Source organism: Salipiger sp. H15 (assembly GCF_040409955.1).
Lineage (GTDB): Bacteria > Pseudomonadota > Alphaproteobacteria > Rhodobacterales > Rhodobacteraceae > Salipiger.
In genome coordinates, this window is the sequence record NZ_CP123384.1 from 2,478,544 (window position 1) to 2,703,674 (window position 225,131).

At 68.7% G+C, this 225,131-nt stretch carries 201 protein-coding genes, 3 tRNA genes and 1 pseudogene; 104 read left to right on the plus strand and 101 right to left on the minus strand.

What is annotated here, in order from left to right:
* The first annotated feature begins 89 nt into the window (after positions 1 to 89).
* From PVT71_RS12050 to scpB, 6 genes are all read left to right on the plus strand, one after another.
* Positions 90 to 1,955: a sodium:proton antiporter gene (locus PVT71_RS12050; RefSeq protein WP_353472029.1), complete on the plus strand. Its 1,866-nt coding sequence runs from the start codon at positions 90 to 92 to the stop codon at positions 1,953 to 1,955.
* Between the two features lie 123 nt (positions 1,956 to 2,078).
* Positions 2,079 to 3,821, plus strand: a complete 1,743-nt coding sequence (argS, locus tag PVT71_RS12055; protein WP_353472030.1) for an arginine--tRNA ligase — start codon at positions 2,079 to 2,081, stop codon at positions 3,819 to 3,821.
* An 86-nt stretch (positions 3,822 to 3,907) separates the two neighbouring features.
* Positions 3,908 to 4,840, plus strand: coding sequence for an SPOR domain-containing protein (locus PVT71_RS12060; protein ID WP_353472031.1), 933 nt, complete (start codon positions 3,908 to 3,910; stop codon positions 4,838 to 4,840).
* Positions 4,837 to 5,838 (plus strand): glycoside hydrolase family 3 N-terminal domain-containing protein, encoded by a 1,002-nt coding sequence (locus PVT71_RS12065; RefSeq protein WP_353472032.1) that lies wholly within the window; start codon positions 4,837 to 4,839, stop codon positions 5,836 to 5,838. The genes PVT71_RS12060 and PVT71_RS12065 overlap by 4 nt, the downstream gene beginning before the upstream one ends.
* A 3-nt stretch (positions 5,839 to 5,841) precedes the next feature.
* Complete coding sequence (locus PVT71_RS12070; RefSeq protein WP_353472033.1) at positions 5,842 to 6,639, plus strand: ScpA family protein; 798 nt, start codon at positions 5,842 to 5,844, stop codon at positions 6,637 to 6,639.
* 10 nt (positions 6,640 to 6,649) lie between these two features.
* Entirely contained in the window at positions 6,650 to 7,318 is a 669-nt protein-coding gene (gene scpB, locus PVT71_RS12075; protein ID WP_353473879.1) for an SMC-Scp complex subunit ScpB, read from the plus strand.
* A 66-nt stretch (positions 7,319 to 7,384) separates the two neighbouring features.
* Here the strand turns inward: scpB and PVT71_RS12080 are convergent, their stop codons facing one another.
* Positions 7,385 to 8,050 carry a DUF1236 domain-containing protein gene (locus PVT71_RS12080; RefSeq protein WP_353472034.1) on the minus strand — a complete coding sequence of 222 codons (666 nt, stop codon included), beginning with the start codon at positions 8,048 to 8,050 and terminating at the stop codon, positions 7,385 to 7,387.
* Between the two features lie 344 nt (positions 8,051 to 8,394).
* Here PVT71_RS12080 and PVT71_RS12085 point away from each other — a divergent pair, with 344 nt between their 5' ends.
* The gene (locus PVT71_RS12085; protein WP_353472035.1) at positions 8,395 to 9,735 is read left to right on the plus strand and encodes a diguanylate cyclase; all 1,341 of its coding nucleotides are present in this window, start codon (positions 8,395 to 8,397) and stop codon (positions 9,733 to 9,735) included.
* A gap of 16 nt (positions 9,736 to 9,751) precedes the next feature.
* Here the strand turns inward: PVT71_RS12085 and PVT71_RS12090 are convergent, their stop codons facing one another.
* The 8 genes from PVT71_RS12090 to PVT71_RS12125 form a co-directional block, all read right to left on the minus strand.
* Positions 9,752 to 10,828 carry a 2'-deoxycytidine 5'-triphosphate deaminase gene (locus PVT71_RS12090; protein ID WP_353472036.1) on the minus strand — a complete coding sequence of 359 codons (1,077 nt, stop codon included), beginning with the start codon at positions 10,826 to 10,828 and terminating at the stop codon, positions 9,752 to 9,754.
* A 252-nt stretch (positions 10,829 to 11,080) separates the two neighbouring features.
* Positions 11,081 to 11,157: transfer RNA gene (locus PVT71_RS12095), tRNA-Pro, on the minus strand.
* A gap of 74 nt (positions 11,158 to 11,231) precedes the next feature.
* On the minus strand, positions 11,232 to 12,026 hold the full coding sequence (locus PVT71_RS12100) for a MerR family transcriptional regulator (RefSeq protein WP_353472037.1): 795 nt from the start codon (positions 12,024 to 12,026) through the stop codon (positions 11,232 to 11,234).
* A 105-nt stretch (positions 12,027 to 12,131) separates the two neighbouring features.
* Positions 12,132 to 12,434, minus strand: coding sequence for an integration host factor subunit alpha (gene ihfA, locus PVT71_RS12105; RefSeq protein WP_095881078.1), 303 nt, complete (start codon positions 12,432 to 12,434; stop codon positions 12,132 to 12,134).
* A 111-nt stretch (positions 12,435 to 12,545) separates the two neighbouring features.
* Positions 12,546 to 13,517 carry a beta-ketoacyl-ACP synthase III gene (locus PVT71_RS12110; RefSeq protein ID WP_353472038.1) on the minus strand — a complete coding sequence of 324 codons (972 nt, stop codon included), beginning with the start codon at positions 13,515 to 13,517 and terminating at the stop codon, positions 12,546 to 12,548.
* On the minus strand, positions 13,514 to 14,641 hold the full coding sequence (gene plsX / locus PVT71_RS12115) for a phosphate acyltransferase PlsX (RefSeq protein ID WP_353472039.1): 1,128 nt from the start codon (positions 14,639 to 14,641) through the stop codon (positions 13,514 to 13,516). The genes PVT71_RS12110 and plsX overlap by 4 nt, the downstream gene beginning before the upstream one ends.
* 23 nt (positions 14,642 to 14,664) lie before the next feature.
* A complete protein-coding gene (gene rpmF / locus PVT71_RS12120; RefSeq protein ID WP_066106415.1) occupies positions 14,665 to 14,871 on the minus strand; it encodes a 50S ribosomal protein L32 in 207 nt (68 codons plus the stop codon).
* A 171-nt stretch (positions 14,872 to 15,042) separates the two neighbouring features.
* A complete protein-coding gene (locus PVT71_RS12125) occupies positions 15,043 to 15,606 on the minus strand; it encodes a DUF177 domain-containing protein (protein WP_353472040.1) in 564 nt (187 codons plus the stop codon).
* 184 nt (positions 15,607 to 15,790) lie between these two features.
* On the opposite strand from PVT71_RS12125, the gene bamE reads away from it, so the two are divergent.
* The 3 genes from bamE (at position 15,791) to PVT71_RS12140 (ending at position 18,133) form a co-directional block, all read left to right on the plus strand.
* Positions 15,791 to 16,153 carry an outer membrane protein assembly factor BamE gene (gene bamE, locus PVT71_RS12130; protein WP_353472041.1) on the plus strand — a complete coding sequence of 121 codons (363 nt, stop codon included), beginning with the start codon at positions 15,791 to 15,793 and terminating at the stop codon, positions 16,151 to 16,153.
* A gap of 10 nt (positions 16,154 to 16,163) precedes the next feature.
* A complete protein-coding gene (locus tag PVT71_RS12135; RefSeq protein ID WP_353472042.1) occupies positions 16,164 to 16,925 on the plus strand; it encodes a GNAT family N-acyltransferase in 762 nt (253 codons plus the stop codon).
* A 98-nt stretch (positions 16,926 to 17,023) separates the two neighbouring features.
* Positions 17,024 to 18,133, plus strand: coding sequence for an acetoin utilization protein AcuC (locus tag PVT71_RS12140; RefSeq protein ID WP_353472043.1), 1,110 nt, complete (start codon positions 17,024 to 17,026; stop codon positions 18,131 to 18,133).
* Positions 18,134 to 18,192: 59 nt separating this feature from the next.
* On the opposite strand, the gene PVT71_RS12145 is transcribed toward PVT71_RS12140, so the two are convergent.
* Positions 18,193 to 18,266, minus strand: a tRNA-Gly gene (locus PVT71_RS12145).
* A 125-nt stretch (positions 18,267 to 18,391) separates the two neighbouring features.
* On the opposite strand from PVT71_RS12145, the gene PVT71_RS12150 reads away from it, so the two are divergent.
* Positions 18,392 to 19,375, plus strand: coding sequence for a serine hydrolase (locus tag PVT71_RS12150; protein WP_353472044.1), 984 nt, complete (start codon positions 18,392 to 18,394; stop codon positions 19,373 to 19,375).
* Here the strand turns inward: PVT71_RS12150 and PVT71_RS12155 are convergent.
* Both PVT71_RS12155 and tyrS read right to left on the minus strand, forming a co-directional pair.
* The gene (locus tag PVT71_RS12155; RefSeq protein ID WP_353473880.1) at positions 19,372 to 21,399 is read right to left on the minus strand and encodes an ASKHA domain-containing protein; all 2,028 of its coding nucleotides are present in this window, start codon (positions 21,397 to 21,399) and stop codon (positions 19,372 to 19,374) included. The two genes, PVT71_RS12150 and PVT71_RS12155, sit on opposite strands and share 4 nt — an antisense overlap.
* A 152-nt stretch (positions 21,400 to 21,551) precedes the next feature.
* A complete protein-coding gene (tyrS, locus tag PVT71_RS12160) occupies positions 21,552 to 22,802 on the minus strand; it encodes a tyrosine--tRNA ligase (protein WP_353472045.1) in 1,251 nt (416 codons plus the stop codon).
* Between the two features lie 97 nt (positions 22,803 to 22,899).
* Between tyrS and PVT71_RS12165 the strand changes: the two genes are divergently transcribed.
* Positions 22,900 to 23,970: an anhydro-N-acetylmuramic acid kinase gene (locus PVT71_RS12165; protein WP_353472046.1), complete on the plus strand. Its 1,071-nt coding sequence runs from the start codon at positions 22,900 to 22,902 to the stop codon at positions 23,968 to 23,970.
* 13 nt (positions 23,971 to 23,983) lie between these two features.
* Here PVT71_RS12165 and PVT71_RS12170 read toward each other — a convergent pair whose 3' ends face one another.
* The 5 genes from PVT71_RS12170 to PVT71_RS12190 all read right to left on the minus strand — a co-directional run bounded on the left by PVT71_RS12170 (position 23,984) and on the right by PVT71_RS12190 (position 30,195).
* Positions 23,984 to 24,964: a phosphoadenosine phosphosulfate reductase gene (locus tag PVT71_RS12170; RefSeq protein WP_353472047.1), complete on the minus strand. Its 981-nt coding sequence runs from the start codon at positions 24,962 to 24,964 to the stop codon at positions 23,984 to 23,986.
* A gap of 190 nt (positions 24,965 to 25,154) precedes the next feature.
* On the minus strand, positions 25,155 to 26,213 hold the full coding sequence (locus PVT71_RS12175) for a glycosyltransferase family 2 protein (RefSeq protein WP_353472048.1): 1,059 nt from the start codon (positions 26,211 to 26,213) through the stop codon (positions 25,155 to 25,157).
* A gap of 3 nt (positions 26,214 to 26,216) precedes the next feature.
* A complete protein-coding gene (locus tag PVT71_RS12180) occupies positions 26,217 to 28,508 on the minus strand; it encodes a glycosyltransferase family 2 protein (protein ID WP_353472049.1) in 2,292 nt (763 codons plus the stop codon).
* The gene (locus PVT71_RS12185) at positions 28,505 to 29,137 is read right to left on the minus strand and encodes a hypothetical protein (protein WP_353472050.1); all 633 of its coding nucleotides are present in this window, start codon (positions 29,135 to 29,137) and stop codon (positions 28,505 to 28,507) included. Before PVT71_RS12185 ends, PVT71_RS12180 begins: the two co-directional genes overlap by 4 nt.
* Positions 29,134 to 30,195: a glycosyltransferase family 2 protein gene (locus PVT71_RS12190; RefSeq protein WP_353472051.1), complete on the minus strand. Its 1,062-nt coding sequence runs from the start codon at positions 30,193 to 30,195 to the stop codon at positions 29,134 to 29,136. The genes PVT71_RS12185 and PVT71_RS12190 overlap by 4 nt, the downstream gene beginning before the upstream one ends.
* A gap of 183 nt (positions 30,196 to 30,378) precedes the next feature.
* Here PVT71_RS12190 and PVT71_RS12195 point away from each other — a divergent pair, with 183 nt between their 5' ends.
* From PVT71_RS12195 to PVT71_RS12205, 3 genes are all read left to right on the plus strand, one after another.
* Positions 30,379 to 31,287: a MoxR family ATPase gene (locus tag PVT71_RS12195; RefSeq protein WP_353472052.1), complete on the plus strand. Its 909-nt coding sequence runs from the start codon at positions 30,379 to 30,381 to the stop codon at positions 31,285 to 31,287.
* A 100-nt stretch (positions 31,288 to 31,387) separates the two neighbouring features.
* Positions 31,388 to 32,647: a VWA domain-containing protein gene (locus PVT71_RS12200; RefSeq protein ID WP_353472053.1), complete on the plus strand. Its 1,260-nt coding sequence runs from the start codon at positions 31,388 to 31,390 to the stop codon at positions 32,645 to 32,647.
* A 115-nt stretch (positions 32,648 to 32,762) separates the two neighbouring features.
* A complete protein-coding gene (locus PVT71_RS12205; protein ID WP_353472054.1) occupies positions 32,763 to 34,892 on the plus strand; it encodes an OmpA family protein in 2,130 nt (709 codons plus the stop codon).
* A 155-nt stretch (positions 34,893 to 35,047) separates the two neighbouring features.
* Here the strand turns inward: PVT71_RS12205 and moaA are convergent, their stop codons facing one another.
* Entirely contained in the window at positions 35,048 to 36,052 is a 1,005-nt protein-coding gene (gene moaA / locus PVT71_RS12210; RefSeq protein WP_353472055.1) for a GTP 3',8-cyclase MoaA, read from the minus strand.
* Between the two features lie 83 nt (positions 36,053 to 36,135).
* On the opposite strand from moaA, the gene PVT71_RS12215 reads away from it, so the two are divergent.
* From PVT71_RS12215 to PVT71_RS12230, 4 genes are all read left to right on the plus strand, one after another.
* Positions 36,136 to 36,609: a hypothetical protein gene (locus tag PVT71_RS12215; RefSeq protein WP_353472056.1), complete on the plus strand. Its 474-nt coding sequence runs from the start codon at positions 36,136 to 36,138 to the stop codon at positions 36,607 to 36,609.
* A gap of 169 nt (positions 36,610 to 36,778) precedes the next feature.
* A complete protein-coding gene (locus PVT71_RS12220; RefSeq protein ID WP_353472057.1) occupies positions 36,779 to 38,524 on the plus strand; it encodes a hypothetical protein in 1,746 nt (581 codons plus the stop codon).
* 165 nt (positions 38,525 to 38,689) lie between these two features.
* Complete coding sequence (prfB, locus tag PVT71_RS12225) at positions 38,690 to 39,811, plus strand: peptide chain release factor 2 (protein WP_353472058.1); 1,122 nt, start codon at positions 38,690 to 38,692, stop codon at positions 39,809 to 39,811.
* A gap of 95 nt (positions 39,812 to 39,906) precedes the next feature.
* The gene (locus PVT71_RS12230) at positions 39,907 to 40,704 is read left to right on the plus strand and encodes a DUF2189 domain-containing protein (protein WP_353472059.1); all 798 of its coding nucleotides are present in this window, start codon (positions 39,907 to 39,909) and stop codon (positions 40,702 to 40,704) included.
* A gap of 58 nt (positions 40,705 to 40,762) precedes the next feature.
* On the opposite strand, the gene PVT71_RS12235 is transcribed toward PVT71_RS12230, so the two are convergent.
* Positions 40,763 to 41,581, minus strand: a complete 819-nt coding sequence (locus PVT71_RS12235; RefSeq protein WP_353472060.1) for a helix-turn-helix transcriptional regulator — start codon at positions 41,579 to 41,581, stop codon at positions 40,763 to 40,765.
* Between the two features lie 224 nt (positions 41,582 to 41,805).
* Between PVT71_RS12235 and PVT71_RS12240 the strand changes: the two genes are divergently transcribed.
* A complete protein-coding gene (locus tag PVT71_RS12240; RefSeq protein ID WP_353472061.1) occupies positions 41,806 to 42,156 on the plus strand; it encodes a hypothetical protein in 351 nt (116 codons plus the stop codon).
* Between the two features lie 105 nt (positions 42,157 to 42,261).
* Here PVT71_RS12240 and ilvN read toward each other — a convergent pair whose 3' ends face one another.
* A complete protein-coding gene (gene ilvN, locus PVT71_RS12245) occupies positions 42,262 to 42,825 on the minus strand; it encodes an acetolactate synthase small subunit (RefSeq protein WP_353472062.1) in 564 nt (187 codons plus the stop codon).
* 78 nt (positions 42,826 to 42,903) lie between these two features.
* Entirely contained in the window at positions 42,904 to 44,658 is a 1,755-nt protein-coding gene (locus PVT71_RS12250; protein ID WP_353472063.1) for an acetolactate synthase 3 large subunit, read from the minus strand.
* A gap of 430 nt (positions 44,659 to 45,088) precedes the next feature.
* Here PVT71_RS12250 and PVT71_RS12255 point away from each other — a divergent pair, with 430 nt between their 5' ends.
* Entirely contained in the window at positions 45,089 to 45,310 is a 222-nt protein-coding gene (locus PVT71_RS12255) for a hypothetical protein (RefSeq protein WP_353472064.1), read from the plus strand.
* A gap of 70 nt (positions 45,311 to 45,380) precedes the next feature.
* Here PVT71_RS12255 and PVT71_RS12260 read toward each other — a convergent pair whose 3' ends face one another.
* Both PVT71_RS12260 and PVT71_RS12265 read right to left on the minus strand, forming a co-directional pair.
* On the minus strand, positions 45,381 to 46,025 hold the full coding sequence (locus tag PVT71_RS12260; protein ID WP_353472065.1) for a response regulator transcription factor: 645 nt from the start codon (positions 46,023 to 46,025) through the stop codon (positions 45,381 to 45,383).
* A complete protein-coding gene (locus tag PVT71_RS12265; protein WP_353472066.1) occupies positions 46,022 to 47,446 on the minus strand; it encodes a cache domain-containing protein in 1,425 nt (474 codons plus the stop codon). Before PVT71_RS12265 ends, PVT71_RS12260 begins: the two co-directional genes overlap by 4 nt.
* 245 nt (positions 47,447 to 47,691) lie before the next feature.
* Between PVT71_RS12265 and PVT71_RS12270 the strand changes: the two genes are divergently transcribed.
* The 4 genes from PVT71_RS12270 to metH all read left to right on the plus strand — a co-directional run bounded on the left by PVT71_RS12270 (position 47,692) and on the right by metH (position 56,211).
* Positions 47,692 to 48,777, plus strand: a complete 1,086-nt coding sequence (locus tag PVT71_RS12270; protein WP_353472067.1) for a TRAP transporter substrate-binding protein — start codon at positions 47,692 to 47,694, stop codon at positions 48,775 to 48,777.
* 143 nt (positions 48,778 to 48,920) lie between these two features.
* On the plus strand, positions 48,921 to 49,850 hold the full coding sequence (locus tag PVT71_RS12275; RefSeq protein WP_353472068.1) for a TRAP transporter small permease subunit: 930 nt from the start codon (positions 48,921 to 48,923) through the stop codon (positions 49,848 to 49,850).
* Between the two features lie 15 nt (positions 49,851 to 49,865).
* Complete coding sequence (locus tag PVT71_RS12280) at positions 49,866 to 52,220, plus strand: TRAP transporter large permease subunit (RefSeq protein ID WP_353472069.1); 2,355 nt, start codon at positions 49,866 to 49,868, stop codon at positions 52,218 to 52,220.
* Positions 52,221 to 52,440: 220 nt separating this feature from the next.
* The gene (metH, locus tag PVT71_RS12285) at positions 52,441 to 56,211 is read left to right on the plus strand and encodes a methionine synthase (protein WP_353472070.1); all 3,771 of its coding nucleotides are present in this window, start codon (positions 52,441 to 52,443) and stop codon (positions 56,209 to 56,211) included.
* Positions 56,212 to 56,303: 92 nt separating this feature from the next.
* Here the strand turns inward: metH and PVT71_RS12290 are convergent, their stop codons facing one another.
* The 3 genes from PVT71_RS12290 to PVT71_RS12300 form a co-directional block, all read right to left on the minus strand.
* Positions 56,304 to 57,365: a 2Fe-2S iron-sulfur cluster-binding protein gene (locus tag PVT71_RS12290; RefSeq protein ID WP_353472071.1), complete on the minus strand. Its 1,062-nt coding sequence runs from the start codon at positions 57,363 to 57,365 to the stop codon at positions 56,304 to 56,306.
* A 14-nt stretch (positions 57,366 to 57,379) separates the two neighbouring features.
* Positions 57,380 to 58,615 (minus strand): aromatic ring-hydroxylating dioxygenase subunit alpha, encoded by a 1,236-nt coding sequence (locus PVT71_RS12295; protein ID WP_353472072.1) that lies wholly within the window; start codon positions 58,613 to 58,615, stop codon positions 57,380 to 57,382.
* 482 nt (positions 58,616 to 59,097) lie between these two features.
* Positions 59,098 to 60,729 (minus strand): thiamine pyrophosphate-binding protein, encoded by a 1,632-nt coding sequence (locus tag PVT71_RS12300; protein WP_353472073.1) that lies wholly within the window; start codon positions 60,727 to 60,729, stop codon positions 59,098 to 59,100.
* Between the two features lie 166 nt (positions 60,730 to 60,895).
* Between PVT71_RS12300 and PVT71_RS12305 the strand changes: the two genes are divergently transcribed.
* Positions 60,896 to 61,369: an Lrp/AsnC family transcriptional regulator gene (locus PVT71_RS12305; protein WP_353472074.1), complete on the plus strand. Its 474-nt coding sequence runs from the start codon at positions 60,896 to 60,898 to the stop codon at positions 61,367 to 61,369.
* A 379-nt stretch (positions 61,370 to 61,748) separates the two neighbouring features.
* A complete protein-coding gene (locus PVT71_RS12310) occupies positions 61,749 to 62,471 on the plus strand; it encodes a hypothetical protein (RefSeq protein ID WP_353472075.1) in 723 nt (240 codons plus the stop codon).
* 386 nt (positions 62,472 to 62,857) lie between these two features.
* Here PVT71_RS12310 and PVT71_RS12315 read toward each other — a convergent pair whose 3' ends face one another.
* The 19 genes from PVT71_RS12315 to PVT71_RS12405 form a co-directional block, all read right to left on the minus strand.
* Entirely contained in the window at positions 62,858 to 63,433 is a 576-nt protein-coding gene (locus PVT71_RS12315) for a hypothetical protein (protein WP_353472076.1), read from the minus strand.
* Positions 63,434 to 63,836: 403 nt separating this feature from the next.
* Complete coding sequence (locus tag PVT71_RS12320; protein ID WP_353472077.1) at positions 63,837 to 64,220, minus strand: hypothetical protein; 384 nt, start codon at positions 64,218 to 64,220, stop codon at positions 63,837 to 63,839.
* 88 nt (positions 64,221 to 64,308) lie between these two features.
* Positions 64,309 to 64,902, minus strand: coding sequence for a hypothetical protein (locus PVT71_RS12325; protein ID WP_353472078.1), 594 nt, complete (start codon positions 64,900 to 64,902; stop codon positions 64,309 to 64,311).
* Complete coding sequence (locus PVT71_RS12330) at positions 64,899 to 65,522, minus strand: hypothetical protein (protein ID WP_353472079.1); 624 nt, start codon at positions 65,520 to 65,522, stop codon at positions 64,899 to 64,901. The genes PVT71_RS12325 and PVT71_RS12330 overlap by 4 nt, the downstream gene beginning before the upstream one ends.
* Positions 65,519 to 65,854: a hypothetical protein gene (locus PVT71_RS12335; RefSeq protein WP_353472080.1), complete on the minus strand. Its 336-nt coding sequence runs from the start codon at positions 65,852 to 65,854 to the stop codon at positions 65,519 to 65,521. The genes PVT71_RS12330 and PVT71_RS12335 overlap by 4 nt, the downstream gene beginning before the upstream one ends.
* Entirely contained in the window at positions 65,851 to 66,558 is a 708-nt protein-coding gene (locus PVT71_RS12340; protein ID WP_353472081.1) for a hypothetical protein, read from the minus strand. Before PVT71_RS12340 ends, PVT71_RS12335 begins: the two co-directional genes overlap by 4 nt.
* Before the next feature lie 155 nt (positions 66,559 to 66,713).
* Positions 66,714 to 66,938 (minus strand): hypothetical protein, encoded by a 225-nt coding sequence (locus PVT71_RS12345; protein WP_353472082.1) that lies wholly within the window; start codon positions 66,936 to 66,938, stop codon positions 66,714 to 66,716.
* A complete protein-coding gene (locus PVT71_RS12350; protein WP_353472083.1) occupies positions 66,935 to 69,058 on the minus strand; it encodes a hypothetical protein in 2,124 nt (707 codons plus the stop codon). The genes PVT71_RS12345 and PVT71_RS12350 overlap by 4 nt, the downstream gene beginning before the upstream one ends.
* Positions 69,058 to 69,777: a hypothetical protein gene (locus PVT71_RS12355; protein WP_353472084.1), complete on the minus strand. Its 720-nt coding sequence runs from the start codon at positions 69,775 to 69,777 to the stop codon at positions 69,058 to 69,060. The genes PVT71_RS12350 and PVT71_RS12355 overlap by 1 nt, the downstream gene beginning before the upstream one ends.
* Entirely contained in the window at positions 69,777 to 70,040 is a 264-nt protein-coding gene (locus PVT71_RS12360; RefSeq protein ID WP_353472085.1) for a hypothetical protein, read from the minus strand. Before PVT71_RS12360 ends, PVT71_RS12355 begins: the two co-directional genes overlap by 1 nt.
* On the minus strand, positions 70,037 to 70,216 hold the full coding sequence (locus PVT71_RS12365) for a hypothetical protein (protein ID WP_353472086.1): 180 nt from the start codon (positions 70,214 to 70,216) through the stop codon (positions 70,037 to 70,039). Before PVT71_RS12365 ends, PVT71_RS12360 begins: the two co-directional genes overlap by 4 nt.
* A 76-nt stretch (positions 70,217 to 70,292) precedes the next feature.
* Positions 70,293 to 70,565 (minus strand): hypothetical protein, encoded by a 273-nt coding sequence (locus PVT71_RS12370; protein WP_353472087.1) that lies wholly within the window; start codon positions 70,563 to 70,565, stop codon positions 70,293 to 70,295.
* A 76-nt stretch (positions 70,566 to 70,641) separates the two neighbouring features.
* On the minus strand, positions 70,642 to 71,091 hold the full coding sequence (locus tag PVT71_RS12375; RefSeq protein ID WP_353472088.1) for a hypothetical protein: 450 nt from the start codon (positions 71,089 to 71,091) through the stop codon (positions 70,642 to 70,644).
* Between the two features lie 674 nt (positions 71,092 to 71,765).
* Positions 71,766 to 74,960 carry a hypothetical protein gene (locus PVT71_RS12380; protein WP_353472089.1) on the minus strand — a complete coding sequence of 1,065 codons (3,195 nt, stop codon included), beginning with the start codon at positions 74,958 to 74,960 and terminating at the stop codon, positions 71,766 to 71,768.
* A gap of 307 nt (positions 74,961 to 75,267) precedes the next feature.
* Positions 75,268 to 75,855, minus strand: coding sequence for a hypothetical protein (locus PVT71_RS12385; RefSeq protein ID WP_353472090.1), 588 nt, complete (start codon positions 75,853 to 75,855; stop codon positions 75,268 to 75,270).
* A gap of 17 nt (positions 75,856 to 75,872) precedes the next feature.
* Entirely contained in the window at positions 75,873 to 76,610 is a 738-nt protein-coding gene (locus PVT71_RS12390) for a hypothetical protein (RefSeq protein ID WP_353472091.1), read from the minus strand.
* A 78-nt stretch (positions 76,611 to 76,688) separates the two neighbouring features.
* On the minus strand, positions 76,689 to 77,027 hold the full coding sequence (locus tag PVT71_RS12395) for a hypothetical protein (RefSeq protein WP_353472092.1): 339 nt from the start codon (positions 77,025 to 77,027) through the stop codon (positions 76,689 to 76,691).
* Positions 77,028 to 77,091: 64 nt separating this feature from the next.
* Positions 77,092 to 77,454: a hypothetical protein gene (locus PVT71_RS12400; protein WP_353472093.1), complete on the minus strand. Its 363-nt coding sequence runs from the start codon at positions 77,452 to 77,454 to the stop codon at positions 77,092 to 77,094.
* Positions 77,455 to 77,516: 62 nt separating this feature from the next.
* Positions 77,517 to 78,539, minus strand: a complete 1,023-nt coding sequence (locus tag PVT71_RS12405; RefSeq protein ID WP_353472094.1) for a site-specific integrase — start codon at positions 78,537 to 78,539, stop codon at positions 77,517 to 77,519.
* A 148-nt stretch (positions 78,540 to 78,687) separates the two neighbouring features.
* Here PVT71_RS12405 and dusA point away from each other — a divergent pair, with 148 nt between their 5' ends.
* Positions 78,688 to 79,635 (plus strand): tRNA dihydrouridine(20/20a) synthase DusA, encoded by a 948-nt coding sequence (gene dusA / locus PVT71_RS12410; protein WP_353472095.1) that lies wholly within the window; start codon positions 78,688 to 78,690, stop codon positions 79,633 to 79,635.
* A gap of 3 nt (positions 79,636 to 79,638) precedes the next feature.
* Here dusA and PVT71_RS12415 read toward each other — a convergent pair whose 3' ends face one another.
* Positions 79,639 to 79,857, minus strand: a complete 219-nt coding sequence (locus tag PVT71_RS12415) for a DUF1289 domain-containing protein (RefSeq protein ID WP_353472096.1) — start codon at positions 79,855 to 79,857, stop codon at positions 79,639 to 79,641.
* Positions 79,857 to 80,330 (minus strand): Holliday junction resolvase RuvX, encoded by a 474-nt coding sequence (gene ruvX, locus PVT71_RS12420; RefSeq protein WP_353472097.1) that lies wholly within the window; start codon positions 80,328 to 80,330, stop codon positions 79,857 to 79,859. The genes PVT71_RS12415 and ruvX overlap by 1 nt, the downstream gene beginning before the upstream one ends.
* Positions 80,331 to 80,745: 415 nt before the next feature.
* Here ruvX and argC point away from each other — a divergent pair, with 415 nt between their 5' ends.
* Entirely contained in the window at positions 80,746 to 81,723 is a 978-nt protein-coding gene (gene argC / locus PVT71_RS12425) for an N-acetyl-gamma-glutamyl-phosphate reductase (RefSeq protein WP_353472098.1), read from the plus strand.
* A 59-nt stretch (positions 81,724 to 81,782) separates the two neighbouring features.
* On the opposite strand, the gene PVT71_RS12430 is transcribed toward argC, so the two are convergent.
* The 3 genes from PVT71_RS12430 to PVT71_RS12440 all read right to left on the minus strand — a co-directional run bounded on the left by PVT71_RS12430 (position 81,783) and on the right by PVT71_RS12440 (position 86,194).
* On the minus strand, positions 81,783 to 83,261 hold the full coding sequence (locus PVT71_RS12430) for a multicopper oxidase domain-containing protein (RefSeq protein ID WP_353472099.1): 1,479 nt from the start codon (positions 83,259 to 83,261) through the stop codon (positions 81,783 to 81,785).
* Positions 83,262 to 83,313: 52 nt separating this feature from the next.
* A complete protein-coding gene (locus PVT71_RS12435) occupies positions 83,314 to 83,655 on the minus strand; it encodes a hypothetical protein (protein ID WP_353472100.1) in 342 nt (113 codons plus the stop codon).
* Positions 83,656 to 83,731: 76 nt separating this feature from the next.
* Positions 83,732 to 86,194 (minus strand): heavy metal translocating P-type ATPase, encoded by a 2,463-nt coding sequence (locus PVT71_RS12440; RefSeq protein ID WP_353472101.1) that lies wholly within the window; start codon positions 86,192 to 86,194, stop codon positions 83,732 to 83,734.
* Between the two features lie 213 nt (positions 86,195 to 86,407).
* On the opposite strand from PVT71_RS12440, the gene PVT71_RS12445 reads away from it, so the two are divergent.
* The gene (locus PVT71_RS12445; protein ID WP_353472102.1) at positions 86,408 to 86,710 is read left to right on the plus strand and encodes an SHOCT domain-containing protein; all 303 of its coding nucleotides are present in this window, start codon (positions 86,408 to 86,410) and stop codon (positions 86,708 to 86,710) included.
* A 16-nt stretch (positions 86,711 to 86,726) separates the two neighbouring features.
* Here the strand turns inward: PVT71_RS12445 and PVT71_RS12450 are convergent, their stop codons facing one another.
* Positions 86,727 to 86,924, minus strand: a complete 198-nt coding sequence (locus PVT71_RS12450; protein WP_353472103.1) for a heavy-metal-associated domain-containing protein — start codon at positions 86,922 to 86,924, stop codon at positions 86,727 to 86,729.
* A gap of 250 nt (positions 86,925 to 87,174) precedes the next feature.
* On the opposite strand from PVT71_RS12450, the gene PVT71_RS12455 reads away from it, so the two are divergent.
* Entirely contained in the window at positions 87,175 to 87,714 is a 540-nt protein-coding gene (locus tag PVT71_RS12455; RefSeq protein WP_353472104.1) for a hypothetical protein, read from the plus strand.
* A gap of 69 nt (positions 87,715 to 87,783) precedes the next feature.
* On the opposite strand, the gene ccmI is transcribed toward PVT71_RS12455, so the two are convergent.
* Positions 87,784 to 89,022 (minus strand): c-type cytochrome biogenesis protein CcmI, encoded by a 1,239-nt coding sequence (gene ccmI, locus PVT71_RS12460; protein ID WP_353472105.1) that lies wholly within the window; start codon positions 89,020 to 89,022, stop codon positions 87,784 to 87,786.
* 211 nt (positions 89,023 to 89,233) lie between these two features.
* On the opposite strand from ccmI, the gene PVT71_RS12465 reads away from it, so the two are divergent.
* The gene (locus tag PVT71_RS12465; RefSeq protein WP_353472106.1) at positions 89,234 to 90,478 is read left to right on the plus strand and encodes a sarcosine oxidase subunit beta family protein; all 1,245 of its coding nucleotides are present in this window, start codon (positions 89,234 to 89,236) and stop codon (positions 90,476 to 90,478) included.
* Positions 90,479 to 90,504: 26 nt separating this feature from the next.
* Here the strand turns inward: PVT71_RS12465 and PVT71_RS12470 are convergent, their stop codons facing one another.
* The gene (locus PVT71_RS12470) at positions 90,505 to 90,918 is read right to left on the minus strand and encodes a hypothetical protein (RefSeq protein WP_353472107.1); all 414 of its coding nucleotides are present in this window, start codon (positions 90,916 to 90,918) and stop codon (positions 90,505 to 90,507) included.
* Positions 90,919 to 91,184: 266 nt separating this feature from the next.
* Between PVT71_RS12470 and PVT71_RS12475 the strand changes: the two genes are divergently transcribed.
* The 9 genes from PVT71_RS12475 to PVT71_RS12515 all read left to right on the plus strand — a co-directional run bounded on the left by PVT71_RS12475 (position 91,185) and on the right by PVT71_RS12515 (position 99,975).
* Entirely contained in the window at positions 91,185 to 91,601 is a 417-nt protein-coding gene (locus PVT71_RS12475) for a hypothetical protein (protein ID WP_353472108.1), read from the plus strand.
* Between the two features lie 126 nt (positions 91,602 to 91,727).
* Positions 91,728 to 92,051, plus strand: coding sequence for a sarcosine oxidase subunit delta (locus PVT71_RS12480; protein ID WP_353472109.1), 324 nt, complete (start codon positions 91,728 to 91,730; stop codon positions 92,049 to 92,051).
* Positions 92,052 to 92,133: 82 nt separating this feature from the next.
* Positions 92,134 to 95,172 (plus strand): sarcosine oxidase subunit alpha family protein, encoded by a 3,039-nt coding sequence (locus PVT71_RS12485; protein ID WP_353472110.1) that lies wholly within the window; start codon positions 92,134 to 92,136, stop codon positions 95,170 to 95,172.
* A complete protein-coding gene (locus PVT71_RS12490) occupies positions 95,165 to 95,749 on the plus strand; it encodes a sarcosine oxidase subunit gamma family protein (RefSeq protein WP_353472111.1) in 585 nt (194 codons plus the stop codon). Before PVT71_RS12485 ends, PVT71_RS12490 begins: the two co-directional genes overlap by 8 nt.
* Before the next feature lie 75 nt (positions 95,750 to 95,824).
* Positions 95,825 to 96,337: a hypothetical protein gene (locus PVT71_RS12495; protein WP_353472112.1), complete on the plus strand. Its 513-nt coding sequence runs from the start codon at positions 95,825 to 95,827 to the stop codon at positions 96,335 to 96,337.
* 90 nt (positions 96,338 to 96,427) lie between these two features.
* Positions 96,428 to 97,027 (plus strand): superoxide dismutase, encoded by a 600-nt coding sequence (locus tag PVT71_RS12500; RefSeq protein WP_353472113.1) that lies wholly within the window; start codon positions 96,428 to 96,430, stop codon positions 97,025 to 97,027.
* A gap of 168 nt (positions 97,028 to 97,195) precedes the next feature.
* On the plus strand, positions 97,196 to 97,948 hold the full coding sequence (gene cobA / locus PVT71_RS12505; protein WP_353472114.1) for a uroporphyrinogen-III C-methyltransferase: 753 nt from the start codon (positions 97,196 to 97,198) through the stop codon (positions 97,946 to 97,948).
* A gap of 83 nt (positions 97,949 to 98,031) precedes the next feature.
* Positions 98,032 to 98,799: an SDR family NAD(P)-dependent oxidoreductase gene (locus PVT71_RS12510; RefSeq protein WP_353472115.1), complete on the plus strand. Its 768-nt coding sequence runs from the start codon at positions 98,032 to 98,034 to the stop codon at positions 98,797 to 98,799.
* A 156-nt stretch (positions 98,800 to 98,955) separates the two neighbouring features.
* Positions 98,956 to 99,975, plus strand: a complete 1,020-nt coding sequence (locus PVT71_RS12515) for an LLM class flavin-dependent oxidoreductase (RefSeq protein ID WP_353472116.1) — start codon at positions 98,956 to 98,958, stop codon at positions 99,973 to 99,975.
* Between the two features lie 24 nt (positions 99,976 to 99,999).
* Here the strand turns inward: PVT71_RS12515 and PVT71_RS12520 are convergent, their stop codons facing one another.
* Positions 100,000 to 101,085 (minus strand): cache domain-containing protein, encoded by a 1,086-nt coding sequence (locus tag PVT71_RS12520; RefSeq protein WP_353472117.1) that lies wholly within the window; start codon positions 101,083 to 101,085, stop codon positions 100,000 to 100,002.
* A 456-nt stretch (positions 101,086 to 101,541) separates the two neighbouring features.
* On the opposite strand from PVT71_RS12520, the gene PVT71_RS12525 reads away from it, so the two are divergent.
* The 3 genes from PVT71_RS12525 to PVT71_RS12535 all read left to right on the plus strand — a co-directional run bounded on the left by PVT71_RS12525 (position 101,542) and on the right by PVT71_RS12535 (position 104,856).
* Complete coding sequence (locus PVT71_RS12525; RefSeq protein ID WP_353472118.1) at positions 101,542 to 101,715, plus strand: hypothetical protein; 174 nt, start codon at positions 101,542 to 101,544, stop codon at positions 101,713 to 101,715.
* 384 nt (positions 101,716 to 102,099) lie between these two features.
* Complete coding sequence (locus tag PVT71_RS12530; RefSeq protein ID WP_353472119.1) at positions 102,100 to 102,552, plus strand: (2Fe-2S)-binding protein; 453 nt, start codon at positions 102,100 to 102,102, stop codon at positions 102,550 to 102,552.
* A gap of 3 nt (positions 102,553 to 102,555) precedes the next feature.
* Complete coding sequence (locus PVT71_RS12535) at positions 102,556 to 104,856, plus strand: molybdopterin cofactor-binding domain-containing protein (protein ID WP_353472120.1); 2,301 nt, start codon at positions 102,556 to 102,558, stop codon at positions 104,854 to 104,856.
* Between the two features lie 229 nt (positions 104,857 to 105,085).
* Here PVT71_RS12535 and PVT71_RS12540 read toward each other — a convergent pair.
* A tRNA-Ile gene (locus tag PVT71_RS12540) sits at positions 105,086 to 105,162 on the minus strand.
* Positions 105,163 to 105,590: 428 nt separating this feature from the next.
* Here PVT71_RS12540 and PVT71_RS12545 point away from each other — a divergent pair.
* Positions 105,591 to 106,004 (plus strand): universal stress protein, encoded by a 414-nt coding sequence (locus PVT71_RS12545; protein WP_353472121.1) that lies wholly within the window; start codon positions 105,591 to 105,593, stop codon positions 106,002 to 106,004.
* Positions 106,005 to 106,057: 53 nt separating this feature from the next.
* A complete protein-coding gene (locus tag PVT71_RS12550) occupies positions 106,058 to 107,710 on the plus strand; it encodes a BCCT family transporter (protein WP_353472122.1) in 1,653 nt (550 codons plus the stop codon).
* 76 nt (positions 107,711 to 107,786) lie between these two features.
* Here the strand turns inward: PVT71_RS12550 and PVT71_RS12555 are convergent, their stop codons facing one another.
* Entirely contained in the window at positions 107,787 to 108,296 is a 510-nt protein-coding gene (locus PVT71_RS12555) for an N-acetyltransferase (RefSeq protein ID WP_353472123.1), read from the minus strand.
* Between the two features lie 254 nt (positions 108,297 to 108,550).
* Here PVT71_RS12555 and PVT71_RS12560 point away from each other — a divergent pair, with 254 nt between their 5' ends.
* From PVT71_RS12560 to PVT71_RS12590, 7 genes are all read left to right on the plus strand, one after another.
* Positions 108,551 to 109,750 carry an aminotransferase class V-fold PLP-dependent enzyme gene (locus PVT71_RS12560; protein WP_353472124.1) on the plus strand — a complete coding sequence of 400 codons (1,200 nt, stop codon included), beginning with the start codon at positions 108,551 to 108,553 and terminating at the stop codon, positions 109,748 to 109,750.
* A gap of 143 nt (positions 109,751 to 109,893) precedes the next feature.
* Positions 109,894 to 111,315, plus strand: coding sequence for a deoxyribodipyrimidine photo-lyase (locus tag PVT71_RS12565; RefSeq protein WP_353472125.1), 1,422 nt, complete (start codon positions 109,894 to 109,896; stop codon positions 111,313 to 111,315).
* Between the two features lie 145 nt (positions 111,316 to 111,460).
* Positions 111,461 to 111,904 (plus strand): TrgA family protein, encoded by a 444-nt coding sequence (locus tag PVT71_RS12570; protein ID WP_353472126.1) that lies wholly within the window; start codon positions 111,461 to 111,463, stop codon positions 111,902 to 111,904.
* Positions 111,905 to 111,909: 5 nt separating this feature from the next.
* Complete coding sequence (locus PVT71_RS12575) at positions 111,910 to 113,019, plus strand: NUDIX domain-containing protein (protein ID WP_353472127.1); 1,110 nt, start codon at positions 111,910 to 111,912, stop codon at positions 113,017 to 113,019.
* 59 nt (positions 113,020 to 113,078) lie between these two features.
* On the plus strand, positions 113,079 to 114,113 hold the full coding sequence (locus PVT71_RS12580) for a cysteine synthase A (protein WP_353472128.1): 1,035 nt from the start codon (positions 113,079 to 113,081) through the stop codon (positions 114,111 to 114,113).
* Positions 114,110 to 116,527, plus strand: coding sequence for a DUF3772 domain-containing protein (locus PVT71_RS12585; RefSeq protein WP_353472129.1), 2,418 nt, complete (start codon positions 114,110 to 114,112; stop codon positions 116,525 to 116,527). Before PVT71_RS12580 ends, PVT71_RS12585 begins: the two co-directional genes overlap by 4 nt.
* Positions 116,528 to 116,536: 9 nt before the next feature.
* The gene (locus tag PVT71_RS12590) at positions 116,537 to 117,253 is read left to right on the plus strand and encodes an alanyl-tRNA editing protein (RefSeq protein ID WP_353472130.1); all 717 of its coding nucleotides are present in this window, start codon (positions 116,537 to 116,539) and stop codon (positions 117,251 to 117,253) included.
* A 39-nt stretch (positions 117,254 to 117,292) separates the two neighbouring features.
* Here PVT71_RS12590 and PVT71_RS12595 read toward each other — a convergent pair whose 3' ends face one another.
* The 4 genes from PVT71_RS12595 to PVT71_RS12610 all read right to left on the minus strand — a co-directional run bounded on the left by PVT71_RS12595 (position 117,293) and on the right by PVT71_RS12610 (position 121,095).
* Positions 117,293 to 118,240, minus strand: a complete 948-nt coding sequence (locus PVT71_RS12595) for a DMT family transporter (protein WP_353472131.1) — start codon at positions 118,238 to 118,240, stop codon at positions 117,293 to 117,295.
* A 40-nt stretch (positions 118,241 to 118,280) separates the two neighbouring features.
* Positions 118,281 to 119,003 carry a DUF533 domain-containing protein gene (locus tag PVT71_RS12600; protein ID WP_353472132.1) on the minus strand — a complete coding sequence of 241 codons (723 nt, stop codon included), beginning with the start codon at positions 119,001 to 119,003 and terminating at the stop codon, positions 118,281 to 118,283.
* Positions 119,004 to 119,154: 151 nt separating this feature from the next.
* On the minus strand, positions 119,155 to 120,573 hold the full coding sequence (locus PVT71_RS12605; RefSeq protein WP_353472133.1) for a protein adenylyltransferase SelO: 1,419 nt from the start codon (positions 120,571 to 120,573) through the stop codon (positions 119,155 to 119,157).
* A gap of 27 nt (positions 120,574 to 120,600) precedes the next feature.
* Entirely contained in the window at positions 120,601 to 121,095 is a 495-nt protein-coding gene (locus tag PVT71_RS12610) for a GNAT family N-acetyltransferase (RefSeq protein ID WP_353472134.1), read from the minus strand.
* Between the two features lie 146 nt (positions 121,096 to 121,241).
* On the opposite strand from PVT71_RS12610, the gene PVT71_RS12615 reads away from it, so the two are divergent.
* Positions 121,242 to 122,180 (plus strand): pirin family protein, encoded by a 939-nt coding sequence (locus tag PVT71_RS12615; protein WP_353472135.1) that lies wholly within the window; start codon positions 121,242 to 121,244, stop codon positions 122,178 to 122,180.
* Positions 122,181 to 122,194: 14 nt separating this feature from the next.
* Here PVT71_RS12615 and PVT71_RS12620 read toward each other — a convergent pair whose 3' ends face one another.
* The 3 genes from PVT71_RS12620 to PVT71_RS12630 form a co-directional block, all read right to left on the minus strand.
* The gene (locus PVT71_RS12620) at positions 122,195 to 123,046 is read right to left on the minus strand and encodes a bestrophin family ion channel (protein ID WP_353472136.1); all 852 of its coding nucleotides are present in this window, start codon (positions 123,044 to 123,046) and stop codon (positions 122,195 to 122,197) included.
* Between the two features lie 176 nt (positions 123,047 to 123,222).
* Positions 123,223 to 123,669 (minus strand): GNAT family N-acetyltransferase, encoded by a 447-nt coding sequence (locus PVT71_RS12625; protein ID WP_353472137.1) that lies wholly within the window; start codon positions 123,667 to 123,669, stop codon positions 123,223 to 123,225.
* The gene (locus tag PVT71_RS12630; protein WP_353472138.1) at positions 123,666 to 124,601 is read right to left on the minus strand and encodes a nucleoside hydrolase; all 936 of its coding nucleotides are present in this window, start codon (positions 124,599 to 124,601) and stop codon (positions 123,666 to 123,668) included. The genes PVT71_RS12625 and PVT71_RS12630 overlap by 4 nt, the downstream gene beginning before the upstream one ends.
* A gap of 270 nt (positions 124,602 to 124,871) precedes the next feature.
* Here PVT71_RS12630 and zwf point away from each other — a divergent pair, with 270 nt between their 5' ends.
* The 4 genes from zwf (at position 124,872) to PVT71_RS12650 (ending at position 129,377) form a co-directional block, all read left to right on the plus strand.
* Complete coding sequence (zwf, locus tag PVT71_RS12635; RefSeq protein ID WP_353472139.1) at positions 124,872 to 126,329, plus strand: glucose-6-phosphate dehydrogenase; 1,458 nt, start codon at positions 124,872 to 124,874, stop codon at positions 126,327 to 126,329.
* Positions 126,326 to 127,003 (plus strand): 6-phosphogluconolactonase, encoded by a 678-nt coding sequence (pgl, locus tag PVT71_RS12640; RefSeq protein WP_353472140.1) that lies wholly within the window; start codon positions 126,326 to 126,328, stop codon positions 127,001 to 127,003. Before zwf ends, pgl begins: the two co-directional genes overlap by 4 nt.
* Before the next feature lie 40 nt (positions 127,004 to 127,043).
* Positions 127,044 to 128,624 (plus strand): glucose-6-phosphate isomerase, encoded by a 1,581-nt coding sequence (gene pgi, locus PVT71_RS12645; RefSeq protein ID WP_353472141.1) that lies wholly within the window; start codon positions 127,044 to 127,046, stop codon positions 128,622 to 128,624.
* A 111-nt stretch (positions 128,625 to 128,735) separates the two neighbouring features.
* Complete coding sequence (locus PVT71_RS12650; RefSeq protein ID WP_353472142.1) at positions 128,736 to 129,377, plus strand: PRC-barrel domain-containing protein; 642 nt, start codon at positions 128,736 to 128,738, stop codon at positions 129,375 to 129,377.
* A gap of 58 nt (positions 129,378 to 129,435) precedes the next feature.
* Here PVT71_RS12650 and PVT71_RS12655 read toward each other — a convergent pair whose 3' ends face one another.
* Positions 129,436 to 129,858 carry a cupin domain-containing protein gene (locus PVT71_RS12655; protein WP_353472143.1) on the minus strand — a complete coding sequence of 141 codons (423 nt, stop codon included), beginning with the start codon at positions 129,856 to 129,858 and terminating at the stop codon, positions 129,436 to 129,438.
* A gap of 106 nt (positions 129,859 to 129,964) precedes the next feature.
* On the opposite strand from PVT71_RS12655, the gene PVT71_RS12660 reads away from it, so the two are divergent.
* Positions 129,965 to 130,585, plus strand: coding sequence for a holin-associated N-acetylmuramidase (locus tag PVT71_RS12660; protein ID WP_353472144.1), 621 nt, complete (start codon positions 129,965 to 129,967; stop codon positions 130,583 to 130,585).
* The gene (locus tag PVT71_RS12665) at positions 130,576 to 131,103 is read left to right on the plus strand and encodes a holin family protein (RefSeq protein ID WP_353472145.1); all 528 of its coding nucleotides are present in this window, start codon (positions 130,576 to 130,578) and stop codon (positions 131,101 to 131,103) included. Before PVT71_RS12660 ends, PVT71_RS12665 begins: the two co-directional genes overlap by 10 nt.
* 101 nt (positions 131,104 to 131,204) lie before the next feature.
* Here the strand turns inward: PVT71_RS12665 and PVT71_RS12670 are convergent, their stop codons facing one another.
* Positions 131,205 to 131,774, minus strand: coding sequence for a DUF882 domain-containing protein (locus PVT71_RS12670; RefSeq protein WP_353472146.1), 570 nt, complete (start codon positions 131,772 to 131,774; stop codon positions 131,205 to 131,207).
* 444 nt (positions 131,775 to 132,218) lie between these two features.
* Between PVT71_RS12670 and PVT71_RS12675 the strand changes: the two genes are divergently transcribed.
* The 5 genes from PVT71_RS12675 (at position 132,219) to PVT71_RS12695 (ending at position 137,090) form a co-directional block, all read left to right on the plus strand.
* The gene (locus PVT71_RS12675) at positions 132,219 to 133,736 is read left to right on the plus strand and encodes a L,D-transpeptidase family protein (protein ID WP_353472147.1); all 1,518 of its coding nucleotides are present in this window, start codon (positions 132,219 to 132,221) and stop codon (positions 133,734 to 133,736) included.
* A 30-nt stretch (positions 133,737 to 133,766) separates the two neighbouring features.
* Positions 133,767 to 134,879, plus strand: a complete 1,113-nt coding sequence (locus PVT71_RS12680) for a UDP-3-O-(3-hydroxymyristoyl)glucosamine N-acyltransferase (RefSeq protein ID WP_353472148.1) — start codon at positions 133,767 to 133,769, stop codon at positions 134,877 to 134,879.
* Between the two features lie 45 nt (positions 134,880 to 134,924).
* A complete protein-coding gene (locus PVT71_RS12685; RefSeq protein WP_095883005.1) occupies positions 134,925 to 135,185 on the plus strand; it encodes a phosphopantetheine-binding protein in 261 nt (86 codons plus the stop codon).
* Positions 135,182 to 136,390, plus strand: a complete 1,209-nt coding sequence (locus PVT71_RS12690; RefSeq protein WP_353472149.1) for a beta-ketoacyl-[acyl-carrier-protein] synthase family protein — start codon at positions 135,182 to 135,184, stop codon at positions 136,388 to 136,390. The genes PVT71_RS12685 and PVT71_RS12690 overlap by 4 nt, the downstream gene beginning before the upstream one ends.
* A gap of 148 nt (positions 136,391 to 136,538) precedes the next feature.
* A complete protein-coding gene (locus PVT71_RS12695) occupies positions 136,539 to 137,090 on the plus strand; it encodes an NAD(P)H-dependent oxidoreductase (protein ID WP_353472150.1) in 552 nt (183 codons plus the stop codon).
* A gap of 73 nt (positions 137,091 to 137,163) precedes the next feature.
* Here the strand turns inward: PVT71_RS12695 and gap are convergent, their stop codons facing one another.
* Complete coding sequence (gene gap, locus PVT71_RS12700; protein WP_353472151.1) at positions 137,164 to 138,165, minus strand: type I glyceraldehyde-3-phosphate dehydrogenase; 1,002 nt, start codon at positions 138,163 to 138,165, stop codon at positions 137,164 to 137,166.
* Positions 138,166 to 138,409: 244 nt separating this feature from the next.
* Here gap and PVT71_RS12705 point away from each other — a divergent pair, with 244 nt between their 5' ends.
* Positions 138,410 to 139,375 (plus strand): DUF808 domain-containing protein, encoded by a 966-nt coding sequence (locus PVT71_RS12705; protein ID WP_353472152.1) that lies wholly within the window; start codon positions 138,410 to 138,412, stop codon positions 139,373 to 139,375.
* A 136-nt stretch (positions 139,376 to 139,511) separates the two neighbouring features.
* Here PVT71_RS12705 and tkt read toward each other — a convergent pair whose 3' ends face one another.
* On the minus strand, positions 139,512 to 141,530 hold the full coding sequence (gene tkt / locus PVT71_RS12710) for a transketolase (protein ID WP_353472153.1): 2,019 nt from the start codon (positions 141,528 to 141,530) through the stop codon (positions 139,512 to 139,514).
* Between the two features lie 348 nt (positions 141,531 to 141,878).
* Here tkt and PVT71_RS12715 point away from each other — a divergent pair, with 348 nt between their 5' ends.
* Together PVT71_RS12715 and PVT71_RS12720 are read left to right on the plus strand one after the other, a co-directional pair.
* Positions 141,879 to 142,394, plus strand: a complete 516-nt coding sequence (locus tag PVT71_RS12715; RefSeq protein WP_353472154.1) for a hypothetical protein — start codon at positions 141,879 to 141,881, stop codon at positions 142,392 to 142,394.
* Positions 142,394 to 142,816 (plus strand): cell division protein ZapA, encoded by a 423-nt coding sequence (locus PVT71_RS12720; protein WP_353472155.1) that lies wholly within the window; start codon positions 142,394 to 142,396, stop codon positions 142,814 to 142,816. The genes PVT71_RS12715 and PVT71_RS12720 overlap by 1 nt, the downstream gene beginning before the upstream one ends.
* Positions 142,817 to 143,009: 193 nt before the next feature.
* On the opposite strand, the gene eno is transcribed toward PVT71_RS12720, so the two are convergent.
* Entirely contained in the window at positions 143,010 to 144,287 is a 1,278-nt protein-coding gene (eno, locus tag PVT71_RS12725; protein WP_353472156.1) for a phosphopyruvate hydratase, read from the minus strand.
* Positions 144,288 to 144,534: 247 nt separating this feature from the next.
* Between eno and PVT71_RS12730 the strand changes: the two genes are divergently transcribed.
* Positions 144,535 to 145,722, plus strand: a complete 1,188-nt coding sequence (locus PVT71_RS12730) for a mechanosensitive ion channel family protein (RefSeq protein WP_353472157.1) — start codon at positions 144,535 to 144,537, stop codon at positions 145,720 to 145,722.
* A 9-nt stretch (positions 145,723 to 145,731) separates the two neighbouring features.
* On the opposite strand, the gene PVT71_RS12735 is transcribed toward PVT71_RS12730, so the two are convergent.
* From PVT71_RS12735 to PVT71_RS12785, 11 genes are all read right to left on the minus strand, one after another.
* Positions 145,732 to 146,622 carry a DMT family transporter gene (locus PVT71_RS12735; RefSeq protein WP_353472158.1) on the minus strand — a complete coding sequence of 297 codons (891 nt, stop codon included), beginning with the start codon at positions 146,620 to 146,622 and terminating at the stop codon, positions 145,732 to 145,734.
* Between the two features lie 15 nt (positions 146,623 to 146,637).
* The gene (locus PVT71_RS12740) at positions 146,638 to 148,272 is read right to left on the minus strand and encodes an alpha-D-glucose phosphate-specific phosphoglucomutase (RefSeq protein ID WP_353472159.1); all 1,635 of its coding nucleotides are present in this window, start codon (positions 148,270 to 148,272) and stop codon (positions 146,638 to 146,640) included.
* Positions 148,269 to 150,137, minus strand: a complete 1,869-nt coding sequence (gene malQ, locus PVT71_RS12745) for a 4-alpha-glucanotransferase (protein WP_353472160.1) — start codon at positions 150,135 to 150,137, stop codon at positions 148,269 to 148,271. The genes PVT71_RS12740 and malQ overlap by 4 nt, the downstream gene beginning before the upstream one ends.
* Positions 150,134 to 152,194: a glycogen debranching protein GlgX gene (gene glgX / locus PVT71_RS12750; RefSeq protein ID WP_353472161.1), complete on the minus strand. Its 2,061-nt coding sequence runs from the start codon at positions 152,192 to 152,194 to the stop codon at positions 150,134 to 150,136. The genes malQ and glgX overlap by 4 nt, the downstream gene beginning before the upstream one ends.
* 7 nt (positions 152,195 to 152,201) lie before the next feature.
* Positions 152,202 to 153,635 (minus strand): glycogen synthase GlgA, encoded by a 1,434-nt coding sequence (gene glgA / locus PVT71_RS12755; RefSeq protein ID WP_353472162.1) that lies wholly within the window; start codon positions 153,633 to 153,635, stop codon positions 152,202 to 152,204.
* Positions 153,632 to 154,894 carry a glucose-1-phosphate adenylyltransferase gene (gene glgC / locus PVT71_RS12760; protein WP_353472163.1) on the minus strand — a complete coding sequence of 421 codons (1,263 nt, stop codon included), beginning with the start codon at positions 154,892 to 154,894 and terminating at the stop codon, positions 153,632 to 153,634. Before glgC ends, glgA begins: the two co-directional genes overlap by 4 nt.
* A gap of 62 nt (positions 154,895 to 154,956) precedes the next feature.
* Positions 154,957 to 157,155 (minus strand): 1,4-alpha-glucan branching protein GlgB, encoded by a 2,199-nt coding sequence (glgB, locus tag PVT71_RS12765; RefSeq protein WP_353472164.1) that lies wholly within the window; start codon positions 157,153 to 157,155, stop codon positions 154,957 to 154,959.
* Positions 157,156 to 157,207: 52 nt separating this feature from the next.
* Positions 157,208 to 159,583 (minus strand): glycogen/starch/alpha-glucan phosphorylase, encoded by a 2,376-nt coding sequence (locus PVT71_RS12770; RefSeq protein WP_353472165.1) that lies wholly within the window; start codon positions 159,581 to 159,583, stop codon positions 157,208 to 157,210.
* A gap of 118 nt (positions 159,584 to 159,701) precedes the next feature.
* Positions 159,702 to 160,661: a glucokinase gene (locus PVT71_RS12775; RefSeq protein WP_353472166.1), complete on the minus strand. Its 960-nt coding sequence runs from the start codon at positions 160,659 to 160,661 to the stop codon at positions 159,702 to 159,704.
* 6 nt (positions 160,662 to 160,667) lie between these two features.
* Positions 160,668 to 161,990, minus strand: coding sequence for a GH1 family beta-glucosidase (locus PVT71_RS12780; RefSeq protein ID WP_353472167.1), 1,323 nt, complete (start codon positions 161,988 to 161,990; stop codon positions 160,668 to 160,670).
* Between the two features lie 42 nt (positions 161,991 to 162,032).
* Positions 162,033 to 163,064 carry a substrate-binding domain-containing protein gene (locus PVT71_RS12785; protein ID WP_353472168.1) on the minus strand — a complete coding sequence of 344 codons (1,032 nt, stop codon included), beginning with the start codon at positions 163,062 to 163,064 and terminating at the stop codon, positions 162,033 to 162,035.
* 270 nt (positions 163,065 to 163,334) lie between these two features.
* Between PVT71_RS12785 and PVT71_RS12790 the strand changes: the two genes are divergently transcribed.
* The 6 genes from PVT71_RS12790 (at position 163,335) to uvrA (ending at position 172,826) form a co-directional block, all read left to right on the plus strand.
* Positions 163,335 to 164,708: an ABC transporter substrate-binding protein gene (locus PVT71_RS12790; protein ID WP_353472169.1), complete on the plus strand. Its 1,374-nt coding sequence runs from the start codon at positions 163,335 to 163,337 to the stop codon at positions 164,706 to 164,708.
* A 115-nt stretch (positions 164,709 to 164,823) separates the two neighbouring features.
* Complete coding sequence (locus tag PVT71_RS12795) at positions 164,824 to 165,822, plus strand: sugar ABC transporter permease (RefSeq protein ID WP_353472170.1); 999 nt, start codon at positions 164,824 to 164,826, stop codon at positions 165,820 to 165,822.
* A 13-nt stretch (positions 165,823 to 165,835) separates the two neighbouring features.
* The gene (locus PVT71_RS12800; protein WP_353472171.1) at positions 165,836 to 166,975 is read left to right on the plus strand and encodes a carbohydrate ABC transporter permease; all 1,140 of its coding nucleotides are present in this window, start codon (positions 165,836 to 165,838) and stop codon (positions 166,973 to 166,975) included.
* 16 nt (positions 166,976 to 166,991) lie between these two features.
* Positions 166,992 to 168,635 (plus strand): alpha-glucosidase, encoded by a 1,644-nt coding sequence (locus PVT71_RS12805; RefSeq protein WP_353472172.1) that lies wholly within the window; start codon positions 166,992 to 166,994, stop codon positions 168,633 to 168,635.
* A gap of 30 nt (positions 168,636 to 168,665) precedes the next feature.
* A complete protein-coding gene (gene ugpC / locus PVT71_RS12810; RefSeq protein ID WP_353472173.1) occupies positions 168,666 to 169,757 on the plus strand; it encodes a sn-glycerol-3-phosphate ABC transporter ATP-binding protein UgpC in 1,092 nt (363 codons plus the stop codon).
* A 186-nt stretch (positions 169,758 to 169,943) separates the two neighbouring features.
* Positions 169,944 to 172,826 (plus strand): excinuclease ABC subunit UvrA, encoded by a 2,883-nt coding sequence (gene uvrA / locus PVT71_RS12815; RefSeq protein WP_353472174.1) that lies wholly within the window; start codon positions 169,944 to 169,946, stop codon positions 172,824 to 172,826.
* 157 nt (positions 172,827 to 172,983) lie between these two features.
* On the opposite strand, the gene PVT71_RS12820 is transcribed toward uvrA, so the two are convergent.
* Complete coding sequence (locus PVT71_RS12820; RefSeq protein WP_353472175.1) at positions 172,984 to 173,391, minus strand: excinuclease ABC subunit A; 408 nt, start codon at positions 173,389 to 173,391, stop codon at positions 172,984 to 172,986.
* Positions 173,392 to 173,494: 103 nt separating this feature from the next.
* Entirely contained in the window at positions 173,495 to 174,280 is a 786-nt protein-coding gene (locus tag PVT71_RS12825) for an enoyl-CoA hydratase (RefSeq protein WP_353472176.1), read from the minus strand.
* Positions 174,281 to 174,349: 69 nt separating this feature from the next.
* Here PVT71_RS12825 and PVT71_RS12830 point away from each other — a divergent pair, with 69 nt between their 5' ends.
* The 5 genes from PVT71_RS12830 to PVT71_RS12850 all read left to right on the plus strand — a co-directional run bounded on the left by PVT71_RS12830 (position 174,350) and on the right by PVT71_RS12850 (position 179,495).
* On the plus strand, positions 174,350 to 174,772 hold the full coding sequence (locus tag PVT71_RS12830; RefSeq protein ID WP_353472177.1) for a PaaI family thioesterase: 423 nt from the start codon (positions 174,350 to 174,352) through the stop codon (positions 174,770 to 174,772).
* 171 nt (positions 174,773 to 174,943) lie between these two features.
* Positions 174,944 to 175,462: a carbon monoxide dehydrogenase subunit G gene (locus tag PVT71_RS12835; RefSeq protein WP_353472178.1), complete on the plus strand. Its 519-nt coding sequence runs from the start codon at positions 174,944 to 174,946 to the stop codon at positions 175,460 to 175,462.
* 58 nt (positions 175,463 to 175,520) lie between these two features.
* Positions 175,521 to 176,006 carry a (2Fe-2S)-binding protein gene (locus PVT71_RS12840; RefSeq protein WP_353472179.1) on the plus strand — a complete coding sequence of 162 codons (486 nt, stop codon included), beginning with the start codon at positions 175,521 to 175,523 and terminating at the stop codon, positions 176,004 to 176,006.
* A 224-nt stretch (positions 176,007 to 176,230) separates the two neighbouring features.
* A complete protein-coding gene (locus tag PVT71_RS12845; RefSeq protein ID WP_353472180.1) occupies positions 176,231 to 178,591 on the plus strand; it encodes a xanthine dehydrogenase family protein molybdopterin-binding subunit in 2,361 nt (786 codons plus the stop codon).
* A gap of 115 nt (positions 178,592 to 178,706) precedes the next feature.
* Positions 178,707 to 179,495: an FAD binding domain-containing protein gene (locus PVT71_RS12850; protein ID WP_353472181.1), complete on the plus strand. Its 789-nt coding sequence runs from the start codon at positions 178,707 to 178,709 to the stop codon at positions 179,493 to 179,495.
* A 65-nt stretch (positions 179,496 to 179,560) separates the two neighbouring features.
* On the opposite strand, the gene PVT71_RS12855 is transcribed toward PVT71_RS12850, so the two are convergent.
* From PVT71_RS12855 to PVT71_RS12870, 4 genes are all read right to left on the minus strand, one after another.
* The gene (locus tag PVT71_RS12855; protein WP_353472182.1) at positions 179,561 to 181,006 is read right to left on the minus strand and encodes a cobyric acid synthase; all 1,446 of its coding nucleotides are present in this window, start codon (positions 181,004 to 181,006) and stop codon (positions 179,561 to 179,563) included.
* 134 nt (positions 181,007 to 181,140) lie between these two features.
* Entirely contained in the window at positions 181,141 to 181,758 is a 618-nt protein-coding gene (locus tag PVT71_RS12860; RefSeq protein ID WP_353472183.1) for a YitT family protein, read from the minus strand.
* Positions 181,759 to 181,866: 108 nt separating this feature from the next.
* A complete protein-coding gene (locus tag PVT71_RS12865) occupies positions 181,867 to 182,304 on the minus strand; it encodes a hypothetical protein (RefSeq protein ID WP_353472184.1) in 438 nt (145 codons plus the stop codon).
* A 193-nt stretch (positions 182,305 to 182,497) separates the two neighbouring features.
* Positions 182,498 to 183,715 carry an NADP-dependent isocitrate dehydrogenase gene (locus PVT71_RS12870; protein ID WP_353472185.1) on the minus strand — a complete coding sequence of 406 codons (1,218 nt, stop codon included), beginning with the start codon at positions 183,713 to 183,715 and terminating at the stop codon, positions 182,498 to 182,500.
* Positions 183,716 to 183,878: 163 nt separating this feature from the next.
* On the opposite strand from PVT71_RS12870, the gene PVT71_RS12875 reads away from it, so the two are divergent.
* Both PVT71_RS12875 and PVT71_RS12880 read left to right on the plus strand, forming a co-directional pair.
* The gene (locus PVT71_RS12875) at positions 183,879 to 184,211 is read left to right on the plus strand and encodes a hypothetical protein (RefSeq protein WP_353472186.1); all 333 of its coding nucleotides are present in this window, start codon (positions 183,879 to 183,881) and stop codon (positions 184,209 to 184,211) included.
* On the plus strand, positions 184,208 to 185,785 hold the full coding sequence (locus PVT71_RS12880; RefSeq protein ID WP_353472187.1) for a methyl-accepting chemotaxis protein: 1,578 nt from the start codon (positions 184,208 to 184,210) through the stop codon (positions 185,783 to 185,785). Before PVT71_RS12875 ends, PVT71_RS12880 begins: the two co-directional genes overlap by 4 nt.
* A 74-nt stretch (positions 185,786 to 185,859) precedes the next feature.
* Here PVT71_RS12880 and PVT71_RS12885 read toward each other — a convergent pair whose 3' ends face one another.
* The 9 genes from PVT71_RS12885 to PVT71_RS12925 form a co-directional block, all read right to left on the minus strand.
* A complete protein-coding gene (locus tag PVT71_RS12885) occupies positions 185,860 to 187,101 on the minus strand; it encodes a multidrug effflux MFS transporter (protein WP_353472188.1) in 1,242 nt (413 codons plus the stop codon).
* A gap of 187 nt (positions 187,102 to 187,288) precedes the next feature.
* On the minus strand, positions 187,289 to 187,921 hold the full coding sequence (locus PVT71_RS12890; RefSeq protein WP_353472189.1) for a DsbA family oxidoreductase: 633 nt from the start codon (positions 187,919 to 187,921) through the stop codon (positions 187,289 to 187,291).
* Positions 187,922 to 188,138: 217 nt separating this feature from the next.
* Positions 188,139 to 189,011, minus strand: a complete 873-nt coding sequence (gene mmsB / locus PVT71_RS12895; protein ID WP_353472190.1) for a 3-hydroxyisobutyrate dehydrogenase — start codon at positions 189,009 to 189,011, stop codon at positions 188,139 to 188,141.
* Between the two features lie 50 nt (positions 189,012 to 189,061).
* Positions 189,062 to 190,093 (minus strand): enoyl-CoA hydratase/isomerase family protein, encoded by a 1,032-nt coding sequence (locus tag PVT71_RS12900; protein ID WP_353472191.1) that lies wholly within the window; start codon positions 190,091 to 190,093, stop codon positions 189,062 to 189,064.
* Positions 190,090 to 191,232: an acyl-CoA dehydrogenase family protein gene (locus PVT71_RS12905; protein WP_353472192.1), complete on the minus strand. Its 1,143-nt coding sequence runs from the start codon at positions 191,230 to 191,232 to the stop codon at positions 190,090 to 190,092. Before PVT71_RS12905 ends, PVT71_RS12900 begins: the two co-directional genes overlap by 4 nt.
* Positions 191,233 to 191,467: 235 nt before the next feature.
* Positions 191,468 to 192,640, minus strand: coding sequence for a glycosyltransferase (locus PVT71_RS12910; RefSeq protein WP_353472193.1), 1,173 nt, complete (start codon positions 192,638 to 192,640; stop codon positions 191,468 to 191,470).
* 90 nt (positions 192,641 to 192,730) lie between these two features.
* A complete protein-coding gene (locus tag PVT71_RS12915; protein WP_353472194.1) occupies positions 192,731 to 194,173 on the minus strand; it encodes a TRAP transporter large permease subunit in 1,443 nt (480 codons plus the stop codon).
* Between the two features lies 1 nt (position 194,174).
* Positions 194,175 to 194,963, minus strand: a complete 789-nt coding sequence (locus tag PVT71_RS12920) for a TRAP transporter small permease subunit (protein WP_353472195.1) — start codon at positions 194,961 to 194,963, stop codon at positions 194,175 to 194,177.
* A 143-nt stretch (positions 194,964 to 195,106) separates the two neighbouring features.
* Complete coding sequence (locus PVT71_RS12925; protein ID WP_353472196.1) at positions 195,107 to 196,156, minus strand: TRAP transporter substrate-binding protein; 1,050 nt, start codon at positions 196,154 to 196,156, stop codon at positions 195,107 to 195,109.
* Positions 196,157 to 196,464: 308 nt separating this feature from the next.
* On the opposite strand from PVT71_RS12925, the gene purM reads away from it, so the two are divergent.
* Positions 196,465 to 197,511, plus strand: a complete 1,047-nt coding sequence (gene purM, locus PVT71_RS12930) for a phosphoribosylformylglycinamidine cyclo-ligase (protein WP_353472197.1) — start codon at positions 196,465 to 196,467, stop codon at positions 197,509 to 197,511.
* Positions 197,508 to 198,098, plus strand: a complete 591-nt coding sequence (gene purN, locus PVT71_RS12935) for a phosphoribosylglycinamide formyltransferase (RefSeq protein WP_353472198.1) — start codon at positions 197,508 to 197,510, stop codon at positions 198,096 to 198,098. Before purM ends, purN begins: the two co-directional genes overlap by 4 nt.
* Here purN and PVT71_RS12940 read toward each other — a convergent pair.
* Positions 198,095 to 198,280 carry a hypothetical protein gene (locus tag PVT71_RS12940; RefSeq protein ID WP_353472199.1) on the minus strand — a complete coding sequence of 62 codons (186 nt, stop codon included), beginning with the start codon at positions 198,278 to 198,280 and terminating at the stop codon, positions 198,095 to 198,097. The genes purN and PVT71_RS12940 overlap by 4 nt on opposite strands.
* A 271-nt stretch (positions 198,281 to 198,551) precedes the next feature.
* Here PVT71_RS12940 and rnd point away from each other — a divergent pair, with 271 nt between their 5' ends.
* Complete coding sequence (rnd, locus tag PVT71_RS12945; protein WP_353472200.1) at positions 198,552 to 199,709, plus strand: ribonuclease D; 1,158 nt, start codon at positions 198,552 to 198,554, stop codon at positions 199,707 to 199,709.
* 129 nt (positions 199,710 to 199,838) lie between these two features.
* Here rnd and PVT71_RS12950 read toward each other — a convergent pair whose 3' ends face one another.
* Positions 199,839 to 200,309, minus strand: coding sequence for a hypothetical protein (locus tag PVT71_RS12950; RefSeq protein WP_353472201.1), 471 nt, complete (start codon positions 200,307 to 200,309; stop codon positions 199,839 to 199,841).
* Between the two features lie 165 nt (positions 200,310 to 200,474).
* On the opposite strand from PVT71_RS12950, the gene PVT71_RS12955 reads away from it, so the two are divergent.
* The 17 genes from PVT71_RS12955 (at position 200,475) to PVT71_RS13035 (ending at position 217,527) form a co-directional block, all read left to right on the plus strand.
* Positions 200,475 to 200,885 (plus strand): SufE family protein, encoded by a 411-nt coding sequence (locus PVT71_RS12955; protein WP_353472202.1) that lies wholly within the window; start codon positions 200,475 to 200,477, stop codon positions 200,883 to 200,885.
* Between the two features lie 101 nt (positions 200,886 to 200,986).
* Positions 200,987 to 201,550: a ribosome recycling factor gene (gene frr, locus PVT71_RS12960; protein WP_353472203.1), complete on the plus strand. Its 564-nt coding sequence runs from the start codon at positions 200,987 to 200,989 to the stop codon at positions 201,548 to 201,550.
* A gap of 28 nt (positions 201,551 to 201,578) precedes the next feature.
* Positions 201,579 to 202,304 carry an isoprenyl transferase gene (locus PVT71_RS12965; RefSeq protein WP_353472204.1) on the plus strand — a complete coding sequence of 242 codons (726 nt, stop codon included), beginning with the start codon at positions 201,579 to 201,581 and terminating at the stop codon, positions 202,302 to 202,304.
* Complete coding sequence (locus PVT71_RS12970; protein ID WP_353472205.1) at positions 202,301 to 203,092, plus strand: phosphatidate cytidylyltransferase; 792 nt, start codon at positions 202,301 to 202,303, stop codon at positions 203,090 to 203,092. The genes PVT71_RS12965 and PVT71_RS12970 overlap by 4 nt, the downstream gene beginning before the upstream one ends.
* A 10-nt stretch (positions 203,093 to 203,102) precedes the next feature.
* Positions 203,103 to 204,272, plus strand: a complete 1,170-nt coding sequence (dxr, locus tag PVT71_RS12975; protein ID WP_353472206.1) for a 1-deoxy-D-xylulose-5-phosphate reductoisomerase — start codon at positions 203,103 to 203,105, stop codon at positions 204,270 to 204,272.
* A gap of 60 nt (positions 204,273 to 204,332) precedes the next feature.
* Positions 204,333 to 205,679: an RIP metalloprotease RseP gene (rseP, locus tag PVT71_RS12980; protein WP_353472207.1), complete on the plus strand. Its 1,347-nt coding sequence runs from the start codon at positions 204,333 to 204,335 to the stop codon at positions 205,677 to 205,679.
* A gap of 137 nt (positions 205,680 to 205,816) precedes the next feature.
* The gene (locus tag PVT71_RS12985; RefSeq protein WP_353472208.1) at positions 205,817 to 205,942 is read left to right on the plus strand and encodes a hypothetical protein; all 126 of its coding nucleotides are present in this window, start codon (positions 205,817 to 205,819) and stop codon (positions 205,940 to 205,942) included.
* Positions 205,943 to 206,023: 81 nt separating this feature from the next.
* Positions 206,024 to 208,390, plus strand: a complete 2,367-nt coding sequence (gene bamA, locus PVT71_RS12990; protein ID WP_353472209.1) for an outer membrane protein assembly factor BamA — start codon at positions 206,024 to 206,026, stop codon at positions 208,388 to 208,390.
* 79 nt (positions 208,391 to 208,469) lie between these two features.
* Positions 208,470 to 209,009: an OmpH family outer membrane protein gene (locus tag PVT71_RS12995; protein WP_353472210.1), complete on the plus strand. Its 540-nt coding sequence runs from the start codon at positions 208,470 to 208,472 to the stop codon at positions 209,007 to 209,009.
* A gap of 116 nt (positions 209,010 to 209,125) precedes the next feature.
* Complete coding sequence (gene fabZ / locus PVT71_RS13000) at positions 209,126 to 209,587, plus strand: 3-hydroxyacyl-ACP dehydratase FabZ (RefSeq protein ID WP_353472211.1); 462 nt, start codon at positions 209,126 to 209,128, stop codon at positions 209,585 to 209,587.
* The gene (lpxA, locus tag PVT71_RS13005; protein ID WP_353472212.1) at positions 209,584 to 210,372 is read left to right on the plus strand and encodes an acyl-ACP--UDP-N-acetylglucosamine O-acyltransferase; all 789 of its coding nucleotides are present in this window, start codon (positions 209,584 to 209,586) and stop codon (positions 210,370 to 210,372) included. Before fabZ ends, lpxA begins: the two co-directional genes overlap by 4 nt.
* 4 nt (positions 210,373 to 210,376) lie before the next feature.
* Complete coding sequence (gene lpxI / locus PVT71_RS13010) at positions 210,377 to 211,162, plus strand: UDP-2,3-diacylglucosamine diphosphatase LpxI (RefSeq protein WP_353472213.1); 786 nt, start codon at positions 210,377 to 210,379, stop codon at positions 211,160 to 211,162.
* Complete coding sequence (lpxB, locus tag PVT71_RS13015) at positions 211,159 to 212,316, plus strand: lipid-A-disaccharide synthase (RefSeq protein WP_353472214.1); 1,158 nt, start codon at positions 211,159 to 211,161, stop codon at positions 212,314 to 212,316. The genes lpxI and lpxB overlap by 4 nt, the downstream gene beginning before the upstream one ends.
* Before the next feature lie 426 nt (positions 212,317 to 212,742).
* A complete protein-coding gene (locus tag PVT71_RS13020) occupies positions 212,743 to 213,492 on the plus strand; it encodes a hypothetical protein (protein WP_353472215.1) in 750 nt (249 codons plus the stop codon).
* A gap of 58 nt (positions 213,493 to 213,550) precedes the next feature.
* Positions 213,551 to 213,826: a hypothetical protein gene (locus tag PVT71_RS13025; protein ID WP_353472216.1), complete on the plus strand. Its 276-nt coding sequence runs from the start codon at positions 213,551 to 213,553 to the stop codon at positions 213,824 to 213,826.
* A gap of 148 nt (positions 213,827 to 213,974) precedes the next feature.
* Positions 213,975 to 215,900 (plus strand): DUF3604 domain-containing protein, encoded by a 1,926-nt coding sequence (locus PVT71_RS13030; RefSeq protein WP_353472217.1) that lies wholly within the window; start codon positions 213,975 to 213,977, stop codon positions 215,898 to 215,900.
* 16 nt (positions 215,901 to 215,916) lie between these two features.
* The gene (locus PVT71_RS13035) at positions 215,917 to 217,527 is read left to right on the plus strand and encodes a hypothetical protein (protein ID WP_353472218.1); all 1,611 of its coding nucleotides are present in this window, start codon (positions 215,917 to 215,919) and stop codon (positions 217,525 to 217,527) included.
* A 39-nt stretch (positions 217,528 to 217,566) separates the two neighbouring features.
* Here the strand turns inward: PVT71_RS13035 and PVT71_RS13040 are convergent, their stop codons facing one another.
* The 3 genes and pseudogenes from PVT71_RS13040 to PVT71_RS13050 form a co-directional block, all read right to left on the minus strand.
* On the minus strand, positions 217,567 to 218,658 hold the full coding sequence (locus PVT71_RS13040) for a S1/P1 nuclease (RefSeq protein ID WP_353472219.1): 1,092 nt from the start codon (positions 218,656 to 218,658) through the stop codon (positions 217,567 to 217,569).
* Positions 218,659 to 218,717: 59 nt separating this feature from the next.
* Positions 218,718 to 219,569, minus strand: a pseudogene (locus tag PVT71_RS13045) (tyrosine-protein phosphatase).
* Positions 219,570 to 219,976: 407 nt separating this feature from the next.
* Positions 219,977 to 220,633, minus strand: coding sequence for an invasion associated locus B family protein (locus tag PVT71_RS13050; protein WP_353472220.1), 657 nt, complete (start codon positions 220,631 to 220,633; stop codon positions 219,977 to 219,979).
* 407 nt (positions 220,634 to 221,040) lie between these two features.
* Here PVT71_RS13050 and PVT71_RS13055 point away from each other — a divergent pair, with 407 nt between their 5' ends.
* Together PVT71_RS13055 and PVT71_RS13060 are read left to right on the plus strand one after the other, a co-directional pair.
* Positions 221,041 to 222,618, plus strand: coding sequence for a helicase HerA-like domain-containing protein (locus tag PVT71_RS13055; RefSeq protein WP_353472221.1), 1,578 nt, complete (start codon positions 221,041 to 221,043; stop codon positions 222,616 to 222,618).
* 11 nt (positions 222,619 to 222,629) lie between these two features.
* Positions 222,630 to 223,067: a potassium channel family protein gene (locus PVT71_RS13060; protein ID WP_353472222.1), complete on the plus strand. Its 438-nt coding sequence runs from the start codon at positions 222,630 to 222,632 to the stop codon at positions 223,065 to 223,067.
* A 96-nt stretch (positions 223,068 to 223,163) separates the two neighbouring features.
* On the opposite strand, the gene PVT71_RS13065 is transcribed toward PVT71_RS13060, so the two are convergent.
* Entirely contained in the window at positions 223,164 to 223,280 is a 117-nt protein-coding gene (locus PVT71_RS13065; RefSeq protein ID WP_353472223.1) for an entericidin EcnA/B family protein, read from the minus strand.
* A gap of 43 nt (positions 223,281 to 223,323) precedes the next feature.
* Positions 223,324 to 225,117, minus strand: a complete 1,794-nt coding sequence (locus PVT71_RS13070) for an extracellular solute-binding protein (protein ID WP_353473881.1) — start codon at positions 225,115 to 225,117, stop codon at positions 223,324 to 223,326.
* Positions 225,118 to 225,131: the final 14 nt, after the last annotated feature.

Sequence of the window (225,131 nt, forward strand, 5' to 3'; positions counted from 1 at the left end):
GCCAAGCCCTTCATCGCACTGGACAGATCGGGGGCGCGGGCCAGATCATGGGCGCGGCACAGGCCGCGCTTGCGTGAAAGGGCCCTGACATGACCGGACCGGAATCGGGCGGGATCGACCCGCTGCTGGGCTTTGCCCTTGTGGGGGCGCTTGGCGTCGGCTCGCAATGGCTGGCCTGGCGGATGAAGCTGCCGGCGATCGTGGTCATGCTGGTGGCGGGTCTGGTGATCGGGCCGGGGCTCGGCGTGCTCGACCCGCACGAGGATTTCGGCGCGCTGATGGAGCCGATGCTGGCCATCGCCGTGGCGATCATCCTCTTCGAGGGCGGGCTCACGCTCAATTTCCACGGGCTGCGCGACGCGCGGCTGGGGGTGCGGCGGCTGATCTTCCTCGGCGCGCCGCTGGGGTGGCTCGCCTCGGCCGCGGCGCTGCACTGGGTGGCGGGGCTCGGCTGGGAGAGCGCGGCGGTCTTCGGCGGCATCATGATCGTGACCGGGCCGACGGTGATCGCGCCGCTGCTGCGGCAGGCGCGGCTCAAGCACCGCCCGGCGGCGCTGCTGCAATGGGAGGCGATCGTCAACGACCCCGTCGGCGCGCTGGCCGCGGTGCTGGCCTTCGAGGTGGTCTCGGTGCTGGTCGACGCGGCCTCGGTCGGCGAGGCGATGGTCGACATGATCGTCGGCATCCTCGCGGCGGCGGCGCTCGGCGTGCTCGGCGGCTGGGGGCTGGCGCAGGCGTTCAAGCGCGGCAAGGTGCCGGAATACATGAAGGTGCCGGTGCTTTTCGTGTCGATGCTGGTGGTCTTCGCGCTGGCCGACTCGGTGCTGCATGAAAGCGGGCTGCTGGCGGTCACGCTGATGGGTGTCTGGATCGCCAACGCCGGCCTGCCGAGCTACGAGGAGATGCGCCGCTTCAAGGAACACGCGACGATCCTGCTGGTCTCGGGTGTCTTCATCCTGCTGGCGGCGAACATGAGCCGGGACATGCTGCTCTCGCTCGACTGGCGGGCGCTGGCCTTCGTGCTGTCGGTGATCCTGCTGGCGCGGCCGCTGCCGGTGCTGGTCGCGCTTCTGGGGACCAACGTGCCGTGGAAGGAGCGGCTGATGGTCGCCTTCACCGGCCCGCGCGGCGTGGTGCTGGTGGCGGTGGCCGGGCTCTTCGCGCAGCGGCTGGTCTCGCTCGGGATCGAGGACGCGGCGCGGATCCCGGCGCTCGCCTTCGCGCTGGTGGCGGCGACGGTGGTGCTGCACGGCTTCACCCTTGCCCCCATGGCCCGGGCGCTGGGGCAGACCGCGACCGAGACGCCGGGCGTGCTGATCACCGGCGGCTCGCGCTGGTCGGTGGCGCTGGGGCTGGCGCTGAAGAAGCTCGAGCTGCCGGTGCTCATCGCCGATCCCAACCACGCGCACCTGCGCGACGCGCGCGACGCCGGGCTCGACACGTTCTTCGGCGACATCCTGTCGGAGGCGGCCGAGCACCGGCTCGACCTCGTCAGCTACGAGAGCCTCATCGCCGCGACCGACAACGACGCCTACAACACGCTGGTCGCCACCGACCTCGCGCCGGATTTCGGCCGCGAGCACATCTTCCAGCTCAAGCGCGCCCGTGACGCCTCGAGCCGCCACGCGCTGCCGGCGACGCTGGGCGGGCGGCGCTTCGGCCCCGACGAGAGCTACGAGGAGGCCAATGCCCGCATCGCCGAGGGCTGGGAATTCCGCGTCTCGCGGCTGACCGAGGAATTCACCATGGAGGATTGGCGCGAGAAGAACCCGCAGGCGACCATCGTCGCCGACCTCGGGCCCAATGGCAGCTTCCGCCTGCTGGGGCCGGACGACACGCCGAAGGAGGCCGACGGCGTGCGGCTGGTGGTGCTGGCGCCGAAGCGCGAGGAGCGCGCGGAGGGCCGGCGCGACGAGGCGGGGAATGACACGCTGAAGGCGGCGGCGGCGGGCTAGGGCGCGCGCTTCGGCCCTGTTTTCGGCCCTTTGCGCCGCATTCCGTACCGTCCGGGCCATCTCGGCATTTGACCCCGCGGGCCAAGATGGTAGAGGAGCATCCGACCGTATGGAGACAGACAGATGAACCTCTTCACCGACATTCGCGCGCTTGTGCTTCAGGCGATCGAAGCGCTGCAGGCCGAAGGCGCGCTGCCCGCGGGCCTCGCCACCGCCGCCGTGACGGTGGAGCCGCCGCGAGACGCCTCGCACGGGGACATGGCCACCAATGCCGCGATGGTGCTGGCCAAGCCCGCCGGGCAGAAGCCGCGCGACATCGCCGAGGCGCTGGCCGCCAAGCTGGCCGAGGACCCGCGCATCGCGCTGGCCGAGGTCGCGGGCCCGGGCTTCCTCAACCTGCGTCTCGACACCTCGGTCTGGCAGGCGCTGCCCGCCGCGGTGCTGAAGTCGGGCACCGATTACGGCCGCTCGGACATGGGGCAGGGGCAGAAGGTCAACGTCGAATACGTCTCGGCCAACCCCACCGGCCCGATGCACGTGGGGCACACCCGCGGCGCGGTCTTCGGCGATGCGCTGGCCTCGCTGCTGGCCTATGCCGGCTATGACGTGACGCGCGAGTATTACATCAACGACGGTGGCGCGCAGGTCGACGTGCTGGCGCGCTCGGTGTACCTGCGCTACCTCGAAGCCCATGGCCGCAGCGTCGAGTTCGAGGCCGGCACCTACCCGGGCGAGTACCTGATCGAGGTCGGCCAGAAGCTGAAGGCGCAGGTCGGCGACAAGTATGTCGACCAGCCCGAGTCCGAATGGCTCGAGGAGGTGCGCAACTTCGCCACCGACGAGATGATGGGCATGATCCGCGAGGATCTGGCGCTGCTCGGCGTGAAGATGGACCACTTCTTCTCGGAGAAGTCGCTCTACGGCACGGGCAAGATCGAGGCCGCCATCGAGTCGCTGACCGAGAAGGGGCTGATCTACCGCGGCGTGCTCGAGCCGCCGAAGGGCAAGACCCCCGAAGACTGGGAGCCGCGCGAGCAGACGCTCTTCAAGTCGACCGAGCACGGTGACGACGTCGACCGCCCGATCATGAAGTCGGACGGCAGCTGGACCTATTTCGCCCCCGACATCGCCTATCACTACGACAAGGTGAGCCGCGGCTTCGACATGCTGATCGACGTCTTCGGCGCCGACCACGGCGGCTACGTCAAGCGGATGAAGGCGGCGGTCTCGGCGCTGTCGGATGGCCGCGTGCCGCTCGACATCAAGCTGATCCAGCTGGTCAAGCTGTTCAAGAACGGCGAGGAATTCAAGATGTCCAAGCGGGCAGGGACCTTCGTGACCCTGCGCGACGTGGTCGAGGAGGTCGGCCCCGACGTCACCCGCTTCGTCATGCTGACCCGCAAGAACGACGCCTCGCTCGACTTCGACTTCGCCAAGGCGGTGGAGCAGAGCCGCGAGAACCCGGTGTTCTACGTGCAATACGCCCATGCCCGCGTCTGCTCGGTGCTGCGCAAGGCGGTCGAGGCCGGGATCGACGTCTCGGACGAGGCACTTGCGGGCGTCGACCTCTCGGGCATGACCCACGAGGCCGAGCTGGCGCTGGCGAAGAAGGTCGCCGAATGGCCGCGCATCGTCGAGATCGCCGCCAAGGGCCACGAGCCGCACAAGGTCGCCATCTGGCTCAACGAGCTCGCCTCGGACCTGCACGGGCTGTGGAACCGCGGCCACGACGAGCCGTCGCTGCGCTTCCTGCAGGACGATCCCGCTGTCAGCCAAGGCAAAATTGCGCTGGCACGGGCCGTCGCGGTTGTCATTTCGGCCGGTCTTGGTATCTTGGGCGTGACCCCGGCAGAAGAGATGCGCTGACAAACAGGCGCCTCGGGGCACTTGAGACAGAGCGAGCGGCCGGCGGGGTTCCCCTTTGCCGGCCCGACAGGCAGACCGAGGCAAACATGGCGGATTACCCCTACGACGGGCCGGAAGCACCGGCCCCGACCGGGCGGAAGGCAGCATCCCTTGCGAACTGGACTGGCGCGGCGGTATCGCTTGCGCTGGTCGTCGGCATTGGGGTGTGGGGCTACGAGCTCCTCGTGCGGGACGTGAACGGCGTGCCGGTGGTGCAGGCCATGGAAGGCCCCATGCGCATCGCGCCCGAGGATCCGGGCGGCTCGACCGCGGACCACATCGGCCTCGCGGTGAACGCCGTCGCGGGCACCGGCCTCGCCGAGCCCGGTGCCGACCGTCTGCTGCTGGCGCCGCAGGGCATCGGCCTCTCGGACGAGGACATGCCGCAGAAAAATCTCACCGCGCAGACCGGCACCGGCGAGGACCTCGCCCCGACCTCGCTTTCGGGCGACGAGGAGCTTGCCGAGATGGACGACGAGGGCGGAGAGGTCGATCCGATCCAGGCGCTTGCCGACCAGATCGCCGCCAATGCCCGCCCGTTCGGCGATCTTGCCCCCGAGGGGGGCGAACTGGTGGCCAGCGTCACCGGCGCGGCCCCCGCGGGCGCGCTGATCCGCTCTCGCCGCCCCGAGACCCGTCCCGGAGACCTGCTGAACCAGCCCGTCGCGCTGGCCCCGGCAGCTCCCGAACCCGTGGGCCCGTCCGAGATCGACTCCGAGAGCCTGCCCGCCGGCACCCGCCTCGCGCAACTCGGCGCCTATGCCAGCGCCGACGTGGCGCGGCAGGAATGGGAGCGTTTCAGCGCCCGGTTCGGCGAGTTCATGACCGGCAAGGACCGGGTGATCGAGAAGGCCAGCTCCGGCGGGCGCACCTTCTACCGCCTGCGCGCCGCGGGCTTCACCGATCTTGCCGACGCGCGCCGCTTCTGCGCCGCCTTCGTCGCCGAGAACGCCGACTGCATCCCGGTGACCACAAGGTGAGCCGCTTCGGAGCCAGCATCCTCGCCCCGCTCGGACCGGTCCTGAGCGAGGACGAGAAACGTTTCTTTGCCGAGGCCCGCCCCTTCGGCTTCATCCTCTTTGCCCGCAACCTCGAGGACGCGGCGCAGATCCGCGCGCTCACCGCCGACCTGCGCGACGCCGTGGGCTGGCACGCGCCGGTCTTCATCGACCAGGAGGGCGGGCGCGTGCAGCGCCTGCGTCCGCCGCTCGCCACCGAGTTCCTGCCGCCGCTCGACGAGGTGGCGCTGGCCGGGGCGAACGCGGCGCGGGCGATGGAGCTGCGCTTCCGCCTGATCGCGGCCGAGCTTCTGGCGCTGGGGATCGACGGCAACTGCGCGCCGATGCTCGACGTCGCGCGCCCCGAGACCCATCCCTTCCTGCGCAACCGCTGCTACGGCGAGACGGTCGAGCAGGTCATCGCCATGGGCCGCGCCGCCGCGGCGGGGATGATGGCGGGCGGCGTGCTGCCGGTGATGAAGCACCTGCCGGGCCACGGGCTCGCGCAACTCGACAGCCACAAGGACCTGCCGCGCATCGATGCGCCGCGCGCCGAGCTCGAGGCGGTGGATTTCGCCGCCTTCCGCCCCTTCGCCGACCTGCCGCTGGCGATGACCGCGCACCTCGTCTTCGAGGGGCTCAACACCGCGCCCGCCACGGTCGATCCCGCGATGATCGCGCTCATCCGCGAGAACCTCGGCTTCCGCGGCCTGCTGATGACCGACGACATCTCGATGGAGGCGCTCTCGGGCAGCCTCGGCGAACGCAGCGCCGCGGCCGTTGCCGCGGGGTGCGACGTGGTGCTGCACTGCAACGGCAAGATGCACGAGATGGTCGAGGTCGTGGCCGCGGCGGGCGAGATGACCGAGCCCGCGCAGGCCCGCGCCGAGGCCGCGCTGCGCGCCCGCACCGTGCCCGCCGAGATTGACATCGCGGCGCTGAAGGCGGAACGTGAGGCCTTGCTGGCCGGGCACCGCTGATCGATGCAGGACGACGCGCAACTGGAATTCGAGGCGCTCAGCGTCGCCGACCGCGTTGCGGCCGAGGCGCTGATCGTCGACGTCGAGGGATACGAGGGTCCGCTCGACCTGCTGCTGTCGCTGTCGCGCACGCAGAAGGTGGACCTGCGCAAGGTCTCGATCCTCGAACTGGCGCGGCAATACCTCGGCTTCGTCGAGAAGGCCAAGGCGCTGCGCATCGAGCTCGCCGCCGACTACCTCGTGATGGCGGCCTGGCTCGCCTTCTTGAAATCGCGCCTGCTGCTGCCGCCCGATCCGACCGAGGACGGCCCCTCGGGCGAGGAACTCGCGGCGCACCTCGCCTACCAGCTGCACCGGCTGCAGGCGATGCGCGACGTCGCTGCGCGGCTCATGGCCCGCGACCGGCTCGGCCGCGACTTCTTTGCCCGCGGCATCCCCGAGGACATGCAGCGCCTGCGCAAGGTGAAATACACCGCCTCGCTGCTCGACCTGATGCAGGGCTACGCCCGCACCCGCACCCGCGACGATTTCCGCCCCTTCGTGATGGACCGCCATGACGTCTTCACCATGGAGCAGGCGCTCGAGCGGATGCGCGGCATGATCGGCTACGCGGGCGACTGGACCGACATTTCCCGCTGGATGCCCGACGGCTGGTCAGCCGACCCCGTGCGCTGGCGCTCGGCCACCGCCGCCACCTTCGCCGCCTCGCTCGAGCTGGTGAAGGAGGGCAAGGCCGAGATCCGGCAGGCCGACAGCTTTGCGCCCATCGAGCTGCGCAAGAGAGAGAGACCGCGTGAGTGACGACATCGAGATGACCCGCGCCGAGCGGCGCGCCGCCACCGAGGGGACCGAGAGCCTCTTCGAGGCGCCGCCCATCGGCGACCAGGAGCGCATGGTCGAGGCCATCCTCTTTGCCTCGGCCGAGCCGGTGACCGTGCGCGAGCTCGAGGAGCGCATGCCGCATGGCTGCGATCCCGCCGAGGCGCTGGCCTACCTGCGCAAGCGCTACGAGGGCCGCGGCGTGCAGCTGGTGCGCGTGGGCGACGCCTGGGCGATCCGCACCGCCCCCGACCTCGGGTTCCTCATGCAGAAGGAAACCGTCGAGACCCGCAAACTCTCGCGCGCCGCGATCGAGACGCTGGCGATCATCGCCTACCACCAGCCGGTGACCCGCGCCGAGATCGAGGAGATCCGCGGCGTCAGCGTCTCGCGCGGGACCATCGACCAGCTGCTCGAGATGGAGTGGATCCGCTTCGGCCGCCGCAAGATGAGCCCGGGCCGGCCGGTGACCTTCGTGGTGACGCAGGATTTCCTCGACCATTTCGGCCTCGAGAGCGCCCGCGACCTGCCGGGGCTGAAGGAGCTGCGCGCCGCGGGACTGCTCGACAACCGCCCGCCACCGGGCATCGTGCCGCTCGGCCAGCAGGACGAGGAGGACGACGAGGAAGCGCCCGGCCAGACCGAGCTCTTCGAGGACTGACCCGGGCTCTCGACATGTAAAGAGGCCCCGCGCGATGCGGGGCCTTTGTCGTTTGATCGCAGCGCGTTAGCGGACGATCTTGATGATGCGGCGGGTCTCGGGGTCGATCAGCACCGACTGCTGGTTCACGTTGAGGTAGGAATAGTCGCTCTCGGGCACCTCGTAGACCTTGATCTCCTGCGGAATGCCCGCGCCCACGGCGACCTCGCCGTCGAGGTAGACCGGCTCGACCGGGTTGGTCTCGACATAGGTCACGCTCTTTTCCTCGACGTTGTTGGCTGCGCCGGCCACGGCGCCCAGCACGGCACCCGCGGCGACGGCGGCCGGGCCACCGACGATCAGCGAGCCCACGGCGGCCCCCCAGGCCCCGCCGACTCCGGCACCGGCCGCGGCATTGCTGGTGTCGTCATAGGTGACGGTCTTCACCTCGACGCGGTCACGGTTCTCGTAGAGCACGACCGGCTCTTCCTCGACGGGCGTGGTCAGGTAGGCCGAATAGGCCCAGCCCGAAGTGCCGTTGTAGCTCACTTCGCACCATTCGGCCTCGGCGAGGCAGCCCTTCACGTCGACCTCGGCGGTCGAGGGGATGACGCCTTCGATGGAATATTGCGGGCCGGGGCCCGAACGCAGGTTCAGTTCGGTGGTGGCCGAGGCGCTGAGCGCGGCGGACACGGGGGCGGCAGCGAGACCGACAAGCGGAAGCGCGAGAAGGAGCGTTTTCTTGGTATTCATGATCAGTTCCTTTCAAGTCTCTGGCGGCCCGCGCTGCGATCCCGCCTTGTGCTGCCCCAACACCGCGGCGCCCGCGAGGTTCCTTGGCTAGGTGAAAAATGCATCGGAACCCGTTGATTTGGCGATATTTGAGTGAGAGTGCTTCTTTTGGGCAGGGGCCGCGGAACCGATATGCGCGCGGCGGAGTTGTCTTGGCCGCGCCCGATCCGGCGGGTTCCACGAGACGAAGAATGTCAGAAAATCTTACACATCTGCGCGCTGTCGCGTGGCGCGTCGCCTGCCCTTCTTAGGGGGGCATTAACCGAAGCGTGGCAATCCTCAAGCCCTCGATCCCGGATGCAGGAGTGCCACTCGTGGAGCACGGCACGAACTTTCACGCCCTCAGGGCCCGCGGCGGCGTCTTTCTCAGCCCGCCCCATCCCAGCCTGCGCCCGCTGACCTGGACGCGGAAGGTCTGCCTCGTGCTCGCCGGCGCGGTGCTTCTCGTCGCTGCCGAAGGGCATCTCTACGGCATCTCGCGCCTCTACGCGCCCAGCGGCGCAAGCGCGCTCTCGCTGCCGACGCTGCTCGCCGGGGCCGGCGCGGTGACCGCGACCATGCTGCAGCGCCCGCTGCGCCGCTCGGACAGGCGCGAGACGCTGCTCTGGCTCCTCGTCATCGCGGTCTGCGTCGCGGCGGGGATGGGCTACCGGCTCGGGATCGCCCTCGGCGCCGGGCGCATGGGGGGCAATACCGCGGTGACCTTCGTCCTGCTGGCGGGGGGCCAGCTCTGCTATCGGCGTCTTCCCGTGTCCTCCTTCTGCCTGTCGCTGATGGCCCTCGGGCTGCCCTTCGTGGCGGCGATCGGCTATCTCAACGCGGCACCGCTGCTCTTCGGCGCCATGTCGATCTCGACCTCGGTGATGCTGCTCGCGCTCGGCACCGCCAACGTGGCGCGCCATGCCCGCCGCCCGCTGCTCCGCCCGCTGGTGAGCGGGTCGGAATCGGGGCGCAGCGTGCGGCTGATCCTGCTTGGCTGGCTCCTGCTGGTCGCGGTGCAGGCGCTGGCCGTGCGCTTCGTGCCGGGCGCCTGGCTCGCCATGTCTGGCGTGACGGTGATGGTGGTGGACGCGCTGTCGATGCTGCTGGTCATCCTATTCCTCGGGATGAAATACGATGCCAACGCGACGCGGCTGCGCCTCACCGAATGGCGGCTCTACCACGCCGCGCTGCGCGATCCCTCGACGGGAATGCGCGGACGCGCCTCGGCCGAGGTCTTCAGCGCCACCTTCGGCCCGATCACGAGCCTCGGCCTCATCCTGATCGAGATCGAGGGCATGGCCGAACTGTCGCGGCTGCACGGGCCGGCCGCCGCGGAACGCCTGCTGCGGCTCGTCTCCTCCGCGCTCGGGCGCGACATCGGCCCCGAGGAGATGCTGTGCCGGGAGGAAGAACAGGGCCTGCTGGTCATGGCCCGCAACTGCACGCTCGAGACGCTGGGCGCGCGCGCAGAAGAGCTCTGCGCGCTCGCAGCGGAGCTGCGCGACCCGGAGCGCGAGATGGCCCATATCACCCTCTCCGCCGCGGTGGTCATGGCCCGGCGCGGAGATGGCGATCCGGCTCCTTCGATTCGCCGTGCGCGCGAGGCGCTGCGCACCTCCCGCGACGAGGGCGCCGCCAAGGTGGTCCTCTGCGAGGCGGCCTGACCCGCCGGGGCCGGTCTCAGCTGCGGAAATGCTTCGAGAGCTTCAGCCCCTGGCCCTGGTAGTTCGAGGCGATCCCCGCCCCGTAAAGCTGGGCCGGCGTCTCATCCATGCGTTCGTAGACAAGGCGCCCGACGATCTGGCCGTGCTCGAGCACGAAGGGCGCCTCGTGGCAGCGCACCTCGAGCACGCCCCGCGATCCGGTGCCACCGGCCGAGGAATGGCCGAAGCCCGGGTCGAAGAAGCCGGCGTAATGCACCCGGAACTCGCCCACCATGGCGAGATAGGGGGCCATCTCGGCGGCGAAGCGCGGCGGGATATGCACCGCCTCGCGGCTGACGAGAATGTAGAAGGCGTCGGGGTCGAGGATCAGCTGCCCGCGCGAGGCGTGCAGCGGGTCCCAGAACTCGGCCGGGTCGTAGTGGCCGATCCGGTCGAGGTCGATCACCCCGGTGTGCGGCTTCGCGCGCCAGCCGACCAGCGAGCCTGCCTCGGGCCGCAGGTCCACCGAGAAGCCGAGCCCCTCGCCGATCACCGCGGGTCCGCCGGTGACCAGGGTCTCGGCGGCGTGGAGGTCCTTCAGCTCGGCGTCGCTCAGCACGGACTGGCCGCGGCGGAAGCGGATCTGGTTCAGCCGCATGCCTGTGCGGGCCAGCACCGAGAAGGAGCGGGGGCAGATCTCGGCATAGAGCGGTCCCTTGTAGCCGGGCACGATGCGGTCGAACTCGGTGCCGCCATCGGTGATGGTGCGCGTCAGCAGGTCGAGCCGGCCGGTCGAGCTCTTGGCATTGGCAACGGCGGTCAGGTCGTCCGGCAGGTCGAGGCTCTCGAGCAGCGGCACCACGTAGACGCAGCCCTTCTCGAGCACGGCGCCCTCGGTCAGGTCGACCCGGTGCATCTCGAATTCCTCGAGCCGCGAGGCAAGCGTGCGGCCGGCACCGGCAAGGAAGGAGGCGCGCACCCGGATCGCTTCGCGCCCGAGGCGGAGATCGAGGCTTGCGGGCTGGATCTGCCCCTCGACCGGCGGGGCCTCGACACGGATTGCCCCGCTCTCGACAAGTGCCGAAATCTGCTGGCTGGCGAGCACCCCTGTCATCGTCACGATCCCCCGTATTGCGTTGATCGTGCTTAGCAAGCGGCGCGGGCGAAGGGAACGAGGAATGCGCCGGGCCAAGGCCGGAGGAGGGAGGCTGCGGCGGCAAGGTCGCGCGGCTCGGCGACGGGGATGCGCCAAGGGTGCGGGATCGTCGACAGCTCGGGAAGTCCGCTTTTCCGCCAGCGGGTGGCGTCGCCGTTTCCTCGACCCGGTGACGGGACGGACAAGTCAGAAACGGCGTTGGGGAGTATTTGGTCGGGCTAGCAGGACTTGAACCTGCGACCTTCCGTCCCCCAGACGGACGCGCTACCAGGCTGCGCTATAGCCCGACTTGTGAGGCCGTTTCATACTGGTTTTCAGCGCACGCACAACCCCCAAAGCGCAAGTTTTTTCGCCGATACCGCTAGGTCATCCTTCCGCCCTGCCGCGCGGCCACGAAGGCACGCAGCGCGGCAAGCTGCGGGGCAAGCTCCGCGGCGCCGGCAGCGTCGATCCGGCCGAGGGCGGCGAGCCGCGCGAGCGGGCCGGGAGCGGGTGCGGCAAGCGCCGAAAGGTCGGGCAGAGCGGGAATCGCCGGGGCGGCGGCGGGCGAGTCGGGCTCGGCCTCGGGCGCGCCGGGCTCGTCTGCATCTGCGGCGGAGTCGGAGGCCTCGGGATCCGCGTCCCAGAAACCGGATTGCGCCGCGACATGGGGCTCGGGCTCGTCGAACTCGGGGAAGAGCGGCGCGGCGACGTCGACGACCTCCGGCTCGGCAGCGCCGGGGGCCTCGGAAACTTCGTTCGCCGGCAGGACAGGGGCGTCGGAGGGCGGGGTGAAGGGCAGCACCGTGGCGCTTTCCTGCACCCGCGGCATCGCCACCGCGGTTTCGAGCTGCTCGGCAGCGTCATGGGCGTCCATGACGTCGGCAGCGTCGTCGAGCAGCTCGGGCGGCGGCGCGATTCCCGCGACGTGCTTCACCCCCTGTTCGCGCAGCACCTTCTGCACGCCCTTGATGGTCAGCCCGTCGTCATGCAGCAGCTGCCGGATGCCGGCCAGCAGGGCGACGTCGTTCGGGCGGTAGTAGCGCCGCCCGCCGGCGCGCTTCACCGGCTTCACCTGGCTGAACTTGGTTTCCCAGAAACGCAGCACGTGCGCCGGCGTGTCGAGAAGCTCCGCCACCTCGGAAATGGTGCGGAATGCGTCGCGCGACTTGCTCATGCGGTCTTACCCCCTGCTGCGCGGGGCCGGGGCCGGCGCAGGCTTCAGATAGATCTTGGATCGGTCAGGGGCGCAGGGCCGAACGGGCGGGGTCGCTGCGCCGGATCAGGATTTGTTGCCGTCTGCCACGCGTTCCTTCATCAGGTGCGAGGGGCGGAAGGTCAGGACGCGGCGGGGCTGGATCGGCACCTCTTCCCCGGTCTTGGGGTTGCGGCCGATGCGTGCCGCCTTGTCGCGCACCGAGAAGGTGCCGAAGGACGAGATTTTCACCTGTTCGCCGCGCACGAGGGCGTCGGACATGTGCTGCAGCACCGACTCGACAAGCTCGGCGCTTTCGTTGCGGGACAGGCCGACCTCGCGAAACACCGCTTCGCTGAGATCCATGCGCGTCAAGGTCTTGTCACTCATTTGGCAGCCTCCCAAGGTTGCGACACAGCATAGGGGGGAGGCGGATTCCAAGTCAAGTTGCCCTTGCGGCGATTTGCCCCGCAAGGGCCGGATTTTGCCGGGTTTTTGCGCTCACCAGCGCAGGACGACAGCGCCCCAGGCCAAACCGCCGCCAATCGCCTCGGTGACCACGAGGTCGCCCTGCTTGATCTTGCCCTCGGCCTTGCCGACCGACAGGGCCAGCGGAATCGAGGCGGCGGAGGTGTTGCCGTGGTCCTGCACGGTCACGATCACCCGTTCCATCGGCAGGCCGAGCTTGCGCGCGGTGCCGTTGATGATGCGGATGTTGGCCTGGTGCGGCACGACCCAGTCCACGTCCTCGGGCGCGATGCCGGCCTTGTCCATGGCCGCGGTGGCGGTCTGGGCGAGCTTTTCCACCGCGTGGCGGAAGACTTCCTTGCCCTCCATGCGCAGGTGGCCGGTCGACTGGGTCGAGACGCCGCCGTCGACATAGAGCAGGTCGCGGAACTGGCCGTCGGAATGCAGGTCGACCGACAGCACGCCGCGGTCCGCGGCGGTGCCCTCACCCTCGGCCGCCTCGAGGATCAGCGCGCCGGCGCCGTCGCCGAAGAGCACGCAGGTCGAGCGGTCGGTCCAGTCCATGATGCGCGAGAATGTCTCGGCGCCGATCACCATCACCCGGCGCGCCTGGCCCGAGACGATCATCGCGTTGGCGGTCGAGAGCGCGTAGACGAAGCCGGCGCAGACCGCCTGCACGTCGAAGGCGAAGCCCGCGCTCATGCCGATGCGCGCCTGCACCATCGTGGCGGCGGAGGGGAAGGTGAGGTCGGGGGTCGAGGTCGCGACGATCAGGGCGTCGAGGTCGGAGGCGGCAAGGCCGGCATCCTTCAGCGCCGCCTCGGCCGCGCTGGCGGCGAGCATCGAGGTGGTTTCCCCCTCGGCGGCGAAGTGGCGGCGTTCGATGCCCGAGCGCGAGCGGATCCATTCGTCGGACGTGTCGAGGGTCTTCTCGAACTCCGCGTTGGGGACCACACGCTGGGGCAGGTAATGCCCGATGCCCGCGACCTTCGCCCTGATGCTCATTTGCCTGTTCCGTTTTTCTTTGTATCTGCGTCCTCGGCCGGGGTGGCGGAGGCGTCGGCCTCGGGGGTCGTCGTGGCGGCGTTCGCGACGCGAGCCGCCAGCCGGTCACCGAAGCCGGACTGCGCGAGGTCATAGGCCAGTTCCACCGCCGCGGCCACCCCGGTGGCATCCGCCGCGCCGTGGGATTTGACCACGGTGCCGTTGAGGCCGAGGAACACGCCGCCGTTCTTCCGGCGCGGATCCACGCGTGCCTGCAGACGCTTGAGCGAACTCAGCGCGAGCAGGGCGGCGAGCCGCGACAGGGGCGAGTAGGTGAAGGCCTCGCGCAGAAGTGAATTGATCAGCGAGGCGGTGCCTTCGCCGGTCTTCAGCGCGATGTTGCCGGTAAAGCCGTCGGTGACGATCACGTCGCAGCGCTTGCCGGGGATGTCGCCACCCTCGACGAAGCCGACGTAGTCGAAGCCACCGGCCTCGGCGTTGGCCGCGATGAGATCGTTGGCGGCCTTCAGCTCGGCCCGGCCCTTGTGCTCTTCGGTGCCGACATTCAGCAGACCGACACGGGGGCGGGTGAGCGACAGGCCGTTGCGGGCGTAGGACGCCCCCATCATCGCATATTTGAGAAGGTCATCCGCATCGGCGCGGATGTCGGCGCCGACGTCGAGCATGACGTTGTAGCCCTGCGGATTGCGCGAGGGCCAGAGCACGGCGATGGCGGGGCGGTTGACCCCGGGCAGCTTGCGCAGCCGGACCATCGACAGGAGCATGAGCGCACCGGTGTTGCCGCAGGACACGGCCACCGTCGCCTCGCCATTGCGGACGGCATCGAGCGTGGACCACATCGAGGTGTCCTGCCCGTTGCGCATCACGTGGCTCGGCTTGTCTTCCATCGACACGACGCCCGAGGCATCGCGAATCTCGACCTGGGCGGACAAACCTTTGTGCTTGTCCACCAGGGGGCGCAACTCGGCCTCGGGTCCGTGCAGCACGAAGCGGACATCGCGATGCTTCCGCGCAAAGGCGGAAAGACCGGCAACGATGGTTGCCGGCCCGCGATCGCCACCCATGGCGTCGATGGAGAGGACCAGAGGCCCGTGCGCCTGACGGTTATCCATTGCGGATGTCATGCGACGTCGGGCCTATCCGCAGCTTATGCCGCGTCTTCGTCCAGGTCGATCTCGTCAGCCATGGCGACGACCTCACGGTCGGCGTAGTGGCCGCAGGACGGGCAGACGTGGTGCGGACGCTTCAGTTCGCCGCAGTTGCTGCACTCGTTCGGGTTAGCCGCGACCAGCGCGTCATGGGCGCGACGGTTGTTGCGGCGCGATTTCGATACTTTGTTCTGTTGGACGGCCATGTCTCAACCTCGATTGTTCGCGTGTGGGGGCTATACGGGTGCCCGATAACGTTCGGGCGTGCCCGGCCTCATAGTCTTAACCCATGGAGGCTTGCAACCCGGAATTCCGATGAAGGCGCGAAAATAGGTATTTCTTGCAAAGACGCAAGAGAGTTTTCTCGCGCCGACCGCTCAGTCCTCGTCTTTTTCGCCTTTCGAGAGCCGATCGCGCAGTTCCGCGAGCCCGGCAAACGGGTTCGGACGAGATTCGGAAACCTCCTCTTCGGACTCCTCCGGCGCCTCCTCGACCATGGCGAGCGCCGCGTCGCTGCGCGGGTAGGGCGGCAGTGCCAGCGAAAGCGCCTCGGCGAGAATCGTGCGCAGGTCGATCACGTCGGGCAGCGCCTCCTCCTCGTCCTCGGGCACCTCGAGTTCCGAGCCCGGGTCGGGCTCGGCGATCTGCTGCGCCGGACGGAAGAGCAGCGAGACTTCCTCGTCGATCCGGGTGGTCACCGGGTCGAGCGTGACGACGCAGGCCTGCACCACGGTGGCACCGAGATCGGCGGTCAGGCGGTAGGCCCCACCTGCCTCGGGGGTAAGCCTGCCGGCCAGCCGCGCCTTGCGCAGACCGAGGATGCCGAGCTCCTCGGCGAGGGCGGCGCGCTCCTCCGCCTCGGGGCGCAGATCGAATTCTGTGGGCACGTCGCGGCGCAGCGTCGAGACGCGCAGACGCGCGGGGTTTCCGCCTCTGTCCATGGGCTCGCCTTTCCTTTGCTTGAAGCGCTTGGCTCGGTTGTGTAATGCGGGATAGAAGGCCCTCAGGGGCATGGCAAGGGGCAGGACTGCGTCCATGGTATCACGGTTGAGATTTGCGCTTGTGGTCGCAACGGCAACGCTTGGACTGTCCGCCTGCACGGCACAGTACCAGACACATGGCTACGTGCCCCGCGAAGACGAGCTGCAGCAGATCGTCCCCGGCATCGACACGCGGGCGACGGTCGAGGACGTGATCGGCGTTCCCTCGGCTGCGGGCGTGCTCGACGCGGGGGGCTACTACTACATCGAGAGCCAGGTCCGCAGCTTCGCCTGGCGCGAGCCCGAGGTGGTCGATCGGCAGGTCCTTGCCATCACCTTCGACGGGCAGGGCGTGGTGAACAACATCACCCGCTACGGGCTCGAGGACGGCCATGTCGTGCCGATCTCGCGCCGGATCACCCGCACCAACGACGGCGAGGTCGGCTTCATCCGCAAGCTCTTCGGCAATATCGGGGCGCTCTCCCTCGGCGACTTCGACCAGCAGTGAGGCGCGCGCCATGTCCTCCCGTACGCAGGATGATGCATCGGGAGAGGGCGGCACGCTCCTGTCCCGCGGCCGGTTCCGCGCCCGGCTGGCCCGGGGCGAGGCCGATGTGGGCGCCGCGCAGGCGCTGCGCGGGCTGGCCTTCTTCGGCCCCGGCGGCCCTGTCGACACCGACCCCTTCGACCCGCGCTGCCGCCACGTGCTGATCGAGGACGAGGCGGGACGGCTGCTGGCCTGCTTCCGCTACCTCTGGCTCGAGACCAGCGCCGGGATCGGCGCCAGCTACTCGGCGCAATATTACGACCTCGGCCGGCTCGAGGCCTTCGGCGGGCCGCTGCTGGAGCTCGGGCGCTTCTGCACCCGGCCCGGACAGGTGGACCCGGACGTGCTGCGCCTCGCCTGGGGCGCGATCGCGGCGCTGGTCGACCGGGGCGGGGCACGGCTGCTCTTCGGCTGCGCCAGCTTCACGGGCACCGATGCCGCGCGCTACGAGAGCGCCTTCGGCTTTCTCGGCGCCCGCCATGCCGCGCCCGAGCGCTGGCGCATCGGCGTGAAGGCGCGCGAGGTGATCCGCTTCGTGCCCGGCGCGGGCGAGGCGCGCGGCGTGCTCAAGCTGATCCCGCCGCTGCTGCGCACCTATCTTGGCATGGGCGGCTGGGTGAGCGATCACGCGGTGGTGGACCGGCAGATGAACACGCTGCACGTCTTCACCGGGGTCGAGACCGCGGCCATCCCGCCGGCGCGCACCCGCGCGCTGCGGGCGATCGCCGGCTAGGATCCCGGCGGGCGGAAGGGGGCGCTGCCCCCTCTTTGCCTGCGGCAAATTCACCCCTGGCGTAGTTGGAAAGAGAAGAAGCGGAGGACAGACCCGGCGTGGCGACCTTCATCGGCTCGGAGATCTACCGCGGCTCGCGCTACGGGCGGCTGCACCCGCTGTCGATCGAGCGGGTGCCGGCGGTCACCGACCTCTGCCGCGCGCTCGGCTGGCTGCGCCCCGAAGAATGGCGGGTCTCGCCCCGGGCCAAGGCGGCGGCGCTGACCGGCTTCCATTCGCCGCGCTACGTGGCGGCGCTGCAGGCGGCCGAGGCGGCGGGGGCGGTGAGCGAGGAGGTGCGGCAGCGCCACGGGCTCGGCACGCTCTCGAACCCGGTCTTCCCCGAGATGTTCCGTCGCCCGGCGACGGCGGTGGGCGGCGGGCTCCTGGCCGCCGAGATCGTTGCCGCCGCGGGCGGGACGGTGTTCAACCCCGGCGGCGGCACGCATCACGGGCTCGCCGACCGGGCCAGCGGCTTCTGCTTTCTCAACGAGCCGGTGCTGACCATCCGGCACCTGTTGCGGCTGGGGCTGCGGCGCGTCGCCTACGTGGACATCGACGCGCATCACGGCGACGGGGTGGAGATCGCCTTTGACGGATCAGAGCAGGTGCGGGTGATCTCGGTGCACGAGGCGGGGCGCTGGCCCTTCACCGGGGCGCTGAGCGACCGGGCCGGGGGCGCGGCCTACAACCTGCCGGTGCCGCGCGGCTTCAACGACAGCGAGTTCGCGCTGGTGCTGGAAGAGATGATCCTGCCCGCGGTCGCGGCGTTTCGTCCCGACGCGATCTTCCTGCAATGCGGCGCCGACGCGGTGCTCGAGGATCCGCTGGCGCGGCTCGCACTGTCGAACAATTCCCACGCAAGGGCGGCGGCGGTACTGCGGCCGCTGGCCCCGGCGATGATCGTCTCGGGCGGGGGCGGCTACAACCCGTGGAGCGCACCGCGCTGCTGGTCGCTGGTCTGGGCGACGCTCTCGGGCCGCGAGGTGCCGGAGCGCCTGCCGGAGGCGGCGCAGGGCGTGCTGCGGCGGCAGTCCTGGGCGCGCAAGGGGCGGCCCGCGGAGGCGCTGCTCTGCACGCTGCGCGACGCGCCGCGCGAGGGGCCGGTGCGGGGCGAGATCCGCGAGGGCGTGCGGCTGCTGCGCCAGCGCCTGCACGCGGAGCATTGACCGGCCGCGGGCGGCGCGGAGGGTCATTTCGGGATTTCGGTCGGGATTTCGGGAAGGGTTGGAGCGGGTAGCGGGAATCGAACCCGCGCGTTCAGCTTGGGAAGCTGACAGGCTACCATTACATCATACCCGCGCTCTGGAAGCTGATCTACGCAAGCCGCGCGGGCGCGTCAAGCGGGGGCGGCGCAGATTTCTCGCACACGCGAGAGTGATGCAGCTTTGCCTTGCCCCGGCGCCCTCCGGGCCGATTTCCTGGGCATGAGCCAGTCCTTCCGCCTGACCCGTCGCCTTTTCCTCGGCAGCAGCGCCGCGCTCCTCGCGGCACCCGCGCTGGCACAGACGCGCCCCTGGGCTGCAGTGGCCGAGGCGCAGCCGCAGCTGCACGCGCTGCTGGTCTGGAAGGCCGGGGCGCCGGTCTTCGAGGAGGCGTTCCGCGGGCCCGGGCTCGACCGGGTGGCCAACGTGAAATCCGTCTCGAAGACGCTGCTGGCGCTGCTTACCGGTATCGCCATCGGCGACGGCCGGATCGCGGGACCCGAGGCGCGGGTGCTGCCCCTGCTGGGCCGCGCGGAGACCGGCGACAGCCGGGACGCGCTGACCATCGGGGATCTCTTGTCGATGCGCGCCGGGCTGGTGCGCACCTCGGGCGGCTCCTACGGCGCCTGGGTTTCGAGCCGCGACTGGCTCGACAGCGCGCTGCAGCCCGAGCCGCAGGCCGAGCCCGGCGGGCGCTTCATCTACTCGACGGGCGGCTGGCACGTGCTGGGCGCGGCGCTCACCGAGGCCACGGGCGAGAGCCTGCTGAGCCTTGCCCGCCGCGGGCTGGGTGATCCGCTCGGCATCGAGTTCGCGCCGTGGGTGCGCGATCCGCAGGGGCGCTACCTTGGCGGCAACGACATGGCGCTGACCCCGCGCGGTCTGCTGCGGGTTGGCGAGATGGTGCGCCGCGGCGGGGCCTGGGAGGGGCGGCAGGTTGTGCCCGGCGACTGGATCGACACCTCGTGGCAGCCGCGCGCACGCTCGCCCTTTTCCGGCGATCAGTATGGCTATGGCTGGTTCCTGACCCGCTTCGACGGCGCCGAGGCAGCCTATGCGCGCGGCTATGGCGGGCAGATGCTGGTGGTGGTGCCCGGGCGCGAGCTGGTCATCGCGATCACCTCGGACCCTATGCTGCCGGCGCGGTCGGAGGGCTATTTCGGGGATCTCCGAAATCTGGTTTCCAGCATCGTCGCAAGCGTCTAGCGGCGCCTGCGGCGGCCGCCCTCGCTGTTGAAGGCAGGCTCTGGCAGGGGTGCGACGCCGCGCAGCCGGGCGAAGGGCGCGGTGGCATGGGGGATCGCGCTGGCGGCGACGAAATGCTCCTGGAAGCGTGGCTCGAGCGCGGTCTCGACCTTTGTGATGCGTCGGACCTCGGCCTCGATCCGGCGGCGCGCGGCGCGGCTGCAGAGCGCGATGCGCGCGCCGGTGCCCGCGGCATTTCCGGCTGAGGTGACACGCGCCACCGGCGCGTCGGGGATCATCCCCAGCACCAGCGCGTGCAGCGGCGAGATATGGGCACCGAAGGCCCCGGCGAGCACGACGCGGTCCACCTTATCAACCGCCATCTCGTCCATCAGCAGCCGCGCCCCGGCGTAGAGCGCCGCCTTCGCCAGCTGGATGGCGCGGATGTCGGCCTGTGTGACGCTGATCACCGGCCCTCCGGAGGCGCTGCCGTCGTGGATCAGGTAGGCGTGGGTGCGCCCCTCGGGGATCATCCGCGCCGTGCCGGTCTGCGCCGCCGAGCCGATGAGCCCGCCCGCGTCGATCAGCCCGGCAAGGCGCATCTCGGCCACCGCCTCGATGATACCCGAGCCGCAGAGCCCGGTGACGCCGGCCCCGGCGGTGGCTTCGGCGAATCCCGGATCGCCCGACCAGAGATCGCAACCGATCACGCGGAAGCGCGGCTCCTTCGTTTCGGGGTCGATGCGGATCGCCTCGATGGCGCCGGGGGCGGCGCGCTGGCCCGAGCTGATCTGTGCCCCTTCGAAGGCCGGGCCGGTGGGCGAGGAACAGGCGAGCACGCGGGTCCGGTTGCCGAGCAGGATCTCGGCATTGGTGCCGACGTCGACGATGAGCACGAGGTCCTCGGACTGCTCCGGCGTCTCGGCCAGCACCACCGCCGCGGCATCGGCTCCCACGTGCCCGGCGATGAGCGGCAGCAGGTAGGCCTGCGCGCCGGGCGGCAGGGCGGTGAGACCGAGCTCGCGGGCGGGCAGGTCGCGTGCCGAAGCGGTGGCGAGGGCGAAGGGCGCCTGTCCCAGCTCCACCGGGTCGAGCCCGAGCAGGATGTGGTGCATCACCGGGTTGCCGACGAGGGTGAGGTCGAGGATGCGGTCCAGGGCGACGCCCGCGCTTGCGGCGATCTCCTGCGCGAGCCGGTTCAGCGCGGCGCGCACGGCACCGGTCATCTCGGCCGCGCCGCCGGGGTTCATCATGGCGTAGGAGACGCGCGACATGAGGTCCTCGCCGAAGCGGATCTGCGGGTTCATCACCCCCGCCGAGGCCAGCACCTCGCCGCTGCGCAGCGACACGAGGTGCCCGGCGATGGTGGTGGAGCCGAGGTCGATGGCAAGTCCGCAGAGGTCGCCCTCGAGAAGCCCGGGCCAGAGCGCGACGAGGCGCGGCGGGGCCTCGTCGCGGGGCTGGTGGATCGCGGCGGTGACCGTCCAGTCCCCGGCGCGGAGGGTCTCCTGCAGCTTTGCGAGGAGCGGCAGGTCGGCGGTGACGCCCTCGATGGCCCATTGCGCCCGCAGCGCCTCGGTCAGCCGTTCGAGATCGCCGGTGGGCGCGCGCATGTCGGGCGGGGCGACCTCGACGAGGCGGAGGCGGATCGCCGGGTCCATCTCGACCGGGCGGGCATCGGCCTCCTTGCGGATCACCTGCCGGTGCAGCTGGCTCTCGGGCGGCACGTCGATCACCACGTCGCCGAGGATCCGCGCCTGGCAGCCGAGGCGCCGCCCGGGCGCGAGCCCGCGCTTCTCGGCGTAGCGGGCCTCGACGGCGTTCCAGCCCGAGAGCGAGGTTTCCGCCGAGGTGATGCCGTGCTTGGCGAAGGCGCCGAAGGCGGGCGCGACCTGGCAGCGCGAGCAGATGCCGCGCCCGCCGCAGACCGAGTCGAGATCGACGCCGAGCCTGCGCGCCGCCTCCAGCACCGGGGTTCCGGCGGGCATGCGACCACGCTTGCCGGAGGGGGTGAAGACGACGAGGGGATCGGCGGGCTCGGTCATGGCCCCAGCATGGGCTTGCATGGTGCGGCGCAGATGTCCGAAAGCGGCAAGCCGTGGGGCGGAGGCGTCGTGCCGGGCGGGCTGGCGCCAAGGCAAAGAAGAAAGGGCGGCGCCTCGCGGCACCGCCCCGTTCTATTCCAGCCGGAAAAGGCTCAGCCCAGCTTCACCAGCGCGTGGCGCTTCTTGCCGGCCGAGAGCTTCACCGGCGCGGCCAGTGCGGCGGCATCGAGCATCAGCCCGGCATCGGTCAGCGGCTGGTCGTCGATGCGCGCGCCGTTCTCGGCGATCAGGCGCTTGGCCTCCTTGCCGGTCTTGGCGAGCCCGGCGCGGACGATCACCTGCACGATGGAGATGCCGTCGCCGACCTCGTCCGAGGTCAGCTCGAGCGTCGGCAGGTCATCCCCGACGCCGCCCTTCTCGAAGACCTCGCGCGCGGTCGCCTCGGCGGCGGCGGCGGCCTCGGCGCCGTGGCAGAGCGCGGTGACCTCGTTGGCGAGGATGATCTTGGCGTCGTTGATCTCGGAGCCGGCAAGCGCGCCGAGCCGCTCGCAATCCTCGACCGGCAGCTCGGTGTAGAGCTTGAGGAACCGGCCGACGTCGGCGTCGGTGGTGTTGCGCCAGAACTGCCAGAACTCGTAGGGGCTCAGCATGTCGGCGTTGAGCCACATGGCGCCGCCCTGGCTCTTGCCCATCTTGCGCCCGTCCGAGGTGGTCAGCAGCGGCGAGGTGAGGCCGTAGATCTCGTGGTCCAGCACCCGGCGCGTCAGGTCGATGCCGTTGATGATGTTGCCCCACTGGTCCGAGCCGCCCATCTGCAGCGAGCAGCCGTAGCGGCGGTTCAGCTCGAGGAAGTCGTAGGCCTGCAGGATCATGTAGTTGAACTCGAGGAACGACAGCGACTGCTCGCGGTCGAGGCGCGACTTCACCGATTCAAACGACAGCATCCGGTTCACCGAGAAGTGGCGGCCGATGTCGCGCAGGAACTCGAGATAGTTGAGGTTGTCGAGCCACTCGGCGTTGTTCAGCATCAGCGCGTCGTTCGGCGCGTCGCCGTACTGCAGGTACTTGGCGAAGACCTGCTTCATGCCCTCGATGTTGGCGTCGATCTGCTCGGGCCCGAGCAGCGGGCGCTCGTCCGAGCGGAACGAGGGGTCGCCCACCTTGGTGGTGCCGCCGCCCATCAGGGTGATCGGCTTGTGGCCGGTCTTCTGCAGCCAGCGCAGCATCATGATGTTGAGCAGGTGACCCACGTGCAGCGACTTCGCCGTCGCGTCATAGCCGATATAGGCGGTGACCACGCCCTGGCTGAGCGCCTCGTCGAGGCCCTGGTAATCGGTGCAGTCGGCAAGGTAGCCGCGCTCGATCATGACGCGCATGAAGTCCGATTTGGGATGGTAGGTCATCGTGGATCCCTCTTATAGTTCGCCCGTTCCTATAAGCGCGGGGAAGGCGAAGGTGAAGGGCAAGTTGGGTGCACGATCCGTTTGGGCTCTGGGGTGTATGTCGGGGACCTCTCTCGACGGGGTGGACGCGGCGCTGATCCGCACCGACGGGGCGCAGATCCACGAGTTCGGGCGCTCCGGCTATCGGCCCTTTTCCGACGCCGAGCGCCGGGTTCTGAAGGCCGCGCTGGGGCGCTGGCCGGGGCCGGGGCTCGAAGCGGCGCTGGATGTGACCCAGCGCGCCCATGCCGAGCTGCTGGCCGATTTCCCCGAGGCCGAGCTGGTGGGCTTCCACGGCCAGACGCTGGCGCATGACCCGCACGGGCGCGGCACGCACCAGCTGGGCGACGGCGCGGCGCTGGCCGAGGCGCTGAACCGCGACGTGGTCTGGGACTTCCGCTCCGCCGACGTGGCGCTGGGGGGCGAGGGCGCGCCGCTGGCGCCCTTCTTCCACTTCGCCTGTGCCAAGTGGATGGGCGCCGAGCGCCCGGTGGCCTTCCTCAACCTCGGCGGGGTCGGCAACCTCACCTGGGTCGACCCGCGCAAGGCGTCGCCCGAGGAGCCGGGCGCGCTGCTGGCCTTCGACACCGGCCCGGCGAACGCGCCGATCAACGATCTGGTGGCCGAGCGGCTCGGCCTCGACTGCGACCGCGACGGCGCGCTTGCCGCGCAGGGCGAGGTTGTGGACGGCGCGCTGGAGCTCTTCCTCGAGGAGGGGTTCTTCCGCCGGATGCCGCCGAAATCCCTCGATCGGGATGATTTCTCGCTGATGCTCGACCTCGTGCGCGAGCTCTCGGACGCCGATGCCGCCGCGACGATGACCGCCATGGCGGCGGCCGCCGTGATGCAGGGCATGGAGCATTGCCCGACCCCGCCCGAGAAGCTGCTGGTCACCGGCGGCGGGCGCCGCAACCCGGTGATGATGGCGATGCTGCAGGCCGGGCTCGACTGCCCGGTGGTGCCGGTCGAGGAGGCGGGGCTCGACGGCGACATGCTCGAGGCGCAGGCCTTCGGCTTCCTCGCCGTGCGCGTGGCGCAGGGCTGGCCGACCTCGGCCCCGGGAACCACCGGTGTCGCCGCGCCTGTGGGCGGCGGTCAGATCTCGCGCGTGGGCTCGCTGGTCGGCTGAGCGGGGCCCGAGGTCAGCCCTCGGGGCGCCCCTCGGCCTCGGCCCGCAGCGCCTCGAGCCGGCGGCGGAAGCGCGGCGCGTTGAGCCGCGCGGTGACATTGGCACAAAGCCATTCGGCCAGCAGCGGGCGGTTCTCGGCGTCGAGCCGCGACAGCAGCCGCCGCAGGTAGGGCGCGTGGTTGCGCCGTGCACGCATCAGCCGCGCCACCTCGGCCCGGTCGAGCCGGTCGTCGGCGGCGGCCTCGAGGATCGGGTGGATGAGATCCAGCTCGAGCAGGTCGCCCTGCAGCGCGTCGCCCATGTAGGGCAGGCGGAAGCGGGTGACGTTGCGCCGCTCGAACAGCGCCGCGTGCATCGCGTCCATCCGCTCCTGCGGGTCGTAGAGCACGTAGGCCGCCTGCGCGGCGTCGATCATGTCGGGGGCGTAGCCGAAGCGCGAGGTGAAATCGACGCGGCGCATCTCGGGGAAGCGGTCGTCCCATTCGGCGACGCGCGGATCGAGCGTCGCCTGCGGTTGCAGCAGCACGACGCGCGCCCCGGGCGCGGTGACCGAATAGGCGGCGGCGGCATAGCCGCAGGGGCCCGCGCCGTAGAAGACCACCTTCTCGAACTCGTCGAAGAAGCCGTCGTCGAGCAGCTGGTCGAAGAAGCGGACCACCTCGGGGTCGCGGAACCACGTGTCGGCGGTGCAGATCACCGAAAGGCTCGACCAGCCCTCGATCGCCTGCATCTCCCAGCCGAGAGGGGTCGCCGTCTTGGAATAGGCCGAGATGCCGGGCATCGACTCGAAGGTCACCAGCAGCGTGTCGCCATCCTCGACGAAGACCGCGTGGTGGCGCTTGCCGAGCGGCTCGGCAAAGCCATGCGCCTCGCCGATCTCGGAGATGGCGTCGATCCAGGCGCGGGCCGAATGCATGCTGAGGTCGACATCGGTCAGGTCCAGCTCGTCCTCGAAGGCGGTCTGTCTGCTGAGCGGGTCCGCGCTGTCCTTCATGATACCTGCCATTGTCCTGTCACTTCCGTTCGGCTCCTGCTCGGGAGGCGTCTTTGCGCGGTGCCCGGCCGTCGGGTTTGACAGGCAGCCTGCGCGTGAATTGGGGCGGAAATAAGTGGCTTTAGGGGTAATACGGCGGTGGTGCGGCGGCAAGGAAAATCGCCGTGTGTGAAGCGGTTGCGGGCTGCGCTCAGGTCTCTCCGGCGCGCCGCACGCGGGTGGCGGCGGCGATCAGCGGCTGCGCCAGCGCGGGCGGCAGCGGGCGCGAGGGCGGGGTCATCAGCAGGCGCCCCATCAGCGCGCGGAACGGCTCCTGCGCCATGAGCGCGGCAAAGCGCGCCTTGCGCCAGCGCACTGCCCCGGCATGCAGCCCGGCCAGCACCGGATCGGCGGCGAAGCCCTCGCGAAGCGCCCGCACCGGCCCGGCGAGCGCCGAGATGCTGCTGTCCTCGTCGGTGTTGAAATTGCGCTCCACCCAGTAATCGAGCCCGAGCAGATCCGCACTGTGCACCGCGCGGCCGCGATCGGCCTTGAGCACGTAACTCTCCATCGCCCCCAGAGGATAGTGGTTGAGCTGCGCCAGCGCGTAGTTCGACCGCCCGTAGTTGGAAAAGATGCGGCGCGTGCGGAACTGCGCGTCGAGCGCGCGGCCCTCGCCGTCGAACCAGCGCGCGCTTTCCAGCCGCGCGGAATCGGGGTCGCGCGGCCGGTGCACGCCGAGCTTCGCGTAGGTGCCGTCGTTGCGGTAGAGCGTCTTGAACATCGCCGCGCGCCAGGGCCAGAGCATTTGCACCGGGGCGGCGCGGGTGAACTGCTCGGGCACGGGGATGTCGGCGTAGCTGACCACCCCGGCATTGCCGAAGAGCCGCCAGGTGAGGGTGATCGCCGTCGCCTCGGGCAGGGCAGCGATCAGCGCGGGCAGGGTATGGTCGCCGGCGTGGACGTTGACGAACTCGTCGACGTCGAGCGCCAGCAGCCAGTCCGCCTCGCGCACCGCCTCGGCCTTGTCCGCCAGCTTCAGCCCGGTGAACTGGATGCCGGCCTTGTCGTAGGGCCCGTCGTTGCGGATATGGGTGAGCGGCGCCACCTCGGCCAGCCGGTCGAGCAGAACGTCGGTGCCGTCCTGGCAATCGTTGCTGAGCGCGACCACGTGGCTCACCCCGGCGGCGAGGTGATGCGCCAGCCAGTCGAGCAGGAAGGCGCCCTCGTTGCGGACGCAGACCACGGCGGTGATGCTCGGGACGGCCATGGCTCAGCTCTCCATGTCGAGGGACAGCGCCCAGGCGACGCGCTCGGCGGGGTCCAGTTTCAGCGCCGTCGCCTCGCGGAACAATTTCCCGAATTCGGGATCCGCGCGCAATTCGGCCGCCTTGGCCCTGTGCCAGGCCAGCCCCTCGGCGTGCAGCCGCGCAAGCTCGGGGTCGGCCAGCAGCCGGTCCATCTCGGCCCGGAGCCGCGGCAGGTTGCGCTGGATGGTCAGGTCGCGCGCCCCGGACCAGTCCATGCGGATCCAGTAGTTGAGGCCGATCTGCCGGTCGACGTGCAGCGCCCGCCCGCGCTGGCGCTTGATGAGGTAGCTCTCGGCCGAACGCAGCGCGTAGTGGTTGAGCTGCACGAGGTCGTAGCCGATCGACTTGCGCGAGTTGCGCCAGCCGTTGTGCAGCGCCTCGGCGGTCATGTCGCGGCCTGATCCGTTTGACCATTTCACCGCGTTTTCAGCATCTTGCCGAGGCTTGTTCGGGCGGTGGCACGAGAGTTTCTCGTAGGCGCCGAGCCCCCGCATCAGCGTCTTGAACCCCCAGTTGGTGTGCGGCTTGGGGCAGTAGCGCGGCGCGCAGGCGGTGAATTGCGAGATCACCGGCGCCGGGTCGAGCGCCTGCACCCCGTCATGGCCGAAGAGCCGCCAGGTCAGCGCGAAATGCGTCGCCCCGGGCGCTGCGGCGAAGAGATCGTCGAGCGTGCCGTTGCCGCAGCGGATGTTGACGAACTCGTCCACGTCCGAATGCAGCAGCCAGTCGGCATCGCGGATCACCACCTCGTCCAGCGCCGCATCGAGCGCGTGCTGCTGCGGCGAATTGCCGGTCCAGCCGTTGTTGTCGCGGTGCCGCAGCACGCCCATCTGCGCGAGCCGGTCGAGGATGCGGTCGGTGCCATCCTCGCAACCGTTGGAATAGATGAGGAAATCGTCAAAGCCGATGGCGCGGTGATAGGCGATCCACTCGACCACGTAGGGCGCCTCGTTCTTCATGCAGCCGAGGATGACGCGGGCACTCTTCGCCGAGCGCGGCGGCAAGGCGCTGAAGGGCGCGGCGGGGGCGGTCTCGGCGAGCGTGCCAAGCCGGTCGTGCGGCATCCAGGGCGAGCCCTGCAGCGCCGCGAGCTTGCGCAGCGCGGCGTCGGGCATCGCGGGGGCGGGCCGGGGTTCGGGCTCCGAAGGAGCGGCCGCCTTCGAGGCCTCGGCGATACGCCAGCGGAAGGCCATCAGGTACTGTGTCGCCCGGAAACCGAAGCCGGGGTCGGCCTCCTGCCAGGGCGCGGCGGGGGCGCTCCGCAGATGCGCGGGGTCGAGCCCGGGATGCTGCGAGGCGAGCCCCTCGATATCGGCGGCGAAGCGGCGGTTGACCGGCTCGAAGGCGCCCGGCTCGAGCGGCGCGCCCGGAACCTTGATCTCGCCCAGCAGCCGCCGCCAGAGCGGTCGGGGGATCTGCAGTGCGGGCTCGGCGGCGAGGTGGCGCAGCAGCACGTCGTTCATCCTGCGGCAGCGGCTCAGCCAGGCGGCCGAGGGCTGGGTTGGCGGCGGCGCGGCCTCGACCCTGCCGAAGCCCTGAGGAATGTCGAAGGCCTCGCGGATCTCCTCGACCACCTCGGCGCCGTAGAGCCGCGCCGGATCGACGCTGCGCAGGCGCACCGCACCGGGGCCGAAGGCGGCCTCCCAGCCGCGCTGCAGCCGCGCGAAATCGAGCCAGTGCGCGGCGCCCTGCGTCTCGGGAAAGACCCCGCCGCGGGGATCGGCGGCGGGGCGCGTGGCCAGCGCCGCCTGCCACCAGTCGGCGGTGGCGCAGAGGCCAAGCTCCAGCTCCGGCCCGCGCCTGCGCCCCTCGAGCACCTGCGCCGCGTAGTGCCGCGCCAGCATCTCCGCCGGCGAGGCGAGATGCGCCAGCACGGTGATGTCCCGCGAGAGCGGCGCGAGCAGGGACCGCAGCCGCTCGAGCTCGGCCCGGCTGGTGAGCCCGCTGCCCAGCTGGTGCGCCGAGAGGATCAGCAGCTCCGGCCGCGCCGTCTCGATCTCCTGCGTGAGCTGCTGCAGCACCTCGTCGCGCAGCTCCGCCTGCCGGGCGGGATCCGCAAAGCCGCGCCCCCAGCGCAGCGCGTCCACCGCGCCGGGATCGCTGACCGCCATGAAGAGCCGCGTATGGTTGCGCGCGCCGGGGCTGCGGGGGTAGAGCAGGCCGCGCTTGGCCAGCTGCCGCCGCTTGGCATCGAGCACCTGCTGAAGCCGCCCGGCGGTCTGGGCGTCGGGACCGATATGGAGAAAAATTCTCACCCCCCGGTCCTCTTTGTCTGGCCCGAGCGGTTCTCGTTCGCCTTGCCCCACCAGGGCAGCGCGATCCCAATGTGGCGCGAGATCAGCGCGGGCGCCTCCGGGTCCTCGATGTCATAGGCCAGGAAGCGCGGATCGCCCGCGAAGATGCGGCGCAGGAACTGCTGGTGCGCGGCGATCCACTGCGCGCGCTCGAGCCGGGTCTCGCCGTAGCCCGCGGGCAGGCCGGGCACCGCGTGGCGCGGCAGCCGGTCGGTGCCGAGGTCGGACCAGCGCAGCATCGAATGCGCCATGGCCTGCGGCTCGCGCATCGAGGCGACGAATTTCAGCTGCGGATGGCGCGTTCGCAGCGCCTCGATCAGCCCGAAGTCGGTCTGCGGCCAGAGGTTGAGCCGGGCGTTGAGCACACTGACCTCGCTCAGCGCATCGAAGCCGCCGAGCCGCTCGAGCGGATCGCCCGAGCCGAAATAGCCGTCGTAGAGCTGCCGGGCGACGAAGCTGCCGGCAAGCGCGGGATCCGGGCACTTGCCGCGCCGCAGCCGGTAGTCGGCCACCTTCAGCCCGGCGCGCTCCAGCGCTACCCCGAGCGTGGTCGTGCCGCTCTTCGGCAGGCCGAGGTTGATCACGATCATGCCGCGTCCTCCGCCAGCCCGAGCCGCGCGATCAGCTCCGCCTCGCCGGGCGGCAGCGCGGGCAGGGCGCCGAGATGCGCGGCGCGGGCGGCGATCTGCGGCTGCGCGCGCAGCATGCCAACCTTGGCGCGGTGCGCCTGCACCGACAGATCGTGCAGCCGGGCGACGCCGGGCAGGGCGCGCAGCTCAGTGATTTCCGCCTCGAGCGCGGGCAGCATGCGCAGGATCGAGCGGTCTTCCCAGGCGGGGTCGTTGCGCTCCTGCCAGTAGCTCTCGTCGAAGATGCGCCCCTCGCGGTTCACGTCGCCGCGCTCGGTCTTCACGAGGTAGCTGTCGAGCGAGCGCAGCGCGTAGTGGTTGAGCGTGGCGAAGCGCCGTGCCCCGGCGGCGGGAAAGCGGCGCATCCGGCGCGGGCGGTCGGCGCTGAGAAAGGCGCCGGGCACCGGGCGGCCGCTGCCATCGGTCCAGCGCGGATGTTTCGCGGTGGGCAGGGTCTTGCGGAAGAAGGGCCGGTGCGCGCCAAGGTACTGCAGCGGAAAGTCGCGCCGCACCAAGGACTTGACCTCGATGGCGCTCTGGTCGCACCAGAGGTCGGGGTTGTGCGAGCGGGTGAACTGCGCGATCACCGGCACGTCCTCGAACTGCGCGATCCCGGCATTGGCGAAGAACTGGAAGCTGACCGAGATCGCCTGCGGATCGCCGCAGGCGGCGATGAGCGCGGGCAGGGTGTGATCGCCCGCGTGGATGTTGAGGAACTCGTCCACGTCGGCCACCCAGATCCAGTCGGCGCGCCGCACCACCTCCTGCCGCGCCGCATCCTTCAGCGCCTCCATCTGGTAGCTGCGCCCCTGCGCCGGGTTGGGCAGGTGCACCACGCCCGCGGCGGCCAGCGCATCGAGCAGCGCGTCGGTGCCGTCGTCGCAGTCGTTGGAATAGACGAGGAAATCGGTGACGCCGAGCAGGCGGTTGTAGGCCACCCATTCGAGCACGAAGGGCCCCTCGTTCTTCACGCAGGTCACCGCGCAGATGCGCGGCCCGCCCGCCCCTGGTCTCACCATACCGCTGCCCGTACCCCTGCGCACCCGTCCGGGGCTCTGCCCCCGGTTATCCTGCGGCAAAACCATCGCATCTCGTCCCCGGCGCGTCAACGCGGGGGGCGGGTCCGCGCGCCGCCCGCGACCAGTATCTCCCTTGACCGGCGCCGCGCGGGCGGGCAGCAATCGGGGCAGGAGGAGAACCACATGCAGGACATCAGTTCCATCGACGCGGTGCAGGAGCTTCTGGCCGGCACCGGCTACGTCTGCCCGCGCCCGCTTGCCACGGTGCTGTTCCTGGCGCTGCGGCTCGGGCGGCCGCTGTTCCTCGAGGGCGAGGCCGGGGTCGGCAAGACCGAGATCGCCAAGGCGCTGGCGCTGGCCACCGGCCGCCGCCTCATCCGCCTGCAATGCTACGAGGGGCTCGATGCGGGCTCGGCGGTCTACGAGTGGAACTTCCCCGCCCAGATGATCGCCATCCGCGCCGCCGAGGCGGCGGGCGAGGCCGACCGGGGCGCGCTGCAGCACGATCTCTTCGGCCCCGATTTCCTCATCGAGCGGCCGCTGCTGCAGGCCATGCGCCCCGACGAGAACGGCGCGCCGATCCTGCTCATCGACGAGCTCGACCGCACCGACGAGCCCTTCGAGGCCTTCCTGCTCGAGGCGCTGAGCGATTTCCAGGTGACCATCCCCGAGCTCGGGACCATCACCGCGCCCGAGCCGCCGACGGTCATCCTCACCTCGAACCGCACGCGCGAGGTGCATGATGCGCTGAAGCGGCGCTGTCTCTACCACTGGGTCGACTATCCCGACTTCGCCCGCGAGCTCGAGATCCTGCACGCCCGCGCGCCCGAGGTGGCCGAGACGCTGTCGCGCCAGATCGTCGCCTTCGTGCAGCGCCTGCGCACCGAGGATCTCTTCAAGAAACCCGGCGTCGCCGAGACCATCGACTGGGCCAAGTGCCTGCTGGCGCTCGACGTGATCGACCTCTCGCCCGAGGTGATCTCGGACACGCTCGGCGCCATCCTGAAATACCAGGACGACATCGCCAGGCTGCAGGGCAGCGAGGCCAAGCGGCTGCTCGACGAGGCGCGCGCGACGCTGGAGCCCGCCTGATGCTTCCATATGTCCCAAATATCCCGGGGGTCCGGGGGCAGCGCCCCCGGCTTGCCTGCGTCCGGCCGCAGCGCCCCCGGCTTTCCCCTGACGCCGCCTGATGGCCGAGCAGATCCCCCTCACGCTGCCCGACGAGCCGCGGCTTGCGCAGAACATCCTGCATTTCGCCCGCGCGCTGCGCCGCGCCGGGCTGCCGGTGGGGCCGGGACGGGTGGTCGACGCGATCCGTGCGGTCGAGGCGGCGGGCTTCACCGACCGGATGGATTTCTACTGGACGCTGCACGCCTGTTTCGTCTCGCGCCCCGAGCAGCGCGTGCTCTTCGCGCAGGTCTTCCGGCTCTACTGGCGCGACCCGCGCTACCTCGAGCACATGATGTCGATGATGCTCCCGGCGGTGCGCGGCGTGCAGGAGGAGAAGCTCGCCCAGTCCGCCGAGAAGCGCGCGGCGCAGGCGCTGCTCGGCGACCAGATGCCCGAGATCCCCGCCGCCGAGCAGGAGGAGGAGGCCACGAAGATCGAGGTCGACGCCTCCTTCACCATCTCGCGCGAGGAGCGGCTGAAGACGCTCGACTTCGAGCAGATGTCGCTCGAGGAGGCGGCCGAGGCGAGGCGCATGCTGGCGCGGCTCGAGCTGCCGGTGAAGCCGCTGCCGTCGCGGCGCGGCCGCGCCTCGGCCTCGGGCACCCGGCTCGACTGGCGGCGCACGCTGCGCGGCGCGATGCGGCAGGGCGGCGAGATCCGCGCCCTCGCGCATCTCGAGCCGCGCGAGAAATGGCCCAACCTCGTGGTGCTCTGCGACATCTCGGGCTCGATGAGCCAGTACTCGCGGATGGTGCTGCACTTCCTGCACGCGGTCGCCAACCGGCGCGGCGCGGGCTGGGCGAAGGTGCATGCCTTCACCTTCGGCACGCGGCTCACCAACATCACCCGCCACCTTGCCACGCGCGACGTCGATGCCGCGCTGAAGGCCGCCGGGGCCGAGGCGCAGGACTGGGAGGGCGGCACGCGCATCGGGCAGTGCCTGCACGCCTTCAACCGTGACTGGTCGCGCCGGGTCATGGGGCAGGGCGCGGTGGTGCTGCTGATCACCGACGGGCTCGACCGCGACGACGCGGGGCTGCTGTCGAAGGAGATGACGCGCCTGCACCTCTCGTCCCGCCGGCTGATCTGGCTGAACCCCTTGCTGCGCTGGGACGGGTTCGCACCGCGCGCCGCCGGGATCCGCGCCATGCTGCCCCATGTCGACAGTTTCCGCGCCGGGCATTCCATCGCCTCGATCGAGGATCTCGCGACGGTGATCTCGAGCGCCCGCGACAGCGGCGAGAAGGCGCGGCTGATGGCCCTGCTGCAGGCCCCGTAGCGCGTCTCCAGCATTTTTCCGCCTATTTATTATGCGCCGGGAATGAACCTTTCTTGCATCTGTCTCGTTGCCCCTTCACGCCGCACCGTGCGGAAAATGGAAAAGGACGTAACGAATGACCAGAGGTCTTCTGAAATCGACGACGATGCTCGCCCTAGCCGCAAGCCTCGCCATGCCCGTTGCCGCTCAGAGCCAGCAGGGCAAGGTCGACTGCGCGCAGAGCCCCGACGCCGCGCAGTGCCAGCCCGGGGGAGAGGCGAAGGGCAAGGACCAGGACAAGACGAAGGGCGCCAAGGCCGCAGAGGCGGAAGCCGGCGCGGATGCGGATGCCAAGGTTGGGGCCGAGGCGGATGCGAATGCCGGTGCGGATGCGACGCTGGACGCCACCGGCAAGGCCGCGGCCGAAGGCAATGTCGCGGCGACCGCCGAGGCGCCGGACGCGCCCGCGGCTGACGCCCCCGCCGCCGCGAGCGAAGCCGCGCCGCTGCAGGCCGAGCAGGCACCGCAGCCCAAGACCCTGACCGAGGAAGCCGCCCCCGAGCAGCAGGCGCAGGAGGCCGCACCCGAGGCGCCCGCCGCTGCCGAGGTCGAGACGCAGGCCGAGGGCGATGCGACCGCAGAGGCCCCGGACACCCGGCCCGCGGCGCGGCAGGAGAGCGCGACCACCGAGGCCGCTCCCGCCGCCGACGCGCCCGCCGAGGCCGAGACGGTGCAGTCCGACGAGCTCAAGAAGGCGCTCGAGGCCGAAGAGGGCGCGAATGTGTCCACCACCGAGGCCGCCCCGACCGCCGCGCCGGAGGCCACGACCAACGAGGGCGCCAAGGCGCAGGCCGCCGAGACGCCCGCGACCGAGGCAGCTCCCGCCGAGCAGCAGGCCGACGGCACCGGGAGCGACGAGCTGAAGAAGGCGCTCGAGGCCGAGCAGGCCGCCGAGGCGGATGCCGAGGCCGAGGCCCCGGCGCCGCAGGCCGAGACCACCGCAGCACCGAAGCCGGGCGCGGAAGCCACCGCCGGGACGGACGCCGAGGCCGCGCCCAAGGCCGAAACCACGGCGGACCCCGAGGCCAAGCCCGCCGGCGAGGCAGGGGCAACCGCCGCAGCCACCGCCGAGCCCGAAGCGCCGAGCGCCGAGGAGCAGGCCGAGGCCGTCGCCCGCGAGGACGAGCAGGAGACCACCGCCGCCGCGGCTGCCGGCTCCGAGGAAAGCCCGGACGATGCCGAGCTGGTCGAGGAGACCCTGACCGAGGCCGACGTGCGCAGCTCGGACGAGGACTTCGCCACCGACCTGCGCACCCAGGCCGAGGCCGCGCCGCAGGCCGAGGAGACCAAGAAGGCCAAGAAGAAGAAGGATGACGACGAGGACGGCCTCAGCAACTTCGAGAAGGCCGCGCTGGTCGGTCTCGGCACCTTCGCGCTGAGGCAGATCCTCGATGACGGCGCGCAGGTGGTGCAGAACACCGGCGACCGGGTCGTGGTCGAGCAGGACGGCCAGTACCGCGTGCTGCGCAACGACGACGTGCTGCTGCGCCAGCCGGGCTCGGAGGTGAAGACCTACCGCTACAACGACGGTTCGACCCGCACCGTGGTGGCCTATGACGACGGCAACACCGTCGAGACCATCAAGACCGCCGACGGCCGCGTGCTGCGCCGCACGCGCATCCTGCCGGACGGCCAGAGCGTCGTGCTCTTCGACGACACGCAGAGCGCCCAGCAGGTGGTGGTGAGCGAGCTGCCGCAGGCCCGCGCGCAGCGCCTGAACTTCCGCGAGATGGAGGGCGAGGATCTCGCCGCCGCGCTCTCGGCTCAGGAGGCGCAGGGCGTGAACCGGGCCTTCTCGCTCAACCAGATCCGCAACATCGACCGCGTGCGGCACCTGGTGCCCGAGATCTCGGTGGACACGGTGACCTTCCAGACCAACTCCGCGGCGATCCGCCCGGGCGAGGCCGAGGAGCTTGCCGCGCTCGGCAACGCGATGAAGCGGATGATCGAGGCGAACCCCGGCGAGGTCTTCCTGATCGAGGGCCACACCGACGCCACCGGCCCGGCCAGCTACAACCTCGCCCTCTCGGACCGCCGCGCGGAATCCGTGGCCCTGGCGCTGACCGAGTATTTCGACGTGCCGCCCGAGAACATGGTGTTGCAGGGCTACGGCGAGAGCGACCTTGCCGTGCAGACGCAGGGTGACGAGCGCGAGAACCGCCGCGCCGCGGTGCGCCGCATCACCTCGCTGCTGCAGGGCAGCTGACCGGTCATCGCCGGTCCGGAAACAAGAGCGCCCGCCCGGTCATCCCGGGCGGGCGTTCCGCATTCCTGGGCTTCTTCTCTTGAAAAATACGCCGGGGGTGAGCCGCGCAGCGGCGAGGGGGCAGCGCCCCCTCAGCGCGGGGCCAACCGCCCTGCTCAGCCGCCGGTATGGCTCATGTGCCGCGACACGCGCCCGTCGACCGACTGGCGCGAATAGTCGAAGTCGTGACCCTTGGGCTTGCGCGCGATGGCATCGCGGATCGCCTGCTCGAGCGGCGCGTCGCTGGTCGGGTGGTTGCGCAGCGGTGCGCGCAGGTCGGCGTTGTCCTCCTGGCCGAGGCACATGAAGAGCTCGCCGGTGCAGGTCAGCCGCACGCGGTTGCAGCTTTCGCAGAAATTATGCGTCAGCGGCGTGATGAAGCCGATCTTCTGGCCGGTCTCCTCGAGCCGCACGTAGCGGGCAGGGCCGCCGGTGCTCTCGGGCAGGTCGGTGAGCGTGTACTGCTCGGCGAGGCGCGCGCGCACGTCCGACAGCTTCCAGTATTGCCCGAGCCGGTCCTCGTTGCCGATGTCGCCCATCGGCATGACCTCGATCCACGTCAGGTCGATGCCGCGCGCCGCGCACCATTCGGTCATCGCGAAGAGCTCGCTCTCGTTGAAGCCCTTCAGCGCCACGGCGTTGAGCTTCACCCGCATCCCCACGGCCTGCGCCGCGTCGATGCCGCGCAGCACCTGCGGCAGGCGACCCCAGCGGGTGATCTCGGCGAATTTCTCCTCGTCGAGCGTGTCGAGCGAGACGTTGACCCGGCGTACCCCCGCATCCCAGAGCGGCTGCGCGAAGCGTTCGAGCTGCGAGCCGTTGGTGGTCAGCGTCAGCTCCTTCAGCGCGCCGCTCTCGAGGTGGCGGGTCATCGCGTTGAAGAAGGTCATGATGTCGCGCCGCACCAGCGGCTCGCCGCCGGTGATGCGCAGTTTCTCGACGCCGAGCCCGACGAAGGCCGAGCAGAGGCGGTCGAGCTCCTCGAGCGTCAGCAGCTCCTTCTTGGGCAGGAAGCTCATGTTCTCGGACATGCAGTAGACGCAGCGGAAATCGCAGCGGTCCGTCACCGAGACGCGCAGGTAGGAGATCGGGCGAAGGAATGGATCGACGAGCGGTGTCATGGGGGGAGTCTATGCGCGAAACCCTGCCGGGACAAGCATCTGCGCGATTGCCAGAGCGGGGCGGTCGGCCTAGCTTCACGGACATGAGAGTCATTGCAGCCCTTCCCGCCCTCGCCCTGCTTGCAGCCTGCGCCCAGCAAGCCAAGGAGGTCGCGCCGCCCGCGGCCGCCCCGGCGTCCTCGACCGGGACAGCGGCGGGGCTGCGCCCGCCCGCCAATGCGCGCACGGCGGAGGACTTCGACACCACCAGCGCCGCCGAGCGCAGCGCCGCCGCCGCCGCCCCGGCCACCTCCGAGCGCCAGCTCGGCAGCACCGTCGCCTCGCTGGGCGATCCGGCGCAGCCGGGCTTCTGGCTTGAAACGCCGATGGTTTCGAGCGTGACCAAGGGCAGGGTGGTCTACCCCGCCACCGGCAAGTCGGCGCAGGTCGAGCTGCGCCCGATCGAGGGACCGGCCTCGGGCGGCAGCCGCATCTCGCTGGCGGCGATGCGCCTCATCGGCGCGCCACTGACCGAGCTGCCGACACTCACCGTCTTCGCGGGCGGCGCCACGGGCTGAGCCTGACGCGCGCCCGGGGGCACGCCTGACCGCAGGCCGGATTCCGCCGAGCCTTAGATGCCCCCCGGGTGCAGGTTCTGCGCTCGGTCGCCGGGTGCTATACTGACGCGCATATTTCAGACCTTCGCCGCGCATTTCATCCGCGGCATTTCCGCGGAGGCGCAGTCCCGTGGCGACAAATCCCTCGGCCATCCCCCTCGCGCCCGTCCCCGCGCCGATCGCTCCGGGCCTGACCGAGGCGGAAACCCTCGACATCCTCGCGGGCTACCAGGTGAAGGGCAATCCGCACGCCTCGGGCGGTGCCTATCTCGAGGCGACGCCCGGGTCATATTCCTCGCGCGCGAGCGGCGTCTTCACCGGGGCGCACAGTTTCTACGACGTGACCCTCGGCTACATGGACGAGCTCGACGGCAACTCTCGCATGAACATCTACATCAACGGTGCGTTCATCCAGGGGTTCAGCTGGAACTCGCAGGCGGGCACCGACACGGTGAGCCGGGCGACGAAGGCCGAGCATCTTCTCCCGGACCTGCTGCTGAGCCCCGGCGACGTGATCGATCTGAACGGCTCGCAAAGCGACGGCGAGCCGCTGCGCACGGACTACCTGCGGATCACCGACGCCATGACCCCGCTCACCGGCACCGCGCAGGGCGAGACGCTGCGCGGCACGGCGGGGGCGGACCGCATCACCGCGCTCGGCGGGGCCGACCACGTGCTGGCGGGGGGCGGGCCCGACGTCATCGACGCGGGCGAGGGGCAGGACACGGTCCGCGCCGGGGACGGCGACGACACGATCACCGGCGGGCCGGGGACGGACTACATCTACACCGGCGCCGGCCACGATACGGTGGTGCTGAGTGACGCCGAAAGCTTCGACAAGCTCTACGATTTCGAGGTCGGGGTGGATACGCTCGAGCTTGCCATTCCCGGTGTCGGGCCCGGGGATCTCTGGCTCGACCGCTGGCGGCTGATGGCCATGGTCGACGGGGAGGCCCGGAAGATCGCCTATATCCCCTCCGCCGACAGCGCCGGGGTCACGATCAAGGAGCTGCTGCAGCCCGAAGTGCCCGATGATGCCACGACCCTCTACAGCCTGCACTTCGGCGAGGAGCTGCATGGAAGCCTCGAGGTCTACGAGGACATCGACTGGTTCCGCTTCGAGCTGCAGGCCGGGACCTTCTATGTCTTCACGCTCGTCGGGGATCCGGAGTCCGTCAGCCCCGTGCTGCGGCCCGCGCTGGGGCTTCACGACGCCACGGGCAGACCGCTCGGCGGGAGCAACGACAGCGGCGCGCCGGTGGGCCAGCTGCCCTATCTCGCGACCTCGGACGCCGAGGCCTTCGTCAGCGTCTACGATCTCTACGGCGGAGACGGCGACTACATCCTGAGCGCGCTGACGGCGGACATGCTCGATACTGTCCCCGGCGACGCCAGCACCGATGTCGAGCTAGCCGTGGGGGCGGATGTGCACGGAAACCTCGGCTATCCCGGCGATACCGACTGGATCCGGGCCGAGCTCCACGCGGGACAGCTCTACGATTTCGTGCTGGTCGGCGACCCCGAGAGCGACGCGCCGGCGAGCGATCCGGAATTCAGCCTCTACGACGCGTCGGGGGAGCTGATCGGGGTGCGCTACTATTGGAGCTGGCCGGACTTCTTCTACACGCCCGAGGCGGACGAGCTGGTCTTCGTGCAGGTCTCGGCCAACTTCGGCCACGAGGCCGGGACCGGCGTCGGCGACTACCTGCTGCAACTGCTGACCGGCGACGAGGCCGCCGACGAGGCCGGAGACGAGATGGGCGCGGCCCCGGCGGACAGCGGCACGCTGGCCGGGCTTGCGGTTGACGAGACCCCGGTCAGCGACATCGGGCTTCTGCATGACCCGTCCCGGCAGGACACGTTCGTCTTTGCCTAGGCGCGGTGCGCGCGCGACCTTTCCCCCGATAGCTGCCTTCCGGTCGTGCGGGGTGCGCGCACCGGGCCCGGAAGCGCGCCCGGCGCCCCCTCGACGCTTGAAGGGGGGGCTGCGCTGGTTTATGTCCCCCCAGAACCAAGACGCTCCATTCCCAGGAAGACCCGCATGCGCGCCGAGACCCAGAACACCGTCGATAAGATCCGGAAGTCCCTCGGGCTGCTGGAGCAGCGCCTCGACTGGGAGACGGCGGAGTTCCGGCTCGAGGAATTCAACGCCCGCGTCGAGGACCCGAACCTCTGGGACGATCCCGCCGCCGCGCAGAAGCTGATGCGCGAGCGCCAGCAGCTGGTCGATGCCATCGACACCTACAAGTCGATCAAGCAGGAGCTGGCCGACCAGATCGAGCTGATCGAGCTGGGCGAGATGGAAGACGATGCCGAGGTGGTCAGCGAGGCCGAGTCCGCGCTCAAGGCGCTGGCCGAGAATGCCGGCCAGAAGGAGCTGGAAGCGCTCCTCGACGGCGAGGCCGACAGCAACGACACCTTCCTCGAGATCAACGCCGGCGCCGGCGGCACCGAGGCCTGCGACTGGGCCTCGATGCTGCAGCGCATGTACATCCGCTGGGCCGAAAAGCGCGGCTACGAGGTCGAGCTGCAGTCGGAGGAAGCCGGTGCCGAAGCGGGCATCAAGTCCTGCGCCTACAAGATTTCCGGCCTCAACGCCTATGGCTGGCTGAAGTCCGAGAGCGGCGTGCACCGGCTGGTGCGCATCTCGCCCTTCGGCAAGGGCACGCGCGAGACCTCCTTCGCCTCGGTCTGGGTTTACCCGGTGGTCGACGACAACATCGAGATCGAGGTGAACCCCGCCGACATCCGCATCGACACCTACCGCTCGTCCGGCGCCGGCGGCCAGCACGTCAACACCACCGACTCGGCGGTGCGGATCACCCACCACCCCACGGGCATCGTCGTCACCTCCTCCGAGAAGTCGCAGCACCAGAACCGCGACATCGCCATGAAGGCCCTGAAGTCGCGCCTCTACCAGCTCGAGCTCGACAAGCGCAACGCGGCGATCAACGAGGCGCACGAGAACAAGGGCTCGGCGGGTTGGGGCAACCAGATCCGCTCCTACGTGCTGCAGCCCTACCAGATGGTGAAGGACCTGCGCACCAACCACGAGACCTCGGACACGCAGGGCGTGCTCGACGGCGCGCTCGACCCGTTCATGGGCGCGACGCTGGCGCAGCAGGTCTCGGGCAAGTCCCGCGCCGACGCGCGCGACGACTGAGCCGCGGCACCGCCGCTCGTCACTGCTGACCCTTGCCACGGGGCGCGCATCCCGGCTTAAATCCCTGCCAAGAGGGGATTTGAGGGGGAGGCGCCATGGACAGCGTCATCGACGAGGACGCGCCGCGGCAGGGCGTGCCGGAGTTCGCGGAGGTGAGCCTTGCCACGCTCGGCAAGGCGCTGCGGCTCGGCTTTGCGGACCTTGCCTTTGCGCCCGGATTCGCGCTGGTCTTCGGCGGGGTCTACGTGCTGGCGGGGCTCTTCCTGACATGGCTGACCATGGCCACCGGCACGAGCTACTGGCTGGTGCTGGCGGCGATCGGCTTTCCGCTCTTCAGCCCCTTCGCCGCAGTCGGCTTCTACGAGGTCTCGCGCCGGCTCGAACGCGGCCAGCCGCTGGACTGGGGGCAGGTGTTCAGCGTCATCCTGCGCCAGTCGAAGCGGCAGCTGCCGTCGCTCTGCGCGGTGATCGTCATCGTCTTCCTGTTCTGGTTCTTCCTCGGGCACATGATCTTTGCGCTGTTCCTCGGGCTTTCGCCGATGACCAATGTGAGCTCCAGCCTCGAGGTTTTCCTCACGCCGAACGGGCTGACCATGCTGGCGGTGGGCACGGCGGTGGGCGCGGGCTTCGCGATCCTGCTCTACATGATCACCGTGCTGGCGCTGCCGCTGCTGCTCGACCGGGACGTGGATTTCGTCACCGCGATGATCGCCTCGTTCCAGTACGTGCAGGCGCACCCGGTGCTGATGCTGGGCTGGGGGGCGTTCCTCGCGCTGGTCACCTTCGTCGCGATGCTGCCCTTCTTCCTCGGGCTCTTCGTCGCGCTGCCGGTGCTCGGGCACGCGACATGGCACCTCTACGACCTGCTGCGCCTGCCGGAGGCACCGGCCTGAATGAAAACGGCACCGCCCCGCGCGGTGCCGTTTTCCTGTGCAGGATCGCCGGGGCGGATCAGCGGAAGGTACTGTCGACCCGCAGCTGCTGGCGGTGGAAGGGCACGAGGTCCTTGGCCATCCGGTAGCCGCTGCCGCGCGCCGCCGAGAGCACCTTGTGCGTGTCGAAGCCGAGGTACTCGTAGACCAGCCGCGCCGCGCGCCGCCCCGAGGGGTTCTCGGGCGTGGTGCGCACCGTGTAGCCGACCCAGAAATTGTTCGCGAGCCCGCCGGCGCGCGAGAGGTAGTTGAACGAGGTGGTGACCGCGTCGCGCCGGCTGACAAGCGCCGCGATGCCCTCTGCCTGCTGCAGCACCAGCCCGCGGTACTCGCGCGAGGCGGCGTCGGTCGGAAGGTCGTACATCGCCAGCGCCTCCTTGGGCTCGAAGCCCCGCAGGAAGGTCATGCCGTCCTTGCGCGAGATGTAGACCATGCCGACGACAAAGCGCGATTCCTCGGAGAAGGCGGCGCGCGAGAAGCGGTAGAAGCCGGAGGGGAAATCGTCCTCGCTGAGCCCGGTCACCCCGGCACCGACGTAATCGGCGATGTAGGGATGGCTCAGCAGGCTGCGCGGCTCTTCGCGGATCTCGTCCACCGGCTCCAGCAGGATGCGCGCATCGACCCCGAAGAAGGAGCAGATGCGGTGCAGCACGTCGGGCCGCGGGAAGGATTCCCCGGCGAGATAGCGGTTGAACTGGGTCCGGTTGATCCCGAGATCGCGGCACAGCGCCGAGATCGAGGCCGAACTGCTGCCGAGCTTGCGCAGATTCGCGCCGAAGACGCTTCGCAGCTGCGCGGGGCTGGGTTGATTGTCACTGGCCCGGGGCACGTTGGTCATACCGCTTTCATTCCTTTTCGGGGCAGTTCTTTCCAGGGCGATGCTTTGCATATACCCCCTCCGTTGAACCTCACATATGTCGCTATATGGCGTCAGGAGTGATGCCATATGGCGTCCAGCGTCGTTCAATTTGACACAAATAGCAAGCACGCGTCACGTTTCTCCGAATGTGAGCGATCACGCTTCTGAGCCAGTGTGACGGTGCAAGAGGTGCGGGGATAAGCATGTCCAATAAGATGTTTGGCGTCGTGCTCTGGGCTGATCTGGCTGATCAGAAGGCGGTGATCTGGTGTGAGGATCACGGCGACTTGGCGTACTGGCACGACCCCGTCGTCAGTCAGCATGACGGCATCAGTCTCGACGTCGGCGATCTCGTGCAGTTCGACATGATGGAAGGGGCGCAGCTGCGCCATGCCATGAACCCGGAACGGCTTGAATCCAAACAGTTCTTCGGGCTGGCGCAGAGCCTGCGCACGGTCGGGCCGGAGCCGCGCGGCACCGCCCCGCGCGAGGCGGCGGACGGCAGCGTGGTGCTCTTCCCCGGCCCCTGGCAGCGCGAGAAGAACGTCGCCTGAGGGCGGCAGATCCTGCCACCGGACATGAAAACGGGCCCGTCGATGCGGGCCCGTGTCGTCTTTGCGGTTCTTGCGAGGTCTTGCGGTCCCGCGCCGTCGGCTGCGTCAGACCTTGCCGCGGGCGAGGGCGGCGACGCCGGTCCGCGCCACCTGCACGAGGCCGAGCGGGCGCATCAGATCGGCGAAGGCGTCGATCTTGTCCGGGGTGCCGGTCAGCTGGAACACGAAGCTCTCGAGCGTGCTGTCCACCACCTGCGCGCGGAAGATGTCGGCAAGGCGCAGCGCTTCGACGCGCTTCTCGCCGGCGCCGGCGACCTTCAGCAGCGCCAGCTCGCGCTCGACCGAGCTGCCCTCGGCGGTCAGGTCATGCACGTCGCGCACCGAGACGATGCGGCCGAGCTGGGCCTTGATCTGCTCGATCACCTGCGGCGTGCCGCTGGTGACGATGGTGATGCGCGACAAGTGCCCCTCGTGGTCCACCTCGGCCACGGTGAGGCTGTCGATGTTGTAGCCCCGGCCCGAGAAGAGGCCGATGACCCGGGCCAGAACGCCCGGCTCGTTCTCGACGAGAACGGTGATGGTGTGGGTTTCCTGGACGTCCGAGAAGGTGGGCCGTAGGTTGTAGGCCGAGTGCTTGGACGAGCCCTTCTTGATCTGTAGCGGCGACATGGATTGCAGCTCCTGTACTGTCATGTGGGGGTGAAGGCCTGGGTGGGGCGGAGGGGAGGACCCCTCCGCGCGCCGTCCTCAGACCAGCACCGCGCCCTTGCCGGCAATGGCGTTGGTGGCCTGCACGTCGCCGAGCAGCATCTTGTTGTGCGGCTCGCCCGACGGGATCATCGGGAAGCAGTTCTCGTGCTTCTCGACGAGGCAGTCGAAGATCACCGGCCCGTCATGCTCGATCATTTCCATGATCGCATCGTCCAGATCCGCGGGATCTTTGCAGATGATGCCCTTGGCGCCGAAGGCCTCGGCCAGCTTGACGAAATCGGGCAGCGCCTCGGACCAGCTCTGCGAGTAGCGCTCGCCGTGCAGCAGCTGCTGCCACTGGCGCACCATGCCGAGCCGCTCGTTGTTGAGGATGAACTGCTTGACCGGCAGGCGGAACTGCACCGCGGTGCCCATCTCCTGCATGTTCATCAGCCACGAGGCCTCGCCCGCGACGTTGATCACCAGCGCGTCCGGGTGCGCGACCTGCACGCCGATCGAGGCGGGGAAGCCGTAGCCCATGGTGCCGAGCCCGCCGGAGGTCATCCAGCGGTTCGGGTCCTCGAAGCCGAGGAACTGCGCCGCCCACATCTGGTGCTGGCCGACCTCGGTGGTGATGTAGCGGTCCTTGCCCTTGGTCAGCGCCTCGAGCCGCTGCAGCGCGTACTGCGGCTTGATCGTGGTCTCGGAGTTCTTGTAGGTCAGGCAGTTGACCTTCTTCCACTCCTCGATCTGCTGCCACCACTTGGCGATCGCCTCGCGGTTGACCTTGCGGCCGCGCGACTTCCAGACCTTCAGCACGTCCTCGAGCACGTGGCCGACGTCGCCGACGATCGGGATGTCCGCCTTGATCACCTTGTTGATCGACGACGGGTCGATGTCGATATGCGCCTTCTTGGAACGCGGCGAGAAGGCGTCGAGCCGGCCGGTGATGCGGTCGTCGAAGCGCGCGCCGATGTTGATCATCAGGTCGCAGCCGTGCATCGCGAGGTTGGCCTCGTAGAGCCCGTGCATCCCGAGCATCCCGAGCCAGGCCTTGCCCGAGGCCGGGTAGGCGCCGAGACCCATCAGCGTCGAGGTGATCGGGAAGCCGGTGGCCTCGACCAGCTCGCGCAGCAGCTGGCTCGCGCCGGGGCCCGAGTTGATGACGCCGCCGCCGGTGTAGAAGATCGGCTTCTCGGCCTTCTCGATGGCCTCGACGAGCTGGGTGATCGTCTCGATGTCGCCCTTGACCTGCGGCTGGTAGTGGCCGACCGGCGCCTGCGGCTTGGGAGTGTACTCGCCGGTGGCGAACTGCACGTCCTTGGGGATGTCGACCAGCACCGGCCCCGGACGGCCCGAGGTCGCGACGTGGAAGGCCTGGTGCAGCGTGGCCGACAGGCGGTCGGTCTCCTTCACCAGCCAGTTGTGCTTGGTGCAGGGGCGGGTGATGCCGACGGTGTCGGCCTCCTGGAAGGCGTCGGAGCCGATCATGAAGGTCGGCACCTGGCCCGAGAGCACGACGATCGGGATCGAGTCGAGCAGCGCGTCGGTGAGGCCGGTGACCGCGTTGGTCGCGCCCGGGCCCGAGGTCACCAGCGCGACGCCCGGCTTGCCGGTCGAGCGGGCATAGCCCTCGGCGGCGTGAATCGCCGCCTGCTCGTGCCGGACGAGAATGTGCCGGATGTCGTTCTGCTGGAAGAGCTCGTCGTAGATCGGTAGCACCGCGCCACCGGGATAGCCGAATACCGTGTCCACACCCTGATCCTTCAGGGATTGAACCACCATCTTCGCTCCGGTCATCTGACGTGTCATCGCGGTCTCCGTTCCAGACGTCATTTCGGTTTTACTTCTCGTTTGCGCACAAAAAAGCCCCCGAGGATTTCGGGGGCGCATGGGGGTCCATTATGGTTCCGATTACCGGCCCATGCGCCATGTCTCTACAATGATTACAAGTAGGCTCATCACGCAGACTCCCTTCGTGCGTGGGGCGGACCATAGGCGGAGGGGAGGGGGGCGTCAACACCTATCGGCTCAGAAAAAATACTCTGCGGGCAAGAAATTTTTGCATTTGTTGCGTTTGACGGGGTGGATTTCGTATTTTCGCGAAAATCGACCCGGTTCCAGCGCGGATCCGCGCAATGTTTCAGGTCCGGCAGTCTCGGACGCGATGTCGTGATTTGCGCCGGGCGGCCCAGGCTGCGATAGTGAACCCGAGGGTTTACTTTTTGCGCAGGAGGGTATCATGGCGCACTATCACCGGTTCTATCGCCAGGCGCGCGGTTTCGGTGTCATCAAGGCGCTGACGCTGATCGGCTTGCTGGTTCTGACGCAGGCGCTTGCCACGCTCGAGAGCGATCCCGAGGAAGAGGCGACGCTGCAGGGCCCGGGCGCCGTGCATGTGATGCCCGCCGCGCTCCACACCGCACCCCTCGACGTGCTCGCGCGCGTCGGCGCGCTGATCTGAGCGCTTTCCCGGCGCGCCGCGCCGGGTCCGGACACCCGCTTCCGACCTTTCGTGTTTCCGCCGCCCGGCGTCAGCTGTTGACGCCGGTGCCCTGGAGCACGCCGTGCTCGAGCGCGTAGCGGGTCAGCCCCGCGGTGGAGCTGATGCCGAGTTTGCGCTTGATGTTCTTGCGGTGCGTCTCGACCGTGCGCACCGAGATGTCGAGCACCTGCGCCACTTCCTTGTTCGACTTGCCCTGGGCCAGCTGCAGCAGGATCGTCTGCTCGCGGTTGGTGAGCTGTTCGCGCCCGTTCGCCATGACCGGGGCCAGCGCGCCCTCGGCGCCGGTGCAGAGATAGCGCTCGCCGCGCATCACCGTGTCGATGGCGATCTTGATCTCCTCGGTGGGCACGTCCTTGAGCAGGTAGCCCGAGGCGCCGTGGCCGAGCGCGGTGGTGATGTACTGCGGCGTGTCGTGCATCGAGAGGACCAGCACCCGTGTCTCGGGGCGACGCTCGAGGATCATCTCGGTGGCCGAGAGCCCGCCGAGCCCCGGCATGTTGAGATCCATCAGGATGACGTCGGGCAAGAGCTCGTCGAGCCGGTCGATCATCTGCTGCCCGTCCGAGACCGTGGCCAGCACGGTGATGTCGTCGTAGCCCTCAAGCAGCGCCTCGATGCCCTCGGCGACAAGCGGGTGATCGTCGACGATCACGACTTTGGTGGGGTCTGTCATGCGCGTGCCTTGGTCCTGGGAGCGGGCGCGCCCTCTTCGGGAGGAAGAAGGTGCGAGAGCGGGATCTGTGCCTCGATAACCGTGCCGGATCTCGAGGACAAGATCCGCAGGGTCCCGCCGAGCTGGTCCATGCGCTCCTGCATATTTCGCAGGCCGATTCCGCGCTGGCCGCGCACCCGCTCGGGGTCGATGCCTCGGCCGTTGTCCTCGATCCGCAGCGTCGCGCCGCGGCGGTGGCCGCGCAGGTCGACGACCACCTCGGTGGCGCCCGAGTGGCGCTCGATGTTGGTCAGCGCCTCCTGCGCGATGCGGTAGAGCGCGATGCGCCCCTCCTGGTCGACGCGGTTGCGGAAGACCACCGTCTCGAGCCGGGTGACGATGCCGGTGCGCGCCTCGAAATCGTCGATCAGCGCCTTCAGCGCCGGGCCGAGGCCAAGATCGTCGAGCACGCCGGGGCGCAGGTCACGGCTGATCCGCCGCACCTCCTGGATGGCGCCGGTCAGCGCCTCGTGGCCGCGCTCGAGCGTGTCGGTGGCGCGCGGGTCGTTCTGGCTGAGCCGGCGGCGGGTGATGTCGAGCGCGTATTTCACCCCGACGAGGATCTGGCTGATGCCGTCATGCAGCTCGCGCGCGACGCGGCGGCGCTCGTCCTCCTGCGCGTCGAACACCCGCTGCGTCAGCTCCTTGAGCTTGGCATCGGCCAGCCGCCGCTCGCGCAGGTTCATCGCGAGGCCCGAGAAGAACACCAGCAAGAGCGCCCCGAGGGTGATCGCGCCGATATAGAGGAAGGTGCGCCGGATGCGCGCCTGCACCTCGGCGCGGCTGGCGCTCACGGTGGCCAGCACGTCGTCGATCCAGACCCCGGTGCCGACCGCCCATTGCCAGTCCTGGAAGCCCAGCACGAAGGCGATCATCTCGGCCTCCTCGCCGGTCGAGGGCTTGGGCCAGAGGAAGGAGTGGTAGCCCGAGCCCTGCCGCGCGATCTCGATCATCGGATCGACGACCGGCGTGCCGGCGCTGTCGGTGAGCCCGGCCCAGTTGCGGCCGATCATCTCGGTGCGGCGGGGCGAGACGAGGTTGGTGCCGTCGTAGTCGTAGACGAAGAACGAGCCGTCCTCGCCGTAGATCATCGCCGCGAGGATCTGCGCCACCTCGGTCTTGGCGGCCTCGTCGTCGGGGGCGGCGGCGCCGTAGATGAAGTAGAAGCCGTTGCGCGCCTGGGTGACGTAGTTGCGCAGTTCCTGCTTCTTGGCCTCGAGCAGCTGGTTCTCGAGCTGGCGGATCTCGCGCTCGGCCAGCATCCGCGACTGGAAGGCGACGAGCAGGGCGATGGCGGCGCAGGCGAGGATGAGCGGCACCGAGGCCAGAAGGAAGAGCTTCTGTCCGTAGCTGAGCCTGAAGGTCTGAAAGATCGCTCCCATCTCTTTCGGATTACGTCACGATTCGCGATTTCGAAAGCCCGGACATGTTTTTCGGTAGGATTTCCGCCACGGAAGGCAAGGGGAACGCGCTGATTTCTTTGCTGTTAGGCAAGATTATGACCATTTTTACGTAGTGCTGGGTATTTCGTTTGCGCAACGACCTGTCCTAGGGTGCGCGAACCGTAACGATCCGCGCAGGGACGGAGGAGACGTCCTCGCGCAGAATAATCTATGGGAGGATTTTAATGGATCGTCGTTCTTTTCTGAGGGCCTCCACCGCCGGCGGCGCCGCTGCCGCAGCCACCGCGCTGGCCGCACCGGCCATCGCGCAGGGCCGCCGCACCCTCACCCTCGTGACCACCTGGGGCCGCGGCCTCGCCGGTGTGCATGACAGCGCGCAGTACTGCGCGGACCAGATCACCGCAGCCACCGACGGCGAGCTGACCGTCGAGCTGAAGGCCGCGGGCGAACTCGTCGGCGCCTTCGAGGTGTTCGACGCCGTTTCCGCCGGCCAGGCCGACATGTACCACGGCGTGGACTACTACTTCCTCGGCCAGCACCCGGCGCTGTCGTTCTTCAGCCAAGTGCCGTTCGGCATGAACTTCATGGAATATTCCAACTGGATTTACCATGACGGCGGCAACGAGCTGGCGGACGAGCTCTACTCGATCTTCGGCCTGAAGGCCTTTGCAGCCGGCAACACCGGCCCGCAGTCGGGCGGCTGGTTCAAGAAAGAGATCAACTCGCCCGAAGACTTCCAGGGCCTGAAGTTCCGCATGCCCGGCCAGGGTGGCCAGGTGCTCGGCAAGCTCGGCGCCTCGGTGCAGAACCTGCCCGGCGCGGAAGTGTACCAGGCGCTGTCCTCGGGCGCGATCGACGGCACCGAGTGGATCGGTCCGTGGGCCGACGAGAAGGCCGGTTTCCAGGAAATCACCAAGACCTACTACACCGCAGGCTTCCACGAGCCGGGGCCGAACCTCAACCTGACCATGAACCTCGAGGTCTTCGAGAGCCTGACCCCGACGCAGCAGAAGATCGTCGAGCAGGTGGCGCGCGCGTCCAACCTCTGGACCATGTCGCTGTTCATGGCGAACAACTCGGCAGCCCTGCAGCGCCTGCAGTCCGGCGGCGTGAAGCTGGTCGAGTTCCCCGACTCCGTCTGGGACGCCTTCGGCGCCGCGGCCAAGGAAGTTGTCGAGGAGCCCATGGCCGACGAGCTCTACAAGAAGTGCTACGACAGCTACTACGCCTCGCTGAAGTCCTCCGCACAGTGGATCAGCCGCTCGGAAGGCGCCTTCTCGGCCCAGCGTAACCGCGTCATGGGTCTCTGACCCGGCACCGCGCGCATCTGTCGCCCCCGCCTCGCGCGGGGGCGCATCTGCTTTGAAGACACGTCCCTGCCGGCGCGCCCGCGCGGCGCCGCCGGGGCAGGGCACCCAACAAGATCAACAACAGACAAAAGGGGGCACAGGTCATGGAAGAGACAGCCTCGGGTGGGGCGTTCGGTGCGATACTGGACGGCCTGACCTGGTTTTTCGGCAATATCGCCATGTCCTTCTGGAACCTCGGCTACGCTGTGACGCATCCGTCGAGCTGGCTGAACTGGACGGACAACGAGGCGGTGATGCGCTTCGTCTACTACGGCGCGTCGATCGAACTGTTCTTCGTGGTGCTGACCACCTTCCTGGTGCTCACCGCCATCGGCATCTGGCATCGCGGCTTCATGTGGGGCCTCGTGCGCGGGCTCGAGGGCTTCCACAACACCGTGGGACGCATCGCCGCCTGGGCGGGCCTGATCATGGTGCTGCAGCAGGTGATCATCATCCTCGTGCAGCGCGTCTTCGCCCGGCCCGACCTCAGCTTCGGCCTGGGCGTGCCGGTGACCTTCGACGTCAGCTGGTGGTCTGAGGAGCTCAAGCTCTACAACGCCATCGTCGTGGCGCTCTGCCTTGCCTACACCTTCGTGCAGGGCGGGCACGTGCGCGTCGACCTGCTCTACTCGCCCGCCAGCTACCGCACGAAGAAGATGATCGACATGCTCGGCAGCCTCTTCTTCATGATGCCGATGGCGGCGCTGGTCTGGCTCTATTCCTGGTACTTCCTGTGGCGCCACCTGATCGTCCCCAAGCCCTCGGCCTCGGAAGGCCTCGAGCGGCTGGTGATAAAGGCCCGCGCGCTGCGCTGGAACGTCGAGACCATCGGCTTCAGCCCCAACGGCTTCTCTGCCTACTTCCTGTTCAAGATCCTGATCGTGCTGATGTGCGGCTTCATCTTCCTGCAGGGGGTCTGCTTCTTCTGGCGCTCCTACCTCGAGTGGAAGGAAGGCCCGGAGAGCGAGGGCAAGTATCACGATCACGATCGGGTCGAAGCAGGCGAAGAAGCCTACGACCACGCGGAACTCTGAGAGGGACCTAGGTAAATGCTATTCGGACTCGATGGCGTCGAGATCGGCCTGATCATCGTCTTTCTCACGCTCTTCGGCGCGATCCTCTCCGGCTTCCCGGTGGCCTTTGCCATCGGCGGCGCGGGTGTGATCTCGTTCTTCATCATCGCGGCGCTCGACAGCGCCGGCCTGCTCATCCACCAGGCCATCGACACCGGCTCCGAGGCTTATCGGGCGCTGGTTGCCAGCGGCGTGCGCGAGGACGCCATTTCCACCTTCCGCTTCCCGGACCTGCCACGCCTGGCAGAGCCGGTCTTCGCGCAGGGCTGGGAAGTGGCGATGGACCGCAACGTCTCCTTCATCGTCAACCGCATCAACGAGCGCGTCATCGCGGGCCAGTCCATCGAGACGCTGCTCGCCGTGCTGATGTTCGTGATGATGGGCATCGTGCTCGAGCGCTCGAAGATCGCCAACGACCTGCTGACCACCATGGCGCGGGTCTTCGGCCCGCTTCCGGGCGGCCTTGCCGTGTCGATCGTGGTGGTGGGTGCCTTCCTTGCCGCCTCCACCGGCATCGTCGGCGCGACCGTGGTCACCATGGGCCTGCTGGCCCTGCCGACCATGCTGCGCAACAACTACTCGCCCGAGCTGGCGACCGGCGTCATCGCCGCGTCGGGCACGCTGGGCCAGATCATCCCGCCGTCGATCGTGATCGTTCTGCTGGGCACGCTGGCCGGTGACCTCTACGCCACCGCCCAGGAAGACCGCGCGCAGCTCGCGGGCTGCACCGACGCGCTGACCCTGCTGGGCAAGCCCGCCGTGGTCTCGGTCGGCACGCTCTTCCAGGCGGCGATGCTGCCGGGCATCCTGCTGGCCGTGCTCTATGCCGTCTATGCCTTCGGCTTCGCCATGCTGCGTCCGCAGTCGGCACCGCCGGTGCAGCTCGAGGGCGGCAGCGGCGAGCCGGTGACCCGCGGCGAGGCGCTGACCTGGTACCTCGGCGTTCCGGCGCTGCTCATCGTCGGCGCCATCGCGCTCGGCCAGATGGGCTTTGTGGGCTCGCAGTCGACCACCATCGACAGCTACTCCGACAGCGGCCAGATGGCCTCGCTGCGCACCAACGTCAGCCCGGACTGCCAGGCGGCGATGATCGACCTGCACGGCCAGAAGGCCTGGGACCATGCGGTCCAGGAGCAGAAGGATATCGACGCCGCCGGCGGTGTCGCGCAGTCGCACAAGCTGACCCCGGAAGAGATCGAGCAGGCGCGTGCCGACAAGATCGCCAATGCCGCACCCATCGGCACCGGCATCGCGGCGATCGCGATCATCTTCGGCATCGTGCTGGCCTGGGCGCGGGCGGTCTCGCCCTCGTCCGATCCCAAGCCGCTGCTCGTCGGGGCCGGTGGCCTGGCGCTGAGCCTGCTGGTCGACGTGCTCTTCGTCCATCCGCAGACCTCGCCGCTGAACACGGTGCTGATGATGCTGATCCCCTGGGGCATCGCGCTCTGGGGCACGGCCCAGGCAGCCTCGCGCCTTGCGCACAACGATCTCATCCGGGTGGTCTTCCCGCCGCTGGTGCTGATCGTCGCCGTGCTGGGCTCGATCCTCGGCGGCATCACCAACCCGACGCCCGCCGCGGCGCTCGGCGCGGCCGGTGCGGTCATGCTCGCGGCCTACCGCAAGCTCAACGACCAGGGCCGTTCGCCGAAGGTCATCCTGATGTCGACCTTCGCGGTCGCGATCATGATCCTCATCGGCATGAACTTCGACCTGCGCGTCGGCACCGAGGGCGCCAACTACGAGACCTGGATCGCCTTCCTGGTGGCACAGGCCGCGTATCTCTACGCGCTCTTCGGCCTGCTCTTCGCCTGCTGGGTGCTGTTCAAGGCGGGCGTGCTGACGCCGGCGGTGCGCGAGACGGCGAAGGTGACCTCGATGGTCTTCACCATCCTCGTCGCCTCGCAGCTGCTCAACCTCGTGGTCATCTCCTTCGGCGGCGAGCACTACATCCAGAGCTTCCTCAAGAGCTTCGATGACGAGCACAAGGTCTTCCTGATCGTCATGCTCGTGCTGTTCATCCTCGGCTTCGTGCTCGACTTCCTCGAGATCATCTACATCGTGGTTCCGATCGTGGGCCCGGTGATCTACGGCGGCAGCTTCGATCCGAAATGGGTGACCATCATGATCGCGGTGAACCTGCAGACCTCGTTCCTGACCCCGCCCTTCGGCTTCGCGCTCTTCTACCTGCGCGGCGTGGCACCGGCCTCGGTGACCACCGGCCACATCTACCGCGGGGTGATCCCCTTCGTGCTGATCCAGGTGGCCACGCTGGCTCTCCTGTGGGTCGCACCGGGCATCGTGACCATCGTTCCGGACCTGATGCCGAACTGATCGGGCCGGATGAGACAGGAGAGGGCGGGCCGCAGGGTCCGCCCTTTTCCGTTCGGCGGGGGCAAATCTCTTCGAAGAGATTTGCAGAAGCCTTCGAAGGATTTTGCGCCCATGTGAGCCCGGCTCATGAAAACGATGATTATTATGAGATGGCCTTCAGCGGCCCGGATCGGTAGAGACGGCGCAACCAATGCTTGCCACCCCTGGCCCGGAGTCCGTCATGTCCGTCCGTATCCCGACCCGCTCGCCCGTCTTCGCGCGTCTCGAGGCTGCCGCCCGCGAGCGCATCCTCATCCTCGACGGCGCAATGGGCACGCAGATCCAGAAGCTGGGCCTGTCGGAAGGCGATTTCCAGGGCTGCGGCGGCGGGGCCTGCACCTGCCACCTGCCGCATTCCAGCGACAAGCCGCAGCAGGGCAACAACGACCTGCTGAACCTCACGCGCCCCGATGCGATCGAGGAGATCCATTACCAGTACGCCATGGCCGGGGCGGACATCGTCGAGACCAACACCTTCTCCTCGACCACCATCGCGCAGGCCGATTACGACATGCAGGCGGCGGTGCATGACCTCAACTTCGAGGGCGCGCGGCTGGCGCGCAAGGCGATGGACCGGGCCGAGGCCGAGGACGGGCGCGCACGCTTCGTCGCCGGCGCGCTCGGGCCGACCAACCGCACCGCCTCGATCAGCCCCGACGTGAACAATCCCGGTTACCGCGCGGTGACCTTCGACCAGCTGCGCGAGGCCTATGCACAGCAGGCGCGGTCGCTGATCGAGGGCGGCGTCGACATCCTGCTGATCGAAACGATCTTCGACACGCTCAACGCCAAGGCCGCGATCTTCGCCTGCGAAGAAGTCTTCGCCGAGCGCGGCGAGCGCCTGCCGGTGATGATCTCGGGCACGATCACCGACCTTTCCGGCCGCACGCTCTCGGGCCAGACCCCGACCGCCTTCTGGCACTCGGTGCGCCATGCCGCGCCGCTGACCATCGGCCTCAACTGCGCGCTCGGCGCCAACGCCATGCGCCCGCACCTCGCCGAGCTCTCGGCGGTCGCCGACACGATGATCTGCGCCTATCCCAACGCCGGCCTGCCCAACGAGATGGGCGAGTATGACGAGACCCCCGAGCAGATGGCCGCGCAGGTCGCAGGCTTCGCGCGCGACGGGCTGGTCAACATCGTCGGCGGCTGCTGCGGCTCGACCTATCAGCACATCCGCGCCATCGCGGGGGCGGTGGCCGGGTTCAAGCCGCGTGAGATCCCCGAGCAGCCGAAGCTGATGAAGCTCTCGGGCCTCGAGCCGTTCACGCTCACCTCCGAGATCCCCTTCGTCAACGTCGGCGAGCGCACCAACGTCACCGGCTCGGCCAAGTTCCGCAAGCTGATCACCAACGCCGATTACGCCGCCGCGCTCGACGTGGCGCGCCAGCAGGTCGAGAACGGCGCGCAGGTCATCGACATCAACATGGACGAGGGGCTCATCGACTCGAAGCAGGCGATGATCGAGTTCCTCAACCTCATCGCCGCCGAGCCCGACATCGCCCGCGTGCCGATCATGATCGACAGCTCCAAGTGGGAGGTGATCGAGGCCGGCCTGCAATGCGTGCAGGGCAAGCCGATCGTCAACTCGATCTCGCTTAAGGAAGGCGAGGAGATCTTCCTCGAGCAGGCGCGTCTCTGCCGCGCCTACGGTGCCGCCGTCGTGGTCATGGCCTTCGACGAGACCGGGCAGGCCGATACCGAGGACCGCAAGGTCGCGATCTGTCAGCGCGCCTACAAGGTGCTGACCGAAGAGGTCGGCTTCCCGCCCGAGGACATCATCTTCGACCCAAACGTCTTTGCCGTCGCCACCGGCATCGAGGAGCATGACAACTACGGCGTCGATTTCATCGAGGCCACCAAGCGCATCACCGACACCTGCCCGCATGTCCACATCTCGGGCGGCGTGTCGAACCTGTCGTTCTCGTTCCGCGGCAACGAGCCCGTGCGCGAGGCGATGCACGCGGTGTTCCTGTATCACGCCATCCAGAACGGCATGGACATGGGCATCGTCAACGCCGGGCAGCTGGCGGTCTACGACCAGATCGACGCGAAGCTGCGCGAGGCCTGCGAGGACGTGGTGCTGAACCGCGTGCCTGCCAATGGCGGCACGGCCACCGAGAACATGCTCGAGATCGCCGAGGAATACCGCGGGCAGGGCGGCGCCAAGGGCCGCGAGAAGGACATGAGCTGGCGCGAGCTGCCGGTCGAGAAGCGGCTCGAGCACGCGCTGGTCAACGGCATCACCGAGTTCATCGACGCCGACACCGAGGAAGCCCGGCAGGCCGCCGAGCGCCCGCTGCACGTCATCGAAGGCCCGCTGATGGCGGGCATGAACGTGGTCGGCGACCTTTTCGGCGCGGGCAAGATGTTCCTGCCGCAGGTGGTGAAATCCGCCCGGGTGATGAAGCAGGCCGTGGCCGTGCTGCTGCCCTACATGGAAGAGGAAAAGCGCCTGAACGGCGGTGACGGCCGCGAGAGCGCCGGCAAGGTGCTGATGGCCACGGTGAAGGGCGACGTGCACGACATCGGCAAGAACATCGTCGGCGTCGTGCTTGCCTGCAACAACTACGAGATCATCGACCTCGGCGTCATGGTCCCGGCCGAGAAGATCCTCGCCACCGCGCGCGAGCGCAACGTCGACGTGATCGGCCTCTCGGGCCTCATCACCCCCTCGCTCGACGAGATGGTGCATGTCGCCTCGGAGATGGAGCGTCAGGGCTTCGACATCCCGCTGCTGATCGGCGGCGCGACCACCAGCCGCGTGCACACGGCGGTGAAGATCCACCCGCGCTACGGCGCCGGGCAGGCGGTGCACGTCAACGACGCCTCGCGGGCCGTGGGCGTCGTGTCGTCGCTGCTCTCGCCGGTGCAGAAGCCCGACTACGTGGCCAACGTGCAGAGCGAATACGCCGACGTCGCCGAGAAGCACGCCCGCGCCGAACTGGCCAAGAAGCGCCTGCCGCTGGACGCCGCCCGCGCCAACGCGCTGAAGCTCGACTTCGCCCCGCAGCACGCGCCGAGCTTCCTTGGGACCAAGGTGTTCGAGGACTGGGATCTGGCCGAGCTTGCCCGCTACATCGACTGGACGCCGTTCTTCCAGACATGGGAGCTGCGCGGCGTCTATCCGAAGATCCTCGAGGACGAGAAGCAGGGCGAGGCGGCGCGCGCGCTCTTTGCCGACGCGCAGGCGATGCTGAAGAAGATCATCGACGAGAAGTGGTTCAACCCGCGCGCCGTGGTCGGCTTCTGGCCCGCCAACGCCGTGGGCGACGACATCCGCCTCTTCACCGGCGAGGACCGCGCCGAGGAACTGGCGAGCTTCTTCACCCTGCGCCAGCAGACCGCCAAGCGCGACGGCCGTCCCAACGTGGCGCTGTCGGACTTCGTCGCGCCCGAGGGCACGCCCGATTACGTCGGCGGCTTCGTGGTGACCGCGGGCATCGAGGAAGAGCGCATCGCCAAGGAGTTCGAGGCCAAGCACGACGATTACTCGTCGATCCTCGTCAAGGCGCTGGCCGACCGTTTCGCCGAGGCCTTCGCCGAGCGGATGCACGAGGTGGTGCGCAAGGAGCTCTGGGGCTACGCGGCGGACGAGGACCGCAGCAACGCGGAGCTGATCGCCGAGCAATACGCCGGCATCCGCCCCGCGCCGGGTTATCCCGCGCAGCCCGACCACACCGAGAAGACCACGCTCTTCCGGCTGCTCGACGCCACCAACGCGACCGGGGTCGAGCTGACCGAGAGCTTCGCCATGTGGCCGGGCTCGTCGGTCTCGGGCCTCTACATCGGCCACCCCGAGAGCTATTACTTCGGCGTCGCCAAGGTCGAGCGCGACCAGGTCGAGGACTATGCCGCGCGCAAGGGCATGACCCTCGAGGAGGCCGAGCGCTGGCTCGCGCCGATCCTCAACTACGTGCCGGGCGGCGTGCAGACGGTGGCGGCGGAGTAACCCTCCGCGCCCCGCGCAGGAGCATGGCTGGAACGGAAAAGGCCGCCGCGATACCCTCGCGGCGGCCTTGCCATGTTCCGGGAGCCGAAGCCTCAGACCTCGACTTCGACCTTGCCGATCGGGTGCGAGCAGCAGGCCAGCACGTAGCCCTCGGCGATGTCGTCGTCGGTGATGCCGCCGTTGTGCACCATGTGCACCTGGCCCGAGGCCTTCTTGATCTTGCAGGTGCCGCAGACGCCGAAGGTGCAGCCCGAGGGGATGTTGAGCCCCGCCGCACGCGCCGTGGCGAGGATCGTGTCGGTCTCCTTGCAGGCCTGGGTGATGCCGGAGGCAAGGAAGCTGACCTCGGCCAGCGCGTCCTCGGGCACCACGTCGCCCTCGGTGGCATCGCGGTCCTCCTCCTCGAGCGAGGGCTGGAAGCTTTCCTGGTGGTAGCGGCTCATGTCGTAGCCGAGCCCCGCCAGCGCGTCGCGCACCGCCTGCATGAAGGGCTCGGGGCCGCAGCAGAACACCTCGCGCTCGAGGTAGTCCGGCGCGGTCAGGCCCAGCATGAGCTGATTGAACATGCCCTTGTAGCCGGTCCACGGCTGGAAGCGGTCGCCGTCCTCGACCACCCAGCGCAGCTCGATCCCGTCGATGCGGCTGGCGAAGTGCTCGAGCCGCTCGCGGAACACGATGTCGGACGGGCGCCTGGCGCAGTTGAGGAAGACCACGTCGGGGATGCGGCCGAGGTCGTACATGTAGGTGACCATCGACATCATCGGGGTGATGCCCGAGCCCGCCGAGATGAAGAGGTACTTCTCGGCCGGGTGGTGGTGCGAGGTGAAGTGCCCCGCCGGGCCCATCGCCTTGATCCGCATCCCGGGGCGCAGGTTGTCGAGCATCCAGCGCGTGCCGAGCGAACCCGGCTGCGCCTTCACCGTCACGCTGATCGACAGCGGCCGCGAGGGCGAGGACGAGAGCGTGTAGGTGCGGTAGAGCGGCCCGCCCGGCACCGGCAGCTCGAGCGTGACGAACTGGCCGGGCAGGTAGGAGAAGAGCGCGCCCGAGGGTGCCACGAAACAGAAGGTGCAGACGTTCGGCGCCTCGGGGATCACCGAGACGCATTCCAGCATCTCGGCATCGTTCCAGTAGCGCACCGCGGCGGAGGGCATGGAGCTCGCCGCCATTATTCCGCGGCCATCCGCAGGGGCGACAGGCGCTTGGTCATGGTGGCGCAGTACCAGTCGACGAACTGGTTCACGCCGTCCTCGTGGCTCGCCGAGTAGGGGCCGGGCTCGTAGGCGGGCGAGTTGATGCCCTGCTGGTTGTCCTCGACGACGCGCCGGTCCTCGTCGTTGGTGTGCTCCCAGACGGTGGTGAGGTTCTCGATGTCGTAATCCACGCCCTCGACCGCGTCCTTGTGCACGAGCCAGGTGGTCTGCACCTCGGTCTCGGTCGGGCTGATCGGGGTCACGCGGAAGGTGATCGAGTGGTCCGACAGGAAATGGTTCCAGGTGGTCGGGTAGTGGAACTTCAGCAGCGTGCCGGCCTCGAGGAAGGGGATCCGGCCGAGGCGCTTCTGCACCGCGATCTTGCCGTTCATCGTGTAGCTCTCGGCGCCGTCGAGCAGCGGCATTCGCGCAAGCCGGTACTGGCCGTCGGCCGACATCTGGAAACGCGACACCGCGCCCACCGCTTCGAGCCGGTTGAAGTGCTCTTCCACCTTCGGCGGGAAGGTGCCGTCCTGCGACACGCCGGTGATCGTCGGATCCTCGGGATAGGTGCGGCAGAGCGAGGGGTGGTTGCCGGCGCAGTGGTAGCACTCGCGGTTGTTCTCCCACACCAGCTTCCAGTTGCCGTTCTCGATGATCGTCGACTGGAAGGCGACCTTCGAGTCGCGCAGGTCGTGGATCGCGAGATAGGGCTCGGCCATCCGGGCGAAGGCGTCGAAGTCGGGGGCGTCGTCGGCAAGGCAGATGTAGACGAGGCCGGAGACCTCGCGGCAGTGCACCGGCTTCAGCCCATGCGCCGAGGCGTCGAAATCGCTGCCCATGTCGCGCGCCCAGAGCAGGCGCCCGTCCAGCTCGTAGGTCCACTGGTGGTAGGGGCAGACGAGCTTGGCGACCTGACCCGAGGCCGCCTTGCAGATCACCGAGCCGCGGTGGCGGCAGGTGTTGTGGAAGGCGCGCACCGACCCGTCCGGCCCGCGCACGATCACCACGCGGTAGGGGCCGACCTTCTGCGTCACGTAGCTGCCGGTCTTCGGCAGCGCGGCGAGCGGCGTGGCAAAGAGCCATTCGCGGAACCAGATCTGCTCGAGATCCTGCGCGTAGATGTCGGGATCGGTGTAGAAGGGCTGCTCGAGGGCATAGCCGGGCTTGCGGCGGTTCAGCAGGTCGAGGGTCTTGGCGTCAGCTGTCATGGCCGAACTCCGTAGGCCGGGCACAGGTGCCCGTGCGGGACTGAGGCAGAGGCGAGGGTCGTTTTGCGACCCGTCCCCCACGGTTGGTGCGTCCTGCCGCCCCGGCCCGTCTGCGCCTTGAAATCACTGGGTGAAACTCTTGGCGAAGGCCGCGCCGGAACCGGCGGTCTCGGCCTAGAAATATCCTGCCCGCGACGATTCTGAGTTCTGGATGCGACATCGTGCGTCTCGAAACAGACTTGCCGCCGGAAACCCCGTGGCCGCGATTCCGCAACGCGGTGCCAGCTGCCCGGAATTGCGGCAGAGGTGAATCGCAGCGCCGCCGGTGAGGGGTCCTGCGGGCACGCCGCCGCCCCCAAGACGCGCCCCGGCCGGGCGCGAGGGAACGCCGCCCGGCCGGGACGCCGCGCCCGCGCGACCCCGGAAGGCGCGGACGCGATGGCGCGGCCGGTCCCGCGGCGACGGGACCGGCCGGGACCCCGTCAGATGCGCATGCGCGGCATGTCGTTGGGATCGAGCCGCAGCTCGATCAGCAGCGGCCGGTCACGGGTCTCGATGGCGGCGATGGCCGCCTCGAGCTCGTCGTCGGAGGTGACGAGGATGCCCTTGCCGCCGAGCGCGGTGGCGACTTCGGCGAAGCAGGGCCAGTCGAACTGCGTGAGGCCCGGATCCATCTTGCGGTCGATGAACTGGATGTGCTCGGCGCCGTAGGCGGCGTCGTTGCAGAGGATGACGATCATGTCCTGCTTGAGCCGAACCGCGGTGTTGAACTCGCCGAGCCCGCCCATCATGAAGCCGCCGTCGCCCGAGAACAGCACCACCGGACGGTCCGGCGCGGCGACCGCGGCGCCGATCGCCTCCTGCACGCCGAGCCCGATCGAGCCGAAGTTCACCGTCGCCACGAAGCTGCGCGGGTCGGGGACCGAGACGCGGCACCAGACCTCGGTCATGAAGCGCCCGCCGTCGGTGACGAGGATGCGGTTCTCGGGCAGGGCCTTCTCGAGCCGCTCGAGCGCCGCCACGTAGTTCACGCAGCCCTCGCGCGATTTCGTGGTGCGCGCCGGCGGATGGCGGCGCAGGACCTCGCCGTCGAGCTCGGCGGTGAAGCCGCTGGCCGGGATCTCGGCCTCGTCGAGCCAGTGCACGAAGTTGTCGGCGGTGAGCCCGGCATCGGCGACCAGCGCCGCGTCGGGGTGCACGGTGCGGCCGATGGCGCGGCTGTCGCTGTCGATCTGCACCAGCCGCTTGCCCTTCAGCAGCGCGCCCTTGTCGGTGGTGAAGTCATGCAACTGCGCGCCGAAGCTGATCACGCAGTCGGCCTTGCCGATCACGTCATAGGCCGCCGGGGTGCTGAGCGTGCCGAAGATGTCCATGTCATGCGGATGGCCGCGGAACAGGCCCTTGGCCTTGAGCGTGGTGGCGAGCGGCGCCTGCAGCCGGTCGGCAAGGCGGATGATCTGCTCGCGCGCGGCGCAGGCACCGGCCCCGGCAAGGATCATCGGCCGCCGCGCGCTGGCGATCATGCCGATCGCCTCGTCGAGCGCGTCGCCCTCGGGCACGAAGCTGCGGGTCTCGAAGACGCTGAGCACATACGGAGAATAGGGCGCGTCCTGCCACATGAACTCGGCCGGCATGTTGAGCACGATCGGCCGCCGCTCGACCTTGGCGCGGTAGAAGGCGCGGGCGACGTCGCGCACCGCCAGCTCGGGCGAGCGCATCTGCTCGAAGCCGGCGCCGGTCGAGTTGACCACGGCGCGCTGGTCGATGCCCTGCAGGTGGCGCGGGTTGGCGACCGGCGTGTCGCCGGCCAGCAGCACCATCGGAATCTGCCCGCGCGCGCCCTCGGTCAGCGCGGTCACGCAGTTGGTCAGCGCCGGGCCGTGGGTGACCGTGGCGACAGCGACCTTGCCCGCGACATGGGCATAGGCCAGCGCCATCAGCACCGCGCTGCCCTCGTGCGCGGCGGGAACGAAGCGCCCCTCGCAGCCGCGCACGAAATGATCGGCGATGAACAGGTTGGCGTCGCCCATCAGGCCGAACATCGTGTCGATCCCGTGGTCGCGCACCGCCTGGGCGATGGCCTGGTGCACATGGGTGGGGCCCGCGTCGAACATCTTCTCACTCCCTTCAGTCTTTGCGACAGAATAGCGCAGGCGCGCTGCAAGAGGTGTGCAATTGCATGCAGGTCGGCGGCGCGGTATGCATGGGAATGCGCATCAATAGGCCATGGATGCGCGAAACGTGCGCCCATTTCCGAAATCACGCGCGAGGTGCCCGGCCATGCCGCTCGACCGCTACGACCGCCTGATCCTCGACGCGCTGCAGAAGGACGGCGCGCTGACCAATGCGCAGCTTTCCGAGCGGGTGAACCTCTCGGCCTCGCAATGCTCGCGCCGCCGTGCCGCGCTCGAGGCTGCGGGGGTGATCGAGGGCTACCGCGCCCGGCTCAACGCTGGCAAGCTGGGCCTCGGGATCCGCGTCGTCGTCCGGGTCAACCTGCGCACCCATGCCAAGCTTGCCGACATGGACTTCTCGGGCTGGATCGAGCGCCAGCCCGAGATCCAGTCGGCCTTTTCCGTCTCGGGCGACGCCGATTACGTGCTGCACGTGCGGGCGCGCGATCTCGAGAGTTTCTCCAACTTCCTGCACGAGCGGCTGCTGCTGCGCCCCGACATCGCGCAGGTGCGCTCGGACTTCGTGTTGAAGACGCTGAAGGACAGCGACGCGCTCGACCTGTCGGAGATCGCGGGCTGAGACCTTCCCGGGGTCTTTGGGGTTCCATTTTTCTCTGCCGCGATGTACGAGCGCCGCTTGCGATGCCGGGCGTCTCCGGCAGGATGACAGGAACAGCACAGGCTGCCGGAGGCCCGACGTGACCACCCCTCAGGAGAGATCGACCCTTCACGCGGCCGCGCGTCTGAGCGTGGCACCGATGATGGATTGGCACTACTTGGGATGATTTCCAGTTATTTCATGCGAATCGTGCGTCCGCGTGTGCAGTTGGTGTGCAGTATTCCTTGAATCCTGTGCAGCGAGGCTCGGTTGCAGCTCTACCCATCCGCTTCGCGGTGGGTTACGGATCAAGGCAAGCTCAATGTGCGTTTGAGGGGGTGCATGTTTGTCCGGGCAGGAAATGAATTTCCACAAGTCGCCACTGTTCATCGCAACGGTGGCTGCCATTGCTGGCGCTGTTCCGACGGTTCTGGTGACGATGTGGGCGCAAGGGTTCTGGGACAGACCTGACAAAAGCCTCAGTGCCGAGTATTGCGCGGGCGAGCCGATGGTGGCTTACATGATCGACGCCGAAGGGACCGCGTGGAACATTAGCGATCAGATGGAGTCAAATCCGATCACGCATGTCCTGACGATCACGAACGACGGGAAGGAAGTGCTGACGGATCAGGACATCAATCTGAGTTTCTCGCCGAGGATTTGGGATGAGCAACTCCGCTCTGGCCAGCCCCTCGATGGTACCAAGTTTGAGCTGTTGGAACTGACAGTGTTTCTCGAGTCCGCGCTGGCGCAACACGTTATCGACTTCGATCTCGACAGACCTGCGCAGCGGATCACCCTAAAAGACTTCAATCCGGGCGATACGATCTCGGTATTGGTCGAAAGCCCCTATCAACTCGACGCCGGAGTTAGTGCGAAGGGTCCTGGGCTGACAGTCTCCGAGACCTTCACGTCGGGCTGCACTACGGACGGATACGGAGGATACGCCGTCTATCGTGACTTCTCGCCACGGTGCGCACCGGTACCATTTCCTGACTTGGGCCTTTCCTGCACCTACAACATGGAAATCAAGATGCCCGAGGGCAGTGCCAAAGCGGCAAGATTCGAGTGGCGTAGACACTAGAGGCTGCCAAGGTCAGAGAAGATCGGGCAGGACAAGCGACCACGCGTATCCGCTCGACAGGGATGCGCAGGGGCTTGGGGGACATGCTGTTGCGGGCAATCGCAAGGGCGTCGGACATGGCGTTGATCCTGTCAGGTGTTTAAGGCTGGCCCATAAATTAATTTATGGGCCAGTGGTCCATAAATTAATTTATGGGCCAGCGTATACAGACGCGCCTCAGGTGAGCGGGCCTTGGTTCATCGCGTCGGCGATGTACCCGATGCGCTTCGCGACGTCGTGCCGCGCGCCTCCGCGACCGCCCCGCCCGTTGCGCGCATCCGGTGCGGCGCACCTGCCGACCAGGGGGCGCTTTCAGGCGAGGTTATGCCCTCGCGCCTGCGCGGGCGTCAGGACGCGGGAGGTGGATAACCAGACTTTCGCTCGGCGCGCGGCTGCATCGCAGCGGCGCGGCGCTGCGCGACCTGTTCGAGGAAATCGGTTCGCAGTTCGATCAATCGCTCGGCGCGGTGCTGAAGGCGGATATGGGCCTGCTCCAGCCGCACCGCGTCGAGCGCGGCGGCGTCCGCATCGAAGGTCCGGCGATCGCCATGGGCGTTCGCGACGCTCCGGGCGTTGCGGCCCGCCTCCTCGATGTAGGCCCGCAGGTCGGCGATCTCGCCCTCGGTCTTCGCGGTCATGCTGCTTCTGAGTGTTCCGGCTGCTGCCCCGTTCGAGAGGTTCAGCTTGCGGGCCTCCTCGGCGAGTTCCGACAGCGTGTCGGCATATGCTTCGATGCGCGCCGCCTGGATGGCCAGTTCGCGCCAGATCGCCATGCGCTCCTGTGCGCGGCGCTCCTGCGCCTCCCGATGCAGCGCTTGGAGCGCCCGCCACGCGATGAGCGCGGACAGCGCCGCCGCAACAGCGGATGCGAGGGCGCCAGCATTGGCGCCCCATGTACCGAGGAATTCAGAAACCGAGCCCACCTTGCACCCCACGTGTCGTCACGCCGGGATTGAAGCGCCGCGACCGGGAAGAGTCCACGGTGAAACGCCGTGCTCCCGAGGGCGCGCGGGCCTCTTGGTCTCTCGCCCCTGAAACTGAGCGGGCCGGACATGCGCCCCCGCCCGAGTGCGCTTGTCCGGCCCGTCGCACGCATCCGCTGCAGTGCCCGGTCAGGTTATGCGCCGGTGCAGCCTTTGGCCAGTGCCGTTCACTTGGTTCCGGGTGCTTTCGGGTGGTAGTCTGCGGCCCATGAGACAGCGACCGCCAAAGCGTGCGCGCGATCAGCACCGGAGCCAGACCAATGACCCATGTACCTGCGGGCCAGAATGCCCGCCACCTTCTCGCGGCCGTGAGCCGCGCCCTGCTGGGGGCGCGGCGGTCGCCTCAGAAGACGGCGGCGTTCGTGACGACGCGCGCGACCGCAGGTTCGAGCAGGGCGGCGAGCGCCTCGATTATCGGCTCCAGCGCGGTGAAGACCTCGCGGTCCTGACCCACCCTGACGCCCGCGTCGCGCAGGTAGATCGTCCCGACCCGTTCGAGATCCAGAGTCCGGCGGGTCGGCCACGCGGTCGCCCGGACCTCGACCTCCATTCCGATCCGCGTCAGCCAGACGGCGATGTCGCGCGGTCGGGTCTTCTCGTTGATCAGCTCCGTCAGACTGTCGAGCGCCTCGTCGACCAGCGCGCGGTGCCGGTCGAGGAGCGCTTGCCTGTGCAGGGCGTCGGCGCGGGTTGCCGCTGCCGCTTCCATAATACCCGTAATATTCATGTTTTCAGTACCTCCTGTGGGTGGGTTTCTCGGGTGTCGAAGGTGCTGAAGATGGTTCGGTGATTGCGGCGTTAGGTGGTCGACTCGGTCATGCCGTGCCCTTCCCGACCTTGCAGTTCTGCGCTGCTTGCAGGCCCAGGTCGTGCATGAAACCTGCGATGATGTTGCGGCGCTCCGGGGACTGGAAATTCTTTGCGTCCTCGCAGCACTGCAGATCGAACGGTTCCCCCGTGATGGGCGTGATGGCCGTAAGGCTGATTCCGGATGGCACCTTCGACATATCCTGCCCGCGAGCCATGGCAGTTTCGCGGATATATTCGAGGATTCCGGAGAATGCCTCAATGCACCACCGGCAGCCATACGTGACGCAGGCAGCCTTCCTCGCGGCGATATGATCCTCCGTCGGGATGCGGGTGCGTTTGTCACTGACGTCGTAGGCGCCACCCAGCCGGAGCAGCGTGTCGATGCCGTCGCCCGCCTGCAAGCGGCGGAAGGCAATCCGCGCGTAGTGCGCGACCCGTGCGCGGTTCTCTCGCCGGAATGCGTCCCGGTAGGTCAGCTCGTCCTGGTAGACGTCGAACAGCCGCACGTCGTGCACGGTGTGATATGTCGCGAGCATCTCGGCGGCCATCTCCTCGGCGGCGAACACGGTGCGCGGGAATTCCGGCGCTAGTTCGATCATTGCTTGCCCTCCTTGTCCGCTGCGACGCGCTCCTGCGCCGCTGTGCGCGCCTTGATGCGCTTCAGCGCGGTGTTGGGATGCAGCAAGTCATCGAGGCGCTGCGCGGCCTCCTTGACGGCCGCAGCAGCAGCGCCCTGCGGCACCAGTTCGGCGAGCTGCCACGAGAAAAAGGCTTGGCTGCTGGCGTCTTGGAGCGCCTTGCCGAGGCGGTGGAACCCGAGCAGCCCGAGCCGCTGTTCGAGTGCCTGGACGCCCGCGACCACGTGCGCGCAGGCGAGCGAGGCGTCCGCCACGTGCGACTTGGCGATCAGTTCGACGTCGGCGTGGCTCAAGCCGCCCGCCTGGACGACTTCGTCCCATGCCTTGCGCCGCAGCAGGTCGAGCGCGTCGGGGGTTTTGGCGGCAGGCCCGACGGCGGCGAGCGCCGCGACCTGCTGGCTCAGTTCGAGGTTCCGGGGATCTGCGATGACATCACCGATTTCGATGACGACGCTGCCCTCGTCCTTGCCGATTTTGACGGTGACCTCGGCGTCCTTGTAGCGTGCAGGCGCGAGGCGCTGGAGCGCGATGGCGGCGGCCAAAACGTGCCGTGCTTCGTGTTCGGCGACGCTGCGGCTCATTTGAACAGCCCCTGTGCCCAGCTTGGGGCGCTGCCCTCGGTGACGACTGCGCGGCGTTCCGTGACCGGTTCGACGGCGCGGGTGATGGAGCGGAGGTTTGCCCGGGCGACTTCGCGGGCGGCGCCCAAGAGCGCCGAGCGGCCGTCCAAGCCCGCGATCATCTCCAGGACGTGCTTTGCAGCCATCGCCCGTTCTGTCTTGAGCGCTTCGGCGACGACCCGCAGCGTGACGCGCTCGGATTGGCGAAGGTGTTTGCGCAGCACGGGGTCGTTTGCACGTTTCGCCTCCACCGCCTTGTGGCGTGCGATCTCTTCAGGCGTGGCGGTCTTCATCTCCAAACCTCCGCAATGTTGGTCTTCAGCTCCTGCCGCTGGCGGTCGCGGCGTTCGATTTTCTGCTGCTCGCGGGATGCGGTCTTGTCGGCGATCCAAGCTGCAGCAGCGGCGGCTTTCCCGGCGAGCGGCTGTGCCTCGGCGAGGTCGGCGAGGTCACCCGGCAGCGGATAGGCGGCGACGGTGGCGCGCGCCTTGACGGCGCAGCGCGACAAGCCGGTGGCGTTCGCTTCCTCGATGAGGCGCGCCAGCTTCTCGGCGCGGTCCTTGGCGGTCTCGACGTCTTGCTCCAGCGCGTCGGCGGTTGCGTTCAACTGCTCGACGGCGGCCTCGATTTCGGCGAAATCCGCGTCGCGAACGGCGGCTCGGATCGCGGCGAAACTGGCGTGCGCCTGCATCGCGCTATGCAGCAAAGGCGTCACTTGGCGGGGCGCTTCGTCAGCGGTCAGGAGCGCGACGGCGGCGCGGAGTTCGCGGACGATCTCGGCGGACTGCTCGGCGGCGCTGATGACCTGTCGCTGCATCTCGGCGAGGTGTTCGAGGTGCTGGGGGATGTCGCCGGGTTTGCAGTTTCGGAGGTCTGCCAGCTTGCTGCGGGCTTCGTCTGCGGCCGCTGAAGCCAGCTCGCTGACGACGCGGCGGGAGACCCGGACGACCGCTCCCCCTACCGTGAGTTCCGGGGGTCTTAATGCGATGGCGAACACGAGCGGGCTCCTGCGTTGCTGGGCGCGAGGGCCGATCCGTCGCGCCCGGAAAGCCTGCGCTGCCGGTCCCCGGCAGGCAAGGGAAAACTCGCGTCTCTGTGACGAAAAGTCTTTTAGTGACAGTACCTTAATGGCATGGTGCCAGCGCCGTGCGGTCAGGTCATGAGCAGGATCATCAACCCGGCGGCGAGGGTGCCTCCGATCATACCGAGGACCAGCGCCTGCACCGCTTCCAGGTGTCGCAGATCGACGGCGACCCTGATCTCCTGCGCCTCGGGCATCTGGATTTGAATCAGCGTGCGCTCGATGCCGTCGTCGGCCTCGGGCTGCTCGATGGCGGCGCGGCGGCGCGCCTCGAAATCGGCGATGTTGTCGGTCATGGCGTTCTCCGAATTCCGTAGTTCGTGCGCATCTGGCGGTCGAGGCTGCCGTTTCCGAGGGACTCCTTGATCTTCTTTTCGATGAAGATCTCGATCATCTGCCGTCCGCTCGCGTCGTGCCCCTCGGCGACGGCGACGCCGGTATCCTGGGCGGCGTAGTTGTTGATGACGACGCTCGCGGGGCTGGCGGCTGCGCCGATCAGGTTGGTCGCGGTCTGCTCGGCGGTCGTCGTCGGCGCGGCGGTCGTCCTCGCCATCGCCGTCGCGGCGAACGTCGCGGTCGGGACGTTCGGCGCGGGGACGGTGTAGATCGCGGTATTGACGGCGGGCGTCGCGAAGGTCGGCGACGCGGTTGCACCCGAGGTGGCAGGGACGCCGAATGCCGCAGCCGCCAATTTCATGACCTGCTGTTGCACGAGGAACTTCGCGATGTCCTTGAGCATCCCGGCAACCATGTCGCTGAAGGCTTCACCGGCGCTCTTGCTGCCGTCGATGATCGCGTCGAACGCGCCGGTCAGGTTGCTGGTGAAGATGCCCGACATCGCCTGCAGCTCCTCCGAAACCTCGGCGCCGCTCTTGGCGAGGTCTTGCATCGCGCGGGCGAACAATTCCGTCCCGTTTGCGACGCCGTCGACCCCATACGCGGCTATTGCCTCGTTCAGCTTCGCCTGCATGATCTCGGCCTGCTCGCCTGCGCTGCGGTAGCGTTCGAGGATCGCGGTGAACTGCTCGACGCTGAGCCGCCCGTCGTCATAGCCCTTCTTGATGCTGCTGGTGGTCTTGGTCGTCGTCTCGGTCAGGGCGTTGTAACGGCGCTGAGCCTCGACGTTCTGGTTCACCGCTGCGGTGTAGGCGGCGAGGTCTTCCCGCGCCGTCTGCCAGGTGTCGCGGTCGTCGGAGTTCAGGGCGGTTTCCAGCTCCAGCCGCTTCTGCGCGATGAGCGCGTCGGCGCGGGCGCGGATCAGGTCGTTACCTTGGGCGAGCGAGCGGTTCTGCGCCTCCAGCGCGGCTGTGTCGAGGCTGAGATTGCTGGTCGCGTCGCGCAGGCGCTTGAGTTCCTCGGCGGCGCGCTTGGCGGTCTCGGCGACGGCGGCGACCTGCTCGACCGTCTGGCCAGCAGCCTCGGCGGCATCGCGGGCGAACTGCTCCCAAAGCTGCATTGCCGCGCCTGCCTCGGCGGATTGGCGGGCGAGCGCGAGCGCCTCCGTCACGGCATTGCGCAGCTCCTCGGGCAGGTCATCGAGGGTCAGCCCGACATCGGCGAGCGTTCGTTCCCACGCCTCGAAATTGCGGGTCAGGCCGGGGATGTCCTTCAGGTCGCTGTTGACCATCTGGACGAAGGCGGCGGACAGCTTGCGCGCCTCGTCCGAGGTCAGCCCGAGGCGCAGCGACAGGGCGCGGAGGTTGCGGCCGCTGAGCGCCAACCCGGCCTCGAACTGCCCGAACCCGGCGGCAGCCTCCTTCAGTTCGGTCACCTGCTTGCCTAGTTCGGCGGCGAGGTTCTGGCTTGCAAGCTGAGCCTCCAGCCGGGCGAGCCTGACCACCTCGTCGGCGCTCTGGCCATACTTCTCGCGCAGTTCGTCCAGGCTCGACTTCAGCACGTCGAGCGGCGCGTTCAACCTGTCGAGCGCGTCGGCGATGCCGTTGGTCGCGTCCTCGAACGTGCGGCTGGACTTGGCAGCGTCCAGCAGGCTCGGACCCACAAGCGCGAGGATGGAGGCGACAGTCGCGGCGGCCGCGCCCCAGCCGGGCAGCAACCCGGCGACTTGGGAAACCTGTTGACCGAACGCGCGGGCCGCGCCTGCGCCGCCTTCCACCTGGACGATGAAGTCGGAGAACTGCGCGCTGGCTTGGTTGATCTTCCAGCCCTCGATCTCGCGGCCCATCACCCGGAAGCCCTTGCCGGTACCGGCTGCGGCGGCATTGGCTTTCTGCAGGGCGGTCGTGGTGGTGTTGACGGCGGTGGAGACCTTGCGCTGCTCGGCTGCCATGCGGGCCGAGGCGTTCGTCAGCTTGGCCTGCGCGGAGGCCAGCTTGCCCAATTCCGCGACCATCGCCTGCGTCTCGCGCGAGCCTCGGACCTCGATGTCGAGGCGGTAGGTTTTCTGGGTGCTGGCCATCAGCGGCGTCTCCGTTTCCTGTCCGAGGGTCGCCCGATGCGCGAGGCGATGCCGCTGTCACCGGCCAGCCCGATCAGGATGCGCGGCAGGGCGTAGATCGCGGTCTTCCTTGCAGGCCCGCCGGTGCCCCTGCCGTAGCTGTAGCCGCGCTGGTCGCTTGAGATGTAATCCGAGGCAACGGCGACGGTCGGGCCGAACTGCTCCAGCGTCCTGCGCGCGGTGGCATGGAACAGCCTGTCGCGGTAGGCGGGCAGCTTCTCCAGCGCCGGGGCGTGCGGCGCGACGTTGACGATCTCGTAGACCGTATCCCGCGGGCCGGGCTCGAGGGCGTCGGGCGACCTGACCCGCCTGCCGTTGACCCGCAATTCGAAGCTGCGGGCGTAGAAAAAGCTATGCGACTTCCTGTTCGAGCCCGAGCGCGGCGCGCTGAGCATCAGCGTCGACCAGGCATAGCGGACGGCATCGAGGGCGTCCTGCGCGGTCGCCTCGCCCATCAGGATCGAGAAGTCCGCCGGGAACGGCAGGAACTCGGGATTGATGCCCTGCAGGCTGCTCCGGCGCTTGGGTGCGCCGCCCTTGGCCTGAATGAATATCTCGCCCTCGGCGTGCTCGTCGCGCCTGACCTCGGCGGCATAGTCGAGGGCAGCCTGCCCGCGCTCGGTGCGGATCCAGCGCGTGACGTCGGGGCCAGCCTCGTGCAGGTTGCCCGAGATCGGCATCAGCTCAGCCTCCGGGTGCCGGTGGCCTCCCACATCGCCTGGAACGTCGCGTCGTCGATGTCCTCGGCCGCGGCGAGGTTCTGCAGATCGGCGAGCAGCTCGTTCCCCGCCTGCGCGAGGCGCCGGTTTTCCGCGCTGTCAGCGCCCCGGAGGTGCTCGACCTCTGCACCCTTGCGGGCGATGGCCCGGAGCGCCAGCAGGCCCCGCTGGAGCGTCTCCAGCGCCATGCGGTCGATCTCTGCCTCGGTGAGCGGTGCTGTCATCGGTTCGCCTGCTCCTGCTCCATGCAAAATTGTGCCACCGGGACGGCATTGCGGACCAACTGCCCATGCAGCCAGGTCTCGACGACCAACCCGATGCCGGGGCGGTCGATCAACTTGACCCGGTAGGGTTCAATTCGGAGCGCATCGAGGCGCTTGCGTGCGGCGAGCCAATCCATGCCCCGCAGTCTGCCCGCTTCCCGTGAAATTCTCCAGTGAAATAAGGTGCTTGTACGGTGCTTGTACAGCACTGCGTCAGGCAGTGCTGCGGCGCTCGGCCCATGCGGGGTCCATACCCAACTCGACCAGCCACTCGCGCGCCGCGTCGAGGTCACCGGTGCGCAGGTGGTGCGCGATCACGCGGGCCGCGAAAGCGTTGGCATCGTCCTCGCGAACCGGGCGCTGGCGGGCCTCGATGACCGCGATCAGGTCGAGCAGCGTGTCGGCAGGCACTTGCCGCGCCCATGCCGCGCCGCCGGGGGCTGCGAGGAGGCGCAGACAGTCCGCGGTGCTCAAGCGGGTGGCCATCGTCGGAGCGCCTCCAGCTCCTTGCGGCGCTGCAGTTCGGCCTTGATGACCTCCAGCGCCTTTGCCTCCTCGGTCGTCATACCAGTCCGACGCCTTCCCACTTGCTGCCGTGCTCGGGGCTGAACCCGGCGGCTGCCCGGACCTTCTTGGCCCGGGTCGCGCCGAACTCCGAGCCGCGCAGGCCTAGGCAGGTCAGCGCCGACTGGTAACTGTTCATGCATTCCCGCGCCGACCGGCTCGCGCGCTGCAGCGGCAGGACGTTCTCTCCGGGCGAGGTCTCAAGGACGCGCAATGCCGCGATCTGGTCGCGCCACTGCTTGGCCTCGACGAAGGCCTGCGCCGCGCCGAGGCAGATGGCGAGATCGGTGGGCAGGACGCCCCGGGCGAGGTCGACGGTCTGCGCGAGCTCGCGATAGAGGCGCCACGTCACATCGTCGAGGTCGGAGTGCTCGTAACCACCCGGCAGGGGTGGCCACCGGCGGTCGTCGGGGTCGATGCCCCGGGATTGTGCGCTAATGAGGCTCATGGTCAGGGCTTCCCGTCAGTTGCGGCGCAATGGTAGCGCCTTGCCTGCCGGTCGCGCCAGTTAAATGTCGTTAACATCTGACTGTAACCCTTTGACTTTGCAAGTGTTATAAGGCCAGGAAAACACTGCCGGAAAATAGGTCAGTACGGTTTCCATAAATTTTCGAGACCCCCGTGCGGTGCGGACCCCCCTAGGCCCCAATTCTGGCGAGGCCCCCCCATGGTCGGGCGGGACCGGCCCACCCGCCCCGAGCCGCGCGGCGGCGCGCTGCGCGGGCGCAGGCGATCGCGAGCGGGTCGGGGGTGGGGGCGGCAGGGGGTGGGGGTGGGTGGTGCGCTGGCGGTCCTGTACGCAAGGCTCAGGCCCGAGGCAGCAGGCGACAGTGCGGGTGGGTCGTCAGGGTTGCCGGTGCAGGCCCACCTCGGAGGGGGTCAGAAGGCACGATCGGTAAAAGCGGCTATGGCGGCAACTCCTACTCCCAGATGGAAATACCCTGATAAATAATACCCGTTTTCATACCTTTTCCATTCCGGAGTAAGTATAACCGACATAACCGCTATTACCGAAAGCAACACCTGACATTGGGCCTAATTTGACGCTACTTAGCACCGATTGAAGCGCAAAAGCCGCTCGAACTGGTCGAGCGGCTTCCGGCGTGGGCATGTCAAGCGGTGTCAGTCTGGGTGGTCGAGGTCGAAGAACTGCTCGGGATGGGCTGTCATACGTTCAAGAACTGCCTGCCTGTCGGGGTGTTCGAGCCTCAGGATGGGCGGTTTCTTGGCCTCGCTGCGGTCCTCCCTAGTGAACCTCATGGGCGACTTCAGCCCGTAGGTGCGGGTCAGGTCGGCGAGGAACTTGCCCATGGTGCGGGGCGCGATCTTCTTACTCTCGGGCGGGCAGAAGTTCGACAGCTTCACCCACTGCAGCGCCTCGGGCGGCACGCGCTTCGTCCTCTCGGCCTTCGTGACCGCTTCGCGCACCTGCGCTGCAGTGAAGCCGTCGGGGTCGAGCAGCCCGTGCGCTGCGAGCAGCGCCAGCGCATCGAGCGTGTGCCGGTTGATGACCTTCGGGCCTTTCTCCGCAGCCTCCTTGCGGGCGTCCCTGATCTGCTCGCCCAGCGTCACCTTCATGCCCAGCTTGGCGGCTGCCTGTTCCAGCGGCGCGCGGATCATGTCATCCCACATGGGGAAGCGCGAGGCGACTTTGCAGGGCTCGCTCGGTTCGGTCACGATGCGCGCGACCGCCGACAGGATTCTCGCGCGGTTTGCGTCGATGATGCCGCGCCAACTGGTGCGCTCGAACTCATGATCAGGCGGGCGGCTCAGGTGGATGGGCACGACGCGGGACGCCATGTCACCGGCGAGGCTGATGTGATTTCCGGTGAACACGATGACGCCGCGCTGCGGCCCTTCGAAGATGTTGGAACCGCCCAAGATGCGGCCGGAGTAGGTGGGCGCGGTCAGGGCCATATCCAACTTCGCGCTGTCGAGCGCGGAACTGGTGCCCAAGTTGTCGAATGTGATGAGCGGCATCCGCGCCATGATCAGCGCCGTCAGGGTCTTCTCGATTTCCTCCTCTCTTGAGGGCAGGTTCAGCATGGGCGCGACCTGTCCCGTCAGCAGGTAGCTGACGCCATGCGCCAGCATCGACTTTCCGGTCTCCTGCTCTCCGGCCGTCACCAGAAATCCGGGTCGGGTGTCGAGCATAGAGGTATAGATCGACGTTGCCAGGAACAGCATCGCGCCGAGCAGGTCGTTGTCATCGACCGTCAGAAGCTGGGGGAACATGGTCTTGCGGATGAACTCGAACGCCTCCTGCGGCGTCGCGAACTGGGCAGGGTCGAGGGCGATGTCGTTGCCTGCGATGTAGATGCCGGTCTCGGCGTCGAGCCCTTGCCTGTCGATCCGCTTTCCATTTGGAAGCCAGAGCGGCACCGGCGAGACTGCCGCCAGCTCCGGCAGCTTCCCGACGTGATCGGGGTTCTGACCATGCTGCGCCCAGAACTCGGGCGCGAGGCGCATGGGCTGCAGCTTGTCGCGCGCAGGCTTGAACACTGCAAGGTGAGGCTCGCAGATCGACGCCGCGCCTGCAGCCTGGAACACGTGCGCCACGGGGCGCACAAGGTCGCGCTGCTCCTCGTCGAGGTACTTGTCGCCGACGATGTCCACCATGCGCCGCTCGACAACAGTGGCCATGGAATTGAGCCCGACCCTGACGATACGGTCCTTGGTCTCGCGCGCCGCCAGCGCGTCGAACACGTCGGACGCCAGCGCGATCTGGTTGGGCATGTCCGCCCAGACCACCATGGCGCGCTCATCCGGCCCGCTGCCCACGTGCTGCGCCAGCTTCTCGGCAGCGGCGATCTGGGCACGATCGCGCGTCAGCGCCTCGTGTGTCGCCTCTACCAGGAGCTGCGCCTCCTCCTCGCGCAGCTTGAGCACCTCGCCCACCAGCGAGGCCAGCGCCTTGCGGTCGGGCTTCTTGCTGTCCGGAGGCATCCCGCGCAGTAGGTCGGTCGGCTCGCAGGCTCCTTGCTGCGCCTCGCGCATGAGGTCGGGCACCTGCAGCAGCATCTCGGCCATGGACAGCCAGAAGACGGGCGCGGGCTGCTCCGGCAGGTCGAGGCTGAACCCGCGGTCTCCTGCCACCCCGACCGCAGGGGCTGCCTGCAGCCCTGCGAGGTGGGCAAGGCCCTGCGACCACAACTTGTGCCAGCGCTTCATGTCGCCCGACCACGTCCCGGAAGGCGCGTCCGGGACGCCCTGTGCCCAGAGGTCGAGCCGGGCGTCGTCCAGCCACTCGCCCTTGTAGGTCGCCGTCCTGCGCCACGCTCGCGCCAGCGTTCTGGCGACGTCGCCACCCTTGGCGCAGTGCTCCAGCAGCGGCGGCGAGGTCAGCACCAGAAGCCCGAACGCGCGCACGTCATGGACACCGGCGCTCTGCAGCTTGGATGCCAGCGACATCAGCGCGCCCGAGCGGTCGCCGCTGATCTCCTTGCGGGTCTCGATCAGGGTGCAGAGGTGCTTGCGCGTGGGGAACGCGGCGCAGAGGCCCTCGGCCAGCTTGTCGCCGTCATGCTGCTCCTTTGCCGATGCGACCGCGCCCTCGACCTGCGCGATATACACCTCAGGCACGTCGCCCGAGGCTCCTTCTCGCGCCTCTGCCTTGGGCGCGTGCGACGCCATGGCGGCGACCTCGGCGACGACGTCGAAACGCTCGCCGGTGTCTGGCTGCTCCAGCAGCACCGGCACCGGGACGCGGCCCTTCTCGCGCTTCTTGGCGTTTGGGAAGTTGATCGTCCCGGCGAGGCGCAGCCAGCGCGACAGGTCGAACGTGCCGTCGGGCGCGGCTCCGATCATCTGCCGCACTCCTTGGTTCGCCAGTTCGATCAGTGAGCCGAACATGTGAACACCCTGCCGCTCGACCGCCTCGGGCAGGAGCCAGTAGGCGTGCAGCCCGCCGCCGGTGGCCACGACCATCGAGGGCTCGAACTCGCAGCACATGAGGCCAGCCCGCAGCTCCGCCTCGCTGCCATGGTCTCCGAAATCGAGATCCACATGAACGCAGCGCAGGTGCTCGATGTCGTCTTTCTTGGCGTTCGGGCCTGTCCTGCCCGAGGCGTAGCGCGCAGGCTTGAGGTAGATGTTGCAGTCGGCGTGCGCCTCGACAAACGCGCGCAGCGCCTGCTGGTCGCCGGTGTACTCGAACGCGTCGCCCCGCGCGAAGTCGTCCGGATCGGGCGTCGCCCAGATCGAAACCCGCGCGCCGACGCCTCCCGAGGCGTCGATCCGGGCGAGGGTGTTGGCGTGCCTGAGGGCTGCGTCTGTATCGACGCGCAGCACGCCACTATCGTTTGTGTCTTTGGGCATCTATTCGGTCTCCTCGCCCTGTCACAGCAGGGGATTGCGTCGCGGGACGGGGAGACGTAGGGTGAACGTGCAATTGCACCCTATGTCGTGCGTCATCACGACTTGGTTTGAAGGTCGAGGTTCACGCCTCGGCCTTCTTCCGTTTCAGGATGCGGGGAACGCCCATCACCCCAAGCGAATGACCAGCTATTGGGCCGCTCGACCTCGGGCTCATTCGAGGTCGAGCGGTGAGCCCCTATATGTGGTCGTCGTTGGTGTTGACGGACCTTGAGCGTAGCGCGCCCTCTGCGGAGGGCGCAAGGGCCGATCAGATGACCCGCCGGACTCTCTCTTCCTTGTGCGCGAGTACTCGGTCGATGTGCGCGAGCACGTCTTCGCTCTTGAGCCAGTCCCTGACCCACCCGTCGAGGAGGTCTAGCACCTCGCGCGGGGTCAGCCCGAGCAGCAGGTCGTCATCAGACGCGCCGTGGTACTCGCTCACGACGTCTCCCCTGCCGTTGGTGTGGAAGACAGCCAGGCCGCCGCCCACCGAGTTGAAAACGGATTCAGCGTGATCCTTTACGCCCTCGGCGGCGACCACCGGTAGCTGCCAGAGCAGACCGCGCTTGTCAGGTCGTTCGATGCGGTTGAGCAAGGCCCACACGACGTCGCCTTGACCAAACAGCCGCTCACCGTCTCGAAGTGGAATGTGGAAGTCTCCTCTGTTGAGTTCCAGGTCGAGCGTCAGCCCGTAGCGCTTCACGTCCGGGTCATAGCGCTCCTTCAGCACCGCGAACGCGCCTTTCAGCACGGCGCGCCGCGCTGCGTTCTCCCGTTCGGATCGGGCCTTGTTCTCGCGCTCTGCCGCCCGCTCTGCGGCGCGTCGCGCGATAGTCTGGTGGAATTCCTCGTCCATCTCTGTCTCCTTTAAGGTCAGCGCTTGAACAGGTGCGGGAACCGCGCCTCGGCGGCGGGGATGCCCTCGGCCTCGGCGAGTCGCTGATACGCTTGCTGGCTATCGTTCAGTTCGTGTGGGCCGAGAAAGGTGCGGAGCGATACGCCTCGGACGTAGTCGCCCCTCGGGTAGCGGGTGAGCGACGTTGCGGCGACCCAGAGGCCAGCACCCGAGGGGATGCCGAACGTCCGCCGCACCGCACCCGGAGCCATCGCGTTCCGCACCGCGAGCCGGAAGTCGTCCAGGCGGACGATCCTGAGCACCTCGGCGTCGAGTTTCCGCAGCAGGTGCTCGCGCGGATCGCCCGCGCCGCCGCGCTCCACCCATCGGCGCATCGCGTGTTCGATCAGGCCCACGTTGATCGAGGTGTCCGGGTCGGGCCGCACCGGGTCGTATTCGGCGACCTCGTAGGTAATCCCACGGATGGCGTAAGTTTCGCCTCGGTGCGGCCTCTCCGTGAGGCACTCCGGCACCCTGCGGAGGACTTCCAGAACGGGGCGCGAGCGGGTGCCGGTCACCCGCGCCGCGACCGTTGACCGGTCCCGCTTGAGCCGCGCTGCGACCCGCCCGAGCGCCTTGGCGGAATGCCCGCTGCGACCCCCTCGGAAGCGCCCCGCCTGCACCGCCGTCTGCGCCAATTCCTGCGCCTCGCGCATCGCTCGGGTCACGACCCCCCGCGACAGCAGCGTGCAGGCGCTTTCCGAACTCAACGTCATGTCTGCCTCCTTTCGTCAGGCAAGCCGGTACCGCTCGCCCTCAGGCGTCAGAGGTCTCCGGCGATGTTGGGGGTCAAGTCAGAGCAGGTCGGCTTTTGTCGCCCTGCGGCGCTTGTGCGCGGCGGTTTCGATGCGCTCGGCGAGGATCAGTTCGGCGATGTCGCTGCTCTTATAGAAGACCCGCGAGCCCCACTTGTAATGCGGCGGCATCACGCCTCTCGAGCGCTGCATCTGGAGTGTGCCGACATCGACCCCGCGCAGTTCCGCGACCTCATCCTCGGTCAGCAGACCGGCGTCGCTCAGCATCTTCGAAACGGTCGATGAGTAGCGGGGGCGGGGGATGCTCTGGATCAGCGCCTCAAGTTGCGCTTCCACGCTGGCGGGAAGACGGATCGCTCCCTGTGCAAGGTCTTCCATGTGGTGTGTCTCCTGTTTCCGGTGCTGGACTCAGGATGGCAGAACAAATCTGGGGGGAGAATTTTCACCCCCAGCTTTCTTTCGTCTCGCCCAAGAATCTTCTGACAGTGTCGTAGGCGGGGGCAGGGGCATCGGTCGCCCTCCAGCGCGTCAGCACGCGCCGCGTGGCGGTGCTGACGTTGGCCTCGCCCTTGCAATGGGCCTGTGCCAGCCCGAGGGCGATGGAGCGCCACACGGCCCCGTCCTGCGCCCTCTGTGCGCCCGAGCCCCTGCCGCTCGCCACCCGCCGCAGGTGGGTCTCCTCCTGCGCCGCGTCGAGGGCGCGCAGCGCGGCGTTCACTCCGATCCAGTCCTCCGACCGCCCGTCCTCCGGCGGGATGCTGTCCCGCCAGAGTTCGAGGAACTCGCGCAGGCCCTCGGGAGGCACGGGGCGCGCCTCCTGTGCCTGCTCGGCGTTGCGCCGCAACGACTCACGGCCCTTGCGGTCCATCAGGCGCGCGCCAGCGCGGCATGGACGTCCGCAGCCCCAAGTTGCGTATAGCGCTTCAGGTGCTTCCAGTCGCGGTGCCCGCTCACGACGGCGACAAGTTCGATCCCAAGACCGGCGCGGAACAGCGACGTGACGGCGAGATGCCGCAGGTCGTGGAAGTGCAGATCCGCAATGCCCAGCTTAGCGACGGCGCGGGTAAAGGCGGTCGAGGCGCTCTTGGCCTCGTAATCGAAAATCCGTCCCGACGTCCGGTCGCCCGCATGTTTGATTGCCAGATCGAACGCGGTCCCGACCAGCGGAACAGTCTGGTCGTTGCGCGCCTTTCGGCGCGGGTCCTTGCGCTCGCGGATGATGACGGTGCGCGCCTCGCGGTCGAAGTCTTCGATGCGGATGCGGGTGATCTCGGACAGGCGCATGGCGCTTGCCGCGCCGAACTTGGTGATGTCGCCCATCGGAATTCCTTGGCGCGGGTTGCCGTCGAAGTAGGCCACCAGCGCCGCCAGTTCGTCATCGGTCGGGATGCGGTCGCGCTCCTGACTGCGGGTGTCGATCCGCGCCGCCGTCAGGTCGCCACGGGCCTCCGCCGCCAGCTTCTCGTTGATGTCCAGTTTCTTGACCCTGCGACCCCACTTCAGAACGGCGCTCAGCGCCGACAGGTCGCCCGCCAGCGTCGCGCCGGTGATGCCATCCTTGCGGCGGCGCTCGACGAACTCGGCCATATGGACGGCGTCGAGGTGCTTCAGCTTCACCTTGCCCAGCGCGCCGCCCTTGATCCGGTTCAGCGTCGCCTTGGTCGTCCGGCCCGTCTCGACCTGTTCGAGGTATGCGCCCATCAGGTCGCCGAACGTCAGCGCTTCGCTGGAGATGGTGCCCGCCTGCGAGCCCTGACCGACGGCCCGCTCGATGTCTGCAGCCCACGCCTTGGCATCGGCCTTGCGGTCGAAGGTCCGAGCCTTGTATATACCCTGCTTCCGCACTTGCGCGCGGTACTTGCCCGAGGGCAGCTTGGTGATGGTCGCCATCCGTGTGCATCCCGTGTGCTAGAGAACGTCAAAGAATGTATACGGTTTGTACATCCCGTGTGCAATGTATGTGCAAAATATGCCGGAAAACGCCGACAACATGCCTAATAAAACATTGAATTATCACGCTAAATTATCTGTCGCCCCGATGATGGACTGGACCGACCGGCATTGCCGCTACCTGCACCGCATCCTGTCGCGGCAGACGCTGCTCTATACCGAGATGGTGACCTCGCCGGCGCTGGTGCGGGGCGGGGCGCTGCACCTTTTGACCCATGATCCCGCGGAACACCCGGTGGCGCTGCAGCTCGGCGGGTCGGACCCGGTGGAGCTGGCGCATGCGGCAAAGCTCGGGGCCGAGGCGGGCTACGACGAGATCAACCTCAACTGCGGCTGCCCCTCGGACCGGGTGCAGTCGGGCACCTTCGGCGCGGTGCTGATGAAGCACCCCGAGCTGGTCGCCGACTGCGTTGCCGCCATGCGCGAAGCGGTCGATGTCGAGGTGACGGTGAAATGCCGCATCGGCGTCGACGAGCAGGAGCCGCGCGAGGTGCTGCCGGACTTCCTCGAGAAGATCGCCACGGCGGGCTGCGAGAGGGTGACGATCCATGCCCGCAAGGCCTGGCTCAAGGGGCTGAGCCCGCGGGAGAACCGCGACATCCCGCCGCTCGACTACGAGCTGGTGCACGAGATGAAGGCGGCCTTCCCGCGGCTGCATGTCTCGATCAACGGCGGGGTGCAGAGCCTCGAGGAGGCCGAGGCGCATCTCGCGCGCGGGCTCGACGGGGTGATGATCGGCCGCTCGGCCTACCACACGCCGTGGGACGTGCTGGCCGAGGCCGATGCGCGGATCTACGGCACCGGCACCGAGACCGTCTCACCCGACGAGGCGGTCGCCGCCATGGTGCCCTACATCGAGCGGCACATCGCGACGGGCGGCCGGCTGCACCAGGTCACGCGCCACATGCTCGGGCTCTTCTCGGGCCGACCGGGGGCGCGGAAATGGCGGCAGGTGCTGTCCGAGAAGGCCTCGCGCGATGGCGCCGGCACCGAGGTGCTGGACGAGGCGCTGGGGCGGATGCGCGAGGCGGCCTGAGGCTCAGCTCTCGCGCTTGAGCCGGCCCGCGCGCCCGCCGCGCCGCTGCTGCAACAGCGCCTTGCGTCCGGGCAGGTCCGCCATGATCGCGCGCCGCTCCTCGGGCGTGTAGCCGGACCAGCCGGCGATCTCGTCCAGTGTGCGCAGGCAGCCGGTGCAGAGCCCGCTTGCGCGGTGCACCACGCAGATGTTCACGCAGGGGCTTTCCACCGGGCCGCCCATCAGCCGTTCCGAAGGTTCCGCAGCCGGTCGAGCGCGCCCTGCAGGATGAATCCCGCCGCCACGTGGTCGATCAGCTCCGCGCGCTTCTTGCGCGAAGTGTCGGCCTCGATCAGCGCGCGCTCGGCGGCGACGGTCGAGAGCCGCTCGTCCCAGAATCCGATCGGCCCGTCCCAGAGCCGCGAGAAGTTGCGCGCGAAGGCGCGGGTCGATTGGGCGCGCGGCCCTTCCGAGCCGTCCATGTTGCGCGGCAGGCCGAGGATGATCCCGCCCACCTCGCGCCCCTGCACGATTTTCAGCAGCGCCTCGGCGTCGAGGGTGAACTTCGTGCGCTTGATCGTCTCGGTGGGGGTCGCGACCGAGAGCAGCCGGTCCGAGAGCGCGACGCCGATCGTCTTGGTGCCGAGGTCGAGCCCCGCGATGGCGCGCATCGGCGGCAGGGCGGCGGCGAAATCGGCGATCTCTTCGTGGATCATCGGCGGGTCCTCAAGGTTGCTGCGCCTCTTTACGTCACCGCGCCCGGCGAGGGAAGGCGGGGCGCGGCCCTTCCGGGGCACCTGCGGGCGCTCTTCGAGGAGTGACGCGCGTAGAATTCTGGTGCGCGGCGCCCGGGCAGGGCATTGACCGGGGGGAAACATTCCGCTTGACCGGGACGGGGCAGGACGACATTGAATGCGGCCATGTTCAGGACCCGGACCCTCTTCGACCGACGCCGACGCCGCACCTCCCTGCGGCGGCTCTTCGGGCTGCGCGTCGATTTGCGTCCCCTGCAGCGGTAGCCGGCCCAGCCCGGAGACCCGCCGCCGGAGCCCCTCCGACCCGCGTTCCTGAACCCCCGCAGCCCCCGGCTCCGGGGGCTTTCCCTTTTCCGCAAACAGGAAGGATACCCCCATGAGCATTCGCGTCGGCATTGTCGGCATCAGCGGTTTCGGCGGCGGCGAGGCGCTGCGCCTGATCGCCGGCCACCCCGCGTTCGAGCTGGTCTACGCGGCCGGAGAAGGCAGCGCCGGAAGCCGCCTCGTCGACCGCTTCCCCGGCGTGCCGCAGAAGCTGGCCGGGCTGGTGATCGAGAAGTGGGACCCCGAGGCCCTGCCGAAGCTCGACCTGCTCTTCGCCTCGCTGCCGACCGGCGCCTCGGCGGAGGCGCTGGCGCGCGTCCCCGCGGAGGTGAAGATCGTCGACATCGGCGGCGACCACCGCTACGCGGACGGCTGGGCCTACGGGCTTGCCGACGTCTGGCCCGAGGAGATCCGGGCGCGCAGCCGGATCGCCAACCCCGGCTGCTTCCCGGCGGCGACGCTGACCACCCTCGCGCCGCTGCTGGCCGCGGGGCTCATTGACCCCGGCAATATCGTGATCGACGCCAAGACCGGCATCTCGGGCGCGGGACGGGGCGGCGGCGACAGCAGGTTCGGCTATGCCGAGAGCAACGAGAACCTCCAGCCCTACGGGCTTCTGAGCCACGTCCACATGCCCGAGATGGCGCGCACCATCGAGCGGCTGAGCGGCGGCAGCGCCGCCGGGCTGGTGTTCACCCCGCACCTCGTGCCGATGACCCGCGGCGTGCTCGTCACCATCTACTGCCGCGGCAGCGCCTCCACCGGGGCCTGCCTCGCCGCGGCGCGGAACTTCTACGCGGACCGGCCCTTCGTGCGGGTGACCGACCGGCCGCCGCAGACCAAGTGGGCGACCGGCTCCAATCTTGCCTTCGTGAGCTACGCGGCCGACCCGGAGCGCAACCTCGTGATCGCCATGGGTACGGTCGACAACCTCGGCAAGGGCGCGGCGGGCCACGCCGTGCAGAACGCCAACCTGATCTGCGGCCTGCCGGAAACCGCGGGGCTGGAGGGGCTGCCGGTCTGGCCCTGAGCCCCGGCCGCGGCAGACGTCCGGCGGTGCCCGTCCGAGGGGCACCGCCGGCACGAGGCTCAGGCGAGGGCCTTCACCTGCAGCTCGGTCATCATGCCCGTGGCGAGATGGCCCATGTGGTGGCAGTGCATCATCCAGGGCGCGGCCTCGCCCGCGTCGAAGGCGATGGTCACCGAGCCCATCGCCGGCACCAGCACCGTGTCGCGTAGCGCCCCCGCGAGGCGCTGGTTCCCGACGGCGACAACCTGGAACACGTGGCCGTGCAGGTGCATCGGGTGGGCCATCATCGACATGTTGTGGAACATCATCTCGACCCGCGCGCCCCGCGTGACCGGGATCGGCGTGCGGTCCTCCCAGGTCGCGCCGTTGATCGTCCAGACATAGGGGCTCATGGCGCCGCCCAGCATCACCATGTGCTGCGCGTCCGCCTGCCGGGCGGCGAGCGGCGAGACGGCGCACAACGCCAGTTCCTGCCGCAGGTCGCCGGCAACAGGGGGCGTTTCGGCCTCGGCGCGGGTGGCAAGGCGCGGGATGGTGCTGCCGCGGGGCGCAAGGATCAGGCCGGTCTGCTCGCGTGCGCCCTCGCGCAGCGCGAGGATCGGCCGGGCAAGCCGGTCCCCGGGCAGGTCGAGGTCGATCTCCATGCGCTGGCCCTGCGCGATCGGGAAGCGGCTCGCGGCCAGCGGCTGCACCGGGTCACCGTCCACCGCGACGAGCGCGGCGGCCAGACCGCCGGTGTCGATCCAGTAGGCGGTCATCGACGAGCCGTTGATGACGCGCAGCCGGACCTTGCCGTTCGGCTCGACCGCCACGACCTCGGGATCATCGAGCGTGCGGTCATTGGCGAGATAGGCGTCGAACTCGAAATCGTTGAGGTCCATCGCCATGCCACCCATGCCGCCCATCCCCGGCATCTGCGCCGCGTGGTCCATGCCGGGCATGGCGCCCGTCTGCGCCGGTGCATGGTGCATCGCGCCATGGTCCATCGCCGCCGCGTGGCCGGTGCCGCCGGTGACCTCCGCCAGCACCTCCTCGGGCGTCCGGAAGCTGAAGTCGTGCAGGAACATCACCACTTCCTGCCGGTCGGCCGCGACATCCTCGGCGCTGCGCACGATCAGCGGCGCGGCGAGCAGCGCGATCTCCTGCTGCGGGATGTGGCTGTGCATCCAGAAGGTGCCCGGGCGCGGCGCGAAGTCGAAGGCGCGGCGATCGCCGGGCTTCAGCATCGGGTTGGTGTTGGGCACGCCGTCCTGTGCGTTGGGCGGGATCTGCCCGTGCCAGTGGACGATCGTCTCGGTCTCGAGCGCGTTCGTCAGATCGACGGCGAAGCGCTGGCCCGGCTCGAGGACCAGCCCCTGGCCTCCGCTGCCGTTGGTCAGCCCGAGGACGGTGGCGGCGCGGCCGTTCACCTCGAGGGTGCGGGTGGTCGCGGTGAGCGAAAGCCGCTCCGTCGCCGCCCGCGCCCTTGCGGGCAGCAGGAGGGATGCGGACAGGGCGGCGGAAGCGGCGAGGAAGCCGCGGCGGGAAAGTCGGGTCATGGTGATCTCCGGGAAAAAGGGTTTCGCGTGGCGGGACCGGGTCCCGCGGAGATCAGCCGCGCGGCGGCGGCGAGGTCGGGGCGTATTCCCGGGACGAGAGGGAGACGTCGGCGAGCGAGGTCTCGATGCGCGACATTCGCGCCATGACCTCGGCTCCGGGCAGGCCGGGGCGCGGCGCGTCCACCGGCAGGCAATGCACCGCGCAGATCTGCTCGTGCAGACTCTGGTGTCCCGTCTGGTCCTGCGCGGAGGAAGCGTGGCTGCCGTGATCCATGGCCATCTGCGCGCCCGCGGCGGCATGGCCCGCAGGCATGGCATGCACCGGCGCAAGCGGAAGCACCGTCCAGACCCCGAGCAGGGTCAGCAGTAGCAGGCGGAGCGCGAGCCGGGTCATGGCGCGAGGCTACGCCCATGGCGCGGCGGCGTCAGATCACGTTCGCGGCATGGCTGCGCCTGCGCGACCGGCCACCTCACAGCTTCGCCCCGCGCAGCCGCAGCGCGTTGCCGATCACCGAGACCGACGAGAGGCTCATCGCCGCCGCCGCCACGATCGGCGAGAGCAGGATGCCGAAGAACGGGTAGAGGATGCCCGCCGCCAGCGGCACCCCCGCCGCGTTGTAGACGAAGGCAAAGAAGAGGTTCTGGCGGATGTTGCGCATCGTCGCCTCGGCGAGGTGCCGCGCCCGGACGATGCCGCCGAGATCGCCCTTCACCAGCGTGATGCCCGCGCTCTCCACGGCGACATCCGCGCCGGTGCCCATGGCGATGCCGACGTCGGCGGCGGCCAGCGCCGGGGCGTCGTTCACCCCGTCGCCCGCCATGGCGACCGAGCGTCCCTCGGTGCGCAGGCGCTCGATCAGCGCGTGCTTGTCCTCGGGGCTGACCTCGGCATGGACCTCGTCGATGCCGAGACTGCGCGCCACGGCCTCGGCGGTCGCGCGCGCGTCGCCGGTGGCCATGACGATGCGCAGCCCGGCCTCGTGCAGGGCGCGGATCGCGTCGGGCGTGCTCTCCTTCACCCGGTCGGCGACCGCGACGATCCCGGCGGCGCGGCCGCCCAGGGCGACGAACATCGCCGTCTTGCCCTCGGCCTGAAGCTCCCGGGCGCGGCCTGCGAGCGCGCCGAGGTCCACGCCTTCGTCCGCCATCAGCGCCGCGTTGCCGGGCAGCGCGCGCGCGCCGCCGACCCGTCCGGTGACGCCCTTGCCGGTGACCGCCTCGAAATCGCCGGCCTCGCGCTCCGGCGCCCCGGCGTCGCGCGCGCCTGCGGTGATCGCCTCGGCCAGCGGGTGCTCGGAGCCGCGTTCCAGCGCGGCGGCGAGGGCGAGCAGGTCCGTCTTCTCCATGCCCTCCGCCGCTTCGGCGTCGGTCAGCGTCGGCCGGCCCTCGGTCAGCGTGCCGGTCTTGTCGACCACCAGCACGTCAACTTTGGAGAACCGCTCCAGCGCCTCGGCGTCGCGGATGAGCACGCCCGCCTGCGCGCCGCGGCCGGTTGCCACCATGATCGACATGGGCGTCGCAAGGCCGAGCGCGCAGGGGCAGGCGATGATCAGGACCGAGACCGCGGCGACGAAGGCATAGGAGAGCGCCGGGGAGGGGCCGAAGAGCGACCACGCAAGAAAGGCCAGCACCGCCACCGCCACCACGGCGGGCACGAACCACGCCGCGACCCGGTCCGCCAGCGCCTGGATCGGCGCGCGCGAGCGCTGCGCCTTCGAGACCAGCCCGACGATGCGCGAGAGCGTGGTCTCGGCGCCGACGCTCTCGGCCCGCATGATGAAGCTGCCGGTCTTGTTGAGCGTGCCGCCGGTGACCGCCTCGCCTTCGGTCTTCTCCACCGGCAGGGGCTCGCCGGTGATCATGCTCTCGTCCACCGACGAGCGCCCCTCGGTCACCACGCCATCCACCGGCACGCTCTCGCCGGGGCGCACGCGCAGGACATCGCCCGCGGTGACCTCGTCCAGCGGCACGTCCTCCTCGGCGCCGTCGCGCAGCCGCCGGGCGGTCTTGGGCGCGAGGTCGAGGAGCGCGCGGATCGCGTCGCCGGTGCGCTCGCGCGCGGCGAGTTCCATGACCTGCCCCACGAGCACCAGCACGAGGATCACCGCCGCCGCCTCGAAATAGACCGGGGTCATGCCCATGCCGTCGCGCATGGCCGCCGGGAAGAGCCCCGGCGCCAGCAGCGAGACCACCGAGAAGAGGTAGGCCGCCCCGGTGCCGAGCGCGATCAGCGTCCACATGTTGGGCGCGCGGGTCACGATCGAGGCCCAGCCCCGCCGGAAGAACGGCCAGCAGAGGATCACCACGGGCGTTGCCAGCGCGAACTGCACCCAGCCAAAGAGCCGGTGACCGATCCAGTCGGCGAAGGGAATGCCGACATGCGCGCCCATCTCGAGCAGGAACACCAGCGCCGCGAGCGGGGCGGTGATCTTCAGCCGCCGCTTCATGTCGAGGTACTCGGGGTTCGGACCGCTCTCCGCCGAGGGCATCACCGGCTCGAGCGCCATGCCGCAGATCGGGCAGTCGCCGGGCGCGTCGCGGACAATCTCGGGGTGCATCGGGCAGGTGTATTGCGTTCCCCCGGGCATCGTCCCGGTCGCGGGCGCGGGACGCTCGGCGGCATGGGCCGCGGGATCGGCCTCGAACCTCGACTGGCAGGACTGCGAGCAGAAGAAGACGGGCGCGCCCTCGTGCCGGAGCATGTGCGCGGCGGTGGCGCGGTCCACCGCCATGCCGCAGACCGGGTCGGTCGCGGTCAGATAGGCCGCGGGATCGGCGCGGAACCTCTCGCGGCAGCGCTCCGAGCAGAAATGGTAGCGATGCCCCTCATGCTCGAGGCCCGGCTTGTCCGACGCCGGATCCACGATCATCCCGCAGACCGGGTCGCGGGTGATCGCGGGGGTCGCGCGCTGCGCGTCGTGATGATGGGCCATGGGACGCTCCTCGTCTGGATGGTCGCTGTCCCCCGATGATTGGGGCTTCCAGCGGGGGGAAGGTCAAGCCCTGCGATCAGGGCTCGGGCCTTGCGGGTGCCCCGCCTCACGCGGGCGGGAGCGGACGTGTCCGCGCGTTTGCGCTGCGTCAATGCCGCGAAGGGCAGGCGGCGCGACACTCGGGCGATCAGGACTCAGCCGAGGGAGGCTGCCGTGAAACCACTTCTGCCCGCATTGATGCTTCTTGCCACGCCCGCCATGGCGGATGTCGACGGTTACGGCCACATGATGGACTGGGGCTACGGCCACGGCGTGGCGATGATCTTCGGCCCGATCCTGTGGCTGATCGTGCTCGGGCTGGTGATCGTCGGGGTGATCTGGTTCTTCCGCCTGAACGGGCAGGTCGGCGCACCGAAGGGCCGCGAGGCGGCGCTGGCCGAGCTCGACATGCGCCTTGCCCGCGGCGAGATCGAGCCCGAGGAATACTCCGCCCGCAAGAAGCTGCTGGCCGGCTGACAGGGCCCGCAAGGCCTCAGGCCGGCACCGCTGCATAGCCCGCCGCGCGCAGCGCCTGCAGGATGGCGGGTTCGTTGCGCGCGCCGGTGATCGAGACGGTCTTCGACGGCAGGTCGCAGGCGACCCGGGCCGCGGGCTCGGCCTCTCCGACGGTCTTTTCGATCGTGGCGACGCAATGGCCGCAGCTCATGTCCTCGACCTTGTAGGTGCCCATGGGAACGTCCTTTCCTGATCCGTGACCGCAGAGGTAGGAGCTTCCCGCGCTGGAAGGTCAAGGGCAGGTCGCGGGAGTTTTTTCCGGACAACCCTTGCGGGATTATGCGTCAGGCCGTCGCAACCCAAGCGGGCCGGGACGAATGTTTTGCCGTCTCAGGCGCATAGGCGTATAGTCATGTGACTACCGCCGTCGTGCGGTGTCAGGCCCGGGCGGCGATAGCGTGAACCTGAAAGAGGAGGACGCTACCATGACATGCCCGAAAATCTGTGCGACCGCGGGAACCCTGATCCTGCTTGCGTCGTCGGCGCTGGGTCAGACCACCGAAGTCACCGTGGACAGCTTGATGGACCGGCTCGACGGCGTTGCGCCGCCGGCGGTGCTCGCCAATTCCACGTTGCTGACCCCCGACGAAAGCGGCGAGATGCAGGTCCTTCGCGAAGGCTCCAACGGCTGGACCTGCATGTTCCCCGGCACCAACCCGATGTGCGCGGACGAGGCCTCGATGGGCTTCCTGCAGGCCTTCATGAAGAAGGAGGATCCGCCGGAGACGCTGGGCTTCGTCTACATGCTGCTGGGGGACAAGGGCGCCAGCAACACCGACCCCTATGCCGAGGGCGAGACCGCCGACAACCAGTGGGTGGTCACCGGACCGCATGTGATGATCCTCGGCGCTGGGGCGAAGCCGCTGCTCGACACCTACCCGACGATGGTGCCCGAGGGCGCCGACCAGCCGTGGGTCATGTGGCCGGGAACGCCCTACGCCCACCTGATGGTGCCGGTGCAGTAAATCGCGCGGCCTCGCGGGCCGCGGTCCCAGCGTCCCGGGATGGGGACGCCTGAAGGCAGCGACCGGCGCTCAGTCGGTCGCGAGACCCGCACGGCCGGCGCCGTCGCGCACGATGGCGAGTGCCTCGGGCTGGGTGGCGAAGACCTGCTGCGCCTCGGTCCAGATCGCCGCGGCGCGGTCGGTCTGGCCAAGCACGCCGAGTGCGGTCAGCAGGCGCGCCCATTCCTCGGGGCTGCCGCCCTGGCTGGCGAGCCGATCGGAGAGGTTCTCGACCATGCCCTCGATCATCGCCTGGCGGTCCTCGTCGGACATGCCGGCGGCGGCCTGCATGTCGCCGGCGCTGGGGCCGGGCAGGGCGCCTGCGCCCGCGGTCTCGGGCAACTGGTAGTCGTTGATCCCGGCGCGCAGCGCGAGCTCGGGGATCTGCTCGGAGATGGCGGGGACCCAGGGCGCGTCGGCGGGGCTGTCGCGCAGCAGCATGTCCCAGATGCGGAAGGCGCTGTCGGGGCGGCCGGTCTGGGCCATCATCAGCCCGCCGTAATAGCGCGCGACGCCGTTGTGCGGATCGCGCTTCATCACCTCGTCGAGCGCCGCCTCGGCCTCGGGCGAGACGTAGCCGCCCGCGGCCAGCACCATCATGTCGGCAAGGTCGGCGTAATCCGAGGCGGCGGCCTCGGCGCCGCGCAACTCGATCACCCGGCGCTGCGCCGCGTAGGCCGCGGCATAGTTGCCGAGCGCCGCCTCGGAGCGGGCGAGCAGGGCCTGGCCCTGCAGGTCGTCCGGGCGCGCCTTCACCGCCTCGCGCAGGCGCACGACCAGCTGGGCGTATTCCTCGGGGGCATCGGCGGCGGGGGCGGAGGGCACGGCGGCCTCGGCCTCGGCCTGGCTCGGACGGCCCTCGCGCAGCGCCTCGGCGGCCGCGATGCGGCTGCGCAGTCCAAGATCGCCATAGCCCGGCGCGCCGAGCCGCGTGTAGAGCGCGTAGCTGCCGCCGAGCAGGGCGAGCAGCACCAGCGCCGCGATGACCCGGCGCGGACCGGCGCCGATGGTCCCGGCGGCACCCTGATGCGCGCGGGCATCGGCGGCAAGGATGCGGCGCGAGACCTCGGTGCGCAGCCGCTCCGCCTCGGCCTCGCCGATGGTGCCGCGGGCGCGGTCGCGGTCGATCTCGGAGAGCTGGTCGCGATAGACCCGCAGGTCGAAGGCCTCGGCCCCGGCGATCTCGCTGCGGCTGCGCAGCAGGGCCAGCAGCAGCGGCGTCGATACCGCCAGCACCGCCAGCACCGTCACGATCCAGAATGTGGTCATCAGATCTCTCCCGTTCTTCGAAGTGTGTAGCCGGGAGGCGCGCGGGAAAAAAGGGTGAAGCGGCGCGGCATTTGGACCACTCGCAGCGGCGTGATCCGCGCCGGGTTTCTGCCGATCCGGCAAATCCGCGCCACCGGGGTGGTTGCAGCCGCCCGCGGGCCGTGCAGGTATCAAGATACCCAAGGGGACAACAGCGGCGGATTCGACCACCATGAAACGCTATTCGGTTTTTGCCATCGCCCGCGAGGCGGCACGCTACCACACCGGCTGGGCGCGCGCCTGGCGCAAGCCCGAGCCGAAGCGCCGCTACCAGGTGGTGATCATCGGCGCCGGCGGGCATGGCCTCGCCACCGCCTACTACCTTGGCAAGAACTTCGGCATCACCGACGTCGCCATCGTCGAGAAGGGCTGGCTCGGCGGCGGCAACACCGGGCGCAACACCACGATCATCCGCTCGAACTACCTGCAGGATCCCTCCGCCGCGATCTACGAGAAGGCCCGCGCGCTCTACGAGGGGCTGAGCCAGGATCTCAACTACAACGTCATGTTCTCGCCCCGCGGCGTGATGATGCTGGCGCAGACCGAGCACGAGCTGCGCGGCTACCAGCGCACCGTGCACGCCAACCGCCTGCAGGGCATCGAGACCGAGATGATCGGCCCGCGCGAGGTCAAGCGTCTCTGCCCGATCATGAACATCGACGGCCCGCGCTACCCGGTGCTGGGCGCGCTCTGGCAGGCGCGCGGCGGCACGGCGCGGCACGATGCCGTCGCCTGGGGCTACGCGCGGGCCTGCTCGGACATGGGCATGGACATCCTGCAGAACGCCGAGGTCACCGCGATCCGCTCGGAGGGCGGCAAGGTGCGCGGCGTGACCACGACCCGGGGCGAGATCGACTGCGACAAGCTCGGCATCGTCGTCGCCGGCCATTCCGGCGTCATGGCCGAGAAGGCGGGCTTCCGCCTGCCCATCGAGTCCGTCGCGCTGCAGGCGCTGGTGTCGGAACCGATCAAGCCCTGCATGGACGTGGTGGTCATGGCCAACACGGTGCACGGCTATATGAGCCAGTCCGACAAGGGCGAGATGGTGATCGGCGGCGGCACCGACGGCTTCGTCAACTATGCGCAGCGCGGCTCGTTCCAGCACATCGAGGAGACGGTGCGCGCGCTGACCGAGACCTTCCCGATGATCTCCCGCCTCAAGATGCTGCGGCAATGGGGCGGCATCGTCGACGTCACCGGCGACCGCTCGCCGATCCTATCGAAGACGCCGCTCGAGAACTGCTTCCTCAACTGCGGCTGGGGCACCGGCGGGTTCAAGGCGATCCCCGGCTCGGGCTGGGGCTTTGCCGAGCTCATGGTCAAGGGCCACTCGCCGCTCACCGCAGAGTTCGGCCTCGACCGCTTCCGCGAGGGCCGCTTCATCGACGAGAGCGTCGCGGCCGGGGTGGCGCATTGAGCGCGCACCCCCTGCTTTCCGGCGGCTCAGTGCCGCGTGGCGCGCGGCAGCGTCACCGGCAGCGGCGCGGCCAGTTCCATCAGCCCGGCATGGGCGCCGTGCCCGTCGTTGCAGGGCGGGTGCCAGCTCTGGATGAATTCCCGCGCCACGGCGTGACGGTCCTCGGGACGGGCGAGCGCCACGGCACCGATCGTGTCGAAGCCCATCTCGTCGGCCCGCGCCCAGGCCCCGCCCGGAAGCTTGTCCTGCGCCAGCTGCGAGCCGAGCGCGCAGGTCTCGCCGACATAGAGGATCTGCGCCTGCACGGCCCGGCCCTCGGGCAGGCGGAGCAGCATGTAGACCGCGCCCGCCTCGGCAAGCTCGGTGTCGCGGGTGAACAATTCCACCGGGTAGCGCCGGCCGAGATGGCTGGTCAGCGTGAGGGTCAGAAGTCTGCTCATGGGGCCTCCTTGTTGCCTTGCACCGCGGCGCCGGGGAACACCCGCGGTCCGGCCAAGGTAGGTCCGGAGCGGCTCCAATCATTGATCTGCGACACGGTGACGGCGACTTCCGCGCCGAATGTGCCCGCACGCCGGGAATTGAGGCGCGGGTTCGGGGCCTCTGCCTCATCCATAGGCGGAAAACGGAGCATTGCGCGCGGGGGCAGGAACATGCCGGCGGCCCGCGGCGTTGCCTATCCAGTCACGAAACGTACTGGAGAAGATCAATGTCCGATTACACTGCCGACAACCGCACCACGCGCGATCCCCGTCTCGAGACGCGTCCGGTGCGCGATCACACCACCACGACCACCACGACCACCACAAAGAGCGGTGCCGGTGCAGGCATGGCCTTCGTGCTCGGCATCGTCGTCGTCGTGCTCGCCGTGCTCGCCTGGGCGATGTTCGGCGGCGACGACACCACCAGCACGACGGCGCCCGCCGATGACGTCAACGTCACCATCCAGGACGAGAGCGCACCCGCCGAAGGCGCGGCCCCGGTCGAGACCGCTCCGGTCGAGCCGACCGCTCCCGCCCAGACCGCGCCGGAAGCCGCTCCCGAGGCCGCTCCGAGCGATGCCGCTCCGGCCGAGATGGCCCCGGCCGACAATGGTGCAGCCGACGAGACCAACACCGGCAACTAAGCTGGCAACTGACCCGCGCCGCGCCGCTTCCGGCGCGACGCCTCACCCCTCCAGAGGGCCCGGCCCCGCCTTGGCGGCCGGGCCTTTTGCGTGCCCGAAGACCATTTTCCGAAACGGAGCGGCCCGATGCTGATCCTCACCTGTCCCTGCTGCGGCATCGAGGCCGCCGAGATCGAGCTCGCCCCCGGCGGCGAGGCGCATCTGAAGCGCTTCGGCCCCGGCAGCAGCGATGCCGAGCTCGAGGGCTACCTCTTCAACCGCCATGCGGCCAAGGGCCCGGTGCTCGAGCGCTGGCGCCACGCCTATGGCTGCGGCAAGTGGTTCCTCGCCGCCCGCGACAGCGTGACCATGGAGGTCTACGGCACCTACAGCGCGCGCCTGCCCGAGCCGCCCGCCGAGATCATCGCGCGCATTCGCACGCGCCACCCGGACTGGCAGGTCCCGGCATGAGCCTTCTTCTCTTTCCAAATACGCCCGCGACTTGCCCCGCCACGGGAGCCGGCGCCGGGTGCAAGTGCACGAGGTCCAGCAGATGAGTACCCGTCTGGCCAGCGGCGGCCGCTTCCTCGACCGTTCGCGCAAGATCCGCTTCACCTTCGACGGCGTGTCGATGAGCGCCCATCCCGGCGACACGCTCGCTTCGGCGCTGCTCGCCAATGACCGGCTGCTGGTCGGGCGCAGCTTCAAGTACCACCGCCCGCGCGGGGTGGTCGCCTCGGGCGCCGAGGAGCCGAACGCCCTCGTGGGTCTCGGCACCGGTCCGCGCTTCGAGCCAAACCAGCGCGCCACCACGACCGAGCTCTTCGACGGGCTCACCGCCGAGAGCCAGAACTGCTGGCCGAGCCTCGAGCAGGACCTCGGCGCGGTGAACGCGGCGCTGGCGCGCTTCCTGCCGGCAGGGTTCTACTACAAGACCTTCCTCTGGCCGCGCGCCTTCTGGAAGCACCTCTACGAGCCGGTGATCCGCCGCGCCGCGGGGCTCGGCAAGGCGCCGCACCCGGAAAGCCGCGACTCCGACAGCTACGAGCATTTCAACGTCCACGTCGACGTGCTGGTGGTGGGCGGCGGCGTCGCCGGGCTCATGGCCGCCAAGGTCGCGGCCGAGAGCGGCGCGCAGGTGCTGCTGATCGAGCAGGGCGCGCAATGGGGCGGCCGCGCGCCGGTGGATGGCGGCAGCATCGACGGCATGGCGCCCGAGACCTGGGTCGAGAAGACCCTCGCCGAGCTCGACGCGCTGCCGAACCTGCGCCGCGTCGCGCGCTGCATGGGCGCGGCGGTGCACGATCATGGCTACGTGCTGGGCTACGAACGGCTCACCGACCACGCGCCGGGAACAATCGGCCCGCGTCACCGGCTCTGGCGCATCCGTGCCAAGCGCATCGTCACAGCCACCGGCGCGATCGAGCGCCCGCTCAGCTTTGCCGGCAATGATGTGCCCGGGGTGATGCTGGCCTCGGCGATGCGCGACTACGTGGTGAATTACGGCGTGACCCCCGGCCAGAAGGTCGTGCTGGTGACCAACAACGACGACGCCTATCGCACCGCTTTGGTGCTGCACGAGGCGGGGGTCGAGGTGGTGCGCGTGCTCGACGCGCGGCCGATGGGCGGCGGCAGGCTGATGGAGATGGTGCGCGAGAAGGGCATCCGCGTCGATCCCGGCCGGGCCGTCGCACGCGTCAGCGGCGGGCAGCGGGTACGCACCGTGCACAGCTGCCTCGCCGACGGCATGGGCAACGTGCTCGAGGACATTCCCTGCGACGCGCTCGGCATGTCGGGCGGCTGGTCGCCGGTCGTGCACCTCTGGTCCCACTGCGGCGGCAAGCTGCGCTGGGACGAGGCTGGCGCCTTCTTCCGCCCCGATGCCGCGCGGCCGCCCTCCGGTGCGGACGGGCTGGCCAACGTGATCCCCGCGGGTGCCGCGAACGGCGAGTTGACGTTGAGGAACGTTCTTCACGACGCTGCAAACGCAGGGAACAACGCCGCTCTTCAAGTTTCGCGTGAAGTTGGCGAAATTGTGGCACCCGAGGGCGAGGACTTCGCCGAGGCGCCGCTGCTGCCGCTCTGGATCGTGCCCGCCCGAGCGACGCCCGACCTGCGGATGAAGGCCTTCCTCGACTACCAGAACGACGTGAAGGTCTCGGACCTGCAACTGGCCGCGCGCGAGGGCTACGAGAGCGTCGAGCACGCCAAGCGCTACACCACGCTCGGCATGGCGACGGATCAGGGCAAGCTCAGCAATATCAACGGGCTTGCGGTGCTTTCTGATGCATTGGGTGAAGCCATTCCGCAGGTCGGCACCACCACCTTCCGGCCGCCCTACACGCCGATCTCCTTCGGCGCGATCACCGGCGAGGCACGGGGCGAGCTGTTCCAGCCGCTGCGCCGCACGCCGATGGACGCCTGGCACGACGCCAACGGCGCGCTCTGGGAGCCGGTGGGCCACTGGCGCAGGCCCTATTGCTACCGCCGCCCGGGCGAGACCACCGAGATGGCGGTGAACCGCGAGATCCTCGCGACCCGCCGCAGCCTCGGCCTGCTCGACGCCTCGACGCTGGGCAAGATCGTGGTGAAGGGGCCGGACGCGGGCCGGTTCCTCGACATGCTCTATACCAACCTGATGAGCACGCTGCCGATCGGGAAATGCCGCTACGGGCTCATGTGCTCGGAGAACGGCTTCCTGATCGACGACGGCGTCGTGGTGCGGCTCGCCGAGGACACATGGCTCTGCCACACCACCACCGGCGGCGCCGACCGCATCCATGCCCACATGGAAGATTGGTTGCAATGTGAATGGTTTGACTGGCGAGTTTACACCGCCAACGTGACCGAGCAATACGCGCAGGTCGCGGTGGTCGGCCCGCAGGCGCGCAGGCTGCTGGAAAAGCTCGGCGGGATGGATGTCAGCAAGGAGGCGCTGCCCTTCATGACCTTTGCCGAGGGCACGCTCGGCGGTTTCCCGGCGCGGGTCTACCGCATCTCCTTCTCGGGCGAGCTGAGCTACGAGGTGGCGGTTCCGGCGCATCTCGGCCGGGCCTTCTGGGGGCGGCTTCTGGATCTGGGCGCCGAGTGGGACGTCACGCCCTACGGCACCGAGGCGCTGCACGTGATGCGCGCCGAGAAGGGCTTCATCATGATCGGCGACGAGACCGACGGCACGGTGATCCCGCAGGACCTGAACCTCGGCTGGGCGATCTCGAAGAAGAAGGACGACTACCTCGGCAAGCGCGCGCAGGAGCGGGCGCACATGGCCGACCCGAGGCGCTGGAAGCTGGTCGGGCTCGAGACCGCCGACGGCGGGGTGCTGCCGACGGGCGCGCTTGCGCTGGCGCCGGGACGCAACGCCAACGGCCAGCGCAACACGCAAGGCAGGGTGACCTCGTCCTACTTCTCGCCGACTCTGGGTCGCGGCATCGCCATGGCGCTGGTGCTCGACGGGCCGCAGCGCATGGGCGAGGAACTGAGCTTCACCACCGACGACTACGATCCCGCCGACGAGGCGAAAACCACGCTCACGGCGACCATCGTGAGCCCGGTCTTCTACGATCCCGAGGGGGCAAGGAACGATGCCTGAGACGATGTACGAGCCGGTGAGCCCGCTGATGGGCGCAAGCTCCGAGGGGGCGCTGACGGTGCGCGAGACCGGCCCCTGCGGGATGATCGCGCTGCGCGGCGACCTGTCGGACCCGGCCTTCGCCGGTCCGGTCGAGGCGCTGGCGCGCTGCACCCTGCCGGGGCGCTGGCAGGCGAGCGGCACCGGCGGGCGCGAGCTGCTGTGGATGTCGCCGGACGAGCTGCTCCTGCTGCTGCCCTATGGCGAGGCGCGGGCGGCGGCGGCGAAGCTGCAGGCGGCGCTCGACGGGCAGGGCGTGCACGCGCTGGTGCAGGACGTGTCGGACATGCGCATCCGGCTGAGCCTTTCCGGCGCGCATCTGCGCGAGGCGCTGGCCCGGCTGACCCCGGCGGACATGGCGCCCTCGGCGCTGGCCCCCGGCATGTTGCGGCGCACCCGCATCGCGCAGGTGGCCGCGGCGGTGCGCATCGTCTCCGAGACCGAGGCCGAGGTCTTCTGCTTCCGTTCGGTGGCGGACTACGCCTTCCGGCTGCTGAGCGGCGCCGCGAGAAACAGCCACGATTTCGGATATTTCTGAGCGGTTCGACATTGCGCCGGGCGGCCCGCGCCCGTAGCGTCAGCGGCAGTGACCGAGAAGGACAGGGGCGACCGGATGAGACCAATTGCACGTGCCGCCGCCCTGTTGTCCTGCCTGCTTGCGGCACCGGTTTCGGCCGATCAGCACGTCGTCGCGACCGCGCCGGCGCAGAGCCTCGCGGCCAAGGCGATGGTGCCGGCGCAGTCGGTCTCGGCCAGCGCGGTGGGCTTCCTGTGCCTCCTGCGGGTCACCAACAGCCAGAGCTGGGTGCCGCCGGTGGTCTTCATCGCCTATGATCCCGAGAACGGCCGGGTGGTGATCTCGGATCCCATCGCGCTCTTTCACAACGGCGGGCTGCCGGTGCTCGGAAAGCTCGCCATGGACAGCAAGGCGCGGCTCAGCTTCACCTGGGATTACCCGGTGGGGATGAACGCGCAGCAGACGCGCAAGATGCTCTACCGGGCGGGCATCGACAAGGCCACGGGCCGGGTCACGGTGACCGCCATCCCGGCCGGATTCGACGCGATATTCCAGGCAGATGGCCAGTGCGAGGTGCAGAGCCTCAACGAGCTGGCCGCAGAGCCCTGAGTGCGATGGTGCACCATAGTTCGCTTGACCTCGCGTGTGGCAGGTCTAGGAATACACCCAAACTTTACCGACAGGCGAAAGGAAACGCATATGTCCTTTGAACTTCCCGATCTTCCCTATGCCCACGATGCGCTGGCGTCCAAGGGCATGTCCAAGGAAACGCTGGAATATCACCACGACCTGCACCACAACGCCTATGTCACCATGCTCAACAAGCTGGTCGAGGGCACCGAGTGGGCCGGCAAGTCGCTGGAAGAGATCGTCAAGGGCACCTACCAGGCCGGCGCGGTTGCCCAGAACGGCATCTTCAACAACGCCTCGCAGCACTGGAACCACACGCAGTTCTGGGAAATGATGGGCCCGGGCGAGAACGCGCTTCCGGGTGAGCTCGAGAAGGCGATCGCCGAGTCCTTCGGCACCTTCGACAAGTTCAAGGAAGACTTCGCCGCTGCGGGCGCGGGCCAGTTCGGCTCGGGCTGGGCCTGGCTGGTCAAGGACACCGACGGTGGCCTCAAGATCACCAAGACCGAGAACGGCGTGAACCCGCTCTGCTTCGGCCAGACCGCGCTGCTCGGCTGCGACGTGTGGGAGCACTCCTACTACATCGACTTCCGCAACAAGCGCCCGGCGTACCTTGCGAACTTCCTCGACAACCTGGTGAACTGGGAAAACGTGGCCTCGCGCCTGTGATCTCCTGACCAGGGTTGAGTTTGCGACGCCCCGTGCCGAAAGGTGCGGGGCGTCTGCTTTCGGGCGTCTTCCGCCGCGATTCCCGCAGCTTGGGGCGACGCGTCGCTTGCGCTGCCCCGGCGCGCGGCGTAGCACGGGGCGCAGTCCTTGACCGATCGCGGAGGCCCCATGTCCGGCTTTGTCAGTTTCGTCTCCTCCGGCCCCGGAGATCCCGAGTTGCTGACCGTGCGGGCGCTCAAGTGCCTGCAGAAGGCCGATGCGGTGCTCTATGACGATCTCGCCTCGGGGCCGATCCTCGAGCTTTGCGCCGAGGGGACCGAGATGGTCGCCGTCGGCAAGCGCGCCGGATGCCCCTCGCCGAAGCAGGAATTCGTCAGCGCGCTGCTGGTGCAGCACGCGCTTTCGGGCCAGCACGTGGTGCGGCTGAAGTCGGGTGACGCGGGCATCTTCGGACGGCTCGAGGAAGAGATCGCCGCGGTGACCGAGGCGGGGATCCCCTTCGAGGTGGTGCCGGGCGTCACCTCTGCCTCGGCTGCCGCGGCTGCCGCCGCCATGCCGCTCACCCGCCGCCTCACCGCGCGGCGGCTGCAGTTCGTCACCGGCCATGACGTGACCGGCGCGCTGCCCGAGCAGATGAACATGGCCGCGCTCGCCGATCCCGAGGCGGTGACCTGCCTCTACATGGGGCGGCGCACCTTCTCGAAGCTGGCCGAGCGGCTGATCGCCGCCGGGATGCCGCCCGAGACCCCGGCGCTGATGGCCGAGAACGTCAGCAAGGAGGGCCAGCGCATGGTCCATTCGACCGTGGCGGAACTGGGCGAGGCGCTGAAGGAAGCGCCGAGCCGGGCGGTGGTGATGATCCTCTACGGCGCGCTGGCGACGCCGGTGCTGGACGCGGCAGAGCGCATTCCGCCGCGCTGACGCAACGTCGCGACGGCCCGCGCTGGACGAAGCGCGCCGCGCGCGTTTCAACTCCGCCCCGAGGACAAATCGGGAGGAGTATCATGCAGATCGACGCGAAACTTGTGGCCGTGGTGTCGGGCGGCGCCTCGGGGCTGGGGGCCGCCACAGCGGCGCGGCTCGCGGGGCTGGGCGCCAAGGTCACGCTGCTCGACCGGGACGCCGAGCGCGGGCCGGTGACGGCGGCGGAGATCGGCGGGCGGTTCATCGAGACCGACGTGACCGACCCCGCGAGCATCGCCGCGGCGCTGGCGCAGGTCATCGAGGCCGAGGGCGCGCTGCACGTCGCGGTCAGTTGTGCGGGCATCGCGCCGGGGGCCAAGACCGTCTCGCGCGGCGCGCCGCATGACCCGGCGCTTTTCGCCCGGGCGATCGCGATCAATCTCACCGGCACGTTCAACCTCGCCTCGCAGGCGGCGGCGCTGATGGCGAAGAACGACCCGCTCGACGCGGACGGCAGTCGCGGGGTGATCGTCAACACCGCCTCGGTCGCGGCCTACGAGGGGCAGGTGGGGCAGGTGGCCTATGCCGCCTCGAAGGGCGGCGTGGTGGGCATGACCCTGCCCATGGCGCGCGATCTCGCCTCGCTGGGGATCCGCGTCTGCGCCATCGCCCCGGGGCTGTTCCTGACGCCGATGATGCAGGGGCTGCCGCAGGAGGTGCAGGACAGCCTCGGCCAGCAGGTGCCTTTCCCGGCGCGGCTCGGCAACCCGTCGGAATACGCCGCGCTGGTGCAGCACATCGTCGAGAACCCGATGCTGAACGGCGAGGTGATCCGGCTCGACGGCGCGATCCGCATGGCGGCGCGCTGAGCGCATTTGTGCTGGCGCACGGGGCGCATTTGTGCAGGCGCACGGGGCGCATTTGTGCAGGCGCACAGGGCGAGCCGGCCTTTGTGCGCCTGTGCAGGGTGACGGTGCGGGGCGGCGGGACCTATATCGGGGGTCAACACGATCCAGAGGTGCCGCATGACCCGCATTCCCTTCAGCCTGCTCGACCTTTCGCCGGTCCCCGAGGGCAGCACCCCGGCCGAGGCGCTGGCCAACACGCTCGACCTTGCCCGCCACGCCGAGGGCTGGGGCTACAAGCGCTACTGGCTGGCCGAGCACCACAACATGCGCGGCATCGCCTCGGCGGCGACGGCGGTGGTGATCGGGCAGGTGGCGGCGGCGACGAAGACCATCCGCGTCGGCGCGGGCGGCATCATGCTGCCCAACCACGCGCCGCTGGTCATCGCCGAGCAGTTCGGCACGCTGGAAACGCTGTTCCCCGGCCGGATCGACCTCGGCCTCGGCCGCGCGCCGGGCTCGGACCAGGTGACGGCCATGGCGCTGCGCCGCAACATGAGCACCGCCGCCGACCGTTTCCCCGAGGACGTGATCGAGCTCTTGGGCTATTTCCAGGAGGCCGAGGAGCACCAGCCGGTGCTGGCCGTGCCGGGCGAGGGCACGCATGTGCCGGTCTGGATGCTTGGCTCGTCGCTCTATGGCGCGCAGCTGGCGGCGCATCTCGGGCTGCCCTACGCCTTCGCCTCGCATTTCGCGCCCGACGCGCTCGAGCAGGCGATCGACGTCTACCGCACCCGCTTCCAGCCGGGCGTGACCCGCGAACCGCGCTTCATGCTGGCGGCGAACGTCTGGGCCGCTGACACCACCGAGGAGGCGATCCGCATCAAGTCCTCGCAGCAGCAGGCCTTCATCAACCTGCGCACCGGCCGGCCCGGCCGCCTGCCGCGCCCGGTGGCCGACATCGCGGCGCAGACCGATCCGCGCTTCCTTGCCATGGCGAACTCGGCGCTGCGCATCTCGGCGGTCGGCGACCGCGACAAGGTGGGGGCAGAGCTCGAGGAGCTGATCGCCCGCTACCAGCCGGACGAGCTGATCCTCACCGGCATGATCCACGATCACGCGGCGCGGCTGAAGAGCTTCGAGATCGCCGCCGGGATCCTCGGACAGGAAAAAGGCGCAGCGACCGAACGCTGCGCCTGATCCCCTTGCTGCTCCGTGCCCGGCTTACGGCTTGGCGCGGAGCGACTGGATCTGGGTCTGGAGCCGTGCGAGCACGGCCGAGAGCAGCATGCTCTCGCGGGTGCTCTGCTCCTCGCGCGGGTAGACCATCTGGCCGTCGGCAAGCGCCGTGGCGGTGCGGATGAGGCGCTGGAAGGGACGGGTGAGGTAGCGGAAGAGCACGCTCACCGCGATCAGCACCGTCAGCGAGATCCCGGCGATGATCAGGTTGATCATCCGCATGAAATCCGGAAGCGCCGCGCCGAAGCTGTCCTCGCGCACGTCGACGATCAGCGTCCAGCCAAAGCCCGGCATGGTGTCGAGCGTGAAGTTCGGCAGCACCGCGTAGAGGTGGCCGGCGTCGCTGCGGTGCAGGCGGGTGCGGTCGGCGTCGGGACGGCCGGCGAGGATCAGCCCCTCGACCCGCGCGGGCAGCTCGGCTTCGGGATCGGGGCGGGTGTCGACGAGGGTGCGGCCCTTGCGGTCGCGGATCAGCGCCGCGAGGTCGAGCTCCTTCGCCGCCTCGGACATGTACTCCTGAACCCAGGACATGCGCAGGCTGTAGACTGCCACGGCCTGCGTGTCGCCGAAGCTGTCCTTCACCGGCATCGAGATGTTGATGAGGCTCACCTCGTCATCCTTGCCCTCGTTGCGGACGTAGGCGTTGCCCACGGTCTCGCCGGCGAAGCCGGAGCGGAACCAGTTGCGTTCGGACACGTCGTCGCCGACGCGCTCGCCGTGCGAGCCGGCGATGACCAGCCCGTCGGGCGAGGCGAAGCCGGCCCAGGCGATCTGGCCGCCGGCGCGGGTGACGGCATTGGCGAAGTCCTGCATCTCGGCGGGGTCGGAATAGGCGGTGCGTTCGGCGACGGCGCGCAGAGAATCAAATTCCCGGGTGATCGCCTTGTTGAAGGTCTGTGCCAGCGCCTGCGCGCCGCGAAGGCCGAGCTCGCGCTGCAGCTGGACCTGGTATTCCTGTGCCTGCCAGCGAATGCCGAAGATGGCCGCCGCGGTGGCGGAGACCAGCACGAAAAGCAGCACCCCGAGGAAGGAAGTGGTGATTTTCGGGTGACGATCGAGACGATCCGGCATGGGCTACCCTTTCCCTGTACGCAACTGCTCCAAACCGCCGCCGGTCTTTCTGGTTCCGGTCTTCGCGATCTTGGTTAATCAAACCTTAGAAGCGGGGGAGGGAAAAACTGTGATTGAACTGTGGCGGAAATGGGTCGAAATCGCCTTTCAGGTAAATGATTGTTGATTGAGTAGGGGCTAATGTCGCCTGCGCGACACGTCCCCGGCGATCGTTGCCGTTGGGCGCGCGGTCCTTCCCGGCTCCGGCGCGGCGGGACTGCATCTTCGCCGGGCCATGGCAGGGCCGGGACCGGCGCCAATTCGCCTGTGCCGCCGGTTTCCCGGCGGGCTTCCCCGGCCCGAGGGCACGCGCGCTTGCCCGGTCCCGCCGACATCCGCAGTATCGGGCACAGGAATTGAACTCGGGCGCGCCGGCCGCATCGTCAGGGCCGGCAGATTTTTGCAGGGAGAACTTCGATGAGCGTGAAGGTCAGCAAGAACGTCAAGGGTGGCAGCGTGTCGGTCGGCAGCGGCGGCGCACATGCCAAGGTCTCGGGCAAGGCGGGTTCGGTGAATGTCGGCAAGAAGGGCGTGAAGGCGAACGTCAAGATCCCCGGGACCGGCGTCAGCGTCAGCAAGAAGATCAAGTGAGCGCGCCCGGGCTGCCCGAAACCTATCCGGGCAGCCTTTTCCGGGACCGCATCGGATCTCCGCGCGCGCGCTCTTTCAGCGCAGGACTTTCGGACCGACAGGCGGCATTCCGGGGCGCCGGGGTGCATCGCCCGGAATGCGCGTGGCCCAAAATCCGTTTGCGGAAAATCCAGTCTCTCCAGGACCTTCCGGGGTGACTTCTCCCGACTGACATGCCTAGGCGGGACTGCAATCCCGCCTGCCGATTTCCCCGGTGCTGAGCGGGTGGGCATTCTGTGTTAGCATTGCGCAGATTGGCGGCGATTCTGAACTGAGCGTCACCCTGTATTTCAATTCGCCCGTTTCATTCCGGCCGCCCAAGAATTTCAATTGCGGGAGGAAGAAATGACCACCATTACGCTGAACGGCACCCAGCGGGACTTCGACGAAGATCCCGCCATGCCGCTGCTCTGGGCCATCCGCGACATCGCCGGGCTCACGGGTACGAAATACGGCTGCGGCGCCGGGCTCTGCGGGGCCTGCACGGTGCATGTCGAGGGCAAGGCGGTGCGCGCCTGCCAGACCAGCCTTGGCGCCGTCGAGGGCAAGGCCGTCACCACCATCGAGGGGCTCGACCCCGAGGGCAACCACCCCGTTCAGGTCGCGTGGCGCGATCTCAACGTGCCGCAATGCGGCTTCTGCCAGCCCGGCCAGATCATGCAGGCGGCGGCCTTCCTCGGCGAGACCCCGAAACCCACCGACGACCAGATTCTCGCGGCCATGTCCGGCAATGTCTGCCGCTGCGGCTGCTACCAGAGGATCGTCGAGGCCGTCCGTCACGCCAGCACGGGGATCTGAGCCATGCTGAACTATCTTGAACCGCTGATCGAGAGCGCCGCCGCCCGGGTGCGGCTGGCCAAGGTCACCCGCCGGGGCTTTCTCGGCACCACCGGCGCCTTCGCCCTTGCCGCCTACGCGGTCCCGGCGCGCGCCTTCGACACCTATGCCACCGGCGGGGCGGGCATGGAGCACGGCATCGTCGAGGACCCGCTGGTCTTCGTCTCGATCGACCCCGATGGCACGGTGACGCTGGTCGCGCACCGCTCCGAGATGGGCACCGGCAGCCGCACCTCGATCCCGATGGTCATGGCCGACGAGATGGAGGCCGACTGGTCGCGCGTGAAGATCGTCCAGGCACCGGGCGACGAGCCGAAATACGGCAACCAGGACACCGACGGCTCGCGCTCGATGCGCCACCACATCCAGATGGCGCGCAAGATCGGCGGCGCGGTGCGCACCATGTTGGCCCGCGCCGCGGCGGCGGAATGGGGTGTCGATCCCTCCGAGGTCACCGTCGAGATGCACGAGGCGAAGGGGCCCGCGGGCCAGAGCCTCGGCTTCGGCGAGCTGGCCGCGGCGGCGATGACCCAGCCGGTCCCGGCGCACGAGGAGGTCACCTACAAGACCGAGGACCAGTTCCGCTACATCGGCAAGGGCGAGGTGCAGATCATCGACCTGCACGACATCACCACCGGCAGCGCGGTCTACGGCGCCGACGTGGTCCTGCCGGGGATGAAATACGCGGTGATCGCCCGCCCGCCGGTGGTCGCGGGCAAGGCGCTGTCCTACGACGCGACCGAGGCGCTGGCCGTCCCCGGCGTCGAGAGCGTGCACGAGATCCCCTATGTCTCGATGCCCGTGCAGTTCTCGCCGCTCGGCGGCATCGCCGTGGTCGCCAGCAACACCTGGGCCGCGATGCAGGGCCGCGACAAGCTGAAGATCGAGTGGGAGGCCGGGCCGAACGGCGGCTACAATTCCGAGCCCTACATGCAGGAGATGATCGCCACCTCGGAGAACCCCGGGACGGTGGCGCGCGACCAGGGCGACGTCGAGGCGGCGCTTGCGGGCGCCGCGAAGACCTTCACCGGCACCTACACGCAGGATCACGTCGCGCATATCCCGATGGAGCCGCCGGCGGCGATCGCCAGCTACACCCCGGACGCGCTCGAGATCTGGGCGCCGGTGCAGAGCCCCTACACCACGCGCAAGGACGCGGCCAAGGCGCTGGGACTCACCCCCGAGCAGGTCACGGTCAACGTCACGCTGCTCGGCGGCGGCTTCGGGCGCAAGTCCAAGGCCGACTACGTCACCGAGGCGGCGCTGCTCTCGAAGGAGGTCGGCGCGCCGGTGCGGGTGCAGTGGACGCGCGAGGATGACGTGAAGCACTCGTTCTACCACACCACCTCGGCGGAGCGGATCGACGTCGCGCTCGACGAGGCGGGCAAGGTCACCGGCTGGCGGCACCGCTCGGTGGCGCCCTCGATCCTGTCGACCTTCGCCCCGGACGAGGGCAACGTGCTGCCGATCGAGCTGGCCATGGGGATGACGGACCTGCCGTTCGACCTGCCGAACATCCGCTGCGAGCATGGCAAGGCGCTGGCCCATACGCGCATCGGCTGGTTCCGCTCGGTGTCGAACATCCCGCACGCCTGGGCGATCGGCTCCTGCGTCGGCGAGCTGGCCAGCGAGCTCGGCAAGGACCAGCGGCAGATGTGGCTCGAACTGATCGGCGCGCCGCGCACGCTCGACCTCGCGGCCTCGGGCCTGCCGGGGGACTTCTGGAACTACGGCGAGCCCATGGCCGAATTCCCGATCGAGACCGGGCGGCTGGCCAACGTGCTCAACGTCGTGGCCGACGGCATCGGCTACGGCAAGGACCTGCCCGAGGGCGAGGGCATCGGCCTTGCCGTGCACCGCAGCTTCGTCTCCTACGTCGCCTGCGCGGCGCGGGTGAAGGTGGCGGACGGCAAGATCACCGTCCCCGAGATGCACATGGCCATCGACTGCGGCTTCGCCGCCAACCCCGAGCGCATCCAGAGCCAGCTGCAGGGCGCGGCGGTGATGGGCATGACCGTGGCGCTGCACTCGGGCATCACCTTCGAGGACGGCGCGGTGACGCAGTCGAACTACTACGACTACGACGTGGTGCGGTCCGACAACTTCCCGACCGTGGTCACCCATATCGTGCCGCACCCGTTCTCGGTCCATGCGACGGGCGTGGGCGAGCCCGGCGTGCCGCCGGTGGCACCGGCCATCGCCAACGGCCTCTTCGCCGCCACCGGTGAGCGCCGGCGCCACCTGCCGATGGGCGTCGACGCCTGACACTCAGCGCCCCGCGCCGGGTCAGACGGCGCGGGGCGGGACGGCGGGCGAGGATAACGCCCGGTCAATCTGCCTGATCGGTGACGTGCAACGCTGCCTTGAGGCAAGGGCAGGGTGGCTGATGAAGACGGACCGCTGGAGCCTTTGCCCCCATGCACAGGCCTGTCGGTCGCGCACGGCCGCCGCCGCGCGGGGGACGACTCGCCATGGCCTCGATGCTGGGGTGTTCTGGTAGGCCCGGCAGGACTTGAACCCGCAACCAAGACGTTATGAGCGCCCTGCTCTAACCAATTGAGCTACAGGCCCACCGTGGTGCCTGAGTAGCATTCCCGTCCTGCCGGTCAAGTGGCCTTCTGCCTGCCGTTGCGCCGGGCGGGGGGCAAGGCCTTGTTTCCCTTGACCGAAGCCCGGCGCCGGCAGCGGCGCGCAGCGGGGGCTTGCCCCCGGGAAAGCCGGGGCGCGACGGCCCCCGATGCGGAAGGTTTCGCGATTTTATCGGCTTCCGGCCTTTCCCTCACGCAATCGTGCGCTAGCTCGTCCGGTGTCGACGCGCCGCGCTCCCAGGGGGAACCGGCGCGGTGCGGTGCCTGCAGGCACCGTCCGAGGCGCGGTCGGAAACATTCCGGCGCGCGCTCCAGCAGCAGGGATGGGCGCGCGCAAGCCCGCCGGCATCCCTCGAAACCGCAAGCCCATAGGCCGGCCTCGCGCCGGCCGTACCGAAGACGGAGCGAGCCATGTTCACCCGCATCATGGTCCCTGTGGATTTGACCCATGCCGACCGGCTCGCGAAGGCGCTGACCGTCGCGGGCGATCTTGCCGCGCATTACGGCGCGCGGCTGGTCTTCGTCGGGGTCACCGCGGCCTTGCCCTCGGGAATTGCCCGCACGCCGCAGGAATACGGCGAGAAGCTCGACGCCTTTGCCAAGGCGCGGGGCCTCGCCGCGGGCGTGCCCGCCGAGGCCCATGCGGTGACCACGCATGACCCCGCGGTCGATCTCGACCCGGCGCTGGTCGCCGCAGTGAGCGAGACCGGCGCGGATCTCGTGGTCATGGCGAGCCACGTTCCCGGGCTTGCCGACCATTTCTGGCCGTCGAACGGCGGCACCATCGCGGCGCGGGCCAAGGTCTCGGTGCTGCTGGTGCGCTGAGGGCGCGACGACACGAGACGAAAAACGAAAGAAGGAAAAAGGAGGGTCCACGCGTGAGCGACACTTCACAGGCCCCGGACCAGGGCATCCCGGCACCGGAGGGCGCCGCGGACATCATCGACACCGATTACGAGATCGGCCAGGACAATATCGAGGCGCAGTTCGGCCCCTTCGGGCTCGACATCCACAACCCGGTCTTCGTGATCTCGGGGGCGGTGGTCGTCGCCTTCGTCTTCTACACGCTGGCGCTGCCGGAGCAGGCAGGGGCGATCTTCAGCTGGCTGTTCTCGTTTGCCACCAAGACTTTCGATTGGTTTTTCCTCGGCGCGGCGAACATCTTCGTCATCTTCTGCCTGCTGCTGATCGTGACGCCCATGGGCTCGGTGCGGCTCGGCGGGGCGGAGGCGACGCCCGACTACGGCTACGCGGGCTGGTTCGCCATGCTCTTCGCCGCGGGCATGGGCATCGGGCTCATGTTCTTCGGCGTGCTGGAACCGGTCTACCACATGGCGGTGAGCTCGCCGCTCGGCGTGCCGTCGCCCTTCGACGCGGACGGCAACCTCATTCCCGAGAACGTCGAGGCGGCCAAGACCATCGGCCTTGCCGCGACGATCTTCCACTGGGGGCTGCACCCCTGGGCGATCTACGCGGTGATGGCGCTGGCGCTGGCGCTGTTTTCCTACAACAAGGGCCTGCCGCTGACCGTGCGCTCGGCCTTCTACCCGCTGCTGGGCGAGCGGGTCTGGGGCTGGCCGGGGCACATCATCGACATCCTTGCGGTCTTTGCCACGCTCTTCGGCCTTGCCACCTCGCTCGGCTTCGGCGCGCAGCAGGTGAACGCCGGGCTCAACCACGTCTTCGGCCTGCCGGTCAGCGCCACGATGCAGGTGGTGATCATCACCTTCATCACCTCGATCGCGCTGGTCTCGGTGGTGCGCGGCCTCGATGGCGGGGTGAAGGTGCTCTCCGAGATCAACATGATCCTCGCCGCGGCGCTGCTGCTCTTCGTGCTGCTGGTCGGCCCGACGCTGCTGATCTTCACCGATTTCGCCAGCGGGCTCTGGGCCTATCTCGTCGACCTCGTGCCGCTGTCGAATCCGGTGGGCCGCGAGGACACCGACTTCGTGCAGGGCTGGACCGCGTTCTACTGGGCGTGGTGGATCAGCTGGTCGCCTTTCGTCGGCATGTTCATCGCCCGCGTCAGCCGCGGCCGCACGGTGCGCGAGTTCCTCATCTGCGTGCTGATCATCCCGAGCCTCGTCTGCGTGCTCTGGATGGCGGTCTTTGGCGGTGCGGCGATCGACCAGGTGCTGAGCGATCCGGCGGGGAGCCTCGTGAAGGCCAACGTCATCGACGACTACAACCCGCCGCTGTCGCTCTTTGCCATGCTCGAGGCGTTGCCGCTCTCCTCGATCACCTCGGTGCTGGCGGTGGTGCTGGTGATCGTCTTCTTCGTCACCTCGTCGGACTCGGGCTCGCTGGTCATCGACACGATCACCGCGGGCGGCAAGGTCGACGCGCCGGTGCCGCAGCGGGTGTTCTGGGCCTGTTTCGAGGGGGCGGTGGCGATCGTGCTGCTGCTCTCGGCCGGGGGGCTGTCGTCACTGCAATCGATGGTGATCTCGACCGGATTGCCGTTCACGCTGGTGCTGCTGGTCATGTGCCTTGCCATCTGGCGCGGGCTGCAGGCCGAACGGCGGGTGTGAGTTCACCCGAACGGAGAACAGGCGCGGGCCCCTCGGGGCCCGCGTTTCGTTTGTGCGGGAAGGGCCGAACCGCCGCTCACTCCAGCCCGAAGGCGGCGTGGTAGCGCAGCACGCCCTCGGGCATCTCGGCGCCGAAGGGCAGGGCGAGAAGCACCTCGGGCGGCACGCCTGCGAGCACCAGCCCGGGCGCCTGGCGGAAGCCGAAATGCCCGTAGAAGGCCGGGTTACCGACCAGCACCACGCCCTTGCAATGCGCCGCACGAAGCTCGGAGAGGGCGGCGCGCATGAGCGCCGTGCCGATGCCGCCCCGCTGCCGCCCGGGCACGACCGAGATCGGCCCCAGCCCCTGCCAGCCATGGTGCCCGTCCACCTCGACCGGCGAGACGGCGACATGGCCGACCAGCGCGCCACCTTCCTCGGCCACCAGCGAGACGGTGAGCGCCCCGGCCGAGCGCAGGTCCTCGACGATCTGCGCCTCGTGGCCGCTGGCATGTTCGGCGCTGTCGAAGGCGCTCGTGGTCAGGGCCGAGATCGCCGCGGCCTCCTCCGGTCCCTCGGTCCTGATGTGGATGCTGCCGGTCTGCATGGTGCTCCTCCTCGCTGCGCCGCTGCGCGCGGTGGCGGTGGTCGGGGCCGCCCGCCAGCCACGCATGATGACATGATAGCGCCGCCGGGCAACGGGGCGATGACCCCGGGGCCGCGCGGCGAGGGGACCGGCGCCTCCCCGCCGCCCCCCCCGCGGGGATCATGCCATCCCGCGCGCCTTCGGTCACCTCCGCCGCCCCTTGACCCTTCGCGGCGCCGCGGCTTTTCTGCGCGCAAACCCCAATGGAGCGTTTCATGCTGGATATCGAGTTCACCCGCGGCCTTTTCCCGGCCTTCTCCGAGCCGTCGCTGCAGGGGCTGGCCTTCTTCGAGAATGCCGGCGGGTCCTACACCTGCGGGCCGGTGATCGACCGGCTGACGCGCTTCTACCACGCGCGCAAGATGCAGCCCTACGGCCCCTATGCTCCCGCGCGGGACGGCGGCGCCGAGATGGACGAGGCGCGGGTCCGCATGGCCGCGCTGCTGGGGGTCGAGACCGAGGAACTGAGCTTCGGCCCCTCGACCAGCGCCAACACCTTCGTGCTGGCCAATGCCTTCCGCCGGTTCCTGAAGCCGGGCGAGGCCATCATCGTCACCAACCAGGACCACGAGGCCAACTCGGGCCCCTGGCGGCGGCTGGCCGAGGAGGGGATCGAGGTCCGCGAATGGCGCATGGACCCCGAGACCGGCCACCTCGACCCGGCCGCGCTCGCCGACCTGCTGGACGAGAAGGTGCGGCTGGTCTGCTTCCCGCATTGCTCGAACGTGGTGGGCGAGATCAACCCGGTCGCCGAGATCTGCGCCATGGTCCACGCCGCCGGCGCCTTTGCCTGCGTCGACGGCGTCAGCTACGCGCCGCACGGCTTCCCCGACGTGGGCGCGCTCGGCGCAGACATCTACCTCTTCTCGGCCTACAAGACCTACGGGCCCCATCAGGGCCTGATGGTGATCCGCCGCGCGCTCGGCGAGCTGCTGCCGAACCAGGGCCACTATTTCAACGGCGGCACGCTCTACAAGCGCTTCACCCCGGCGGGCCCGGACCATGCGCAGGTCGCGGCCTGTGCCGGGATGGCCGACTACGTCGACGCGCAGGCGGCGCACCACGGCACCGACGCGCGCGGGGTGGCGGCGCTGATGCGGGCACAGGAGGTGGCGCTGACCAAGCCGCTGCTCGACTACCTCGCCGGGCGCAACTCGGTGCGCCTGCTGGGCACGACCGACGCCGAGCGCCGCGCGCCGACCATCGCCGTCGAGCACGCGAAACCCGGCCTCGCGCTGGCCGAGGCGCTGGCGGAGCATGGCATCATGGCGGGCGGCGGCGATTTCTATGCGGTGCGCGCGCTGCAGGCGCAGGGGGTGGAACCCGACAAGGGCGTGCTGCGGCTCTCCTTCACCCATTACACCACCGAGGCCGAGGTGACGAAGCTTCTGGAGGCGCTCGACGCGGTGCTCTGAGCGCGGCGCCTCCGGCAGCGCCGGATCTGCGTATTTGGAAAGAGAAGAAGGGGCAGGGCGCGGCCTTGCCCCCGGCGGGCGGCGCGGGGGCTTGACCTCGCGCCGTTGCGGGACAGTTCTGCGTCAATCAAGGAGGTGCCCGCATGGCCGATGTTTCCCCGACGATCGTCTGGTTCCGGCGCGACCTGCGCCTGTCGGACCATGCCGCGCTGGCGGCGGCGGTGGCGCGCGGCGGGGCGGTGATCCCGGTCTTCCTGAGCGACCACACGGTCGACGCGCTCGGGGCGGCACCGAAATGGCGGCTGGAGCGGGGGCTGGCGGCGCTCATGGCGGCGCTGGAGGAGAAAGGCACGCGGCTGGTGCTGCGCGCGGGCCCGGCGCGCGAGGTGATCCCCGAACTGGTGCGCGAGACCGGGGCGGGCGCGGTCTTCTGGCAGCGCGCCTATGACCCGGCATCGGTCGAGCGCGACACGGACGTCAAGGCGCGGCTGAAGGACGACGGCATCGAGGCGCGGAGCTTCGAGGGGCACCTGCTGTTCGAGCCCTGGACGGTGGCGACGAAGCAGGGCGGTTATTACAAGGTCTACAGCCCTTTCTGGCGCGAGGTGAAGCACCGCGAGGTGCCCGCGCCGGTCGCGGCGCCCTCGCAGCTGGCCGCGCCCGCGCGCTGGCCCGAGAGCGCGGCGCTGGAGGACTGGCAGCTTGGCGCCGCGATGAACCGGGGCGGCGCGGTGCTGGAGCACTACGTCTCGGCGGGCGAGGCGGCGGCGCTGGCGCGGCTCGGCACCTTCATGCGCGACGGCGTCGCGGAGTACGGCGAGACCCGTGACCGGCTCGACATGGAGGGCACCTCGCGCCTGTCGGGATACCTCAGCCTTGGCGAGATCAGCCCGGCGCGCTGCTGGCACGCGGGGCTGCGGGCAGAGGCCGAGGGCAAGGCGGGCGCGGGAAAGTTCCTGTCGGAACTGGCGTGGCGCGAGTTCGCCTACCACCTGATGTGGCACACGCCGCATATCCTCGAGGAGAACTGGCGCGAGGACTGGCGGGCCTTTCCCTGGAAGGAGGACCGGCGGCTGCGCGAGGTGCGGCTCTGGGAACAGGCGCGCACCGGCATGGAGGTGGTCGATGCGGCGCTGCGCGAGATGTATGTCACCGGCTACATGCACAACCGCGCGCGGATGATCGTGGCAAGCTACCTGACCAAGCACCTTTTGGTGCACTGGCGCATCGGACAGGCGTGGTTCGACGACTGCCTAATCGACTGGGACCCGGCGGCGAACGCCATGGGCTGGCAATGGGTGGCGGGCTGCGGGCCGGACGCCGCGCCCTATTTCCGCGTCTTCAACCCCGAGACCCAGGCCGAGAAGTTCGACCCCAAGGGCGCCTACCGCCGCCGGTGGATCGCCGAGGGCCAGGCAGAGCCGCCGCGGACCGCGCGCGACTATTTCGAGGCGGTGCCGCGCAGCTGGGGGCTCGACCCCGCGGCGGATTACCCCGAGCCGGTGGTCTCGGCCCGGGACGGGCGCGAGGCGGCGCTGGCGGCCTACGAGGCGCGCGACTTCTGACCCCCGGGGCCCGGAACCGGGGGCCGGAAAAATGCAACAGCCGGATGACGTCGCGGACGCTCGGGCGGTCTGCGGCTTGCATCGGCGCGGGCTGCGGCGGTAGCCTCTGCACGGTATTTGACTATTGTTTTCGGGGAGGTTTTGCATGACCACCGCTTCGCGCCTCGTGGCTGCCCTCTGTCTTGCCGGCCTGGCTCTGATCGCGTCCCGCTACATCATGACCGCGCTGATGCCGGCGAGCACGGTCTTCGGCTATTTCCTCTGGGTCAACGTCGCGCTCGGCTTCGTCATCGGCTGGAAGTCGCTCGGCATCCGCGTCGGCCGGGGCATGGCGAACGGCATCTCCGCCGGGATCACCGCCACGGTGCTGCTGGTGTTCTGGGGAATTGCCGCGCAGGCGATCAACGAGATGCTTCGGCTGGCGATGCGCCACCGGTACGACGGGCCGATGGAGGCCGTGGTCGGGATCTTCGAACTCTTCCTTGATTTCGCGGGCCACCTGTTGGACGGAGGGTTCGTCGGCCTGATGGCGCTGGGGGCGGTGCTCTCCGGCGCGCTTGCGGAGCTGGCAGCGCGAAGCTGGAGATGAGCTGAATGAAGATTTTCCTGTCCGGCATGCTGGCGCATCCCGGGCTGCTGGCGATCGTCCTCGATCGCCCGGCCGAGCTGGCGCCCGCGGTCCTGCCGGACCATGCGGTGCGTGCCCCCGTGGGCGGCGCCGACCTGCTGACCGCGCTCTGCGCCGCGCCGGGTGAGGAGGCGCCCGGCGGCGTCCTGCGGGACGCGGGCGAGGCGGATCTCGAGCGGCTCTGCTACTTCACCGGCTGGCAGGAGCAGGAGTTCTCGGGTCTCGCGCTGACGGGTGAGGACGGCCCCGTGCTGGCGCGCATCGACCCGGCCTGCGCCGGCGGGTTCTGGGACGGCGCCGCCTGGGAGGCCGAGGGCGCGGCGCTCGGCTGCGAGATCGCGCGGGAGATCATGCGCGGCCACGGACGGCGCCCGGCCGCGATGGTGCGCAGCATCCGGCCCTACCTTGCCGCGCGGGCCTGGGCGCGGGCGCTCGCCGACCGCGAGACCCCCTGCACGCTGCGCTCGGACCGCACGCGCGAGGGCGCGGTGCGGATCCTGTCGGACCGCTCGGCGCATGACGGGTTCTTTCGCATGCGCGCCTTCAGCCTGCAGCACGAGCGGTTCGACGGCACGATGTCCGAGGTGGTGCAGCGCGAGGGCTTCGTCGCCTATGACGCGGCGCTGGTGCTGCCTTACGATCCGGCGCGCGACCTCGTGCTGCTGATCGAGCAGATGCGCTACGGCCCGATCCTGCGCGAGGACCGCCACCCCTGGGTGCTGGAGCCCGTTGCCGGGCTGGTCGATGCCGGCGAGAGCCCCGAGGACTGCGCGCGGCGCGAGGCGGTCGAGGAGGCCGGGCTGCAGCTCGGCGCGCTCGAGCCGATGGTGCGGGTCTATGCCTCGCCCGGCTACACCAGCGAGTTCTTCCACTGTTTCCTCGGCCTGTGCGACCTTGGCGGCCACGAGGGCGGCATCGCCGGTCTCGACAGCGAGCACGAGGACATCCGCAGCCACGTCCTGCCCTTCGATCACGCGATGGAACTGGTGGAGAGCGGCGAGATCAACGCCGGGCCGCTGGCGATGATGCTCCTGTGGCTGGCACGCGCGCGTGAGAGGCTCCGTTCGGCGGCTTGAGGTCACCCGGCGTCTGCCCTACACCTGTCCACCAGCGAATTGACGAAGTGGAGAGACCCATGCGCGTGGCACAGGATCTGGCGCAGGCCGTCGGACATACCCCGATGATCCGTCTGAGGAAGGCCAGCGAGATCACGGGATGCGAAATCCTCGCCAAGGCCGAGTTCATGAACCCGGGCCAGTCGGTGAAGGACCGCGCGGCGCTGTACATCATCAAGGACGCGATGGAGAAGGGCCTGCTCGAGCCGGGCGGCACCATCGTCGAGGGCACCGCGGGCAACACCGGGATCGGCCTCGCGCTGGTCGGGGCCTCGATGGGCTTCCGCACGGTCATCGTGATTCCCGAGACCCAGAGCCAGGAGAAGAAGGACATGATCCGCCTGGCCGGTGCCGAACTGGTGCAGGTCCCCGCGGCGCCCTACCGCAACCCCAACAACTACGTGCGCTACTCGGGCCGCCTGGCCGAGGAGCTGGCGAAGACCGAGACGCACGGCGCGATCTGGGCCAACCAGTTCGACAACGTCGCCAACCGCCTGGCGCATCTCGAGACCACCGGCCCCGAGATCTGGGACCAGACCGGCGGCAAGGTCGACGGCTTCATCTGCGCCGTGGGTTCGGGCGGCACGCTGGCGGGCACCGCCATGGCGCTGCAGCCCAAGGGCGTGAAGATCGGCCTCGCCGACCCGATGGGCGCGGCGCTCTACAGCTACTACACCACCGGCGAGCTGAAGGCCGAGGGCGACTCGATCACCGAGGGCATCGGCCAGGGCCGGATCACCGCGAACCTCGAGGGCTTCACCCCCGATTTCGCCTACCAGATTCCCGACGCCGAGGCGCTGCCGGTGGTCTTTGACCTGCTCTCCGAGGAAGGTCTCTGCGTCGGCGGCTCGTCGGGCATCAACGTCGCGGGCGCGATCCGCATGGCCCGCGAGATGGGCCCGGGTCACACCATCGTCACCGTGCTCTGCGACTATGGCACGCGCTACCAGTCCAAGCTCTTCAACCCGGGCTTCCTGCGCTCGCGCGATCTGCCGGTGCCGGGCTGGCTCGACCGCTCGCCCGCCTCGATCCCCGGCGTGTTCGAGGACGTATGATTGCCCTGATCCGGCACCTCCTTGCCGCCGTCGCGGTGACCCTGCTCTGTGCGACCCTCGCGGTCGCGCAGACGCAGGACATCGACTATGACTCCTGGTCCAAGCTGGCCGGGCAGGCCGAAGGGCTGCTCGACGCCGAGGACGTGACCGTCAAGCAATACGAGGAGCTGCGCAGCAATGTCGCGGGCTGGCGCGACGGGTTCCTGCGCGCCGAAAGCACCAATGCCTCGCGCATCGAGACCCTGCAGCAGCAGCTCGACTCGCTTGGTCCCGCGCCCGCCGAGGGCGAGTCCGAGGCGCAGGACATCGCCACCCGCCGCGCCGACCTCAACCGCCAGCTGTCGGACGCGCAGGCGCCGGTGCGCCGCGCGCAGGAGGCCTATACCCAGGCCAACGGGCTGATCGGCGAGATCGACAAGAAGATCCGCGAAATGCAGACCAGCCGGCTGCTGACGCTGGGACCATCGCCGCTGAACTACCAGCTCTGGGGGCAGGCGGCCAACGACGTGGTCTCGGCCGGCAACTCGCTGGTGCAGGAGGTGCGCGACAACATCGCCTCCGAGAGCAAGCGCGCCGCGGCGCGCGAGAACCTGCCGGTGATCGTGCTGCTGGTCGGGCTCGCGGGGCTGCTGCTGCTGCGCGGCCCGGGCTGGGTGCACCGGATCGAGGAATGGCTGCGCCGCCGCACGCGCCGCGGCACCGGCGTCTGGCGCTTCCTCGCCTCGCTGGGCTCGATCATCGTGCCGCTTGGCGGGCTTGTCCTGCTGGTGGTGGCGGCGCAGATCTCGGGCCTGCCCGGGACCAACCTCAACGTCGTGCTGATCACCGTGCCGATCTGGGGGCTGGTGCTGCTCTACATCCGCTGGCTGGCGGGGCAGAGCTTCAACAGCGACGACGACATCGCCACCATGCCGCTGCCGAGCTGGCAGCGCACCGAGGCCTGGCTCTACTCGTCGGTGCTGGCGATCCTCTTCGTGCTGCGCGGCATGGGCGAGACCCTGTCGGAACTCTTCAAGTTCTCGGACGAGACCGAGGCGGTGCTCGACTTCCCGCTGATCGTGCTCTCGGCGCTGATGCTGTTCCGGCTCGGCCACATCCTGTCGGGGCTCAGCCACGCCGAGGCCGAGGACGGCGACGGCACGCTGCTCGAGGGCTCGACCTTCCGCATGCAGCTGGCGCGGCTGATCGGCCGGCTGGCGATGCTGCTGGCGGTCTTCGGCCCGATCATGTCGGCCGTGGGCTATCACCGCGTCGGGCAGGGCATGGTCTTCCCCGCGGTGCAGTCGTTGTCGCTGCTGGCGCTGGTGCTGGTCCTCCAGCGCTTCGTGAAGGACCTCTACGCGCTGATCACCCGCAAGGATCCCGACGACAGCCTGATCACCGTGCTGGCCGGGCTCGTGCTCATCCTGCTCGCGCTGCCGATGCTGGCGCTGATCTGGGGCGCGCGGGTCGCCGACATCACCGAGCTCTGGGCGCGCTTCCAGGAGGGCTTCCTGCTCGGCGACGCGCGCATCTCGCCGACAAGCTTCCTGACCATGCTGGCGGTCTTCGCCATCGGCTACGGCGTCACGCGACTGCTGCAGAGCGGGCTGCGCAGCTCGATCCTGCCGAAGACCAAGCTCGACATCGGCGGGCAGAACGCGGTGATCTCGGGGCTCGGCTACGCCGGGGTGATGCTGGCGGCGCTGCTGGCGATCACCGCCGCGGGGATCAACCTCACCGCGCTCGGCTACGTGATCTCGGCGCTCTCGGTCGGGATCGGTTTCGGCCTGCAGAACATCGTGCAGAACTTCGTCTCGGGGATCATCCTGCTGATCGAAAGGCCGATCAGCCAGGGCGACTGGATCGAGGTCGGCACCAACCAGGGCATCGTCAAGGACATCTCGGTGCGCGCGACGCGGATCGAGACCTTCGACCGCACCGACGTGATCGTGCCGAACTCGGACTTCATCTCGGGCACGGTGACCAACTTCACCCGCGGCAACGTCATCGGCCGGGTCTTCGGCGGCGTCGGCGTGGCCTACGGCTGCGACACGCGCAAGGTCGAGGACATCCTGCTGCGCATCGTGCGCGAGCATGACATGGTGTTGCTGAACCCCGAGCCCTCGGTGGTCTTCGCGCGCTTCGGTGCGGATTCGCTGGAGTTCGAGTTCCGCGCCATCGTCCGCGACGTGAACAAGAAGCTGAAGATCCTGTCGGACATCAACCACGAGATCGCCCGGCGCTTCGCCGAGGAAGGCATCGAGATACCCTTTGCGCAGCGTGACATCTGGCTGCGTAACCCCGAGACGTTGTATCCGCCTCGGGACAGGTCCGGGGAAGCCTCCGCGGATGCAGAGGCCCCGGCGGACCGGGGTGGGGAGACACCCGGCGACGCGCAGGACAGCCCTGCCGCCGGGCCGGAAAAGAAGTAGGAGAACGAGTTGACGGTGCGTCTGTTCCTTGAGGACGCCTATCGCCGCGAGGCGCAGGGCGAGGTTGTCGGTCTGACCGGCGAGGGCGGCATCGTGCTCGATGCCTCGCTCTTCTATGCCACGAGCGGCGGCCAGCCCGGGGACAGCGGCACGCTGCGCTGGCCGGGCGGCGAGATCGAGATCGCCACGGCGGTGAAGGGCGAGGGCGAGACCATCGTGCTCGTCCCCGCCGAGCCGAAGCCGCTGCCCTACGTGGGGGCGCGGGTGACGCAGCAGGTCGACTGGGAGCGGCGGCACAGGCACATGCGCGTGCACACCGCGCTGCACCTGCTGTCGGTGGCCCTGCCGCTGCCGGTGACCGGCGGGCAGATCAGCGCCGGCAAGGGCCGGCTCGATTTCCTGATGCCCGAGCCGCCCGAGGACCGCGAGGCGCTCGAGGCGATGCTGAACGATTTCGTCGCCCTCGACCTGCCGGTGACCGAGAGCTGGATCACCGAGGCCGAGCTGGCCGCCAACCCCGAGCTGGTCAAGACGATGAGCGTGCAGCCGCCGCGCGGCGCGGGGCGCATCCGCCTCGTGCGGATCGGCGAGGGCGCGGGCCAGATCGACCTGCAGCCCTGCGGCGGCACGCACGTGGCGCGCACCGGCGAGATCGGGGAGCTGCGGCTCGGCAAGATCGAGAATAAGGGAAAGCAGAACCGGCGGGTCAACCTGCTGGTCGGCTGAGGCCGCGCCTCGGCACCCCGCGCGGCGCGGGTCGAGAGGTCAGGGAAGAGGGGGCTCCGCCCCCTCGGCGCTGCGCGCCTCACCCCGGGCGTATTTGGAAAGAGAAGAAGGGCCGGGCGCTTCGGCGGCGCGGCGGCGCGTGCCGAGGATGTAGAGCGCGAGGCTAGTGACCACGAGGGCGCCGCCGAGCAGCATGCGCGGGCTCGGCGCCTCGCCGAGGAAGGCCCAGACCCAGACCGGGCCCAGCACCGTTTCCAGCAGCATCAGCAGGCTGACGTTGGCGGCCGCCGTGTGGCGCGAGGCGGTGCTGAGGCAGAAGAACGAGACCGGCAGGATCACCAGCCCGGTGGCGAGGATCGGCAGCACGTGGCCGGAGGTGAGCACCCCCGCGGGCGCCAGAAGCGCGCCACAGCTTCCCGAGATCAGCGCGCCCGTGCCCATGGCGGGCAGCAGCGGCAGCGCCGGGGCGTGGCGCAGGGTGACGAAGCTGAGCCCGAGGGTGAGCGCCACGCCGAAGCCGCAGAGCGCCCCGGCGAGCGTGCCCGGACTGGCCGCGAGGTCGGACTTGCCGCTCACCGCGAGGGCGATGCCGATGAGCACCGCGCCCATGGTGATCCAGGTGGCGCGGCTGGTCGCCTCGCCGTAGAGCAGCCGCGAGAGCGCCGCGGCGCAGACCGGCATGGTCGCCACCGCCAGCAGCACCACCGCCACCGGCGCCATGGCGATGCCGAGCGAGAAGAGCGCGGCATTGGCGCTCTGACAGGCGATCACCGTCAGGCCCGGGCGGGTCAGCAGCCGGCCGAGCCGGCGCGGTGCCGGAGTCGTGGCGAGGAAGATCGCCCAGAAGGTCAGCCCGAGCGCCAGCCCGCGCCAGGCCAGCATCGCCACCCCTTCCAGCCCGGAAAGCCGCATGAGCAGGGTGTCGGGCGTCAGGACGAGGGCGCCCAGGGCGGCGAGCCCCAGGCCGTAATAGGGGGGTCTTTGCATTCGGGCCTTCGGTGGTGATGCCGGGCGGGCCGGCGGTGGGTCAGGCGTAGAGCGGCTGCAGGCCCATCTGCATGTGCAGTGCATTGACGGCGGTTTCCGGCAGGCCCATCGCCTTGGCGAGACGGTCAAGGTATTCCGCCTCCTTCGGGCTGTCCACCGTGATCGCCATCAGCGAGGCGGCGTAGACCTGGGTCTTCTGCGCGTCGGGCGTGTCCTTGGCCAGCGCCTCGGGGTCGAGCTTGGCGGCGAGCTGCGCCTTGAGGAAGGCGATGTCCTCGGGCGAGGCATCCGCGCCGAGCGTGTCGGTCAGCTTGGCCTTCTCGGCCGCGTCGATCTCGCCGTCGGCCTTGGCGGCCTGTATCATCGCGCGCAGCATGAGGCCGGCGGCGCTCTCGGCCTCGGGGGCGGCCTGCGACGCGCTCATCTTGTCGAGCATGTCGCCGAGGTTCTTGCCGCCCATGTTGGCCGCCTTGGCCGCGGCGGCGAGCATGCCGGCGAGCCCGGTGCTGGCGGCCTGCCCGGCCTGCTCGAGCCCCGGCATGTTGCCGAAGCCGCTCTTCTTAAGCTGCTCCATGATCGCGCCCAGAGGGTTGCCGCTGCCGCCGAGCATCTTGCCCATCTGCGCCTGCAGGCTGGTGCCGGGTTCGGAGCCGGGGATCTGCGCCTTGCCGCCGATCAGGGCGCCGAGCCCCTGATCGCCCGAGAGGCGGTCGACGCCGCGTGCGGCGGCATATCCGATGGCGACCTTCGCCAGAGTGCCCATGAGACTCATCCTTGCGCTCCCTTCTGCGTGCATGCTGTGGTTGACCTTGGGGCCAGCTTGCCGGAAGGGCTTCCCTTGGGGAAGGGAAATCCTGTCATGGGCGGATTTGCGCGCTTTTCCGGGGAGTTTGCCGGCTGCGCGCGGCTCCGGCCTAGGTGCCGCAGAAGGTCGCCTGCACAACCTCCGCCGGCAGCGGCGGGCGGCGCAGCTCCTCGGCCTCGGGCTGGTCCTCGTAGGGGCGCGCGAGCACGGCGTTGAGGTGGTGGAAGTAGCTCTCGTCGCCCTCGAGCGCGGCGGCGATCATCTGCTCGACGCGGTGGTTGCGCGGGATGAAGGCGGGGCTGGCGGCGCGCATCCGCGCCTCGGCCTCTTGCTCGCCCGCGATGCGCTCCTGCCAGCGCGCGTGCCAGGGATCATAGGCGGCCCGGTCGGTGATCTCGTCGCGGGCGGAGCCGGTGGCGAGGGCGCGGAAGGTGTTGGTGAAGTCAGACCCGCCGGTCTGCATCATATGCAGCAGGTCGGCGATGAGCCGGGCGTCCTCGGGCTGCGGCGCGGCGAGGCCGAGCTTGGCGCCGAAGCGGGTGAGCCATGCGCCGCGGATGAGGTTCGGCATGGCGTTGATGATCTCGGTGAAGTCGCGCACCGCCGCCTCCTGGTCCTGCACCAGCGGCACCATGGCGGTGGCGAGCTGCGCCATGTTCCAGACGATGATGTCGGCCTGCGCCTGGTAGGCGTAGCGGCCGTGCTGGTCGATCGAGGAATAGACCGTGTCGGGGTGGTACTGGTCCATGAAGGCGCAGGGGCCGTAGTCGATGGTCTCGCCCGAGAGCGTGCAGTTGTCGGTGTTCATCACCCCGTGGATGAAGCCGAGCGACATCCACTGCGCCACCAGCGCGGCCTGCCGGGCGCAGACGGCGGCAAGCATCTCGCCTGGGGTGGAGGTCTCGGGGTAGTGCCGGTCGCGCGTGTACTCGAAGAGCTGCTGCAACTCGCCGTATTGGTGGCGCGAGGCGAAGAGCTGGAAGGTGCCGACGCGGATGTGGCTCGCGGCGACGCGGGTGAAGACCGCGCCGGGCAGGATGGTCTCGCGGTAGACGTCGTCACCGCTGCGCACCGCGGCCAGCGCGCGGGTGGTCGGCACGCCGAGGGCGTGCATCGCCTCGGAGAGCACGTATTCGCGCAGCACCGGGCCGAGCGCCGCGCGCCCGTCGCCGCGGCGCGAGAAGGGCGTGGGGCCGGAGCCCTTGAGCTGGATGTCGCGGCGGGTGCCGGTCTTGTCCACCACCTCGCCGAGCAGCAGCGCGCGCCCGTCGCCGAGCTGCGGGGAGAAGCCGCCGAACTGGTGGCCGGCGTAGATCTGCGCGATCGGCTCGGCGCCCTCGGGCAGGGTGTTGCCGGCGAAGATCGCCGCCATCAACGGATCATCCGTGCCGGTAATGCCAAGCTCCGCGGCCAGCGCCGCGTTGTAGGCGACGAGCCGGGGCGCCGCGACGCGGGTCGGCGCGATGCGGGCAAAGAACGCCTCGGGCAGGCGGGCGTAGCTGTTGTCGAAGGGGATCGAGAGGGTCATGTCCTACCAGATAGGAAGCGGAGGCGCTCAGGCAAAGAGCGGCTTCTCCATGGTGATCGAGGTCGGGCGGGTGAAGCCGGGATGGGCCTTTTCGGCCGTTCGGGAAAACCCGAAACGGGCGAAGGCGGCGTGGTTCTGGGTGAGCTCAATGCGCGTCTCGAGCCGCAGGCGGGGCAGGCCGAGCCGGCGGGCAAGCGCCTCGGCCTCCGCCACGAAGGCGCGGCCGAGCCCCTTGCCCTGCGCGCCCGGCGCGATGGCGAGCTTGCCGATGTAGAGCGCGTCGGGCTGCTCGGCGAAGAAGGCGCAGCCCATGAGCGGCGTTCCGGCCACGTAAAGGTGTTCCTCCCGCGCCCGGGCGCGCAGGCTCTCCGGGGTCAAACGGCCTGCCGAGGAGGGCGGGTCGATCCGCCCCTCCATGTAGGCAAAGCTGCCCAGGATGAGCGCCAGCAGCCCGTCCCAGTCGGAAAACCCCGCGGGCGCGGGGCGCGGGGAAAGGCAGGCGGCGTGGGTGGTGTCGGGCATGGGCGGGATCCTGTGTTGGCGCGAGCATAGAGGCGGCACCGGGAAAGGGAAGCGGGCTGCGCTGGCGCACAGCATCGGCGCGCGACCGGGTGTAGGGGGATCACGCAAACCGCGCTATCGTCCGGCCCAGCACAAGGAGAAACGCCATGAGCTGGAATCCCGCACTTGAGCCGCATTGCCCGACCGGCAACGAGGTCGATGCCATCGAGACGCTGATCGTGCCGCGTGCCCGCGATCTTGGCGGTTTCGAGGTCCGCCGCGCGCTGCCCGCGCCGCGCCGGCAGATGGTCGGCCCCTTCATCTTCTTCGACCAGATGGGGCCGGTCGAGTTCCTGCCGACGCGGGGCCTCGACGTGCGCCCGCACCCGCATATCGGCCTCGCGACGATCTCGTATCTGTTCCGCGGGCGCATGCACCACCGCGACTCGCTGGGCACCGACGCCTGGATCGAGCCCGGCGCGGTCAACCTGATGGTGGCCGGGCACGGCATCACCCATTCCGAGCGCATCGACGACGCCACGCGCCGCGATCCCATGCCCTTCATGGGGATCCAGACCTGGGTGGCGCTGCCGGAGAAATCCGAGGATGACGCGCCCGATTTCATCCATGCCGGGGCAGACGCGCTGCCGGTGATGGAGGGCGAGGGCAAGACCGTGCGGCTGATCCTCGGCCGGGCCTGGGGGCAGGCGGCGCCGGTGAAGACCTTCACCGACATGTTCTACGCCGACGCCGTGCTCGAGCCCGGCGCGCGTCTGCCGATGCCCGACGATCACGAGGACCGCGGCGTCTATGTCGTCGAGGGCGCGGTCGAGCAGGCGGGCACGGTGTTCGAGGCGGGCAGGATGATGGTCTTCCGCCCCGGCGACCGGGTCTCGCTCAAGGCCGGGCCGCAGGGCGCGCGGTTGATGGTGCTGGGCGGCGAGACGCTGAACGGCCCGCGCTACATCTGGTGGAACTTCGTCGCCTCGTCGAAGGAGCGCATCGACGAGGCCAAGGAGGCATGGCGCCGCGGCGACTGGCAGAACGGCCGTTTCCACCTGCCGCCGGGCGACGATGCCGAATTCATCCCGCTGCCGGACAGCTGAGCGCGGGCCCGGGCTCAGGTGAGCAGGAAGTTCACCGGTTTCGGCATTTCGGGAAGATCCGTATCGCCGAGCCCGCCGCGCAGGGCGATTTCCATCGCCGTGGCATAGGCGGTGAGCGGCATGGCGTTCTGGTTGTTTGAGAAGGGCAGCTCGAGTTCGTCCGCCAGCGCGTCGAGCCCGAAGAAGGCATAGGCGACCAGACCCGCCGCCAGCGGCGTGACCCAGCCGAGTTCGTCGACGAAGCCGAAGGGCAGCATGATGCAAAAGAGATAGGCGGTGCGGTGCAGCAACAGCGTGTAGGCGAAGGGCACCGGCGTGTTCGCCAGCCGCTCGCAGCCCAGCAGCGCCCCGGCCATCCGCGCAAGGCTCTCGTGCAGCACCAGCGCCTCGGTCCCGGTGAGCCGTCCCTCGCGTTCGAGCTGCGAGACCGTGCGCCCCGCCTCGATGAGCGCGGCGTCGGCGCTCTCGGGCCCGGGCTTGCCGCGCAGCTGCATCGCCGAGCGGTGGCCGTACTGCACCAGCGCCAGCAGGATCCGGCGCCGCTCGGGCGTGGCTTCGAGCACGATGGTCTGGCGCACCATGTCCCGCGCCGTCTGGATCATCAGCCCCCAGAGCTTGCGCGCCTCCCACCAGCGGTCGTAGCAGGCGCCGTTGCGGAAGCTGAGGAAGACCGAGAGCGCGATGCCGATCAGCCCGAAGGGGGCGAAGTCCAGCGCGATGACCACGCTCGGCAGCCGCGTGTGCGCCCAGACCACGAGCACGGCGACGGCCATGACCAGCAGGAGCTGCTTCCAGATCACCTGGATCACCGAGCCCCTGAGAACGAAGAAAAGACGCAGGACGGAGGGGCGCTTGCGGAGAATCACGCGGGGGACCTTTCGGGGAAACGGCCGTCTCGGGGGACGGCCGCGCCTGCGCTAACGCCGGACGGGGAGGCCCGCAAGGGGCGCGCCGGCGGATCGCGGCGCGGATGGGGGTGCCGGCTTCGGGCACGGCGGAAATCGCCGCCTCGCGCTGAAATCTGCGGCGGTCCGGCCCGCGATCAGAGCGCGCAGCGCATCAGCACGGCGCCGTCGCGGTCCTGCAGCCGGGCGCGGCGGCAGAAGCGGCGCAGCGTCTCGTCCTCGCGCGAGACCTCCATCTGCAGCGCCGTCACCCCGCCCTGGCGCAGCGCCTGGGTCAGCTGGAACAGCGCCTCGCTGCCCATGCCGCGGCTGCGCACCGCGGGGCGCACGTAGATCTGGTCGATGGTCCCGGTCATCCCGCCGCTTTCCAGCGACCAGCCGAAGCTGACCACCACGTAGCCGACCGGGGCCTTGCGCGGGCCGATCAGCCAGACGGCGCCCTGCGGTGCCCCCGCGAGCAGCGGCGTCAGCGCCGCGGTCAGCTGCGCCTCGTCCGGCTCGTGCTGGCGCTCGGCCTGGAAGCTGGTGACCATGGGCAGCAGCCGTTCGAGATCTTCGGCGTCGGCGAGATGCAGGGATTTCATAGCTTTGCCAGCCTTTCGGTAAGCAGGGTGAAGAAGGCGTCGGAATCGAGATCGCCGATGAAGGTGGCATTGGGCGCGCGGCCCGAGACCCCCCACCAGTCCGCAACGGTCATGCCGAGCGTGAGATCGGAGCCGGTCTCGATCTCGACATTGATGTGCCGCCCCGAGAAGATCTCGGGGGCGAGGAGGTAGGCGGTGACGCAGGGATCGTGCAGCGGCGCGCCCTCGGAGCCGTATTTCTGCAGGTCGAAGCGCTCGAAGAAGTCGGTCATCTCGGCGACAGCCCGGCCGACGGGCGTGCCGAGCGCGCGGATCGCCTCGTTGCGCGGCTTGGTGACCAGCGCCTTGTGGGTGACGTCGAGCGGCATGACGACCAGCGGCACGCCCGCGCCGAAGACCTCGGCCGCGGCCTCGGGGTCGACGTAGATGTTGAACTCGGCCGCCGGGGTGATGTTGCCCACCTCGAAATAGGCGCCGCCCATGAGGACGATCTGCTGCACGCGGGGGATGATGTCCGGGGCGCGGCGGAAGGCGGTGGCGATGTTGGTGAGCGGCCCCAGCGGGCAGAGCGTGACCGTGCCCGCGGGCTCGCGGCGCAGCGTGTCGATGAGGAAGTCGACCGCGTGGCGGTCATGCAGCGGCATCACGGGCTCGGGCAGCACCGGGCCGTCGAGCCCGGTCTTGCCGTGCACGTGCTCGGCGGTGACGAGCTTGCGCTCGAGCGGCGCGTCGCAGCCGGCGAAGACCGGAATGTCGGTCCGGCCGGCGAGTTCGCAGACGATGCGGGCATTGCGCGAGGTCAGGTGCAGCGGCACGTTGCCGGCGACGGTGGTGATCCCGAGCACCCGCAGCTCGGGCGAGGCGAGCGCGAGCAGGATGGCGACGGCGTCATCCTGTCCGGGGTCGGTGTCGATGATGATGGGTCGTGCCATGGTCTGCCTCGGGGTGTCGCGCGGGTCGGCCGCGGTCTTGTTGTTGTTCGGTCTCTTGCCCTTGCGTCGCACGGGCGTCCGCGCGGTTCAAGCGGCCTGTCGGGATTCGGCAATTGCTTACCGGTCGGCGGTTATCGTCGGGGCGGCATTGCCGCGCCGCCGCATGGTGTTAGACTCGCGCGCAGCAATGGGGTAGGCAGGGCGCGGTTAGCGCTAACCCCAGAATCTGGACGAAGCGCCGTATCTAGAAGAATCGGAGACAGGCCCGAGATGGTTTCCCGCGTCATTCCCGTCGATCCATTCGACCTCGTCATCTTTGGAGGCACCGGCGATCTCGCGCGGCGCAAGATCCTTCCCGGCCTGTTCCGGCGCTACTGCGCGGGGCAGATGCCGTCCGGCTCGCGGGTGATCGGCGCGGCGCGGTCCGAGATCACGCTCGACGAGTACCGCGACATGGTGCGCGAGGCGATCCGCGAGTTCGGCAAGGCGAAATGCGACGACACCGTGCTCGAGGAGTTCCTCGGCCTGCTCGGCTACGTGGCGGTGGACGCGCGCGGCGAGAGCGGCTGGGGCGAGCTGAAGGAGGCGCTGCGCACCGAAGACGGCGTGGTGCGGGCCTTCTACTTCTCGGTGGGGCCGAGCCTGTTCGGCGATCTGGCCGAGCAGCTGCGCACCCATGGCCTGACCAATCCCGACGTGCGGATCGTGGTCGAGAAGCCCTTCGGCCACAACCTCGAGTCCGCCCGCGCGCTCAACGAGGAACTGGCCCGGCACTTCAAGGAAACGCAGATCTACCGGATCGACCACTATCTCGGCAAGGAGACGGTGCAGAACCTGATGGCGGTGCGCTTCGGCAACATGCTCTTCGAGCCGCTGTGGAACGCGCAATACGTCGATCACATCCAGATCACCGTGGCCGAGACCGTCGGCGTCGCCGGGCGGGGCAGCTACTATGACAAGTCGGGCGCGATGCGCGACATGGTGCAGAACCACCTGATGCAGCTGCTGTGCCTCATCGCCATGGAGCCGCCGGCGCGCTTCGAGCCCGACGCGGTGCGCGACGAGAAGCTCAAGGTGATCCGCGCGCTCGACCCGGTGGATCCCGACAGCATCGTGCGCGGCCAGTACACTTCGGACGGCGAGGTGAACTCCTACCGCGAGGACGTCGAGAACCCCGCCTCGAAGACCGAGAGCTTCATCGCGATGAAGTGCTACATCTCGAACTGGCGGTGGGCGAACACGCCCTTCTACCTGCGCACCGGCAAGCGGCTGGCGGCGCAGGCGAGCGAGATCGCCGTGGTGTTCAAGGACGCGCCACACTCGATCTTCGGCATGGACGCCGGGCGGCACCGCAACATGCTGTCGATCCGCCTCCAGCCGAACGAGGGCATGACGCTCGGGGTCACCATCAAGGAGCCGGGGCCGGGCGGCATGCGCCTCGTCGACGTGCCGCTCGACATGTCCTTCGCCGATGCGCTGGGGCCGGACGCCGAGGACGCGCCCGACGCCTACGAGCGGCTGATCATGGACGTGATCCGCGGCAACCAGACGCTGTTCATGCGCGGCGACGAGGTCGAGGCGGCCTGGGCCTGGACCGATCCGCTGATCGAGGGCTGGGAGCGCCGCGGCGATCATCCCAAGCCCTACGATGCAGGCAGCACCGGACCGGACGACGCGGCCTTCCTGATCAACAAGGACGGGCGCCGCTGGCGGGGGATCAAGACATGAGCTACGAGTTCCGCCCCTATCCCGACCGCGAGATGCTGGCGATCGACCTTGCCAACATGATCGCCGGGGAGCTGCGCGCGCAGCTCCAGCAGGGCAAGCGCGTGTCGCTGGCGGTTCCGGGCGGCACCTCGCCCGGGCCGATCTTCGACGCGCTCAGCGCCACCTCGCTCGACTGGGACCGGGTGGACGTGCTGCTCGGCGACGAGCGCTGGGTGCCCGAGACCTCTGAGCGGTCCAACACAAGGCTGCTGCGCGAGCGGCTGCTGACCGGCAAGTCCGCAGCCGCGCGCCTGCTGCCGCTCTATTCCGAGGCCGGAACACCCGAGGAAAAGCTCGAGGAACTGGCCGAGGCGATCCGCCCCTCGCTGCCGCTCGGCGTCGTGCTGCTGGGCATGGGCGCGGACCTGCACACCGCCTCGATCTTCCCCGGCGCCGACCGGCTGGCCGAGGCGCTGGCACCGGATGCACCGATCCTGCTGCCGATGCGCGCTCCCGGCGCTCCCGAGCCGCGCATCACCCTGACCGCCCCCGTGCTCGACGGCGCGCTCTGCAAGCATGTGCTGATTTTCGGGGCAGAAAAGCGCGACGCGCTGGAACGGGCCAAGGGTCTGCCGCCGGAAGAGGCGCCGATCAATGCGGTGCTCGATCAGGCGGTGGTACACTGGGCCGAGTGACGGTATCAGTCGCACAGAACTCAAGACAGGAAGAACCTTGATGTGGGATGACCTGAAACGCCTCGCGACCGCCCGTGAAGGCCGCCGGATCGACGCGCTCTTCGCCGAGGATGCCGCGCGGGCAGAAACCTTCTCGGTCGAGGCCGAGGGGATGCTCTTCGACTATTCCAAGACGCAGATCGACGCCGAGGTGCTCGAGGCGCTGCTCGCCGTGGCGCGCGGCGCGGATGTCGCGGCGCGGCGCGAGGCGATGTTCGGCGGCGCCAAGATCAACGAGACCGAGGGCAGGTCGGTACTGCACACCGCGCTGCGAAACCTCGCGGGTACGCCGGTCGAGGTGGATGGCAAGGACGTCATGCCCGAGGTGCTGGACACGCTCGCACGCATGGAAGCGCTGGCCAGCGAGGTGCGCGCATCGCGGATCACCGACGTGGTCAACATCGGCATCGGCGGCTCGGACCTCGGCCCCAAGATGGGCACCATCGCGCTTGCTCCCTACCACGACGGGCCGCGCTGCCATTTCGTGTCGAACGTCGACGGCGCCGACATTGCCGACGCGCTGAAGCTCTGCGATCCCGCGACGACGCTCTTCATCATCGCCTCGAAGACCTTCACCACCATCGAGACCATGACCAACGCGCGCACCGCCTGGGACTGGCTCGAGGCGAGCGGCGCGGGCACCGAGGGCAAGTTCGTCGCGCTCTCGTCCAATGCCGAGAAGGCAGCGGAATGGGGCATCCCGGCCTCCCGCGTCTTCGGCTTCGAGGACTGGGTCGGCGGGCGCTACTCCATGTGGGGGCCGATCGGCCTTTCGATGATGATCGCCGTGGGGCCGGAGAACTTCCGCGCCTTCCTCGACGGCGGTCAGGCGATGGACGCGCATTTCCGCGCCGCCCCGCTCGAGGCCAACATGCCGGTGCTGCTGGCGCTGGTCGGCATGTGGCACAACCAGGTGCTGGGCCATGCCACCCGCGCCGTGCTGCCCTACGAGAACCGCCTCGCGCGGCTGCCGGCGTACCTCCAGCAGCTCGAGATGGAGAGCAACGGCAAGTCCGTCGCGATGGACGGCGAGGCGCTGGCCTTTGACAGCGGCCCGGTGGTCTGGGGCGAGCCCGGCACCAACGGCCAGCACGCCTTCTACCAGCTGATCCACCAGGGCACGCGGGTCGTCCCCTGCGAGTTCATGGTCGGCGCGCGCAGCCACGAGCCGAAGCTGCGGCATCACCACGAGCTGCTGCTGGCGAACTGCTTTGCCCAGTCCGAGGCGCTGATGCGCGGCCGCGACCTCGACGAGGCGCGCGGCAAGGTGGCGGGCAAGTTCGAGGGTGCCGAGCTCGAGCGTCAGGCCAAGCATCGGGTGTTCCCGGGCAACCGGCCGTCGACCACGCTGGTCTACCCGCTGCTCGATCCGCGCACGCTGGGGATGATCGTCGCGCTCTACGAGCACCGGGTCTTCGTCGAGGGGGTGATCCTGAATATCAACTCCTACGACCAGTGGGGCGTCGAGCTCGGCAAGGAGCTGGCGACGGCGCTCGGGCCGATCGTCGCGGGCACGCAAAGCGCCGAGGGCAAGGATGGATCGACCCGGCAACTGGTCGCATTCGTGCAGCGGAATATCTAGAAAAGTTCCACGATTTCAATGGAATTTAATTGGGGGCGCGGCCGGAACAGGGCCGCGCCCCATGTGTTGAGTGGGCAGACAAGACGACGACTTCCCGAAGGAGGAGACACCATGAAACGTCTGACCACCACCGCCGCTCTCATCGCCCTCGTTGCCGGCACCGCCGCCTATGCGCAGGAAAGCAACATGGACGCGGCCAAGGAAAATGCCGACGCCGCCGTGGAGAACGCCGAGCAGGCGGTCGAGAACACCGGTGACGCGATTGCCGAGAAGTCTGGCGAGGCCGTTGCCGAAGGCGAACAGGCGCTGGAAAACGCCGGTGACGCGATGGCTCAGGCCGGTGCCGAGATGAAGCAGGAAGCCGGCGAGATGGCTGCCTCGGTTGACGGCATGTTCAACGGCTCGCCCGATGGCCTGATCCGCACCCGCGACATCACCGGCGGTGCCGTCTACGCCATCGACGCCGATGGCGCCGCGGCCAACTTCGACGACGGCATGGCCTATGACACCGTCTCGGACGACTGGGACAACGTCGGCTCGATCGAGGACGTGATGCTGAACGCCGATGGCTCGTTCCGCGGCATCGTGGCCGAGGTCGGCGGCTTCCTCGACATCGGCGACAAGCACGTGATGCTCGAGATCGACAACGCCAAGTTCGTGCCGATCGACGATGGCCACTACTCGGTGGTGACCAACATGACCAAGGACCAGCTCATGGAGCTGCCCGACGTCGATGAAGGTCCGATGAACTGATCGACCCTTCAGGTCGAAGACAGAGGCCGGGGCATTGCGCCCCGGCCTTTTCGCGTGTTCAGGAAATGTCGAAATCCGGCGGTGCCAGCTCGAATCCCTCGAAGCGGAAGGCCGGAGAGACGGTGCAGCCGACCAGCGTCCAGTCGCCGAGGCTGCGCGCCGCCTGCCAGTGCCGCTCGGGGACGATGAGCTGCGGCCGGGCGCCGGCGGCCAGATCGGGGCCCAGCACCCGGTCCTCGCGCGGGCCCGCGTCGCTCGCGGCGGTCGACAGCAGGAGAGGCGCGCCCGCGTAGAAATGCCAGATCTCCACCGCGTCGACTCGGTGCCAGTGGCTGCGCTCGCCGCCCTTCAGCAGGAAATGGATGCAGGTGCCCGCCGGGCGCCCGCCGTCCTGCGCCTCTGCGATCCAGGTCTGCCGGTAGTGCCCGCCCTCGGGATGCGGCGCGAGCCCCAGCAGCGCGATGATCTCGTCCGTAGTCATGTCCTCGTCCACCCGTGCCTCCGTACGCCGCGATGAAACTCCGTTTACGCCTTCTGGCAGAGCATGGAGCTCCGGGAAAGCCACCATGGTCCGAAGGAGGCAAAGCATGACCGAAGACGCGCAGGTGCGCCGCATGGCGCAGGAGATCGTCACCCGCGAGGGCGGCTATGTCGATGACCCGGCTGACCCGGGAGGGCCGACCAACCACGGCGTCACGCTCGGCACGCTGCGCCGGCTCGGGCGCGATCTGGACGGCGACGGCGACACCGACCGGGATGACCTGAAGCGGCTCACCGAGGCGGACGCGGCGGCGATCTTCCTGCGCGACTACTTCCACGCGCCGCGCCTCGACGCGCTGCCCGCCGCGCTGCAGCCCTCGGTCTTCGACATGTACGTGAACGCCGGGGCGGGCGCGGTGAAGCTGCTGCAGCAGTTGCTGCGCGACATGGGCGAGGAGGTCGCCGTCGACGGGGTGGTCGGGCCGCGGACCATAGCCGCCGCGGGCAGGGCTTTTGCCGCCGCGCCGGAGCATATCGCCGACGCCTATGGCATCTCCCGCCGGAATTATTATTTCGCGCTCGCCGACCGCCGCCCCGCCAGCCGCAAGTTCGCGCGCAGCGTCGCGGGCGGCAAGGGTGGCTGGATTCGCCGGGCCGAGAGCTTCATCTCGCCGCGCTTCCGCCTCACCGATGCGCAGTTCCGCGCGAGGGTCTCGGCATGGGCATGATCACTGCGCTCGTCTCGGCGCTCTCCGGTCCCGGCGGCACTCTCGTCCGCGACACGGCCGAGGTCTTCCGCGAGAATGCCGAGGCCGCCTCGGCCCGCGACGCGAGCCTGCGCGAGGCGGCGCTGGCGCAGTTCGCGCAGGAATTCGCCCGCCCCGCACCGTCGCCTTTCGACCGGGTGATCGACGGGCTCAACCGCCTGCCGCGCCCCGCCATGGCCTTCGGCACGCTGGGTCTGCTGACCAGCGCGATGGTCGATCCGGCCTGGTTCGCGGCGCGGATGGAGGGGCTTTCGCTGGTGCCCGAGCCGCTCTGGTGGCTGCTGGGGGCGGTGGTCAGCTTCTATTTCGGCGCGCGCCACCAGGCCAAGGGCCAGTCCTTCCGGCGCGAGATCGTCGCGGGACTCGCTGCCGCGTCGAAGCCCGACTCCGCCCGCGCCGCGCCGCTCGAGCCCGATGGCAATGCCGCGCTCGACGAATGGCGGGCGCAGCGGGATCCCGGCTCCGCGACCAATTCCTAGGTGCAAATATCCCGGGAGAGGCTTTGCAAACCCGGGCCGCGAAAAGACAAAGGGCGCCCCTTGGGCGCCCCTGTCACACAAAAAGTAACCTCTGAGACGTCTCAGCTGCCCCAGCTGCGCACCGGACCGCAATCCATGTGCACGAAGTTCGAGCTGGTGTAGCGCCCGACGCCGCCGGCGTTGCAGGAGGCCGCTGCGCGGGCCATCTGGTTCACCGAGCGCGAGTTGAGACGCAGGTCCGCCGCCTCGCCGACGAGGTGACGCGAGTTCTTGGCAACCCCCGAGGACCGGGCCCGGAGCATCGCGTTGGTCTTGGGGCTGCGGTAGCCCGAGATCAGCATGTAGGGCTCGCTCACGTCCATGAGGTTGTGGGCTGCCGTCATGATGTCGATGGTGCGCGCGTCGATGTTCTTGACATCATTGGTGCGCCAGTCGCGCATGAAGTAGGAAATCTCCTTCAGCGCATCGGGGATGTATTCCCCTTCGATCCAGTAGATCATGTTGAGCGTCTCGCCGGTGCGGGCCGAGTACATGCGCAGTCTGCGCACGTCGCCTGCGCCGCGGAGGAATCCCGCCGCGCTTGCGTAAGTCGGTGCTGCCGTGACGAAGGTTGCCGCGAACGCGCCAATGAGGCCCCGCCGCGAGATGCCGCTAGCTGTTTTGTCTGTCATTTGAAGCGCCTGTCCCGTTTGGTCGCTGTGCCTGTTTGTTCCGCCTCGTTGGGCGGACCTACCATCTTTCCCCCAGATGTGCGGCTTTTATGGCACAGGAAAATTTATCGAAGAAGGATATTTTCCAACCTGTAGTGGGTCCGCCGTGGAAATCGGCGAAATTTTGCGCAGGAACCGCAATGCCGTGTTGCACGGAGAGGGAACCTCTAGGGCGGCGGTGCATTGGCGTATCAGGTGCAGAAATCTCGCTGCTTGCGCGAGATTGTGTGTGGACAAGCCCTACCGCTGCACGGGAAAATTGCATCAAGGCTTGAAAGCGGAAGAATACAGGTAGTCATGGGTAAGATGCAGAAACTCCGGCGCGCAAGTGGCCTCGCGGCCCTGGTCCTGGCAGGAGCGCTGGTGGCGTTTCCGGCGGCTCCGGCCAGCGCGGAAAGCCTCTCTATGACCGCCTACAAGCAGGCGGTGGCCGAGAATCTCTCCGACAACGAGGGGCTCGCGGCCTTTTACCGCTCCCGCGGATTCGCGCCGATCTGGACCGGGCCCGAGGAGTCAGCCGCGCTGCGCCGCGCCGCGCTGCTCGAGGCGCTCGGCACCGCCTCGGTGCACGGGCTGCCAACCCAGCGCTACGATCTCGACGGGCTGATCCGCCAGATGCGCCATGTCGAGGGCGAGCGGGCGCGGGGCGAGCTCGAGGTCGCGCTGAGCCGCACCTTCCTGCAATACGCCCGCGATCTGCAGAGCGGCATCCTCGTGCCGTCGCAGACCGACGACGGGATCAAGCGCGAGGCGCCGCGGCGCGACCCGAAGATCCTGCTCGAGGTGCTGGCGGCGAGCGATCCCTACCAGGTGCTCCAGCACCTCGCGCCCTCGTCGGACGAATACGCGCGGCTGCTGCGCGCCAAGCTCAAGCTCGAGAAGATCGTCGCCCGCGGCGGCTGGGGGCCGACGGTGCGCACCGCCAAGCTCGAGATGGGCCAGCGCGGCGGCGATGTCGTGGTGCTGCGCGACCGGCTGATCGCGATGGGCTACATGACGCCGACGCTCTCGGCCGAGTACGACACCGAGCTGCGCGCCGCGGTGATGCGCTTCCAGGAAAGCCACGGGCTCGCCGTCGACGGCGTTGCCGGCTCGGGCACGCTGAGCCAGTTGAACATCCCCGCCGAGGACCGGCTGAAGTCGGTGCTGGTTGCGATGGAGCGCGAGCGCTGGCTGAACCTGCCGGGCGGCCTCGGCCAGCGTCACATCATGGTGAATCTCACCGATTTCCACGCCGAGATCGTCGATGACGGCAAGGTGACCTTCGAGACGCGCTCGGTCGTCGGCTCGCCCGAGGACGACCGGCGCACGCCGGAATTCTCGGACCAGATGGAATTCATGGTGATCAACCCGTCCTGGTACGTGCCGCGCTCGATCGTGGTGAACGAATACCTGCCGCTCCTGCGCCAGAACCCGGGCGCGGCGGGCCATCTCGAGATCACCGACCAGCAGGGCCGGACGGTGAGCCGGGCCAACGGCTTCGCGCAGTACAGCGCGTCGAGCTTCCCCTTTGCCATGCGCCAGCCACCGGGCCCGCGCAACGCGCTCGGCACGGTGAAGTTCATGTTCCCGAACAAGTACAACATCTACCTGCACGACACGCCGTCGAAGTCGCTCTTCGACCGGACGCAGCGCACCTTCTCGCATGGCTGCGTGCGGCTGAGCGATCCGCATGATTTCGCCTACACGCTGCTGGCGCGGCAGACCTCTGATCCGGTCGGGCTCTTCCAGTCGAAGCTGAACACCGGGCGCGAGACACGGGTGACGCTGGACCAGCCGGTGCCGGTGCACCTGATCTACCGCACCGCCTTCACCACGGTGAAGGGCGAGATGGAATTCCGCGCCGATGTCTATGGCCGGGATGCGCGCATCTGGGACGCGCTGAGCGCGGCAGGGGTGGTACTGGCAGGCGGGCCGAGTTAAATCCTCGGGGAGAGCATCCCGGAGGACCCCATGTCCCTAGACAGCATCGTTGAAAGCCACAGCATCGCACAGATCGCCGCCGCGCTCGGCCTGACGGCCGAGGGCGACACCCAGATCCGCGTCACCTCGGTCGCCGAACCGGCGCAGGCCGGTGCGGACCAGCTGGCGCTGGCCATGAAACCCGAGTTCGCCGCGCAGATCGGCGAGGGCAAGGCGCGCGCCGCCATGCTCTGGGAAGGCGCCGACTGGCAGGGGATGGGGCTGCAGGCCGCGATCCTCGCGCCGCGCCCGCGCCACGCCCTGTCGGGCCTTTCGGCCATGCTCGACCGTGGCAACGGCTACGGCGCCGGCATCCACCCCAGCGCCAGCATCGACCCCACCGCCGAGATCGGCGAGGGTGTCTCGGTCGCGGCCTTCACGGTGATCGGCGCCCGCGCGAAGATCGGCGCGCGCTCGGTCATCGGCCCGCAGGTCTTCATCGGCGAGGACGCGACCATCGGCGAGGACGCGATGATCCATTCCGGCGTGCGCATCGGCGCGCGCTGCACCATCGGCGCGCGCTTCTTCGGCCAGTTCAACGCCAGCATCGGCGGCGACGGCTTCAGCTTCGTCACCCCCGAGGTCTCGGGCGTCGAGAAGGCGCGCGCGAGCCTCGGCGAGGAGGGCACGCAGGTCGCGCAGCAATGGGCGCGCATCCACTCGCTCGGCGCGGTCACCATCGGCGACGACTGCGAGGTCGGCGCCAATGCCACCATCGACCGCGGCTCGGTGCGCGACACGAAGATCGGCAACGGCACCAAGATCGACAACCTCGTGATGATCGGCCACAACGTGGTTGTGGGCGACAACACGCTGATCTGCGGCTGCTGCGGCATCGCGGGCTCGACGAAGATCGGCAACAACGTCGTTCTGGCCGGCCAGACGGGCGTGTCGGACAATATCTTCATCGGCGACAACGTGATCACCGGCGGCGGTACCACGGTGCTGTCCAACATCCCCGCGGGCCGCGTCATGCTCGGCTACCCGGCGATGAAAATGGAAAGCCACGTCGAGACTTACAAGGGACTGCGCAGATTGCCACGGCTCTTCAAGGAAGTCGCCGAGCTCAAGAAATCTGTTTCCAAGCTCACCGGGAATGAGTAAGCCGACCCTGACACTGACGCTGCGACGACAAGGGGAGCGCCGCACATGACTGTGAAAGACAAGGTCATCGAGATCATCGCCGAACAGGCGGTTCTCGAACCCTCGGACGTGACCATGGACAGCACGCTCGAGGACCTGGGGATCGACAGCCTTGGTCTTGTCGAAAGCATCTTCGCCATCGAGGAAGCCTTCGACATCTCGGTTCCGTTCAACGCCAACGAGCCCGAACAGAGCGATTTCGACATCTCCTCGGTGTCGACCATCGTCGCCGGGATCGAGAAGCTGGTGGCCGAGCAGACCGCGTGAAACGGGTCGTCATTACGGGCGCAGGCACGATCAACGCGCTGGGGCGCGGCGTGCCTGCAACCTTCGAGGCCATGCGCGAAGGGCGCTGCGGCATCGGGGAACTGGACTTCCGGGACGTCGAGCGCCTGGCCATCCGCATCGGCGGCCAGATCAAGGGCTACGAGCCGGAAGAAACCTTCAACCGCCAGCAATTGTCGCTCTATGACCGCTTCACGCAATTCGCGCTGATCGCGGCGCGCGAGGCGATCGCGCAGTCCGGGCTGGAATTCCACGGCGACATGGCCGACCGCTCGGGCGTGGTGCTGGGTACCTCCGGCGGCGGGCTGACCACGCAGGACGAGAACTACCGCTCGGTCTACGAGGAGGGCAAGAACCGCGTCCATCCCTTCGTCGTGCCGAAGCTGATGAACAACGCCGCCGCCAGCCATGTCAGCATGGAGTTCAACCTCCGCGGCCCGACCTTCACCGTCGCCACCGCCTGCGCCAGTTCCAACCACGCCATGGGGCTCGCCTTCCAGATGGTCCGTTCGGGCGCGTGCCCGGCGATGATCACCGGCGGGTCGGAGTCGATGCTCTGCTTCGGCGGGGTGAAGGCCTGGGAAGGGCTGCGGGTCATGTCGAAAGACGCCTGCCGCCCGTTCTCGGCCAACCGCAACGGCATGGTGCAGGGCGAGGGCGCGGGGGTCTACGTCTTCGAGGAGTACGAGCACGCGCGGGCGCGCGGCGCCGAGATCCTCGCCGAGGTGGTGGGCTTTGCCATGACCTCGGACGCGGCCGACATCGTCATGCCCTCCAAGCAGGGCGCGGCACGGGCGATCTCGGGCGCGCTGCGCGACGGGCGCATCGACCGCGACGAGGTGGGCTACATCAATGCGCACGGCACCGGCACCGCCGCCAATGACAAGACCGAATGCGCCGCCGTGGCCGACGCCATGGGGCCGCAGGCGGACCGGCTGATGATCTCCTCGACCAAGTCCATGCACGGGCACTGCATCGGCGGCACCGGCGCGGTCGAGCTGCTGGCCTGCCTCATGGCGCTGCGCGACGGGGTGATCGCGCCCACGATCAACCACGAAGAGTTCGACCCGGAATGCGCGCTCGACGTGGTGCCGAACGAGGCGCGCGAGGCCAAGGTCTCGGTGGTGCTGTCGAACGCCTTCGCCTTCGGCGGACTCAACGCCGTGCTGGCGCTGCGCAAGGTCTGAGCGCGCAAGCAACGGGCAGGGCGCCCGCGCCCTGCCGCCGCGCCCCGCGGTTCCGCGCATCCCCGCGCAGATCCGGTGCGCAAATCGGCCTCCTGCTTCCCTCCCGCCGCCCCATATCCCGGGGCGAAGGCAAGGAAAGGAGACTGTCATGTCCAGGAAAGTTGCCGTGCTCGTGGGCTCTCTGCGCGAGGGCTCGTACAACCGCAAGCTCGCCCATGTGCTGGCCGATCTCGCCCCCGAGGGGCTGGAGTTCGACTTCGTCGAGATCGGCGACCTGCCGCTCTACAACCCCGACCGCGACGAGGGCACGCCGCCCGCCGCATGGACCCGCTTCCGCGCCGAAGTGAAATCCGCCGATGCCGTGCTCTTCGTGACGCCCGAGTACAACCGCGGCCTGCCCGCGGCAATGAAGAACGCGCTCGACGTCGGCTCGCGCCCCTATGGGTCCAGCGTCTGGGACGGCAAGCCCGCCGCCGTGGTCACCGGCTCGCCGGGCGGCATCGCGGGCTTCGGCGCCAACCACCAGCTGCGCCAGTCGCTGGTCTTCCTCAACGTCCACCCGATGCAGCAGCCCGAGGCCTACGTCGGCAACATCATGCAGCTGATCGGCGAGGACGGGCAGGTCACCAGCGAGGACACGAGGAAATTCCTCGGCTCGGTGATGACCGCCTTTGCCGCCTGGATCGAGAAGATCGCCTGACATTGGCGGACGGCACAATGGAAAAGGGCGGCCCCAGGGGCCGCCCTTCGCCATTTCGGGAAATCCCGAAAGATCAGTTGAGCGTGCGGCCCAGCTCGGCGGCAACGTCCGCCATGCGCGCCGAAAAGCCCCACTCGTTGTCGTACCAGGCCAGCACGCGCACGGTGCGGCCGATGACCTTGGTCTGGTCCGGCGCGAAGATCGAGCTGTGCGTCGTGTGGTTGAAGTCGATCGAGACCTTGGGTTCGGGATCGTAGGCCAGCACCGAGCCCATGCGGCCGGCGGCGGCCTCGCGGATGATCTCGTTGATGTCGGCGACGGTCACGTCCTTGCCCGCCTGGAAGGTCAGGTCCACGGCCGAGACGTTCGGCGTCGGCACGCGGATCGACGAGCCGTCGAGCTTGCCCTTGAGGTTCGGCAGCACCTCGCCGAGCGCCTTGGCGGCACCGGTCGAGGTCGGGATCATCGCCATGGCCGCGGCGCGGGCGCGGTAGAGGTCCTTGTGGCGGCGGTCGAGCGTCGGCTGGTCGCCGGTATAGCTGTGGATCGTGGTCATGATCCCGCTCTCGATGCCCACCGCCTCGTCGAGCACCTTGGCCAGCGGCGCCAGCGCGTTGGTGGTGCACGACCCGTTCGAGACCATGATGTGGCCCTTCTGCAGCTCGCGGTGGTTCACGCCGTAGACGATGGTCTTCTGCACGTTCTTCGCCGGGGCCGAGATCAGCACCGATTTCGCGCCCTGGTGGATGTGCTGGACGGCCTTCTCGCCGTCGTTGAAGTTGCCGGTGCATTCCAGCACGACGTCGCAGCCGGTCCAGTCGAGCTCGGCCATGTTGTAGGTCGACATGACCTCCATCGGGCCGCGGCCGATGTCCATGCTGGTGCCGTTCACCCGCACCTCGCCGCCGAAGCGGCCATGCACGCTGTCGTAGCGCAGCAGGTGGGCTGCGGTCTCGATCGGCCCGGTGGCGTTGATCTTCACCACCTGCACGTCGTTGCGCGCGCTCTCTGCAATATGGGCGAGGGTGCAGCGGCCAATGCGGCCGAATCCATTGATGCCGACGGTCACGGTCATGGAGCGGTCTCCTGGTCAGGATGGGGTCGTTGGGAGGGAACTTTCCTATCCGTATACATAGGTGTGCCGGGGCAGCAACGCGAAAAGGACAGGAATTGCAGTATGTTAGCGATAAACCATGCTGCGGGCGCTAACATGGGAAGCTGATAGCGTATAAGCTTGGGCAGTGCCGCGACGGCAGGCCCAAGCCTTGCGCAATGCGCGCACCGGATTACCTTGGGGCCAGAACAGGACGGAGCAGGACATGAGCGGACTTCTCGCGCTTCTCGACGACGTGGCGGGAATCGCCAAGCTGGCGGCGGCCTCGGTCGACGACATCTCGGCCAGCGCCGCCAAGGCCGGTTCCAAGGCCGCGGGCGTGGTGATCGACGACGCGGCGGTGACGCCGAAATACGTGGACGGGTTCGAGGCCAAGCGCGAGCTGCCGATCATCTGGCGCATCGCCCGCGGCTCGGTGTTCAACAAGATCGTCATCCTGCTGCCGCTGGCGCTGCTGCTCTCGAGCTTCGCGCCCTGGATGATCCCGCCGCTGCTGATCGCCGGCGGCTCCTACCTCTGCTTCGAGGGTGCCGAGAAGGTGCTGCACGTGCTGCGCCCGGGCGCCCACAAGACGGCGGCCAAGGGCACCGAGACCGGCAATGCCGCGCATATCGAGGAGCAGAAGGTCAAGGGCGCGATCAAGACCGACTTCATCCTCTCGGCCGAGATCATGACCATCGCGCTCTCGGCGATCGAGGCGCCCGAGCTCTGGGTGCGCGCCGCCGCGCTCGGCATCGTCGCCGTCGCCATCACCGCGGGGATCTACGGCACCGTCGCGGTGATCGTGAAGATGGACGACATCGGCCTCTGGATGGCGCGCGTCGGCCGCTTCGGGGTGACCCGCTCGATCGGCCGCGGCATCGTCAAGGGCATGCCCTGGGTGATGAAGATCCTCGGCACGGTGGGCACCGTCGCGATGCTCTGGGTGGGCGGCTCGATCCTCGTGCATTCGCTGGCGCAGATGGGCTGGCACCTGCCCGAGGAAACGATCCACCACTGGGCCGAGGCCGCGACGCAGGGGCTCTCCGAGGAGCTGCGCCCCGCCGGGCTTTGGACGGTCACCGCGGTGATCGACGGCGTGCTCGGCGTGCTCTGGGGGATGATCCTCGTGCCCATCGTCACGAAGCTGATCCTGCCGCTCTTCGGGGTCAGGAAGCAGGCCGCGCACTGAGCCCCGCCACCCCGCCCATCCCCCGAAAGCAGGAAGGGCGCCCCGCGAGAGGCGCCCTTCGTCATTCTTCTCTTTCCAAATACGCCGGGGGTGAGCCCGAAGGGCGAGGGGGCGGAGCCCCCTCCCGGCGCCCGGATCAGAGCAGGCCCTTGACCTTGGTGACCACGTTCTCCGCGGTGATGCCGAACTTCTCGTAGAGCACTTCCGCCGGGGCCGAGGCGCCGAAGCTGTCCATGCCGACGAAGGCCTGCTTGGCCTCGCGGCCGCGCTCGCCGAGCAGCCAGCGGTCCCAGCCGCCGAGGCGGGTGGCCGCCTCGACGCCGACGCGCACCGGACCTGCCGGCAGCACGCGCTTGCGATAGGCCTCGTCCTGCTGGGCGAAGAGCTCCATGCAGGGCATGGAGACGACGCGGGTGCCGATGCCCTCGGCCTGCAGCGCGTCGCGCGCGGCGAGGGCGATCTCGACCTCGGAGCCGGTGGCGATGAGGATCGCCTGGCGCTTGCCCTCGGCCTCGGCGAGCACGTAGGCGCCCTTCGAGGTGAGGTTGTTGGTCTTGTGCTCGCGGCGCACGGTCGGCAGGTTCTGGCGGGTCAGCGACAGGACCGACGGCGTGGTCTTCTGCGTCAGCGCGATTTCCCAGGCTTCGGCGGTCTCGACGGTGTCGGCCGGACGGAACACCAGCGTGTTCGGCGTCGCGCGGCTGATCGCCAGGTGCTCGACCGGCTGGTGGGTCGGGCCGTCCTCGCCGAGGCCGATGGAATCGTGGGTCATCACGAAGACCGTCGGGATCTGCATCAGCGCGGCGAGGCGCATCGCGGGACGCGCGTAGTCGGTGAAGGCCATGAAGGTGCCGCCGTAGGGGCGCAGCCCGCCGTGCAGCGCCATGCCGTTCATTGCCGCCGCCATGCCGTGCTCGCGGATGCCCCAGTAGACGTAGCGGCCCTTGCGCTCGGAGACGTCGAAGACGCCGAGGTCACCGGTCTTGGTGTTGTTCGAGCCGGTGAGGTCGGCCGAGCCGCCCACGGTCTCGGGCATGATCGGGTTGACCACCTCGAGCACCATTTCCGAGCTCTTGCGGGTGGCGACCTTCGGGCCCTCGTCCGAGACCTGCTTCTTCAGCGCGCGGATCACCGCCGACAGCTTCTTCGGCGCGTCGCCGTCCTGCTGGCGGGTGAAGTCCTTCTGGCGGCTTTCCGACAGGGCGGCGAAGCGCTCTTCCCACTCGGCGCGATCGGCGGCGCCGCGGCTGCCGACCTCTTCCCACCAGGACTTGACGTCCGCGGGCACTTCGAACGGGCCGGTGGTCCAGCCCCAGACCTTCTTGGCCTCGGCGTTCTGCTCGGCGTTGGTCAGCGCGCCGTGACCCTTCGAGGTGTCCTGCGCGGCGTGGCCGAGGGCGATGTGCGTCTGGCAGGCGATCATCGTCGGCTGCGCGCTCTTCTTCGCCGCCACGATGGCCGCGTCGATCGCCTCGGGGTCATGGCCGTCGATCTCGATGACTTCCCAGCCCGCCGAGCGGAAGCGCGTCACCTGGTCGGTGGCGTCCGAGAGCGAGACCTTGCCGTCGATGGTGATGCCGTTGTTGTCCCAGAAGACGATGAGCTTGCCCAAGCCGTAGCGGCCGGCGAGGGTGATCGCCTCCTGGCTCACGCCCTCCATCAGGCAGCCGTCGCCGGCGATGACATAGGTGTGGTGATCCACGACCTTCTTGCCGAAGCGCGCGCGCAGGATCTCTTCACCCATGGCGAAGCCCACGGCGGTGGCGATGCCCTGGCCGAGCGGGCCGGTGGTGGTCTCGATGGCATCGGCGTGGAAGTTCTCGGGGTGGCCCGCGGTGCGCGCGCCCCACTGGCGGAAGTTCTTCACTTCCTCAAGGGTGATCTGTTCGTCGCCGGCAAGGTAGAGCAGCGAGTAGAGCAGCATCGAGCCGTGGCCTGCCGAGAGGATGAACCGGTCGCGGTCCGCCCATTTCGGGTTCTTGGCGTCGAACTTGAGGTGCTTGGAATAGAGCACGGTCGCCACGTCGGCCATGCCGATGGGCATGCCGGAGTGGCCGGAATTCGCAGCCGCCACCGCGTCCAGCGTCAGCGCGCGGATGGCGCAGGCGCGGGTCCAGTGGTCGGGGTTCTTGGCTTTGAGTGCAGAAATGTCCACGGGGCTTTGTCCTCTTGCCGGAAGCCTGTTGACCGGCTCAATAGCAGCGCTGCCGATAAGTTCAAGCTTCGCGGCCGGATCCCCGCGTAAACTGGATGAAGCAAGGGCCGTAAGGCCTTGGAACTTCTGGCGAGCATTTTCCCGGCCCGCTTGTTATCCTTGACCGGACCGGAAGGGTGTTGATTCGCCTTTCCGATCTCTTTGGTATAGGTCGGCGGGAACGGTCCGCAGACCGGCCCGCGGGGCCGGGTGCGGAGGCGGGACAGGCTGGCCGGTGCGCGGGGGATGCCCCCGGACGGACGGCCCGGACCGGTACCCGGGAAGAAGACAGGGAACAAGGGACGCAGGATGAGCCAGATCGACGAGTTGCACTCCAGGATCACGCGCGCGCTCGACCGCATCTCGACCGGGGTCGAGATGCTGGGCTCGGTGCCGCAGGGCGAGGGCACGGGAGATGGCGAAGCGTCGGCGCTGCGCACGGCGCTGGACGAGGAGCGCATGGCCAATGCCCAGCTCGAGGAGCGGGTCCGGCAACTGCACGCGCAGCTCGAGGGCGGCGACGACGCCTCCGGCGAGGCCGAGGCGCTGGCCGCCCGGCTCGAGGCGCAGCGCGGCGCCATGGCGGCGCTCGACGGCGAGCTGCAGCGGCTGCGCCAGGCCAATGACATGCTGATGCGCTCGCAGGCCGAGATGCGCGCGGCGCTCGAGCAGGGGCTCGGCGAGCCGCATCTCGTCAACCAGGCCATGCTGGCCGAGCTCGAGTCGCTGCGCGCCGCGCGCGGCGCCGAGGAGGCCGAGGCACGGGCGCTGATCGCCGGGCTCGAACCGGTGCTGGCCGCCGCCACCAAGACGGAGGACATGTGATGTCGCAGATCGAGGTCGAGATCCTGATCGGGGGCCGCAGCTTCGAGGTGGCCTGCCAGCAGGGCGAGGAACAGTACCTGCAGGCCGCCGCCCGGATGCTGGACACCGAGGCACAGGTGCTTGTCGGCCAGATCGGCCGCATGCCCGAGGCGCGGATGCTGCTGATGTCGGGGCTCATGCTGGCGGACAAGACCGCCGGGCTCGAGGACCGGCTGCGCGAGACCGAGGACCGGCTGCGCGAGGCCGAGGAACGCATCGCCGCGATGGGATCCGAGCTGCGGGTGCTGCGTGACGCGCCGCCGCCCGAGCCCGAGCGGGTCGAGGTGCCGGTGATCCCGCGCAGCCTGACCGAGGCCATGGCCGAGCTCGCCGCCCGCGCCGAGGCGCTGGCCGAGGCCGTGGAAGAGAAGGCCACTGGCTGACGCAACGCGCGTTCTACCAGGTCCGAATATCCCGGGGGAATCCGCGAAGCGGACGGGGGCAGAGCCCCCTCCGGGCGTTCCGCCTGCGGCGCGGCCGGAACAGGGCGTATTTGGAAAGAGAAGAAGGGGCGGGCGCGCCCATGAAAAAGGGCGGGGAATTTCCCCGCCCTTCGTCATTTCAGAAGCGCGCCGCTCAGCGCTTGAGGATCGAGCGGCCGGCGTATTCCGCCGCCTCGCCCAGCATTTCCTCGATGCGGATCAGCTGGTTGTACTTGGCGAGCCGGTCCGACCGGGCCAGCGAGCCGGTCTTGATCTGGCCGCAGTTGGTGGCGACGGCGAGGTCGGCGATGGTGGCGTCCTCGGTCTCGCCCGAGCGGTGCGACATCACGTTGGTGTAGCGCGCGCGGTGGGCCATATCGACGGCCTTCAGCGTCTCGGACAGCGAGCCGATCTGGTTGACCTTCACCAGCATCGAGTTCGCCACGCCCTGCTCGATGCCCATGGCGAGGCGCTCGGGGTTGGTGACGAAGAGATCGTCGCCGACCAGCTGGACCTTGTCGCCGAGCGCTTCGGTCAGCAGCTTCCAGCCTTCCCAGTCATCCTCGGCGCAACCATCTTCAATGGAGATGATCGGGTATTCTTCGCAGAGCTTGGCGAGGTAGGCGACGTTCTCGGCGGAGGTGAGCGAGAGGCCTTCGCCCTTCATCTCGTACTTGCCATTCTTGAAGTATTCGGTCGAGGCGCAGTCGAGCGCGAGGTAGATGTCCTCGCCGGGCTTGTAGCCGGCCTTCTCGATCGATTTCAGGATGAAGTCGAGCGCGTCCTTGGTCGAGGCGAGTTCCGGCGCGAAGCCGCCCTCGTCGCCGAGGCCGGTCGACATGCCCGCCGCCGAAAGCTCCTTCTTCAGCGTGTGGAAGACTTCCGAACCCATGCGCACGGCGTCGCGGATGTTCTCCGCCGAGACCGGCATGATCATGAATTCCTGGATGTCGATCGGGTTGTCGGCATGCTCGCCGCCGTTGATGATGTTCATCATCGGGACGGGCAGCATCCGCGCCGAGGTGCCGCCGACGTAGCGGTAGAGCGGCTGGCCGGTGAATTCCGCCGCCGCCTTGGCCACCGCCAGCGAGACACCGAGGATGGCGTTGGCGCCGAGCCGGCCCTTGTTGTCGGTGCCGTCGAGCTCGATCATCGCCATGTCGATGGCAAGCTGCTCGGTGGCGTCGAAGCCGACGATGGTCTCGGCGATCTCGCCGTTGACCGCGGCCACGGCCTCGAGCACGCCCTTGCCCATGTAGCGCGACTTGTCTCCGTCGCGCTTCTCGACGGCCTCGTGCACGCCGGTCGAGGCGCCCGAGGGCACCGCGGCGCGGCCCATGGTGCCGTCTTCCAGCGTGACGTCGACTTCGACGGTGGGATTGCCGCGGCTGTCGAGGATTTCGCGGGCGTGAATGTCGATGATGATGCTCATGGGTCCCTCGCAAAGGAATGGGTTCGCGAGAGCTATAGCAGGGGTGCGGCGGATGTAAATAATCGTGCTAACGCTAACAGTGCCTGTTCCCATGGGGTTGCGCTAACAACCCCATGGGCTTGCAGCATTGTTTTTTGCCCTGCCGCGAAACGCCCCTAGGTTTTTGCTGCAGGTGCAAAGGCAATCGGCAGCAGGAAAGGCCGCGCGAGGGCCGCCGGGGGAGGACGGCGCCCTGCGGAGATTAGGCATGGAACAGGAACTGAGCGAGATCGGCCAGCAGGTCGCCGAGATGTCTGACCTTGACTTGCTCGAGCGGCAGGTCGCGGATTTCTCCGAGACGGTCGAGGCGATCCTGCCGGTGCTGCCAGGTTGGGTCATGCCGCTGGCGGTGCTGGGGCTGGCCTTCGTGATCGGGGTGCTGGCCTACCGGCTGGTGTTCGGACTTCTGACGCGTTTGGTGGCCGGGCGCGACCTCTTCTGGCGCAGCCTCGTGTCGCGCACGCGGCGGCCGCTGCGCATGGGGCTGGTGGTGTTCTTCCTTGCCATCGGCGTCGCCGTCGCGCCGATGGGGGCGGACTGGCGGGACCTTGCGCAGCACGCGCTGCTCATCGCCTTCATCGTGCTGGTGGCTTGGGTGATCCACACCGCGCTCAACATCTGGACCACGGTGCACCTGCGCAAGTTCTCGCTCGACGCCGAGGACAACACGCTGGCGCGCAAGCACGTCACGCAGAGCCGCATCCTCGTGCGGCTGGCGGGCTGGCTGATCCTCATCGTCACGGTCTCGGCCATGCTGATGACCTTTCCGGGCGTGCGGCAATGGGGCGTGTCGCTGCTGGCCTCGGCGGGGGCGGCGGGGATCGTCGTGGGCTTTGCCTTCCAGCCGGTGCTGAAGAACCTCATCGCCGGGATCCAGCTGGCGATCACCCAGCCGATCCGCATCGACGACGCGGTGATCGTCGAGGGCGAGTGGGGCTGGATCGAGGAGATCACCGGCACCTACGTGGTGATCAAGATCTGGGACTGGCGGCGGCTGATCGTGCCGCTGAGCTACTTCATCGAACAGCCGTTCCAGAACTGGACGCGCGACGGGGCCTCGCTGATCGGCGGCGTGCTGCTCTATCTCGACCATTGCGCCGACATCCAGCGCATCCGCGACCGCATGGGCGAGATCTGCCGCGAGAGCGAGCTCTGGGACGGCAACGTGTGCCACCTGCAGGTCAACGACTTCCGCGAGCGGGTGATGGAGATCCGCATCCTCGCCTCGGCCCGCAATGCGCCGCGCACCTACGACCTGCGCTGCGAGATCCGCGAGAAGCTGATCACCTTCATCCAGCGCGAGATGCCCGAGGCACTGCCCCGCACGCGCGAGACGGTCTCGGTGGATGCGGCGCACCGGGCGAGCTCGCCGGGGATCGAGGTGGTGGGCGGCTGAGCCGCCGCCTCAGAGCCCCCGGTCCACGTCCCGCTGCTGCGCGCGCAGCAGCCGGTGCTCGCGCACGAAGGTGTAGAGCCCCGCGGTGAGGATCAGCGCCGCCCCGGCATAAGTCCAGCCGTCGGGACGGTCGCCGAAGAACAGGATGCCGAGGCTCGCGGTGAAGATCAGCCGCGTGTAGCGGAAGGGCGAGACCGCGGCGACCTCGGCAAGGCGCATCGCCGTGGTGACGGCAAGATAGCCGCCCGCGGTCACCGCCACCGCCGCCGCGATGGGCAGCATGGCGGGCGGGGTGAAGACCGGCGCCGAGCCGGAGAGCAGCATCAGCACCAGCCCGACCGGCGCGATCGAGACCATGCCCCAGGCCGAGACCACGACCGAGGGGATCTCGGCGGGCAGGGTGCGGGTGACGAGATCGCGCGCCGCAAGCCCGATCACCCCGACCACGGCGAAGACCGTCCAGCCCGAGAACTCGGCGCCGAAGGGGCGGATCACCATCAGCATGCCGACGAGGCCGACACCGATCGCCGACCAGCGCCGCCAGCCGACGCTCTCGCCGAGGAACAGCGCCGCGCCGAGCGTCACCGCCAGCGGCGCGGTCTGCATGATCGCCGCCATGACCGAGAGCGGGATGTGCGACAGGCCGATGATCATGCCGAGGCCGCCGACCATCTCGAAGACGTTGCGCAGCAGCACCCGCGGGTGGAAGGCGTCGGCGCGGCGCAGCGGCAGCTTCCTGAGCCGCGCGAGGATCAGGAAGACGCAGCAGCCGCCGAGGCCGATGGCCATCATCACCTGCCCCGAAGAGGCCGCGCGGGTCGAGAGCTTGATGAAGGCATCGCTGAGGGCCAGCAATGCCATGCCAAGCACCATCAGCGAGATGGCGCGTAGGGTATCCATGGTCTTGTCTTTCGTTCAGGTGATGACGTCGGGCTCGGTCCGGCCGGTGCGGGTGCGGATGCCGGCGATGGCCTCGGCGGCGGCGATGACCGGGGCGAGCGCCTCCTGCGGGTCGAGCGCGAAGCTTGCGGGATCGGTCTCGACCTTCTCGAGGTAGACGCGCAGAGTCGCGCCCTCGGTGCCGGTGCCCGAGAGCCGCAGCACCAGCCGCGAGCCGCCCTCGAAACCGATCTGAAGCCCCTGGTTCTCGGACCGCGAGCCATCGACCGGGTCGTCATAGGCGAATTCCTCGGCGGAGGTGACGGTCATGCCCGCGACCTCGGTGCCGGGCAGGGTGGCGAGCTGGTCGCGCACGTGGTCCATCAGCCCGTTCGCCGCGCCCGCATCGACGCCCTCGTAATCGTGACGCGAGTAGTAGTTGCGGCCGTATTGCTGCCAGTGCGCCTCCATCAGCTCGGCGACCGAGCACTGCTTCTGGGCCAGCACGTTGAGCCAGAAGAGCACGGCCCAGAGCCCGTCCTTCTCGCGCACGTGGTCCGAGCCGGTGCCGGCGCTTTCCTCGCCGCAGAGCGTGGCGCGGCCGGCGTCGAGCAGGTTGCCGAAGAACTTCCAGCCGGTGGGGGTGGCGTAGCAGTCGATGCCGAGGCTCTCGGCGACGCGGTCCACCGCGCCCGAGGTCGGCATCGAGCGCGCGACGCCCTTGAGCCCGCCCGCGTAGGCCGGAACCAGCGTGGCATTGGCGGCGAGCACGGCAAGGCTGTCCGAGGGGGTCACGTAGCAGTGCCGCCCGACGATCATGTTGCGGTCGCCGTCCCCGTCAGACGCGGCGCCGAAATCGGGGGCGTGGTCGCCCATCATCTCGTCCATCAGGGTCTTGGCCCAGATCGGGTTCGGATCGGGGTGGCCCTCGCCGAAATCGGGCAGCGGGATCGCGTTGATCACCGTGCCGGGGCCCGCGCCGAGGTCCTCTTCGAGGATCATCCGCGCATAGGGGCCGGTCACCGCGTGCATCGCGTCGAAGCGCATGGTGAAGCCCGAGCGGAAGAGCGCGTGGATCGCCTCGAAGTCGAAGATCTCCTTCATCAGCTCGGCGTAGTCGGCAACCGGATCGACGATCTCGATCTCCATGTCGCCGAGCATGACGGTGCCGGTGCCGGCCAGGCCGACGTCCTGGCTCTCGAGGATCTTGAACTCGGTGATCGTCCTGGTCGCCTCGAAGATCCTGTCGGTGATGGCTTCCGGCGCGGGGCCGCCGTTGGCGGCGTTGTACTTCACGCCGAAATCGCCCTCGGGGCCGCCGGGGTTGTGGCTGGCCGACAGGATGATGCCGCCGTCCGCGCCGCGCTTGCGGATGAGGTTCGAGGCGGCCGGGGTCGAGAGCAGCGCGCGCTCGCCGACGATGACCTTCTTCGCGCCGCTGGCCGCGGCCATGCGCAGCACGACCTGCGCCGCCTGCGAATTGAAGTGCCGCCCGTCACCGCCGAGAACGAGGGTCTTGCCTTCGACGCCGCCGATGCCGTTCCAGATGCTTTGAATGAAATTTTCGAGGTAATGGTGCCCCTGGAAGACCGGGGTCTTCTTGCGCAGGCCGGAGGTGCCCGGCTTCTGGCCCTCGATCGGCGCGGTGGAAACGGTGCGAATGTGCGTCATGGATGTCTCCTTCGCCCGGATGCATCCATGATCCGGGCGGCATTGGCAAGAACGGGTGTGTTTGCAATCTCTTGTGGGCCGAAGGGCAGGCGCTGGCGCCAGTTGGGATATTCCGAGACGGTGCCCGGAAGGTTGGGCTGGACGTCGCTGTCCAGCAGGTCCTCGACCTGCAGCGCCACGAGGCGGGATCGGGTCGCGGCGAGGACGTGGAACATCGCCTCGGGGGCCTCGGGCGGCAGGCCGTTGCGGAACTGGCCGCTGAGCCAGTCGAAACCCGCCAGCTCGCGCCCGCGCCAGCCGCGCATGCCGACCGCGTGGTCGCGCGGGGTGAGGCCGATGGCTTCGCGGATGTCGATCTCGCGGCCCGCGCGCCAGCCCTTCCAGGTGGGCAGGTCATGCGTGGTGAAACTGGCGATCACCGCCTCGTCGTAGGCCTCGGGGCGCTTGAACTCGGGCGGATCGCCGCGCTGCTCGAAGCAGGCGAGGCGGCAGCCCAGCAGGCCGCTGTCGTCCATCGCGTGGTGCAGCCCGTCGGGGATCACGCCGAGATCCTCGCCGATGATCACCCCGCCGCAGCGCGCCGCCTCGATCCGGGCGACGGCGAACATCGCCTCGCGCGGCATCTGCACGTAGGCGCCGGGCAAGCCGCCATCGTCGGGCACCCAGTAGGCGCGCTCGAAGCCGATGATGTGGTCGATCCGCAGCATGCCGCAGAAGCGCAGCTGCTGGCGCAGGGTGAGCGCCAGCGCCTCGAAGCCGGTCTCTTCCAGCGAGACCGGGTTGAACGGGGCAAGGCGCCAGTTCTGGCCCTGCGGCGCAAAGGCGTCGGGCGGGGCGCCGAGGCTGGCGCCGGTGGCAAAGCTGGCGCGGTCGGTCCAGGTCTCGGCCCCGTGCGGATGCGTGCCGACGGCAAGATCGAGGTAGAGCCCGTGGCTCATCCCCGCCTTGACCGCCCGGCGCTGCGCCTCGGCCACGGCGCCCTCGGCGGCATATTGCAGCCAGGCGTGGAAGCGGACGCGGTCCGCGAGGTCGCGCGCGGCCTGCAGCGACTGCGGGCTCTTCGGGTCCTGGTAGGCGGCCTCCCAGCCGTCCCAGTAGGCGCCGAGCTTTTCCGAGAGCGCCTGGTGCAGGGCGAAGCGCTGCAGCTCGTCGCCCTCGTGCCGCAGCCAGGCATCGAAGCCGGGGCCGGGCGGGGCGTTCAGGTACTCGGCCTCGAGCGCGGCGAGCCGGGCCGGGGTCTCGGCGGCGAAATCCACCACCGGGCCCGGCGCGGCGCTGGTGCCGGTGGGCAGGTAGAGCGGCGAGAGGCGGCGGCGGTGCGACGGGGTATAGGGGCTGAAGCCGCCGGGGTCAGCGACGTGGAACCCGGCATGGATCGGGTTGATGCCTAGGAACCCCGCGCCCTGCGCGCCGGCGCCCTCGGCCATGATCGCAAGATCGTCGAAGCTGCCGATGCCGCCCTGCGCCGCCGGGCGCAGGCAGGCCAGCGGCACCATCAGCCCCCAGCCGCGCTCGGGCAGCGGCAGGCGGGTCGGCGCGCTCAGCAGCCAGCAGGTCTCGCCGCCGCTTTCGAGCCGGTGCCGCCCCATCGGCAGCGCGGGCAGGCGGCCGTCACCCTCGAGTGCGCGGCCATCCTCGAGCGTGATCGTCCAGGCCCCCGGCAGGCCCAGCGTCGGCGGCTCGCCCCGGGTGCAGACATGCCATTTCGGCAGGTCGCGCACCGGCAGCGGCGCCTCACCCGCAAGGCCCATGGCGGCGAGCAGCGCGGCCTTGGTCTCGGGCGGGGTGCTGTGCCAGGTGCCGTAGAGATCTCGGTATTCGCCGAGGATCCCGGCCTGCGTCGCTCGGGTGTCGAGATCGTTCATGCGGGCTCCTCCGCCAGCAGCAGGACGGAGTTCGCCGCCAGCGTGACCGTGCCGCCGCGGATCGCGAGCGGCGCGGCGGTGGGATCGGACGTGTCGATGTGGCGTACCCAGCCGAAGCCCTCGCCGGGCTCGGGCAGGGTCAGCTCGACCGCCTCGCCGGCGTTGAGCGCGAGGTAGATCGCCTCCTCGCGCTGCTTGTAGAGCGGCGTGCCCGAGGCCATGCGCAGCTCGGCGGACAGCACCTTGAGATGGCCGTTGGTCCAGTCGGCGCGGGTCATCTCCTGCCCGTCGGGCCGCCACCAGAAGAGGTCGGGCACGCCGTCGACCCGTCGCGGCCGCGAATGCAGGTAGCGGCGCTGGCGCAGGATCGGGTGGGCCTTGCGGAAGGCGATGAGCTTGCGGGTGAAGGCAAGAAACGCCTCGTCGGGCTCGGTCCAGTCGATCCAGCCGGTCTCGTTGTCCTGTGCGTAGGCGTTGTTGTTGCCGCCCTGCGAATTGCCGATCTCGTCCCCGGCAAGGATCATCGGCGTGCCCTGACTCAGCAGCAGCGTCGCCATGAGGTTGCGGCGGCGCAGGGCGCGGGCCTCGAGAATCTCTGGATCATCCGTCGGGCCCTCGATGCCCATGTTGTCCGAGTAGTTCTCGCCGTGCCCGTCGCGGTTGTTCTCGCCGTTCGCCTCGTTGTGGCGCGCGTTGTACGAGACGAGATCGGTCAGCGTGAACCCGTCATGCGCGGTGAGCAGGTTGACCGAGGCGGTGGCGTTGCGCCCGGAATGGTCGAAGAGCCCGGCCGAGCCGGTGATCCGGTCGGCCATCACCGGCACGTGCCCCAGATCGCCGCGCCAGAACCGCCGCACCCCGTCGCGGTACTGGTCGTTCCATTCGCTGAAGGGCGGCGGGTAGCCGCCGAGCTGGTAGCCGCCGGGGCCGATGTCCCAGGGCTCGGCGATGAGCTTGCGCGCGGCCAGCACCGGGTCCTGCCGCAGCGCCTTGAAGAAGGCGGAGTTGCGGTCGAACCCCTGCGGCGTGCGCCCGAGCGTCGAGCAGAGGTCGAAGCGGAAGCCGTCGACGCCCATGGTGGTCGCCCAGTAGCGCAAGGAGTCCATCACCATGCGCAGCACCATCGGGTGGTCGAGGTTCAGCGTGTTGCCGGTGCCGGTGTCGTTGATGTAGAGGCGCCGGTCCTCGGGCAGGCGGTAGTAGCTGAGGTTGTCGAGCCCGCGGAAGCAGAGCGTCGGGCCATGCTCGTCGCCCTCGCAGCTGTGGTTGTAGACCACGTCGAGGATCACCTCGATCCCCGCGGCGTGCAGCCGGGCGACCATGTGCTGGAACTCCCAGAGCGCGCCCTGCGTGAGATAGCGCGGATCGGGCGCGAAGAAGCCCAGCGTCTGGTAGCCCCAGTAGTTGCGCAGCCCCTTGTCGAAGAGGAACTTGTCGTTGATGAAGGCCTGCACCGGGAGGAGCTCGACCGCGGTGATGCCGAGCTTGGTGAGGTACTCGAGCACCGGGTCCGAGGCGATGCCGAGAAAGCTGCCCGGGTGCTCGGCGCCGGGAAAGCGCTGGGTGAGCCCCTTCACATGCGCCTCGTAGATCACGCTTTTCGCAAGCCGCGTCTCGGGCGGCTTGATGCCGCCCCAGTCAAAGCTCGTGTCCTCGACGATCCCCTTGCACATGAAGGGCGCGCTGTCGGTGGTGCTGCGGGTCTCGCCGCCGCCGAAGAGCGCCTCGTTCCACACCGGGTGGCCGGTAATGCGCCGGGCGTAGGGGTCGAGCAGCAGCTTGTTGGGGTTGAAGCGGTGGCCCTGCTTGGGCTGGAAGGGGCCGTCGACGCGGTAGCCGTACTGCTGGCCCGGCGTCAGCCCCGGCACCCGCCCGTGCCAGACATCGCCGTCGCGCTCGGGCAGGGCGAGCCGGTGGGTTTCCGTGCCATCCTCGTCGAAAAGGCAGAGCGTGACGGCCTCGGCATGGGCGGAAAACACCGCGAAATTCACGCCATCACCGTCGAATGTCGCACCGAGCGGGCTGGCGGACCCCGCGAGGATGACCGGCTCGCTCATTCGTGCCTCATGGAGTCTTGGCCTTGACCATGTCTTGGTAGAGCGCCGCGTATTTCGCCGCCGAATGGGTCCAGCTGACCGGGGTGGCCATGGCGTTGGTCATCATCCGCGTCCAGGTTTCCTTGTCCTGGTACAGGTTTACCAGCTTCATCAGCGCCTGTGCCAGAGCCTGGGCCGTAACCGGGTGGAATTGGATGCCGGTCGCGCAGCCCGCTGCCAATCCGGCAGGCGATGCGTTGATCACCGTGTCGGCAAGGCCGCCGGTGAGCGCCACCAGCGGCAGCGTGCCGTAGCGCAGCCCGTACATCTGGGTCAGCCCGCAGGGCTCGAAGCGCGAGGGCACCAGAATCGCGTCGCCCCCGGCCATCAGCCGGTGCGCGAAATCCTCGTCGTAGCCGATGCGCACCGCGACGCCCGGGTGCTTCTGCGCCTTGCGCTGGAAGGCCTCCTCGAGCCCCGGGTTGCCGGCCCCCAGCAGCGCCAGTTGGCCGCCGCGGTCGAGCAGCGCGGGCAGGGCCTGCATCAGGATGTCGAGCCCCTTCTGCTCGGTCAGGCGCGAGATCACCACGCAGAGCGGGCCGGGCCAGTCGGTCGGCAGGTCGAGCTCCTTGCGCAGCGCCGCCTTGTGCTTGGCCTTCTCCGCGATGGTCTTGTAGGGCGGCGTCCAGATCGCCTCGTCGATGCCGTTGAGAATGCCGACCATGTCCTCCTGCCGCTCGCGCAGCACACCGTCGAGCCCCATGCCGAATTCCTTGGTCATCAGCTCGGAGGCATAGGTGGGCGAGACGGTCGAAAGCCTGTCGGCGTAGACCAGCCCCGCCTTCAGCGCCGAGACGCTGTCCCAGAACTCGTAGCCGCGCTGGTGGAAGCCGGTGCGCGGCAGGCCGAGCGTGCCGATGCGCGCCGCCGAGGCCATGCCCTGGAAGGCGATGTTGTGGATGGTCATCAGCGTCGCGACCCGGCCCGCGGCGCCCAGCTCGCGCAGGTAGAGCGGGGTGAAGCCGGCCTGCCAGTCGTGGCAGTGCAGGATCTGCGGGAACCAGCCCTCGATCCCGTCGGCGCCGATCATTGCCGCGACCGAGCTCAGCGCGGCGAAACGCTCGGGGTTGTCGCGCCAGTCGTTGCCCGACTTGTCCATGTAGGGCCCTCCGTCGCGGTCGAAGAGATGCGGCGCCTCGAGCACGTAGAGCACCTGCTCCCCGGAGCCGTTCGCCAGCGGCGCCCTGAGCACCCGCGCCGGCCCGCCGAAGAGATCGCCGTATTCCGCCACCACCGTCTGCGTCGGCAGGTTGGCGATGACCTGCCGGTAGCCCGGCAGCAGCACCCGCATGTCGACCCCGTGCACCGCCAGCGCGCCGGGCAGGGCGCCGACCACGTCGGCCAGCCCTCCGGTCTTGATCAGCGGGACACATTCCGAGGCGACAGACAGGACACGAGTCATTTGGCGGCTTCCCTCCGGTCGAGCATACCTTGCGTGATCAGCGTCACGCCCCCGGCGGTGACACGGAACCACTTTGCGTCTTCCTCCGGATCCTCGCCGACCACAAGCCCTTCGGGAATATGCACGCCGCGATTGACCACCGTGTTTGTCAGCCGCGCGTACCTCGAGACGTAGACATTGGGCAGAAGTACCACACGTTCGAGCGAAGCATATGAATTCGTGTGCACCTTGGTGAACAGAAGCGACTCGCGGATCTCGGTGCCGGAGACGATGCAGCCGCCCGCGATGAGCGAGCTGACGGCCGATCCGCGGCGGTCCTCCTCGTCGTGGATGAACTTGGCGGGGGGCACGACCTCGGCATAGGTCCAGATCGGCCAGTCGGTGTCCCAGAGGTCGAGCTCGGGGTCGAAGTTGGTCAGGTCGATGTTGGCGCGCCAGAAGGCATCGACCGTGCCGACGTCGCGCCAGTAGGCGGGCTTGCCGGGCTCGCGCACGCAGCTGTCCTCGAAGCGGTGCGCCTGCGCGCCGCCCGCGGCGACGATCTCGGGGATCATGTCGTTGCCGAAGTCGTGGCTCGAGCTTTCCGAGCCCAGATCCTCCATCAGCTTGCCGCGCAGGTACTTCCAGTCGAAGACGTAGATGCCCATGCTGACCAGCGTCTTGTCGGGATCGTCGGGCAGGCCGGGCGGGTCCTTGGGCTTCTCGAGGAACGAGGTGATCCGGTCGCTGTCGTTCACCGCCATGCAGCCGAAGGCGCTGGCCTCGGAGCGGTCGACCGTCAGGCAGCCCACGGTCACCTGCGCGCCGCTGTCGACGTGCTGCTCGAGCATCTCCTCGTAGTCCATCTTGTAGATGTGGTCGCCCGCGAGGATGACGATGTAGTCGATGTCGTAGCTGTCGATGATGTCGATGTTCTGCGCCACCGCGTCGACCGTGCCGCGATACCACGTCTGTTCGTTGTAGCGCTGCGAGGCGGGCAGGATGTCGAGGAACTCGTTCCGCTCGGCGCGGAAGAAGTTCCAGCCGCGCTGGCAGTGGCGGATCAGGCTGTGCGCCTTGTACTGCGTCGCGAGCGCGATCTTGCGGATCCCCGAGTTCAGCGCGTTGGACAGGGCGAAGTCGATGATCCGGGCCTTGCCGCCAAAATACACGGCAGGCTTGACGCGAAAATTCGTCAACTCGTGCAGGCGCGAGCCGCGTCCGCCCGCCAGCACGAAGGCCATGCTCCGGCTCGCGAGCCTGTGGGAACGTCGGGGCATTCGTCTCCTCCTTTAACTAAATGCAACATGTCGGGCACGGCCATGACACGGGTATGAATGGATCAGCTTTCCTCGCGGACGAGGAAGATCGCCGAAAGCGGCGGAAGGAAGAGCTCGGCCGAGGCGGGGTAGCCGTGGCTGGGCTCGTCGTCGGCGATGACGCGGCCGAAATTCCCGCGATTGCCACCGCCGTAGATGCCTGCATCGGTGTTCAGCGCCTCGCGCCAGACGCCGGTGTCGGGAAGGCCGATGCGATAGCTCGGCTGCTCGGCAGGCGTGAAATTGCAGATCACCGCGACCTCGGGCTCGTCGGCGCGGCCGCGCCGGATCCACGAGAAGACCGAGTTGCCGGTGTCGCCGCCGGCGATCCAGCCGAAACCCTCGGGCTCGCAATCCTTGGCGTGCAGCGCCGGCGTGTCGCGGTAGAGCACGTTGAGATCGCGGATCAGCCGCTGGATGCCGGCGTGCTGCGGATCGGAGAGGCAGGGCCAGTCGATCTCGGCGTCGTGGTTCCACTCGCTGGCCTGCGCGAACTCCTGCCCCATGAACAGCAGCTTCTTGCCCGGATGGCCCCACATGAAGCCGTAATAGGCGCGCAGGTTGGCGAATTTCTCCCAGCCGTTGCCGGGCATCTTGCCCAGCATCGAGCCCTTGCCGTGCACCACCTCGTCATGGCTGATCGGCAGGATGAAATTCTCAGAGAAGGCGTAGACCAGCCCGAAGGTCATCTGGTGGTGGTGGTAGCTGCGGTAGATCGGATCCTTGCGGATGTACTCGAGCGTGTCGTTCATCCAGCCCATGTTCCACTTGAAGCCGAAGCCGAGCCCGCCCTGATCCACCGGGGCGGAGACTCCGGGATAGGCGGTGCTTTCCTCGGCCACGGTCATGATGCCGGGGTGCTGGCCGTAGCACTCGGTGTTCATCCGGCGCAGCATCGAGATCGCCTCGTAATTCTCGCGCCCGCCGTCCTTGTTCGGCACCCATTCGCCGTCGGGGCGGGAGTAGTCGCGGTAGAGCATCGAGGCGACCGCGTCCACGCGCAGCCCGTCGGCGTGATATTCCTCGAGCCAGTAGAGCGCGTTGGCGGTGAGGTAGTTGGCCACCTCGGCGCGGCCGTAGTTGTAGATCAGCGTGTTCCAGTCGTGGTGGAAGCCTTCCTTGGGATCGGCATGTTCATAGAGCGCGGTGCCGTCGAAGCGGCCGAGCCCGTGCGCGTCGGTGGGGAAGTGGCCGGGCACCCAGTCGAGGATCACCCCGATCCCGGCAAGGTGCGCGGCGTTGACGAGGTCGCGGAACTCGTGCGGCAGCCCGTGGCGGATGGTCGGGGCGAACATGCCGATCGGCTGGTAGCCCCACGAGCCGTCGAACGGGTACTCGCTGACCGGCAGCAGTTCGATATGGGTGAAGCCCATGGCGGCCACGTAGTCGACCAGTTCCTCCGCCGCCTCGACGTAGGAGATCGGCCGCCCCCAGTCCTTGCGCCGCCACGAGGGCAGGTGGACCTCGTAGATCGAGATCGGGGCGCTGCGGCTCTGCGCCTGCGCGCGGGTCTCGAACCAGTCCTCGTCGGACCAGCCGTAGCCCGAGATGTCGCGCACGATCGAGGCATTGGCGGGCGGGTGTTCCGAGCCGAAGCCGATCGGGTCGGCCTTGCGCGGCATGACGCTGCCATCGGGGCCGACGATCTCGTAGCGGTAGAAGGCGCCGTCGCCGACGCCGGGCAGGAAGATCTCCCACACGCCGGTGGCACCGCGCCGTCGCATCGGGTGGCGCAACCCGTCCCACCAGTTGAAATCGCCCACCACCGAGACCCGCCGGGCATTGGGCGCCCAGACGGCGAAATGCGTGCCCTGCACGCCCTCGTGGGTCATTACGTGGGCGCCCAGCACCTCCCAGAGCCGCCGGTGGCTGCCCTCGCCAAGCAGGTACTCGTCGATCTCGCCCAGCACCGGGCCGAAGCGGTAGGGGTCTTCCTTCTCGAAGAGCTGCGGCTCGCCGTCCTCGCCATGGTCCTCGCCGAGCAGCGTGTAGGCCATGTCGCCGGGCACGGGGCCCGAGAAGAAGCCGGGCACGTTCGCCGGCTCCAGCGGATGCCGCACGCCCTTGACGAGGGCCCACATCCGGTCGGCCCCCGGATCATAGGCCGTGACGTGGCGCTCGCCGTCGATCTCGTGCGGGCCAAGCACCGCGAAGGGATCGTCGTGATGGCCCCGCAGCAGTCGCAGCAGGGCAGACTCGGGGGATGTGGACGCGTGGCTCATGCAATGACTGTAGTCGCTTCCACGCCTCTGGCAATGATCTGACACATTCAGATCAAAGAAGACTTTCCGCGCCCCAGATGTCTTTCATGTACCCCCGGATGGTCCGGTCGGACGAGAACCAGCCCGAGCGCGCGGTATTGAGCGCCGCCATCCGCGCCCAGGCGCGGCTGTCCCGGAACGCCGTGTCGACCTCGCGCTGTGCGCGCCAGTAGTCGGTGAAGTCCGAGCAGACGAGGAAGTAGTCGGCGCCCTCGAGGTTGGCGGTGATGCCGTGGTAGCGCTCGGGCTCGCCCGGCGAGAAGCGCCCCTCGCGGATGAGATCGAGTGCCCGCTTGAGCCGCGAGTCGGCCTGCACGGCCTTCCAGGCGTGGCCCTCGATCTTGCGCCGCTCCATCACCTCGGCGGCGGTCATGCCGAAGAGGAAGAAGTTCTCGGCCCCCACGTGCTCGCGGATCTCGACGTTGGCGCCGTCGAGCGTGCCGACGGTGGGCGCGCCGTTGAGGGCGAACTTCATGTTGCCGGTGCCCGAGGCCTCCTTGCCGGCGGTCGAGATCTGCTCGGAGAGATCGGCGGCGGGGATCATCCGCTCGGCGAGGCTGACGTTGTAGTTGGGCAGGAAGGCGATCTTGAGATAGGGCGCGGTCACCGGGTCGGCGTTGATCACCGCGGCGGCGTCGTTGATCAGCCGGATGATGTCCTTGGCGAAGAAGTAGCCGGGTGCCGCCTTGCCGCCGAAGAGCTTCAGCCGCGGCGTCCAGTCGGCGTTCGGGTTGTCGCGGATCTCGGCCCAGTGGGCGATGGTCTCGAGGATGTTGAGGTGCTGGCGCTTGTACTCGTGCAGGCGCTTGATCTGCACGTCGAAGAGCATCTCGGGATCGACATGCAGCCCGAAGGTCGTGCCCATCCAGGTCGAGAGCTCGGCCTTGTTGTCGCGCTTGACCTGCGCGTAGCGGTCGAGCCAGCCGGTGTCCTCGATGAAGGGCTCGAGCCCCTTCAGCTGCTCGAGGTCATCGACCCAGCCCTCGCCGATGGACTCGGTGATCAGCCCGGCAAGGCGCGGGTTGCAGCCGAGCAGCCAGCGCCGCGGGGTAACGCCGTTGGTCTCGTTGACGATGCGGTCGGGGTGCAGCCCGTGCAGTTCGGCAAAGACGGTGGTCTTCATCAGGTCGGTGTGCAGCGCCGAGACGCCGTTGACGTGATGCGCCATGACGAAGCTGAGCTGGCCCATCTTCACCTGGTGATCGGCGCGCATGGAGTTGAGCCGCGAGGGGTTCTGCCGCGCGTGGGTGCTGTCGATCTGGTCGATGAGCTCGATGTGGCGCGGCAGGAGCCGGCCGAAGAGCGCCTCGTCCCAGGTCTCGAGCGCCTCGGGCAGCAGCGTGTGGTTGGTGTAGCTGAGGCAGCCGCGGGCGATCTCCATCGACTCCTCGAACGACAGGCCCCGCTCGTCGTGCAGCACGCGGACGAGCTCGGGCCCGGCGATGGCCGGGTGGGTGTCGTTGAGCTGGATCGCCACCTTGCCGGGCAGCTTGCGCAGGTCGCCGAACTGGTTGTTGAAGCGGCGCAGGATGTCGCGCAGCGCGGCGGCGGTCAGGAAGTATTCCTGCTTGAGCCGCAGCTCCTTGCCCTGCTCGGTGGTGTCGTCGGGGTAGAGCACGCGGGAGATGGTGCGCGCCAGCGCCTCGGGCTGGGCCGCCCCGGCGAAGTCACCGTGGTTGAACCGGTCAAGGTCGAAGGGGTGGATGGCGCGGCCCGACCAGAGCCGTAGCGTGTTGGCCCAGCGGCCCTTCCAGCCGACCACCGGCGTGTCGAAGGCCTCGGCCTCGACCACCTCGGACGGATACCAGCGCACCGTCTCGCCGCGGCGATCGACGTGGCCGCCGAAGCCGATGCGGTAGCGGACCTCGGGGCGCTCGAATTCCCAGGCGTGGCGCTGCTCGAGCCAGTGCTCGGGCTGCTCCACCTGCCGCCCGTCGACGAAGCTCTGGCGGAAGAGCCCGTGCTCGTAGCGGATGCCGTAGCCATGCGCCGGGCAGCCGATGGTCGACAGGCTCTCGAGGAAGCAGGCCGCGAGCCGCCCGAGACCGCCGTTGCCGAGCGCCGCATCAGGCTCGTCGGCCAGCACCAGCTCGTAATCCTTGCCGAATTCCTCGAGCACGGCCTTCGCCTCGTCGACCAGCTCGAGGTTCACGATGCCGTCCTCGAGCAGCCGCCCGATGAGGAATTCCATCGACAGGTAGTAGACCCGCTTCGCCCCCGAGTCGTAGGTCTTGCCGGTCGCGCCGATCCAGGCATCGGTGATCTTGTCGCGCACCGCGTAGCTCAGCGCCATGCGCCAGTCCTCGAGGATCGCGTGCTCGGGATCCTTTCCGAAGGAATAGCGCAGATGCTGGATGATGGACTCGCGCAGGGAGGCGGTAGGGGTCATGGATAGGCACTCGCTTTGGACAAGACGAAGGGTTGCGCCGGTCGACCTAGGGCGTTTGCACAATTGATGAACAGCTTTTGTTACGCAAAGGCAACCTCCTTGCGTAACGCGCCAAGTTTCAGGGCAATTCGCTCAAGTGGCAGGCACAACCCGTGAGCGCCGCATAATCGTCGGTCACAAGGCTCACCGGGAACTGCTTCATGAACTCGGCAAAGCGGCCGCGGTCGCAGAAGGTCTCCTCGAAGGCGCCCGTCGTCAGGTACGGGCCGAAATGCCGCGCCACGCCGCCGATCAGGTAGATGCCGCCGAAGGGCAGGGTGGTGAGCGCGAGGTTGCTGCACACCCGGCCCATCATCCGCACGAAGACCTCGATGGCGCGCAGCGCGCGCGGGTCGGTACCGGCCTGCACCGCCTCCATGATCTGCTGCGCCTCGAGCGGCGCGCCCGCGCCGTCCTCGTCGCAGAGCCAGGCATAGACCCGCTCGAAGCCGCGCCCCGAGAGGATGTGCTCGACGCTCGGCCCCTCGTGCTTGCGCTCGATGTAGCGCAGCAGGCGCATCTCGTCGTCGGTCTGCACCGGGATCGCCACGTGGCCCGCTTCCGAGGGCGGCACCAGCGTGCGCTCGCCCAGCCGGTAGACCGGGGCGGCGTTCATGCCGGTGCCGATGCCGACCACCAGCCGCGCCGACTGCGGGCTCGACGGCAGGCCGGGCAGGATCGGGGTGAGGAACTCGTCCGAGATGTGGCCGAGCGCGTGGCCCTGCGCCTGCAGGTCGTTGAGCACCGAGATGGTCGCGGCGCCGGTGGCCTCGGCCAAGGTCGGGCGGTCGATCTCCCAGTCGATGTTGGTCAGCCGCCCCGCGCCGTCGCGCACCGGGCCGGCCACGGCGACGCAGGCCGCCTCGACCGTCGCGCCGGCCTCGGCGAGGTAGTGCTTCAGCACGGCACCGATGCCGTCGTTCTCGGCGTTGCGGTAGCGCTTCACCGATCCCTCGATCAGCTTGCCGCCTTTGCTGAGCGCCACCCGGGTGTTGGTGCCGCCGATATCCGCCAGGACTGCCGTGCCGCCGATGCTCATGATGCCTTACTCCGTTAGCGCTCTCGCCAGCGCGTGGTATGAGGCTTTGGGCGTGCGTTCAAGGGTGTCGAAGTCCACATGCACCAGCCCGAAGCGTTTTTCGTAGCCGAGGCTCCATTCGTAGTTGTCGAGCAGCGACCAGGCGAAATAGCCCTTCACCGGAGCACCGCCCGCGATGGCGCGGCGGACCTCGGCGAGGTGATCATCGAGATAGGCGATGCGGTCCTGGTCGTCCACGCCGCCGTTCACCAGCGGGTCGGGCGCGGCCATGCCGTTCTCGGTCACGTAGAGCGGGATGTCGCCGGTGTACTCGGTGGCGAGGCGGGTGAGGAACTGCGACAGGCCCTGCGGGTAGATCTCCCAGTCCATGAAGGTCTTGGGCAGCGGGCCCTCGACCTCGCCGAGCGCGGGCCAGGCGCCGGACGTGGGCTCGATCACCTTGCGCGTGTAGTAGTTGAGCCCGCACCAGTCGAGCTTCTGCGTGATGGTGGGGAAATCGTCCTGCCAGCCCTTCGGCAGGTGCGGCTCCAGCCCGTCGAGCACGACCTGCGGGTATTCGCCCCTGAACACGCCGCCGGTGAACCAGCGGTTGTAGATGCCGTCATAGAGCGCCGCCGCGTGGCGCGCGTCGTCGGTGTCATTGGCGGGGGTCGACCATTCCATGTTGAAGACGCCGCCGAGGTTCTTCATCCCGAGCCCGCGCATCACCTCGATGGCGCGGCCATGGGCCAGCAGCACGTGGTGCATGGCGCGGGCGGTGGCGCGGATGTCGCGCAGGCCGGGGGCGTGGAAGCCCATGAAATGCGAGAGCCACGCCACGCACCACGGCTCGTTGATCGGCGCGACCGAGTACATCCGGTCGCCGATCCGCTTCATCAGCACCTCGGTGAAATCGCCGAACCAGCTGGCCACGTCGCGGTTGCGCCAGCCGCCCATGTCGGCGAGCGGCGAGGGCAGCTCCCAGTGGTAGAGCGTGGCGCAGGGCTTGATGCCGCGCTCGAGCATGGCGTCGGTCAGCCGGTCGTAGAAGTCGAGCCCGGCCTCGTTGACCTGTCCGCGCCCCTCGGGCAGCACGCGCGCCCAGCTGGTCGAGAAGCGGTAGGCGTCGAGCCCCGCGCCCTTCACGAGGTCGAGGTCCTCCTCGTAGCGGTGGTAGTGGTCACAGGCGCGGTCGCCGTTCTCGGCGCGCACGACGTTACCGGGGGTGGCGGCGAAGTCATCCCAGTGGGTGCGTCCCGCGCCGCCGAAGGCATGGCCCTCGATCTGGTAGCTGGAGGTGGCGACGCCGAAGAGGAAGTCCTCGGGAAAATCCCTGCGGGTGAACTGCATGGCCTGTCCTTGTCGAAGAGTGACGGGGGCGTGGTATGGTGGTTATGCCGCGGCGGGAACGGGTCCGGTGGAGCCGCCGATGATCAGCTGCGCCTCGAGCAGCCGCTGCTGGGCCGGAAGCTCCGGGTCGGCGATCTGTGCGAGCAGCATCGAGGCGGCGATCCGCCCGGCCTCGTAGACCGAGGAGCGGGTGGCGGTGAAGATCGGCACGTCCGGCCCGTTGCGCAGGAAGCTGAGGTCGTCGTCATGGGTGATCACCGACACGTCGCGCCCCATCTCGAGCCCGGCGCCATGAATGGCGCGGCGGATGCCGATGGCGGCGATGACCGACGAGGTGATCATCGCGGTCGGCCGGTCGGGCAGGGCGAGCATCCGCGCCGCCGCCTCGAAGCCGTAGGTCTCGGTCATCTCGCCCGAGGCCATGTAGCGCGGGTCGGGCGCGACGCCGCGCCCGGCGAGGGCCTGCTCGAACCCGTGCCGCCGGCGATGGGCGAAGTCCATGAACTCGAGCCCGTTGATCAGCGCGATGCGGCGGTGCCCGAGGTCGAGCAGGAAGTCGGTGGCGCGCTGGAAGGCATGGGTGTTGTTCATGTCGACCCAGCTGTAGGGCACCTCGAGATCGGTGGCGCGGCCGTGCACGACGAAGGGCAGGCCGAGCTGGCGCAGGAAGGGGATGCGCCCGTCCTGCATCGAGGGGCCGTGCACGATGATGCCGTCGACATTGCCCTTGGCCTTGAGCCGGCGGTAGTTCTCCTCCTCGTCGCGGTCGCCGGTCATCGACAGGGTCATGTCGTATCCGGCCTTGACGTATTCGTCCGATGCGCCAGCTATGAAGTCACCGAAGACCGGGTTCATCATCTGGTGCTGCGTCGAGATCGGAATCACGTGGCCGATCGCCATGGCGCGTCCCGTCGCCAGCCCCTTGGCCCGCGCATTCGGGGCATAGTTGAGCGCCTGCGCCGCCTCCATGACGCGCTTGCGGGTCTGCTCGTTGACCTCCGGGTAGCCGTTGAGGGCGCGACTCACGGTGGTCTGCGACAGATTGAGATGCGCGGCCAGTTGCTTGAGGTTCATCGGAGAGGCTTCCAAAGCGCTTCGGTATCTAGCGACAGTAACGGCAAAAAGGGGCATTCGGGAAGACCCTTTGAGATCCACCGGGATAGCTGCGCTGCAGCATTTATTTTGCAGCTGCACAACGCATTGCGTGATTGACAAGTCGGGGTCAAACGCGTGAGGCTGCAAGGGTCTCAAAGCGCTTTGGGGTGAGGAGTGCCCCGAGCGCCGGAAATGCTCACATTTCTTGCGGCCGTCAGAGCCGCGACACACCGGGAGGAACTTGACGACATGACCAAGCGAAACACAGCTGTCCGCGGTGCTCGCGCCATTCTCGGATCGGTGGCGGCGCTGGCGCTCTGCGCGGGCGCGGCCCAGGCCGAGATGAAGTTCACCCCCGGCGAGGGCGGTTTCAACTGGGACAGCCTCGACGCCTTCGGCGCGGCGCATGACCTCAAGGGCCAGACCCTGTCGATCTTCGGGCCGTGGCGCGGCGACGACCAGCAGCTGGTCGAGACGGTGCTCGCCTATTTCGAGGAGGCCACCGGCGCGACGGTGAGCTACGCCTCCTCCGAGACCTACGAGCAGCAGATCGTCATCGACACCGAGGCGGGCAGCCCGCCCAACATCGCCATCCTGCCGCAGCCGGGCCTGATCGCCGACCTCGTCAAGAAGGGCTACGTCACGCCGCTCGGCGACGAGACCGCCGACTGGCTGCGCGAGAACTATGCCGCCGGCGAGAGCTGGGTGAGCCTCGGCTCCTTCGAGGGCAAGGACGGCACGCAGCTCTACGCCTTCCCCTACAAGATCGACGTGAAATCGCTGGTCTTCTACGTGCCCGAGAACTTCGAGGACGCGGGCTACGAGGTTCCGACCACCATGGAGGAGCTGAAGGCGCTGACCGAGCAGATCGCCTCCGAGGGCCAGACGCCGTGGTGCATCGGCCTCGGTTCTGGCGGCGCGACAGGCTGGCCGGCGACCGACTGGGTCGAGGACATGATGCTGCGCGTGCAGCCGCCCGAGGTCTATGACCAGTGGGTCAGCAACGAGATCCCGTTCAACGATCCCAAGGTGATCGAGGCGATCGACGAGTTCGGCTGGTTCGCCAAGAACGACGCCTTCGTCAACGGCGGCACCGGCGCGGTGGCGACCACCGACTTCCGCGAGAGCCCGGCGGGTCTCTTCGCCTCGCCGCCGCAGTGCTACATGCACCACCAGGCCAGCTTCATCCCGACCTTCTTCCCCGAGGGCACGCAGATGGGCGTCGACGCCGACTTCTTCTACATGCCCGCCTACGAGAGCAAGGACCTCGGCCAGCCGGTGCTGGGCGCGGGCACGCTCGCCTTCATCACCAAGGACAGCGACGCGGCCCGGGCCTTCATCGAGTTCCTGAAGACCCCGATCGCGCATGAGATCTGGATGGCGCAGTCGGGCTTCCTGACCCCCTACAAGGAAGCCAATGCCGAGCTCTACGGCTCCGCGCCGCTGAAGAAGATGGGCGAGATCCTGCTCGATGCCACGACCTTCCGCTTCGACGCCTCGGACCTCATGCCCGGCGCGGTCGGCGCGGGCAGCTTCTGGACCGGCATGGTCGATTACGTCGGCGGCAAGTCGGCCGAGGATGTCGCGACCGCGATCCAGAAAAGCTGGGACGCCAACAAGTAAGACGGTTTAGACTGACCCCGGGGCGCCGCGACGCAACTTCCTTCGAAGGAAGTTGCAAATCTCTTCGAAGAGATTTGCGGCGCCCCGGATGACTGCACGGGACGGGGAGGACGTCATGCATCCGGCACTTCAGGCCGTGTTGACCATCGTGATCGGGCTCGGCGGCTGCATCGGCTATTTCTGGCTGTCCAACCTGCTGCTCGACAAGGTGCTCTTCCCGGCGCGCGGCCCCAACATCGGCCGCAACATCCGCCGCGCCGAGATGATCCGGCCCTGGCTCTTCCTGTTTCCCGCGATCTTCGCGCTGGGGGTCTACCTTGCCTACCCGGTGGTCGCGACCTTCTGGCTTTCGCTCACCGACCGCAACCAGGGCGGCTCCTTCGTCGGGCTGGCGAACTACCAGCAGATGCTGCGCGAGGCGAAGTTCTGGGAGGCGATCCGCAACAACATGCTGTGGCTGATCGTGGTGCCCGCCGCCTCGACCGGTTTCGGCCTCTTGGCGGCGCAGCTGACCGACCGCATCCGCTGGGGCAATATCGCGAAATCGCTGATCTTCATGCCGATGGCGATCTCCTTCGTCGGCGCCTCGGTGATCTGGAAGCTGGTCTACGACTTCCGCCCCGTCGGGCAGGAGCAGATCGGCATCCTCAACGCCATCTGGGTCTGGCTCGGCGGCGCGCCGCAGACCTGGCTGACGATCACCCCCTGGAACAACTTCCTGCTGATGGTGGTGCTGATCTGGATCCAGACCGGCTTTGCCATGGTGATCCTCGGTGCAGCGCTGCGCGGCATCCCGGAGGAGACGGTCGAGGCCGCCATCGTCGACGGCGCGAACCCGTTCCAGATCTTCTTCAAGATCAAGGTGCCGCAGATCCGCTCGACCATCGTGGTGGTCTGGACGACGATCACGCTGGTGGTGCTGAAGGTCTTCGACATCGTGCTCGCCATGACCAACGGCCAGTGGCAGACGCAGGTGCTGGCCAACTACATGTACGACAAGCTCTTCCGCGCCTTCGACTGGGGCGTCGGCTCGGCCGCGGCCATGGTCATCATGCTGCTGGTCTCGCCGATCCTGGTGTGGAACGTGATCAACGCGCGCCGCGAGATGCGCTGAGGGAGGGCCGGACATGGAAGGCATGGCAGGACAGAAATCCACCCTCACCTGGGCGGTGCACCTCTCGGTGGCGCTGCTCGTGGCGCTCTGGCTCTTCCCGACGGTGGGCCTGCTGGTCTCGTCCTTCCGGACCGCCGAGCAGATCAGCAACTCGGGCTGGTGGTCGGCCTTCTCGGCGCAGAAGGGCCAGCTGCCGGCGATCCGCATCGAGGGCGACGAGCACGAGGAGGGCGGGCTCTACGTCATCGACGGCAACCTCTTCGGCGCGGCCGAGACAACGCTCTCGGCCTGGGGCACCTCGTCGCGCGAGCCCGAGGCCTACGAGCCCGGCGCGACCGCCGATCTCAAGGACGGCGTGCAGCTCTCGGTCGAGAAGACCGGCGAGTTCCGCCTGAGCGGCCCCGCGAGCTTCGAGGGCGGGCGGCTGCCGCGCGTCTTCGCCACCGCCACGACGCCGCCCGAGTTCACGCTGGAGAATTACAGCAACGTGCTATTCGGCACGACCGCCGGGGCAGGGGTCGGACAGGCATTCCTGAATACGCTGACGGTGGCGATCCCGGCGACGGTGATCCCGATCCTCGTCGCCGCCTTCGCCGCCTATGCGCTGGCCTGGATGGAGTTCCCCGGCCGCGCGCTGCTGATCGCCGGTGTGGTGGCGCTGCTGGTGGTGCCGCTGCAGCTGGCGCTGATCCCGCTCTTGCAACTGCACAACGCGATCGGCATCGGCAAGGGCTACCTCGGGGTCTGGCTGGCGCATACCGGCTTCGGCCTGCCGCTCGCCATCTACCTTCTGCGCAACTACATGGTCGGCCTGCCCAAGGACATCATCGAGAACGCCCGCGTCGACGGCGCCTCGGATTTCCAGATCTTCACCAAGATCGTGCTGCCGCTCTCCTTCCCGGCGCTGGCGAGCTTTGCCATCTTCCAGTTCCTCTGGACCTGGAACGACCTGCTGGTGGCGCTGGTCTTCCTCGGCACCGATGATGACCGGCTGGTGCTGACCGCCCGGCTGGTCAACCTGATGGGCTCGCGCGGAGGGCAATGGGAGATCCTTGCAACCTCGGCCTTCGTGTCGATCGTCGTGCCGCTGGTGGTCTTCTTCGCCATGCAGAAATATCTGGTACGCGGCCTGCTGGCAGGCTCCGTGAAGTGATCGAAAGAACAGTCCCATGAGCAAAAACACCCTCCCAGTCCCCTCGAGCGAAGACCGTGACTGGTGGCGCGGCGCGGTGATCTACCAAGTCTACCCGCGCAGCTTCCAGGACAGCAACGGCGACGGCATCGGCGATCTGCTCGGCATCTCGCGCCGACTGCCGCACATCGCCTCGCTGGGCGTCGACGCGGTCTGGATCTCGCCCTTCTTCCGCTCGCCGATGAAGGACTTCGGCTATGACGTCAGCGACTACTGCGACGTCGATCCGATGTTCGGCAGCCTCGCCGATTTCGACGTGCTGATCGAGACGGCGCACCGCCTCGGGATCAAGGTGCTGATCGACCTCGTCATGTCGCACAGCTCGGACCAGCACCCCTGGTTCGCCGAGAGCCGCTCGTCGAAGGACAACGCGCGGGCCAACTGGTACGTCTGGGCCGACGCCAAGCCCGACGGCACGCCGCCCAACAACTGGCTGTCGATCTTCGGCGGCTCGGCCTGGCAATGGGACACCACGCGCTGCCAGTACTACCTGCACAACTTCCTGACCTCGCAGCCCGACCTGAACTTCCACGAGCCGCAGGTGCAGCAGGCGCTGCTCGACGTGGCGCAGTTCTGGCTCGACCGGGGGGTGAACGGCTTCCGGCTCGATACGGTGAACTTCTACGTCCACGACGCCGGGCTGCGCGACAACCCGCCGCTGGCGCCCGAGCGGCGCAACCCGATCACCGCCCCGGCGGTGAACCCCTACACCTGGCAGGAACACCTCTACGACAAGACCCAGCCCGAGAACCTCGAGTTCCTCGCCAAGCTGCGCAAGCTGATGGACCGCTACAACGCCGCCGCCGTGGGCGAGATCGGCGAGGACCTGCGCGGGCTCGAAGTGCTGGGCGAGTACACCTCGGGCAGAGACCATCTGCAGATGTCCTACGCCTTCGAGCTGCTGTCCAAGCGCGCGCCGACCGCCGACTACGTCAAGGAGGTGATGGACAAGGTGGCCGAGGTCGCGGGCGACGGCTGGGCCTGCTGGGCCTTCTCCAACCACGACGTCGAGCGCCACGTGACGCGCTGGGGCATCGGCGACGCCGGGGCGCGGCTCTACACCACGCTGATGATGTGCCTGCGCGGCTCGGCCTGCATCTACCAGGGCGAGGAACTGGCGCTGCCCGAGGCGGTGCTGGCCTTCGAGGACCTGCAGGATCCCTATGGCATCATGTTCTGGCCCGCCTTCACGGGCCGCGACGGCTGCCGCACGCCGATGGTCTGGGAGCCGAACGCGCATCACGGCGGCTTCACCACCGGCCAGCCCTGGCTGCCGGTCAGCCACGAGCACCTGCGCATGACCGTCGAGGACCAGGAGAAGGACCCGGCGGCGATCCTGCATCACTACCGCCGTGCCATCGCCTTCCGCCACGCCCACTCGGCGCTCGGCAAGGGCGAGATCTCCGACCTGCGGACCGAGGGCTCGGTGCTCAGCTTCCGCCGCAAGGACGGCAGGGAGGAGCTTTTCTGCGCCTTCAACATCGGGCCGGAACCGGCGGTGATCGACGCGCCCGCGGGCAAATGGCAGCAGGTCGGTGTCGAGCTCGGCTCGACCGGCACCGCGCCGGACGGCAAGTTCCACCTCGGGCCCTGGCAGCCCGCGCTGGCGCTGAAGATGTGACGAAACGGTAAGAGAGGGGGAGCGGAGACGATGGCGGACCTGAAACTGACCGATGTCGGAAAGACCTACGGCGGCACCGTCGAGGTGCTGAAGGACATCGACCTCGACATCAAGGCGGGCGAGCTCATCGTCTTCGTCGGCCCCTCGGGCTGCGGCAAGTCCACGCTCCTGCGGATGATCGCCGGGCTCGAGCGCATCACCGGCGGCACGCTCGAAATCGAGGGGCAGCTGGTCAACGACGTGCCCCCGGCGCAGCGCGGCATCGCCATGGTGTTCCAGAGCTACGCGCTCTACCCGCACATGACGGTGCGGGACAACATGTCCTTCGCGCTGCAGATCGCCAAGAAGAGCAAGGCCGAGATCACCGAGGCCGTCGCGCGCGCGGCGAAGATGCTGCAGCTCGAGCCCTACCTCGACCGCCTGCCCAAGGCGCTCTCGGGAGGGCAGCGCCAGCGCGTCGCCATCGGCCGCGCCATCGTGCGCGACCCCAAGGTCTACCTCTTCGACGAGCCGCTCTCGAACCTCGACGCGGCGCTGCGCGTCGCGACCCGGATCGAGATCGCCCAGCTGAAGGAGAAGATGCCCGACCGCACGATGATCTACGTCACCCATGACCAGGTCGAGGCGATGACGCTGGCGGACCGGATCGTGGTGCTGGCCAACAAGGGCATCGCGCAGGTCGGCTCGCCGCTCGAGCTCTACGAGACCCCGAACAGCGAGTTCGTCGCGCAGTTCATCGGCTCTCCGGCGATGAACATGATCGCGGGAGAGGTGGTTGCCACCGGGCCGCAGACCACCGTCAGGCTGCAGACCGGCGGCACGGCGGTCTCGGACGTGCCGACGACCGGGGCCGACATGGGGCTGAAGGTCAACGTCGGCATTCGCCCCGAGGATTTCACCGAGGCCCCGGGCGCGCCCATCTACTCCGGCAGGGTCGCGCTGACCGAGGCGCTCGGCGAGGTGACGCTGCTGCATTTCGAGCCTCAGCCCGGCTGCAAGGAGGCGGTGATCGCCAAGCTGCCCGGCATCCACCAGGGCCTGCGCGGCACCGAGGTGGGGCTGACGGCGGCTCCGGCCAAGGTGCATCTCTTCACCGGGGGCGTCTCGCTGCGCTATCGTTGAGCAGGGCAAAAGCCTTCGAAGGCTTTTGCAACTCTCTTCGAAGAGAGTTGCTCCCCGTCCGCGCGCCGATGCGCTAGGATGCAAACGCGCATTCCCGCCCTGCATGTTCCACTTAAGTTCTCATTTACCCATTGCGATCCGGGGCGTTTCCCCTATGTGTAGGGGCGTTCCTTTCCCGAGGGTCTCATGCCAGAGCTCAAGCAGATCGAAGTGCGCGGCGCGCGCGAGCACAATCTCAAGAACATCGACGTCGACATCCCGCGCGACGAGCTGGTGGTGATCACCGGGCTGTCGGGCTCGGGCAAGTCGTCGCTCGCCTTCGACACGATCTACGCCGAGGGCCAGCGCCGCTACGTCGAGTCGCTCTCGGCCTATGCCCGGCAGTTCCTCGACATGATGGAAAAGCCCGACGTCGACCATATCTCGGGCCTCTCGCCGGCGATCTCGATCGAGCAGAAGACCACCTCGAAGAACCCGCGCTCGACCGTCGGCACGGTCACCGAGATCTACGACTACCTGCGCCTGCTCTTCGCCCGCGTCGGCACGCCCTACAGCCCGGCCACCGGCCTGCCCATCGAGGCGCAGCAGGTGCAGGACATGGTCGACCGCGTCATGGCGCTGGAGGAGGGCACGCGCGGCTACCTGCTCGCGCCGATCATCCGCGATCGCAAGGGCGAGTACCGCAAGGAATTCCTCGAGCTGCGCAAGCAGGGCTTCCAGCGGGTGAAGGTCGACGGGCAGTTCTACGAGCTCGACGAGCCGCCGACCCTCGACAAGAAGTTCCGCCACGACATCGACGTGGTGGTCGATCGCATCGTCGTGCGCGAGGGGCTCGAGACGCGCCTCGCCGACAGCTTCCGCACCGCGCTTGACCTCGCCTCGGGCATCGCCGTGCTGGAAACCGCTCCGCGCGAGGATGAGGGAGAGCCCGAGCGGATCACCTTCTCGGAAAACTTCTCCTGCCCGGTCAGCGGCTTCACCATCTCCGAGATCGAGCCGCGCCTGTTCTCCTTCAACGCCCCCGTCGGCGCCTGCCCGGATTGCGACGGGCTCGGCGTCGAGCTCTTCTTCGACGAGCAGCTGGTGGTGCCGGACGTGACGCTGAAGGTCGCCGACGGCGCCATCGCGCCCTGGCGCAAGGGCAAGTCGCCCTATTTCCTGCAGACCATCGAGTCGATCGCCAAGCACTACGAGTTCAACAAGAACGCGCGCTGGAAGGACCTGCCGCAGAAGGTGCAGGACGTGTTCCTGCACGGCTCGGGCAAGGAGGAGATTCCCTTCCGCTACGACGAGGGCGGCCGCGTCTACCAGGTGACCCGCGCCTTCGAGGGCGTGATCCCCAACATGCAGCGCCGCTACCGCGAGACCGACAGCGCCTGGGTGCGCGAGGAGTTCGAGCGCTACCAGAACAACCGCCCTTGCGGCGCGTGCGGCGGCTACCGCCTGCGCCCCGAGGCGCTGGCGGTGAAGATCGGCTCGGCCGAGAAGGGCACGCTGCTGCACGTCGGCCAGGTGGTGCAGATGTCGATCAAGGAGGCGCATTCCTGGATCGAGACCGTGCCCGAGGCGCTCTCGGGTCAGAAGAACGAGATCGCCCGCGCCATCCTCAAGGAGATCCGCGAGCGGCTCGGTTTCCTCAACAACGTCGGGCTCGAGTACCTGACCATGTCGCGCTCGGCCGGCACGCTCTCGGGCGGCGAGAGCCAGCGCATCCGTCTCGCCAGCCAGATCGGCTCGGGGCTGACCGGAGTGCTCTACGTGCTCGACGAGCCGTCGATCGGCCTGCACCAGCGCGACAACGACCGGCTGATCGGCACGCTGAAATCGCTGCGCGACCAGGGCAACACGGTGATCGTCGTCGAGCATGACGAGGACATGATCCGCCAGGCCGACTACGTCTTCGACATCGGCCCCGGCGCCGGGGTGCACGGCGGCCAGGTGGTCAGCCACGGCACACCGCAGATGATCTCGGACGATCCCGCCAGCCTCACCGGCCAGTACCTCGCCGGCACGCGCGAGATCGCCGTGCCGACCGAGCGGCGCAAGGGCAACGGCAAGCTGCTGAAGGTGGTCAAGGCGACCGGCAACAACCTCAAGGAGGTGACCGCCGAGTTCCCGCTGGGCAAGTTCGTCTGCGTCACCGGCGTCTCGGGCGGCGGCAAGTCCACGCTGACCATCGAGACGCTCTACAAGAACGCCGCGATGCGGCTCAATGGCGCGCGCGAGACCCCGGCGCCCTGCGAGACGATCAAGGGCTTCGAGTATCTCGACAAGGTCATCGACATCGACCAGCGCCCGATCGGCCGCACGCCGCGCTCGAATCCCGCGACCTACACCGGCGCCTTCACCCCGATCCGCGACTGGTTCGCCGGGCTCCCCGAGGCCAAGGCGCGGGGCTACAAGCCGGGCCGCTTCTCGTTCAACGTGAAGGGCGGGCGCTGCGAGGCCTGCCAGGGCGACGGCCTCATCAAGATCGAGATGCACTTCCTGCCCGACGTCTACGTCGAGTGCGAGACCTGCAAGGGCAAGCGCTACAACCGCGAGACGCTGGAGATCCACTTCAAGGGCAAGAGCATCGCCGACGTGCTCGACATGACCGTCGAGGAGGCGCAGGAGTTCTTCCAGGCGGTGCCCTCGATCCGCGAGAAGATGGACGCGCTGATGCGCGTCGGCCTCAGCTACGTGAAGGTCGGCCAGCAGGCGACGACCCTCTCGGGCGGCGAGGCGCAGCGGGTGAAATTGTCGAAGGAACTGGCGAAACGCTCGACCGGCCGGACGCTCTACATCCTCGACGAGCCCACCACGGGCCTGCATTTCGAGGACGTGCGCAAGCTGCTCGAGGTGCTGCACGAGTTGGTGGAGCAGGGCAACACGGTGGTGGTGATCGAGCACAACCTCGACGTCATCAAGACCGCCGACCACATCATCGACATCGGCCCCGAGGGCGGTGACGGCGGCGGCCAGATCGTCGCCACCGGCACTCCGGAAGAGGTGGCCGAGGTCGGGCGCTCGCACACCGGGCATTACCTCAAGCCGATGCTGCGCCCCGGCAAGGTGGCCGCCGAGTGACGCGCCTGTCGCGTTAATCGGTCAGTGCGCCCGTTGCGGGGTCGCGACGTGCGTATTTGGAAAGAAAAGAAGGACCGGCGGCTGGGTCAGCGCGCCGGTCCTTGGCTTTTCGGTCGGGATGTCCGGGGTCAGGGGGGCGGCGCCCCCCTGTCGCGCCTCACTTCGAGAGCTGCGCGATGCCGCCGATGATGTCGAGCACGGCGCCGGTGTCCGGGTCGACGCGGTAGACGTAGTCGTCCACGTTGTAATAGGTCCGGCGCGGGTCGAGCCGGTAGCGGCCCGGATCGCGGATCACGATGTAATTGTCGCGGATCCGCTCGCCGCGGTCGTAGCGGTGCACGTGGATCTCGTCCCGGTCGCGGTCGCGGTGACGGTCGCGGTCATGGTCCCGGTCGTAATCGCGGTCGTGGCGCGCCTGCGGCAGCTTCTTGTACTGGCCCGGCGGCATGCAGGCCTCGTTCTTCTTGGCGAGGCCCGGCGGGCAGCCCTTGGGGGCGGCGCTGGCGGCCATCGGGGTGGCGAGGGCGGCGGCCGAAAGCGCCGCGAAGGTGAGGGTACGCAACATGCTGCTCTCCTGTACGTGGTTCGGAGTTATACGCAGAGAACGCCGCGCCCCGCCGCACCGGTTCCGAAAAATCCCCGTTCGTCAGCGGGTTTCCGCCAAGCGCTCAACCGGCCCAGTCGGGCCGGCGCTTCTCGAGGAAGGCGGAGATGCCCTCTGCCGTGTCGCGCTCGAGCATGTTCGCCACCATCACCTCACCGGTCAGCGCATAGGCCGCGTCCAGCGGCAGCTCGGCCTGCGCGTAGAAGGCCTCCTTGCCGATGCGCACCGCCTGCGGCAGCTTCGACGCGACGCTCTCGGCCAGAGCCAGCGCCGCGGCGGGAAGCTCTTCGGCGGGCACCACGCGGTTGACCAGCCCGACCGAGCGCGCCTCGGCGGCGTCGATGAAGCGGCCGGTGGTCAGCATCTCGAAGGCCATCTTGCGCGGCAGGTTGCGGCTCAGCGCCACCATCGGGGTCGAGCAGAAGAGGCCGATGTTCACCCCGTTGACGGCGAAGCGCGCATCCTCGGCGGCGATGGCCATGTCGCAGCTTGCCACCAGCTGGCAGCCCGCCGCGGCGGCAATGCCATGGACCTGCGCGATCACCGGCTGGGGCAGGCGGGTGAGGCCGGTCATCACCGTCGCGCAGCGGGCGAAGAGACCCGCGAAATAGCCCGCGCCCCCGTCCTCGGCCTGCCGCCCGGCCTGCATCTCGCGCAGGTCGTGGCCGGCGCAGAACACCTTGCCCGCGCCCGAGATCACCACGGCGCGGATTTCCTGGTCCTGCGCCAGCGCGTCGATCTGGTCCTGCAGGGCCGCGAGCATCGCGTCCGACAGCGGGTTGAGCCGCTCGGGCGCGTTCAGCCGTAGGTGGGCGACCGGCCCCGTGTCGTGACGTTCCAGAATTGCCATCTTGTCCTCCTCCATCCTCGCGGGCAGCCTAGCCAGCGAGGACGAGGGGCGAAAGGGGCGGGAGGTCGCATGGCGCTGCAGTTCACCATACCGGAGATGAGGGGCTTCCTGTCGGAGGTGTTTCCGCAGGTCGAGGGCATGTTCGCCATCGACCGGATGGACGAGGAGCTGCTGGTGATGCGGCTGATCACCGACGACCAGCACCTGCGGCCGGGCGGCACGGTGTCGGGCCCGTCGATGTTCGCGCTCGCCGATGTCGCGGCCTACGTGGCGACGCTGGCGCGGATCGGGCGCGAGGCGCTGACCGTGACCACCCATTGCTCGATAGACTTCATGCGCAAGCCCGAGGCGGGGCGCGACCTGCTGGCGGAGGCGCGGGTGCTGAAGATGGGGCGCAGCCTCAGCGTGACCGACGTGCTGCTCTATTCCGAGGGCACGCGCGAGCCGGTCGCCCATGCCTCGCTCACCTACGCGATCCCGCCGCGGCGCTGAGCGGTGCAGGGGCGCGCTTCCGGGGTTGCGAAGTCGCGCGATCGGCGCAATCCTCCGCACGGAAAAGCAATACAGCGCCCGAAGATGCAGGCGGCAGGGCTGCGCCTTTGGTCTTATAGGCGCCACGCCCCGTCCTGCTAGTCTGGACGCCAACCATAGAGGACAAGAGCCATGCAGATGAGCGATTCCCGCGTGATCAAGGCCCCGCGCGAGGTGGTCTGGGCAGCGATCCTGAACCCCGAGGTGCTCAAGGCCTGCGTGCCCGGCTGCACCGAGCTGACCGGCACGCCGGACGAGGGCTTCGAGGCGACCGTGGTGCAGAAGGTCGGCCCGGTGAAGGCGACCTTCACCGGGCTCGTGACCCTCTCGAACATGGCCGAGCTCGAGCGCGTGACGCTGTCGGGCGAGGGCAAGGGCGGCGCGGCGGGCTTTGCCAAGGGCGGCGCCGACGTGAGCTTCCGCGAGGTCGAGGGCGGCACCGAGCTGACCTACGAGGTCGATGCCAAGGTCGGCGGCAAGCTGGCGCAGCTCGGCAGCCGGATCATCGACGGTTTCGCCAAGAAGATGGCCGACCAGTTCTTCACCAACCTGCAGGACGCGGTCGAGGGGCCGAGCGATCCCGAGGCGGCGGGCGAAGCGGCGGAAGAGGGCAAGAAAAAAGGCTGGTTCAAACGGATGGTTTCGGGCTGACGCCCGTGCCAGAGTGGAACCGACCGACAACCGAACAGTCATCCCAGGGAGGGTACGTATGACCAAGGTAACGATGACGGTGAACGGCAAGACCGTCTCGAAGGAGGTCAGGGGCAACATGCTCATGACCGAGTTTCTGCGTGACGAGCTGCATCTGACGGGCACCCACGTGGGCTGCGACACCTCGCAATGCGGCGCCTGCAACATCCACGTCAACGGCGCGAACGTGAAGGGCTGCACCATCTTCGCCGCGGAATGCGACGGCGCCGAGGTGGGCACGATCGAGGGCCAGGCCAATGCCGACGGCTCGCTCAACGTGATCCAGCAGGCCTTCCAGGACCACCACGGGCTGCAGTGCGGCTTCTGCACTCCGGGCATGGTGATGTCGGCGGCGGCGCTGCTGAAGGAGAACCCCAAGCCCAGCGAGGCCGAGGTGCGGCACTATCTCGAGGGCAACATCTGCCGCTGCACCGGCTATCACAACATCGTCAAGGCGATCCTCGCCGCGAGCGGCCAGGACGTGAGCAGCATCGCCGCCGAGTGAGGCGCGCGTTGACCCCAGGCGGCGCGTGGGGAGACGCGGTGCCATGAGTATTTGCGGAAAGATGAAAGGCGCGATGCAGCGCCTTTGACGGCCGGAGGCGGACGGGAGATCGCCACCGGCGACGCAGGGACCGGCGGGCATGGAGGCCGCCGGATGTGGAGTTCAAGGCGGTGCAAGGCCGTTGAGACGGACCTTTCCCGCCGGCATATGAGGGAGGAGACCCCATGCCGAAGGATCATGGCATCGGAGCGGCCCAGAAGCGGCGCGAGGACGTGCGCTTCCTGACCGGGGCCGGCAAGTACACCGACGACATCAACGTCTACGGGCAGACCTACTGCCACTTCCTGCGCTCGGACGTGGCGCACGGGAAGATCGTCTCGATCGACACCAGCGCCGCCGAGGCGATGCCGGGGGTCGTGCGGATCTTCACCGGCAAGGATTTCGAGGGCGTCGGCGGGCTGCCCTGCGGCTGGCTGGTGACCGACAAGAACGGCCAGCCGATGAAGGAGCCGGCCCACCCGGTGCTCGCGCAGGGCAAGGTGCGCCACGTCGGCGATCCGATCTGCGCGGTGATCGCCGAGACGCTCGACCAGGCCCGCGACGCGGCCGAGGCGATCGAGCTCGAGATCGAGGAACTGCCCGCGGTCGTCGACATGCGCGCGGCGCTCGGCGCGGATTCGGCCAGGGTGCATGACGATCTTTCCGACAACCTCTGCTACGACTGGCAGTTCGGCTCGGACCAGGCGGCGGTGGACAAGGCCTTTGCCGAGGCCGCGCATGTCACCACGCTCGAGCTGGTCAACAACCGCCTCGTCGCCAACCCGATGGAGCCGCGCGTCGCGGTGGCGGAATACGCCCGCGCCAACGACGAGACCACGCTCTATACCACCTCGCAGAACCCGCACGTGATCCGCCTGCTGATGGGCGCCTTCGTGCTGGGCATCCCCGAGCACAAGCTGCGCGTGGTCGCGCCCGACGTGGGCGGCGGCTTCGGCACCAAGATCTTCCACTATGCCGAGGAGGCCTTCGTCACCTTCGCGGCGCGGCAGATCAACCGTCCGGTAAAATGGACCGCGACCCGCTCCGAGGCCTTCATGTCCGACGCGCATGGCCGTGACCACGTGACGAAGATCGAGCTGGCGCTCGACGCGGACAACAACTTCACCGGCATCCGCACCGACACGCTGGCCAACATGGGCGCGTATCTGTCGACCTTCGCCAGCTCGGTGCCGACCTGGCTGCACGGCACGCTCATGGCCGGCAACTACAGGACCCCGGCGATCCAGGTGAACGTGAAGGCGGTCTTCACCAACACCGTGCCGGTCGACGCCTACCGCGGCGCGGGCCGTCCCGAGGCGACCTTCCAGCTCGAGCGGCTGGTCGACAAGGCGGCGCGCGAGCTCGGCGTCGACCCGATCAAGCTGCGCCGTCAGAACTTCATCGAGAGTTTCCCCTACGCGACCCCGGTGGCGGTGGAATACGACACCGGCAACTACGTCGCGACCATGGACAAGCTCGAGGAGATGATCGACGTCCCCGGCTTCGCCGCCCGCCGCGCGGAGAGCGAGGCCAAGGGCAAGCTGCGCGGGCTTGGCGTCAACTGCTACATCGAGGCCTGCGGCATCGCGCCGTCGAACCTCGTCGGGCAGCTCGGCGCGCGCGCGGGGCTCTATGATGCCGCCACCGTGCGGGTGAACGCCACCGGCTCGATCTCGGTCATGGTCGGCGCGCACAGCCACGGGCAGGGGCACGAGACCGCCTTCCCGCAGGTGGTGGCCGACATGCTCGGCATCGACGAGAGCATGATCGAGATCGTCCATGGCGACACCTCGAAGATTCCCTTCGGCATGGGCACCTACGGCTCGCGCAGCCTTGCGGTCTGCGGCTCGGCCATGGTCCGTGCCACCGAGAAGATCATCAACAAGGCCAAGAAGATCGCGGCCCACCTGATGGAGGCCTCGGAGGGCGACATCGAGCTCAAGGACGGCCGCTTCTCGGTCGCGGGCACCGACAAGTCGGTGGCCTGGGGCGACGTGACGCTGGCCGCCTACGTGCCGCACAACTACCCGCTCACCGAGATCGAGCCCGGGCTCGAGGAGACCGCCTTCTATGATCCGGCGAACTTCACCTATCCCGCCGGCGCCTATGCCTGCGAGGTGGAGGTCGATCCCGACACCGGCAAGGTCACCATCGAGCGGTTCGCCGCCGCCGACGACTTCGGTAACGTGGTGAACCCGATGATCGTCGAGGGGCAGGTGCACGGCGGGCTTGCCCAGGGCATCGGCCAGGCGCTGCTGGAAAGCTGCGTCTACGACGAGAACGGCCAGCTGCTGTCGGCGAGCTACATGGATTACGCCATGCCGCGCGCCTCGGACGTGCCTTTCTACATGGTGGACCACAGCTGCGCCACGCCCTGCACCCACAACCCGCTGGGGGTGAAGGGCTGCGGCGAGGCCGGGGCCATCGGCTCGCCGCCCGCGGTGGTGAACGCCGTGCTCGACGCGCTGAACCACGCAGGGCACGCCGTGGCGCATATCGACATGCCGGTCTCGCCGCACCGCGTCTGGCAGGCCATGCAGGGCTGAGCCTTTCCCCGGCGCAGGCGCTTGCATCTTGCGCCGGGGAAGGTGAGTATTTGGAGAAAGATGAAAGGGTTGAGGCGCCGCGACCGGCAGCTCGCCCTTCGCCAGGAGGAAGTAGATGTACAGCTTCGAGATCGTGAGACCCAAGAGCGTGGCCGAGGCCATCACAGCGCTCGGCGAGGAAGAGGCGCAGGCGCTCGGGGGCGGGCAGACGCTGATCCCCTCGCTGAAGCAGCGGCTGGCGGCGCCGTCGGTGCTGGTGAGCCTCGCCTCGATCGACGAGATCAAGGGCGTGTCGAGCGCGGGTGGCGTGGTCACCATCGGCGGCGGCACCACCCATGGCACCGTGGCGCGCGAGGCGGCGGCGAGCTACCCGGCGCTTTCCGCGCTGGCGGGCAACATCGGCGATCCGGCGGTGCGCAACCGCGGCACCGTCGGCGGCAGCCTTGCCAACAACGACCCGGCGGCCTGCTACCCGGCGGCGGCGCTGGCCTCGGGGGCGACCATCGTCACCGCCAACCGCGAGATCGCGGCGGATGACTTCTTCGAGGGCCTGTTCACCACGGCGCTCGAGGATGGCGAGATCATCACCGCGGTGAAGTTCCCGGTCCCCGAGAAGGCCGCCTACATCAAGTTCGAGCAGCCCGCCTCGCGCTTCGCGCTGGTCGGCGTCTTCGTCGCCAAGTTCGCGGACGGGGTGCGCGTGGCGGTCACCGGCGCCTCGGAGGGCGGCGTCTTCCGCTGGACCGAGGCCGAGGAGGCGCTGTCGGGCGACTTCTCCGCCGCCGCGCTCGACGGGCTGACGGTCGATGCGGACGGGCTGATGACCGACCTGCACGGCTCGGCCGCCTACCGCGCGCACCTGATCGGCGTGCTGACCAAGCGGGCGGTGGCGCAGGCCGCCTGACCGCCGGCGGCAGGGATGTGGCGCCCTCCGGGAGACCGGGGGGCGTTTTCCTTTGTCAGGGCGGATCAGCGCGCCAATGCGAGCAGGCCCTCGACGTCGAGATGCGCCTCCATGTGGTCGGCCAGCGCGTCGAGCACCGCCTCCACCTTCGCGCCGTAGCGCTGCCCGCTGCGCGGCACGCCGAGCCCCTCGAGCCAGGCGGCGCGGAAGGCGTCATCGGCGAAGAGCCCGTGCAGGTAGCTGCCGGTGACGCGGCCATCCGCCGAAGTCGCGCCCTCGGGCGCAGCATCGAGATGCGCGAAGGGGCGGGCGCAGTCCGGGCCCTCGGTGCGGCCGATGTGGATCTCGTAGCCCTCGATCGGCAGCCCGCTCGCGGCGTGGGTCGCGCACACGCGGGTGAGGCGCTTGTCGGGGGTCATCACCGAGTCGACCTCGAGCAAGCCGAGGCCCGGATCTCTGCCCGCGGGCCCCTCGATCCCGCCGGGGTCGGCGATGCTGCGCCCGAGCATCTGGTAGCCGCCGCAGATCCCCAGCACGTGGCCGCCGCGCCGGACATGGGCGGCAAGGTCGACGTCCCAGCCCTGCGCGCGCAGGAAGGCGAGATCGCCGCGGGTGGACTTGCTGCCGGGAAGGATCACGAGGTCCGCGTCGCCGGGGATCACCTCGCCCGGCCCGATCATCGAGAGCGACACGCCCGGCTCCTGCACCAGCGGGTCGAGATCGTCGAAATTGGCGATGCGCGAGAGCGCGAGGCAGACCACCTTGAGGCCGCGGTCGCGCGACCGGCGGGGCAGGTCGAGCGCGTCCTCCGCGGGCAGCAGGTGCGCGTCGCGGAACCACGGCAGCACGCCGAAGCCGCGCCAGCCGGTGGTCGCCTCGATCAGCGCGTAGCCGTCGTCGAAAAGTCGAGGATCGCCGCGGAACTTGTTGATCAGGAAGCCTTTCACCAGCACGGCATCCTCGGGATCGATGACCGCCTGTGTGCCGACGACCTGCGCGATCACCCCGCCACGGTCGATGTCACCGGCGAGCACCACGGGCACGTCCGCCGCCCGGGCAAAGCCCATGTTGGCGATGTCGCGGGCGCGCAGGTTGACCTCGGCCGGGCTGCCCGCGCCCTCGACCAGCACGAGGTCATGGGACGCCTTCAGCCGTTCGAAACTCTCCAGCACGCCCGCCATCAGCCGTTCGCGCAGCCCGCCGTAGTCGCGCGCCTGCGTGGTGGCGATGCGCTGGCCCTGCAGGATCACCTGCGCGCCCATGTCGCTCTCGGGTTTCAGCAGCACCGGGTTCATGTCGGTCATCGACTCGAGCCCGCAGGCCCGCGCCTGCAACGCCTGTGCCCGGCCGATCTCGCCGCCGTCGGCGGTCACGGCGGCATTGTTCGACATGTTCTGCGGCTTGAACGGCGCCACCCTGATGCCCCGGCGCAGCGCGGCGCGGCAGAGCCCGGCGACCAGCATCGACTTGCCGACGTTCGAGCCGGTACCCTGCAGCATCAGCGCGGGCATACGGCGCCTCCGGCGGGAGTACTTGGGGAAAGATGAAGGGCGCGGCGGGGCTTGGCTGGCGGCATCGGGACGACCTCGGGCAGGGGTTTGCCCTTCAGTGCCAGCCCTTTGCCGCCGGGACCAGCCCGAAACACTCAGGAGCGCGCGATGTATCGGTCGCGGCGGTGGTTGATGGCGATGAGCGCGTTGAGGATGATCGCGCCGACGAGCGACCAGAGCACCTGCACCGGCTGGAAGAACAGGAAGGCCGAGGCGAAGACCAGCAGGTCGAAGCCGAGCTGGATGTAGCCCGCCTTGATCCCGCGCGTGTCCTGCAGCCAGAGCGCCACGATGCCGACCCCGCCCAGCGTCGCGCCGTGGCGAAAGAGCGAGAGCAGCCCGAGCCCGGCGCAGACCCCGAAGAGCGCGGCGGCGAGCGGCTGCGAGATCTCGAGGTGCAGCGCCTGCGGCATGAGGTCGACCATGCTCGACATCAGCACGACCGAGATGAAGCTCTTGATGGTGAAGCGCCAGCCCAGCTGCTTCACCGCGAGGATGTAGAAGGGCGCGTTCATCAGGAAGAAAAGCAGGCCGAAGCGCAGGCCGGTGGGCTCTCCCAGCACCAGCGCGAGGCCGGCGACCTGGCCGGTGAACAGCCCGGAGGCGCGCAGGAACTGGATCCCAAGCGCGACGAGCGTGGTGCCGACGAGGATGCCGTGGACGTCTTCCCACAGCGTGTGTCGATCGGGAGGGGGGCTATCGAGGAGGAGCATGGGGCAGGAATGCTGACCTTTATTGCGAAGGTCAAGAGCCATTCGCTGCGGCGCAGCGTCAGCCGGGGCGGCTGCCTGAAAACCCGGCAGGGCGGCGTGCGGCGCGGCTCAGAACCGGCACTGCTCCTGCACCGCGAGGCGGAAGGCACCGGTGCCGCGCGCGTCGGTCCGGGCAAGTTCGGTGCCGCCGTCGGTGAAGCTGAGCGCGGCCGCCTGCTGCAGGTTGCCGAGCACCATCGAGGAGGTCATAAGCGCGAAATGCGCAGCGCGGTCGGCGGCGATGAGATCCATCGACTGGCGGTCGTTGCGCCCGTCGGGCAGCTCGATCCAGAGCATGACGGCCGCCGGCGCGGCACCGCGCCACGGCTCGAAACTCACGGTCACGCTGTCCGGGTGGCTGCGGCTGCAGGAGAAGGTGATCTTCGTCGCGCCGGCGGACTGGCTCATCGCCGCCGCGCCATTGCCCTGCGACAGGGTCCAGGCGGCATGGGCGGGCAGGGCGAGAAGGGCGAGCAGGCAGGCGGCACAGGCGGTGCGCAGGGGCATGGGGCCTCCGATCCAGAAATGGCTTGGTCATTGAATGCCCCGAGGGTGCCGCGCGCGCGGCACGGGGTCAAACACTTCCGCCCTTCGGCGGGTCCGCAGCTTAGAGGCCGCCAGAAAGACGGCGAGCCCGCTCCCGCCAGAAACAAAAAGCGGGCCCGGGGGCCCGCTTCGCAACGCGACGCATCTTGGCGGCTCAGGCCGTGCCGAGCGCCTTGTTGAGGTTCTGGTCGACTTTCTCGAGGAAGCCCATGGTGGTCAGCCACTTCTGGTCCGGCCCGACGAGCAGCGCGAGGTCCTTGGTCATCCAGCCCGATTCCACGGTCTGCACCACCACCTTCTCGAGCGTCTCGGCGAAGTTCATCAGCTGCGCGTTGGCGTCGAGCTTGGCGCGGTGCTTGAGGCCGCCGGTCCAGGCGAAGATCGAGGCGATCGAGTTGGTCGAGGTCGCCTGGCCCGCCTGGTGCTGGCGGTAGTGGCGGGTGACGGTGCCATGCGCGGCCTCGGCCTCGACGATCTTTCCGTCCGGCGTCATCAGCTGCGAGGTCATCAGGCCGAGCGAGCCGAAGCCCTGCGCCACGGTGTCGGACTGCACGTCGCCGTCGTAGTTCTTGCAGGCCCAGACGAAACCGCCGTTCCACTTCATGGCGCAGGCCACCATGTCGTCGATCAGCCGGTGCTCGTACCAGATCTTCTTCTTCTTGAACTCCTCGGCGAATTCCTCCTCGAAGACCTGCTGGAAGAGGTCCTTGAAGCGACCGTCATAGGCCTTGAGGATGGTGTTCTTGGTCGACAGGTACACCGGCCAGCCCATCATCAGCCCGTAGTTGAACGAGGCCCGGGCGAAGTCGATGATCGAGCTGTCGAGGTTGTACATCGCCTGGTAGACGCCGGCGGAGGGGGCCTTGTAGACCTCCTTCTCGATCACCGTGCCGTCCTCGCCGACGAATTTCATCGTCAGCGTGCCGGCACCGGGGAAGGTGAAGTCGGTGGCCTTGTACTGGTCGCCGAAGGCATGGCGACCAATGACGATGGGGCGCGTCCAGCCGGGCACGAGGCGCGGCACGTTGCGGCAGATGATCGGCTGGCGGAAGACGACGCCGCCGAGGATGTTGCGGATCGTGCCGTTGGGCGATTTCCACATCTTCTTGAGGCCGAATTCCTCGACCCGCGCCTCGTCGGGGGTGATCGTCGCGCATTTGACGGCCACGCCGATCTCGCGCGTCTTCTCGGCCGCGTCGATGGTGATCTGATCCTCGGTGCGGTCGCGCTCCTCGATCCCGAGATCGTAGTAGAGCAGATCGACGTCCAGGTAGGGCAGGATCAGTTTCTTCTTGATGAAGTCCCAGATGATCCGGGTCATCTCGTCCCCGTCCATCTCGACGATGGGGTTCTCGACCTTGATCTTCGACATGGGTGTCCCTTTCGATGGCTGAGTCGGCTGCGGCGCATGTAGCGCGTTTGCCGCGGGGAGGGAAGATCGGTATGCAACCGTATACCGCGACGTCGTTCAATTTCCCGAAATTTCCCGGGGGTGATTAGCGAATTCGAAAACCTTCGCCGCTTATGCAGGCGTCATGGAACAGAAAGTTGAGGATTTCATGACCGCGCTTCTGCTGGCACTCGTGCTTTGTATCGGCCTCGGCGCCGGGATCGTCGCGACCCTGGGCGCGGTTCCGCCCGGCGACGGCGCCACCGGCGTGGTCCTCGTGATCGCGCCGCCCTGGGGGCCCGGCGCCCCCGCGCTGGTCCGCGCCGCCGGCGGCCGGACGGTCGGGCCGGTCTCGGCCCCCTTCGGCACGCTGGCCTCCTTCGACGGGCCCGCGCCATTGGCACGGCTCGGCGCGCTCGGCGCCTGGGCCACGCGCGACGCCGCGGTGCTGGCCTCGATCTGCGGGGGCCGGTCATGAGGTTCGAACGCCCGCAACCCGCCTCCGGGGGCCTCAAGGAGCGGCTGCGCGCCATCTCCGAACAGATGCTGCTGGTGCTGCTCGGCGTCATGCTGATGCCGATCATCGTGGTCACCGACCTCTACCTCGGCCACGTGACCATGCCCGCCACGCTGACCTCCTGCGCGCTCCTTGCCGTCGCCGCGCTCGCGATGCGGTTGCAGGGCCGGCTGACCGACTACGTGCTCGCCGCGGTCGTGCTGGCGCAGGCCATGGTGCTCACCGCCGCCTACCGGCTGCACCCCTGGCAGCTCGACACGCACATGGTCTATTTCGTGATGCTGGCCGGGATCTCGATCCTCGGGCGGGTGAGCGTGCTGATCTTCGGCTGCGTGCTCGTCGCGGCGCAGCATCTGGGGCTGGTTCTGCTGCTGCCGGCGCTGGTCTTCCCCTCGACCGACCTCGTCGAGAACGTGATGCGCGTGGTGCTGCACGGCGGCATCGTGATCATGGAGGGGCTGATCCTCACCCTCGCCATCCTGCAGCGCAACGCCGGGCGCCAGCAGCTTGCCGAAAGCGCCGAGCAGCTCGCCGACGAGAGCCACCGCGCCGCCGAGGCCAGGGCGCGGGCCGAGGCCACGGCGCAGCTGACGCAGGACCTGGTCGCGCGCTTCTCGCGGCATTTCCACGCCCTGGCCGAGCGTGACCTCGACTGTGCGCTGAACGATCCGATGGACGGCGTCTTCGAAGCCCTGCGGCAGGACTTCAACCGCGCGCTCACCCAGCTGCGCGACGCGCTCGGCAGCGCCCGCCGCACCGCCGACGGGGTCGACGAGGAGGCCGGCGCCCTCGAGCAGGTGACCGGAGACCTGTCGATGCGCAGCGAGCGGCAGGCGCAGGAGCTCAGCACCGCTGCCAGCGGCATGGCCGACGTCACCGGGGCGCTGCGCGGCACGGCAAGCCGGGCGGGCGAGCTCTCGGAACAGGCTAGGCTCGCGCGCGACAGCGCCGAGGAGGGCGGCACGGTCACCGACCGCGCCATCGCCGCCATGCGGCTGATCGAACAGAGCTCGTCCGAGGTCGGCAAGATCATCGACCTGATCGACGACATCTCCTTCCAGACCAACCTCCTCGCGCTCAACGCCGGGGTCGAGGCGGCGCGAGCCGGCGAGTCGGGCAAGGGCTTTGCCGTCGTCGCCTCCGAGGTCCGGCAGCTGGCGCAGCGCACCTCCGAAGCCGCGGCGGGGGTGAAGAAGCTGATCCTCGACAGCGAGGAACAGGTCTCGGAAGGGGCGAAGCTGGTGAACGAGGCGGGCGGGCGGCTCTCGGCCATCGTCACCGCGGTCAGCACGGTCAGCGACATGATCGCCGAGATAAGGGACGACGCGAAGGGGCAGTCCGAGCGGCTCTCGATCCTCTCGGAAGCCGTCTCGCGGCTCGACAGCCAGACCCAGGAAAGCGCCGCACTGAGCGAGGAGATGGCGGCGATGGGCCTGCGCCTGCGCGGCCATGCCCGCGATCTCGCCCGGGACATGGCCGTCTTCCGGCTCAACGCCGCCGAGGGGATGACATCAAGGACGGCGCGCCGGGCATGACACGCCGCCCTTGTCTGAATGCGCCGCGCCTTCGAAGGAAGGCGCAGCACCGCTCCGCTGCGACGCCCCCGGTCTTAGCCGCGGTCGCGACCCTCGAGCTTTTTCAGGCGAAGCATGAGCAGTGCCGCGAGCGAGACCTCGACAAACACCCCGCAGGCGAGCGGCAGCGGCGTGCCGTCGAACATGAGCCCCACCGGCACCGCCAGCCCCACGGCAAGAACCGTCGACAGCGCGCCCAGCAGCGACGAGGCGATCCCGGCGATATGCCCGACCGGCTCCATGGCGATGGCGTTCACGTTGCCCATCGTCATGCCCATCATGAAGAAGACCGAGACCTGCCAAAGGAGGAAGGCCGCAAACCCCGCATCCCCCGACAGCACGCTGGCAAAGACCAGCACCGCGATCGCCGACAGGACCACCTGCGACACCAGCACCGCCGTCACGATCCGCCGCATGCCGAGCCGCACCACCAGCTTGGCGTTCACGAAGCTCGCCGAGGCGGAGAGCAGTGCGACCCCTCCGAACCAGAGCGGGAAATAGGTCGCCTGGTCGTAGGTCACGTCGTAGATCTGCTGCACCGAGGAGATCATCGAGAACATCGTCGCGGCCACCAGCGCCTGCACGCCGATCGAGACCTGCACGACCGGATGGCCCAGAAGCTCCTTCGTCGCCGACCAGATCGGCCCGGCCCGGAACGGGCGGCGACGCTCGCGCGGCAGCGTCTCGGGCAGGCGGATAAGCATCCACAGCGCGACGATGCTCGCGAAGACAACGAAGGCGAGGAAGACGCCGCGCCACCCGGCGAACTGGATGATCACCGTGCCGATGCTGGGCGCGAGCGCCGGGAAGAGCGTGAAGACCATCATCACGAAGGACATGATCTGCGCCATCCCGCGCCCGGCATAGACGTCGCGCACGATCGCCAGCGCCACCACCCGCGGCCCGGCGGCGCCGAGCCCCTGCAGCATGCGGGCCGCCAGCACCATCTCCAGCGTCTCCTCGCGCGCCGCGACGAGCGCGGCCACGATGTAGACGGCAAGCCCGCCAAGGATCACCGGCTTGCGGCCGAACGCGTCCGACAGCGGACTGGTGAACAGCGTCCCGACACCCATGCCGAAGACGAAGCTCGTCACCACCAGCTGCGCGCGGTTGAGATCGCCCGGCGTCAGCTCGCGCGCAATGTCGGGCAGGGCGGGCAGCATGGCGTCGATGGAAAAGGCGATGGTCGCGAACATCATCGCCAGCAGCGCGATGAGTTCGAAGCGACCCGGGGCCTTCGCCTCGACAGGCGCGGCGGCGGAATTCGAGGAGGTCATGGGTATCCAGGCCTAGACAGGAGGACCCCGCGGCCGAGGCGGACGCGGCCAGGCGGGGAGGAGAGGGCTCCCCCGAGTGCTAGCCGGAAAAGCGACGCCGCGGAAGGCGTCGGGCGGTCAATTCACGCACATACCGGCGTTGCGCCACGCACAGGTCTGCGCCGGGAAGACCTCGGCGCGCCCGGGTTCAGGCCTGCGCCCCGAGTTCCTCGATGACCCGCGACCAGAGCTCGGTCGGCTGCGCGCCCGGAACCGCGTGCTGCCCGGCGACCACGAAGGTGGGCACTGCTTGCACCCCCATGCCCCGCGCCGAGGCATCCATCTCGACAATCTCGCGCCGGTCCGCGTCGGTGGCCAGCAGCCGCTGCACCACCGAGCCGTCCATCCCGCTGCTGTCCGCGATGTCGGCCAGGACCTCGGCATCACCGATGTCTCGCCCGTCGACGAAATAGGCACGGAACAGCGCCGAGACCACCGGCGTCTGCACGCCTTCGAGATCGGCCCAGTGGATCAGCCGGTGCGCGTCGACAGTCGAGGGCGTGACCTTGATCCGGTCGAGGTGGATCTCCAGCCCGGCCTCGGCGGCCTTCTCCGCGACCGGCATGTAGGCCTGCACCGCGCCGTCCTTGCCGCCGAACTTCGCCTCGAGATAGGCCCGCCGGTCCATGCCGCCTGCCGGCATCTGCGGATTGAGCATGAAGGGGCGCCAGCGGATGGTGAAGGGCTGGCCCGGCTGCGTGGCAAGCGCGCGGTCGAGGAAGCCCTTGCCAATGTAGCACCAGGGGCAGATCGGGTCTGAAAAGATATCGAGCGTGGTCATGTGAGGTCCGTCCTTTGCCGCGTCATAGCAGGCGCGGCGGGGCTTGGCGACAGGGCCCAGCCCAAAACCCGCGCATTTCGGGATTTCCCGAAATGCCGAAATGCCGCCGCAGCGCTAGAGCAATCCCCGGCCTCTTTCCCTTCTTCTCTTTGAAAATACGCCGGGGGTGAATTCACCGAAGGTGAAGAGGGGGCAGCGCCCCCTCCCGCCGCGGGGTTCAGCTCCGACCGCGCGCCTCGAAGCGCGGCAGCATGGCCGAGAAGTCGCGGCCGCGCCCGTCCTCCTCCTCGACGAAGGCGCGGTAGAGCTCGAGCGCCCGCGCGCCCATCGGCGTGTCGGCGTCGGCCGCCTCGGCCGCCTGCTGCGAGAGCCCGAGGTCCTTCAGCATGAGCTCGGCGGCAAATCCGGGCTTGTAGCCGTTGTCGGCGGGCGATTTCGGCCCCACGCCCGGCGCCGGGCAATAGGCGTTCATCGACCAGCTGTAGCCCGACGAGGTCGAGACCACGTCGAACATCGCCTCGCGCGAGAGGCCGAGCTTGTCGGCCAGCGCGAAGGCCTCGCAGGTGGCGATCATCGTCACGCCGAGGATCATGTTGTTGCAGATCTTCGCCGCCTGGCCATTGCCCGACGGGCCGCAATGCACCGCCTTCTGGCCCATCACGTCGAAGAGCGGCCTTGCCTTGGCAAAGGCCGCGTCCGCGCCGCCCACAATGAAGGTCAGCGTGCCCGCCGCCGCGCCGCCGATGCCGCCAGAGACCGGCGCGTCGAGCGCGCCGAGCCCGGCCGCCTGCGCCTCTTCCGCCACGGCGCGGGCGCTCTCGACGTCGACGGTCGAGCAGTCGAGCAGCACCGCGCCCGGCGCCATGGCCGGGATCACCTCGCCCGCGACGGCCCGCAGGATCGCGCCGTTCGGCAGCATGGTGATCACCACCTCCGCGCCCGAGGCCGCCTCGGCCGCCGTGCCCGCCCGCGCCGCGCCTTCGACCGTGACGCCCGCCACGTCGAACCCCGTCACCTCGTGCCCCGCGGCGACGAGGTTGGCGGCCATGGGCGCGCCCATGTTGCCCAGCCCGATGAACCCGATCTTCATGTCTCTCTCCTCCCTTCGAACCCGTCGAACCGGCCGCCGGAGCGCCTTGCTCAGAGCGCCAGCTCGTCCTCTCCCAGCGGCGCCAGCAGCGCCGCGACCTTCTCCGCCGGCACGCCGTCCAGCGCCTGGCCCCAGCGCGGCGTGCGGTCCTTGTCGATGAGCTGCGCGCGCACCCCCTCGAGGAAATCCCCCTCCGACATGATGCGGAAGGCGACGCGGTATTCCTGCGCCAGCGCGGCGGTGATGTCCTGCGGGCGAGGGCCGAGCCGTGCCAGCATCTCGAGCGAGGTCGCCATCGAGAGCGGCGAGTTGCGCCGGACCTGCTTCAGCGCGGCCTGCGCGAGTTCGCTCTCGGAACCGGCCAGCGCCGCCTCGATCGCGACCAGCTCGCCGGAGCCGTAGAGCGCGTCGATCTCCGCCCGCGCCGCCGCCATCGGGCTGACCGGGGCAGGGCGCGCGGCCTCCTCGAGCGCCGAGACCTCGCCGGTCTCGATCAGCCGCTCCTTGAGCAGTCCCCAGCCCGCCTCGGGCACGAAGAGGTCAGCGAAGCCCGCGTGGATCGCATCCCCCGGGCCCATGCGCGCGGCGGTCAGCGCGAGATGCGCGCCGAGCCTCCCCGGCGCGCGCGCCAGCAGGTAGGAGCCGCCCACGTCCGGCACGAAGCCGATGCCGCATTCGGGCATGGCGACCTGCGCGCTCTCGCCCACAACCCGATGCGAGCAATGCCCGCCGAGCCCGACGCCGCCGCCCATGATGAAGCCGTGCAGGAAGCTGACGATCGGCTTGGGGTAGGCGGCGAGCTTGGCGTTCATCCGGTACTCGTCGGCCCAGAAGCGGCGACCGAAGGCAACGTCGCCCTCGCGCCCGCGCCGGTACATCTCGGCGATGTCGCCGCCGGCGCAGAAGGCCCGCTCACCTTCCCCGTCGAGGATGACCAGCGCCACCTCGGGATCCTCCGCCCAGGCGTCGAGCGCCGTCTCGGCCGCAAGGCACATCTCCCAGCTGAGCGCGTTCAGCGCCTGCGGGCGGGTGAGCGTGATATGCCCGGCGCGGCCGGACTTGCGGGTGAGGATGTCGGTCATCGGTTTCCGATCAGGCTGCGCGCGGTGATCATGCGCATGATTTCATTGGTTCCCTCGAGGATCTGGTGCACCCGCAGGTCGCGCACCAGCTTCTCGATCCCGTAGTCGGCAAGATAGCCGTAGCCGCCGTGCAGCTGCAGGCACTGGTCGGCGACGCGCGAGCCCGCCTCGGTCACGAATTTCTTCGCCATGGCGCAGAACTTGGTGGCGTCGGGCGCGCCGGTGTCGAGCTTCCAGGCCGCCTGGCGCAGGAAGACGCGGGCCGCCTGCAGCTCGATCTCCATGTCGGCAAGGCGGAACTGCAGCGCCTGGAACTGGTCGAGGCTCTGGCCGAAGGCCTGCCGCTCGGCCATGTAGCCCAGCGTCGCGTCGAGCGCCGCCTGCGCCGCGCCGAGCGAGCAGGCCGAGATATTGAGCCGCCCGCCGTCGAGCCCGGCCATGGCGTAGCGAAAACCCTTGCCCTCCTCGCCGAGCAGGTTGCCGAGCGGCACCTCGCAGCCGTCGAGCTGCACCTGCCGCGTCGGCTGGCTCTTCCAGCCCATCTTGTCCTCGAGCCCGCCGAAGCTGAGCCCCGGCGTGCCGTCCTCGACGAGGATCGCCGAGATGCCCCTGGGCCCGTCCTCACCGGTGCGGCACATGACGAGATAGGCATCCGAATAGCCGCCGCCCGAGATGAAGGCCTTGGTGCCGGTCAGCCGGTAGCTGTCGTTGCTCTTCTCGGCGCGGGTGCGCAGCGCCGCCGCGTCAGAGCCCGAGCCGGGCTCGGTCAGGCAATAGGAGAGCACCGTCTCCATGGTCAGCGCGCCCGGCAGCACCCGCGCCTTCAGCGCCTCGGAGCCGTAGGCGTCGATCATCTTCGCGCACATGTTGTGGATCGACAGGAACGCCGCCACCGAGGGGCAGGCCATGCTCAGCGCCTCGAAGACCAGCGTCGCGTCGAGCCGGGTCAGCCCCGAGCCGCCGCTTTCCTCCGAGACGTAGAGCCCGCCGAAGCCCAGTTCCGCCAGCTTCGGCCAGAGATCGCGCGGGATCGTGCCCGCCGCCTCCCAGTCGCGGGCGAAGGGCGCGATGTGCTCCTGCCCGAAGGCCTTCGCCATGTCGAAGATCGCCTGCTGTTCCTCGCTCGGTGCAAACTCCATGGGGCCTCCCTTTCCCGCCGGCTCCGGGGCCTCCCAACCCCGGAAATGAACACTCGTTCAGAACATGGCGGGAATCGCGGGGCGATGCAAGCCGCCGCCCCGCGCGAGACGCCCGCATCTTCCACATGGGTAAAATATCCCGGGGGAGAGGCGCGCAGCGCCTCGGGGGCAGAGCCCCCAACGCCGCGCCCGCCGGCACGGGCGGGACATGAGTATTTATGGAAAGATGAAAGGCTCAGGCCGCGCCGGAGCGGAGGGCGATCACGCGGCGGATCTCGTCCTCGACCTTGCCGAGCAGCACCGCGTTGTCGAACTTCTCCTCGGCCATGGCGCGGGCGGCGCGGGACATGGCGCCGCGGTCGGGCAGGTCGAGCACGCGGGCGATGGCGGAGGCGAAGGCCGGCTCGTCCCACTCGGGCACGAGATAGCCGTTGACCCCCTCGATCACCGCCTCGGGGATCCCCGCGTGCAGCGTCGAGACGGTGATGCAGCCCGCCGCCAGCGCCTCCTGGATGGCGGTGGGCAGGCCCTCGGTGTTGCCGTTCCTGTCGGTGATCGAGTGCTGCAGGAAGGTCTCGGTGGTCAGCAGGTGCTCGCGCACCGCGTCATGCGGCAGCGCGCCGGTGAAGGTGACCTGCTCCGCGACGCCGAGCTCGGCGGCGAGCGCGCGGCAGGGCTCGAGCAGCGGCCCGTCGCCGATGAAGGTCAGGTGCGCCTCGCGCCCCTTCGCGGCGGCGGCAAAGGCGCGCAGCGTGACCTGCGGCGCCTTCTTGTCGACCATGCGCCCGACGGCGAGGCAGGAGCCCGGCACCTTCTCGCCGGGCACGAAGCGGCGCACGTCGACGCCCGAGGGCACGACGTGGGAATTGGGATGGGTGACGCCGTGTTTCGCGAGGTTGTCGAGCAGGAACTGCGAGACCGAGAAGATCCCGTCGAGCCGCGGCATCATCTTGCGGTAGCTCTTCACCCGCTGCGGCGAGGTCAGCGCGCGCGACGCATCTGTGCCGCGGAAATAGCTGAAGACCGGCAGGTTCATCTCGTTCGCGAGCTTCGCGACGACCAGCGCCTGGGTGCCGAACTCGGCGAGGATGACCTCGACCTTCTGGTCGTGCAGCCATTCCATGAGGCGGGTGCGGTTGGCGCCGAAGGGCAGGCGGCCGGTGCCCTCGGTCAGCGCGTTCCAGCCCATCGCGACGGGGGCGATCACCTTGTCCGAGATCGAGAGCTTGGAGCGGCGCTCGAAGAGCGGCTTGCCGTAGGGGTTCCTGCCGTTGAACCGGCCGCAGAGCACCACCGTGTCGCCGCCGAAGATGTGCTCGATGTGGCGGTTGATGAAGGTCTCGCCCGGCACGTGGTAGTCGGAGGTGACGATGCAGGTCTTGAACTGGGGCTTCTCTGGGCGGCTCATGCGGGATCTCCCGGGGTCTTCGTGCCGCGCCTACATGCCCTTGATGACCCCGCCGCGCAAGGGCGGCGGGGCCGGGGTCTTTGCTTCAGCTCATTCGCCGTAGGCCATGGCCGGCAACCACGTGGTCAGCGCCGGGAACTCGAAGACGATGAGCAGGCCGAGGAGCTGGAGCATCACGAAGGGCACGATCCCCTTGTAGATGTGGCCCAGCGTGACGCCCGGCGGGCAGACGCCCTTGAGGTAGAAGAGCGCGAAGCCCACCGGCGGTGTCAGGAACGAGGTCTGCAGCGTCACCGCCACGAGGATCGCGAACCACACCACCTGCGGGTCGCGCACCTGGTCGAAGCCGGGCACGGCGATGTCGAGCCCCTGGATGATCGGCAGCATCAGCGGCATGATGATGATGGTGATCTCGATCCAGTCGAGCAGGAAACCGAGGCAGAAGACGATGAACAGGATGAAGCCGATCGTCAGGTAGGGGTTGTCGAAGGCCGAGAGCACCAGGTGCTGCACGATCTCGTCCCCGCCGAAGCGGCGCAGCACGAAGGCGAAGAAGTTCGCCGCGAGGAAGATGCCGGTGATGTAGCCCGCCGTGTTGAGCGTCGAGCGTGCCACCTCGCGGAACACCTTCCAGTCGAGCTTGCGGTTGATCAGCGCCAGCACCGTCGCGCCGAGCGCGCCGAGGCCCGAGGCCTCGGTCGGGGTGGCGATGCCGACGAAGATCGAGCCCAGCACGAGCAGGATCAGGAACATCGGCGGCACCACCGCCAGCGCCACCTCCTTGACCTCGTCCATGCCCACCTTGCCGGATTTCTCCGGTGCGGGCATCGAGGAGGGCGAGATGAAGCCGTAGATCACGATGAAGACGATGTAGAGCGCGCCGAGGATGAGCCCCGGGAAGAGCGCCCCCATGAAGAGGTCGCCGAGCGAGATCGCCAGCTGGTCCGACATGATCACCAGCATGATCGACGGCGGGATCAGGATCCCGAGCGTGCCGGCGCTCGCGATGGTCCCGGTCGCGATGGGTTTCGAGTAGTTCTGCGCCATCATCGCGGGCAGGGCCATCACCCCGAGCAGCGTCACCGAGGCGCCGATCACCCCGGTCGAGGCGGCGAGGATGATGCCGATCAGCAGCACGGTCAGCGACAGGCCGCCGCGCAGCGAGCCGAAGAGCTTCTGCATCGCGTGCATCATGCGCTGCGCCACGCCCGACTGGTCGAGCATCAACCCCATGTAGATGAACATCGGCAGCGCCACGAGCACCGGGTTGTTGACGATGTTGCCGAAGAGACGGCCGGACAGCGCCAGCAGGCGGTTGTACTCGAGCCCGATGCGGTCGAACTCGATCACGTCCTTGAACTCGGCGCGGAACGGGTCGAGCAGGATCTGCGACAGGATGACGAAGATCAGGCTCACCCCGACCAGCGACATCGCCACGGGGATGCCTCGGAACAGCATGTAGATGAAGGTCAGGAACATCGCCGCGACGGCGATCTCGTTCAGCGTCAGGTATTGGCCGAGAAAGTGCAGCATCTCAGCGCTCCTTCCGCGCGAGGAGCCGCGCCACGACAATCACGACCACGGTGGCGACGAGGGCCAGCGCGATGGTCTTCTTCATTTCCCACGGCCCGACCGCGAAATCGTCGAAGATCGCGGCGCGGGTGGCGGTGCGGATGCTGTCCACCTCGGGGTCGGTCACCATCAGCCAGCCGACGCAGGCGTACCAGATGACCAGCTGCAGCCCGAACACGGTCGAGGGCAGGGCGAAGAGCAGCTGCTTCCACAGCAGCGGCCGGGTCAGCTGCGACAGGTGCCGCACGTAGGCCGCCCAGATCGCGATGCCGATGACGATGAAGCTGACGTTCATCAGCGACTTCAGGATCCACAGGTTGTGCAACCCGTTCGGGCTCGACGAGCCCTCGTCGGCGATGATGGCGGTGAGCGCGTAGTCCAGCGTCACGTCCCAGCACAGCATGATGAACGGCAGGAACAGCCAGACCAGCGCGATGATGTCGATGATCAGCCGCTTCCGCCGCTCGAAATTGTCATAGAAGATGTCGACGCGCACGTGGCTGCCCGTGGTCACCGCGTAGGCGATGCCGATCAGCACGGCGATGCCGTAGAGCCACCACTGCAGATCGTCGAGCCAGGCCTGGTTGTGGCCGGTGCCGCGCAGGATCACCTGCGCGCAGATGGCGACGATCAGGATGGGAAAGAGCCACGCGACGAGATTGGACAGGTGCACGATGAACCTGTCGCCCCGGTTCTGGTCCTTGCGTCCGATCTCTCCGGGGTCGGAGATGGCGACCTTGAATTCCTCCACGGGCCTTGTCCTTTGTTCTGCCTGCCTTGTGGGATCGGCGTCCGGGCTCCGTGGAGGCCGCAACGCGAAAACGGCGCGCCCCCGAAGGTCCTGGCGCGCCGGAGGGGGCCGGGCCCGGGGGCCCGGCGGTCAGCCGTCTTGCCTCAATTCCAGGGGCGCGGCAGGTAGATGTTGTTGAACCAGGTCTTGTAGCCCGCGCGGAACTCGCTCAGGTCGGCCCAGGCCTTGGCGAACATCTCGTCCTCGGCCTTCAGCTCTTCCACGACCTCGAGCCAGGCGGTCTCGAACTGCTTGAGCTGCTCGGGGGTCCAGTTCTTGATCGTCACGCCATGCTGCTCGACGTTCTCGACCATGGCCGGGAAGTTCTTGGCTTCACCTTCCGCGAAGTTGTCGGTGAGGTTGGCCATGCAGGCGATCTCGATCTGCTTCTGGCTCTTCTCGTCGAGGTCTTCCCAGCGATCCTTGTTGATCAGCAGTTCGAACATGGTGGCGGGCTGGTGCCAGCCGGGGAAGTAGTTGTACTTGGCGATGTTGTAGAAGCCGAGGTTGGCGTCCACGATCGGCATCGAGAACTCGGTCGCGTCGATCGCGCCGCGCTCCAGCGCCGGGAAGATGTCGCCCGCGCCGAGCAGCGAGGTCGACACGCCCAGCTTCTGCATCACCTCGGCGCCGAGGCCGAAGAAGCGCATGTTCAGGCCCTTGAGATCGTCGAGCGAGTTGATCTCCTTCTTGAACCAGCCCGAGGTCTCGGGGGCGTAGGAGCCGCAGAGCACCACGTGCACGTTGTAGCCGTTGGTGTCGTACATTTCCTGGAACAGCTTCATGCCGTCGTCGTAGAGCATCCAGGCGAGCATCTCGCCGGGCTCGGGGCCGAAGGGCACGGCGGCAAAGAGGCCGGCGGCGGGCATCTTGCCCTGCCAGTAGCCCGAGGTCGAATAGGCCGCGTCCACCGAGCCGTTCGACACGGCATCCAGCATCTCGAGCGCGGGGACGAGTTCACCCGGATCGAAATGTTCGAAGGCCACGCTGTCGGAGATCGAGTTGATCTTGTCGACGAAGTTGACGGCGGCGGTGCCGAGGATCGGCAGGTTCTTGGAATAGCCCGAGGTCATCTCGAGCGTTTCCTGCGCCGAGGCCGCACCGACAAATGCGAAGGCGGCGGCCGAAACGGCCGTGAAGGTCTTGTTGATCATGGTATCCTCCCTGTGTCGGCACCCCCTCCCAAGGGCACCGCAGGCAATTCATGCCTAACGAAACGCTAACGAAGCCTCACGGCGCTGTGAATACCCAGTTATGCGTAGGTCTTGGCAAGATAATTGCTGACGCTGGGGAAGTTACGGAAGATTCCGCCGCGCCGCTTGTGCCGCCGCGCCGCCTTCGCCTTTCATCTTTCTGCAAATACTCAAATCCGGCCGCCGCATCCGCCGCGCCCCGGCATGGGCGCTTTTCATCCGCGCGGTCCTGCGCTATTCCCGCGCGAAACGGGGTCTCGGAGGTTGGCATGACCGAAGGTAAGAACGGCATCACCTATGCGGATGCAGGCGTGGATATCGATGCGGGCAACGCGCTGGTGGAGCGGATCAAGCCGGCGGCCAAGCGGACCAACCGCAGCGGCACCGTCTCGGGTCTGGGCGGCTTCGGCGCGCTCTTCGACCTGAAGGGCGCGGGCTACCAGGACCCGATCCTCGTCGCGGCGACCGACGGCGTGGGCACCAAGCTGCGCATCGCGATCGACACCGGCCACGTCGACGGCGTCGGCATCGACCTCGTCGCCATGTGCGTGAACGACCTTGTCTGCCAGGGCGCCGAGCCGCTGTTCTTCCTCGACTACTTCGCCACCGGCAAGCTCGACACCGACAGCGCCGCGCGCGTCATCGAGGGCATCGCCGAGGGCTGCGTGCGCTCGGGCTGCGCGCTGATCGGCGGCGAGACCGCCGAGATGCCCGGCATGTACCCGGCGGGCGACTTCGACCTCGCGGGCTTTGCCGTGGGCGCGATGGAGCGCGGCTCGGACCTGCCGCGCGACGTGGCCGTGGGCGACGTGCTGCTCGGCCTCGCCTCGGACGGCGTGCACTCGAACGGCTACAGCCTCGTGCGCAAGCTGGTCGAGGTCTCGAGCCTGGGCTGGGAGGCCGACTGCCCCTGGGCCGAGGGCTCGCTGGGCGAGGTGCTGCTGACCCCGACGCGGCTCTACGTGAAGCAGGCGCTGGCGGCGGTCCGCGCCGGCGGCGTGCACGCGCTGGCGCATATCACCGGCGGCGGCCTCACCGAGAACCTGCCGCGCGTGCTGCCCGAGGGCTGCGGCGCGACCATCGACCTCGGCGCCTGGGAGCTTCCGCCGGTCTTCAAGTGGATGGCCGGCGTCGGCGGCATCGCCGAGCGCGAGATGCTGAAGACCTTCAACTGCGGCATCGGCATGATCCTGTCGGTCTCGGCCGACCGTGCCGAGGCGCTGAAGGCGCTGCTCGAGGCCGAGGGCGAGACCGTCTTCACCCTCGGCACCGTGACCGAGGGGCAGGGCGTTGCCTACGAGGGCGCGCTTAAGTGAAACGCGTCGCGATCTTCATCTCGGGCGGCGGCTCCAACATGGTGACGCTGGCCGAGAGCATGACCGGGGATCACCCCGCGCGTCCGGTGCTGGTGCTGTCGAACAACGCCGATGCGGGCGGGCTGAGGAAGGCCGAGGCGATGGGCATTCCCACCGCCGTCGTCGACCACCGCCCGTTCAAGGGCGACCGTCCCGGCTTCGAGGCGGCGCTGCAGGCCGAGCTCGACAAGGCGCAGCCCGACATCCTCTGCCTTGCGGGGTTCATGCGCGTGCTGACCGCCGGCTTCGTCGAGCCGTGGAAGGGGCGGATGCTGAACATCCACCCCTCGCTGCTGCCGAAGTACCGCGGGCTGCACACCCATGCGCGGGCGCTGGAGGCGGGCGATGCCGAGCATGGCTGCACCGTGCACGAGGTCACGCCCGAGCTTGACGACGGCCCGCTGCTGGGACAGGCGCGGGTGCCGGTGCTGGCAGGCGATACGCCCGACAGCCTCGCCGCGCGCGTCCTCGAGATGGAGCACAGGCTCTACCCGGCGGTGCTGCGCCGCTTCGCCGCGGGCGACCGCACGCCGGTGCTTCTGCCTTAATGCGTCACGCGATGGCCGGCGGCGTTGCCGTGCCAGTCGATCGGCGCCGCGCCCGGGTCGGGCGCGGTGAGCGCGGGCAGGCCGACGAGCGCCAGCAGAGCGATCGCCGCCCAGAGCGAGGCATGGCCGCCGCGCACGGCGGGGCGGTGGGTGTAGCTGTAGGCAAGGTCGAGCGAGGTCATGGGAGGTCTCCCTTTGGATGTGCCGGGGGGATCAGGAGTGCCCTCAAGATAGGCGATCCGCAGCCTTCGCGAAAACGAATGCTTGTCACGTCACCCATCACGGGTCTTGATGCTTTTATCCGCGACGGGCTCGCTCGGTGACCGGCTTGCAACCTCAGCACTGCGAAAATGCCGCTCCGGCGCGCTTTCGGCTGCTGCCGCTTTGAACTTCACGCGCCGACGGTGTAGGACGCGCGATAACCAAGACCAACAAGAACGGGCCGGTGCACGAATGAAGACATTGACCAAGACCGAAGAGCTTGCAGAGTTCTGCGCCGAGGCCGCCAGCGCGCCCTACGTGACAGTGGACACCGAGTTCCTGCGCGAGCGCACCTATTACTCCAAGCTCTGCCTCATCCAGCTGGCGATCCCCGGCAAGGGCGAAGAGAACGCCGTGCTGGTCGATCCGATGGTCGACGGCCTGTCGCTCGAGCCGCTGATGGAGCTCTTCCGCAACACCGCGGTGGTCAAGGTCTTCCACGCAGCACGGCAGGATCTCGAGATCTTCTTCGTCGACCACGGCGTCATCCCCGAGCCGCTCTTCGACACGCAGGTCGCGGCGATGGTCTGCGGCTTCGGCGAGCAGGTGGGCTACGAGACGCTGGTCAAGCGCATCGCCAAGCAGCAGCTCGACAAGAGCTCGCGCTTCACCGACTGGTCGCGCCGCCCGCTGACCGAGGCGCAGAAGAAATACGCGCTGGCCGACGTGACGCACCTGCGGGTGATCTACGAATTCCTCGCCGCCAAGCTCGAGGAGTCCGGCCGCGCGCATTGGGTGGCCGAGGAACTGGCGACGCTGACCGACCCCGAGACCTACATCACCCGCCCCGACGAGGCCTGGCTGCGCGTGCGCACCCGCTCATCGAGCCCGCGCTTCCTGGCGATCGTGCGCGCGCTCGCGGCCTTCCGCGAGGATTACGCGCAGTCGCGCAACATCCCCCGCAACCGCGTGTTCAAGGATGACGCGCTGGCCGAGCTCGCCTCGACCAAGCCCGTGACCCTCGAAGACCTCGGCCGCTCGCGCCTGCTGCTGCGCGAGGCGCGCAAGGGTCCGATCGCCGACGGCATCCTCGAGGCGGTGAAGGCCGGGCAGGAGGCCCCCAAGGAGTCGCTGCCCAAGGTCGATGACGACCGTGACCAGCTACAGGTGAACCCGGCGCTCGCCGACCTGCTGCGCGTGCTGCTGAAAGCCAAGACCGAAAGCTCGGGCGTCGCCTCGAAGCTGATCGCCCCGGCGGCGGAGCTCGACGCGATCGCGGCGGGCCAACGCGACGTCAAGGCGCTGAGCGGCTGGCGCCGCGAGGTCTTCGGCGAGGATGCGCTGCGCCTCTGCGACGGCAAGATCGCATTGGCGGCCAAGGGCAAGATGGTCGAGGTCATCGAGATCTGAGGCGGGTCCCGCCGAAGAGCACGGAAACGAGAAAGGGCGCCGCATCATCGCGGCGCCCTTCTTCATTCTGCACGCAACTCTCTTCGGAGAGAGTTGCAAATTCCTTCGAAGGAATTTGCCCGTCCCGCCTCAGCGGATGACGCTCTGCGCGTTGCGCAGGCCCTCGACGCGCAGGGCGCTGTAGGGGGCGAGTTCCTTGTCGCTCATCCATTTCGCCGCGGTGACGGTGCGCGCGGCCTCTCCGGCGGGGCGCGGGCCGGGCAGCTGCAGCGCCATCAGGCGAAAGGCGAGGGTGCCGGTGTCCTCGGAGCCCTCGATCGGCACCAGCCGCACGTCGAAGGGGCCGGCATAATCGGCAACCCCGGTGACCCGGATGATGAACCCGCCGGGCCGGCGCTCGAGCAGCAGCTCGGTGATCGTCCCGACCGGCTGGCCAAGGTAGACCGCCTTCTTCTTGGCAAAGAAGCTGACCGCGGACCGCTGCGGGATCAGCGGGTTGTTCGCGCCGGTCTCGGTGCTCACGGGCGGTGTCTCTTCCTGGCCGACGCAACCGCCGAGCACGAGTGCCGAGATCAAGAAGACCGCAACGGGTTTGAACATGGTGGGACTGCCCTCTGCCTGTGTTGCCCACGGGGTTAGCCTATCGCGCCTGCGATGAAAAGCGTGCATTGGCGGGGCTGGACCTTTGCGTCCGGGGGGCCTACTTCTCGGGTCCGATCAGGCCCGTGACCCTCCCTCGGCGCGCGGCCGCATGAAGGAGCGCAGATGGCACAGGCAGGTTTCGAGGAACTGGTCGAGGATTTCGAATTCCTCGAGGATTGGGAAGACCGCTACCGCACGGTGATCGAGCTCGGCAAGGCGATGGACCCGCTGCCCGAGGCGCTGAAGGTGCCCGCCACCAAGGTCGAGGGCTGCGCCAGCCAGGTCTGGCTGCACCTGACCTGGGAGGAGGGACGGCTGCATTTCGAGGGCGAGAGCGACGCGATGATCGTGCGCGGCCTGATCGCCGTGCTGCACCGCCTCTACGACGGGCTGACGCCGGGCGAGGTGGGCGCGATCGACGCCCGCGCCGAGCTGGGTCGCCTCGGCCTCAACGAGCATCTTTCCGCCCAGCGGTCCAACGGGTTGCGGGCCATGGTGGAGCGGATCCGCGAGCAGGCCGCCGCCGCCGCCTGAGGCCCCGCGGCCGCGCGGGCAGGGAGCAAAGCGCTATACATCCGCCCGCCGCTGGCTTAGAACGCCTTTTAACCGGAATGACTTGAACGGGCAGAACCAACATGTCTGAAGAATTCGAACTCGACACCGCCGATCTCCAGCGCCGCATGGATGGTGCGATGGCCAACCTGCGCACCGAATTCGCCTCGCTGCGGACCGGCCGCGCCTCTGCCTCGATGCTCGAGCCCGTGCACGTCGAGGCCTATGGCCAGATGACCCCGATCAACCAGGTCGGCACGGTCAACGTGCCCGAGCCGCGCATGGTCACGATCAACGTCTGGGACCGCGGCCTTGTCGGCAAGGTCGAGAAGGCCATCCGCGAGAGCGGCCTCGGCATCAACCCGCAGCTCAACGGCACGATCATCATGCTGCCGATCCCCGAGCTGAACGAGGAGCGCCGCCGCGAGCTGACCAAGGTCGCCGGCCAGTACGCCGAGCACGCCCGGGTCTCGATCCGCAACGTGCGCCGCGACGGCATGGACCAGATCAAGAAGGCCAAGGCCGACGGCATGTCCGAGGACGACCAGAAGCTCTGGGAATCCGAGGTGCAGGATCTGACCGACAACTACATCAAGAAGGTCGACGCCGCGCTGGAGACCAAGCAGGAAGAGATCATGCAGGTCTGAGGCGGAAACGCCCAAGCGAGGAGGGCCTATGCCCAAACCGATCCGAGACGGCAAAGGCCCGCGCCACGTGGCCATCATCATGGACGGCAACGGCCGCTGGGCGACCCAGAGGGGGCGCCCGCGGCTGTTCGGCCACCATGCCGGCGCCAAGCGGGTGCGCGAAATCGTCGAAGCCTGCCCCGATGCGGGGGTCAAGTACCTGACGATCTTCGCCTTCTCGACCGAGAACTGGAAGCGGACCCAGACCGAGGTGGCGGGGCTCATGAGCCTCTTCCGCCGCTACATCCAGAAGGAGGCGCGCGCGCTTCACGCCGAGAACGTGCGCGTGCGCTTCATCGGCGACCGGGTGAAGCTGGACCGCAAGCTGATCACCCTGATGGACGAGCTCGAGGTGATGACCGCGGGCTGCACCGGGGTGAACCTGACCATCGCGATCAACTACGGCGGCCGCGACGAGGTCGCCCGGGCGACGCAGCGGCTGGCGCAGGATGTCGCCGACGGCAAGCTGCGCCCCGAGGACGTCAACGAAGAGACCTTGCCCAAGTACCTTGATACCTGCGTGCTGCCCGACCCGGACCTGGTGATCCGCACCTCGGGCGAGGCGCGCATCTCGAACTTCCTGCTCTGGCAGTCGGCCTACGCGGAATACGAGTTCGTCGACACGCTCTGGCCGGATTTCTCGGCCGAGGAGTTCTCGTCCCTGATCGGCAGCTACGGCATGCGCGAGCGCCGCTACGGCGGTGTGAAGGCATGAGCTCGGCCCGCTGGAGCGATCTTGGCCCGCGCATGGCGTCGGCCGCCGTGCTCATCGTCGTCGCGCTGATCTGCGTCTGGCTGGGCGGCATCTGGTGGCGGCTCGCCATCTCGCTGGCCTGCGGCGGCATGGTCTGGGAACTGGTGAACATGGTCGACACCAACCGGCGCAGGTCGGCACGGGTGCTGGCGCTGGTCGCCGGGGTCTGCGCGCTGGCCTCGGTCTACCTGCCTCCCGCCTTCGCGCTGCCGCTGCTGCTGCTTCCCTCGATGGCCGGCCTCGGCCAGATGGAGCGGGGCGGGGTGACCTACGCGGTCTTCACCGCGATGATCATGCTCGCCGGTTACGGCATCATGTCGCTGCGCTCGGACTTCGGGCTGACCTGGATGCTCTGGATGGTCTGCGTGGTCGTGGTGACCGACGTCGCGGGCTATTTCGCCGGGCGCGCCATCGGCGGGCCCAAGCTCTGGCCGCGCGTCAGCCCCAAGAAGACCTGGTCCGGCGCCACCGCCGGCTGGATCGGCGCGGGCATCGTCGGCGCGATCTTCGCGGCGCTCTCGCGCGAGGCGGGCTTCGGGCTGGTCGGCGTGTCGGTCGCCATCTCCATGGCCAGCCAGATCGGCGACATCGCCGAAAGCGCGATCAAGCGCCGGGCCGGGGTCAAGGACAGCTCGAACCTGCTGCCCGGCCATGGCGGCCTGCTCGACCGTTTCGACGGCATGCTGGGGGCGGCGCTCTTCCTGCTGATCGCGGGGCAGATCGTCGACTTCCCCCCCGGGGTCGAGTGAGGCGGGTCCGATGAGACGCATTTCGATCTTCGGCGCGACCGGCTCGATCGGTCAGAACACGCTCGACCTCATCGCGCGCGCGCCGGAAAGCTATCACGTGGTCGCCCTGACCGGTGGCAACAACGTCGCGCAACTCGCTCAGGACGCACGGAAATTTGGCGCCGAACTGGCGGTGACCGCGGACCCGGCGCTGCTGCCCGAACTGCGCGCGCGGCTCGAGGGCTCCGCTGTCGAGGCGGAGGCCGGACCCGAGGCGATCGTCGAGGCGGCGAGCCGTCAGGCCGACTGGGTGATGTCGGCGATCGTCGGCGCGGCGGGTCTCGCGCCGGGGCTGAAGGCGCTCGAGAAGGGCGCGACGCTGGCGCTGGCAAACAAAGAAAGCATGGTCTGCGCGGGACCGCTGGTGCTGCGCACGGCGCAGGCCCATGACGGCCGCGTGCTGCCGGTCGACAGCGAGCATTCGGCGGTCTTCCAGGCGCTGATCGGCGAGGACATAACCCGCGTCGAGCGGGTGATCATCACCGCCTCGGGCGGCGCCTTCCGCGACTGGCCGGTCGAGAAGCTGGCCGAGGCGACGCCGGAACAGGCCGCCACCCATCCCAACTGGGCGATGGGCCAGCGGATCACGATCGACTCCGCCTCGATGTTCAACAAGGCGCTGGAAGTCATCGAGACCAAAGAGTTTTTCGGACTCGACCCGGCAAAGATCGAGGTCGTCGTCCACCCCGAGAGCATGATCCACGCGCTGGTCGGCTTCTGCGACGGCGCGCTGATGGCGCATCTCGGCCCGCCCGACATGCGCCATGCCATCGGCTTTGCACTGCACCATCCGCAGCGCGGCGCGCTGCCGGTCGAGCGGCTCGACCTCGTCAAGCTCTCGCAGCTGACCTTCCGCCCCGCCTGCGAGACGCGCTGGCCGGCGCTGCGGCTGGCGCGCGAGGTGATGGCGGCGGGCGGTCTTTCCGGCGCGGTGTTCAACGCCGCCAAGGAGCAGGCGCTCGACGATTTCATCGCGCGGCGCATCGGCTTCCAGGACATGGCGGTGATCGTCGAGGAGACGCTTTCCCGGCTTTCCTCCGACAGCGCGCTCACAAGCGCCGAAATCACCCTTGATAACGTGCGCGCGGCTGACCATCTCGCTCGGAGGACCGCGCGCGAGCTGATGCTGCAGCACCATTGACGGTCCCCGCGGCGAGTTTGGCGGCGGAAAAAGAAGAAACGATTTGAAAGGGCAGGGCCTTTGGAGATCACCCAGCTGATTCCGCAATTCGGGGGCGCCATCTGGACGCTGCTGGCATTTGTCATCGCGCTGTCGGTGATCGTCGCGATCCACGAATACGGCCACTACATCGTCGGCCGCTGGTCCGGGATCCACGCGGACGTCTTCTCGCTCGGCTTCGGCCCGGTGCTGTTCAGCCGCGTCGACAAGCGCGGCACGCGCTGGCAGGTCGCCGCGCTGCCCTTCGGCGGCTACGTGAAGTTCAAGGGCGACGACACCGCCGCCAGCGGCACCTCCGATGCCGCCGCGCTCGAGGCGATGAGCGCCGAGGAACGCCGCCAGACCATGACCGGCGCACCGCTCTGGGCCCGTGCCGCCACCGTCGCCGCCGGGCCGGTGTTCAACTTCGCGCTGACCATCGCGCTCTTCACCGGCCTCTTCATGGTGCAGGGGCAGGTCTCCGAGCCGCTCACCGTCGGCCAGCTGCGCCCGATGCCGAGCGTGCAGGAGCTGCAGGAGGGCGACGTGCTGCTCGAGATCGACGGCACCCCCACGCCCTCCTTCGAGGACTCCGAGGGCTTCGAAGCCTTCCTCAAGGCGCTGCCGCTGCAGAACTCGCTGACCTACACGGTCGAGCGCGCCGGCAGCCGGCAGGAGGTGAACGGCCCCTATGTCTACCCGCCGCTGGTCTCGCAGGTCGTGCCGCGCTCGGCCGCCAACGAGGCGGGAATGGAGCCGGGCGACGTCATCATGGCGATCGACGGCGTGCCGATCTTCGCCTTCGACCAGCTCAAGCAGCGGGTGGAAAGCTCGGACGGCGCGACGCTGGGGCTGGAGGTCTGGCGCGAGGGCGAGATCCTCGACCTTGCCCTCACCCCCAAGCGCACCGACGAGCCGCTGCCCGATGGCGGCTACCACGCGGTCTACCGGATCGGCATCGTCGGCGGCATCTTCTTCGAGCCCGCGACCGAGACCGTGGGCCCCGTCGACGCGATGAAGGGCGCGGTGAGCCGCACCTACAGCATCGCCGCCGGCTCGCTCTCGGGACTCTGGCACATGATCGCGGGCAACATCTCGTCCTGCAACCTCTCGGGCCCGATCGGCATCGCCGAGACCTCGGGCGCCATGGCCTCGCAGGGCGGGCAGAGCTTCCTGACCTTCATCGCGGTGCTCTCGACCGCGGTGGGCCTGCTCAACCTCTTCCCGGTGCCGGTGCTCGACGGCGGGCACCTCGTGTTCTTCGCCTACGAGGCGGTGACCGGCAAGCCGCCGTCGGAGCGGGCGTTGCGCGCGCTGATGTCGGTGGGCCTGGCGCTGATCCTCGGCATGATGGTCTTTGCGCTCAGCAACGATCTCTTCTGCCCCTGAGGGCAGGGCGCGGCACAAGGGCCAACGGACTTCACGGGGCCGGGCGGGAAATGCATCCCGCCCGGCCTTTTTCGCCCTAAATCCGCCATGATGGGACTGTAGCCCCTGATCTTGATTACATCTTGTCGGGGGATACGATGCAGACGCTTCATGACGGATACCGGGGGCTTGGCCTCCTGCTCGCGATCAATTGGGATCGTTTGTTCTTTGTCACGGTGATCCTGACCGCGTTGTATTTTGGCGCCTTCCTCGGAACTCTTTGACCGCTCGCAGTTTCGTCTTTTGACAAGAAGACCTTCACCCGCTACTCACGATAAAAAAACACGGCGGAGTGGACAGCGAGCATGAGCATCGGGCAGAAGTCGGGCAGGCCCCGCGGCAAATCTTACGCACATCGCGCAGGCGTTTCGGCGCTTGCGCTCTCGCTTGCGGCAGCGGTGGCCTTCACCGCGCTGCCCGAGATGGTGCAGGCACAATCCTACGCGTTCAACGACGTTCGCATCGAAGGCAACGAGCGGATCGAATCCGGCACCATCCTGAGCTACGCCGGGATCGCCCGGGGCGAGACGGTCAGCGCGGGCGAGCTGAACTCGGCCTACCAGCGGATCGTCGACTCCGGCCTCTTCGAGACCGTCGAGATCACCCCGCAGGGCAACACGCTGGTGATCCAGGTCACCGAGTTCCCGACGGTCAATCAGATCGCCTTCGAGGGCAACCGCCGCCTGAAGGACGAGGACCTCGCCGGCATCGTCAAGACCCAGTCGCGCCGCGTCTACAGCCCCCGCCAGGCTGAGCAGGACGCCCAGGCCGTCGCCGACGCCTACCTGCAGCAGGGCCGCATCGCCGCGCAGGTGACGCCGAAGCTCATCCGCCGCTCGAACAACCGGGTCGACCTCGTCTTCGAGATCTTCGAGGGCGGCGTGACCGAGGTCGAGCGCATCGGCTTCATCGGCAACCAGGCCTTCTCGGACGGTCGCCTGCGCCGGGTCATCCAGACCAAGCAGGCCGGCCTGCTGCGCCCGGTGATCCGCAGCGACACCTACATCGAGGACCGCATCGCCTTCGACCGCCAGCTGCTGCAGGATTTCTACGCCTCGCGCGGCTACGTCGATTTCCGCGTGACCGGCGTCAATGCCGAGCTTTCCCAGGAACGCGACAGCTATTTCCTGACCTTCAACGTCGAGGAAGGGCAGAAGTTCAACTTCGGCCGCATCGGCGTCGCGAGCGAGCTGCCCGAGGTCAACGTCGAGGCCTTCCGCAACGCGCTCAGCCTGAAGACCGGCCGGGCCTATTCGCCGGCCGAGGTCGACAAGGAGATCGTCCGGCTCGAGCGTCTCGCCACCAAGCAGGGGCTCAACTTCGTCCGCATCGACCCGCAGGTCACCCGCAACGACCGCAACCAGACGCTGGACGTCACCTTCAACCTGACCCGCGGCCCGCGCATCTTCGTCGAGCGCATCGACATCGAGGGCAACACCACCACGCTCGACCAGGTGGTTCGCCGCGAGTTCGACACCGCCGAGGGTGATCCCTTCAACCCGCGCGCCATCCGCGAGGCGGCAGAGCGCATCCGCGCGCTCGGCTATTTCTCGGACGCGCAGGTGAACGCCCGCGAGGGCTCGACCCCGCAGCAGGTCATCGTCGACGTGAACGTCACCGAGAAGCCCACCGGCTCGATCGGTTTCGGCGGCTCCTACTCGACGAGCGACGGCCTCGGCGCCTCGATCTCCTTCGCCGAGCAGAACTTCCTCGGCCGCGGCCAGAAGCTGTCCTTCGGCATCAACACCGCGTCGAGCACCCAGAGCTACAACTTCAACTTCGTCGAACCGGCCTTCCTTGGCCGCGACGTCGCCTTCGGCCTTGCGCTCAGCTACCGCGAGACCTCGTATGACAGCGCCGATTACGACACCGCGACCGGCATCTTCCGGCCCAGCCTGACCTTCCCGATCTCGGACAACGGTCGCCTCGCGCTGCGCTACACCTACCGTTACACCGACATCATCGACTACGAGGAAGACCAGGTCGGCAACGTCGTGATCTCGGAAGCCGAGGAAGACGCGCGCAACGACAACATGCTGGGCTACACGCTCAGCTACGACACCCGCCGCGAGGGGCTCGACCCCAACAAGGGTTACCTGCTCGAGTTCGGCCAGGACTTCGGCGGGCTCGGCAGCGACAACAACTTCATCCAGACCGATGTCCGCGCCGTCGCGCAGACGCTGGTCTGGAACGAGGAGATCACCCTGCGCGCCACGTTCCAGGCCGGGGCGATCCACTACCTCGAGGGCGACAGCCGCGTGACCGACCGCTACATGATGACCGAGAACATCATGCGCGGCTTCGAATACGCAGGCATCGGCCCGCGCGAGTACAACAAGGACGAGGACGTCGACTCGCCGCTCGGCGGCAACTACTACGCCGCGCTGCGCTTCGACGCGGAATTCCCGCTTGGCCTGCCCGAGGAATACGGCATCCGCGGCGGCGTCTTCTACGACATCGGCTCGGTCTGGGGCCTGTCGGACGAGACGATCGAGAAGGCCGGCGACAACGAGATCCTCTACCAGGACTTCAGCGCCCGCTCCGCGGTCGGCGTCTCGCTCTTCTGGGACTCGGTCCTCGGGCCGCTGCGCCTGAACTTCTCGACCCCTGTGTCGAAGGAAGATCATGACTACGAGCAGAACTTCAGCCTCTCGGTGTCGAGCACGTTCTGAGCGGAGGGCGCGCAGCCTGCTGCGCGCCGCCGCCCTCGCTCTCGGCCTCTGTGCGACCCCCGCGGTCGCACAGGACGGGATGCGTCAGGGCATCGTCCAGAGCCCGATCCTGACCGTCGAGATCGACCGGCTCTACGCCGAGAGCGATTTCGGCAAGCAGGTCTCGCAACTGCTCGAGCAGACCGGCACAGAGATCGCAGCCGAGAACCGCCGCATCGAGGCCGAGCTGACCGCCGAGGAAAAGACCCTCACCGAGAAGCGCAAGACCACGGAGTCCGCGAGCTTCCGCAAGCTGGCCGACGCCTTCGACAAGAAGGTGCAGGAACTGCGCGACGCGCAGGACAGCAAGGCGCGCACGCTCGGCAACCTCTCCGAGGAGCGCCGCCGCGAGTTCATCTCCAAGGCCGAGCCCGTGCTTGCCGAGCTCATGCGCGACGCAGGCGCCAGCGTCATCCTCGACCAGCGCACGGTCTTCCTGTCGTCCAACGTGATCGACATCACCGACACCGCGATCGCGCGCATGAACGAGGTTCTGCCCGAGCCCGAGCCGCTGCCCGACCTGACCGGCACGCCCCCGGCGCAAGTCCCTGATCCCCAGGGCACGCCGGCCCAGCCCTGACCGCCGCCGCTGTTTCAGCCTGTTGCAGCCCGTGACAGGCGCAAGACCACGCCGCTTGCCCCGACGCGCCGGGATTGCTAGGGGAAGGGCGACTTTTTCCTTTTGAAAGGCCCACGATGACCGAGACGCTCCTCAGCGCTGACATCCAGCTGATCCAGCGCATCCTGCCGCATCGCTATCCGTTCCTGCTCGTCGATCGGGTCGAAGAGATCGACGGCACCACCTCGGCCGTCGGGATCAAGAACGTCACGATGAACGAGCCGCATTTCCAGGGGCACTTCCCGGGCCTGCCGATCATGCCCGGCGTCACCATCGTCGAGGCCATGGCGCAGACCACCGCGGTCATGGTGGGCACCGCGCTCGACCTCGCGGACAAGGACCTCAAGGTCTATTTCATGGGCATCGACAAGTGCAAGTTCCGCCGCAAGGTGGTGCCGGGCGACGTGCTCAAGATGAAGGTGCGCACCCTGCGCGGCAAGCCGGGCGGCAAGGTCTGGAAGTTCGAGGGCATCGCCGAGGTCGATGGCGAACTGGCCTGCGAGGCCGAGTTCACCGCAATGATGGACCTGCCGGCGTGAGCGCGACCGTCATCCACCCCAGCGCCTATGTCGAAGAGGGCGCGCAGATCGGCGAGGGCTGCAGGATCGGCCCGTTCTGTCATGTCGGACCCGAGGTGGTGCTGGCGGCAAACGTCGAGCTGAAGAGCCACGTGGTGGTCACCGGCCGCACCGAGATCGGCGAGGACACGGTGATCTTCCCCTTCGCGGTGATCGGCGAGATCCCCCAGGACCTGAAGTTCCGCGGCGAGAAGACCGCGCTCATCATCGGCAAGCGCAACCGCATCCGCGAGCACGTGACGATGAACTCGGGCACCGAGGGCGGCGGCGGCGTGACCCGCGTCGGCGACGACGGGCTCTTCATGGCCGGCTGCCACGTGGCGCATGACGCGCAGGTCGGCGACCGGGTGATCCTGGTGAACAACTCGGCGCTGGCCGGGCATTGCGTGATCGAGGACGACGTGATCGTCGGCGGGCTCTCGGGCGTGCACCAGTGGGTGCGCATCGGGCGCGGCGCGATCATCGGCGCGGTCACCATGGTGACCAACGATGTCATTCCGTATGGCCTCGTGCAGGCGCCGCGCGGCAAGCTCGACGGGCTCAACCTCGTCGGCCTCAAGCGCCGCGGCGTGAGCCGTTCGGACATCACCGCGCTGCGCGCCGCCTTCCAGATGCTGGCGCAGGGCGAGGGGGCCTTTGCCGAGCGCGCCAAGCGCCTCGGGGACGAGACCGAAAGCGAGTACGTGCGCGAGATCGTCGACTTCATCCTCGGCGACAGCGACCGTCACTTCCTGACGCCGGGCTGATCCCGTGCTGGCGCTGATCGCAGGGCAGGGCGATCTGCCCCGGGCGGTGACCGGGGCGCTGCCCGAACCGGCGCTGATCTGCGCCATGGAAAGCTCGCCCCCGAACCGGGTCGTGCCGGATCACCTGTTTCGCGTCGAGCAGCTCGGCAGCTTCCTGCGCTGGCTGAAGGCGCAGGGGGTGACGCGCGTGTGCATGTGCGGCGCGGTGGGGCGGCCCGAGATCCGCCTGTCGCGGCTCGACCTGCCGACCATCCTCTTGCTGCCGAAGATCCTGCGCGCGCTGAAGCGCGGCGACGACGGCGCGCTGCGCATCGTCATCGGCCTGCTCGAGGATGCGGGCTTCGAGGTGGTGGGCGCGCACGAGGCCGCGCCGAAGCTGCTGCCCGAGGCGGGCATCCTGACGCGCGCCCGTCCCGGGCCGGACGCCGCGCAGATGGCGACGCTGGCCGATGCCGTCAGCCACCGGCAGGGGCTCGAGGATCTCGGCCAGTGCTGCGTCATCTCGGGGGACGAGGTGGTCGCGCGCGAGGACCAGCGCGGCACCGATGCCATGCTGGGCGAGCTGCCGCCGGTGCCGGGCGGGCTGTTCTACAAGGCGCCGAAACCGGGGCAGGAGCGGCGGGTCGACCTGCCGGTGATCGGCCCCAACACCGCCGTCGGCGCGATCCGCGCCGGGCTCTCGGGGATCGTCATCGAGGCGGGCGGGGTCATGGTGCTGGACCGCGAAGCGGTCATCGAAATGCTGGATGCCGCAGGGCTCTTCCTGTGGGTACGGGAGCGGGACGCATGAAGGTCTTCATCATCGCGGGCGAGCCCTCGGGCGACAAGCTGGGCGCGGCGCTCATGCATGGGCTGAAGGCGCAGGTGCCGGACGTCAGCTTCGAGGGGATCGGCGGCGAGCGCATGATCGAGGAAGGGCTGCAGAGCCTCTTTCCGATGGACGAGATCTCGATCATGGGCATCACCGAGATCCTGCGCAACTACGGCGCGCTGAAGGCCCGCATCAAGCAGACCGCCGAGGCGGTGGTGGCCGCGCGGCCCGACGTGCTGATCACGGTCGACCTGCCCGAGTTCTCGCTGCGCGTCGCCAAGCTGGTCAAGGCCGCATCGGATATCCGCACCGTGCATTACGTCGCCCCCACGGTCTGGGCCTGGCGTCCGGGCCGGGCGGCGAAGATGGCGAAACACATCGACCAGGTGCTGGCGCTGCTGCCCTTCGAGCCGCCCTACATGGAAGCCGCCGGGATGCGCTGCGATTTCGTCGGCCACCCGGTGGTGACCGACCCGCAGGCGAGCCAGGCCGAGGAGGCCGAGTTCCGCCTCCGCCACGGCATCGGCGACGCGCCGCTCTGCCTGATCCTGCCCGGCTCGCGCCGCTCGGAGGTGACACGGCTCGGTCCGGTCTTCGGCGAGGCGCTGGCCCGGCTCAAGGAGGCGCGGCCCGAGCTGCGCTACGTGCTGCCCATGGCCGCGCCCGTGGCCGATCTGGTCCGCGAGACGGTGAAGGGCTGGGAGATCGACCCGATCCTGCTCGACCCGCGCGGACAGGGCGAGGCGGGCAAGGCCGAGAAGCGCGCCGCCTTCGCCGCCGCCGACGTGGCGCTGGCCGCCTCGGGCACGGTGGCGCTGGAGCTCGCCGCCGCGAACACGCCGATGGTCATCGCCTATGACATGGGCTGGCTCTCGCGGCAGATCATCGGGCGGCTCATGCTGGTGGATTCGGTCAACCTCGTGAACCTCGTCGCCGAGAGCCGCACCATCCCCGAATACATCGGCGACGCCTGTCGCCCGGGCCCCATCGCAGACGCGGTGCTGCGCGTGCTCGACGCGCCGCAGGAGCAGGCGCGGGCGATGCAGCTCACCATGGAGCGGCTCGGCCGAGGCGGCCCGCCGCCGGGAGAGCGCGCCGCCGAAGCGGTGCTCGCCGGGCTGCGCGAGGCCTGAGCGGCCCCTCCGGAGCTTCCCTGACCCTGCAGCGGCTGCCGGCGCATCGCCCGGCAGCCGACTCGTTTCATCGGATCACCTTCGACAGCGGAGCCTGCATGCCAATCAACGCCTTCGCAGCCACGCCATCCCCATGAAATCGAAAGACATTCCGCGGAACTGATGTGTCGCGCGCATCCCTGACCCGATATTTCGATCAACCTCCTGATTTCATTGATCCAGATCATCGCACCCGGACATCATTTCAGGCATAGGTTCCGGATATTGATGGACGCAATTCGGCGGCGGCGCGCGAAGCTGACCGGCCGGGAACAAGAAATTTGACCGCAGCACGGGATGCCCGGCTGCTCCCCTCTCATCAAGGCGATGTACCGCACGCACCGCGCCGGGCGCGTCCCGGCCCGCTCGAACGGGAGGGGAGACCACATGCGACGCACGACATTGACAGGAATGTTCCTCGCCGGGGCCGGCCTCGTGGCCGGTGCGCTTCCCGCGGCGGCGCAGGACTGGGAATTCCGCATCACGCCCTACGTGTGGGGCGCGGGCATCGCGGGCGATCTCGGCACGATCCCCGGCTATCCCGCGCAATCGATCGACCTGTCCTTCGGCGACATCTGGGACGACCTCGACTACGGGCTCTTCCTCTTCGGCAGCGCGCGCAACGACCCTTGGGTGATCTATTTCGACGGCTCGGTCGTGCAGACCGACTCCACCGAGAAGATCGGCAGCCCCGACGTCGACAAGGTGAACATCAAGAGCGACACCTCGACGCTGACGCTGGCCTTCGGCGGCACGGTCTCGCAGTCCTACAACCACACCGTCGATCTCTACGGCGGCTTCCGCTACTGGAACCTCGACAACAGCTACCGGGTCTACACCCCGGGCGGGCGGTTCAAGAAGGACACCAACGCCGACTGGACCGACCCGATCATCGGCATGTCGGCGCGCTACGCGATCAACGACCGCTGGCAGGCCTTCGGCGCGGCCGACATCGGCGGCTTCGGCGTGGGGTCGGACTTCCAGTGGTCGCTGATGGCCGGGGCCAGCTACAGCTTTTCCGAGAATTTCTCGCTCGCCATGGGCTGGCGCGTGCTCGACGTCGACTACGACGACAACGGCGTCGTCTTCGACGCGCGGCAGAGCGGCCCGCTCCTCGGCGTGACCTTCAGGTTCTGAGACCCACCGGGACACCGGGCGGGCGCCGTCCGGTGTCGTTCAACCAAGGGAGGATGAAATGGGACGTCTCTTTCTGGCCGGCGTGCTGATCGCCGGGGCCCTGACCGGTGCCTGCACCGACAATCAGGGCATCAACGCCGCCACCGGCGGGCTCGCCGGGGCGGCCATCGCGCACGAGGTGAGCGGCGGCAACAGGACCGCGGCGGCGCTTGGCGGCGCGGCCATCGGCACGGCGATCGGCGGCAGCGTGCCCACCAGCTCCAGCGGCACCAAGCTCTGCAACTTCTACAACCCGCAGACCGGCGCCACCTACAAGGCGGAATGCCCGAGATAACGGGCAGCGCGGCACCATGGAGATCGCCTGCGCGCGGCGCCTTCCGACGTGAAGGGGGCGCCGTCCTCCCTCTCGGCGCGGCAGCAACCGAACCTTCCCGCCGGGCCGGACCCGCCGGGCGGGGGCCATATCAGGGAGAGAACCAGACATGAGACCTGCCTCGCTTTGCACCACCCTGCTGCTCGCCGGATTGCCGGCGGCGGCCTTCGCGCAATTCATCCCCTCGGAGGAGTCCCTCACCGGGCTCTACCACGGCAAGACATACTCGCCCTACGCGCAGCGCTCCTTCCCCAGCCAGGTGTTCTGGGGCGACAGCCACCTGCACACGGCGCTCTCGGCCGATGCCGGGCTCTTCGGCAACACGCTGGGGCTCGAGCCCGCCTACCGCTTCACCCGCGGCGAGGAGGTCACCTCGGCCACCGGCCTGCCGGTGAAGCTGGGACGCCCGCTCGACTGGGTGGTGATCGCCGACCACTCGGACATGATGGGCTTTTCCACCGACCTCGCCGCGGGCGCGCCCAACATCCTCGCGGTGCCGCAGGGCAAGGCGTGGTTCGACGGGCTGCAGGCCGGCGGGCAGGAGGGCGCGTCCGCGGCGCTCGATCTCATCACCACCTTCGCGCAGGCGAAGCTTCCGGAGCAGCTGCTGAAGGATTACGCGCCCGGCTCGAAGATCTACAACAGCGTCTGGCAGGACGTCATCGACGCCGCCGAGCGCTTCAACGATCCAGGCAACTTCACCGCCTTCATCGGCTACGAGTGGACCGCACTCGACAAGGGCAACAACCTACACCGCAACGTGATCTTCCGGGACGGCGGCGAGAAGGCCTCGCAGGTCGTGCCGATGGTCACCCAGCCGCCCTACGGCAGCACCGACCCGCTCGACCTCTACCAGTACCTCGAGGATTACGAGGCCAAGACCGGCGGCTCGGTGCTGGCCATCGCGCACAACGGCAACCTGTCGAACGGCAACATGTTCCCCTTCGAGCAACAGTTCACCGGCAAGGCGATCGACGAGAATTACGTCGAGAAACGCGCGAAGTGGGAGCCGCTCTACGAGGTCACCCAGATCAAGGGCGACGGCGAGGCGCACCCGCTGCTGAGCCCCGACGACAAGTTCGCCGACTACGAGACCTGGGACGTCGGCAATCTCGACCTCACCGAGGCCAAGACCGACGACATGCTGAAATACGAGTACGCCCGCTCGGCGCTGAAGATGGGGCTGCAGCTCGAGGACAAGTTCGGCACCAACCCCTACAAGTTCGGCATGATCGGCTCGACGGACTCGCACACCTCGCTGCCGGCCATCGAGGAGGACAACTTCTTCGGCAAGGCGGCCACCGCCGAGCCGTCTCCGACGCGGATGGCGCACCCCTTCGCCAAGTCCGACAAGGGCGCCTTCGAGGGCTACCAGCTGGTCGCCTCCGGCCTCGCGGCGGTCTGGGCCAAGGAGAACACCCGCGCCGCGCTCTTCGACGCGATGGCGCGCAAGGAGGTCTATGCCACCACCGGCCCGCGCATGACGGTGCGCTTCTTCGGCGGCTGGGACTACACCGACGACGACCTGCGCTCGCGCCAGCCCGCCTTCATCGGCTACGAGAAGGGCGTGCCCATGGGCGGCGACCTGCGCACCGCGCCCGAAGGGACGAGCGCCCCGAGCTTCATGGTCTACGCGCTGCGCGACCCGGTCGGGGCGAACCTCGACCGCATCCAGATCATCAAGGGTTGGATGGACGGAGGCGGCGAGACCCACGAGAAGGTCTATGACGTCGCCTGGTCCGAAGGGCGCGAGATGGGCGCGGACGGCACGCTGCCGGACGTGGGCAACACCGTCGATATCCCCGCTGCCACCTGGTACAACACCATCGGCGCGTCGGAGCTGGCGACGGTCTGGACCGACCCCGAGTTCGACCCGGCGCAGAAGGCCTTCTACTACGCCCGCGTGCTCGAGATCCCGACGCCGCGCTGGGTGGTCTACGACGCGCTGCGCTTCGGGGTGGAGATCCCCGACGGGGCCGAGACCATCGGCCAGGAACGCGCCTATACCTCGCCGATCTGGTACACGCCTTCCTGACCCGGGAAACCCGCAGGTGCGCCCGTTCCCCCGTGCCCCGGCAGGCGGCGCGCCGCGCCTCGGGGCTGGCCGTCTCGCCATTGCTCTGGCGGCCTGCCTCGGCGCGGCGGTGCTTGTCCTCTTCGGATGCGGCCGCGGGGCCGAGACACCGGGGGGCGCAGCGCGGCGGGAATTCACCGGGCGGGTCGACCCCGCCAGCTACGCCGGCGACGTGACCTTCCGCATCGGCGAGCACCTTCCGGCGAAGGGCGAGAGCGTTCCCTTCTCCCTCTACCTCGGGGCCACGCCCGAGTCCGCGACGCGGCTGGGGGTCAGGGCCTTCCTTGACCTGCGCGCGCTGCAGACCCGGCTTCCGGAGCTGCTCTCGGGGCCCATCGACGCGGGCTGTACCCTCGGGCTCGATCTCGATTTCGGCGGGGCGGAGGCAGAGGGCAGCTCGGTGCGGGCCCGCGGGACGGTGCGGGCGGACCTCTACCGCTGCAGGCGCCGGGGCGAGGCGGCCGAGACCCGCGGGCTGCACTACCTTCGCGCCCATGTCGATTTCGATGCCAAGGTCGGCGCCACCGTCGTGAAGGACTGCCTCGTCTTCCGGCTCGAGGCGCTCGGGGTCTCGCCGCGCGGGCTGCTGGGCGGGCTTGCGGATCTCCTCGGCATCACCCAGCGCGCGCGCGGCGCGATCATCGAGGAGGCACGCAAGACGCTGGCCGCGAACCCGGTCTGCCCGGACCTGTCGGAAAGCCTGTCGCTTCTCGATGCGAGCTTCACCGGCGGCGGGCCGCGCGAGATCGGCGACGGCGGGATCGGTGCGGCGCTTGCCGGCTCCATCGGCGTCAGCGCCGAGAAGCTGATCCGCCTCGTCGCGCTCGGCCAGAGCCGCGGCCTCGTGCCGGGCGGCGCAGGGGCGGCGGATGCGACAGCGGCGGCCCCCGAGGTCCGCTTCGCCAGCGAGGACAGCTCCACCGTCCGCGACAGCGCAATCGCCTACGGGCTCGACATCGGGCTCACCCCGACCGCGCCCACCCGCATCGGCATCGACGTGCTGCTGGACCTGCGCGACCTGCAGCGGCAGTTGCCCGGCCTCGTCGCCGGGGACACGCTGCTCGACGCCTGCGGCGCGAAGATCACCCTGAAGACGCTCGACGCGCAGGCAAGGGGGCAGGCGCTGGCCGCGCGCGCGCAGCTCGCCGTGCAGGACTTTGCCTGCGACCGGACGGCGGAGGCCACGTGGAGCCGCGGCGCGCTCGAGAGCGAGGAGACCGTCGATATCCGCGGCGAGATGACCGCCCGCGTCACCGAGCAATGTGTCGTCTTCAGGCTGCTCGACCTTGCCCGCGACCCGCCGTCGCCGATCGCGCAGGTCGAGCTTGGCGGCGGCCGTGTCACCGCGGCGCGCGCGCTGCTGTTCGACGCCTTCAACCTGCTGCTCGAGCGCAACCCGCTGTGCCCGGACCTGCCACCGGGCCTCGACCTCCTCGATCCGCGTCTCGACCGCGGCGAGGTGCGCGAGATCGGAACCGGCGGGCTCGGCGTGACGGTCGGCGGCTCGATCGACCTGCGGGCAAGTACGCTCGTGGCCTTGCTCCGGCACTTGCAGGAGCAGGGCCTCCTGCCGCCGAAACCCGGGTGACGGGGCGGATCGCAGGCACCGTCGCGCATTCATCGCGGCTCAATCGGCCGTCGCGCCATGCCGCGCCATGCTGTCGAGAAGCGCCCCGGTGGCCGAGCGCTCGACCATCAGGCTGTCGGCCGCGGCGATGATGACATCGGCGATGCGGTAGCCCGCGAGGGTGATCTGCGCCTGCGCGATCTGCTGCAGCTGCTCCCAGTAGTCCTGCGGCACCTTCGGAGCCTCCTTGATCGGAGAGACGCCCTCGAGGATGTACTTGACCATGTTGCCGACGAGCCGGTCGGAACTGGCCGTCCTGTCGGGATCGGGCGTGGTCTTTATGCCGGAACCATAGGCGTAATCGATGGCGATCTGGTGGCTCTCGAGCGCCCATGCGCGAAAGTCCGGGCTCTTGGTCGGCGGGCCGAGCTGCGGGAAATCCGCGCGGGGAAATTTCGCGACGAGCTCGGCGGCGGAGCGGTCGATGTCCTCGATCCGGGTCGAGCGCAGCGCATTGCTGTCCCAGAGGATATGCAGCGGCATCGCCGTGTCCTTCAGCGGATCCCAGACGTAGGACATGGTCCCGGCGGCATTGCCGGTCGGGTACTCGGCATTCACGAGGTCGGTCACGTGCAGCGGCTGGTGGATGTCGCCGACGATGTGCATGAACCACGAGAGCGAGAGCGCGCGCTCGTCCGGGTTGGCCTCGGGGTTTGCCATCTCCTTCGCGAAGAGCGTCGCGGCCTCGATCGCGTCCCCCAGCGGCGCGCCGTTGCGCGAGGCGACCAGCGCGCGCGCCTCGGGCGGCGCATCCTCGGCGACGATCGAGAACCTTGCCGAGTGGTAGGTCGGATGATCGTAGATCGTCCACTTGGCGTCGTCCGGCCAGCGCGCCGCCTCGATGAACATGCGCCTCCCGCGCTCCTTGCCCGAGACCTCGGTCGCGGCAACCCAGAACGAGGCAGGGTCCGGGTGCTTGAGAAGCATGAGCGCGATCCTGTCGATCAGCTCGGGGCGGGTGCGGGCGATCTCGTTGTAGGCGATGGCCGCGGTGAGCATGTGGCCGGGATGGTCCCAGGCACGGGCCGCGGGGGCCGGGACAACCAGAGTCGCAAGGGCGGCGGCGAACAGCCGGGTCAGGTTCTCGTGCATTCCAGACACCTCAATGCTCGGCTCGGGCGAGCCGCGAAGGAAAGGCGGAGCGCCCGGCGTCAGGGCGCCGCGAGATAGAGCGCCCGGATCGCGTCCTGCTGCGCGGCGTCGATCCCGAGCCCCTCGGCGAAATAGGCCTCGATGGATCCGTAGCGGCGGGTCATCTCGTCGAAGGCCGCGTCGAGGTAGGATGTCTTCACCCCGAGGATCGCCAGCGGGATCTCCTCGTTGCCGCCAGCCGCGACAAAGGCGTCGATGATCCCCTGGTAGGCGGGGATGATGTAGTCGTTGCTGCGCAGGTAATCCGCGTAGACCGTCTCCTACGGCACGCCGAGAAGCGTCAGGAAGGCCGCGGCAGCCCAGCCCGTGCGGTCCTTACCGGTGGTGCAGTGGAAGACCGCCGGCAGGTGCTCCGCGTCGCCGACGGCGAGGAAGAAATTGCGGAACTCCGCGAGGGCGCTGGGAAGCGTCACGAACTCCCGGTACGAGGCCTCGAACATGGCCTCCACCTTGCCGCCGCCAAGCTCGGCATTCGCGACCTTCGGATCCTGCAGCAGTTTCTCGAGCTGCGCGGGCCCGGCCTGCGGCGAGTCGGCAAGGACGTCGAGCCAGACGTAGGTGGTGCCGGAGGGCAGCTCGTCGGGCCGGGCGCTGCGTTCGTCCCAGGTGCGCAGGTCGAGGCTTTCCCTCAGCCCCAGCCGCGACAGCCGGTCCATGTCGCCCCGGCTGATGCCACTGAGCTGGTTGGAGCGGAAGAGCAGGCCCGTGGCAACCACATCTCCCGCCGCGGTCCGGTAGCCGCCGAGATCGCGCAGGTTGGGAACCGAGGCAATGCCGAGGCTCTGCCCTGGTGCCTCGTCCGCGGCCGCACAAGGCGCGCCGGATCCGCCCGCCAGCGCGGCGAGGACCATCAGGGCGGCGAGGGCCGAGCGGATGCCCGAAGGTCGGAAGATCACTGCGGAGCCCTCCCTATGGAAACGCCGTCACGCCGGATCGCGGCCCGGCCGGAGGTTTTGAATATCTCTTTTGAACAAATACCTTACCGAACCACCTTCTTGCGGAAGGCGCGGGACGAAGAGCGTGCGGACCGGGGCAAGTCCGGGCCGGCGGCGTCTTGCGGAACCCTGCCTGCGCCACGCCGAGCGCGCATTGACAGGCGTCAATTCCGCCCACGCGAGCGTCGCCTGATGCAGGCCGCACGAAGCCAGAGTCTGCGCCGCGAAAGCGAAAGGCCGGAACCCCCGCGGGTCCCGGCCTTCATGTTCGAACTCCCGGACCCGGCCCGCCAGAGAGGCGGCCCGCGGTCCCCGGGACGCGCTTACTGGCGCAGCGCGCTGGTGCCTTCGTAGCCCGCGGTGAAGCCCGAGAGCGACATGTCGAGCGTCACCTTCTGGTCCGGTGCAAGCGCCGGAACGATGGTGACGGTCGCACCCTTGCCGGCCTTGAAGCGGTTCACGTCTTCCTCGGTGAAGCCGACACGGGCGTAGCAGCCGACCGGCGTGCAGAAGGAGTAGTCGTAGCGCTTGGCCTGGCCGCCGTCGACGGCGATGGTCAGCTTCTGGGTCAGCAGCGTCTCGAGCGGAACCACGAAGGTGCCGCCGGCCGCGACCTGGCCGCCGTTGGCGACGCGGAACAGGCTGACCTCGGCGACGTTGTTGCCCTGGTCGTCCTGCAGCAGCTGGTACATCTGGCAGGGGTCCTCGGCATCGCTGCCCTCGGGCGCCTTCAGGCACTGCAGCTCCCAATCGCCATGCGTGGCCTTCACGTAGGTCTCGGGCTGCTTCTGGCCGGGCGCGGCGGGCGCCTCGCTGTTCGCGTCCTCGCCAAGCGAAAGACCGCCTGCTGCGACCGTGCCTTCGGTCTGCTCCTGGGTGGTCGCGTCGCTCGACTGGGCGGCGTCCTGCGCATGGGCCGGCATGGCCGCAAGTGCCACCGCGAACGGCAGCAGGCGCAGGATGTGGAGAGGTCTGGTCATGGTTCCCCCTGAACGTTCATTCTTGCCTCGGTGCCCGCTTATCATGCGCGCGGCGCGGTGTCAGGCCGGAAATGGGAGCCCCCGCAGGAACGGCAAAAAAGCGCGAAAGCTGTTCAAAGAAAAGAGAAAAGGGACCGTGAGGTCCCCTTTCCCTTGCTCCCTGTCGGACCGGCCGACTTTGTCATTGCCGAGACGCTACGAAACTCTTTCCCAACGGTCAACAGGCTTTGCAAGGCCGGGGCTTCACAATTGTGCAAAAGGCCGCGCCCGCAACACGGGCGCGGCAAGTCGGACAGGGAGGAAGTATGCCCAAGGCAGGAGAGGACATGTTGCCCGGGGCAATTTTCATACTGGCGGCAAAGAGTTAAGATAGTATGCTCGGGACCGGACGGCAGCGGAGGCAGGCCATGACGGATGATGTTTTTGTAGGCGGTGGCGGCGAAGCCCATTCGGAAAAACAGTATCTTGGCCTGAAGTACGGCAACCGCCACGGGCTCATCGCGGGGGCCACGGGCACCGGCAAGACGGTGACGCTGCAGATCCTCGCCGAGGGGTTCTCGGCCGCCGGGGTGCCGGTCTTCCTGTCGGACGTGAAGGGCGATCTGTCGGGGCTAGCGCGTCCCGGATCGGAAAGCTCGGACCTGCACGGCCCCTTCACCGAGCGCTGCGCGACGATCGGTTTCGACGATTTCGCCTACCAGGGCTACCCGGCGGTGTTCTGGGATCTCTTCGGCGCCAAGGGCCACCCGGTGCGCACCACCGTCGCCGAGATGGGGCCGCTGCTGCTGGCGCGGCTGCTCGAGCTCACCGAGGCGCAGGAGGGCATCCTCAACATCGCCTTCCGGCTGTCGGACGAGCAGGGCCTGCCGCTGCTCGACCTGAAGGACCTGCAGGCGCTGCTGGTTTGGGTCGGGCAGAACGCCAACAAGGACCTCAGCCTGCGTTACGGCAACATCTCGACCGCCTCGGTGGGCGCCATCCAACGACGGCTGCTGGTGCTCGAGACCCAGGGCGGCGCGCGCTTCTTCGGCGAGCCGGCGCTGGCGCTTGCCGATCTCATGACCTGCGCCCCGGACGGGCGCGGCCATGTGAACATCCTTGCCGCCGACGCGCTGATGGGCGCGCCGCGGCTCTACGCCACCTTCCTGCTCTGGCTGCTGTCCGAGCTCTTCGAGGAACTGCCCGAGGTGGGCGATCCCGACAAGCCGAAGCTGGTGTTCTTCTTCGACGAGGCGCACCTCCTGTTCGACGACGCGCCCAAGGCGCTGGTGGACAAGGTCGAGCAGGTGGCGCGGCTGATCCGCTCGAAGGGCGTCGGCGTCTATTTCGTCACCCAGAACCCCGACGACATCCCCGAGGACATCCTCGGCCAGCTCGGCAACCGGGTGCAGCACGCGCTGCGGGCCTTCACCGCGCGCGACCGCAAGGCGCTGAAACAGGCGGCCGAGACCTACCGCGAGAACCCCGCCTTCGACACCGAGACGGCGATCCGCGAGGTTGGCACGGGCGAGGCGGTGACCTCCTTCCTGCAGAAGAAGGGCGTGCCCGGCATGGTGCAGCGCACGCTGGTGCGGCCGCCCTGTTCGCAGCTGGGGCCGATCACCGATGCCGAGCGGACCGAGCTGATGGATGCCTCGCCGCTGAAGGGCAAGTACGACACGCCGATCGACCGCGAGTCGGCCCACGAGATGCTGCAGGCGCGGGCGGAGGCGGCGGCCCACGCCGCCGAGGCGGCGGAGACGGCCGAACCGAAGAAAGACGTGCAGGCCGCGCTCGACGAGGAGATCCGCGACTACAACCGCGCGCGCCGCTACGATCCGACGCCGCGCGCCGAGCCGCGCAAGACCGGCGCGACCCGCAGCCGCTCGACCGCGCCGGACAGCCTTGGCGAGGCGCTGGGGCAGGCGGTGCTGAAGGAGCTGTCGGGCACCACCGGCAAGCGCCTCGTGCGCGGCATTCTCGGCAGCCTGTTCAAGGCGCGCTAGGGCGCCCGCGCATGGACATGTGGGTGCAAATCCTGCTGGGCACCGGGCTGCTCTTCCTCTGCGCCGCGGTGCAGATCTGGATCGTCGCGCGCAGCGGGCCACGGCTGCTCGGTGCGATCACGCGGATCGAGGGCCACGGCGGGCCGCTGCGGCTCTTCGGGCTGATCTGCACGGCCTTCGGCGCGATGGTGCTGGCGCACACGCTGCAAATCTGGCTCTGGGCCGCGAGCTTCCGCCAGCTCGGCGCGTTCGAGACGCTGCCCGAGGCCTTCTATTTCGCCGTGGTGAGCTACACGACGCTCGGCTACGGCGACATCACGCTGGGCGAGGGGCTGCGCATCTTCGGCGCCTTTGCCGCGATCACCGGGCTGCTGACCTTCGGGGTGAGCACGGCCTTCCTGCTGGCGGTGCTGACGCGGCTGCGCCCGGTGCTCGGGAACGAACCCTGAGCACGGCGACGGAGGCCCGGGGCATTGCGCCCGGACCCCCGGTATCATTCAGCCGGAAGGCGCCCGCCGCGACGGGCTACCCCTCCGCAACCGCGCTCAGAACCAGCTGTCGACGGTGCGCGACGCCCGCGAGACGTCCTGTCCGAAGCCATCGACGGTGCCGCAGGCGGCGAGGGGGGCGGCCAGGAGGGCCAGAAGGAGGATGCGTGTCATGCTGTCTGCTCGTGTTTTCTTGTCGTGTCGGTCTTGAAGGTCGTCAGTTCTTTTCTTCCCACCACCAGGCATTCGGCTGCCAGTCGATCCAGTCGCCGTAGACCGGCGTGGGCTCGGCGTAAGTTAGCTGCTTGGCGTGGGCAATCCAGCTCTGATTCCACTCGTAGGTCGGGATCACGTATCTTCCGGCGGTCAGCACCCGGTCAAGCGCACGGGTCGCGGCGAGAAAATCCTCGCGGCTGGTCGCGGTCAGCAGGTCCTCGATCAGCGCGTCGACCGCCGGGCTCTTGACCCCCATGAGGTTGCGCGAGCCCTCCTGGTCGGCGGCCTCGCTGCCCCAGTAGAGCCGCTGCTCGTTGCCCGGCGACAGCGAGATGCCGCGGCGGAACCAGGTCATGTCGAAATCGAACGAGGCGCTGCGGGCGTTGAACTGCGCGGAGTCGACCGTGTCGACGCGCACCTTGATGCCGAGCCGCTCCAGCGCCTGCACGTAGATGTCGATCATCGAGCCCGCCTCGGTCTCGCCCTGCGGCAGCACGATGTCGAACTGGAATGGCTGGCCCTGCGGGGTCATCATCACCCCGTCCTGCACCGTGTATCCGGCCTCCTGCATCAGCTCCATCGCCTTGCCAAGCCCGGCGCGGTTGCGCGCCGAGCCGTCGCCCTTGGGCATCTGGTAGCCCTCGAGCGTGCCCGGCAGCAGGCTGTCCGCGAAGGGGGTGAGCAGTTCCTTCACCCGGCCCGAGGCCGGCCCCGGCTGCATGGCGAGCTCGGAGTTCGAGAAATACGAGGTGATGCGCGGCTGGCGGCCGCCGGTCAGAGTCTCGTTGATGTATTCGAAGTTGAACAGCTGGATCATCGCCTCGCGCACGCGCCAGTCGTCGAAGCCGGGGCGGCGGGTGTTCATCACGAAGCCTGTCATCCCCGAGGGGCGGCCGTGCGGGATCACCGATTTCACCACGTCGCCGTTCTGCACCGCGGGGAAGTTGTACTGCGTCTCCCACTTTTCGGAGTTGAGCTCGCGGTTCGAGTTCAGCAGCCCGGCCTTGAAGGCCTCGAACATGGCGGTGCCGTCGCCGAAGAACTCCATGCGCACCTCGTCGAGGTTGGCCTGGCCCTTCATGAAGGGCACGTCCTTGCCCCAGTAGTCGGGGTTGCGCTTCAGCGAGACGTAGCGGCCGGCCTCGAACTGATCGACGACGTAGGGCGCGGTGGTGATCGGCACCACGTCGAGCCCGGAGGCGGCGAAATCCTTGCCCTCCCACTGCGCCTTCTTGAGGATCGGGCGCATGCCGACGATCAGCGCCAGCTCGCGGTCCTCGACGTTGAAGGTGAAGCGCAGGCTGTGCTCGCCGGTCTGCTCGATCTTCTCGATGCGGCTGTAGGTGCCCTGGTAGCGCGGGTGGCCCTCGGTGCCGAGGATGTTGAAGCTCCAGATCACGTCCTCGACCGTCACCGGCGTGCCGTCCGAGAACTTCGCCTCGGGGCGCAGGGTGAATTCCACCCAGCTGCGGTCCGGCGGCGTCTCGACCGTCTCGCAGATCAGGCAGTAGAGCGTGAAGGGCTCGTCCCAGCTGCGGCCCATCAGCGATTCATAGGCGAGGAAGCGCAGCTGCCAGGGCACGGTGCCCTTGAGGATATGCGGGTTGAGACTGTCGAAACTGCCCACTTCGCCGGTGACGATGCGGCCGCCCTTGGGTGCCTCGGGGTTCACGTAGGGCAGGTGATCGAAGGTCGCGGGCAGCGCCGGCGCACCATACATGGCAATGCCGTGCATCGGTTCTGCGCTCGCGGCGAATCCCGTGAAGAGGGCCAGCGCGGTCAGCGCGGGCTTCATCGAAGTGGTTCTGA

Excerpts from the sequence above, each read along its gene's own strand:
- PVT71_RS12050 (WP_353472029.1), top strand. The coding sequence starts at position 90 with ATGACCGGACCGGAATCGGGCGGGATCGACCCGCTGCTGGGCTTTGCC.
- argS (WP_353472030.1), top strand. The coding sequence starts at position 2,079 with ATGAACCTCTTCACCGACATTCGCGCGCTTGTGCTTCAGGCGATCGAA.
- PVT71_RS12060 (WP_353472031.1), top strand. The coding sequence starts at position 3,908 with ATGGCGGATTACCCCTACGACGGGCCGGAAGCACCGGCCCCGACCGGG.
- PVT71_RS12070 (WP_353472033.1), top strand. The coding sequence starts at position 5,842 with ATGCAGGACGACGCGCAACTGGAATTCGAGGCGCTCAGCGTCGCCGAC.
- scpB (WP_353473879.1), top strand. The coding sequence starts at position 6,650 with ATGACCCGCGCCGAGCGGCGCGCCGCCACCGAGGGGACCGAGAGCCTC.
- PVT71_RS12080 (WP_353472034.1), bottom strand. The coding sequence starts at position 8,050 with ATGAATACCAAGAAAACGCTCCTTCTCGCGCTTCCGCTTGTCGGTCTC.
- PVT71_RS12090 (WP_353472036.1), bottom strand. The coding sequence starts at position 10,828 with ATGACAGGGGTGCTCGCCAGCCAGCAGATTTCGGCACTTGTCGAGAGC.
- PVT71_RS12100 (WP_353472037.1), bottom strand. The coding sequence starts at position 12,026 with ATGAGCAAGTCGCGCGACGCATTCCGCACCATTTCCGAGGTGGCGGAG.
- ihfA (WP_095881078.1), bottom strand. The coding sequence starts at position 12,434 with ATGAGTGACAAGACCTTGACGCGCATGGATCTCAGCGAAGCGGTGTTT.
- PVT71_RS12110 (WP_353472038.1), bottom strand. The coding sequence starts at position 13,517 with ATGAGCATCAGGGCGAAGGTCGCGGGCATCGGGCATTACCTGCCCCAG.
- plsX (WP_353472039.1), bottom strand. The coding sequence starts at position 14,641 with ATGACATCCGCAATGGATAACCGTCAGGCGCACGGGCCTCTGGTCCTC.
- rpmF (WP_066106415.1), bottom strand. The coding sequence starts at position 14,871 with ATGGCCGTCCAACAGAACAAAGTATCGAAATCGCGCCGCAACAACCGT.
- PVT71_RS12125 (WP_353472040.1), bottom strand. The coding sequence starts at position 15,606 with ATGGACAGAGGCGGAAACCCCGCGCGTCTGCGCGTCTCGACGCTGCGC.
- PVT71_RS12135 (WP_353472042.1), top strand. The coding sequence starts at position 16,164 with ATGTCCTCCCGTACGCAGGATGATGCATCGGGAGAGGGCGGCACGCTC.
- PVT71_RS12150 (WP_353472044.1), top strand. The coding sequence starts at position 18,392 with ATGAGCCAGTCCTTCCGCCTGACCCGTCGCCTTTTCCTCGGCAGCAGC.
- PVT71_RS12155 (WP_353473880.1), bottom strand. The coding sequence starts at position 21,399 with ATGACCGAGCCCGCCGATCCCCTCGTCGTCTTCACCCCCTCCGGCAAG.
- tyrS (WP_353472045.1), bottom strand. The coding sequence starts at position 22,802 with ATGACCTACCATCCCAAATCGGACTTCATGCGCGTCATGATCGAGCGC.
- PVT71_RS12165 (WP_353472046.1), top strand. The coding sequence starts at position 22,900 with ATGTCGGGGACCTCTCTCGACGGGGTGGACGCGGCGCTGATCCGCACC.
- PVT71_RS12170 (WP_353472047.1), bottom strand. The coding sequence starts at position 24,964 with ATGAAGGACAGCGCGGACCCGCTCAGCAGACAGACCGCCTTCGAGGAC.
- PVT71_RS12175 (WP_353472048.1), bottom strand. The coding sequence starts at position 26,213 with ATGGCCGTCCCGAGCATCACCGCCGTGGTCTGCGTCCGCAACGAGGGC.
- PVT71_RS12185 (WP_353472050.1), bottom strand. The coding sequence starts at position 29,137 with ATGATCGTGATCAACCTCGGCCTGCCGAAGAGCGGCACGACCACGCTC.
- PVT71_RS12190 (WP_353472051.1), bottom strand. The coding sequence starts at position 30,195 with ATGGTGAGACCAGGGGCGGGCGGGCCGCGCATCTGCGCGGTGACCTGC.
- PVT71_RS12195 (WP_353472052.1), top strand. The coding sequence starts at position 30,379 with ATGCAGGACATCAGTTCCATCGACGCGGTGCAGGAGCTTCTGGCCGGC.
- PVT71_RS12200 (WP_353472053.1), top strand. The coding sequence starts at position 31,388 with ATGGCCGAGCAGATCCCCCTCACGCTGCCCGACGAGCCGCGGCTTGCG.
- PVT71_RS12205 (WP_353472054.1), top strand. The coding sequence starts at position 32,763 with ATGACCAGAGGTCTTCTGAAATCGACGACGATGCTCGCCCTAGCCGCA.
- moaA (WP_353472055.1), bottom strand. The coding sequence starts at position 36,052 with ATGACACCGCTCGTCGATCCATTCCTTCGCCCGATCTCCTACCTGCGC.
- PVT71_RS12215 (WP_353472056.1), top strand. The coding sequence starts at position 36,136 with ATGAGAGTCATTGCAGCCCTTCCCGCCCTCGCCCTGCTTGCAGCCTGC.
- prfB (WP_353472058.1), top strand. The coding sequence starts at position 38,690 with ATGCGCGCCGAGACCCAGAACACCGTCGATAAGATCCGGAAGTCCCTC.
- PVT71_RS12230 (WP_353472059.1), top strand. The coding sequence starts at position 39,907 with ATGGACAGCGTCATCGACGAGGACGCGCCGCGGCAGGGCGTGCCGGAG.
- PVT71_RS12235 (WP_353472060.1), bottom strand. The coding sequence starts at position 41,581 with ATGACCAACGTGCCCCGGGCCAGTGACAATCAACCCAGCCCCGCGCAG.
- PVT71_RS12240 (WP_353472061.1), top strand. The coding sequence starts at position 41,806 with ATGTCCAATAAGATGTTTGGCGTCGTGCTCTGGGCTGATCTGGCTGAT.
- ilvN (WP_353472062.1), bottom strand. The coding sequence starts at position 42,825 with ATGTCGCCGCTACAGATCAAGAAGGGCTCGTCCAAGCACTCGGCCTAC.
- PVT71_RS12250 (WP_353472063.1), bottom strand. The coding sequence starts at position 44,658 with ATGACACGTCAGATGACCGGAGCGAAGATGGTGGTTCAATCCCTGAAG.
- PVT71_RS12255 (WP_353472064.1), top strand. The coding sequence starts at position 45,089 with ATGGCGCACTATCACCGGTTCTATCGCCAGGCGCGCGGTTTCGGTGTC.
- PVT71_RS12260 (WP_353472065.1), bottom strand. The coding sequence starts at position 46,025 with ATGACAGACCCCACCAAAGTCGTGATCGTCGACGATCACCCGCTTGTC.
- PVT71_RS12265 (WP_353472066.1), bottom strand. The coding sequence starts at position 47,446 with ATGGGAGCGATCTTTCAGACCTTCAGGCTCAGCTACGGACAGAAGCTC.
- PVT71_RS12270 (WP_353472067.1), top strand. The coding sequence starts at position 47,692 with ATGGATCGTCGTTCTTTTCTGAGGGCCTCCACCGCCGGCGGCGCCGCT.
- PVT71_RS12275 (WP_353472068.1), top strand. The coding sequence starts at position 48,921 with ATGGAAGAGACAGCCTCGGGTGGGGCGTTCGGTGCGATACTGGACGGC.
- PVT71_RS12280 (WP_353472069.1), top strand. The coding sequence starts at position 49,866 with ATGCTATTCGGACTCGATGGCGTCGAGATCGGCCTGATCATCGTCTTT.
- metH (WP_353472070.1), top strand. The coding sequence starts at position 52,441 with ATGTCCGTCCGTATCCCGACCCGCTCGCCCGTCTTCGCGCGTCTCGAG.
- PVT71_RS12290 (WP_353472071.1), bottom strand. The coding sequence starts at position 57,365 with ATGCCCTCCGCCGCGGTGCGCTACTGGAACGATGCCGAGATGCTGGAA.
- PVT71_RS12295 (WP_353472072.1), bottom strand. The coding sequence starts at position 58,615 with ATGACAGCTGACGCCAAGACCCTCGACCTGCTGAACCGCCGCAAGCCC.
- PVT71_RS12300 (WP_353472073.1), bottom strand. The coding sequence starts at position 60,729 with ATGTTCGACGCGGGCCCCACCCATGTGCACCAGGCCATCGCCCAGGCG.
- PVT71_RS12305 (WP_353472074.1), top strand. The coding sequence starts at position 60,896 with ATGCCGCTCGACCGCTACGACCGCCTGATCCTCGACGCGCTGCAGAAG.
- PVT71_RS12310 (WP_353472075.1), top strand. The coding sequence starts at position 61,749 with ATGAATTTCCACAAGTCGCCACTGTTCATCGCAACGGTGGCTGCCATT.
- PVT71_RS12320 (WP_353472077.1), bottom strand. The coding sequence starts at position 64,220 with ATGAATATTACGGGTATTATGGAAGCGGCAGCGGCAACCCGCGCCGAC.
- PVT71_RS12325 (WP_353472078.1), bottom strand. The coding sequence starts at position 64,902 with ATGATCGAACTAGCGCCGGAATTCCCGCGCACCGTGTTCGCCGCCGAG.
- PVT71_RS12330 (WP_353472079.1), bottom strand. The coding sequence starts at position 65,522 with ATGAGCCGCAGCGTCGCCGAACACGAAGCACGGCACGTTTTGGCCGCC.
- PVT71_RS12335 (WP_353472080.1), bottom strand. The coding sequence starts at position 65,854 with ATGAAGACCGCCACGCCTGAAGAGATCGCACGCCACAAGGCGGTGGAG.
- PVT71_RS12345 (WP_353472082.1), bottom strand. The coding sequence starts at position 66,938 with ATGACCGACAACATCGCCGATTTCGAGGCGCGCCGCCGCGCCGCCATC.
- PVT71_RS12350 (WP_353472083.1), bottom strand. The coding sequence starts at position 69,058 with ATGGCCAGCACCCAGAAAACCTACCGCCTCGACATCGAGGTCCGAGGC.
- PVT71_RS12355 (WP_353472084.1), bottom strand. The coding sequence starts at position 69,777 with ATGCCGATCTCGGGCAACCTGCACGAGGCTGGCCCCGACGTCACGCGC.
- PVT71_RS12360 (WP_353472085.1), bottom strand. The coding sequence starts at position 70,040 with ATGACAGCACCGCTCACCGAGGCAGAGATCGACCGCATGGCGCTGGAG.
- PVT71_RS12365 (WP_353472086.1), bottom strand. The coding sequence starts at position 70,216 with ATGGATTGGCTCGCCGCACGCAAGCGCCTCGATGCGCTCCGAATTGAA.
- PVT71_RS12370 (WP_353472087.1), bottom strand. The coding sequence starts at position 70,565 with ATGGCCACCCGCTTGAGCACCGCGGACTGTCTGCGCCTCCTCGCAGCC.
- PVT71_RS12375 (WP_353472088.1), bottom strand. The coding sequence starts at position 71,091 with ATGAGCCTCATTAGCGCACAATCCCGGGGCATCGACCCCGACGACCGC.
- PVT71_RS12380 (WP_353472089.1), bottom strand. The coding sequence starts at position 74,960 with ATGCCCAAAGACACAAACGATAGTGGCGTGCTGCGCGTCGATACAGAC.
- PVT71_RS12385 (WP_353472090.1), bottom strand. The coding sequence starts at position 75,855 with ATGGACGAGGAATTCCACCAGACTATCGCGCGACGCGCCGCAGAGCGG.
- PVT71_RS12390 (WP_353472091.1), bottom strand. The coding sequence starts at position 76,610 with ATGACGTTGAGTTCGGAAAGCGCCTGCACGCTGCTGTCGCGGGGGGTC.
- PVT71_RS12395 (WP_353472092.1), bottom strand. The coding sequence starts at position 77,027 with ATGGAAGACCTTGCACAGGGAGCGATCCGTCTTCCCGCCAGCGTGGAA.
- PVT71_RS12405 (WP_353472094.1), bottom strand. The coding sequence starts at position 78,539 with ATGGCGACCATCACCAAGCTGCCCTCGGGCAAGTACCGCGCGCAAGTG.
- dusA (WP_353472095.1), top strand. The coding sequence starts at position 78,688 with ATGATGGACTGGACCGACCGGCATTGCCGCTACCTGCACCGCATCCTG.
- PVT71_RS12415 (WP_353472096.1), bottom strand. The coding sequence starts at position 79,857 with ATGGGCGGCCCGGTGGAAAGCCCCTGCGTGAACATCTGCGTGGTGCAC.
- ruvX (WP_353472097.1), bottom strand. The coding sequence starts at position 80,330 with ATGATCCACGAAGAGATCGCCGATTTCGCCGCCGCCCTGCCGCCGATG.
- argC (WP_353472098.1), top strand. The coding sequence starts at position 80,746 with ATGAGCATTCGCGTCGGCATTGTCGGCATCAGCGGTTTCGGCGGCGGC.
- PVT71_RS12430 (WP_353472099.1), bottom strand. The coding sequence starts at position 83,261 with ATGACCCGACTTTCCCGCCGCGGCTTCCTCGCCGCTTCCGCCGCCCTG.
- PVT71_RS12435 (WP_353472100.1), bottom strand. The coding sequence starts at position 83,655 with ATGACCCGGCTCGCGCTCCGCCTGCTACTGCTGACCCTGCTCGGGGTC.
- PVT71_RS12440 (WP_353472101.1), bottom strand. The coding sequence starts at position 86,194 with ATGGCCCATCATCACGACGCGCAGCGCGCGACCCCCGCGATCACCCGC.
- PVT71_RS12450 (WP_353472103.1), bottom strand. The coding sequence starts at position 86,924 with ATGGGCACCTACAAGGTCGAGGACATGAGCTGCGGCCATTGCGTCGCC.
- PVT71_RS12455 (WP_353472104.1), top strand. The coding sequence starts at position 87,175 with ATGACATGCCCGAAAATCTGTGCGACCGCGGGAACCCTGATCCTGCTT.
- ccmI (WP_353472105.1), bottom strand. The coding sequence starts at position 89,022 with ATGACCACATTCTGGATCGTGACGGTGCTGGCGGTGCTGGCGGTATCG.
- PVT71_RS12465 (WP_353472106.1), top strand. The coding sequence starts at position 89,234 with ATGAAACGCTATTCGGTTTTTGCCATCGCCCGCGAGGCGGCACGCTAC.
- PVT71_RS12470 (WP_353472107.1), bottom strand. The coding sequence starts at position 90,918 with ATGAGCAGACTTCTGACCCTCACGCTGACCAGCCATCTCGGCCGGCGC.
- PVT71_RS12475 (WP_353472108.1), top strand. The coding sequence starts at position 91,185 with ATGTCCGATTACACTGCCGACAACCGCACCACGCGCGATCCCCGTCTC.
- PVT71_RS12480 (WP_353472109.1), top strand. The coding sequence starts at position 91,728 with ATGCTGATCCTCACCTGTCCCTGCTGCGGCATCGAGGCCGCCGAGATC.
- PVT71_RS12485 (WP_353472110.1), top strand. The coding sequence starts at position 92,134 with ATGAGTACCCGTCTGGCCAGCGGCGGCCGCTTCCTCGACCGTTCGCGC.
- PVT71_RS12490 (WP_353472111.1), top strand. The coding sequence starts at position 95,165 with ATGCCTGAGACGATGTACGAGCCGGTGAGCCCGCTGATGGGCGCAAGC.
- PVT71_RS12495 (WP_353472112.1), top strand. The coding sequence starts at position 95,825 with ATGAGACCAATTGCACGTGCCGCCGCCCTGTTGTCCTGCCTGCTTGCG.
- PVT71_RS12500 (WP_353472113.1), top strand. The coding sequence starts at position 96,428 with ATGTCCTTTGAACTTCCCGATCTTCCCTATGCCCACGATGCGCTGGCG.
- cobA (WP_353472114.1), top strand. The coding sequence starts at position 97,196 with ATGTCCGGCTTTGTCAGTTTCGTCTCCTCCGGCCCCGGAGATCCCGAG.
- PVT71_RS12510 (WP_353472115.1), top strand. The coding sequence starts at position 98,032 with ATGCAGATCGACGCGAAACTTGTGGCCGTGGTGTCGGGCGGCGCCTCG.
- PVT71_RS12515 (WP_353472116.1), top strand. The coding sequence starts at position 98,956 with ATGACCCGCATTCCCTTCAGCCTGCTCGACCTTTCGCCGGTCCCCGAG.
- PVT71_RS12520 (WP_353472117.1), bottom strand. The coding sequence starts at position 101,085 with ATGCCGGATCGTCTCGATCGTCACCCGAAAATCACCACTTCCTTCCTC.
- PVT71_RS12525 (WP_353472118.1), top strand. The coding sequence starts at position 101,542 with ATGAGCGTGAAGGTCAGCAAGAACGTCAAGGGTGGCAGCGTGTCGGTC.
- PVT71_RS12530 (WP_353472119.1), top strand. The coding sequence starts at position 102,100 with ATGACCACCATTACGCTGAACGGCACCCAGCGGGACTTCGACGAAGAT.
- PVT71_RS12535 (WP_353472120.1), top strand. The coding sequence starts at position 102,556 with ATGCTGAACTATCTTGAACCGCTGATCGAGAGCGCCGCCGCCCGGGTG.
- PVT71_RS12545 (WP_353472121.1), top strand. The coding sequence starts at position 105,591 with ATGTTCACCCGCATCATGGTCCCTGTGGATTTGACCCATGCCGACCGG.
- PVT71_RS12555 (WP_353472123.1), bottom strand. The coding sequence starts at position 108,296 with ATGCAGACCGGCAGCATCCACATCAGGACCGAGGGACCGGAGGAGGCC.
- PVT71_RS12560 (WP_353472124.1), top strand. The coding sequence starts at position 108,551 with ATGCTGGATATCGAGTTCACCCGCGGCCTTTTCCCGGCCTTCTCCGAG.
- PVT71_RS12565 (WP_353472125.1), top strand. The coding sequence starts at position 109,894 with ATGGCCGATGTTTCCCCGACGATCGTCTGGTTCCGGCGCGACCTGCGC.
- PVT71_RS12570 (WP_353472126.1), top strand. The coding sequence starts at position 111,461 with ATGACCACCGCTTCGCGCCTCGTGGCTGCCCTCTGTCTTGCCGGCCTG.
- PVT71_RS12575 (WP_353472127.1), top strand. The coding sequence starts at position 111,910 with ATGAAGATTTTCCTGTCCGGCATGCTGGCGCATCCCGGGCTGCTGGCG.
- PVT71_RS12580 (WP_353472128.1), top strand. The coding sequence starts at position 113,079 with ATGCGCGTGGCACAGGATCTGGCGCAGGCCGTCGGACATACCCCGATG.
- PVT71_RS12585 (WP_353472129.1), top strand. The coding sequence starts at position 114,110 with ATGATTGCCCTGATCCGGCACCTCCTTGCCGCCGTCGCGGTGACCCTG.
- PVT71_RS12595 (WP_353472131.1), bottom strand. The coding sequence starts at position 118,240 with ATGCAAAGACCCCCCTATTACGGCCTGGGGCTCGCCGCCCTGGGCGCC.
- PVT71_RS12600 (WP_353472132.1), bottom strand. The coding sequence starts at position 119,003 with ATGGGCACTCTGGCGAAGGTCGCCATCGGATATGCCGCCGCACGCGGC.
- PVT71_RS12605 (WP_353472133.1), bottom strand. The coding sequence starts at position 120,573 with ATGACCCTCTCGATCCCCTTCGACAACAGCTACGCCCGCCTGCCCGAG.
- PVT71_RS12610 (WP_353472134.1), bottom strand. The coding sequence starts at position 121,095 with ATGCCCGACACCACCCACGCCGCCTGCCTTTCCCCGCGCCCCGCGCCC.
- PVT71_RS12615 (WP_353472135.1), top strand. The coding sequence starts at position 121,242 with ATGAGCTGGAATCCCGCACTTGAGCCGCATTGCCCGACCGGCAACGAG.
- PVT71_RS12625 (WP_353472137.1), bottom strand. The coding sequence starts at position 123,669 with ATGAAATCCCTGCATCTCGCCGACGCCGAAGATCTCGAACGGCTGCTG.
- PVT71_RS12630 (WP_353472138.1), bottom strand. The coding sequence starts at position 124,601 with ATGGCACGACCCATCATCATCGACACCGACCCCGGACAGGATGACGCC.
- zwf (WP_353472139.1), top strand. The coding sequence starts at position 124,872 with ATGGTTTCCCGCGTCATTCCCGTCGATCCATTCGACCTCGTCATCTTT.
- pgl (WP_353472140.1), top strand. The coding sequence starts at position 126,326 with ATGAGCTACGAGTTCCGCCCCTATCCCGACCGCGAGATGCTGGCGATC.
- pgi (WP_353472141.1), top strand. The coding sequence starts at position 127,044 with ATGTGGGATGACCTGAAACGCCTCGCGACCGCCCGTGAAGGCCGCCGG.
- PVT71_RS12650 (WP_353472142.1), top strand. The coding sequence starts at position 128,736 with ATGAAACGTCTGACCACCACCGCCGCTCTCATCGCCCTCGTTGCCGGC.
- PVT71_RS12655 (WP_353472143.1), bottom strand. The coding sequence starts at position 129,858 with ATGACTACGGACGAGATCATCGCGCTGCTGGGGCTCGCGCCGCATCCC.
- PVT71_RS12660 (WP_353472144.1), top strand. The coding sequence starts at position 129,965 with ATGACCGAAGACGCGCAGGTGCGCCGCATGGCGCAGGAGATCGTCACC.
- PVT71_RS12665 (WP_353472145.1), top strand. The coding sequence starts at position 130,576 with ATGGGCATGATCACTGCGCTCGTCTCGGCGCTCTCCGGTCCCGGCGGC.
- PVT71_RS12670 (WP_353472146.1), bottom strand. The coding sequence starts at position 131,774 with ATGACAGACAAAACAGCTAGCGGCATCTCGCGGCGGGGCCTCATTGGC.
- PVT71_RS12675 (WP_353472147.1), top strand. The coding sequence starts at position 132,219 with ATGACCGCCTACAAGCAGGCGGTGGCCGAGAATCTCTCCGACAACGAG.
- PVT71_RS12680 (WP_353472148.1), top strand. The coding sequence starts at position 133,767 with ATGTCCCTAGACAGCATCGTTGAAAGCCACAGCATCGCACAGATCGCC.
- PVT71_RS12685 (WP_095883005.1), top strand. The coding sequence starts at position 134,925 with ATGACTGTGAAAGACAAGGTCATCGAGATCATCGCCGAACAGGCGGTT.
- PVT71_RS12695 (WP_353472150.1), top strand. The coding sequence starts at position 136,539 with ATGTCCAGGAAAGTTGCCGTGCTCGTGGGCTCTCTGCGCGAGGGCTCG.
- gap (WP_353472151.1), bottom strand. The coding sequence starts at position 138,165 with ATGACCGTGACCGTCGGCATCAATGGATTCGGCCGCATTGGCCGCTGC.
- PVT71_RS12705 (WP_353472152.1), top strand. The coding sequence starts at position 138,410 with ATGAGCGGACTTCTCGCGCTTCTCGACGACGTGGCGGGAATCGCCAAG.
- PVT71_RS12715 (WP_353472154.1), top strand. The coding sequence starts at position 141,879 with ATGAGCCAGATCGACGAGTTGCACTCCAGGATCACGCGCGCGCTCGAC.
- PVT71_RS12720 (WP_353472155.1), top strand. The coding sequence starts at position 142,394 with ATGTCGCAGATCGAGGTCGAGATCCTGATCGGGGGCCGCAGCTTCGAG.
- eno (WP_353472156.1), bottom strand. The coding sequence starts at position 144,287 with ATGAGCATCATCATCGACATTCACGCCCGCGAAATCCTCGACAGCCGC.
- PVT71_RS12730 (WP_353472157.1), top strand. The coding sequence starts at position 144,535 with ATGGAACAGGAACTGAGCGAGATCGGCCAGCAGGTCGCCGAGATGTCT.
- PVT71_RS12735 (WP_353472158.1), bottom strand. The coding sequence starts at position 146,622 with ATGGATACCCTACGCGCCATCTCGCTGATGGTGCTTGGCATGGCATTG.
- PVT71_RS12740 (WP_353472159.1), bottom strand. The coding sequence starts at position 148,272 with ATGACGCACATTCGCACCGTTTCCACCGCGCCGATCGAGGGCCAGAAG.
- malQ (WP_353472160.1), bottom strand. The coding sequence starts at position 150,137 with ATGAACGATCTCGACACCCGAGCGACGCAGGCCGGGATCCTCGGCGAA.
- glgX (WP_353472161.1), bottom strand. The coding sequence starts at position 152,194 with ATGAGCGAGCCGGTCATCCTCGCGGGGTCCGCCAGCCCGCTCGGTGCG.
- glgA (WP_353472162.1), bottom strand. The coding sequence starts at position 153,635 with ATGACTCGTGTCCTGTCTGTCGCCTCGGAATGTGTCCCGCTGATCAAG.
- glgC (WP_353472163.1), bottom strand. The coding sequence starts at position 154,894 with ATGCCCCGACGTTCCCACAGGCTCGCGAGCCGGAGCATGGCCTTCGTG.
- glgB (WP_353472164.1), bottom strand. The coding sequence starts at position 157,155 with ATGAGCCACGCGTCCACATCCCCCGAGTCTGCCCTGCTGCGACTGCTG.
- PVT71_RS12770 (WP_353472165.1), bottom strand. The coding sequence starts at position 159,583 with ATGACCCCTACCGCCTCCCTGCGCGAGTCCATCATCCAGCATCTGCGC.
- PVT71_RS12775 (WP_353472166.1), bottom strand. The coding sequence starts at position 160,661 with ATGAGCATCGGCGGCACGGCAGTCCTGGCGGATATCGGCGGCACCAAC.
- PVT71_RS12780 (WP_353472167.1), bottom strand. The coding sequence starts at position 161,990 with ATGCAGTTCACCCGCAGGGATTTTCCCGAGGACTTCCTCTTCGGCGTC.
- PVT71_RS12785 (WP_353472168.1), bottom strand. The coding sequence starts at position 163,064 with ATGAACCTCAAGCAACTGGCCGCGCATCTCAATCTGTCGCAGACCACC.
- PVT71_RS12790 (WP_353472169.1), top strand. The coding sequence starts at position 163,335 with ATGACCAAGCGAAACACAGCTGTCCGCGGTGCTCGCGCCATTCTCGGA.
- PVT71_RS12795 (WP_353472170.1), top strand. The coding sequence starts at position 164,824 with ATGCATCCGGCACTTCAGGCCGTGTTGACCATCGTGATCGGGCTCGGC.
- PVT71_RS12800 (WP_353472171.1), top strand. The coding sequence starts at position 165,836 with ATGGAAGGCATGGCAGGACAGAAATCCACCCTCACCTGGGCGGTGCAC.
- PVT71_RS12805 (WP_353472172.1), top strand. The coding sequence starts at position 166,992 with ATGAGCAAAAACACCCTCCCAGTCCCCTCGAGCGAAGACCGTGACTGG.
- ugpC (WP_353472173.1), top strand. The coding sequence starts at position 168,666 with ATGGCGGACCTGAAACTGACCGATGTCGGAAAGACCTACGGCGGCACC.
- uvrA (WP_353472174.1), top strand. The coding sequence starts at position 169,944 with ATGCCAGAGCTCAAGCAGATCGAAGTGCGCGGCGCGCGCGAGCACAAT.
- PVT71_RS12820 (WP_353472175.1), bottom strand. The coding sequence starts at position 173,391 with ATGTTGCGTACCCTCACCTTCGCGGCGCTTTCGGCCGCCGCCCTCGCC.
- PVT71_RS12825 (WP_353472176.1), bottom strand. The coding sequence starts at position 174,280 with ATGGCAATTCTGGAACGTCACGACACGGGGCCGGTCGCCCACCTACGG.
- PVT71_RS12830 (WP_353472177.1), top strand. The coding sequence starts at position 174,350 with ATGGCGCTGCAGTTCACCATACCGGAGATGAGGGGCTTCCTGTCGGAG.
- PVT71_RS12835 (WP_353472178.1), top strand. The coding sequence starts at position 174,944 with ATGCAGATGAGCGATTCCCGCGTGATCAAGGCCCCGCGCGAGGTGGTC.
- PVT71_RS12840 (WP_353472179.1), top strand. The coding sequence starts at position 175,521 with ATGACCAAGGTAACGATGACGGTGAACGGCAAGACCGTCTCGAAGGAG.
- PVT71_RS12845 (WP_353472180.1), top strand. The coding sequence starts at position 176,231 with ATGCCGAAGGATCATGGCATCGGAGCGGCCCAGAAGCGGCGCGAGGAC.
- PVT71_RS12850 (WP_353472181.1), top strand. The coding sequence starts at position 178,707 with ATGTACAGCTTCGAGATCGTGAGACCCAAGAGCGTGGCCGAGGCCATC.
- PVT71_RS12855 (WP_353472182.1), bottom strand. The coding sequence starts at position 181,006 with ATGCCCGCGCTGATGCTGCAGGGTACCGGCTCGAACGTCGGCAAGTCG.
- PVT71_RS12860 (WP_353472183.1), bottom strand. The coding sequence starts at position 181,758 with ATGCTCCTCCTCGATAGCCCCCCTCCCGATCGACACACGCTGTGGGAA.
- PVT71_RS12865 (WP_353472184.1), bottom strand. The coding sequence starts at position 182,304 with ATGCCCCTGCGCACCGCCTGTGCCGCCTGCCTGCTCGCCCTTCTCGCC.
- PVT71_RS12870 (WP_353472185.1), bottom strand. The coding sequence starts at position 183,715 with ATGTCGAAGATCAAGGTCGAGAACCCCATCGTCGAGATGGACGGGGAC.
- PVT71_RS12875 (WP_353472186.1), top strand. The coding sequence starts at position 183,879 with ATGGAACAGAAAGTTGAGGATTTCATGACCGCGCTTCTGCTGGCACTC.
- PVT71_RS12880 (WP_353472187.1), top strand. The coding sequence starts at position 184,208 with ATGAGGTTCGAACGCCCGCAACCCGCCTCCGGGGGCCTCAAGGAGCGG.
- PVT71_RS12885 (WP_353472188.1), bottom strand. The coding sequence starts at position 187,101 with ATGACCTCCTCGAATTCCGCCGCCGCGCCTGTCGAGGCGAAGGCCCCG.
- PVT71_RS12890 (WP_353472189.1), bottom strand. The coding sequence starts at position 187,921 with ATGACCACGCTCGATATCTTTTCAGACCCGATCTGCCCCTGGTGCTAC.
- mmsB (WP_353472190.1), bottom strand. The coding sequence starts at position 189,011 with ATGAAGATCGGGTTCATCGGGCTGGGCAACATGGGCGCGCCCATGGCC.
- PVT71_RS12900 (WP_353472191.1), bottom strand. The coding sequence starts at position 190,093 with ATGACCGACATCCTCACCCGCAAGTCCGGCCGCGCCGGGCATATCACG.
- PVT71_RS12905 (WP_353472192.1), bottom strand. The coding sequence starts at position 191,232 with ATGGAGTTTGCACCGAGCGAGGAACAGCAGGCGATCTTCGACATGGCG.
- PVT71_RS12910 (WP_353472193.1), bottom strand. The coding sequence starts at position 192,640 with ATGAGCCGCCCAGAGAAGCCCCAGTTCAAGACCTGCATCGTCACCTCC.
- PVT71_RS12915 (WP_353472194.1), bottom strand. The coding sequence starts at position 194,173 with ATGCTGCACTTTCTCGGCCAATACCTGACGCTGAACGAGATCGCCGTC.
- PVT71_RS12925 (WP_353472196.1), bottom strand. The coding sequence starts at position 196,156 with ATGATCAACAAGACCTTCACGGCCGTTTCGGCCGCCGCCTTCGCATTT.
- purM (WP_353472197.1), top strand. The coding sequence starts at position 196,465 with ATGACCGAAGGTAAGAACGGCATCACCTATGCGGATGCAGGCGTGGAT.
- PVT71_RS12940 (WP_353472199.1), bottom strand. The coding sequence starts at position 198,280 with ATGACCTCGCTCGACCTTGCCTACAGCTACACCCACCGCCCCGCCGTG.
- rnd (WP_353472200.1), top strand. The coding sequence starts at position 198,552 with ATGAAGACATTGACCAAGACCGAAGAGCTTGCAGAGTTCTGCGCCGAG.
- PVT71_RS12950 (WP_353472201.1), bottom strand. The coding sequence starts at position 200,309 with ATGTTCAAACCCGTTGCGGTCTTCTTGATCTCGGCACTCGTGCTCGGC.
- PVT71_RS12955 (WP_353472202.1), top strand. The coding sequence starts at position 200,475 with ATGGCACAGGCAGGTTTCGAGGAACTGGTCGAGGATTTCGAATTCCTC.
- frr (WP_353472203.1), top strand. The coding sequence starts at position 200,987 with ATGTCTGAAGAATTCGAACTCGACACCGCCGATCTCCAGCGCCGCATG.
- PVT71_RS12965 (WP_353472204.1), top strand. The coding sequence starts at position 201,579 with ATGCCCAAACCGATCCGAGACGGCAAAGGCCCGCGCCACGTGGCCATC.
- PVT71_RS12970 (WP_353472205.1), top strand. The coding sequence starts at position 202,301 with ATGAGCTCGGCCCGCTGGAGCGATCTTGGCCCGCGCATGGCGTCGGCC.
- dxr (WP_353472206.1), top strand. The coding sequence starts at position 203,103 with ATGAGACGCATTTCGATCTTCGGCGCGACCGGCTCGATCGGTCAGAAC.
- PVT71_RS12985 (WP_353472208.1), top strand. The coding sequence starts at position 205,817 with ATGCAGACGCTTCATGACGGATACCGGGGGCTTGGCCTCCTGCTCGCG.
- bamA (WP_353472209.1), top strand. The coding sequence starts at position 206,024 with ATGAGCATCGGGCAGAAGTCGGGCAGGCCCCGCGGCAAATCTTACGCA.
- PVT71_RS12995 (WP_353472210.1), top strand. The coding sequence starts at position 208,470 with ATGCGTCAGGGCATCGTCCAGAGCCCGATCCTGACCGTCGAGATCGAC.
- fabZ (WP_353472211.1), top strand. The coding sequence starts at position 209,126 with ATGACCGAGACGCTCCTCAGCGCTGACATCCAGCTGATCCAGCGCATC.
- lpxB (WP_353472214.1), top strand. The coding sequence starts at position 211,159 with ATGAAGGTCTTCATCATCGCGGGCGAGCCCTCGGGCGACAAGCTGGGC.
- PVT71_RS13020 (WP_353472215.1), top strand. The coding sequence starts at position 212,743 with ATGCGACGCACGACATTGACAGGAATGTTCCTCGCCGGGGCCGGCCTC.
- PVT71_RS13025 (WP_353472216.1), top strand. The coding sequence starts at position 213,551 with ATGGGACGTCTCTTTCTGGCCGGCGTGCTGATCGCCGGGGCCCTGACC.
- PVT71_RS13030 (WP_353472217.1), top strand. The coding sequence starts at position 213,975 with ATGAGACCTGCCTCGCTTTGCACCACCCTGCTGCTCGCCGGATTGCCG.
- PVT71_RS13040 (WP_353472219.1), bottom strand. The coding sequence starts at position 218,658 with ATGCACGAGAACCTGACCCGGCTGTTCGCCGCCGCCCTTGCGACTCTG.
- PVT71_RS13050 (WP_353472220.1), bottom strand. The coding sequence starts at position 220,633 with ATGACCAGACCTCTCCACATCCTGCGCCTGCTGCCGTTCGCGGTGGCA.
- PVT71_RS13055 (WP_353472221.1), top strand. The coding sequence starts at position 221,041 with ATGACGGATGATGTTTTTGTAGGCGGTGGCGGCGAAGCCCATTCGGAA.
- PVT71_RS13060 (WP_353472222.1), top strand. The coding sequence starts at position 222,630 with ATGGACATGTGGGTGCAAATCCTGCTGGGCACCGGGCTGCTCTTCCTC.
- PVT71_RS13065 (WP_353472223.1), bottom strand. The coding sequence starts at position 223,280 with ATGACACGCATCCTCCTTCTGGCCCTCCTGGCCGCCCCCCTCGCCGCC.
- PVT71_RS13070 (WP_353473881.1), bottom strand. The coding sequence starts at position 225,117 with ATGAAGCCCGCGCTGACCGCGCTGGCCCTCTTCACGGGATTCGCCGCG.